The sequence below is a fragment of the Nocardia sp. NPDC023733 genome (genome assembly GCF_040639775.1).
In the GTDB taxonomy this organism is placed as follows: Bacteria; Actinomycetota; Actinomycetes; order Mycobacteriales; family Mycobacteriaceae; genus Nocardia; species Nocardia rosealba.
The window spans coordinates 1-224,869 of the sequence record NZ_JBFAAN010000004.1; the positions used below are offsets into that span (position 1 = coordinate 1).

The 224,869-nt window shown below is 67.3% G+C and carries 233 protein-coding genes, 4 tRNA genes and 1 pseudogene (1 of these 238 cut by a window edge); 85 read left to right on the plus strand and 153 right to left on the minus strand.

Annotated features, from left to right (window positions below; translation table 11 throughout):
• Positions 1–156: 156 nt before the first annotated feature.
• Positions 157–1,353 carry an FAD-dependent oxidoreductase gene (locus AB0F86_RS18305; protein WP_356985216.1) on the minus strand — a complete coding sequence of 399 codons (1,197 nt, stop codon included), beginning with the start codon at positions 1,351–1,353 and terminating at the stop codon, positions 157–159.
• A 119-nt stretch (positions 1,354–1,472) separates the two neighbouring features.
• Positions 1,473–2,954 (minus strand): MFS transporter, encoded by a 1,482-nt coding sequence (locus AB0F86_RS18310; protein ID WP_356985217.1) that lies wholly within the window; start codon positions 2,952–2,954, stop codon positions 1,473–1,475.
• Between the two features lie 102 nt (positions 2,955–3,056).
• Between AB0F86_RS18310 and AB0F86_RS18315 the strand changes: the two genes are divergently transcribed.
• On the plus strand, positions 3,057–3,953 hold the full coding sequence (locus tag AB0F86_RS18315) for a helix-turn-helix transcriptional regulator (protein WP_356985218.1): 897 nt from the start codon (positions 3,057–3,059) through the stop codon (positions 3,951–3,953).
• A gap of 20 nt (positions 3,954–3,973) precedes the next feature.
• Here AB0F86_RS18315 and AB0F86_RS18320 read toward each other — a convergent pair whose 3' ends face one another.
• The gene (locus tag AB0F86_RS18320) at positions 3,974–4,426 is read right to left on the minus strand and encodes a MarR family transcriptional regulator (protein ID WP_356985219.1); all 453 of its coding nucleotides are present in this window, start codon (positions 4,424–4,426) and stop codon (positions 3,974–3,976) included.
• A 99-nt stretch (positions 4,427–4,525) separates the two neighbouring features.
• On the opposite strand from AB0F86_RS18320, the gene AB0F86_RS18325 reads away from it, so the two are divergent.
• Positions 4,526–5,044 (plus strand): nuclear transport factor 2 family protein, encoded by a 519-nt coding sequence (locus AB0F86_RS18325; RefSeq protein WP_356985220.1) that lies wholly within the window; start codon positions 4,526–4,528, stop codon positions 5,042–5,044.
• A gap of 37 nt (positions 5,045–5,081) precedes the next feature.
• Here the strand turns inward: AB0F86_RS18325 and fusA (AB0F86_RS18330) are convergent, their stop codons facing one another.
• The gene (gene fusA, locus AB0F86_RS18330; protein ID WP_356985221.1) at positions 5,082–7,160 is read right to left on the minus strand and encodes an elongation factor G; all 2,079 of its coding nucleotides are present in this window, start codon (positions 7,158–7,160) and stop codon (positions 5,082–5,084) included.
• Between the two features lie 260 nt (positions 7,161–7,420).
• Here fusA (AB0F86_RS18330) and AB0F86_RS18335 point away from each other — a divergent pair, with 260 nt between their 5' ends.
• Complete coding sequence (locus AB0F86_RS18335; protein WP_356985222.1) at positions 7,421–7,849, plus strand: PPOX class F420-dependent oxidoreductase; 429 nt, start codon at positions 7,421–7,423, stop codon at positions 7,847–7,849.
• A gap of 82 nt (positions 7,850–7,931) precedes the next feature.
• Positions 7,932–8,282 carry a nitroreductase/quinone reductase family protein gene (locus AB0F86_RS18340; RefSeq protein WP_356985223.1) on the plus strand — a complete coding sequence of 117 codons (351 nt, stop codon included), beginning with the start codon at positions 7,932–7,934 and terminating at the stop codon, positions 8,280–8,282.
• A 3-nt stretch (positions 8,283–8,285) separates the two neighbouring features.
• Here the strand turns inward: AB0F86_RS18340 and AB0F86_RS18345 are convergent, their stop codons facing one another.
• From AB0F86_RS18345 to hppD, 8 genes are all read right to left on the minus strand, one after another.
• Positions 8,286–9,095, minus strand: a complete 810-nt coding sequence (locus AB0F86_RS18345) for an alpha/beta hydrolase (protein WP_356985224.1) — start codon at positions 9,093–9,095, stop codon at positions 8,286–8,288.
• Between the two features lie 149 nt (positions 9,096–9,244).
• Complete coding sequence (gene tuf, locus AB0F86_RS18350) at positions 9,245–10,435, minus strand: elongation factor Tu (protein WP_225278579.1); 1,191 nt, start codon at positions 10,433–10,435, stop codon at positions 9,245–9,247.
• A 114-nt stretch (positions 10,436–10,549) separates the two neighbouring features.
• A complete protein-coding gene (fusA, locus tag AB0F86_RS18355; RefSeq protein ID WP_225278578.1) occupies positions 10,550–12,652 on the minus strand; it encodes an elongation factor G in 2,103 nt (700 codons plus the stop codon).
• 33 nt (positions 12,653–12,685) lie between these two features.
• On the minus strand, positions 12,686–13,156 hold the full coding sequence (gene rpsG / locus AB0F86_RS18360; RefSeq protein WP_067485171.1) for a 30S ribosomal protein S7: 471 nt from the start codon (positions 13,154–13,156) through the stop codon (positions 12,686–12,688).
• 1 nt (position 13,157) lies between these two features.
• Positions 13,158–13,532 carry a 30S ribosomal protein S12 gene (gene rpsL / locus AB0F86_RS18365; RefSeq protein ID WP_056814220.1) on the minus strand — a complete coding sequence of 125 codons (375 nt, stop codon included), beginning with the start codon at positions 13,530–13,532 and terminating at the stop codon, positions 13,158–13,160.
• A 272-nt stretch (positions 13,533–13,804) separates the two neighbouring features.
• Positions 13,805–14,362, minus strand: coding sequence for a DUF3558 domain-containing protein (locus AB0F86_RS18370; protein ID WP_356985225.1), 558 nt, complete (start codon positions 14,360–14,362; stop codon positions 13,805–13,807).
• On the minus strand, positions 14,359–14,883 hold the full coding sequence (locus tag AB0F86_RS18375) for a DUF3558 domain-containing protein (RefSeq protein WP_225278576.1): 525 nt from the start codon (positions 14,881–14,883) through the stop codon (positions 14,359–14,361). The genes AB0F86_RS18370 and AB0F86_RS18375 overlap by 4 nt, the downstream gene beginning before the upstream one ends.
• 31 nt (positions 14,884–14,914) lie before the next feature.
• Positions 14,915–16,057: a 4-hydroxyphenylpyruvate dioxygenase gene (gene hppD, locus AB0F86_RS18380; RefSeq protein WP_356985226.1), complete on the minus strand. Its 1,143-nt coding sequence runs from the start codon at positions 16,055–16,057 to the stop codon at positions 14,915–14,917.
• A 131-nt stretch (positions 16,058–16,188) separates the two neighbouring features.
• Between hppD and AB0F86_RS18385 the strand changes: the two genes are divergently transcribed.
• Positions 16,189–16,737 (plus strand): Lrp/AsnC ligand binding domain-containing protein, encoded by a 549-nt coding sequence (locus tag AB0F86_RS18385; protein ID WP_067641846.1) that lies wholly within the window; start codon positions 16,189–16,191, stop codon positions 16,735–16,737.
• 191 nt (positions 16,738–16,928) lie between these two features.
• Here the strand turns inward: AB0F86_RS18385 and AB0F86_RS18390 are convergent, their stop codons facing one another.
• From AB0F86_RS18390 to AB0F86_RS18430, 9 genes are all read right to left on the minus strand, one after another.
• Positions 16,929–17,600, minus strand: coding sequence for a GntR family transcriptional regulator (locus tag AB0F86_RS18390; protein WP_356985227.1), 672 nt, complete (start codon positions 17,598–17,600; stop codon positions 16,929–16,931).
• Between the two features lie 85 nt (positions 17,601–17,685).
• Positions 17,686–18,675 (minus strand): 2-oxoglutarate and iron-dependent oxygenase domain-containing protein, encoded by a 990-nt coding sequence (locus tag AB0F86_RS18395; protein ID WP_356985228.1) that lies wholly within the window; start codon positions 18,673–18,675, stop codon positions 17,686–17,688.
• 11 nt (positions 18,676–18,686) lie between these two features.
• Entirely contained in the window at positions 18,687–19,847 is a 1,161-nt protein-coding gene (locus tag AB0F86_RS18400) for a nitrate ABC transporter substrate-binding protein (RefSeq protein ID WP_356985229.1), read from the minus strand.
• A gap of 11 nt (positions 19,848–19,858) precedes the next feature.
• Positions 19,859–20,707: an ABC transporter permease subunit gene (locus AB0F86_RS18405; protein WP_356985230.1), complete on the minus strand. Its 849-nt coding sequence runs from the start codon at positions 20,705–20,707 to the stop codon at positions 19,859–19,861.
• Complete coding sequence (locus tag AB0F86_RS18410; protein WP_356985231.1) at positions 20,707–21,492, minus strand: ABC transporter ATP-binding protein; 786 nt, start codon at positions 21,490–21,492, stop codon at positions 20,707–20,709. Before AB0F86_RS18410 ends, AB0F86_RS18405 begins: the two co-directional genes overlap by 1 nt.
• Positions 21,493–21,598: 106 nt before the next feature.
• Positions 21,599–22,906: an amidohydrolase family protein gene (locus AB0F86_RS18415; RefSeq protein WP_356985232.1), complete on the minus strand. Its 1,308-nt coding sequence runs from the start codon at positions 22,904–22,906 to the stop codon at positions 21,599–21,601.
• A gap of 125 nt (positions 22,907–23,031) precedes the next feature.
• Positions 23,032–24,138: a winged helix DNA-binding domain-containing protein gene (locus AB0F86_RS18420; protein WP_356985233.1), complete on the minus strand. Its 1,107-nt coding sequence runs from the start codon at positions 24,136–24,138 to the stop codon at positions 23,032–23,034.
• Positions 24,139–24,205: 67 nt separating this feature from the next.
• Entirely contained in the window at positions 24,206–25,180 is a 975-nt protein-coding gene (locus tag AB0F86_RS18425; RefSeq protein WP_356985234.1) for an NADPH:quinone oxidoreductase family protein, read from the minus strand.
• 53 nt (positions 25,181–25,233) lie between these two features.
• The gene (locus tag AB0F86_RS18430) at positions 25,234–26,931 is read right to left on the minus strand and encodes a serine/threonine-protein kinase (protein WP_356985235.1); all 1,698 of its coding nucleotides are present in this window, start codon (positions 26,929–26,931) and stop codon (positions 25,234–25,236) included.
• Positions 26,932–27,087: 156 nt separating this feature from the next.
• Between AB0F86_RS18430 and AB0F86_RS18435 the strand changes: the two genes are divergently transcribed.
• Complete coding sequence (locus tag AB0F86_RS18435) at positions 27,088–27,858, plus strand: acyl-ACP thioesterase domain-containing protein (RefSeq protein ID WP_225278565.1); 771 nt, start codon at positions 27,088–27,090, stop codon at positions 27,856–27,858.
• A 208-nt stretch (positions 27,859–28,066) separates the two neighbouring features.
• On the opposite strand, the gene AB0F86_RS18440 is transcribed toward AB0F86_RS18435, so the two are convergent.
• Entirely contained in the window at positions 28,067–29,725 is a 1,659-nt protein-coding gene (locus AB0F86_RS18440) for an FAD-dependent oxidoreductase (protein ID WP_356985236.1), read from the minus strand.
• Positions 29,726–29,842: 117 nt separating this feature from the next.
• Between AB0F86_RS18440 and AB0F86_RS18445 the strand changes: the two genes are divergently transcribed.
• Positions 29,843–30,334: a histidine phosphatase family protein gene (locus AB0F86_RS18445; protein ID WP_067641855.1), complete on the plus strand. Its 492-nt coding sequence runs from the start codon at positions 29,843–29,845 to the stop codon at positions 30,332–30,334.
• A 1-nt stretch (position 30,335) separates the two neighbouring features.
• Here AB0F86_RS18445 and AB0F86_RS18450 read toward each other — a convergent pair whose 3' ends face one another.
• Positions 30,336–30,536, minus strand: coding sequence for a hypothetical protein (locus AB0F86_RS18450; RefSeq protein ID WP_067485129.1), 201 nt, complete (start codon positions 30,534–30,536; stop codon positions 30,336–30,338).
• 48 nt (positions 30,537–30,584) lie between these two features.
• On the opposite strand from AB0F86_RS18450, the gene AB0F86_RS18455 reads away from it, so the two are divergent.
• From AB0F86_RS18455 to AB0F86_RS18475, 5 genes are all read left to right on the plus strand, one after another.
• Positions 30,585–30,953, plus strand: a complete 369-nt coding sequence (locus tag AB0F86_RS18455) for a VOC family protein (protein ID WP_356985237.1) — start codon at positions 30,585–30,587, stop codon at positions 30,951–30,953.
• 86 nt (positions 30,954–31,039) lie between these two features.
• On the plus strand, positions 31,040–31,501 hold the full coding sequence (locus AB0F86_RS18460) for a MerR family transcriptional regulator (protein ID WP_356985238.1): 462 nt from the start codon (positions 31,040–31,042) through the stop codon (positions 31,499–31,501).
• Positions 31,498–32,508 carry an aldo/keto reductase gene (locus AB0F86_RS18465; RefSeq protein ID WP_356985239.1) on the plus strand — a complete coding sequence of 337 codons (1,011 nt, stop codon included), beginning with the start codon at positions 31,498–31,500 and terminating at the stop codon, positions 32,506–32,508. The genes AB0F86_RS18460 and AB0F86_RS18465 overlap by 4 nt, the downstream gene beginning before the upstream one ends.
• 100 nt (positions 32,509–32,608) lie before the next feature.
• Positions 32,609–32,923, plus strand: a complete 315-nt coding sequence (locus AB0F86_RS18470; RefSeq protein ID WP_356985240.1) for a GNAT family N-acetyltransferase — start codon at positions 32,609–32,611, stop codon at positions 32,921–32,923.
• Entirely contained in the window at positions 32,920–33,909 is a 990-nt protein-coding gene (locus AB0F86_RS18475; RefSeq protein WP_356985241.1) for a pirin family protein, read from the plus strand. Before AB0F86_RS18470 ends, AB0F86_RS18475 begins: the two co-directional genes overlap by 4 nt.
• Before the next feature lie 33 nt (positions 33,910–33,942).
• Here AB0F86_RS18475 and AB0F86_RS18480 read toward each other — a convergent pair whose 3' ends face one another.
• Together AB0F86_RS18480 and AB0F86_RS18485 are read right to left on the minus strand one after the other, a co-directional pair.
• A complete protein-coding gene (locus AB0F86_RS18480; RefSeq protein WP_067485115.1) occupies positions 33,943–34,422 on the minus strand; it encodes an SRPBCC family protein in 480 nt (159 codons plus the stop codon).
• Positions 34,419–34,751, minus strand: coding sequence for a metalloregulator ArsR/SmtB family transcription factor (locus AB0F86_RS18485; protein ID WP_067485870.1), 333 nt, complete (start codon positions 34,749–34,751; stop codon positions 34,419–34,421). The genes AB0F86_RS18480 and AB0F86_RS18485 overlap by 4 nt, the downstream gene beginning before the upstream one ends.
• Before the next feature lie 126 nt (positions 34,752–34,877).
• Between AB0F86_RS18485 and AB0F86_RS18490 the strand changes: the two genes are divergently transcribed.
• Entirely contained in the window at positions 34,878–36,134 is a 1,257-nt protein-coding gene (locus AB0F86_RS18490; RefSeq protein WP_356985242.1) for an FAD-dependent oxidoreductase, read from the plus strand.
• Positions 36,135–36,303: 169 nt separating this feature from the next.
• On the plus strand, positions 36,304–36,930 hold the full coding sequence (locus AB0F86_RS18495; protein ID WP_356985243.1) for a hypothetical protein: 627 nt from the start codon (positions 36,304–36,306) through the stop codon (positions 36,928–36,930).
• An 87-nt stretch (positions 36,931–37,017) separates the two neighbouring features.
• Here the strand turns inward: AB0F86_RS18495 and AB0F86_RS18500 are convergent, their stop codons facing one another.
• Complete coding sequence (locus AB0F86_RS18500) at positions 37,018–37,548, minus strand: CGNR zinc finger domain-containing protein (protein WP_225278554.1); 531 nt, start codon at positions 37,546–37,548, stop codon at positions 37,018–37,020.
• Positions 37,549–37,586: 38 nt separating this feature from the next.
• Between AB0F86_RS18500 and AB0F86_RS18505 the strand changes: the two genes are divergently transcribed.
• Positions 37,587–38,570, plus strand: a complete 984-nt coding sequence (locus AB0F86_RS18505; protein ID WP_356985244.1) for a DMT family transporter — start codon at positions 37,587–37,589, stop codon at positions 38,568–38,570.
• An 89-nt stretch (positions 38,571–38,659) separates the two neighbouring features.
• On the opposite strand, the gene AB0F86_RS18510 is transcribed toward AB0F86_RS18505, so the two are convergent.
• The 6 genes from AB0F86_RS18510 to rplJ form a co-directional block, all read right to left on the minus strand.
• Positions 38,660–39,004: a hypothetical protein gene (locus AB0F86_RS18510; protein ID WP_356985245.1), complete on the minus strand. Its 345-nt coding sequence runs from the start codon at positions 39,002–39,004 to the stop codon at positions 38,660–38,662.
• Positions 39,005–39,107: 103 nt separating this feature from the next.
• Positions 39,108–43,061 carry a DNA-directed RNA polymerase subunit beta' gene (locus AB0F86_RS18515; protein ID WP_356985246.1) on the minus strand — a complete coding sequence of 1,318 codons (3,954 nt, stop codon included), beginning with the start codon at positions 43,059–43,061 and terminating at the stop codon, positions 39,108–39,110.
• 111 nt (positions 43,062–43,172) lie between these two features.
• Positions 43,173–46,673, minus strand: a complete 3,501-nt coding sequence (locus AB0F86_RS18520; RefSeq protein WP_356985247.1) for a DNA-directed RNA polymerase subunit beta — start codon at positions 46,671–46,673, stop codon at positions 43,173–43,175.
• Between the two features lie 524 nt (positions 46,674–47,197).
• Entirely contained in the window at positions 47,198–48,277 is a 1,080-nt protein-coding gene (locus tag AB0F86_RS18525; protein WP_067485076.1) for an ABC transporter ATP-binding protein, read from the minus strand.
• 229 nt (positions 48,278–48,506) lie between these two features.
• Positions 48,507–48,893, minus strand: a complete 387-nt coding sequence (gene rplL, locus AB0F86_RS18530; protein WP_067485073.1) for a 50S ribosomal protein L7/L12 — start codon at positions 48,891–48,893, stop codon at positions 48,507–48,509.
• Positions 48,894–48,953: 60 nt separating this feature from the next.
• Positions 48,954–49,484: a 50S ribosomal protein L10 gene (gene rplJ, locus AB0F86_RS18535; protein ID WP_067485070.1), complete on the minus strand. Its 531-nt coding sequence runs from the start codon at positions 49,482–49,484 to the stop codon at positions 48,954–48,956.
• Between the two features lie 411 nt (positions 49,485–49,895).
• On the opposite strand from rplJ, the gene AB0F86_RS18540 reads away from it, so the two are divergent.
• Entirely contained in the window at positions 49,896–51,515 is a 1,620-nt protein-coding gene (locus AB0F86_RS18540; RefSeq protein WP_356985248.1) for an MFS transporter, read from the plus strand.
• Positions 51,516–51,584: 69 nt separating this feature from the next.
• Here AB0F86_RS18540 and rplA read toward each other — a convergent pair whose 3' ends face one another.
• The 10 genes from rplA to AB0F86_RS18590 form a co-directional block, all read right to left on the minus strand.
• Positions 51,585–52,298: a 50S ribosomal protein L1 gene (gene rplA, locus AB0F86_RS18545; RefSeq protein ID WP_067485065.1), complete on the minus strand. Its 714-nt coding sequence runs from the start codon at positions 52,296–52,298 to the stop codon at positions 51,585–51,587.
• Positions 52,299–52,446: 148 nt separating this feature from the next.
• A complete protein-coding gene (gene rplK, locus AB0F86_RS18550; protein ID WP_067485062.1) occupies positions 52,447–52,881 on the minus strand; it encodes a 50S ribosomal protein L11 in 435 nt (144 codons plus the stop codon).
• Positions 52,882–53,120: 239 nt separating this feature from the next.
• Positions 53,121–53,927, minus strand: a complete 807-nt coding sequence (gene nusG, locus AB0F86_RS18555; protein WP_067485059.1) for a transcription termination/antitermination protein NusG — start codon at positions 53,925–53,927, stop codon at positions 53,121–53,123.
• A 112-nt stretch (positions 53,928–54,039) separates the two neighbouring features.
• Positions 54,040–54,420: a preprotein translocase subunit SecE gene (gene secE, locus AB0F86_RS18560; protein ID WP_356985249.1), complete on the minus strand. Its 381-nt coding sequence runs from the start codon at positions 54,418–54,420 to the stop codon at positions 54,040–54,042.
• Between the two features lie 31 nt (positions 54,421–54,451).
• Positions 54,452–54,524: transfer RNA gene (locus AB0F86_RS18565), tRNA-Trp, on the minus strand.
• Positions 54,525–54,742: 218 nt separating this feature from the next.
• Complete coding sequence (locus AB0F86_RS18570) at positions 54,743–55,816, minus strand: fused (3R)-hydroxyacyl-ACP dehydratase subunits HadA/HadB (RefSeq protein WP_225278546.1); 1,074 nt, start codon at positions 55,814–55,816, stop codon at positions 54,743–54,745.
• 112 nt (positions 55,817–55,928) lie between these two features.
• Entirely contained in the window at positions 55,929–56,099 is a 171-nt protein-coding gene (rpmG, locus tag AB0F86_RS18575) for a 50S ribosomal protein L33 (RefSeq protein WP_019049401.1), read from the minus strand.
• A gap of 36 nt (positions 56,100–56,135) precedes the next feature.
• Positions 56,136–56,211 (minus strand) — tRNA-Met (locus tag AB0F86_RS18580).
• A gap of 59 nt (positions 56,212–56,270) precedes the next feature.
• Positions 56,271–56,343 (minus strand) — tRNA-Thr (locus AB0F86_RS18585).
• A gap of 228 nt (positions 56,344–56,571) precedes the next feature.
• Positions 56,572–56,654 (minus strand) — tRNA-Tyr (locus AB0F86_RS18590).
• Positions 56,655–56,831: 177 nt separating this feature from the next.
• On the opposite strand from AB0F86_RS18590, the gene AB0F86_RS18595 reads away from it, so the two are divergent.
• Positions 56,832–57,323 (plus strand): YajQ family cyclic di-GMP-binding protein, encoded by a 492-nt coding sequence (locus tag AB0F86_RS18595; RefSeq protein WP_067485050.1) that lies wholly within the window; start codon positions 56,832–56,834, stop codon positions 57,321–57,323.
• Positions 57,324–57,327: 4 nt separating this feature from the next.
• Here the strand turns inward: AB0F86_RS18595 and htpX are convergent, their stop codons facing one another.
• Positions 57,328–58,182 carry a zinc metalloprotease HtpX gene (gene htpX, locus AB0F86_RS18600; RefSeq protein WP_356985250.1) on the minus strand — a complete coding sequence of 285 codons (855 nt, stop codon included), beginning with the start codon at positions 58,180–58,182 and terminating at the stop codon, positions 57,328–57,330.
• A gap of 204 nt (positions 58,183–58,386) precedes the next feature.
• Complete coding sequence (locus AB0F86_RS18605) at positions 58,387–59,409, minus strand: polyprenyl synthetase family protein (protein ID WP_356985251.1); 1,023 nt, start codon at positions 59,407–59,409, stop codon at positions 58,387–58,389.
• 144 nt (positions 59,410–59,553) lie between these two features.
• On the opposite strand from AB0F86_RS18605, the gene AB0F86_RS18610 reads away from it, so the two are divergent.
• Positions 59,554–60,819 (plus strand): geranylgeranyl reductase family protein, encoded by a 1,266-nt coding sequence (locus AB0F86_RS18610; RefSeq protein ID WP_356985252.1) that lies wholly within the window; start codon positions 59,554–59,556, stop codon positions 60,817–60,819.
• Here the strand turns inward: AB0F86_RS18610 and AB0F86_RS18615 are convergent.
• Positions 60,812–61,312: a DUF2505 domain-containing protein gene (locus AB0F86_RS18615; protein ID WP_067641876.1), complete on the minus strand. Its 501-nt coding sequence runs from the start codon at positions 61,310–61,312 to the stop codon at positions 60,812–60,814. The two genes, AB0F86_RS18610 and AB0F86_RS18615, sit on opposite strands and share 8 nt — an antisense overlap.
• A 40-nt stretch (positions 61,313–61,352) precedes the next feature.
• Here AB0F86_RS18615 and AB0F86_RS18620 point away from each other — a divergent pair, with 40 nt between their 5' ends.
• The 4 genes from AB0F86_RS18620 to AB0F86_RS18635 all read left to right on the plus strand — a co-directional run bounded on the left by AB0F86_RS18620 (position 61,353) and on the right by AB0F86_RS18635 (position 68,808).
• Positions 61,353–61,787, plus strand: a complete 435-nt coding sequence (locus AB0F86_RS18620; RefSeq protein WP_067485868.1) for a DUF3592 domain-containing protein — start codon at positions 61,353–61,355, stop codon at positions 61,785–61,787.
• Between the two features lie 73 nt (positions 61,788–61,860).
• Complete coding sequence (locus AB0F86_RS18625) at positions 61,861–63,003, plus strand: glycosyltransferase family 1 protein (protein WP_356985253.1); 1,143 nt, start codon at positions 61,861–61,863, stop codon at positions 63,001–63,003.
• A 27-nt stretch (positions 63,004–63,030) separates the two neighbouring features.
• Positions 63,031–63,744 carry a demethylmenaquinone methyltransferase gene (locus AB0F86_RS18630; RefSeq protein WP_067485031.1) on the plus strand — a complete coding sequence of 238 codons (714 nt, stop codon included), beginning with the start codon at positions 63,031–63,033 and terminating at the stop codon, positions 63,742–63,744.
• 273 nt (positions 63,745–64,017) lie between these two features.
• The gene (locus AB0F86_RS18635; RefSeq protein WP_356985254.1) at positions 64,018–68,808 is read left to right on the plus strand and encodes a molybdopterin-dependent oxidoreductase; all 4,791 of its coding nucleotides are present in this window, start codon (positions 64,018–64,020) and stop codon (positions 68,806–68,808) included.
• On the opposite strand, the gene AB0F86_RS18640 is transcribed toward AB0F86_RS18635, so the two are convergent.
• Positions 68,809–69,852, minus strand: a complete 1,044-nt coding sequence (locus AB0F86_RS18640; RefSeq protein ID WP_356985255.1) for an aldo/keto reductase — start codon at positions 69,850–69,852, stop codon at positions 68,809–68,811.
• Between the two features lie 82 nt (positions 69,853–69,934).
• On the opposite strand from AB0F86_RS18640, the gene AB0F86_RS18645 reads away from it, so the two are divergent.
• A complete protein-coding gene (locus AB0F86_RS18645; protein ID WP_356985256.1) occupies positions 69,935–70,570 on the plus strand; it encodes a TetR/AcrR family transcriptional regulator C-terminal ligand-binding domain-containing protein in 636 nt (211 codons plus the stop codon).
• Between the two features lie 101 nt (positions 70,571–70,671).
• Here the strand turns inward: AB0F86_RS18645 and AB0F86_RS18650 are convergent, their stop codons facing one another.
• The gene (locus tag AB0F86_RS18650) at positions 70,672–71,253 is read right to left on the minus strand and encodes a TIGR03086 family metal-binding protein (protein ID WP_356985257.1); all 582 of its coding nucleotides are present in this window, start codon (positions 71,251–71,253) and stop codon (positions 70,672–70,674) included.
• Between the two features lie 135 nt (positions 71,254–71,388).
• On the opposite strand from AB0F86_RS18650, the gene AB0F86_RS18655 reads away from it, so the two are divergent.
• Entirely contained in the window at positions 71,389–71,643 is a 255-nt protein-coding gene (locus AB0F86_RS18655; RefSeq protein WP_225278538.1) for a hypothetical protein, read from the plus strand.
• On the opposite strand, the gene menD is transcribed toward AB0F86_RS18655, so the two are convergent.
• The 3 genes from menD to AB0F86_RS18670 form a co-directional block, all read right to left on the minus strand.
• Positions 71,640–73,271 (minus strand): 2-succinyl-5-enolpyruvyl-6-hydroxy-3-cyclohexene-1-carboxylic-acid synthase, encoded by a 1,632-nt coding sequence (menD, locus tag AB0F86_RS18660; protein ID WP_356985258.1) that lies wholly within the window; start codon positions 73,269–73,271, stop codon positions 71,640–71,642. The genes AB0F86_RS18655 and menD overlap by 4 nt on opposite strands.
• Before the next feature lie 282 nt (positions 73,272–73,553).
• On the minus strand, positions 73,554–73,838 hold the full coding sequence (locus tag AB0F86_RS18665; RefSeq protein ID WP_067485012.1) for a hypothetical protein: 285 nt from the start codon (positions 73,836–73,838) through the stop codon (positions 73,554–73,556).
• A 372-nt stretch (positions 73,839–74,210) separates the two neighbouring features.
• The gene (locus AB0F86_RS18670; protein WP_067485009.1) at positions 74,211–74,657 is read right to left on the minus strand and encodes a hypothetical protein; all 447 of its coding nucleotides are present in this window, start codon (positions 74,655–74,657) and stop codon (positions 74,211–74,213) included.
• 141 nt (positions 74,658–74,798) lie between these two features.
• On the opposite strand from AB0F86_RS18670, the gene AB0F86_RS18675 reads away from it, so the two are divergent.
• From AB0F86_RS18675 to AB0F86_RS18695, 5 genes are all read left to right on the plus strand, one after another.
• Positions 74,799–75,692, plus strand: coding sequence for a 1,4-dihydroxy-2-naphthoyl-CoA synthase (locus AB0F86_RS18675; RefSeq protein ID WP_356985259.1), 894 nt, complete (start codon positions 74,799–74,801; stop codon positions 75,690–75,692).
• 13 nt (positions 75,693–75,705) lie between these two features.
• Positions 75,706–76,098 (plus strand): VOC family protein, encoded by a 393-nt coding sequence (locus tag AB0F86_RS18680; RefSeq protein WP_225278535.1) that lies wholly within the window; start codon positions 75,706–75,708, stop codon positions 76,096–76,098.
• Positions 76,099–76,357: 259 nt separating this feature from the next.
• Positions 76,358–77,482, plus strand: a complete 1,125-nt coding sequence (gene menE, locus AB0F86_RS18685; RefSeq protein ID WP_356985387.1) for an o-succinylbenzoate--CoA ligase — start codon at positions 76,358–76,360, stop codon at positions 77,480–77,482.
• 92 nt (positions 77,483–77,574) lie between these two features.
• Positions 77,575–78,039 carry an SRPBCC family protein gene (locus AB0F86_RS18690; RefSeq protein ID WP_067641887.1) on the plus strand — a complete coding sequence of 155 codons (465 nt, stop codon included), beginning with the start codon at positions 77,575–77,577 and terminating at the stop codon, positions 78,037–78,039.
• Between the two features lie 22 nt (positions 78,040–78,061).
• Positions 78,062–78,931 carry a 1,4-dihydroxy-2-naphthoate polyprenyltransferase gene (locus AB0F86_RS18695; RefSeq protein WP_225278533.1) on the plus strand — a complete coding sequence of 290 codons (870 nt, stop codon included), beginning with the start codon at positions 78,062–78,064 and terminating at the stop codon, positions 78,929–78,931.
• On the opposite strand, the gene AB0F86_RS18700 is transcribed toward AB0F86_RS18695, so the two are convergent.
• Genes AB0F86_RS18700 through AB0F86_RS18725 form a run of 6 tightly spaced genes read right to left on the minus strand, consistent with a single transcriptional unit; the run spans position 78,928 to position 82,231 of the window.
• Positions 78,928–79,323, minus strand: a complete 396-nt coding sequence (locus AB0F86_RS18700) for a phage holin family protein (protein WP_225278532.1) — start codon at positions 79,321–79,323, stop codon at positions 78,928–78,930. The genes AB0F86_RS18695 and AB0F86_RS18700 overlap by 4 nt on opposite strands.
• Before the next feature lie 53 nt (positions 79,324–79,376).
• Positions 79,377–79,958, minus strand: a complete 582-nt coding sequence (locus tag AB0F86_RS18705) for a Clp protease N-terminal domain-containing protein (protein ID WP_356985260.1) — start codon at positions 79,956–79,958, stop codon at positions 79,377–79,379.
• Positions 79,958–80,179, minus strand: coding sequence for a hypothetical protein (locus AB0F86_RS18710; protein WP_067484990.1), 222 nt, complete (start codon positions 80,177–80,179; stop codon positions 79,958–79,960). Before AB0F86_RS18710 ends, AB0F86_RS18705 begins: the two co-directional genes overlap by 1 nt.
• A 55-nt stretch (positions 80,180–80,234) precedes the next feature.
• Positions 80,235–80,777 carry a dihydrofolate reductase family protein gene (locus AB0F86_RS18715; protein ID WP_356985261.1) on the minus strand — a complete coding sequence of 181 codons (543 nt, stop codon included), beginning with the start codon at positions 80,775–80,777 and terminating at the stop codon, positions 80,235–80,237.
• 57 nt (positions 80,778–80,834) lie between these two features.
• Positions 80,835–81,920 carry a PLP-dependent cysteine synthase family protein gene (locus AB0F86_RS18720; RefSeq protein ID WP_225278529.1) on the minus strand — a complete coding sequence of 362 codons (1,086 nt, stop codon included), beginning with the start codon at positions 81,918–81,920 and terminating at the stop codon, positions 80,835–80,837.
• Positions 81,917–82,231, minus strand: coding sequence for a DUF4229 domain-containing protein (locus AB0F86_RS18725; protein ID WP_067641892.1), 315 nt, complete (start codon positions 82,229–82,231; stop codon positions 81,917–81,919). Before AB0F86_RS18725 ends, AB0F86_RS18720 begins: the two co-directional genes overlap by 4 nt.
• Positions 82,232–82,384: 153 nt before the next feature.
• Between AB0F86_RS18725 and AB0F86_RS18730 the strand changes: the two genes are divergently transcribed.
• The 5 genes from AB0F86_RS18730 (at position 82,385) to AB0F86_RS18750 (ending at position 84,824) form a co-directional block, all read left to right on the plus strand.
• Entirely contained in the window at positions 82,385–82,594 is a 210-nt protein-coding gene (locus AB0F86_RS18730; protein WP_019049435.1) for a BldC family transcriptional regulator, read from the plus strand.
• Positions 82,595–82,706: 112 nt separating this feature from the next.
• On the plus strand, positions 82,707–82,898 hold the full coding sequence (locus tag AB0F86_RS18735; RefSeq protein WP_356985262.1) for a hypothetical protein: 192 nt from the start codon (positions 82,707–82,709) through the stop codon (positions 82,896–82,898).
• 56 nt (positions 82,899–82,954) lie between these two features.
• Positions 82,955–83,605 carry a hypothetical protein gene (locus tag AB0F86_RS18740; protein ID WP_225278527.1) on the plus strand — a complete coding sequence of 217 codons (651 nt, stop codon included), beginning with the start codon at positions 82,955–82,957 and terminating at the stop codon, positions 83,603–83,605.
• Positions 83,606–83,609: 4 nt separating this feature from the next.
• The gene (locus AB0F86_RS18745; RefSeq protein WP_356985263.1) at positions 83,610–84,311 is read left to right on the plus strand and encodes a Clp protease N-terminal domain-containing protein; all 702 of its coding nucleotides are present in this window, start codon (positions 83,610–83,612) and stop codon (positions 84,309–84,311) included.
• Between the two features lie 66 nt (positions 84,312–84,377).
• The gene (locus AB0F86_RS18750; protein ID WP_356985264.1) at positions 84,378–84,824 is read left to right on the plus strand and encodes an SgcJ/EcaC family oxidoreductase; all 447 of its coding nucleotides are present in this window, start codon (positions 84,378–84,380) and stop codon (positions 84,822–84,824) included.
• An 8-nt stretch (positions 84,825–84,832) separates the two neighbouring features.
• On the opposite strand, the gene AB0F86_RS18755 is transcribed toward AB0F86_RS18750, so the two are convergent.
• From AB0F86_RS18755 to AB0F86_RS18785, 7 genes are all read right to left on the minus strand, one after another.
• Positions 84,833–85,246, minus strand: a complete 414-nt coding sequence (locus AB0F86_RS18755) for a DUF4189 domain-containing protein (RefSeq protein ID WP_225278525.1) — start codon at positions 85,244–85,246, stop codon at positions 84,833–84,835.
• 568 nt (positions 85,247–85,814) lie between these two features.
• Complete coding sequence (locus tag AB0F86_RS18760; RefSeq protein WP_356985265.1) at positions 85,815–86,588, minus strand: ATP-grasp domain-containing protein; 774 nt, start codon at positions 86,586–86,588, stop codon at positions 85,815–85,817.
• 68 nt (positions 86,589–86,656) lie between these two features.
• Complete coding sequence (locus AB0F86_RS18765) at positions 86,657–87,295, minus strand: ATP-grasp domain-containing protein (RefSeq protein WP_356985266.1); 639 nt, start codon at positions 87,293–87,295, stop codon at positions 86,657–86,659.
• Positions 87,296–87,531: 236 nt separating this feature from the next.
• Positions 87,532–87,744, minus strand: a complete 213-nt coding sequence (locus tag AB0F86_RS18770) for a hypothetical protein (RefSeq protein ID WP_356985267.1) — start codon at positions 87,742–87,744, stop codon at positions 87,532–87,534.
• A gap of 134 nt (positions 87,745–87,878) precedes the next feature.
• The gene (locus AB0F86_RS18775) at positions 87,879–88,550 is read right to left on the minus strand and encodes a cation transporter (protein ID WP_356985268.1); all 672 of its coding nucleotides are present in this window, start codon (positions 88,548–88,550) and stop codon (positions 87,879–87,881) included.
• Entirely contained in the window at positions 88,550–88,879 is a 330-nt protein-coding gene (locus tag AB0F86_RS18780; RefSeq protein WP_067484966.1) for a metalloregulator ArsR/SmtB family transcription factor, read from the minus strand. Before AB0F86_RS18780 ends, AB0F86_RS18775 begins: the two co-directional genes overlap by 1 nt.
• Positions 88,880–88,922: 43 nt before the next feature.
• Positions 88,923–89,738 (minus strand): hypothetical protein, encoded by an 816-nt coding sequence (locus AB0F86_RS18785; RefSeq protein ID WP_356985269.1) that lies wholly within the window; start codon positions 89,736–89,738, stop codon positions 88,923–88,925.
• 68 nt (positions 89,739–89,806) lie between these two features.
• Here AB0F86_RS18785 and AB0F86_RS18790 point away from each other — a divergent pair, with 68 nt between their 5' ends.
• Positions 89,807–90,253, plus strand: coding sequence for a hypothetical protein (locus tag AB0F86_RS18790; protein ID WP_356985270.1), 447 nt, complete (start codon positions 89,807–89,809; stop codon positions 90,251–90,253).
• A gap of 29 nt (positions 90,254–90,282) precedes the next feature.
• On the opposite strand, the gene ccsB is transcribed toward AB0F86_RS18790, so the two are convergent.
• The 12 genes from ccsB to AB0F86_RS18850 all read right to left on the minus strand — a co-directional run bounded on the left by ccsB (position 90,283) and on the right by AB0F86_RS18850 (position 100,361).
• Positions 90,283–91,236, minus strand: a complete 954-nt coding sequence (ccsB, locus tag AB0F86_RS18795; RefSeq protein ID WP_356985271.1) for a c-type cytochrome biogenesis protein CcsB — start codon at positions 91,234–91,236, stop codon at positions 90,283–90,285.
• 37 nt (positions 91,237–91,273) lie between these two features.
• Complete coding sequence (locus AB0F86_RS18800) at positions 91,274–92,899, minus strand: cytochrome c biogenesis protein ResB (protein ID WP_356985272.1); 1,626 nt, start codon at positions 92,897–92,899, stop codon at positions 91,274–91,276.
• Complete coding sequence (locus AB0F86_RS18805; protein ID WP_356985273.1) at positions 92,899–93,711, minus strand: cytochrome c biogenesis CcdA family protein; 813 nt, start codon at positions 93,709–93,711, stop codon at positions 92,899–92,901. Before AB0F86_RS18805 ends, AB0F86_RS18800 begins: the two co-directional genes overlap by 1 nt.
• Positions 93,711–93,938 (minus strand): hypothetical protein, encoded by a 228-nt coding sequence (locus AB0F86_RS18810; RefSeq protein WP_133733852.1) that lies wholly within the window; start codon positions 93,936–93,938, stop codon positions 93,711–93,713. The genes AB0F86_RS18805 and AB0F86_RS18810 overlap by 1 nt, the downstream gene beginning before the upstream one ends.
• On the minus strand, positions 93,935–94,576 hold the full coding sequence (locus tag AB0F86_RS18815; protein WP_225278514.1) for a TlpA disulfide reductase family protein: 642 nt from the start codon (positions 94,574–94,576) through the stop codon (positions 93,935–93,937). The genes AB0F86_RS18810 and AB0F86_RS18815 overlap by 4 nt, the downstream gene beginning before the upstream one ends.
• Positions 94,573–95,199: a histidine phosphatase family protein gene (locus AB0F86_RS18820; RefSeq protein WP_225279204.1), complete on the minus strand. Its 627-nt coding sequence runs from the start codon at positions 95,197–95,199 to the stop codon at positions 94,573–94,575. The genes AB0F86_RS18815 and AB0F86_RS18820 overlap by 4 nt, the downstream gene beginning before the upstream one ends.
• Before the next feature lie 101 nt (positions 95,200–95,300).
• Positions 95,301–96,647 carry a glutamate-1-semialdehyde 2,1-aminomutase gene (gene hemL, locus AB0F86_RS18825; RefSeq protein WP_356985274.1) on the minus strand — a complete coding sequence of 449 codons (1,347 nt, stop codon included), beginning with the start codon at positions 96,645–96,647 and terminating at the stop codon, positions 95,301–95,303.
• A 165-nt stretch (positions 96,648–96,812) separates the two neighbouring features.
• Positions 96,813–97,034, minus strand: coding sequence for a hypothetical protein (locus AB0F86_RS18830; protein ID WP_225278512.1), 222 nt, complete (start codon positions 97,032–97,034; stop codon positions 96,813–96,815).
• 84 nt (positions 97,035–97,118) lie between these two features.
• Positions 97,119–97,397, minus strand: a complete 279-nt coding sequence (locus AB0F86_RS18835; protein WP_356985275.1) for a hypothetical protein — start codon at positions 97,395–97,397, stop codon at positions 97,119–97,121.
• A gap of 256 nt (positions 97,398–97,653) precedes the next feature.
• Complete coding sequence (locus tag AB0F86_RS18840; RefSeq protein WP_356985276.1) at positions 97,654–98,166, minus strand: hypothetical protein; 513 nt, start codon at positions 98,164–98,166, stop codon at positions 97,654–97,656.
• Complete coding sequence (hemB, locus tag AB0F86_RS18845) at positions 98,163–99,140, minus strand: porphobilinogen synthase (RefSeq protein WP_356985277.1); 978 nt, start codon at positions 99,138–99,140, stop codon at positions 98,163–98,165. Before hemB ends, AB0F86_RS18840 begins: the two co-directional genes overlap by 4 nt.
• Before the next feature lie 42 nt (positions 99,141–99,182).
• Positions 99,183–100,361, minus strand: a complete 1,179-nt coding sequence (locus AB0F86_RS18850) for a serine hydrolase domain-containing protein (RefSeq protein WP_356985278.1) — start codon at positions 100,359–100,361, stop codon at positions 99,183–99,185.
• Positions 100,362–100,613: 252 nt separating this feature from the next.
• On the opposite strand from AB0F86_RS18850, the gene AB0F86_RS18855 reads away from it, so the two are divergent.
• Positions 100,614–100,895 (plus strand): hypothetical protein, encoded by a 282-nt coding sequence (locus tag AB0F86_RS18855; RefSeq protein ID WP_067485858.1) that lies wholly within the window; start codon positions 100,614–100,616, stop codon positions 100,893–100,895.
• Between the two features lie 56 nt (positions 100,896–100,951).
• Here AB0F86_RS18855 and AB0F86_RS18860 read toward each other — a convergent pair whose 3' ends face one another.
• From AB0F86_RS18860 to AB0F86_RS18880, 5 genes and pseudogenes are all read right to left on the minus strand, one after another.
• The gene (locus AB0F86_RS18860) at positions 100,952–102,523 is read right to left on the minus strand and encodes a bifunctional uroporphyrinogen-III C-methyltransferase/uroporphyrinogen-III synthase (RefSeq protein WP_067641909.1); all 1,572 of its coding nucleotides are present in this window, start codon (positions 102,521–102,523) and stop codon (positions 100,952–100,954) included.
• On the minus strand, positions 102,520–103,554 hold the full coding sequence (gene hemC, locus AB0F86_RS18865) for a hydroxymethylbilane synthase (protein ID WP_067484929.1): 1,035 nt from the start codon (positions 103,552–103,554) through the stop codon (positions 102,520–102,522). The genes AB0F86_RS18860 and hemC overlap by 4 nt, the downstream gene beginning before the upstream one ends.
• Before the next feature lie 58 nt (positions 103,555–103,612).
• The gene (locus AB0F86_RS18870) at positions 103,613–105,007 is read right to left on the minus strand and encodes a glutamyl-tRNA reductase (RefSeq protein ID WP_225278506.1); all 1,395 of its coding nucleotides are present in this window, start codon (positions 105,005–105,007) and stop codon (positions 103,613–103,615) included.
• Between the two features lie 70 nt (positions 105,008–105,077).
• Positions 105,078–105,948, minus strand: a pseudogene (locus tag AB0F86_RS18875) (redox-sensing transcriptional repressor Rex).
• A gap of 206 nt (positions 105,949–106,154) precedes the next feature.
• Positions 106,155–106,436, minus strand: coding sequence for a glutaredoxin family protein (locus AB0F86_RS18880; RefSeq protein WP_225278504.1), 282 nt, complete (start codon positions 106,434–106,436; stop codon positions 106,155–106,157).
• A gap of 183 nt (positions 106,437–106,619) precedes the next feature.
• Here AB0F86_RS18880 and AB0F86_RS18885 point away from each other — a divergent pair, with 183 nt between their 5' ends.
• Positions 106,620–107,549 carry an HAD-IB family hydrolase gene (locus tag AB0F86_RS18885; RefSeq protein WP_225279203.1) on the plus strand — a complete coding sequence of 310 codons (930 nt, stop codon included), beginning with the start codon at positions 106,620–106,622 and terminating at the stop codon, positions 107,547–107,549.
• On the opposite strand, the gene AB0F86_RS18890 is transcribed toward AB0F86_RS18885, so the two are convergent.
• The 9 genes from AB0F86_RS18890 to AB0F86_RS18930 all read right to left on the minus strand — a co-directional run bounded on the left by AB0F86_RS18890 (position 107,550) and on the right by AB0F86_RS18930 (position 115,909).
• Complete coding sequence (locus tag AB0F86_RS18890; RefSeq protein WP_356985279.1) at positions 107,550–108,566, minus strand: lysophospholipid acyltransferase family protein; 1,017 nt, start codon at positions 108,564–108,566, stop codon at positions 107,550–107,552.
• On the minus strand, positions 108,563–109,597 hold the full coding sequence (locus AB0F86_RS18895) for an NAD-dependent epimerase/dehydratase family protein (protein WP_225279202.1): 1,035 nt from the start codon (positions 109,595–109,597) through the stop codon (positions 108,563–108,565). The genes AB0F86_RS18890 and AB0F86_RS18895 overlap by 4 nt, the downstream gene beginning before the upstream one ends.
• Before the next feature lie 203 nt (positions 109,598–109,800).
• Positions 109,801–109,902, minus strand: a complete 102-nt coding sequence (locus AB0F86_RS18900) for an AURKAIP1/COX24 domain-containing protein (protein WP_003402602.1) — start codon at positions 109,900–109,902, stop codon at positions 109,801–109,803.
• A gap of 189 nt (positions 109,903–110,091) precedes the next feature.
• Entirely contained in the window at positions 110,092–110,355 is a 264-nt protein-coding gene (locus tag AB0F86_RS18905) for a helix-turn-helix domain-containing protein (protein WP_225278502.1), read from the minus strand.
• A 162-nt stretch (positions 110,356–110,517) separates the two neighbouring features.
• A complete protein-coding gene (gene proC, locus AB0F86_RS18910) occupies positions 110,518–111,336 on the minus strand; it encodes a pyrroline-5-carboxylate reductase (protein WP_356985280.1) in 819 nt (272 codons plus the stop codon).
• A 34-nt stretch (positions 111,337–111,370) separates the two neighbouring features.
• A complete protein-coding gene (locus AB0F86_RS18915; protein WP_356985281.1) occupies positions 111,371–112,234 on the minus strand; it encodes a thioesterase family protein in 864 nt (287 codons plus the stop codon).
• An 82-nt stretch (positions 112,235–112,316) separates the two neighbouring features.
• Positions 112,317–113,174 (minus strand): sugar phosphate isomerase/epimerase, encoded by an 858-nt coding sequence (locus tag AB0F86_RS18920; RefSeq protein ID WP_356985388.1) that lies wholly within the window; start codon positions 113,172–113,174, stop codon positions 112,317–112,319.
• Between the two features lie 31 nt (positions 113,175–113,205).
• On the minus strand, positions 113,206–114,933 hold the full coding sequence (locus AB0F86_RS18925) for a hypothetical protein (protein ID WP_356985282.1): 1,728 nt from the start codon (positions 114,931–114,933) through the stop codon (positions 113,206–113,208).
• The gene (locus AB0F86_RS18930) at positions 114,923–115,909 is read right to left on the minus strand and encodes a Ppx/GppA phosphatase family protein (RefSeq protein WP_225278498.1); all 987 of its coding nucleotides are present in this window, start codon (positions 115,907–115,909) and stop codon (positions 114,923–114,925) included. Before AB0F86_RS18930 ends, AB0F86_RS18925 begins: the two co-directional genes overlap by 11 nt.
• Before the next feature lie 66 nt (positions 115,910–115,975).
• Here AB0F86_RS18930 and AB0F86_RS18935 point away from each other — a divergent pair, with 66 nt between their 5' ends.
• On the plus strand, positions 115,976–116,839 hold the full coding sequence (locus AB0F86_RS18935) for a hypothetical protein (RefSeq protein ID WP_225278497.1): 864 nt from the start codon (positions 115,976–115,978) through the stop codon (positions 116,837–116,839).
• Between the two features lie 64 nt (positions 116,840–116,903).
• The gene (locus AB0F86_RS18940) at positions 116,904–117,233 is read left to right on the plus strand and encodes a hypothetical protein (RefSeq protein ID WP_356985283.1); all 330 of its coding nucleotides are present in this window, start codon (positions 116,904–116,906) and stop codon (positions 117,231–117,233) included.
• Positions 117,234–117,281: 48 nt separating this feature from the next.
• Here the strand turns inward: AB0F86_RS18940 and AB0F86_RS18945 are convergent, their stop codons facing one another.
• The 3 genes from AB0F86_RS18945 to AB0F86_RS18955 form a co-directional block, all read right to left on the minus strand.
• Positions 117,282–117,971 carry a response regulator transcription factor gene (locus tag AB0F86_RS18945; protein ID WP_067484899.1) on the minus strand — a complete coding sequence of 230 codons (690 nt, stop codon included), beginning with the start codon at positions 117,969–117,971 and terminating at the stop codon, positions 117,282–117,284.
• A complete protein-coding gene (locus AB0F86_RS18950; RefSeq protein WP_067484896.1) occupies positions 117,968–119,206 on the minus strand; it encodes an ATP-binding protein in 1,239 nt (412 codons plus the stop codon). Before AB0F86_RS18950 ends, AB0F86_RS18945 begins: the two co-directional genes overlap by 4 nt.
• 131 nt (positions 119,207–119,337) lie before the next feature.
• On the minus strand, positions 119,338–119,712 hold the full coding sequence (locus AB0F86_RS18955; protein WP_356985284.1) for a helix-turn-helix domain-containing protein: 375 nt from the start codon (positions 119,710–119,712) through the stop codon (positions 119,338–119,340).
• 104 nt (positions 119,713–119,816) lie between these two features.
• Here AB0F86_RS18955 and AB0F86_RS18960 point away from each other — a divergent pair, with 104 nt between their 5' ends.
• Positions 119,817–120,500, plus strand: coding sequence for an NAD(P)-binding domain-containing protein (locus tag AB0F86_RS18960; RefSeq protein ID WP_356985285.1), 684 nt, complete (start codon positions 119,817–119,819; stop codon positions 120,498–120,500).
• A 30-nt stretch (positions 120,501–120,530) separates the two neighbouring features.
• Here AB0F86_RS18960 and AB0F86_RS18965 read toward each other — a convergent pair whose 3' ends face one another.
• The 6 genes from AB0F86_RS18965 to AB0F86_RS18990 all read right to left on the minus strand — a co-directional run bounded on the left by AB0F86_RS18965 (position 120,531) and on the right by AB0F86_RS18990 (position 124,785).
• Positions 120,531–121,286 (minus strand): class I SAM-dependent methyltransferase, encoded by a 756-nt coding sequence (locus AB0F86_RS18965; RefSeq protein WP_356985389.1) that lies wholly within the window; start codon positions 121,284–121,286, stop codon positions 120,531–120,533.
• A 15-nt stretch (positions 121,287–121,301) separates the two neighbouring features.
• Positions 121,302–121,649, minus strand: coding sequence for a DoxX family protein (locus AB0F86_RS18970; RefSeq protein ID WP_356985286.1), 348 nt, complete (start codon positions 121,647–121,649; stop codon positions 121,302–121,304).
• 157 nt (positions 121,650–121,806) lie between these two features.
• Positions 121,807–122,511: a hypothetical protein gene (locus AB0F86_RS18975; protein WP_356985287.1), complete on the minus strand. Its 705-nt coding sequence runs from the start codon at positions 122,509–122,511 to the stop codon at positions 121,807–121,809.
• Positions 122,508–123,788, minus strand: coding sequence for a hypothetical protein (locus AB0F86_RS18980; protein ID WP_356985288.1), 1,281 nt, complete (start codon positions 123,786–123,788; stop codon positions 122,508–122,510). Before AB0F86_RS18980 ends, AB0F86_RS18975 begins: the two co-directional genes overlap by 4 nt.
• A 2-nt stretch (positions 123,789–123,790) precedes the next feature.
• Positions 123,791–124,423 (minus strand): DUF3558 domain-containing protein, encoded by a 633-nt coding sequence (locus tag AB0F86_RS18985; protein WP_356985289.1) that lies wholly within the window; start codon positions 124,421–124,423, stop codon positions 123,791–123,793.
• Positions 124,423–124,785: a hypothetical protein gene (locus tag AB0F86_RS18990; RefSeq protein WP_356985290.1), complete on the minus strand. Its 363-nt coding sequence runs from the start codon at positions 124,783–124,785 to the stop codon at positions 124,423–124,425. The genes AB0F86_RS18985 and AB0F86_RS18990 overlap by 1 nt, the downstream gene beginning before the upstream one ends.
• A gap of 189 nt (positions 124,786–124,974) precedes the next feature.
• Between AB0F86_RS18990 and AB0F86_RS18995 the strand changes: the two genes are divergently transcribed.
• From AB0F86_RS18995 to AB0F86_RS19010, 4 genes are read left to right on the plus strand one after another with little or no spacing between them, the layout of a single operon-like run.
• Complete coding sequence (locus tag AB0F86_RS18995; RefSeq protein WP_067641924.1) at positions 124,975–125,295, plus strand: hypothetical protein; 321 nt, start codon at positions 124,975–124,977, stop codon at positions 125,293–125,295.
• Between the two features lies 1 nt (position 125,296).
• Positions 125,297–126,331 (plus strand): hypothetical protein, encoded by a 1,035-nt coding sequence (locus AB0F86_RS19000; protein WP_356985291.1) that lies wholly within the window; start codon positions 125,297–125,299, stop codon positions 126,329–126,331.
• A gap of 1 nt (position 126,332) precedes the next feature.
• Entirely contained in the window at positions 126,333–127,232 is a 900-nt protein-coding gene (locus AB0F86_RS19005; RefSeq protein WP_356985292.1) for a hypothetical protein, read from the plus strand.
• A gap of 18 nt (positions 127,233–127,250) precedes the next feature.
• Entirely contained in the window at positions 127,251–127,775 is a 525-nt protein-coding gene (locus tag AB0F86_RS19010) for an LpqN/LpqT family lipoprotein (RefSeq protein ID WP_356985293.1), read from the plus strand.
• Positions 127,776–127,856: 81 nt separating this feature from the next.
• Here the strand turns inward: AB0F86_RS19010 and AB0F86_RS19015 are convergent, their stop codons facing one another.
• Both AB0F86_RS19015 and AB0F86_RS19020 read right to left on the minus strand, forming a co-directional pair.
• Positions 127,857–128,594, minus strand: coding sequence for a phosphoglyceromutase (locus AB0F86_RS19015; protein WP_067485849.1), 738 nt, complete (start codon positions 128,592–128,594; stop codon positions 127,857–127,859).
• Positions 128,595–128,611: 17 nt separating this feature from the next.
• Complete coding sequence (locus tag AB0F86_RS19020; RefSeq protein ID WP_356985294.1) at positions 128,612–129,517, minus strand: ROK family protein; 906 nt, start codon at positions 129,515–129,517, stop codon at positions 128,612–128,614.
• 189 nt (positions 129,518–129,706) lie between these two features.
• Here AB0F86_RS19020 and AB0F86_RS19025 point away from each other — a divergent pair, with 189 nt between their 5' ends.
• Positions 129,707–130,882 (plus strand): lipase family protein, encoded by a 1,176-nt coding sequence (locus tag AB0F86_RS19025; protein WP_225278483.1) that lies wholly within the window; start codon positions 129,707–129,709, stop codon positions 130,880–130,882.
• A 40-nt stretch (positions 130,883–130,922) separates the two neighbouring features.
• On the opposite strand, the gene AB0F86_RS19030 is transcribed toward AB0F86_RS19025, so the two are convergent.
• The 4 genes from AB0F86_RS19030 to AB0F86_RS19045 form a co-directional block, all read right to left on the minus strand.
• Positions 130,923–131,417 (minus strand): YbjN domain-containing protein, encoded by a 495-nt coding sequence (locus AB0F86_RS19030; protein WP_225278482.1) that lies wholly within the window; start codon positions 131,415–131,417, stop codon positions 130,923–130,925.
• On the minus strand, positions 131,414–132,772 hold the full coding sequence (gene mshA, locus AB0F86_RS19035) for a D-inositol-3-phosphate glycosyltransferase (RefSeq protein WP_356985390.1): 1,359 nt from the start codon (positions 132,770–132,772) through the stop codon (positions 131,414–131,416). Before mshA ends, AB0F86_RS19030 begins: the two co-directional genes overlap by 4 nt.
• Positions 132,773–132,929: 157 nt before the next feature.
• Positions 132,930–133,907, minus strand: coding sequence for an alpha/beta hydrolase family protein (locus AB0F86_RS19040; protein ID WP_356985295.1), 978 nt, complete (start codon positions 133,905–133,907; stop codon positions 132,930–132,932).
• Positions 133,908–134,271: 364 nt separating this feature from the next.
• A complete protein-coding gene (locus tag AB0F86_RS19045; RefSeq protein ID WP_225278481.1) occupies positions 134,272–135,093 on the minus strand; it encodes an alpha/beta hydrolase in 822 nt (273 codons plus the stop codon).
• A gap of 81 nt (positions 135,094–135,174) precedes the next feature.
• Between AB0F86_RS19045 and AB0F86_RS19050 the strand changes: the two genes are divergently transcribed.
• A complete protein-coding gene (locus tag AB0F86_RS19050) occupies positions 135,175–135,915 on the plus strand; it encodes an SDR family NAD(P)-dependent oxidoreductase (RefSeq protein ID WP_356985296.1) in 741 nt (246 codons plus the stop codon).
• 78 nt (positions 135,916–135,993) lie between these two features.
• The gene (gene mscL, locus AB0F86_RS19055; RefSeq protein WP_225278479.1) at positions 135,994–136,464 is read left to right on the plus strand and encodes a large conductance mechanosensitive channel protein MscL; all 471 of its coding nucleotides are present in this window, start codon (positions 135,994–135,996) and stop codon (positions 136,462–136,464) included.
• On the opposite strand, the gene AB0F86_RS19060 is transcribed toward mscL, so the two are convergent.
• Positions 136,454–137,494 carry a UDP-N-acetylmuramate dehydrogenase gene (locus AB0F86_RS19060; RefSeq protein ID WP_356985391.1) on the minus strand — a complete coding sequence of 347 codons (1,041 nt, stop codon included), beginning with the start codon at positions 137,492–137,494 and terminating at the stop codon, positions 136,454–136,456. The genes mscL and AB0F86_RS19060 overlap by 11 nt on opposite strands.
• Positions 137,495–137,585: 91 nt before the next feature.
• On the opposite strand from AB0F86_RS19060, the gene AB0F86_RS19065 reads away from it, so the two are divergent.
• Genes AB0F86_RS19065 through AB0F86_RS19075 form a run of 3 tightly spaced genes read left to right on the plus strand, consistent with a single transcriptional unit; the run spans position 137,586 to position 139,457 of the window.
• Complete coding sequence (locus AB0F86_RS19065; RefSeq protein ID WP_067484834.1) at positions 137,586–138,071, plus strand: DUF2505 domain-containing protein; 486 nt, start codon at positions 137,586–137,588, stop codon at positions 138,069–138,071.
• Positions 138,072–138,119: 48 nt separating this feature from the next.
• Positions 138,120–138,644: a DUF2505 domain-containing protein gene (locus AB0F86_RS19070; protein WP_356985297.1), complete on the plus strand. Its 525-nt coding sequence runs from the start codon at positions 138,120–138,122 to the stop codon at positions 138,642–138,644.
• A 9-nt stretch (positions 138,645–138,653) separates the two neighbouring features.
• Positions 138,654–139,457, plus strand: coding sequence for a class I SAM-dependent methyltransferase (locus AB0F86_RS19075; protein ID WP_356985298.1), 804 nt, complete (start codon positions 138,654–138,656; stop codon positions 139,455–139,457).
• Between the two features lie 16 nt (positions 139,458–139,473).
• Here the strand turns inward: AB0F86_RS19075 and AB0F86_RS19080 are convergent, their stop codons facing one another.
• Positions 139,474–140,082 carry a hypothetical protein gene (locus AB0F86_RS19080; protein ID WP_067484825.1) on the minus strand — a complete coding sequence of 203 codons (609 nt, stop codon included), beginning with the start codon at positions 140,080–140,082 and terminating at the stop codon, positions 139,474–139,476.
• A 104-nt stretch (positions 140,083–140,186) separates the two neighbouring features.
• Between AB0F86_RS19080 and AB0F86_RS19085 the strand changes: the two genes are divergently transcribed.
• Complete coding sequence (locus tag AB0F86_RS19085) at positions 140,187–140,918, plus strand: DUF2993 domain-containing protein (RefSeq protein WP_356985299.1); 732 nt, start codon at positions 140,187–140,189, stop codon at positions 140,916–140,918.
• Here the strand turns inward: AB0F86_RS19085 and deoC are convergent, their stop codons facing one another.
• A complete protein-coding gene (deoC, locus tag AB0F86_RS19090; RefSeq protein ID WP_356985300.1) occupies positions 140,919–141,578 on the minus strand; it encodes a deoxyribose-phosphate aldolase in 660 nt (219 codons plus the stop codon). It abuts the gene before it with no gap.
• Positions 141,579–141,648: 70 nt separating this feature from the next.
• On the opposite strand from deoC, the gene AB0F86_RS19095 reads away from it, so the two are divergent.
• A complete protein-coding gene (locus tag AB0F86_RS19095; protein WP_225278474.1) occupies positions 141,649–142,176 on the plus strand; it encodes an N-acetyltransferase in 528 nt (175 codons plus the stop codon).
• Between the two features lie 2 nt (positions 142,177–142,178).
• On the opposite strand, the gene purU is transcribed toward AB0F86_RS19095, so the two are convergent.
• From purU to AB0F86_RS19125, 6 genes are all read right to left on the minus strand, one after another.
• Positions 142,179–143,069 (minus strand): formyltetrahydrofolate deformylase, encoded by an 891-nt coding sequence (gene purU, locus AB0F86_RS19100; RefSeq protein ID WP_067484813.1) that lies wholly within the window; start codon positions 143,067–143,069, stop codon positions 142,179–142,181.
• 20 nt (positions 143,070–143,089) lie between these two features.
• The gene (locus tag AB0F86_RS19105; protein ID WP_356985301.1) at positions 143,090–144,142 is read right to left on the minus strand and encodes an alpha/beta hydrolase; all 1,053 of its coding nucleotides are present in this window, start codon (positions 144,140–144,142) and stop codon (positions 143,090–143,092) included.
• Positions 144,143–144,215: 73 nt separating this feature from the next.
• On the minus strand, positions 144,216–144,488 hold the full coding sequence (locus AB0F86_RS19110) for a DUF2516 family protein (RefSeq protein WP_067485839.1): 273 nt from the start codon (positions 144,486–144,488) through the stop codon (positions 144,216–144,218).
• A gap of 94 nt (positions 144,489–144,582) precedes the next feature.
• Complete coding sequence (locus AB0F86_RS19115) at positions 144,583–145,224, minus strand: heparin-binding hemagglutinin (RefSeq protein ID WP_225278472.1); 642 nt, start codon at positions 145,222–145,224, stop codon at positions 144,583–144,585.
• Positions 145,224–145,670: a helix-turn-helix transcriptional regulator gene (locus tag AB0F86_RS19120; protein ID WP_067641944.1), complete on the minus strand. Its 447-nt coding sequence runs from the start codon at positions 145,668–145,670 to the stop codon at positions 145,224–145,226. The genes AB0F86_RS19115 and AB0F86_RS19120 overlap by 1 nt, the downstream gene beginning before the upstream one ends.
• Positions 145,671–145,763: 93 nt before the next feature.
• On the minus strand, positions 145,764–146,978 hold the full coding sequence (locus AB0F86_RS19125; RefSeq protein WP_356985392.1) for a DUF445 family protein: 1,215 nt from the start codon (positions 146,976–146,978) through the stop codon (positions 145,764–145,766).
• Positions 146,979–147,291: 313 nt separating this feature from the next.
• Between AB0F86_RS19125 and AB0F86_RS19130 the strand changes: the two genes are divergently transcribed.
• The 8 genes from AB0F86_RS19130 to AB0F86_RS19165 all read left to right on the plus strand — a co-directional run bounded on the left by AB0F86_RS19130 (position 147,292) and on the right by AB0F86_RS19165 (position 155,167).
• Positions 147,292–147,972, plus strand: coding sequence for a TetR/AcrR family transcriptional regulator (locus tag AB0F86_RS19130; RefSeq protein ID WP_084475774.1), 681 nt, complete (start codon positions 147,292–147,294; stop codon positions 147,970–147,972).
• A 159-nt stretch (positions 147,973–148,131) separates the two neighbouring features.
• Complete coding sequence (locus tag AB0F86_RS19135) at positions 148,132–149,550, plus strand: AarF/ABC1/UbiB kinase family protein (RefSeq protein WP_356985302.1); 1,419 nt, start codon at positions 148,132–148,134, stop codon at positions 149,548–149,550.
• Positions 149,547–150,806, plus strand: a complete 1,260-nt coding sequence (locus AB0F86_RS19140) for a saccharopine dehydrogenase NADP-binding domain-containing protein (protein ID WP_356985303.1) — start codon at positions 149,547–149,549, stop codon at positions 150,804–150,806. Before AB0F86_RS19135 ends, AB0F86_RS19140 begins: the two co-directional genes overlap by 4 nt.
• Positions 150,803–151,435 (plus strand): class I SAM-dependent methyltransferase, encoded by a 633-nt coding sequence (locus AB0F86_RS19145; RefSeq protein ID WP_067484801.1) that lies wholly within the window; start codon positions 150,803–150,805, stop codon positions 151,433–151,435. The genes AB0F86_RS19140 and AB0F86_RS19145 overlap by 4 nt, the downstream gene beginning before the upstream one ends.
• 36 nt (positions 151,436–151,471) lie before the next feature.
• Positions 151,472–152,902: an alanine/glycine:cation symporter family protein gene (locus AB0F86_RS19150; protein ID WP_356985304.1), complete on the plus strand. Its 1,431-nt coding sequence runs from the start codon at positions 151,472–151,474 to the stop codon at positions 152,900–152,902.
• Between the two features lie 15 nt (positions 152,903–152,917).
• Positions 152,918–153,763 (plus strand): polyphosphate kinase 2 family protein, encoded by an 846-nt coding sequence (locus AB0F86_RS19155; RefSeq protein ID WP_356985305.1) that lies wholly within the window; start codon positions 152,918–152,920, stop codon positions 153,761–153,763.
• A 76-nt stretch (positions 153,764–153,839) separates the two neighbouring features.
• On the plus strand, positions 153,840–154,604 hold the full coding sequence (locus tag AB0F86_RS19160; RefSeq protein WP_356985306.1) for a DsbA family protein: 765 nt from the start codon (positions 153,840–153,842) through the stop codon (positions 154,602–154,604).
• On the plus strand, positions 154,601–155,167 hold the full coding sequence (locus AB0F86_RS19165) for a vitamin K epoxide reductase family protein (protein ID WP_067484793.1): 567 nt from the start codon (positions 154,601–154,603) through the stop codon (positions 155,165–155,167). The genes AB0F86_RS19160 and AB0F86_RS19165 overlap by 4 nt, the downstream gene beginning before the upstream one ends.
• On the opposite strand, the gene AB0F86_RS19170 is transcribed toward AB0F86_RS19165, so the two are convergent.
• On the minus strand, positions 155,164–156,243 hold the full coding sequence (locus AB0F86_RS19170; RefSeq protein ID WP_356985307.1) for a trypsin-like peptidase domain-containing protein: 1,080 nt from the start codon (positions 156,241–156,243) through the stop codon (positions 155,164–155,166). The genes AB0F86_RS19165 and AB0F86_RS19170 overlap by 4 nt on opposite strands.
• Before the next feature lie 118 nt (positions 156,244–156,361).
• Between AB0F86_RS19170 and AB0F86_RS19175 the strand changes: the two genes are divergently transcribed.
• From AB0F86_RS19175 to AB0F86_RS19185, 3 genes are read left to right on the plus strand one after another with little or no spacing between them, the layout of a single operon-like run.
• Positions 156,362–157,414: an NAD(P)-dependent alcohol dehydrogenase gene (locus AB0F86_RS19175; protein WP_356985308.1), complete on the plus strand. Its 1,053-nt coding sequence runs from the start codon at positions 156,362–156,364 to the stop codon at positions 157,412–157,414.
• Positions 157,415–157,450: 36 nt separating this feature from the next.
• The gene (locus tag AB0F86_RS19180) at positions 157,451–158,650 is read left to right on the plus strand and encodes an AI-2E family transporter (RefSeq protein ID WP_356985309.1); all 1,200 of its coding nucleotides are present in this window, start codon (positions 157,451–157,453) and stop codon (positions 158,648–158,650) included.
• A gap of 9 nt (positions 158,651–158,659) precedes the next feature.
• Positions 158,660–159,391 (plus strand): ZIP family metal transporter, encoded by a 732-nt coding sequence (locus tag AB0F86_RS19185; protein ID WP_356985310.1) that lies wholly within the window; start codon positions 158,660–158,662, stop codon positions 159,389–159,391.
• 6 nt (positions 159,392–159,397) lie between these two features.
• Here the strand turns inward: AB0F86_RS19185 and AB0F86_RS19190 are convergent, their stop codons facing one another.
• The 7 genes from AB0F86_RS19190 to aceA form a co-directional block, all read right to left on the minus strand.
• A complete protein-coding gene (locus tag AB0F86_RS19190; protein ID WP_356985311.1) occupies positions 159,398–162,520 on the minus strand; it encodes a DUF87 domain-containing protein in 3,123 nt (1,040 codons plus the stop codon).
• A complete protein-coding gene (locus tag AB0F86_RS19195; RefSeq protein ID WP_356985312.1) occupies positions 162,517–163,110 on the minus strand; it encodes a hypothetical protein in 594 nt (197 codons plus the stop codon). Before AB0F86_RS19195 ends, AB0F86_RS19190 begins: the two co-directional genes overlap by 4 nt.
• 28 nt (positions 163,111–163,138) lie before the next feature.
• On the minus strand, positions 163,139–164,191 hold the full coding sequence (locus AB0F86_RS19200; protein WP_356985313.1) for a hypothetical protein: 1,053 nt from the start codon (positions 164,189–164,191) through the stop codon (positions 163,139–163,141).
• 5 nt (positions 164,192–164,196) lie between these two features.
• Positions 164,197–164,697, minus strand: a complete 501-nt coding sequence (locus AB0F86_RS19205) for a DUF4365 domain-containing protein (RefSeq protein WP_225278456.1) — start codon at positions 164,695–164,697, stop codon at positions 164,197–164,199.
• Between the two features lie 150 nt (positions 164,698–164,847).
• Entirely contained in the window at positions 164,848–167,172 is a 2,325-nt protein-coding gene (gene metE / locus AB0F86_RS19210; protein ID WP_356985393.1) for a 5-methyltetrahydropteroyltriglutamate--homocysteine S-methyltransferase, read from the minus strand.
• A gap of 218 nt (positions 167,173–167,390) precedes the next feature.
• Positions 167,391–168,257, minus strand: a complete 867-nt coding sequence (locus tag AB0F86_RS19215) for a 3-hydroxybutyryl-CoA dehydrogenase (RefSeq protein WP_084457380.1) — start codon at positions 168,255–168,257, stop codon at positions 167,391–167,393.
• 244 nt (positions 168,258–168,501) lie between these two features.
• On the minus strand, positions 168,502–169,791 hold the full coding sequence (gene aceA, locus AB0F86_RS19220) for an isocitrate lyase (RefSeq protein ID WP_067484780.1): 1,290 nt from the start codon (positions 169,789–169,791) through the stop codon (positions 168,502–168,504).
• Positions 169,792–170,302: 511 nt separating this feature from the next.
• On the opposite strand from aceA, the gene AB0F86_RS19225 reads away from it, so the two are divergent.
• On the plus strand, positions 170,303–171,421 hold the full coding sequence (locus tag AB0F86_RS19225; RefSeq protein ID WP_356985394.1) for a lipase family protein: 1,119 nt from the start codon (positions 170,303–170,305) through the stop codon (positions 171,419–171,421).
• On the opposite strand, the gene puuE is transcribed toward AB0F86_RS19225, so the two are convergent.
• The 9 genes from puuE to uraD all read right to left on the minus strand — a co-directional run bounded on the left by puuE (position 171,377) and on the right by uraD (position 181,815).
• The gene (gene puuE / locus AB0F86_RS19230) at positions 171,377–172,321 is read right to left on the minus strand and encodes an allantoinase PuuE (RefSeq protein ID WP_225278454.1); all 945 of its coding nucleotides are present in this window, start codon (positions 172,319–172,321) and stop codon (positions 171,377–171,379) included. The two genes, AB0F86_RS19225 and puuE, sit on opposite strands and share 45 nt — an antisense overlap.
• Complete coding sequence (alc, locus tag AB0F86_RS19235; protein ID WP_356985314.1) at positions 172,318–173,280, minus strand: allantoicase; 963 nt, start codon at positions 173,278–173,280, stop codon at positions 172,318–172,320. The genes puuE and alc overlap by 4 nt, the downstream gene beginning before the upstream one ends.
• On the minus strand, positions 173,277–174,527 hold the full coding sequence (locus tag AB0F86_RS19240; RefSeq protein ID WP_356985315.1) for an aldolase/citrate lyase family protein: 1,251 nt from the start codon (positions 174,525–174,527) through the stop codon (positions 173,277–173,279). The genes alc and AB0F86_RS19240 overlap by 4 nt, the downstream gene beginning before the upstream one ends.
• Positions 174,524–177,565: a molybdopterin cofactor-binding domain-containing protein gene (locus AB0F86_RS19245; RefSeq protein WP_356985316.1), complete on the minus strand. Its 3,042-nt coding sequence runs from the start codon at positions 177,563–177,565 to the stop codon at positions 174,524–174,526. Before AB0F86_RS19245 ends, AB0F86_RS19240 begins: the two co-directional genes overlap by 4 nt.
• A gap of 31 nt (positions 177,566–177,596) precedes the next feature.
• The gene (locus tag AB0F86_RS19250) at positions 177,597–178,448 is read right to left on the minus strand and encodes an FAD binding domain-containing protein (protein WP_356985317.1); all 852 of its coding nucleotides are present in this window, start codon (positions 178,446–178,448) and stop codon (positions 177,597–177,599) included.
• A 220-nt stretch (positions 178,449–178,668) separates the two neighbouring features.
• The gene (locus AB0F86_RS19255; RefSeq protein WP_356985318.1) at positions 178,669–180,030 is read right to left on the minus strand and encodes an 8-oxoguanine deaminase; all 1,362 of its coding nucleotides are present in this window, start codon (positions 180,028–180,030) and stop codon (positions 178,669–178,671) included.
• 85 nt (positions 180,031–180,115) lie between these two features.
• Positions 180,116–180,988: a factor-independent urate hydroxylase gene (gene pucL, locus AB0F86_RS19260; RefSeq protein WP_356985395.1), complete on the minus strand. Its 873-nt coding sequence runs from the start codon at positions 180,986–180,988 to the stop codon at positions 180,116–180,118.
• A gap of 24 nt (positions 180,989–181,012) precedes the next feature.
• Positions 181,013–181,330 carry a hydroxyisourate hydrolase gene (gene uraH, locus AB0F86_RS19265; protein ID WP_067484762.1) on the minus strand — a complete coding sequence of 106 codons (318 nt, stop codon included), beginning with the start codon at positions 181,328–181,330 and terminating at the stop codon, positions 181,013–181,015.
• Positions 181,327–181,815 carry a 2-oxo-4-hydroxy-4-carboxy-5-ureidoimidazoline decarboxylase gene (gene uraD / locus AB0F86_RS19270; RefSeq protein ID WP_356985319.1) on the minus strand — a complete coding sequence of 163 codons (489 nt, stop codon included), beginning with the start codon at positions 181,813–181,815 and terminating at the stop codon, positions 181,327–181,329. Before uraD ends, uraH begins: the two co-directional genes overlap by 4 nt.
• Positions 181,816–181,940: 125 nt before the next feature.
• Between uraD and AB0F86_RS19275 the strand changes: the two genes are divergently transcribed.
• Positions 181,941–182,537, plus strand: coding sequence for a nucleotidyltransferase family protein (locus AB0F86_RS19275; protein WP_356985320.1), 597 nt, complete (start codon positions 181,941–181,943; stop codon positions 182,535–182,537).
• Positions 182,538–182,552: 15 nt separating this feature from the next.
• The gene (locus AB0F86_RS19280) at positions 182,553–183,572 is read left to right on the plus strand and encodes an XdhC/CoxI family protein (protein WP_225278448.1); all 1,020 of its coding nucleotides are present in this window, start codon (positions 182,553–182,555) and stop codon (positions 183,570–183,572) included.
• Between the two features lie 20 nt (positions 183,573–183,592).
• Here the strand turns inward: AB0F86_RS19280 and AB0F86_RS19285 are convergent, their stop codons facing one another.
• The 4 genes from AB0F86_RS19285 to AB0F86_RS19300 are packed head-to-tail and all read right to left on the minus strand — an operon-like array spanning position 183,593 to position 187,063.
• Entirely contained in the window at positions 183,593–184,651 is a 1,059-nt protein-coding gene (locus AB0F86_RS19285; RefSeq protein WP_356985321.1) for an ABC transporter substrate-binding protein, read from the minus strand.
• 53 nt (positions 184,652–184,704) lie between these two features.
• Positions 184,705–185,499, minus strand: coding sequence for an ABC transporter permease subunit (locus tag AB0F86_RS19290; protein WP_356985322.1), 795 nt, complete (start codon positions 185,497–185,499; stop codon positions 184,705–184,707).
• Positions 185,496–186,302: an ABC transporter permease subunit gene (locus tag AB0F86_RS19295; RefSeq protein ID WP_356985323.1), complete on the minus strand. Its 807-nt coding sequence runs from the start codon at positions 186,300–186,302 to the stop codon at positions 185,496–185,498. The genes AB0F86_RS19290 and AB0F86_RS19295 overlap by 4 nt, the downstream gene beginning before the upstream one ends.
• Positions 186,299–187,063: an ABC transporter ATP-binding protein gene (locus AB0F86_RS19300; protein WP_225278444.1), complete on the minus strand. Its 765-nt coding sequence runs from the start codon at positions 187,061–187,063 to the stop codon at positions 186,299–186,301. Before AB0F86_RS19300 ends, AB0F86_RS19295 begins: the two co-directional genes overlap by 4 nt.
• A 228-nt stretch (positions 187,064–187,291) precedes the next feature.
• Here AB0F86_RS19300 and AB0F86_RS19305 point away from each other — a divergent pair, with 228 nt between their 5' ends.
• Positions 187,292–188,305: an alpha/beta hydrolase family protein gene (locus tag AB0F86_RS19305; RefSeq protein WP_225278443.1), complete on the plus strand. Its 1,014-nt coding sequence runs from the start codon at positions 187,292–187,294 to the stop codon at positions 188,303–188,305.
• A gap of 55 nt (positions 188,306–188,360) precedes the next feature.
• Here AB0F86_RS19305 and AB0F86_RS19310 read toward each other — a convergent pair whose 3' ends face one another.
• From AB0F86_RS19310 to AB0F86_RS19330, 5 genes are all read right to left on the minus strand, one after another.
• Positions 188,361–189,020: a TetR/AcrR family transcriptional regulator gene (locus AB0F86_RS19310; protein ID WP_067979284.1), complete on the minus strand. Its 660-nt coding sequence runs from the start codon at positions 189,018–189,020 to the stop codon at positions 188,361–188,363.
• Positions 189,021–189,094: 74 nt separating this feature from the next.
• Positions 189,095–189,433 (minus strand): DUF3349 domain-containing protein, encoded by a 339-nt coding sequence (locus AB0F86_RS19315; RefSeq protein WP_356985324.1) that lies wholly within the window; start codon positions 189,431–189,433, stop codon positions 189,095–189,097.
• Positions 189,434–189,443: 10 nt separating this feature from the next.
• Positions 189,444–189,725 carry a hypothetical protein gene (locus AB0F86_RS19320; protein WP_225278442.1) on the minus strand — a complete coding sequence of 94 codons (282 nt, stop codon included), beginning with the start codon at positions 189,723–189,725 and terminating at the stop codon, positions 189,444–189,446.
• Positions 189,726–189,737: 12 nt separating this feature from the next.
• Positions 189,738–190,901 carry an inorganic phosphate transporter gene (locus AB0F86_RS19325; RefSeq protein ID WP_225278441.1) on the minus strand — a complete coding sequence of 388 codons (1,164 nt, stop codon included), beginning with the start codon at positions 190,899–190,901 and terminating at the stop codon, positions 189,738–189,740.
• A gap of 173 nt (positions 190,902–191,074) precedes the next feature.
• Complete coding sequence (locus AB0F86_RS19330; protein ID WP_356985325.1) at positions 191,075–192,580, minus strand: ATP-dependent DNA ligase; 1,506 nt, start codon at positions 192,578–192,580, stop codon at positions 191,075–191,077.
• Between the two features lie 94 nt (positions 192,581–192,674).
• Between AB0F86_RS19330 and ramB the strand changes: the two genes are divergently transcribed.
• Positions 192,675–194,081 carry an acetate metabolism transcriptional regulator RamB gene (ramB, locus tag AB0F86_RS19335; RefSeq protein WP_225278439.1) on the plus strand — a complete coding sequence of 469 codons (1,407 nt, stop codon included), beginning with the start codon at positions 192,675–192,677 and terminating at the stop codon, positions 194,079–194,081.
• A gap of 3 nt (positions 194,082–194,084) precedes the next feature.
• Here ramB and AB0F86_RS19340 read toward each other — a convergent pair whose 3' ends face one another.
• Positions 194,085–195,914 carry an acyl-CoA dehydrogenase gene (locus AB0F86_RS19340; protein WP_356985326.1) on the minus strand — a complete coding sequence of 610 codons (1,830 nt, stop codon included), beginning with the start codon at positions 195,912–195,914 and terminating at the stop codon, positions 194,085–194,087.
• 319 nt (positions 195,915–196,233) lie between these two features.
• Between AB0F86_RS19340 and urtA the strand changes: the two genes are divergently transcribed.
• Genes urtA through AB0F86_RS19370 form a run of 6 tightly spaced genes read left to right on the plus strand, consistent with a single transcriptional unit; the run spans position 196,234 to position 201,745 of the window.
• Positions 196,234–197,484 carry an urea ABC transporter substrate-binding protein gene (gene urtA / locus AB0F86_RS19345; protein ID WP_225278437.1) on the plus strand — a complete coding sequence of 417 codons (1,251 nt, stop codon included), beginning with the start codon at positions 196,234–196,236 and terminating at the stop codon, positions 197,482–197,484.
• 60 nt (positions 197,485–197,544) lie between these two features.
• Complete coding sequence (urtB, locus tag AB0F86_RS19350) at positions 197,545–198,429, plus strand: urea ABC transporter permease subunit UrtB (RefSeq protein ID WP_067484718.1); 885 nt, start codon at positions 197,545–197,547, stop codon at positions 198,427–198,429.
• Positions 198,426–199,538, plus strand: coding sequence for an urea ABC transporter permease subunit UrtC (gene urtC, locus AB0F86_RS19355; RefSeq protein WP_356985327.1), 1,113 nt, complete (start codon positions 198,426–198,428; stop codon positions 199,536–199,538). The genes urtB and urtC overlap by 4 nt, the downstream gene beginning before the upstream one ends.
• Positions 199,535–200,341, plus strand: a complete 807-nt coding sequence (gene urtD / locus AB0F86_RS19360; protein ID WP_356985328.1) for an urea ABC transporter ATP-binding protein UrtD — start codon at positions 199,535–199,537, stop codon at positions 200,339–200,341. Before urtC ends, urtD begins: the two co-directional genes overlap by 4 nt.
• Positions 200,334–201,026, plus strand: a complete 693-nt coding sequence (gene urtE / locus AB0F86_RS19365) for an urea ABC transporter ATP-binding subunit UrtE (RefSeq protein WP_067641975.1) — start codon at positions 200,334–200,336, stop codon at positions 201,024–201,026. Before urtD ends, urtE begins: the two co-directional genes overlap by 8 nt.
• A gap of 14 nt (positions 201,027–201,040) precedes the next feature.
• Complete coding sequence (locus AB0F86_RS19370; protein WP_225278434.1) at positions 201,041–201,745, plus strand: GntR family transcriptional regulator; 705 nt, start codon at positions 201,041–201,043, stop codon at positions 201,743–201,745.
• Positions 201,746–201,825: 80 nt separating this feature from the next.
• Here the strand turns inward: AB0F86_RS19370 and AB0F86_RS19375 are convergent, their stop codons facing one another.
• Entirely contained in the window at positions 201,826–202,707 is an 882-nt protein-coding gene (locus tag AB0F86_RS19375) for an NERD domain-containing protein (protein ID WP_356985329.1), read from the minus strand.
• A 186-nt stretch (positions 202,708–202,893) separates the two neighbouring features.
• Here AB0F86_RS19375 and AB0F86_RS19380 point away from each other — a divergent pair, with 186 nt between their 5' ends.
• Together AB0F86_RS19380 and AB0F86_RS19385 are read left to right on the plus strand one after the other, a co-directional pair.
• Entirely contained in the window at positions 202,894–203,445 is a 552-nt protein-coding gene (locus AB0F86_RS19380; RefSeq protein ID WP_225278432.1) for a carboxymuconolactone decarboxylase family protein, read from the plus strand.
• 82 nt (positions 203,446–203,527) lie between these two features.
• Positions 203,528–203,905 (plus strand): VOC family protein, encoded by a 378-nt coding sequence (locus AB0F86_RS19385; protein WP_225278431.1) that lies wholly within the window; start codon positions 203,528–203,530, stop codon positions 203,903–203,905.
• On the opposite strand, the gene AB0F86_RS19390 is transcribed toward AB0F86_RS19385, so the two are convergent.
• Together AB0F86_RS19390 and AB0F86_RS19395 are read right to left on the minus strand one after the other, a co-directional pair.
• Positions 203,906–204,289, minus strand: coding sequence for a hypothetical protein (locus AB0F86_RS19390; protein ID WP_225278430.1), 384 nt, complete (start codon positions 204,287–204,289; stop codon positions 203,906–203,908).
• Between the two features lie 163 nt (positions 204,290–204,452).
• Positions 204,453–205,286, minus strand: a complete 834-nt coding sequence (locus tag AB0F86_RS19395; protein WP_356985396.1) for an NmrA family NAD(P)-binding protein — start codon at positions 205,284–205,286, stop codon at positions 204,453–204,455.
• A 91-nt stretch (positions 205,287–205,377) separates the two neighbouring features.
• Between AB0F86_RS19395 and AB0F86_RS19400 the strand changes: the two genes are divergently transcribed.
• The gene (locus AB0F86_RS19400) at positions 205,378–205,767 is read left to right on the plus strand and encodes a helix-turn-helix domain-containing protein (RefSeq protein WP_356985330.1); all 390 of its coding nucleotides are present in this window, start codon (positions 205,378–205,380) and stop codon (positions 205,765–205,767) included.
• Here AB0F86_RS19400 and AB0F86_RS19405 read toward each other — a convergent pair.
• From AB0F86_RS19405 to lpdA, 3 genes are all read right to left on the minus strand, one after another.
• On the minus strand, positions 205,764–206,462 hold the full coding sequence (locus tag AB0F86_RS19405; protein WP_356985331.1) for a polysaccharide deacetylase family protein: 699 nt from the start codon (positions 206,460–206,462) through the stop codon (positions 205,764–205,766). The genes AB0F86_RS19400 and AB0F86_RS19405 overlap by 4 nt on opposite strands.
• Before the next feature lie 151 nt (positions 206,463–206,613).
• Complete coding sequence (locus AB0F86_RS19410; protein WP_225278427.1) at positions 206,614–206,928, minus strand: L,D-transpeptidase; 315 nt, start codon at positions 206,926–206,928, stop codon at positions 206,614–206,616.
• A 430-nt stretch (positions 206,929–207,358) separates the two neighbouring features.
• Positions 207,359–208,762, minus strand: coding sequence for a dihydrolipoyl dehydrogenase (gene lpdA / locus AB0F86_RS19415; RefSeq protein WP_225278426.1), 1,404 nt, complete (start codon positions 208,760–208,762; stop codon positions 207,359–207,361).
• A 109-nt stretch (positions 208,763–208,871) separates the two neighbouring features.
• Here lpdA and AB0F86_RS19420 point away from each other — a divergent pair, with 109 nt between their 5' ends.
• The gene (locus AB0F86_RS19420; protein ID WP_356985332.1) at positions 208,872–209,897 is read left to right on the plus strand and encodes an AraC family transcriptional regulator ligand-binding domain-containing protein; all 1,026 of its coding nucleotides are present in this window, start codon (positions 208,872–208,874) and stop codon (positions 209,895–209,897) included.
• Here the strand turns inward: AB0F86_RS19420 and AB0F86_RS19425 are convergent.
• Entirely contained in the window at positions 209,802–210,791 is a 990-nt protein-coding gene (locus AB0F86_RS19425; protein WP_225278424.1) for a LysR family transcriptional regulator, read from the minus strand. The two genes, AB0F86_RS19420 and AB0F86_RS19425, sit on opposite strands and share 96 nt — an antisense overlap.
• 123 nt (positions 210,792–210,914) lie before the next feature.
• On the opposite strand from AB0F86_RS19425, the gene AB0F86_RS19430 reads away from it, so the two are divergent.
• A complete protein-coding gene (locus AB0F86_RS19430) occupies positions 210,915–212,675 on the plus strand; it encodes an adenine deaminase C-terminal domain-containing protein (RefSeq protein ID WP_356985333.1) in 1,761 nt (586 codons plus the stop codon).
• Positions 212,676–212,708: 33 nt separating this feature from the next.
• Positions 212,709–213,407, plus strand: a complete 699-nt coding sequence (locus AB0F86_RS19435; protein ID WP_356985334.1) for a DUF6198 family protein — start codon at positions 212,709–212,711, stop codon at positions 213,405–213,407.
• A 34-nt stretch (positions 213,408–213,441) separates the two neighbouring features.
• Here AB0F86_RS19435 and AB0F86_RS19440 read toward each other — a convergent pair whose 3' ends face one another.
• Positions 213,442–214,029: a dihydrofolate reductase family protein gene (locus AB0F86_RS19440; protein WP_356985335.1), complete on the minus strand. Its 588-nt coding sequence runs from the start codon at positions 214,027–214,029 to the stop codon at positions 213,442–213,444.
• A gap of 227 nt (positions 214,030–214,256) precedes the next feature.
• Here AB0F86_RS19440 and AB0F86_RS19445 point away from each other — a divergent pair, with 227 nt between their 5' ends.
• On the plus strand, positions 214,257–215,267 hold the full coding sequence (locus tag AB0F86_RS19445; protein WP_356985336.1) for an NADP-dependent oxidoreductase: 1,011 nt from the start codon (positions 214,257–214,259) through the stop codon (positions 215,265–215,267).
• A 74-nt stretch (positions 215,268–215,341) separates the two neighbouring features.
• On the opposite strand, the gene AB0F86_RS19450 is transcribed toward AB0F86_RS19445, so the two are convergent.
• A complete protein-coding gene (locus AB0F86_RS19450) occupies positions 215,342–216,307 on the minus strand; it encodes a membrane dipeptidase (protein WP_356985337.1) in 966 nt (321 codons plus the stop codon).
• A 136-nt stretch (positions 216,308–216,443) separates the two neighbouring features.
• Between AB0F86_RS19450 and AB0F86_RS19455 the strand changes: the two genes are divergently transcribed.
• Genes AB0F86_RS19455 through AB0F86_RS19465 form a run of 3 tightly spaced genes read left to right on the plus strand, consistent with a single transcriptional unit; the run spans position 216,444 to position 219,438 of the window.
• Positions 216,444–216,974 carry a hypothetical protein gene (locus tag AB0F86_RS19455; RefSeq protein WP_356985338.1) on the plus strand — a complete coding sequence of 177 codons (531 nt, stop codon included), beginning with the start codon at positions 216,444–216,446 and terminating at the stop codon, positions 216,972–216,974.
• 23 nt (positions 216,975–216,997) lie between these two features.
• Positions 216,998–219,055, plus strand: coding sequence for a prolyl oligopeptidase family serine peptidase (locus tag AB0F86_RS19460; protein WP_356985339.1), 2,058 nt, complete (start codon positions 216,998–217,000; stop codon positions 219,053–219,055).
• Between the two features lie 44 nt (positions 219,056–219,099).
• Positions 219,100–219,438, plus strand: coding sequence for a helix-turn-helix transcriptional regulator (locus AB0F86_RS19465; protein WP_225278416.1), 339 nt, complete (start codon positions 219,100–219,102; stop codon positions 219,436–219,438).
• Here AB0F86_RS19465 and AB0F86_RS19470 read toward each other — a convergent pair.
• Together AB0F86_RS19470 and AB0F86_RS19475 are read right to left on the minus strand one after the other, a co-directional pair.
• Complete coding sequence (locus AB0F86_RS19470) at positions 219,428–220,639, minus strand: cytochrome P450 (protein WP_356985340.1); 1,212 nt, start codon at positions 220,637–220,639, stop codon at positions 219,428–219,430. The genes AB0F86_RS19465 and AB0F86_RS19470 overlap by 11 nt on opposite strands.
• Complete coding sequence (locus AB0F86_RS19475; RefSeq protein WP_225278414.1) at positions 220,636–221,922, minus strand: MFS transporter; 1,287 nt, start codon at positions 221,920–221,922, stop codon at positions 220,636–220,638. Before AB0F86_RS19475 ends, AB0F86_RS19470 begins: the two co-directional genes overlap by 4 nt.
• 133 nt (positions 221,923–222,055) lie before the next feature.
• On the opposite strand from AB0F86_RS19475, the gene AB0F86_RS19480 reads away from it, so the two are divergent.
• Positions 222,056–223,558, plus strand: a complete 1,503-nt coding sequence (locus AB0F86_RS19480; protein WP_356985341.1) for an FAD-dependent monooxygenase — start codon at positions 222,056–222,058, stop codon at positions 223,556–223,558.
• Positions 223,559–223,878: 320 nt separating this feature from the next.
• Here the strand turns inward: AB0F86_RS19480 and AB0F86_RS19485 are convergent, their stop codons facing one another.
• Positions 223,879–224,526 (minus strand): HAD family phosphatase, encoded by a 648-nt coding sequence (locus AB0F86_RS19485; RefSeq protein ID WP_356985342.1) that lies wholly within the window; start codon positions 224,524–224,526, stop codon positions 223,879–223,881.
• Positions 224,523–224,869: the end of an AfsA-related hotdog domain-containing protein gene (locus AB0F86_RS19490; protein ID WP_225278411.1), read on the minus strand. It continues 646 nt past the right edge of the window; 347 of the gene's 993 nt are visible here — the last part of the coding sequence; its start codon lies beyond the right edge, outside the window; its stop codon occupies positions 224,523–224,525. The genes AB0F86_RS19485 and AB0F86_RS19490 overlap by 4 nt, the downstream gene beginning before the upstream one ends.

Genomic DNA, 224,869 nt, shown 5'->3' on the forward strand with positions numbered 1-224,869 from the left:
GCATGCGCGAAGCGCGAGTCTCGAGCGCTGTTCGCGCGGCCCCTCAGGGGCCGCGCTCGAGCGCGCCAGCGCTCCAAAAACACAGCCCAATACCTTTGTGGTGCACAAAACACCGCAGTGCTTCCATCCCGCCGGCAGTACGGCAGTTACCCCAAGTCAGGACGTAGCAGCCAGCAGATCAGCCACCGGCGTAGGCGCAGCCAACTTCGCACGCAACTTCATCACCTGAGCAGTCATCCCCGCCCCGAGAACAGCGGTGAGAATCCCGTCCCTGGAGTAATAGGCGAGAAACTTGTGCCCGTCCTCGGACACGACAGTGACCTCGTCAGCAGGATCAGGCGTACCGAGAGCCTGGATCTTCACGTCGTACTGATCACTCCAGAAGTACGGCACCCGCGCAGCGGTAGGCGCCGCACCCCCGAGCAGCGCGGTAACCACCAGCTTCGCCTGCTCACCAGCACTGGTCCAATGCTCGACCCGCTTGCGAATGTCACCGTAACGCCAAGCAGCCACATCACCGACCGCCCAGACACCCTCAGCGGACGAACGCCCCAACTCGTCGGCAAGCACACCCCCGCCGGCAGCCGGCTCGGCCAGTTCGATACCGGAACCGGCCAGCCAGTCGGTGGCGGGCACCGACCCGATACCGATCACCACCAGGTCGGCATCGATATCGGAACCGTCGCTGAGCAGCGCGCCGCGCACGTGCCCGTCGACGTCCACCCGAAGCGTGTCCACACCGACGCCACAGTGCAGGTCCACGCCGTGGTCGCGGTGCATACGACCCACGTATCCGCCGATCTGCTCGCCGAGTACCGAAGCGAGCGGGGCCGGCTGCGGCTCGACGAGGGTCACGTCCTTGCCCGCGGCGCGGAAGCTCGCGGCCAGTTCGCAGCCGATGAAGCCGGCGCCGACGATGAGGGCGCGCTGGGCGGCGGCCAGGTCGGCGCGCAGGGATTCTGCGTCGTCGTGGGCGCGCAGTACGTGTACGCCCGTCACCTCCTCCACACCGGGCAGGCGGCGGGGGCGCAGGCCTGTGGCGATGACGAGCTGGTGGTAGGCGATGGTGTCACCGTCGGCGAGGGTGAGGGTGCGCGCGGCGGTGTCGACTCGGGCGACAGCGGTGCCGAGGCGCAGCTCGATGTTCTTCTCGGCGAAGAATTCCGGCGGGCGCAGGGTGGTGTCGTCGGTCTCGCCCCGCACGAACTGCTTGGACAGTGGCGGGCGATCGTACGGTGGCCGCGCCTCGTCCCCGACGAGCAGCACACCCCCCTCGTACCCGGCTCGGCGTAATTCCTCGGCGGTACGCAGGCCTGCCAGGCCCGCTCCGACGATGACGATCGGCGCGCTCATATATTTCGTCCTTCCCTCTCGCTTGTTTGTACCAGTGCGCCGGTCGTGAGTGTGGTTCACGTCGCATTCGGGCAGCGATGTGATGCCGCCCGACGATCGGAGCGTCGCCGATGGTCTCGTCAGAGACCCGCCGGAGCGGGTTGCGCGACCTCCACATCCACTGGACGCGAGCGCAGAACGCGCAGCGCGACCAGACCGAGGAGCGCGTGCAGCACGGCGGCGGCCGCGGCGACGACGTGCAGGCCGTCGACGAACGCCGATCGCGCGTTGGCGGCGGCAGCTGGAAGCAGGTCGGGTAGGTCGAGGGTTGCGCCGAGGGTGGGTGCCAAGTCCGGCCCACCGATGCGGAAGATGAGCGCGGCCAGCGAACCGAACAGGGCGATGCCGAGAGCATTCCCCAGCTCGTTGCCGGTTTCGGCGAGCGCGGCGGCCGACCCCGCGCGCTCGGGCGGGACCGCCGCGACCGCGATATCGGCGACCACGCTGAAGGAGATGCCGTAGCCGATGCCCGCCACGGCCGTCGCCGCGATGTACCAGCCTGCACCGGCGGTCGTACCGGTCGGCAGCAACAGCAGCAAGCCCGCGACGATGGTGAAATGCGCCGTGACGAGCGCGGCCGAACGACCGATCCGGGCGGCGATCGCCGGCGTGACGACGGCGGTGACGGTGAGGACCACGGCCCCGGGCACCGCGAGCAGCGCGGCATCGGTGACGGTGCGGTCGAGTACGGACTGCAGATAGATGCCGCCGAGGTAGGCGGTGGCCGACCACGCCGCCAGCGGGAGGAAGCCGGTGACGATCGCGACCGTGAACACGCGGTTGCGGAACAACGCGAAGTCGATCAGCGGGTTCGTGATCCGCCCCTGCCTACGCCCGAACCAGCCGAGCAGCACCGCACCCACCAAGCCCGCGCCCGTAGCCGACGGCGAAACACCCTCCGCGGCTGTGTGTTTCACCGCGTACATGGCGAGCAGCAGACCCGCCGCCGAGCTAGCCACGCTCGCCACGTCGATCCGGCCGGACACCGTGGCCCGCACCTCCCCGAGCAGGATCGGCGCGAACATCAGGAACAACAGCACCACTGGCACATTGATCAGCAGGACCGACCCCCACCAGAACCGGCTCAGCAGCTGACCCGCGACGATCGGTCCGATCGCGAATCCGGCGGCGAACGTGGCCGCGAAAATACCGATGGCCTGAGCTCGGCGCCTCGGATCGGTGAACAGGGTGCCGAGCACGGCCAGCGCCGACGGCAACAGCGTCGCCCCGGCCACGCCCATCAGCACGCGGAACGCGATCAGCGATTCTGGGCTGGTGGCGAAAGCCGCGCCCACCGAGCCGAGACCGAACATCGCGGCGCCGATCAGCAGGAGCCGTTTGCGCCCGTAGCGGTCGCCGATGGTGCCGAAGGCGATGAGCAGGGAACCGACGGCGAAGCCGTAACTGTCCAGGATCCACAGGGTCTGATCGGCGGACGGGGACAGCGCGCCGGTGATCGCGGGCATCGCCAGAAACAGTACCGAACCGTCCATCGCGACGAGCAGAACCGGACCGAGGACCACCAGCAGGCCCAACCAGGCCCGCACCGGAGAAGCATTCATGTCACCGAATCTGAGCCTTGGCGTGCGCGGCAACCAGACCCGGCGATGGGTACATCCGGCAGGGATACCCACGCGCGCGCGGGGCTCCCTACGATCGGGACCATGGAGCTGGAAAGCCTCGGCGTCTTCCTCAAAAAACGCCGCGACCGCATCACCCCAGCCGACCTCGAGCTGCGCACCTACGGCGCCACCCGCCGGGTACCCGGGCTGCGCCGCGAAGAACTCGCCCAGCTGGCGGGAGTGAGCGCCGGCTACTACACCCGGCTCGAACAAGATCAGGCGGGCACGGCGTCGCCGCAGGTCATCGATGCCCTCGCGCGGGTACTGCGCCTCGATGCCGCCGAGACCGCACACCTGCACAACCTGGCCGGACGACCGACCACCCCACGACTCACCCGCGACGAACCCGAACGCGCCCACCCCCGCGTCCTCGCCCTGCTCGACGCGCTCGGCGACACCATGCCCGCCCTCGTCCTCGGCAGGCGCGGCGACGTGCTCGCCTGGAACCACAGCGGACACGCACTCTTCGCCGAACACCTCGACTTCGCCGCCCCCGCCGACCCGGTCGAGCGCCCCTCGATCCCGCGCCAATTCTTCCTCGATCCGCTCACCAGGGACCTGCATCGCAACTGGGACGAACTCGCCCGCATTCACGTCGGTTACCTGCGGCTCACGGCGGGCCGCTACCCCACCGACGCACGCCTGGCCGAACTGATCGGCGAATTGACCATGCGCAGTACGGAATTCGCGACTCTGTGGGCCGAGGGGGAAGTCGCCGACTGCACCGTCGGCACGATGCGACTACAGCATCCGACGGTCGGCAGCGTGGATGTGGACTATCAGGTGTGGTTGCAGCCCGACAGCCCCGACCACCGGCTCGAGGTCTACACCGCCCGCAACGAGGCCTCCGCCGACGCCTTGCAGCTGCTGCGCGGGGCACCGGCTGCGCGTCGGCCCACGACACCGGAAGACCAGGCCTTCACGGGCGAGTACCGCTGATCGAATAGCACGGGTGAGCTTCACCGCCCCGCGTGGTCGTCCAGCACGCGGCTGAGCAGACCGACGAGCTGGTCGCGTTCGCCCTCGGACAGCGCACCGAGTAGTTCCTGCTGGGCGGCGCGCAGCTTGCCGTCGAGGTCGGCGAGGTGGGTGGCGCCCGACTCGGTGATCGTGACGATATTGCGGCGCCGGTCCTCGGGGTCGGGGCTGCGGTCGACGAAGCCGCGCCCGGCAAGGTCGTTGAGCGCACCGACGATATCGCTGCGGTCGATGCCGGTGCGTCTGCCCAGTTCGGCCTGACTGGCGGGACCGAACTCGGCCAGGGTGGCCAGCAGCGCGAAGTGATGCCTGCGTGAACCGGTGCCGTCGAGGGCGCGTTCGGCGGCCCGGTCGGCCAGCACCGCGACCTGGGTGAGCAGTCGCGTCGGCATCCCTCGCAGCCTGGCCGCCGCCTGCACTCCCGTGAGTTCCATGGCCCCATCGTATCAAGCATTTGTTGGTCACACCCACGAATGATATCGTTGGTCGCACCTACATTGGTGATACCAACAATCAAGCCGAAGGCTGAGATCATGACCGAAATCCGTTACCTCCTGCCCGTCCTCGCGCTGCCGACCGCGCTGCTCGCCACCGCCTGCACCGACTCCACCGAGCAACGACTGCGTGAGCTGGAAGACCGCAACGAGATCCACACCCTTATCGACAATCTCGCCGCAGCACTGGAAGAAGGACGATTCGACGCCTTCGCCACCATCTACACCCCCGATGTGACCGCCAAATCGCCCGGCGGGGAGGCCACTGGGCTCGACAAGGTCATCGCACTCGCCGGCCGCAACCACTCCGACCAGCAGCGCTCTCCGCACTACATCAGCAATGTGCGCATCGAACTCGCGGGCGATCGGGCGCAGGTCCGGGCGAACTCGCTGTTCGCGTTCGTTTCCAGCGCACCGACCCCCGGCCGGGTGGCCCCCGAACCGTTCTACGCCGGTGGTGGCAGCTACCGATTCGATGCCGTGCGCACGCCCGACGGATGGCGCTTCGCCCGCGTGGAAACCGCGCCCCTGTGGACGGTCGGCACCCTGGCGTCCTGAGTCGGTGGCGCCTGAGGAGACGCCACCGACATCCTGGTCAGCTGCCCGCGATGATCGACTTCGCGAGCTCCGGTGGGACCGGGGCGTAGGAGTCGAACGTCATCGAGAAGTTCGCTCGGCCACGGGTTTTCGAGCGAAGATCACCGATGTAGCCAAACATCTCCGACAGCGGGGTCAGCGCGCGGACGACGTGGGCGCCGCCGCGCTCGGCCAGCTCGGTGATCCGGCCACGCCGGGTGTTCAGATCACCGATCACCTCGCCGACGTACTGCTCGGGCGTGACGACCTCCACGGCCATCATGGGTTCGAGCAGCACCGGCTTCGCGCGCGCCACCGCCGCGCGCACCGCTGCCGCACCGGCCAGCCGGAACGCCAGATCCGAGGAATCCTGCACGTGGGCGGCGCCGTCGAGCAGCGTCACCAGCACGTTCACCAGGGGGAAGCCGGCGAGCGGGCCCACCGCGAGCGCGTCTTGCGCGCCCGCGTCGACCGCGGGGATGTACTCCTTCGGCACCCGCCCACCGGTGACCTGGTTGCGGAATTCGTAGACGGCGCCGTCGTCGGCCACGTGCGGGGCCAGCGCGATCGCCACCTTCGCGTACTGCCCGCGTCCACCCACCTGTTTGCGGTGGGTGTGCTCGAGCAGATCGACGGGAGCGGTGACGGTCTCGCGGTAGGCCACACGTGGTTCGCCGATGGTCGCGTCCACCCGGAACTGTCGTTTCAGCCGGTCGACCAGGATTTCCAGATGCAGCTCGCCCATGCCGCCGATCACCGTCTGTCCGGTTTCGGCGTCGACGTGCACGGTGAACGTCGGGTCCTCGTCGGCCAGGCGGGCCAGGGCGGTGCCGAGCTTGTCCTGGTCGGCGCGAGTCCTCGGTTCGATCGAGACCGAAAGGACCGGGTCGGGGAAGGTCATCGACTCCAGCACGATCGGGTCGTGCCGATCGCACAGGGTGTCGCCGGTGCCGGTGGCTTTGAGGCCGATGACGGCACAGATCTGCCCCGCCCGCACCCGATCGATCGCGATCTCGATGCTCGCGTGCATCTGGAACAGTTTGCCCAGGCGCTCCTTTCGTCCGTTCGTCGAATTCAGCACGGTGGCACCGGGTTCGGCGGTGCCGGAGTACACGCGCAGATACACCAGCGTCCCGAAGAACGGATGCGCCGCGACCTTGAACGCCAGGGCCGCGAACGGCTCGGCGATATCGGGCGCGCGATGCACATGTGCCCCTTCTGTCGAGAAGCCGTGCACAGCAACGACATCTACCGGCGACGGCAGGTAGTCGACGATGGCGTCCAGCAGCGGTTGTACGCCGATATTGGCCAGCGCCGAACCGCACAGCACCGGATAGGCCGTGGCGTCGAGTGTTATCCGCCGGATCGCGGCTTTGAGGACATCGACGGCGATCGGCTTGCCGGACAGGTAGCTTTCCAGCACCTCGTCGTCGGCTTCGGCGACCGTCGCCAGCAGCGCCTCTCGATGCTGAATCGCCTTGGCCCGCAGCTCCTCCGGTATCTCGACGGTCTCGTAGCGCGCACCGTTTCCGGTGTCGCCACGCCAGCGCTTCGCGGTCATATCGACCAGGTCGATCACGCCCTCGAAGTCACGTTCGGCACCGATCGGTAGCTGGATCACCAACGGGCGCACACCGAGTCTTTCCGCGATGGTCCGCACGGTGAAGGCGAAATCGGCGCCGAGCTTGTCCATCTTGTTCACGAAACAGATCCGCGGCACACCGTAGGTGTCGGCTTGGCGCCACACCTGCTCCGACTGCGCCTCCACACCCTCCTTGGCGTCGAACACCGCGACCGCGCCGTCGAGCACCCGCAGCGTGCGTTCCACCTCGGCGGTGAAGTCGACATGGCCAGGGGTGTCGATGACGGTGATCTGGTGCTCGGCCCATTCGCAGGTGGTCGCCGCCGAGGTGATGGTGATGCCGTGCTCACGCTCCTGCACCATGTGATCCATCACGGCGGTACCGTCGTGCACCTCACCGAGGGTGCGAATCACGCCGGTGTAGAACAGGATTCGTTCGGTGATCGTGGTCTTGCCGGCGTCGATGTGGGCGGCGATGCCGATATTGCGGAGGCGGGCGAGGTCGGTTCTGGTCATGGGATGCTCCCGGCCGAGTCGGTTTCGGAAAATCGACGCTCGCCGGTGAGGCGCTCCGGGGACGGCACGGGCGTCGGGTCACGCGGCGCCGCCTCGGCGCCACACGGACCCGATGCGAACTAGAACCGCGACTGCGGACGTACCGTGAACATGGACTCTTTGTACGCGGCCCGATCCGGGATTGTCGACAGGTTTTCCGCGCGGGCATAAACACAGGTGCACAACGGTTCGTCAGAACACACCGACAACAGGAGTGGCCCATGTCCGAACAGTTCGATCCGCACGCCCTGCTCGCCGAGGCGAAGATCGGTGTCCTCGCCACGATCAAAGCCGATGGCAGACCCCAGCTTTCACCGGTCACCCCCTACTACGACCGCGAGGCGGGCGTCATCTACGTCTCGATGACCGAGGGCCGCGCCAAAACCGCGAACCTGCGCCGCGACCCGCGCGCCGCCCTCGAAGTGGGCAGCGCCGACGGCTGGTCCTGGGCAACCGCCGAAGGCACCGCCCAGCTCACCGGCCCCGGCGCCGACCCGAACGGCCCCGAGGTGGAAGCCCTCGTCGCCTACTACCGCGCCGCCGCGGGCGAGCACCCGGACTGGGACGAATACCGCGAGGTGATGGTCTCCGACCGCCGCGTCCTGATGACGATGACCGTCGAACACGTCTACGGAGCCAAGGTCCGCTGATCCGTCGGCTCTCAGTGTTCTGCCATAGTCGACCGGTACCGTCGAAACCCGCACACTCTCGTGAAAGATCAGGGGCGGGTATATGTTTCAGAATCCGATGTTCCGGCGCGGCATGCGCGTGTTCAATGCGGTGGTCGTCTTCTTCACCAAGGCGCCGGTCCTGCGCAGGTACCTCGGCAAATCCTTCGCCGAGATCAGCTACGTCGGGCGGCGCTCGGGGCGGACGTTCAGCACTCCGGTGAACTACCGGCGCTCCGGCGACGAGTACGTCATCGGTGCCGTCATGCCGGATCAGAAGACCTGGTGGCGCAACTTCCTCGGTGCGGGCAGTCCCCTCACCCTGCGCATCGACGGTGTGGACCACCACGGACATGCGATCGCGCACCGGGACACGCGAGGGCGGGTCACGGTGCGGGTGCGCCCCGACGCCTGATCCTTATGTGGCCGAAAGGAATTCGGTGACCTCTGGGGCGAAGCGTTTGTGCTTGATCGCGCCCATGTGGGTGGTGTCCGGGTAGAGGGCGAGACGGGCGTTCGGAATGCCGTCGGCGGTCTGGTGGAAGATCGACTGGGGGTAGAACTCGTCGCGTTCGCCGCCGATCACCAGGGTGGGGGCGGTGATGTCGGTGAGGCGGTCGGTGACGTCGAAGGCGTCTTCGGCGCGGACGAACGCCAGGGTGTCGGCGGGGTTCTTCGGGCGCATCAGCGGGTCGGCGAGCCAGGCCACCGCACCGACCAGCCGGGCCTTCATCGGCGACTCGATACCGACGGTCGCCATGTGCTGGAGTGCGCGTTTGCCTTCGGCGGCGGCCGTCGCGTACTTCAGCTGTGCGGCGCGAGCCGGCTCGGGCAGCCGGCACCCCGACGACGCGATCACCAGCCTGCGCACCACCGACGGATGATCGGCGGCCAATTGCAACGCCACCGACCCACCCGAGGAAATCCCCAGCACATCCACGGGCTCGCCGAATTCGGCCCGCAAAGCCTCCGCGTGGTCGCGCGCGATATCGGCCATCGACGTCCCCTGCGCCATCCCCGGAGCCCGATTCACCGCGTACACCCGGAAGTTCCCGGCCAGCGGCGCCAACGTTTTCACCTCGCTGGCCCGCATCCACCCGCTCGGGTTCGTGTGATCCGGCGTGAACCACCGCAGGAACACCAACGGCCGCCCTTCCCCGAACGCGAAGTACGGCAACCCGTGCCCGAGCTCCCCCTCGACAACCTCGAACCCCTTCACCACAACCACGCCGCCTCCATTCACCGGAACACCTGAACCAGGAACGCTACCCACCACCACCCCGCCGAGCGATGACCCCAAAGGTGGTGCCCCCGGAAACGCCGAACGGCGCCGCTCCCGAAGGAGCGACGCCGTTGCGGTGTCAGCGAGTCAGAGACTCACTTGACGATCTTCGTGACGCGACCGGCGCCGACGGTGCGGCCACCCTCGCGGATCGCGAAGCGCAGGCCCTCGTCCATGGCGACCGGCTGGATCAGCTTGACGGACATCTCGGTGTTGTCACCGGGCATGACCATCTCGGTGCCCTCGGGGAGGGTCACAACGCCCGTCACGTCCGTGGTACGGAAGTAGAACTGCGGGCGGTAGTTGTTGAAGAACGGGGTGTGGCGACCGCCCTCGTCCTTCGACAGGATGTACGCCTGGCCCTCGAACTCCGTGTGGGGAGTGGTGGTGCCCGGCTTCACGACGACCTGGCCACGCTCGACATCTTCGCGCTTGATGCCACGAACCAGCAGACCGACGTTGTCGCCGGCCTGGCCCTGGTCGAGCAGCTTGCGGAACATCTCGATACCGGTGACGGTGGTCTTGGTGCTCTTCTCGCGGATGCCGACGATCTCGACTTCCTCGTTCACGTTGATGATGCCGCGCTCGACACGACCGGTGACGACGGTGCCACGACCGGTGATGGTGAACACGTCCTCGACCGGCATCAGGAACGGGAGCTCGGTCTCACGGACCGGGTCCGGGATCGAGTCGTCGACGGCCTTCATCAGCTCGACGATCGACTCGGCCCACTTCTCGTCACCCTCGAGGGCCTTGAGGCCGGAGACGCGAACGACGGGGGCATCCTCGTCGAACTCCTGCGACGCCAGCAGCTCGCGGACCTCCATCTCGACGAGCTCGAGGATTTCCTCGTCGTCGACCATGTCCGACTTGTTCAGCGCGACCAGGATGTAGGGCACGCCGACCTGACGGGCGAGCAGCACGTGCTCGCGGGTCTGCGGCATCGGGCCATCGGTGGCGGCGACCACGAGGATGGCACCGTCCATCTGGGCCGCACCGGTGATCATGTTCTTGATGTAGTCGGCGTGACCCGGGGCGTCGACGTGCGCGTAGTGGCGCTTTTCGGTCTGGTACTCGACGTGGGAGATGTTGATCGTGATACCACGAGCCTTCTCCTCCGGCGCCTTGTCGATCTGGTCGAAAGCGAAGCTCTCGTTCAGGTCCGGGTACTTGTCGGCGAGCACCTTGGTGATGGCCGCAGTCAGCGTGGTCTTGCCATGGTCGACGTGACCGATGGTGCCGATGTTGACGTGGGGCTTCGTCCGCTCGAACTTCGCCTTCGCCACTGTTGTCCTCCTGGACTAGTTAGTGCGTGCTTTTTTGCAGCAGTGCGGTTAATAAGGGGGGTCGTGCTGACGCCCGGTTGCCGCGGCCAAGCGTACAAGGCCGCGGCAAGCGAATTACTCGCCGGTCGCCTTGGCGATGATCTCCTTGGACACGTTGGCCGGAACCTCCGCGTACTGGGCGAACACCATGGAGTAGTTCGCGCGACCCTGGGTCTTCGACCGCAGGTCACCGATGTAGCCGAACATCTCCGAGAGCGGAACCAGCGCCTTGACGACACGGGCACCACTGCGTTCCTCCATGGCCTGGATCTGGCCACGGCGGGAGTTGAGGTCGCCGATCACTTCACCCATGTAATCCTCGGGTGTGATGACCTCCACCGCCATGAGCGGCTCGAGGATCACCGGACCGGCCTTACGGGCCGCTTCCTTCAGGGCCTGCGAACCCGCGATCTTGAACGCCATCTCCGAGGAGTCGACGTCGTGGTACGCGCCGTCGAGCAGGGTGACCTTCAGGTTCACCAGCGGGTAGCCGGCGAGCACGCCGTACTGCATGGCGTCCTGGGCACCCGCGTCGACCGACGGGATGTACTCACGGGGCACGCGACCGCCGGAGACCTTGTTCTCGAACTCGTAGTGCGCACCGTCTTCGCCGACGAAAGGCTCGACCGCGATGATGACCTTCGCGAACTGGCCGGAGCCACCCGTCTGCTTCTTGTGCGTGAACTCGAGCTTCTCGACCGGCTTGGTGATCGTCTCACGGTAGGCCACCTGCGGCTTACCGACGTTCGCCTCGACCTTGAACTCGCGCTTCATGCGGTCGACGAGGATGTCGAGGTGGAGCTCACCCATACCGCCGATGACGGTCTGGCCGGTCTCCTGGTCGAGCTTCACCGAGAACGTCGGATCCTCGCGCGCCAGCTTCTGGATCGCGGTGCCGAGCTTCTCCTGGTCGGACTTGGTCTTGGGCTCGATGGAGACCTCGATGACCGGGTCCGGGAACGTCATCGACTCGAGGACGACCTGGTTCTGCGGATCCGAGAGGGTGTCACCGGTGGTGGTGTCCTTCAGACCGATCACGGCGTAGATGTGACCCGCCGAAGCGGTGGTCACCGGGTTCTCCTTGTTGGAGTGCATCTGGAACAGCTTGCCCAGACGCTCCTTCTTGCCCTTGGTCGAGTTCACGACCTGCGAGCCGGAGTCCACCTTGCCCGAGTACACGCGGATGTAGGTGAGCTCACCGAAGAACGGGTGCACCGCGATCTTGAACGCCAGGGCCGAGAACGGCTCGTCGACGTTCGGCTTGCGGGTCAGGATCTCGTCTTCCTTGCCGGGCACGTGGCCGGTGGTGGCCTCGACGTCCAGCGGGGAAGGCAGGTAATCGATGACCGCGTCGAGCATGGGCTGCACGCCCTTGTTCTTGAACGCGGAACCGCACAGCACCGGGTACAGCTCGGAGTTGACGGTCATCTTGCGGATGGCGCCCTTGATCTCCTCGACGGAGAGTTCCTCGCCACCGAAGAACTTCTCGAGCAGCGACTCGTCGGACTCGGCGACAGTCTCGAGCAGCTCCTGGCGGTACTGCTCGGCCTTGTCCTTGAGGTCGGCCGGGATCTCGACGACTTCGTACTCTTCGCCGAGCTTGGTCTCGCCCTTCCAGACCTTGGCGTTGTTCTCGACCAGGTCGACGATGCCCTCGAAATCGTTCTCGGCGCCGATCGGCAGCTGGATGACCAGCGGCTTGGCACCGAGACGATCCTTGATGGTCTGCACGGTGAAGTAGAAATCAGCGCCGAGCTTGTCCATCTTGTTCACGAAGCAGATACGCGGCACGTCGTACTTGTCGGCCTGACGCCACACCTGCTCGGACTGGGGCTCGACACCCTCTTTGCCGTCGAACACCGCGACCGCACCATCGAGCACGCGCAGCGAACGCTCCACCTCGACGGTGAAGTCGACGTGCCCGGGGGTGTCGATGATGTTGATCTGGTTGTCTTTCCAGAAGCAGGTGGTAGCGGCGGAGGTGATGGTGATACCACGCTCCTGCTCCTGCTCCATCCAGTCCATCGTGGCCGCGCCGTCGTGAACTTCACCGATCTTGTACGTGATGCCGGTGTAGAACAGGATGCGTTCGGTCGTGGTGGTCTTGCCCGCATCGATGTGGGCCATGATGCCGATGTTGCGGACCTTGTTCAGGTCGGTGAGCACGTCCTGTGCCACGAAATTCTCCCTTTTAAGTGACGGGCCGGACTATCACCAGCGGTAGTGCGCGAAGGCCCGGTTCGACTCGGCCATCTTGTGGGTGTCCTCGCGACGCTTCACCGCGGCACCGAGGCCGTTGCTCGCGTCGAGGAGCTCGTGGGCGAGACGCTCGATCATCGTCTTCTCACGACGGGCGCGGGAGTAGCTGACCAGCCAGCGCAGCGCCAGGGTGTTGGCGCGGCCCGGACGGACCTCGACCGGCACCTGGTAGGTGGCGCCACCGACGCGGCGGGGCTTCACCTCGAGGGCGGGCTTGACGTTGTCGAGCGCGCGCTTGAGGGTGACGACCGGATCGGTGCCGGTCTTCTCGCGCGCCTGCTCGAGGGCACCGTAGACGATGCGCTCGGCGGTCGACTTCTTGCCGTCCAGCAGAATCTTGTTGACCAGCTGAGTGACCAGCGGGGACCCGTAGACCGGGTCGTTGATCAGCGGACGCTTGGGTGCGGGGCCCTTGCGTGGCATATCAGCTCTTCTCCTTCTTGGCGCCGTAGCGGCTGCGGGCCTGCTTGCGGTTCTTCACACCCTGGGTGTCGAGCGAGCCACGGATGATCTTGTAGCGGACACCCGGGAGGTCCTTCACACGACCGCCGCGGACGAGCACCATGGAGTGCTCCTGCAGGTTGTGGCCTTCACCGGGGATGTACGCCGTGACCTCGATCGCGCTGGTCAGGCGAACGCGCGCGACCTTACGCAGCGCGGAGTTCGGCTTCTTGGGGGTGGTGGTGTACACGCGAGTGCACACGCCACGACGCTGCGGGCTCCCCTTCAGGGCCGCAGTCTTGGTCTTGGTGACCTTGTCGCGGCGACCCTTGCGGACCAGCTGGTTGATGGTTGGCATAGACCGGCTTTCCTTATTGGTGATTGCGGTAGCGGAACACGTGTCTTCAGTTCATCGAGCTTTCACTCGCACGTCCGACCGTGTTTCCGTTTACCCGCGGTCGGGCGTGTCGCGCGCAGCTCAGGGCCCTTTTTCTGGGCACGCTGGAACGTATCAGCCGCTCTCGCTGGCCTACGTTCACGCACGAACTTGCCCGTAGCAATCCGGGCACAGCGATCCACGATACGCGCCTGCCCGAACCGGGGTCAAAGCGGGGTCCTACGTCAAGGCTTCTACCTGGCCAGATCCAAGGTCAGTTCGACCAGCTTCTGCGCTCCCGCACACGGATCCGGGTGGGCCGAGCCCGGCCGGTAGTTGATCCACCAGCCGATGACCCCGACATCAGCGGCCGGCGCGGTGACTCCGCAGGAGTCGTTGTCGCCCGGCCTGCGCACCTGCAGGGCCCTGCGACCCTGCACCGTGATGTCACCGGTGAGGTACCCCAACTTCTCGTTGGTGGTCTTCTCGTTGTTCAGCGTACCCATCTCGTACCAGTTGAGGGTGGCCATGGCCGAGCCGCCCGGTGCGTCGTCGATGTCCCACATGCACACCGCACCGCTGAACGAGGTCTCCACCATCTGGGCGTTGCCGACGATCTCCCCGATCTTGGCGATATCGACGACCTCGCATTCGCGCAGCAGGTTGTCGAAATTGGTGTTCACCTTTTCGCCGCCACCCCGCTCGTCCTCCGGGGCCGGGCGGGCATTGCCATCGATCGTCCCGCCGCAGCCCGCCAAGGTGGCGGTGAGCAGCAGCGCCGCCGCGGCGGTCGCGATCCTGGTGGCGCTCATCGCAACCGTCCAAGAGTGAGCTCGGCCAGTTTGCGCGCGCGATCGCACGGGTTGCCCGCGGAGGCGAAAGCGCCGTCGGAGATGGACCATTCGAAGAAATCGTCGTCGAGCTGCACCGCGAAATCGCAGATGCCCCCCGGGTCGAGGGCCTGGAAGCCCGGGCGCCCGTTCACATCGACGCGTTCCGGTTCGCGGCCGACGCTGGACACCCAGGCCCGCTCACGGTCGATCGGGCTGCCGCGATACGACGCGAATGTCACACTCGGCGCGTACAACCCGGCCGACTGCCAGTTGCATCCGGTCGAGTTCTTGTACACCCGCGTGATCTGGGACAGCCCGGCCAGTTGGCGCACCTCGTCGTCGGTGACGTGCCCGCACTCGCCGACGAAGGGCCCGAGCGAGGCCACCTTCGGTGGTGGCCGTTTCGGGCCGGTCGGCGAATCGGAGTCGCCCCCCGATCCGCACGACGACAGCACGACAGCCAGGGCCATGCCGGTGATGATCGCCGAGGGGATCCGCATGCCTTGAACTGTAGTGCGTGCGCGGACCCGCTCACAGGTTCCCGCGGGCCGCCTGTTCCCGTTCGATTGCCTGGAAAAGGGCTTTGAAATTGCCTTTTCCGAAGCCGAGTGAGCCGTGTCGCTCGATGAGTTCGAAGAACACGGTCGGGCGATCGGTGACGGGACGGGTGAAGATCTGCAGCAGGTACCCGTCTTCGTCCCGGTCGACGAGGATGCCGCGCTGTTGCAGTTCCTCGACCGGGACGCGGACGTGGCCGATGCGGGCACGCAGTTCGGGGTCCTCGTAATAGGTGTCTGGAGTGGGCAGGAATTCGACGCCCTCGGCGCGCAGCGCGTCGACGGTGGCGAGGATGTCACCGGTGGCCAGGGCGATGTGCTGCACGCCCGGACCGCGATAGAACTCGAGGTACTCATCGATCTGGGACCGTTTGCGGCCCACCGCCGGTTCGTTGAGCGGGAACTTCACCCGGTGGTTGCCGTTGGCGACGACCTTGCTCATCAGCGCCGAGTACTCGGTGGCGATGTCGTCGCCGACGAATTCGGCCATATTGGTGAAACCCATGACGCGGCGGTAGAAGTCGACCCAGCGGTCCATCTGGCCCATCTCCACATTGCCGACCACGTGGTCGATGGCCTGGAAGATCCGTGGGCCCGCGCGGTGGGTCGAGGTGCGCGCGATATAGCCGGGCAGATACGGGCCCGCGTAACCGGAGCGGTCGATCAGGGTGTGCCTGGTCTCGCCGTAGGTGGCCAGGGCCGCGGTGCGCACCGTGCCGAATTCGTCGCTCTCGTCGTGTGGTTCGACCAGGATGGTTGCGCCGTGCTCGCGTGCCCAGGTGACGCACCGGTCCACGTCGGGGACCTCGAGGGCGATGTCGACCACGCCGTCGCCGTGCCGGTCGTGATGGGCCACCAGCGGACTGTCCGGATCGACCGCGCCCTTCACCACGAACCGCGCTCCCCCGCTGCGCAGCACGTAGGCCTTGTGGTCGCGGTTGCCGGTCTCGGGGCCGGCGTAGGCCTCGAGCCGCATCCCGAAGGCCGATTGCAGGAAGTGCGCGCACTGGGTGGCGTTGCCGACAACCCACACCAGCGCGTCCCAGCCGGTGACAGGGAACGGATCGACACTGTCGTCGTGCTCGATCAGCCCGACGAGCTGCTGCTCAATGGTCATGACCTAGGAAAACGCGCCACTCGTGACCTAGGCAACAACCCGGCTCGCGCCTGGTCATGCTGACCAAAGTTGATACCTCAGGCACCCGGATGGTGGACAATTTGAATAGCACCCGAGGACGGAGGTCTGGCATGCGCACACCCGCGAAACTGGACGAACTCGACCTGGCGATCCTGTCGGCCATGCACGAGTTCCAGAAGGCCGGAATCCTGGAACTCTCGCGGCGCACGAAGGTGGCCCGCGCGACGGTGCAGGCCAGGATCAACCGGATGGAGGAGGCCGGGGTGATCGCCTCCTACGATCCCCAGATCGATGTCACCGCAGCGGGTTTCGATGTGCAGGCGTTCGTCACCCTGGAGATCGCCCAGGGCGCGCTCGACACCCTCACCGCCGAACTCGACGCGATACCCGGCGTGCTCGAGGCCTATGCCACCACGGGTTCCGGTGACGTGCTCTGCCGGATCGGTGCCGATTCGCACGCCGGTCTGCAGGCCGTGCTGCTCAGCATCGACCGGACCAGCGCGGTGGTGCGGTCGCACAGCGTGATCGTGCTGTCGACGGTGATCGAACGGCGCACACTCCCCCTGCTGCGCACGCTGACACCCGCCGGCACCGCGAAGGCGCCCGCCTATCGGGATCGGCGTGTCAGCCCGCCGGGTACCCGCGCCACGGACCGGTAGGACGTACGCGAAAACCTCTGGCGCCGTGACCGACTAGGGCCATCGAGCGTGACACCCGCCTCGGCACCGGCTCAGACAAGCCGGTGCCGGGCAAGGCCGTCGAGGCACGGCGCAGCGCCGGGCGGGGTCGTTGAAGCGCGGCACGTCAAAGCTTGGCCACGGGGCGAGGCGCGTCAGTGCCGGGAGGCGCGTCAGTGCCGGGTGAGGCGCGTCATCAGGCCGTGGACGTGTGCCTCCGCGGCAATGCGGGCCGATTCGGGGTGGCCTGATTCCAGGGCTTCGAGGATGCGGCGGTGTTCGCGCAGGGCCACGCGACGGTTGCGCGCCGAGCACCACAGATCGCCGCGGTAGAGGTGTGCCTGGGCTTCCAGGCGCGCCGATTCGTCGGCGAGGCAGCTGTTTCCGGACGCATCCCGGATGAAGCTGTGGAATTCCAGGTCGAGCTGGGCGTCGCGGGCCGCGTCGGTGGTGTCGTCCAGGTTGGTCTCCTGGGCGGCGATGATGGCCGCGAGCTTGTCGAGGTCGGCATCGGTGAGGCGGGTGGCGGCCGTGGCGGCGGCCAGGCCGTCGAGGACGGCGCGGACCGCGAGTACCTCGCGGATGCGCTCGTCGTCGACGGCGGCCACCTTCGCGCCGGCGTGCGGCGTGCTCACCGCGAGGCCCTCGTAGATGAGCTGCTGCACGGCCTCGCGTACCGGGCTGCGGCTCACCCCGAGCCGAGTCGCCAGCGCGGGCACGCTGAGTGGGCTGCCCGGGGCGAGTTCGCCGGAAAGGACCAGCTGCCTGATCCGGCGATGCACCGACGGGCCGAGCAGTGAGGTGCCGTCGTCACCCTGACCGCTCATGCCCTGCACATCCGGCATGCCCGGGCGCCCTCCGTGGCCACGCTCCGCTTCCGCCTCCGGGCGCTGACCGCTCATGCCGTGTCCCTTCCGTTGTCTGCGCCGATTATCCCTGCGGCCGGTAGTTGGCTTGCACACGCTGGGAGAGGAAATCGGCCGCGGTGACCGGTGGGTACTTGCCGCCGGGCCCCTGGATGATCGCGTCGCGGTCGGCCTGAGCGAAGTAGGCGATGCTGTAGCGCTCGCCCTGGTACTCGCCGTCGCCGGGGCTGCGGACCCGGTGGAAGTTCGACGGCAGCAGGTCGTCGCTCCAGCGGGTGAGCATGTCACCGATATTGCAGGTGATCAGGCTAGAGGAGGGGGTGATGGAGGTCCATTCCTGTTCGGCCATCTCCTTGCCGGGACATACTTGCAGCCCGCCTTGGCCGTCGCGCTGGAAAAGCAGGGTGAGGCAGTCGAAGTCGGTGTGCGCGCCTGCCCGCCAGCGGCCGGGAACGCCGCGCAGTTCCGCGGGCACCGCGAAGTAGTGCAACAATCGCAGTGCGCTCTGGTGGTCCGGCGATGCGGGATCGTGTGCGGCGGTGAAGTGTTCGCGCGCCAGTCCGAGCCGGTCGGCGAAGCAGGACAGCACCCGCATCGCCACTTCCCAGGCTCGGTGCTCGAAATCCAGGACACGCGAACGGAATCCGGGCAGCTCGGTCTCGCTCGGCCAGAGCCGGTCCATGTGCGGCCGGGTGACCTGATACGACTCCTTCTGATCGGGCACGCCGATGGACGGGCGCACCTGACTCATACTCTCCCAGCCGGCGTTGTGTTCCTTCACCAGCGGATATTTGCCTTTGATCTCCTCCGGCAAGGCGAAGAACTCCGCTGTGGCGCCGAACATCTCGTCGATCAGAGTTTGCGGGATACCGTGGCCGGAGAGCTGGAAGAAGCCGATCTCGGTGGCCGCCGCCCACAGTTGGTCGGTGATCTCGGCGCGGCGATCCTCGAAATCGGTGAGGTCGACGACGCGGATCTCACGGGCGGTTTCCCTCCCGAGGCCGCCCATCCGCTTCTCGCGCGAGACCTCGGACAGGTCGTAGCTGGTGCTCATGGAATGTCTCCTTATCCGGTGACGGAGATGGACGGGTCGAGGAATTCCTTGGTGACGAGATCCGATGCGCGCAGCCCGGTCGGCACGTTCGCCCCGCCCGCGCGCAGGATGGGCGCGAATTCGTCGATGATGCGCTGCACGCGGGCCTCGTCGAAGCTGCCGAGCACACCGTCGCTGTCGTTGCCGATCAGGCCGCCGTCGATCAGCGCTTTCGAGCCGAACGCGGCGAGCTCGGCGCTGTAGGGGCTGAGCTTGGGATTCTGCTCGACCACATCGACGACCACCTCGTCGACATGCGTCGAATCGGCCCGGAATTCGGCGGTGGCCCGCTGGATCATCGGGACCAATTTCTGCAGGCAGGGCCGCAATTCGGCGAGCTTGTCGGCCCGGACGTTCACCGTGCGGGCGTATCCCTCGTAGCCCACGTCCTTGAGTAGTTGGTAGCGCACCGGCTTGTTCCAGGCGCGCACCTCGTGTTCGTAGGTGTAGGGCTCGGCGTTGACGAAACCCTGTTGCGCGAAGGACGGATCGGTGACGAACCGGGACGGCGCATTGTCGTAGGAGGCGTCGATCTGTTCGGGTTTCACCAGGCCACGCGCCACCAGCCAGTCCGGGTACAGCTGACCCTTGGACACCACGATCGGCTTGCCGGACCGGCCGATATCTGCGATTCCCTGCCAGCCGGGATTGGTCGCCGGGTCCCACATCAGCATCTGCGGGCTGTTGCGCAGCAAGGTGGTGACCGCCACGATCGGCTGCTGCCCGGCGGCGGCGATGGCGTGCTCGGAGTGGGCAAGGCCGAGGGTGATGCTCTCGTCGACATACATCTGCGACGGCACCGTCTGGAAGCCGATGGCCGGTCCGCCCGCCCGGATCTCGAGTTCCACCCCGGTGTCCTTGCCCGAGGTGACGAGCGGACCGGTGATCTTGTTGTTGTCGGCATCGACGGTATAGCCGGGGCCGAGCAGGCCGAAGATCGGGCCGGAGTCGGTTTCCGGGGCCCATTGCAGCTGCACGACGACGGTATCCGGGCAGACACCGGCCAGCCGTTGATCGGCAGGTGCGGGTTCGAGGGCGACGGCGGGGTCGTCGCCGGTTTCGCCGGAACAGGCGGCGAGGGTGAGGGCAAGGGCCGCGATACCGAGGCGGCGCAGGGGGCGTGCGTTCTTCATGGTGGTTCCTTCTAGTGGGCCGAGTCGTGCCAGCGGCCGACGCTGACCTTCTGGATCAGCGTGAAAACGGTGAACACGAGCACCCCGAACAGGGCGGCGAGCAGGAGCGCGCCGATGAGGTCCTCGGATTGCAGCCGGGCGCGGTAGGTGTCGAGCAGGGTGCCGATGCCGGGTTTGCCCTGCGCGAAGAACATGTCGCCGATGATCGCGCCGGTGACGGAAAGCCCTGCGGCCGTGCGCAAACCGGTCAGCGTGGAGGGCAGGGCGGCGGGAAGTTGCAGGGACCAGAGCCTGCGCAAGCGCCCGGCGCGGCCGAGGGTGAACAGCTCGCGCAGGTTCGCGTCGACCGATTTGATGCCGAACAACGTCATCGCGATGATCGGATGAATGGCGATGAGCACACAGACCGTGGTCCGCGCGGCGAATCCGTAACCGAGCCACAGCCCGATCAAGGGAACCACGGCGAGCACCGGAATCGCCTGCAGCACCACGGCATACGGGTAGACGACATTCTCGATCGGTTTGGCCTGACTCATCAGCACCGCGATGGCGACGCCGAGCACGGCCGAGATCAGCAGCCCGGTGAGCGCGACCCGCGCGGTGACCGCCAGCGCCTCGCCCATCACCTCGAGCTTCTTCGGATCGGCCAGCGACTCGGTGAACACCACATGCGGCGGTGGCAGCAGGAAGCGGCGGCCCTCGCTGAGCACCAGCATCGACACCGCATACCAGGCGGCGAGGGCAAGAGTGATCGAAATAGTCGGCGCGGCAAGGGTCTTGGCGATCTTGCGCACGCGTGCGGTGGACAGTTCGGTCTCCGGCTTCGCCGGTATTACGGCCCGGGCAGCGATACTCACCATCAGGCAGCCTCTTTCAACGAGTGCGACACGCGCGCGACCAGTTCGGTGAAGGCGGGATCGAAGCGCAGTTCACGGTCGCGCGGATAGGGCAGGTCGACGTCGATCACCTCGTGCACCCGCCCCGGCCGCGCCGACATCACCACCACCCGCGACGCGAGGAACACCGCCTCCGCCACCGAGTGTGTGATGAACAGGGCGGTGAAGGCGTTGTCGCGGTAGAGGCGGAGCAGTTCCTCCTGCATGGTCAGTCGCGTCATCTCGTCGAGCGCGCCGAACGGTTCGTCGAGCAGCATCAGGCGCGGCTCCAGTGCCAGCGCCCTGGCCAGCGAGACCCGCATCCGCATGCCGCCGGAGAGCTTGCGCGGCAAGGCATTCGCGAAGTCGGCCAGACCGACCGCCTCGATCGCCCGTTCAACCCGTGCCCGGCGCACAGCGCGCGGCACCCCGGCCAGCTCCGCCGAGAGTTCGACATTGCGCCGCACCTTGCGCCAGGGCAGCAGGGTGGCTTCCTGGAAGATGAAGCCGATCGAGTTCGTCCGCACCGCAACGGCTCCCGCGCTCACCCGCTCGAGGCCGGCGGCCAGGCGGAGCAGGGTGGACTTGCCGCAACCGGACGGCCCGACCACGGCGACGAACTCGCCCTCGCGGATATCCAGATCGATGCCGGTGAGGGCCAAGGTGCCGTCGTCACCGCCGAAACGTTTGCCGACGCCCGCGAAGGAGACCTCGAGTCCGGCGAGCAGCGTCCTCGCATCCGCGTCGTTCACTGTGTCGTAGAGCGTCACCGTGATCACCTTCCTACGGTGGATGTTGCGTGCAACATGTGAATGAATTCAGTGTGGCGTTGCTGGATTACATGCAATATGTGGGCTGTTTCCGCTGGATTAACATTCACCGCATGCGGGTCAGGCGGTGAGTCAGCTCGTCGGTATCGACTCTCGTGCTGTGGCCGTCGCGAATCACTGCCTCGCCGTCGACCCAGACCGTGTCGATCACGCGGGGTGAAGCGGTTGTCAGCAGGGTCGCGCCAGGGTCGAGCACAGGCAGACAAGCGAAGTCGCGATCGAAGCGGACCAGGGTGAGGTCGGCCCGGTCGCCGACGGCGATGCCGGTGTGTACCGGCCCGTCGAGCACCCGACCGGCCGCACCCGTTGCCATGTGCAGCATGCGGTCGATGCCGAAGAGGTCGGCGCGGCGGTGTGCGGCACGTTGCAGGTACGCACCCATGCGCACAGTCAGGAGCATGTCCTGGGTGTCGTTGCTGGCCGCGCCGTCGACGCCGAGGGTCACGTCGATCCCGGCGGCCAGCATGTCGCCGATCGGGGCGATGCCGCTGCCGAGGCGCATGTTCGAGATCGGGTTGTAGGAGACGGTGACGCCGCGCTCGGCGAAGACCGCGCGACCGTGCGCGTCGAGGTTCACACAGTGGACGGCGAGAGTGCGCTCCCCGAGGAAGCCGTTGGTGTCGAGGTAGTCGACGGCGCCCATACCGGCATGCAGGCGGCACATGTCGTCGTCGGTGGTGGTCTCGAGGACATGGATCGACACTGTTTTACCGGTCGACTCGGCGTAGGCGCGGGCCGCCGCCATGCCGTCGGGGGTGAGGCAGCGCGGGTTGGGCACGGCCAGCGCGGTGGTGATGCGCGAGCCCGCCAGCTGCCGGTCGAGTGCGTCGATATGGGCGAACGCCTCGTCGAGCGGTTGCATCAGGCGCGGGTCGAGGCCCCATTTGCGGGTGACGTCGGCGCGGTCGGCGATGCCGCGCCCGAGGACCACCCGGATCCCGAGCTCGTCGAGTGCGCGGATCACGGCCTGGTGGATCTGGTCGGACGGGTTCGGCCACAGGTGCTCGACCACCGTGGTCACCCCGCTGCGCAGCAGTTCCAAGCCGCCGGCCAGAGCCGAGAGGTAGGTCTGTTCGGGCGTGGCGGCGACGGTGTGCTCGCCGACGCAGCGCAACCACTCCAGCAGCGGCAGCCCTTCACCCACACCACGGAGCACTGCTTGTTGCAGGTGGGTGTGGGTGTTGACGAAACCGGGAAGCAGATAGCCGCCGCCACCGTCGAAGCGTGGGAGCACCGCGTGCTCCTGGCCTGCCCGCAATGCGACGACCCGGCCGTCGCGGACGACGACCTCGCCGGGGCACCACCCCTGCGGTGTGTAGACGGTGACATCGGTGATGACCACGGACGAACCCATGCGCGCACCCTTTCGGTTGCGGCTGGTTCGCTCGCCGGGTTCAGCCGAGCACGACACCCGTTTCAGCCATGAACGTCGTGGTACCGACCCTAGGAATCCGGTATTTCCCCGGCGTTAAACCCGTGTCACGGACGGAGGTCGGCCTCCGGGTCGAGGATCTCGACGGCCGGAGCGGATTCCGGTTCCAGGAATGCGAGCAGGGCAGCGGCCTCCGATTCGACCTCTGCCGCTTCGGCTTTCGTCCATGCGCGGGTAGGACTCACGCGGAGGCGGGCGGTTCCCGACTTCACGAAGACTTTGTAGACCCCTGCGGTGAAGCCGTCGATCAGGACCGGCGAGACATTGGCGCCGAAGGAACGCGGGGCGATGGTTTCGCCGATCACGCGGCTGCGGTCCTGGTGGGAGAGCAGGGCGTTGTCGTACCAGCCGAGCAGGCGTACCGGGGCGGGCAGGTCGGGGTCGGCGAGTTCGAGTTCGGCGGCGTCGTAGAGGGTCCGGCCGCGCTCGTCGGTGTAGATGCGGACGCGGTCGCCCAGGTCGGCGACGACCTGTTTCATGCCGGGCAGGCGCGACCAGGTCTGCATGTCCATGGTCGAGGCCGGGCCGAAGGCGCGCAGGTAGCGCAGGATCAGTTCGGCCACGGGGTAATCCGGGTCGAGCGGGGCACCGAGCCAAGGCTGCACCCGCGACCAGACCGGCCTGCTGTTGTCCCGCCAGCGGCCGCGCGGCGGGGTCTGCAGGACCGGGAGCTGGTAGAGCCAGGTCTGCGACACCGCGCCCGGATCGCGATCCGGGTAGCGGATGGCGGCTTCGGCGCGCAGGTCGGCGGCCGCCATCGGTTCGTCGCCGAGCACCGCTTCCCCGTCGGCTCGGACCTGCTCAGGGTCGAGACCGACCATCGCGCCGTAGTTGAAACCCTTACGGAAGGGCACCTTTTCGAGTTCGGGCTGAATGTGCGGGGCGATGCGAAGGGCGTCGGGCGGGGTGACGAGGTGGATGGTGCCGCGCATCAGGGTGATCCGCACCAGCGTGCGGTCGTCCAATCCGCGCGACACCGTATCGGGATCGAAATCGACTGTCCGGCTCCATAAACCGATGAATGGCGGCGGGACGTCCTGCGCCTGCAACCCGACGAGATGCTCGCACATCTGCGGTGTGCTCAGCGTGGACCGCTCGAGCAGGTGCTGCCGCGCGAGCAGCGTCCGGTTCAGTACCCGATTCGACAACTGCACGGCGCGCTCCTTCGATCCCGGCGACGAACCGGACGCTACCCCGGCGGTCCGACAACCTCACCCCGAGTCAGCGCAGTTGTACGACGACCTTGCCGGTCGCGGTCCGATTGTCCAGGGCCGCAACGGCTTCGGCCGTGCGCTCCAGGGGGTAGAGCACCGGTTCCGGGGCCGTGACGGCACCGGAGGCGAACAGCGGCGCCAGGTCGGCCCATTGTTCGGCCAGGTATCCGGGGTGGGTCATCACCCATTCACCCCAGGCCGCGCCGACGACTTCCACGTTCTTGAGCAGCAGCCGGTTCACCTTCACCGTGGGGATCTCGCCCGCGGTGAACCCGACGACGAGCAACCGGCCACCACCGGCGAGGCTGCGGATGCTGTCGGTGAAACGGTCGCCGCCCACCGGGTCGAGAACGATGTCGACGCCCCGCCCGCCGGTGAGGTCCTTGACCGCCGCCAGCCAGCCGTCGGTGAGCACCACGTCGGTGGCCCCGTTGGCCTTGGCGACCTGCGCCTTGGCCTCGGTGCTCACCACCGCGATCACCCGGCCCGCGCCGAGCGCCTTGGCCAGCCGCAGGGTCGAGGTACCGACGCCACCGGCCGCACCGTGCACGAGCACGGTCTCGCCCTCGGCCAGCCTGCCGCGCTTGGTGAGGCAGAAGTGCACGGTCAGGTCGTTGAACAGGATGCCCGCGCCCGCCTCGAGCGAGACGTTGTCCGGCAGCTTGAAGACCGCGTCCGCAGGCGCCACCGCCACCTCCGCGACGCCGTTGCCGAGCATGGTCAGTGCGGCGACCCGGTCACCGGCACGCAGTCCCGATTCGGCGGGCGCCTCGCGCACCACGCCACCGACCTCACCGCCGACGACGAACGGCAGACCCGGCTTCATCTGGTAGAGACCGCGCGTCATCAGCACATCGGGGAAGGCGATGCCGGCGGCGTGCACATCGATGAGGACACCGCCCGGGTAAGCGACCGGTTCGGGCAGGTCGACGATCTCGATCGACGACGGACCTTCCAACTTGCTCACCTGAGCTGCACGCATCTGGGAAACCTCTCTCGACGATCAAACCCCTGTCGAACATATCCCGGCCACGCTCAGCGATGGGCGAATTCCAGCATCGCCTCACTGGAGAGCACCGAACCACCCTTGATGATGGTCAGGCCCGCAGGCGTGACCTGGTACTTCGTTCCGTCGCTCGGGTTGGTCGCGGTGAAACCGCCGCCACCGGTCGGGACGGGATCGTCGAGTTCGATCGCGTTGCCGTTGCTCACCGCGACACCCTTGTAGTAGAAGCGGTCGTCCCCGGTGTGGCAGATGACCACACGTGAGGTGGTGGTGCGCGCGATCGTCATGGCGGCGTCGTTGTCGTTGCAGCGCGGGCCACCGCTGCGGAAACCCTGCCCGTCGGCGCCGGTGACGGCCGAATTCAAGGGCGGCACAGTGGTTGTGGTCGGTTTCGGCTCCGTCGGCGGTGCCTGCGGAACACCGGTGGGCACTTCCTGGCTGACCGACACCACCACCGGCGGCGGCATCTGCAGACTGGACGAGGACACCGGCTGACCTGCGCGATCGTTACCGGAATCGTTGACACTCAACATCACCCACACCGCCACACCGACAGCGGCCACGACGATCAGCGCGCCGAGCGCACCGGCGAGAATCGGCGTCGCCGAATTCCGCTGCGGCAGGGGCAGCGGTTCCGACGGATGGGCGTAGGCGCCCGAGGAGAACTGGGGGCCGGTGCTCATCCTGGTCTGCTGCCGCCCGGACTGCGCGAAACCGGCGATCGGCTGCTGCGGTGCGGACCGGTGTGCCGCAGCGGGTGGCTGAGCCGGCGAGGGAGCGGTCGGCGGCGGCGGATGCGGCCCGGTGACCCGCGTCTGCCCGGTGAACGGGCGCGGCGGCGGCTGCTTCACCAACGGCGTCACCCGTGGACCGGGAACGGTTGCGGGGGCGTCGCGATCGGCTTGCACCAGCGCGGCACGGGCGGCGCGAGCCAGGTCGCCCGGTGAGCCGTAGCGCTGCTCGGGCCGCTTGGCCATGCCACGCTCGATCACCGCGTCGAACGCCGACAGCGTCGGATCGGCCGCGCTCGGCCGGGGCGGCGGCGCCATCTGATGCGAACCGATCGCGCCCGCGAGACTGTTCACCGGGAACGGCACCCGCCCCACCAGCGACTCGTAGAGCACACAGGTGAGCGCGTAGGTGTCGACGGCAGGCGTCATCGGCACGTCCTCGAACCGTTCCGGCGCCATGTAGGCCATCGAACCGACGGCGCTGCCCGCGCTGGTGAGCTGCGGATCGGACGCACCGTGCGCGATACCGAAGTCGACCAGATAGGCGAACAGGTTGGCCGTGAGCAGGATGTTGGCCGGCTTCACGTCGCGATGCACCAGGCCGAGCTCGTGCGCGGCATCGAGCGCGGCCGCGATCTGCTCGACCACCTGCACCGCCTCGCCGGGCGTGAGCTTGCCGTGCTGCTGCAACCGCTCCTTGAGATCGGAACCGCGCACCAGGCGCATGTCGATGTAGAGCACACCGTCGACCTCGCCCCAGTCGTGCACCGGGATGACGTGCGGCTCCTGCACACTGGCCATCGCATGGGATTCGCGGCGGAAACGCTGCACATAGGTGGGGTCGGCCGCCAGCTCACGATTGAGCACCTTGAGCGCGACGACGCGATCCTTGGTGGTGTCGAAAGCCTCGTAGACCTCGCCCATACCGCCGACTCCGAGAAGACGACGCAACTCATAGCGCCCGAACATCGCGCCTGCCATCGCCCCGCCGGCCATTCCAGCAGGTTACCGGGCGCCTACAGCACTTGTCATGTACGCCGGTGGGGGCTAGTCCCGGCTCGACGTGAGGGTGTGATCTGCGCACCGTAAAGTCGAGGGCAGAACTACGCAAGAAGTCGCGGCTCACCTGTGTGGACCGCGCAAGGAGCACACGTGTCACTCGATCAGCCACTGGCCCCGCTACCCCAGGAGGGCACGGGTTTCGCCACGGCGTGGCCTGTCCGGGCCGGCGACGTGGACCCGTACCACCGGCTGCGCTTCGACGGGGTCGCCCGCTATCTGCAGGATATCGCCTACGAGGAACTGCATCAGACCGCGCTGCACCGCACCGACCCCACCTGGATCGTGCGCCGCACCGTCATCGACGTGATCCGGCCGGTCGTCTTCCCCGATCGCGTACACCTCACGCGGTGGTGCGCGAGCATGTCGACCAGGTGGACGAACATGCGGGTGCGCATCACCAGCGAGGGCGGCGGCCTGATCGAGACCGAGGGGTTCTGGATCAACCTCAGCGAGTCGAGCAACCTGCCCGCCCGCATCAGCGACGAAGGCCTGGCCTACCTGGCCCGCACCACCGACGAACACCGGCTGCGGTGGCGGCCCTACCTCACCGATCCGGCGCCGCGCGAATCCGACACCGATGTGCCGTTCCCGGTGCGCGCCACCGACATCGACCAGTACAACCACGTGAACAACGCCTGCTACTGGCAGGCCGTCGAGCAGTTCCTCGTCGACTATCCGAAGCTGCTCGCGGTGCCGCATCGGGCGGTGATCGAGTACGTGGCGCCGGTGCTGGCGCGTGAACACATCACGGTGCGCGGGCGGTATGAGCCGGGTGATGTGAGTGGGCGACCGGTGCTGCGGTTGTGGTTCGTGGTCGGTGGGATCACGACCACGGTCGTCAAGGTCATGCCACTGCCGTGATTTTTTGCGGCTGGCGCCGCGGGTTCTCGGCCTGTTCCCTTGATCTTCCCTCCCTCCGGGCACTCCTTCGTCGCACCCTCCGGTCAGTCCAGATCAAGGCGGCCGAGAACCGGATGCGGGTTTTGCCCAGCCCTTTCGGGCTCGCGGTGGGGTTCTCGGCCTGCTTCTTGGTCAGGATCGAGGCGGCCGAGAACCGTCGCGGGTCGATCTAGCCCTTGGCGGCCTTGAGGAGGTCGGCGCGGGTGGTGAACTTGACGCGGGGCCGGCCTGCCGCTTTGCCTGCGGCCTTTTCCGCCTGGTCGATGGTCTTCCAGGCGGCGCGGTCGACGAGGTCGGGCTGACGCTCGGTGAGCAGGGCGCGCAGGGCTGCCCGGTCGCCGGTCGGGTTGGTGAGTCTGCCCGCGATGAAGTCGGCGATCAGGGCTTCGACGGTTTCCTCGGCATCGATCCGGTTGGAGCCGATCACGCCGCGCGGACCGCGCTTGATCCAGCCCGCCACGTACACACCGGGCAGGGGCTGGGTATCGGCGAGCACGCGGCCGTGCTCGCTCGGCACCACTCCGCGACGTTCGTCGAACGGCAGGCCGGGCACGGGGACGCCACGGTAGCCGATCGAGCGGAGCACCAGGCCGGTGTCGAGGCGTTCGGTGCGGTCGGTCGGGGTGGCGACGAGGTCGGCGGTGAGTTCGTTGTGCGCGAACTCGATACCGGTGACGTGGTCGTCACCGAGTACCTCGGTGGGGGTGGCCAGGTAGCGGAAGACGATGCGCTTGTTCGCCGGATCGCGACGACCGGTCGAATACTCCTGGGCCAGCAGGTATTTCAGGCGCAGCGACGGTTCGATGTTCGGGTCGTCGAGGATCGCGCGGCTGTGCTCGTCGAGTTCGAGGTCGGCGGGATCGACGACCACGTCGACGCCCTTCAGATGGGTGAGCGCGAGGAACTCCGGCGAGCTGTACGCCGCCTGCAGCGGACCACGGCGGCCGAGAATCACGACCTCGCGGATGTTGCTGCGGCGCAGGGCGTCCAGCGCGTGGTCGGCGATATCGGTCTTGGCCAGCTCGTCGGGGTCGACGGTGAGCACGCGCGCCACGTCGAGCGCCACATTGCCGTTGCCGACGATCACCGCCCGCTCACCCGACAGGTCGAACTCGCGCTCGGCGAAATCGGGATGGCCGTTGTACCAGGCGACGAACTCGGTGGCCGAATGGCTGCCGGGCAGGTCCTCACCCGGGACACCGAGCTTGCGGTCGCTCGACGCGCCGACGGCGTAGATCACGGCGTGGTGGTGCTCGAGCAGCTCACGGTGATCGATGTGTTCGCCGATCTCGACATTGAGGTAGTACTGCAGAGTGTCGCGGCGGAAGGCCGATTCGAACATCGTCGCGACGTTCTTGGTGCCCGCGTGATCGGGCGCCACACCCGCGCGAACCAGACCCCACGGCGTCGGCAGCCGGTCGAACATCTCCACCTCGACATCGCTGCGCCGCAACAGCTCGTCGGCGGCGTAGCAGGCCGCCGGGCCCGCACCGACGATCGCGACGCGCAAGGTGCCGAGACTCTTCGGTGGGCGCACGGGGGTGGCGAGTGGGTCGAAATTCGTCTCCAGCGGGTGACGCCGGAAGTAGTCGGCATTGATCTCGCGGTACCTGCCGAGCGAGGCGAGGAGGTCGTCCTCGGAGAAGATGGCGTCCACCGGGCACGCATCGACACAGGCGCCGCAGTCGATACAGGTGTCTGGGTCGATGTAGAGCATTTCCGCCGTGGCGAACTCCGGCTGATCCGGGGTCGGGCGGATGCAGTCGACCGGGCACTCGGTGACGCAGCTGGCGTCGTTGCAACAACGCTGCGTGATGACGTAGGCCATGGGTGCAGATCCTCGAAATGTGTGGTCGGACGTCACCTCGGGTATGAGTGACGCAGCTTTCAGTGTGCCTCGAGTGTGACTGCGACCTCACCGGTGTGCACGATTACCGTGTAGTACATGGCGGTGACCCTGATCCTGATGCGGCACGGAAAATCGGCGTACCCGGACGGGGTGGAGGACCACGAACGGCCACTGGCACCGCGCGGCGAACGCGAAGCCGCACTCGCGGGCGACTGGTTGCGCGCCACCCAGCCGGCGATCGACGCGGTGCGCTGCTCCACCGCCCAGCGCACCCGGCTCACCCTGGCCGCCACCGGAATCGACGCTCCCGTCGAGTACCGCGACGACATCTACGAGGCGAACCCGCACACCCTGATCGAGCTGATCCAGCTCACCGACGATGCTGTCTCGACCCTCCTCCTTGTCGGTCATGTTCCCGGAATCCCTTGGACTGCTTGGGATCTCGCGACCAACCGCGATTCCGACGCGGCCACCGAGCTGAGCCGCAAATTCCCCACCTCGGCGCTGGCGGTGCTCGAGTTCGACCGGCCGTGGGCGCGGGTCGACCAGGGAACCGGCGAACTGACGCACTTCCACGTGCCGCGCTGACCTACTTCAGCAGCTTGCCCCCGACCACGATTCCGACGCCGAGCAACGCGAGCAGCACGAAGGCGACCACGCCGTTCGTCAGCCACCAGACCACGCCGAGTACCAGTACCACCGGTGCCACCGCGATGGCGGTGATCACCGGGCTCTCCTTCACCGTTTCCCAGGCCGAGCGGGCCCGGATGCGGTCGATCTCCTTAGCCATGTGATCCACACTACGTTTCTGTCGGTGGGCGGTGGGATGCTTGACCGCATGGATTGGAAAATCGAGCTCGTTGCCATCCCGGTCACCGATATCGATCGGGCCAAGGACTTCTACACCAGCATCGGATTCAACGCCGATCACGACCACACGCCGAGCCCCGACATCCGCTTCGTCCAGCTCACCCCGCCGGGTTCGGGCTGCTCGATCTGCATCGGCCGCGGCATCACCCAGGCTGCTCCCGGCTGCGTCGAGGGCATGCAGATGGTGGTGCCGAGCGCCCAGCAGGCCTACGAACAACTCGTCGCGGCAGGCGTCGAGGCGAGTCCGGTGCAGGATCTGGGCTGGGGCCTGTTCACCTTCTTCGCCGACCCCGACGGAAACCGCTGGGCGGTACAGGAACTGCCGAAGTACAACTGAGATCGGCTCGTCCCGCGAATAGGCTTGCTTGGAGTGCACTCCAGGTGGCTAGCGTCGGTGGAGTTCCACGAGGAGGGACGAGCACGATGGATCCGGAACCGGTTCGGCACACCGAGGGCGCGAACGAACGGGAGCGCCCGAAATACTCGATCGGCGAGGTCGCCGAGCGGTCGGGACTCAGCCGCGACACGCTGCGCTGGTACGAGCGGATCGGGCTGATGAACTACATCGGTCGCGACCACACCGGCAACCGCCGCTTCAGCGATCGCGACCTGGAGTGGCTGGAGCTGATCGCGCGGCTGCGCACGACCGGCATGCCGGTGGCCGACATGATCCGGTATGCCGAACTGGTGCGGGCGGGTGAGCAGACCTTCCCGCAACGACTGGAGATGTTCCGGCAGACCAGGGCCGACGTGCTCGACAAGATCGCGGAACTGCAGAAGACCGTGGCCGTGCTGGACTACAAGATCGCCGTGTACGAGGGCCGATCCGAGTTCGTCCCGCCCGTCACGCTCACCGCGCACACGAGCGAAGGAACCGATACATGAGCACCACTCTGCCGACCACCACCCTCGGCGCCGACGGCCCACGGGTCGGCATCCAAGGTCTGGGCTGCATGGGCATCAGCGAGTTCTACGGCGACTCCGACCTGGCCGAGTCACGGGCCACCCTCGAGCACGCCCTCGAACTCGGCGTGACCCTGTTCGACACCGCCGATATCTACGGCTCGGGCCACAACGAGGAATTCCTGTCCGATTTCGTCCGCGAACACCGCGACGAGCTGGTGATCGCCACCAAATTCGGCATCGTCCGCAAGGCCGACGATCCCACGTTCCGCGGCTTCGACAACTCCCCCGAATACATCCGCGCCGCCGTGGACGCCAGCCTGCGCAGGCTCGGTGTCGACACCATCGACCTGTACTACATGCACCGCCGCGACCCGGCCGTGCCGATCGAGGAAACCGTCGCCACGATGTCCGAGCTGGTCACCGCGGGCAAGGTGCGCGCGCTCGGCCTGTCGGAGGTGACCGGCGACGAACTGCGCGCCGCGCACGCGGTGCACCCGATCGCGGCCGTGCAGTCGGAGTGGTCGCTGTTCTCCCGCGATGTGGAGCGCACCGCCGTGCCCGCCGCGGCCGAACTCGGTGTGACGTTCGTGCCGTACTCGCCGCTGGGTCGCGGGTTCCTCACCGGCGCCTTCCGCAACGCGGACAGCCTCGGTGGCAACGACTTCCGGCAGCGGATGCCCCGCTTCACCGGCGAAAACGCGGAACGCAATGCCGACCTACTCGCACCGCTGGCGGCGATCGCGCAAACACGCGGCATCACCCAGGCCCAGGTCGCCCTCGCCTGGGTGCACGCGCGCGCCCAGGCACACGGCCTTCCCGTGGTGCCCATCCCGGGCACCCGCAAGCGCGGCAGGCTCGCCGAGAACGTCGCGGCGGCCGCGGTGCGGCTCAGCGCCGACGAACTCGCGATGCTGGAACCGATCGCCGGACAGGTGGCGGGCCCACGGTACGCGGACATGTCGTTCACCTCGGCGGGACGGGAATAGCATCGGCTCGGGCGCGGCGGGGAATACTCACGCCGCGCCAGGGTTGGTCGGTATACCAAGTCACGAGCGCACCTGTTGGCGGTGCGGAAGGAGCGCGAAGATGTCGGAGACCACCGCGTCGCAGGCCCGAGTCGTCCGCAACGAGGACAAGAACCGCTACGACATCTACTACGGCGACGAACTCGCCGGCTTCGCCGAGTACATCGAGCGCGGCAACGACACCGACTTCGTGCACACCGAGATCGACGACGCCTTCGGCGGCAAGGGCCTGGGCAGCAAGCTGGCCCGCTACGCCGTCGAGGACGTGATCGCGCGCGGGCGAACCATCACCCCGCACTGCCCGTTCATCCGTGGCTGGCTCGACAAGCACCCCGAGTTCGACGCGCATGTGGTCGGCAAGGGCATCCCCGGATGAGCGACCTCGAGGCCGATCCCACCGAGGTGCTGTGCGAACCGTCGCCGAGCCCCGGCCCGATCACCGAGCTGTACCCGGCCAGGGAGGTCCCGCTCGGCGGCGTGCGCGGCGTGTATGTGGAACGCACCCTGCCGCAACGGGATCTGCCGACCGTCGGCGCGTGGTGTTTCCTCGACCGGTTCGGCTCACCCACCGTCACCCGCACCGGCGCCTCACCCGACATCCTGCCCCACCCGCACATCGGCCTGCAGACGGTGACCTGGCCGTTCGACGGGCAGATCCGGCACCGCGATTCGGTGGGTTCGGATGTGCGGATCGAACCGGGGCAGCTGAACCTGATGACCTCCGGTCGCGGCATCGCGCATTCGGAGTTCGGCGTGCCGGGTGCGAACGCGGGCAACGGCCTGCAACTGTGGATCGCCTTGCCCGACAACGCGACCGGCGTCGAACCGCACTTCGAGCAGCATCGCGAGCTGCCCGTGTACGAGGAACCGGGACTGCGGGCGACCGTGCTGATCGGTTCGCTGGGCGGCGTCACCTCACCGGCGAAGGCCTATACGCCGATCGTCGGCGCGGACATCGTCCTCGATCCCGGCGCGGACGTGCGGTTACCGCTGGAACGTGCCTTCGAGCACGCGGTGCTCGTGGTGGAGGGCACGGTCGTCGTCGACGGCGTCGAGCTCGGTCCCGGACCGCTGCTGTACCTGGGCACCGATCGGGCCGAGGTGCGTTTGACGAGCACCGATCGGGCGCATTTCGCCCTGATCGGCGGTGAGCCGTTCACCGAGGAACTGGTGATGTGGTGGAACTTCGTCGGGCGAAGTCACGAGGAGATCGTCGCGGCGCGTGAGGCGTGGGAAGCCCACGACACCAGCCGGTTCGGGCAGGTGGTCGGCCATCCGGAGCAGGAGCGGATTCCCGCTCCGCCGTTGCCGCCGCTGCGGTTGAAGCCGCGTAAACGTGCGACCGGCTGCTCGCACAGCTGAGCAGCCGGGCCGGCGTCGTGCGTCCGTGCGCGGTCAGCGGTTTCCGGCGAGCAGGGCGTCGAGGGCGCGGTAGCTGTCGTTGAGGCCGGTCTCCATGCCGGAGGCGAGCATGCCCGCGCATTCCTCGGCGGTGTGGAAGATGCTGTCGGTGACCACGCGGGTGCGGCCGTTGCCGAGGTCGACGAAGGTGGTCGTGTCGATCGAGATGTGGGCGGGCATGCCGTCCCATTCGAAGGACTGCACGATCCGCTCCTTCGGGGTGATCTCACGGAAGCGGCCTTCGAAACCGTAGGACTCGTCGCCCTCGTGCTCGACGAAACGCCAGTGCCCGCCCTTGCGGAACTCCCAGCGCTCGATGTCGACCTCGTGGCCGCGCGCCCACCAGCGCGACAGCTGCTCGACGCGGCTGTAGGCGTCCCACACCCGATCCAGCGGAGCGTCGAAATCGCGTTCGATGTGCACTTCGCGGTCCGAGGTGGAGGTGATGACCGCATCCTTGGTTGTGGTGCTCATTGCTCTGGCTCCGTTCGTCGCAGGAATTCATCGAGACGGTCCATCCGGGCTTCCAGCATCTGCCGATAACCCTGCATCCAGGCCACCTCCCGATCGAACACGTGCTCGCCGATGCGGCAGTACCGCACGCGCCCACGCTTCTCGGTGACCACCATGCCCGCATCCTCGAGCAACCCGATGTGCTTCTTGATGCCGGTCAACGTCATCTCGAACCGCTCGGCCAACTCGCTGACGGTGGCGGGCCCACGACCGAGATGCTCGAGGATGCCCCGCCGGGTGGGGTCCGCGAGCGCCCCGAACGAGGCGTCTAGGAAGTCATACTGAACCATCTAGTTCAGTATTGCGTGCACACCGAGGCGCGTCAAGGGGTGATCGGGAGTTTGCCGAATTCCCTGTACCGGCAGAGGGATTTACTACTACGCTTCGTCGTAGACATTTCGGCGGAGGGGAAAACGATGGACAAGACAACGTGCTGCATCGTCGGCGGCGGACCGGCCGGGATGATGGCGGGTCTGCTGCTGGCGCGGGCGGGCGTAGCGGTCACCGTGCTGGAAAAGCACCCCGACTTCCTGCGCGACTTCCGCGGCGACACCGTCCATCCGTCGACGATTCGGCTGCTCGACCAGCTCGGGCTCGGCGCCGAATTCGCCCGTCTCCCCCAGTCCGCGCTGACCACCCTTCGCGTCTACGCGGGCGACCGCATGGTGGTCGCCGCCGACTTCACCAGGGTCCCCGGCCGCTACCGGCACGTCGCGATGGTCCCGCAGTGGGACTTCCTCGACCTGCTGGCCGGTGCCGCCGCTGCCGAACCCGGGTTCACCCTGCGGATGCGCTCGACCGTCACCGGGCTCGTCCAGGAGTCCGGCACGGTCGTCGGCGTGCACTACCTCGACGCGACGGGCGACACGCACACGCTGCGCGCCGACCTCGTCATCGCCTGCGACGGGCGCGATTCCGTGGCACGAGAGTCGGCGGGCCTGCTTCAGCGAAGCGAGGATGTGCCGATGGACATGTGGTTCTTCCGCATCCCCAAAGCCGTCGACGACAGCGAAAGCGGTGCCGTACAGACCCGTTTCACCAGTGGGAACTCGGCAGTGGCGATCGATCGCGGCGACTACTACCAAACCGGATACATCATCGAGAAGGGTTGCGACGCAACGCTGCGGGCCGAGCACGACGTGCAGTGGCTGCGGGATCGGATCGGCGAGCTGTTCGACTGGCCGGCCGAGGCGCTCGCACACATCCGGTCCTGGGACGACGTCAAGTTGCTCGAGGTGACCGTCGGGATGCTCGAACGCTGGTACGTGCCCGGCCTGCTGTGCATCGGCGACGCGGCGCACACCATGTCGCCGGTCGGCGGTGTTGGCGTGAACCTCGCCATCCAGGACGCCGTCGCCGCCGCCCGTCTCCTCGCCCGACCCCTGCTCGACGGCGTCGTCACCACCGCCGAACTCGACAAGGTGCAGCGCAGGCGGATGCTGCCCGCGAGTTTCACCCAGCGCTCGCAACGCGGCGAACACGAGCTGCTCATCGCTCCCGCCCTGCGCGGCGAACTGCATGCCGCACCGCTGCCGCTGCGCGTGGTCGACGCGATGCCTGCGCTCGCGGGGCTTACCGCGTACCTGGGCGGTATCGGACTTCGACCGGAGCACGCACCCGACTTCGCCCGGCGCCCACCGGTCGGTGCGGACCCGCTGAAGCCGGCTCATTGAACTGTGGATTCGTACGCCGATCACGACTGTTGGTTGTGGTCTTGCCCGAGGCCCGAGTCGCGGCGGCACAACCATCCGCGGAGAACTTTCCGAAAAGCTGATCAGCGGCTAAGTTTGCCGCGATGACCGGGCGTGCGTGGCTCGGTGCGGGCAGCAGGAGGATGGCGCGATGAGGTTCGGTAAGGTGTTCGGCGCGGCGGTGCTGGCGGTGGGAGTCGGTGTCGCAGGGGTCGGGATCGGACACGCCGAGCCGGCGCCCGCCCCGCAATCCCTGGGACTGCGTGGGGTCGACAAGGGCGTGAACTACGAGGTCAGCGCGACCGACGATCGGCGCGCGGTGGTCACCAGCATCGACACCGGCCGCTTCCAGCTCGTCCACGACGCGAAAGTTGTTGCTATCACCGATGATTCGGGTGCGGTAGTGGCAGCGCTGCCGATGGTCGTGCGGGTCGGCGAGCACGCGGTGCCGCTCACTCCGAGCATCGACGCCGAGGGTTCGCGACTCACCCTCACCCCGGTCGGCGAATCCGAGACCCCCGTCCGCGACATCAGCGCGCAGGAACGGTTCTTCGCCGAAACCCAACGGCTGCAACCGGAGATCATCCAGGGCGCGGCGATCGGCGCGGCCATCGGATTCGTCCTCGGCTTCCCCCTCGGGCTGTTCGTCCTCGACTTCATCACGGTGCCCGTGGCGACCGTCGCCGGTGCTGCCATCGGTGCGCTCGCGGGGTACGCGATGGCCGGTGGTCAGCCGGCGATCGACACCGCGATCGCCTACGTCACCGGGGCGCCCTGAGTCGCGATACGTCAGGTAGGCCGCGTCCTTCCGCCGTCGGTCACGCGCGCTCGCACCCCGTTCAGGGCGTCGACCGACGCTGCTGCCTCACCGCTGACGTGCGCGATACGCGGCGACTGCGTTGCGGTTGCCGCAGGTAGTGCTGCAGTAGCGCTTCGAACGATTGCGGGACAGGTCGAGGACCAGGCCTGCACAGTCGTCGTCGGCGCAGATCGAGAGGCGGCTCAGGTCGTCGGCGCGGATGACATCGATCATCGCCATGGCGGTTTCCACGGCGATGCGCACCGGGAGCGCGGCCTCGGCGGGGACGGCGTGCACGTGGTAGTCGACGCTGCCGTGGCGGACCAGCTGCGGCACCGCGCGGTGCTCGCGCAGGATCTCGTTCACCAGCGTCACCGCGGTGTCGCGGTCGCTGGTCAGCAGCCGACGTAGCGGGCCGCGCAGGGCACGCACCTCCGACAGTTCCGCCTCGTCGCCTCGGTGTGCGCCCGTGTAGTCGTGGCGGACGAAGAACTCGTCGAGCTGGGCGATCTCGGTGAGCGTGTCCGGCTCGACGGCGGAATTCACCAGCTCCACAGCCGACAGCAGCGCCGCCTCGGTGTCATGAGCAAAAACCATGTTGACAGATTACGCCATGGTTCCTACCGTCATTAGTCATGGAGACTTTGACCCATGACGCGGCGGCCCGGCGGCTGCGCACCGGCTTGCTCTTCGCCCTCGCCTCGGCCACCTCGTTCGGGCTCTCCGGACCGCTCGCGCGTGGGTTGATGAATGCGGGCTGGAGTGCGGCCGCGGTGGTCGCCGTGCGGGTACTGCTCGCAGGCGTCGTGTTGTTGCCGCTGGCCTGGCCACATCTGCGGAGCAATCGGAACCTGTTGCGCGACAATGCGAAACTCATCGTCGCCTACGGCTTCGTCGCCGTAGCGGGCACGCAGCTCGCCTATTTCAACGCGGTCGCACGCATGGAGGTGGGCACCGCCTTGCTCATCGAATTCGCGGCCCCGATCGCGGTGGTGGGCTGGTTGTGGGTGCGGCACCGGCAGCGCCCCGGTGCGGCGACCGTCGCCGGTGCGATTCTCGGTATCACCGGCCTGATGCTGGTGCTCGACGTGGTCTCCGGCGTCTCCACCGACCCGGTCGGCATCATCTGGGCGCTCGGCTCGATGGTCGGCGCCGCAACCTATTTCGTGCTCTCCGACCAGGGCAGCGACCTGCCCGGCACCGTCCTCGCCGCAGGCGGCCTCCTCATCGGCGGCGTGGTCCTGCTCGCGGCCGGGACCATCGGCATCGTCCCCCTGCGCGCCACCACGAACCCCGTCGTCTTCGACGACTTCACTACCCCCTGGTGGCTGCCCATCCTCCTCATCGGCATCGTCACCGCCGCCATCTCCTACGTCACCGGCATCGCCGCCACCCGCCGCCTCGGCTCCCGCCTGGCCTCCTTCGTAGCCCTCACCGAAGTCCTGGCCGCCCTGCTCTTCGCCTGGCTCCTCCTCGGCGAAGCCCCCGGCCCCATCCAACTCCTCGGCGGCGCCCTGATCCTCCTCGGCGTCATAGCCGTCCGCCTCGGCGAACCCACCATCCCCACCCTCGGCGACCCCGAATCCCCCACCGCCGAACCCCAACTCGACCGAACCTGAGCCCTTGTACTCAGTTATCCGACAACTGAGTACAAGCCGCCCCCGCATCAGCGAACCAACAAGCGCGCCAACGGAAACTGATGCCGAACCTACCGCTCGCGGTACTCGTCTTTCGTGATGGTCAGGGTGGTGCCCGGCATCGTAATCGTCAACAGGTCGGTTACGAGATCCCAGTCGGCGGTGACATCACCTGCGGGATACGGGATCTCATAGAGCAACCCGCGATCGGACGCGGTGCCGATTACGAGGTCGTAATTGGTGGACAAGAACCGTGGTGTCGCTCGGTGGTACACGCAATACGACTCGACCGAGTGCGAATCACAACTGACAACAACCTCAGCGGCCGCCAAACCAGCGACAACCCGGTACCCGGCGAATACCACCGCAAGCACACCGATGACCGCGAATACGACGACAACCACCTGAGTTTTCACACGCCGACTCTACGCACCGCTCGGCCGCCGGAGCTTCTCTCGCAGAGACCCGGAAACGACGAACGCCCCGCTCCTAGAAAGGAGCGGGGCGTTCGGTTACTGCTTAGCGGTAGTCGCTGAAGCCGTAGTCGTCCAGCGGCACTGCGGCGCCGGTGGAGGAACCGAAGCTGTCCGGCGAGTAGTAGGTGTCGTCGTAGGACGGCACCGCGTACGCGGCGGCACGGGCTTCTTCGGTCGGCTGCACCTGGATGTTGCGGTAACGGTTGATACCGGTACCGGCCGGGATGAGCTTACCGATGATCACGTTCTCCTTCAGGCCGATCAGCTTGTCGGAGCGGCAGTTGATGGCCGCGTCCGTCAGCACTCGGGTGGTCTCCTGGAAGGAGGCCGCCGACAGCCACGAATCAGTGGCCAGCGACGCCTTGGTGATACCCATCAGCACCGGACGACCGGAGGCGGGCTCGCCACCCTCGGCGACCACGCGACGGTTCGAGGCCTCGAACTCGGCGCGCTCGGTGAGCGAACCGGGCAGGAACTCGGTCGCACCCGAATCGATGATCGTCACGCGACGCAGCATCTGGCGCACGATGACCTCGATGTGCTTGTCGTGGATCGACACACCCTGCGAGCGGTAGACCTCCTGGACCTCGTGGACCAGGTGGACCTGCACCTGACGGGGACCCATCACGCGCAGCACCTCGTGCGGATCGGCAGCGCCCTCGAGCAGCTGCTGACCCACCTCCACGTGGTCACCGTCGGCCAGCAGACGCTCGGAGCCGTCGTCGTGCTTGAACACCCGCAGACGCTGACGCTTCGAGAGCTTGTCGTAGACGACTTCCTCGGACCCGTCATCAGGGATGATCGTGATCTTGTAGAAGCGGTCGTCGTCCTCGAGACGCACCCGGCCCGAGACCTCCGCGATCGGCGCCTTGCCCTTGGGGACACGGGCCTCGAAGAGCTCCTGAACACGCGGCAGACCACCGGTGATGTCGTCGCCGGCGACGCCACCCTGGTGGAAGGTACGCATGGTCAGCTGGGTACCGGGCTCACCGATGGACTGGGCGGCGACGATGCCGACGGCCTCGCCGATGTCGACCAGCTTGCCGGTGGCCATCGAACGGCCGTAGCAGGTGGCGCAGACGCCGGTGCCGGTGGTGCAGGTCAGCACGGAGCGGACCTTCACCTCGGTGATACCGGCCTCGAGCAGCGCCTCGAGCGCGGGGTCGCCGAGGTCGGCGCCTTTCGCCACGATGACGTTGCCGCTCGCGTCGACCGCATCCTGTGCCAGGGTGCGGGCGAAGGTCGAGGTCTCGACATGCGCGTCACGGATGATCGTGCCGTCGGCCTGCTTCTCCGCGATCGGCACCACGATGCCGCGCTCGGTGCCACAGTCGTGCTCGCGCACGATGACGTCCTGCGAGACGTCGACCAGACGACGGGTCAGGTAACCCGAGTCGGCGGTACGAAGCGCGGTGTCGGCCAGACCCTTACGAGCACCGTGGGTGTTGATGAAGTACTCGAGCACGGTCAGGCCCTCACGGAACGAGGACTTGATCGGGCGCGGGATGAACTCACCCTTCGGGTTCGTCACCAGGCCCTTCATACCGGCGAGGGTACGGGTCTGGGTGAAGTTACCCGTGGCACCCGAGTCGACGATCGTGATGATCGGGTTGTCGGCCGGGTAGTGGGTGCGCAGCGCCGCACCGACCTCTTCGGTCGCTTCCTGCCAGATCTTGACCAGGGCGTTGTTGCGCTCCTGGTGATCGAGAGCACCACGCTGGTACTTCTTCTCGATCTGGTCGGCCATGCCCTCGTAGCGCTCCATGATGTCGGCCTTCTCCGGCGGAACGAGCACGTCCGACATAGAGACGGTGACACCCGAACGCGTGGCCCAGTAGAAGCCGGCGTCCTTGAGCTTGTCGACGGTCTGGGCGACGACGATCATCGGGTAACGCTCGGCCAGATCGTTGATGATCGTGGCCTGACGCTTCTTCGGCATCGGCTCGTTGATGAACGCGTAGTCCGCCGGGAGCAGCTCGTTGAAGATCACGCGACCGAGCGTGGTCTCGGCGAGCCAGGCATCGCCACGGTGCCAGCCCTCGGGGAACAGCTCCGCCTCGATCTCCTTCGGCGGGCGCTGCTCGGTGAGCCGCACCTTGATCATCGAACGCACGGTGAGCTCACCGCGGTCGACGGCCATCTGCGCCTCGGCGGGCGAGGAGTACACACCGAACTCCGGGGTGTCCTTGCCGCCGGCCTTGTAGGTGCCGACACCGTTCTCGTCGAGACGAGTCAGGTAGAACAGGCCGGTCACCATGTCCAGACGCGGCATCGCCAGCGGGCGACCCGACGCCGGGGACAGGATGTTGTTCGACGACAGCATCAGGATGCGCGCCTCGGCCTGCGCCTCCGCCGACAGCGGAAGGTGCACGGCCATCTGGTCACCGTCGAAGTCGGCGTTGAACGCCTCACACACCAGCGGGTGCAGCTGGATGGCCTTGCCTTCCACCAGCTGCGGCTCGAAGGCCTGGATACCAAGGCGGTGCAGGGTGGGCGCACGGTTCAGCATCACCGGGTGCTCGGCGATGACCTCTTCGAGGACATCCCACACCTGGGGACGCTGACGCTCGACCATCCGCTTGGCGGACTTGATGTTCTGCGCGTGGTTGAGATCCACCAGACGCTTCATGACGAACGGCTTGAACAGCTCGAGCGCCATCAGCTTCGGCAGACCACACTGGTGCAGCTTCAGCTGCGGACCGACCACGATGACCGAACGGCCCGAGTAGTCGACTCGCTTACCGAGCAGGTTCTGACGGAAACGACCCTGCTTGCCCTTGAGCAGATCGCTCAGCGACTTCAGCGGGCGGTTACCCGGCCCGGTGACCGGGCGACCACGACGACCGTTGTCGAACAGTGCGTCGACGGACTCCTGCAGCATCCGCTTCTCGTTGTTGACGATGATCTCGGGCGCACCCAGATCGATCAGTCGCTTGAGGCGGTTGTTGCGGTTGATCACGCGGCGGTACAGGTCGTTCAGGTCGGAGGTGGCGAAGCGGCCACCGTCGAGCTGAACCATCGGGCGCAGCTCCGGCGGGATCACCGGAACAGCGTCGAGCACCATGCCCATGGGCGAGTTGCCGTTGGCCTGGAAAGCCGCGACGACCTTGAGGCGCTTGAGCGCACGCAGCTTCTTCTGGCCCTTACCGCTGCGGATGGTCTCGCGCAGCGACTCGGCCTCGGCGTCGATGTCGAAGTTCTCCATCAGCTTCTGGATGGACTCCGCACCCATGGCACCGGTGAAGTACTCGCCGTAACGGTCGACGAGCTCGCGGTAGAGCACCTCGTCGACGATGAGCTGCTTGACCGACAGCTTGGTGAAGGTGGTCCAGATCTCGTCGAGACGATCCAGTTCGCGCTGGGCGCGGTCACGCAGCTGACGCATCTCGCGCTCGCCGCCGTCCTTGACCTTGCGGCGCACGTCGGACTTGGCGCCCTCGGCCTCCAGCTCGGCCAGGTCGGCCTCGAGCTTCTGCGCGCGGGCCTCGAGATCGGCGTCGCGCTGATCGGCGACAGCCTTCTTCTCGACCTCCATCTCGGCCTCGAGGGTGCTGAGCTCGTTGTGGCGCAGCTCCTCGTCGACACCGACGATGACGTAGGCGGCGAAGTAGATGATCTTCTCGAGATCCTTCGGCGCCAGGTCCAGCAGGTAACCCAAGCGCGACGGAACGCCCTTGAAGTACCAGATGTGGGTGACGGGTGCGGCCAGCTCGATGTGGCCCATGCGCTCACGACGCACCTTGGCGCGAGTCACCTCGACGCCACAGCGCTCACAGATGATGCCCTTGAAGCGGACGCGCTTGTACTTGCCGCAGTAGCACTCCCAGTCCCGGGTGGGGCCGAAGATCTTCTCGCAGAAGAGCCCGTCCTTCTCCGGCTTGAGCGTGCGGTAGTTGATGGTCTCCGGCTTCTTGACCTCGCCGTAGGACCAGTTGCGAATGTCTTCGGCAGAGGCCAGGCCGATCCGGAGTTCATCGAAGAAGTTGACGTCTAGCACGTAACTTCCTTTCCCCTGTTCGGGTCGAATTCGAGCAAAAGTTCACTAGTTGTCGAGCGCGGTGCGCGATGCGGGCGCCTTTTCCGGAGACGCCCGCACCGCGCTTACCACCTAGTTCGCCAAATCGTCGACAGTGGCCGCTTCGTTCCTGGACAGGTTGATGCCCAGGTTCGCCGCGGCGCGCTCCAGATCCTCGTCGTCACCGTCACGCATCTCGATCGCGGCGCCGTCCGAAGACAGGACCTCCACGTTGAGGCACAGCGACTGGAGTTCCTTGAGGAGCACCTTGAACGACTCCGGAATGCCCGGCTCCGGAATGTTCTCGCCCTTGACGATGGCCTCGTAGACCTTCACGCGGCCGACCACGTCGTCGGACTTGATGGTCAGGAGCTCCTGCAGCGTGTACGCCGCGCCGTAGGCCTGCATGGCCCAGCACTCCATCTCACCGAAACGCTGACCACCGAACTGCGCCTTACCACCCAGCGGCTGCTGCGTGATCATCGAGTACGGACCGGTCGAGCGCGCGTGGATCTTGTCGTCGACCAGGTGGTGCAGCTTCAGGATGTACATGTAACCGACCGCGACCGGGTACGGGAACGGCTCGCCGGAACGACCGTCGAACAGGGTCGCCTTGCCGTCGGCGTCGACCATCCGCTCACCGTCACGGTTGGGCAGCGTCGAGCCGAGCAGACCGGTGAGCTCGTTGTCCTTGGCGCCGTCGAAGACGGGCGTCGCGATGTTCGAGTCGGCCGGTGCGGCCAGCATCTCCTCGGGTAGCGTGGCTGCCCACTCGGGACGAGTGCCGTCCGTGGCCACGTCGATGTTCCAGCCGGCCTTACCGATCCACCCGAGATGGGTTTCCAGGATCTGGCCGATGTTCATACGACGGGGCACACCGTGGGTGTTCAGGATGATGTCGACCGGGGTGCCGTCGGGCATGAACGGCATGTCCTCCACGGGGAGGATCTTGCCGATGACGCCCTTGTTGCCGTGGCGGCCGGCGAGCTTGTCGCCGTCCTGGATCTTGCGCTTCTGCGCCACGTAGACACGGACCAGCTCGTTCACGCCGGGAGGCAGATCGTCGTCGTCCTCGCGCGAGAACACGCGGATGCCGATGACCTTGCCGGACTCACCGTGGGGCACCTTCAGCGAGGTGTCGCGCACTTCGCGCGCCTTCTCACCGAAGATGGCACGCAGCAGGCGCTCTTCCGGGGTGAGCTCGGTCTCGCCCTTGGGCGTGACCTTGCCGACCAGGATGTCGCCGTCACGAACCTCGGCACCGATGCGGATGATGCCGCGCTCGTCCAAATCGGCCAGCACCTCGTCGGAGACGTTCGGGATGTCCCGGGTGATCTCCTCGGCGCCCAGCTTGGTGTCGCGGGCGTCGATCTCGTGCTCTTCGATGTGGATCGAGGTGAGAACGTCCTCTTCCACGAGGCGCTGCGACAGGATGATCGCGTCCTCGTAGTTGTGGCCTTCCCACGGCATGATCGCGACGAGCAGGTTCTTGCCGAGCGCCATCTCACCGTTCTCGGTGCAGGGACCGTCGGCCAGGACCTGGCCGGCCTCGACCCGCTGACCCTCGTCCACGATCGGACGCTGGTTGGAGCAGGTGCCCTGGTTGGAGCGGTTGAACTTGCGCATCCGGTAGGACTTGCGGCTGCCGTCGTCGGCCATCACGGTGACGTAGTCGGCCGAGACCTCCTCGACCACACCCGACTTCTCGTTCACCACGACATCGCCGGCGTCGACCGCGGCGCGCAGCTCCATGCCGGTGCCCACGATGGGAGCCTCGGAACGGATCAGCGGCACGGCCTGACGCTGCATGTTCGCACCCATGAGGGCACGGTTGGCGTCGTCGTGCTCGAGGAACGGGATCATGGCCGTCGCGACCGACACCATCTGGCGCGGCGAGATGTCCATGTAGTCGACCTGTGCGGGCGAGACGAACTCGACCTCTTCACCGGCGCGCCGCACGAGGACCTTCTCCTCGATGAAGCGCCCCTCGGCGTCGACCGGCGAGTTGGCCTGCGCGCGGACGTAACGGTCTTCCTCGTCGGCCGTGAGGTACTTGACCTCGTCGGTGACCTGGCCGTCGACGACCTTGCGGTACGGCGTCTCGATGAAGCCGAACGGGTTGACCCGCGCGTACACCGACAGCGAACCGATCAGGCCGATGTTCGGGCCTTCCGGGGTCTCGATCGGGCACATGCGGCCGTAGTGCGACGGGTGGACGTCACGAACTTCCAGACCGGCACGCTCACGGGACAGACCACCCGGGCCGAGCGCCGACAGGCGGCGCTTGTGGGTGAGACCCGACAGCGGGTTGTTCTGGTCCATGAACTGCGACAGCTGGGAGGTTCCGAAGAACTCCTTGATCGCCGCGACCACGGGCCGGATGTTGATCAGGGTCTGCGGCGTGATCGCCTCGACGTCCTGAGTCGTCATCCGCTCGCGGACCACGCGCTCCATGCGGGACAGGCCCACGCGGATCTGGTTCTGGATCAGCTCGCCGACGGTGCGCAGACGACGGTTACCGAAGTGGTCGATGTCGTCGATCTCGACGGGGACCTCTTCGCCGCCGGGGGCGGTCATCGAGCGGTCACCGGCGTGCAGACGCACCAGGTACTCGATGGTGTCGACGATGTCTTCCTTGGTGAGCACCGAGGAAGTGACCGGCTTGTCGAGGTTGATGCCGAGCTTCTTGTTGATCTTGTAGCGACCGACGCGGGCCAGGTCGTAGCGCTTCTCCTTGAAGAACAGGTTCTCCAGCAGAGTCTGCGCGGACTCCTTGGTCGGCGGCTCGCCCGGACGCAGCTTGCGGTAGATGTCGAGCAGCGCCTCGTCCTGGCCGGGCGTGCTGTCCTTCTCCAGGGTCGACATCATGATCTCGGAGAAGCCGAAACGCTCGACGATCTCCTCGGTGGTCATGCCGAGTGCCTTGAGCAGCACGGTGACCGGCTGACGGCGCTTGCGGTCGATGCGGACACCGACGGTGTCGCGCTTGTCGACGTCGAATTCCAGCCAGGCGCCGCGCGACGGGATCACGCGCACGCTGTGCAGGTCCTTCTCGGTGGCCTTGTCGATGCTGTGATCGAAGTAGACGCCGGGGGAACGCACGAGCTGGGAGACGACGACACGCTCGGTGCCGTTGATGATGAAGGTGCCCTTGTCGGTCATCATGGGGAAATCACCCATGAAGACGGTCTGGCTCTTGATCTCGCCGGTGTTGTTGTTGATGAACTCCGCGGTGACGAACAGAGGCGCCGCGTAGGTCATGTCCTTCTCTTTGCACTCATCGATGGAGGCCTTGACCTCTTCGAAGCGCGGGTCGGAGAACGACAGGGACATCGAACCGGAGAAATCCTCGATCGGCGAGAGCTCTTCGAGCACCTCTTCGAGGCCGCCTGCGAGACCGACGTCGCCGCGTGCGGCCGCCTTCTCACGCCAGTCGGGAGAACCGACCAACCAGGCGAACGAGTCCGTTTGTAGGTCGAGAAGTCCGGGCACCTCCAAGGGCTCTCGGATCTTCGCGAACGAAACCCTCAACGGGGCTCCGGGGATACCAGCCTTGGTCTGGGTGGAGACTGCCAAGATGCGTCCTTCCAGCACCTCACGCGCGTCGCGTGGTGGTCCGCGACCGTCGCTTGTCTGCTACGAATTCCGCTGGTTACAACCCGAACGAAACCCGAACAGGCAGCAGCGGAAGTAACACCGGAAGGGTGGAACTTACGTGTGCGAATCAAGGTGTGGACAGGAGGCAGCCAGCGCAACGTCCAAACTTACACCCCTATACAAGGGGGTGTCAACATACCATCCGAGTCATCACTCGGACGGCAAACGCGCCGAAGTCCCGGGACGCTGGCCGCGTCGGAAACTCGGGCGCCGAAGCCCCTGTAACAGCAGACGCTGTTGTGAATAGGGTGACGGTTCGCGCCCGGCTCGTCAAGTGGCGCGGCGGCCCTGTGTCCGAGATCGAGATCGCCTGGCGCGCTGGGCATCCCCGCCCGAACCGCGGTTATTTTACCCGCGACACGCCGTGCGCGCCATCCCGTAAAACACCAGGTCAGGGCGCTTTCCGGCACGGGAACGCGAAAGGCCCCGGGCGAACCCGGGGCCTTTCGAGACGAAACTTGTCAGCCGTTGGTCTGGCCGTGCGGCATCGCTTTGAACGATTCGGTGGGGTGATCGTTGCCCCCGTAGGCGGCCATCACCTGGGTGTCGTCGGACTCGGCCAGCGACTCGCGGATGGCGGCCTGGGCCGCGGCGGGCAGGGTGTGCATGATCTCGCGCACACGGGCCTGACGACGGTAGACCGCCTGCCGTGCGGGCATGCCCGGCTCGGCCTTCATCTGCGGGATGATGCCCTCGATCTCCTCGGCGCCGCCGTGGTGGTGGCCGGCGTCGACGAGCGCCTGCTCGCGCGCCATCTGCGCCTCGTCCTTCTCCTCGGACATACCGATCGGGCCGATCATGCGGCCGTTGAGGAACTGCTTGACCACCGGCTCCTCGCTGGTGAGCAGCACCTCGCGGGGTCCGAACATCACCAGCTGACGGCGGAACAGCATGCCGATGTTGTCGGGCACGGTACGGGCCAGGTTGATGTTGTGCGTCACGATGAGGATCGTCGCGTCGATCTGGGCGTTGATGTTGAGCAGCAGCTGCGCCAGGTAGGAGGTACGCACCGGGTCGAGGCCGGAGTCGGGCTCGTCGACGAGGATGATCTGCGGGTCGAGCACGAGCGCGCGGGCCAGACCGGCGCGCTTGCGCATACCGCCGGAGATCTCACCGGGCAGTTTGTTCTCCGCACCGAGCAGACCGGTCAGCTCGAGCTTCTCCATCACGATGCGACGGATCTCGGTTTCCGACTTCTTGGTGTGCTCGCGCAGCGGGAACGCGATGTTGTCGAACAGATTCATCGAGCCGAACAGCGCGCCGTCCTGGAAGAGGACGCCGAACAGTTTGCGGATCTCGTAGAGCTCCTTGTTGGAGCAGGTGGTGATATCGGTGCCATCGATGAAGATGGACCCGCGCTCGGGCCGCAGCAGACCGATGAGCGATTTCAGGAACACCGACTTACCCGTACCCGAGGGGCCGAGCAGCGCGCTCACCTCGCCCGAAGGGAGCGTGATCGACACGTCCTGCCAAATTCGCTGTGAACCGAAGGACTTGGTTACACCCTCGGTCCTGACCTCGACGCCCACGCCTACCTCCATTGATCCTGCGAGCACCCCACCCGCTCACCGCGCGCTCACATCTCGGCGGTGCGTCACGACACTGTGGGTCCGGTCACTGTAACCCATGAGTGAGACGGGGCACACCTCTACATGACTGAAGAGTAACCCCGACCATGCGCTACAGCGCGTATCACTTTCCCATGTCCGTGTATATAACAAACGGGCGGCCCCCTGAGGGACCGCCCGTTCGTCTACGCGAAGCGCTGAATTACTTGACCGAGACCTTGGCGCCGGCCTCTTCCAGCTTCGCCTTGGCAGCCTCGGCGGCGTCCTTGGCGACCTTCTCCAGGATCGGCTTCGGGGCACCCTCGACCAGGTCCTTGGCTTCCTTCAGGCCCAGGCCCGAGACGATCTCACGGACCACCTTGATGACCTGGATCTTCTTGTCGCCGGCACCCTCGAGGATGACGTCGAACTCGTCCTGCTCCTCAGCGGCCTCGGCCGGAGCAGCGGCGCCACCGGCGGCGGCAACGGCGACGGGGGCAGCAGCGGTGACCTCGAACTTCTCCTCGAACGCCTTCACGAAGCCCGAGAGCTCCAGCAGGGTCATCTCCGAGAAAACGTCGAGCAGCTCTTCGGTGGACAGCTTGGCCATGATTGTTCCTTTCGGTGGTGAATGTCTTGGTGCGCGGGCGGTAACACCCGTGCGGGGGTATTACTCGGCAGCGCCTTCGGCCTGCTTCTTCTCCTGCAGCGCGGCGGCCAGACGGGCCACCTGACCGGCAGGAGCCGAGAACAGCCCGGCAGCCTTGGACATGTTGCCCTTCATCGCGCCTGCCAGCTTGGCCAGCAGGACCTCACGGCTCTCGAGGTCGGCGATCTTCTCGACCTCGGACACGGACAGCGCAGCGCCGTCCATGTAGCCGCCCTTGATGATGAGCGCCTTGTTCTCCTTGGCGAAGGTCTTGATGGCCTTCGCGGCGTCGACCGGCTCACCCTGGATGAAGGTGATGGCGGTCGGTCCGACGAACAAGTCGTCAAGGCCCTCGATGCCCGCTTCCGCGGCCGCACGCTTGACCAGGGTGTTCTTGGCGACGGAGTACGTGGCACCGGCGCCCAGCGCGCGACGCAGCTCGGTGAGCTTGCCGACCGACAGGCCACGGTATTCCGTGACAACAGTGGCCGTGGAGTTCTTGAACTGCTCCGCGATCTCCGCGACAGCGGTGACCTTTTCAGGCTTCGCCATACTTCGCCTCCTCTCTGATGTCGGTTCGTGAACGCGCACTACCGAATCAGGGGCCGGCGACAAAACTAACGCCCCGGACGCAAGGCGTACCGGGGCGCGAAAGAATAAAATTCTTCTGCCTCAGCTCTCCCTGCGTGGGCCGCCGGCAATGTCGCCGGACCTTCGATCGAATACCGCGCGAGCGGCATCGACGACCAACGGTCTTCGGTAGAACGAATGGGTAGTCATCGAACAGGTCGACGACCGGAGTCCACTGTACCTGCACCCACCCTCATCTGCCAAAACGGGTCGATGGTGGCCGAAACGCCCGAATATGTTGTGAGCCAGGCCACTTTGATTCCTACATTGTGGTAGCAATCGCACCTGAAAGGTGTTACGCGGGGTGACAGTAACCTGGTTCACTCCTGGCCTATGACAACCTCCGTAGTCGCTCCACCAGTGTTGCTGGACCGGCGTTCCCGGCGATTCCTCGCACTCGCCGTGATCTGTCTGGCCGAACTGCTGGTCGTCCTCGACAACACCATCGTCAACGTCGCTCTCCCCTCCATCGGCGTTCAGCTCGCCACCGGCGTCTCCGGCCTGCAGTGGGTCGTCGACGCCTACACCCTCACCTTCGCCGGACTGCTCCTGGCCGCGGGCAACCTCGGTGACCGGTACGGCCGCAGGCGGATCATGACGATCGGCCTGGTCGGCATCGCCGTCATGTCGGTCGGCGGCGCGCTCGCCGAGTCGATGACGCAGGTCATCGCGGCCCGCGCGGCGATGGGCGTCTTCGCCGCCGCCGTCTTCCCCGCCACCCTCGCCCTGATCATCAACATCTTCACCGACCGGCGCGAACGCGCGCTCGCCATCGCCGCCTGGACCGCGATGGCGGGCTTCGCCATCGCCATCGGCCCGATCTCGGGCGGGTGGCTGCTCGAGCACTTCAGCTGGCACTCGGTGTTCTGGATCAATGTGCCGGTGGCGCTGGCCGCATTGGTCGCGACGCTGATCTGGGTGCCGGAATCGCGAGCAAACCAGGTCGGCAGGCTGGATCTACCCGGGATCGGGCTCTCGATCGCCGGCATCACGCTGGTGGTGTGGGCGATCATCGAGGCACCGCACAACGGCTGGCTCTCGCTCACCACCCTGTGCACCGCCACGCTGGGCGCCCTGCTGCTCGCCGCCTTCGTGATCTGGGAATTACGCACGCCCGCACCGATTCTCGACATGCGACTGTTCCGCAACCGGCGATTCTCGTTGCCGGCCTTGGCCATCGCCATCGGCTACTTCTCGATGTTCGGATTCCTGTTCCTGATCACGCAGTACTTCCAGGGCGTCCGCGAATACACGCCACTCGAATTCGGCATCGCCTCGCTGCCGTTCGCGTTCTCGGTGGCGATCGGCGCCCCCGTCGCGACCCTGCTCGCGCAACGGGTCGGCACCACGGCGGTCCTGGTGATCGGCCTGCTGCTCACCGGCCTCGGCCTCTACCTGGGTGGACAGGTCACCGTGGACAGCAGCTATCTGATCGGAGTGCTGCCGTCGATGGTGTCGATGGCACTCGGCCTCGGCATCGTGCAGGGTCCGGCCACCGAATCGATCATGTCGGCGCTGCCGCTGGAGGAGGCGGGCGCCGGTTCGGCCGTCAACGACACCACCCGTGAGATCGGCGGCACCCTCGGCGTCGCGGTCCTCGGCTCGATCGTCGCCTCCTACTACACCAGCCGGATCGGCGCCCGAATCGACGCCATCCCGGTCGGCATCATGAACGACAACGAGAAGAGCCTGGTCAAAGCCAGTCCGCTCAGCGTGCTGGAACTGCGCAAACGCGAACTGGCCCCGTTCCTCGAAACCCAGCGCGAGAACCTCATCGTCGCCATGAAGACAGCGACCCTGCAGGGCGCGCACGCCGCGTCCCTCGTCGCGACCGGCGCGGTCCTCGTCTGCGCGGTGATCGTGGCGATCTTCCTGCCCTGGAAACCACACCGCGGCGAGTCCGTACTGCTCGCCTGGCGCGACACCGACGACACCGACGACACCGAGCGCTGAAACACCGAGAGGGTGGGAACGCAGTGCGTTCCCACCCTCTCGGTTGATCAGGAGCTACCTGTCAGAAGCTCACGCGTCCTCGTCGAGGAGGTTGCGGGTGCGGTTCGGGTCCACCGGGATGCCCGGGCCGGTGTTGGTCGAAACCGTGATCTTCTTGACGTAGCGACCCTTGGCGGTCGACGGCTTCACACGCAGGATCTCGTCCAGCGCGGCACCGTAGTTCTCCACCAGCTTCGAGTCGTCGAACGACGCCTTGCCGATGACGAAGTGCAGGTTGGCCTGCTTGTCGACGCGGAAGTTGATCTTGCCGCCCTTGATGTCGTTGACGGCCTTGGTCACATCGTTGGTGACCGTGCCCGTCTTCGGGTTCGGCATCAGACCACGCGGGCCGAGGACACGCGCGATGCGGCCGACCTTGGCCATCTGATCCGGGGTGGCGATCGCGGCGTCGAAGTCGAGCCAGCCGCCCTGGATCCGCTCGATCAGGTCCTCGGCGCCCACGGCGTCGGCACCGGCGGCCTCGGCCTCGGCGGCCTTCTCGCCGGCGGCGAACACGATGACGCGGGCGGTCTTACCGGTGCCGTGCGGCAGGTTGACGGTGCCACGGACCATCTGGTCGGCCTTGCGGGGATCCACGCCGAGACGAACGGCGACCTCGACGGTCGCGTCGGTCTTGGTGGTCGCGGTCTCCTTCGCCAGGCGCGCGGCGGCCAGCGGGGAGTACAGCTTGTCGCGATCGACCTTCTCAGCAGCGGCGAGATACGCCTTGCTTCGCTTTGCCATGTTTGTCTGTCCTTAATCTGGTTCAGAAGTGGTTGTCGGGCCTGGCCGGCCCTCCCACTCGGATTGCTGGAAGATCAGCCTCGGCGCCCATTGAAGGCTTCGCTGCGCCTGCGTGGTTACGCTGCGCTGCCGCCTTCGGCGCTGACGCTCAGCCTTCGACGGTGATGCCCATCGAGCGCGCGGTACCGGCGATGATCTTCGCGGCCTGCTCGATGTCGTTGGCGTTCAGGTCTTCCTGCTTGGTCTTGGCGATCTCACGGACCTGGTCCATGGTGACCTTGGCGACCTTGGTCTTGTGCGGCTCGGCCGAGCCCTTCTGCACACCGGCGGCCTTGAGCAGCAGCTTGGCGGCGGGCGGGGTCTTCAGCTTGAAGTCGAACGACCGGTCCTCGTACACCGAGATCTCGACCGGGATGACGTTGCCACGCTGCGACTCGGTCGCGGCGTTGTACGCCTTGCAGAACTCCATGATGTTGACGCCGTGCTGACCGAGCGCGGGGCCGACCGGAGGGGCCGGGTTCGCGGCGCCGGCCTGGATCTGCAGCTTGATGATCCCGGCGAGCTTCTTCTTCTTGGGGGGCATCTTTCTTCCTTGGGTTTCGGTTCCTTACGGTTGCCGTAAGCCTGTTGCGGGATCGCTCCCACGCCGGGTCCAAGCCCGGCATTCGCGCACGACCGTCACACCGGACGGAAAACGCCTGGAGGGGGTCTACACACGAACTGTCACACTCTACCGAACCGCGTCGCGGGCGCCGCAGCCGGGAGGGGTCGGGAAACGACAACGGCACCGCCGAGGCGGTGCCGTTGCGAAGCTGGTTCGAGCTAGATCTTGGAAACCTGGGTGAAGTTCAGCTCCACCGGGGTCTCGCGACCGAAGATCGACACGAGCACCTTGAGCTTCTGCTGCTCGGCGTTCACCTCGCTGATGCTGGCGGGCAGCGTCGCGAACGGGCCGTCCATCACGGTGACCGACTCGCCGACCTCGAAGTCGACCTCGATGGTCGGCTTGCCCGCGGCGGCGGCACCGGTGTCGGCGCCACCCGAAGCAGCGGCTGCGGCCGCCTTCTTCTGGGCCTGCGCACCGGCCGGGACCAGGAACTTCACGACCTCGTTGATGGTCAGCGGGGTGGGCTTGGCGCCCGGGCCGCCGCCGGTCATACCGACGAAGCCGGTGACGCCGGGGGTATTGCGCACCGCACCCCACGATTCGTTGTTCAGTTCCATCCGGACCAGGATGTAGCCGGGCAGCACCTTGCGGTTGACGTTCTTCTTCTGCCCGTTCTTGATCTCGGTGACCTCTTCGGTCGGTACCTCGACCTGGAAGATGTAGTCCTCGAGTCCGAGGTTCTGCACGCGGGTCTCGAGGTTGGTCTTGACCTTGTTCTCGTAACCGGCGTAAGAGTGCACGACGTACCAGTCGCCGGGGACGCGGCGCAGCTTGGCCTTCATCGACTCGACGGGGTCGGCTTCGGGGTCTTCCTCGGTAGGAACCGTGGTGTCCTCGACGACGGCGTCGGCAGCCTCGTCAGCGAGCTCGGTGGTGGCCTCGACCTCGTCGGTGGCGTTGTCCGCCGCGACAGTGTCGTCAACCGGGAACTCGTCGTTGGTGTCGTTCTCCGGGGTGCTCACTGAGGCACTCGCTTCCTGTGTCGTCACGTACATCCTCTGGGCCGGGTCGGGTGCGCGGAGGCGCGCTCCGCCGTTCCGGCCCGCGATCGGCTACCGGCGTGGGTGTCGGCGATCAGCCGAACAGCCAGTCGACACCCTTGACGAACGCTACGTCGATCCCGGCGATGAACGCGACCATGAAGACCACGAACACCAGAACGACGGTCGTATAGGTGACCATCTGCTTCCGGTTGGGCCAGATCACCTTGCGCAGTTCCGCGATGACCTCTCGCAGGAACTTGAGCAGCCGCTTGAACGGGTTGCCCGTCTTGGCCTTACCGGCAGTCTTGTCTGCCTTGCGCGAGCCCGACGGCCGGTCGAGCGTGGCCACCGAACCGGTGGTCGCCGGAGCATCCGACGTGCGCGCACGACGAGCGGTCCGCTTGCCGCTCGGCCGAGTGGCAGCGGCGGTATCGTCGCCGTCTTCGGCGCGAGTATCCCGCTCGTCCGTCACGTCGATCCTCTCTCGTCGCTGGCATTCAGGGCAGGGGCGACAGGACTTGAACCTGCAACCTGCGGTTTTGGAGACCGCTGCTCTGCCAATTGAGCTACGCCCCTTCGGTTGGACCGGCCTGGGCCGATACGTCCAACCACAATCGATATTCGATTATCGGCCCTTGCGAGCCGTCTCTTCCAGGGTTGGCATCACACACAACACGCGCGCCGCTTCCGTGGGAGCAGGCTCCCGGGAAGTCAGCGCGCAGCAGCCGGTGACCCCAGAGTCCCGAGTGTACGTTACCGCGTGGGCAATGTGCCAATCGGGACGCTCGACCAGGTCAGGCCAGCTGAACTGTTGCCGTGGCGCGGCCGAAGATCTTCTTGCCCGCCGATTTCGCCGTGATGGCGACGACGGCCGTTCGGGTCTCCGGGTCGACCGACTTCACCTTACCCGTGAAATCCACCTCGGCCGGTGCATCGGCACGCACGTAGACGGGGCTGGTGAAGCGCACGTTGTATTCCTTCACCGCACCCGGGTCGCCGAGCCAGGAGGTGACGAATCCGCCGCCGAGGCCCATGGTGAGCATGCCGTGGGCCACCACGTTGTCGAGGCCGACGAGTTTGACGATCTCGTCACTCCAGTGGATAGGGTTCGCGTCACCGGAGACGCCTGCGTAGTTCACCAGGTCGCCGCGGGTGAGCCGGACGGTCCGCGCGGGCAGTTCGTCGCCCACCGCGATGCTTTCGAAGGCGAGCGCGTGGGTACTGACCTGCGGTTCCGGGTCCTTGGTCACCGGATCCGGGGTGATCGCGGCGAAGGCGTCGCTCGGCGCGTGGTGTGCCGGTTCGTCGTCGCCGAGACCGTGCATGAGCACATTCCGGACGGCCGCCGACATATTCGGATCGATATCGCCGCCGCTGCGTCCGATGAGCGTGGTGTAGGTGGTGAGTACCAATTCGTCGTGGGCGTCGGTGACGATGTTCTTGGTCACGATGATGTCGCCACCGAATGCCTGCCGGAACGAATGCAGATAAACGTCACAGGTGAGCCGGTCGCCGACCCGGATCGGCCGATGGAATTCCAGGATCTGATCGGTCTGCATGATCTGGCTGAGGTCGTATCCGGTGACGATCTCCTCGAACAACCGGCGCTGGGCCAGGATGCCGACCAGAGAGATGAAGGTGAGCGGGGCGAGCAGACCGGAATGGCCGTACTCGCGCGCGATGTCCTCGTCCCAGTGCACCGGGTGGTAGTCCTGCACGGCGCGGGCGTATTCACGCACCTTTTCGCGACCGACCTCGTAATAGTCGTCGACCCGGTAGTGGTGGCCGACCATCGAGGCCGCGTGAGCGGCGGGATCGAATGGTTCGGCGGCTGCGGCCGAGACCGCTTCGTCAGTTCCGGTGTTCACTGTCACAGCGTGGCACATTACCGACTTGTGCGCGCGCACCCCTGTCGACCGGTCTGGAAAACGCACGAAGGCCGGACTTTCGTCCGGCCTTCGGCAGATGTTTTTGTTCGAATCAGCGCGATTCGCGGTGCGCCCGGTGGGTGCCGCAGTTCGGGCAGAACTTCTTCAGCTCGAGGCGGTCCGGGTCGTTGCGCCGGTTCTTCTTGGTGATGTAGTTGCGGTGCTTGCACTCTTCGCAGGCCAAGGTGATCTTTGGCCGGACATCGGTGGACTTCGCGGCCACGATATGCCTTCTTTCCGGTCTGGGCTGAGTCGTTATTGGTAGCGATGGCCGGACTTGAACCGGCGACACAACGATTATGAGTCGTTTGCTCTACCGACTGAGCTACACCGCCACGGCGGACCTATTACGGTGGGGCCGGCGGGAAAGTCGGTCACCACCGGCAATCCGGCGAGCCCCCTAACGGAATCGAACCGTTGACCTTTTCCTTACCATGGAAACGCTCTGCCGACTGAGCTAAGGGGGCATGACTACGTGGCACAGAGTCTTGGTCGGCGAACCGATCAGAGCGACCCCGTGCTCCGGCGTCCTGAAAGAGATTACACACTCCTGGCGATCACCACCAAATCGCCTGATCAGGAGGTATTTTTCACCGCATCTCAACCTGCTGGACGCGCAGTGGGACCGGCGTGGTGGTGGAGCTCGCCGCAAAACCAAAGAACCCCGCCGATCCTGTGATCGACGGGGTTCGATGTGGCAGATGTAGGATTCGAACCTACGTAGGCTTGCGCCGACAGATTTACAGTCTGCTCCCATTGGCCGCTCGGGCAATCTGCCTTGTGCGCCGTTTCCGGTGCGCTGAGCAGCTTACAACGAACCCACCCCGGGGATGCAAACCGCCTGCACAGACCCCCTGCGGGCGCGCGCTGCGGCGCGTTGCGGGTACAACTGTCTCGGCGGTGAGGCAGTCTTGCCGCGGAGTTTTACGGACCTTCCGAAGAACAGGAGCGCAGTGTGGCTGATTCGTCATTCGACGTGGTGAGCAAGGTCGACCGGCAGGAGGTCGACAATGCGCTGCATCAGGCGGAGAAGGAGCTGAACTCCCGCTACGACTTCAAGGGCACCGACGCCTCGATCGCCTGGTCCGGGGAGGAGGCGATCGTCCTCACCGCCAATGCCGAGGAGCGGGTGAAGGCGGCGCTCGAGGTGTTCAAGGAGAAGCTGATCCGGCGCGACATCTCGCTCAAGGCGTTCGACGCCGGCGAGCCGCAGGCCTCGGGCAAGGTGTTCAAGATCACCGGCACGCTGGTGCAGGGCATCGACACCGAGAAGGCCAAGAAGATCTCCAAGAAGATCCGCGACGAGGGCCCCAAGGGCGTGAAGGCGCAGATCCAGGGCGACGAACTGCGGGTGAGCAGCAAGAAGCGCGACGACTTGCAGGCCGTGATCTCGCTGCTCAAGGGCGAGGACTTCGGTATCGCGCTGCAGTTCGTGAACTACCGCTAGTTCGTCAGTAGCGGTGCGTTCCGCCCGCCATCTCCTCGAGCCGCCTGATGCGATCGGCGGTCGGGGGGTGGGTGGAGTACCAGCGGGCAATGCGGTCGCCCGTGCGGAACGGGTTGGCGATCATCAGGTGCGATTCGCTGGTGATCTTCGGGTCCGGCGGCAGGGGGGCCGCCTGGACACCCCGTTCGATCTTGCGCAGTGCCGAGGCGAGAGCGAGCGGGTCGCCGGTGAGTTCGGCGCCGGACCGGTCGGCCTGATACTCGCGGGAGCGTGACACCGCCATCTTGATGAGCCCGGCCGCGATCGGGCCGAGTAGTGAGACCAGCAACACCCCGATGACGTGGGGGCCCTGCCCGTCGCGGTTGCCGAACGAACTGGCCAGGAACGCGAAGTTGGCCAGGCCGGTGATCACCGAGGCCATCGCGCCCGCCACCGACGAGATGAGGATGTCGCGGTTGTAGACGTGCGACAGTTCGTGGCCGAGCACCGCGCGCAGCTCGCGTTCGTCGAGTAATTGCAGGATGCCGCTGGTACAGCACACCGCGGCGTGCCGGGGATTGCGCCCGGTGGCGAATGCGTTGGGCGCGTTGGTGGGGCTGATGTAGAGGCGCGGCATCGGCTGTCGCGCCGCGGTCGCGAGTTCGCGCACGATCCGGTACATGACCGGCGCTTCCAGTTCGCTCACCGGTTGGGCATGCATGGCCTTCAACGCCAGCTTGTCGCTGTTGAAGTAGGCGTAGGCATTCATCGCGACCGCCAGCACGATCGAGATGACGAGGATGGTCGGGCTGCGGAACATCGCGCCGATGGCGACGATGAGCGCCGACATGGCGACCATCAGCCCGATCGTTCGCAGCATCTGTTCCGCCTCTCCGCGACTTTTGGCCAGACTGGGGTACGTACGGGCTCACGTCGGCGGCCAGACAGAGGTGGTGGTCTGGTCAGCCTGTTCCCGACGAGTTACCCATGTTCGTACGAGATCCGGTGTTGCGTTCGCACACGGGTGGGTGCGCTACGGCAGCTCGCGTTTGTTGAACGGGTGCGCAGTGCGAGAAGTTCCGGGTCAGCCGACTCGTTCGATGGTGTAGCGGACGAGGCGGGTGAGGGCGTCGTTGGCGGGGCCCGCGGGCAGGGCGGCCAGTTCGGCGTCGGCCAGGTCGGCGTATTCCTGCAGCTTGTCCTTGGCCATCGCCATGCCGGGCGAGCGGCGCAGCAGTTCCAGGGCCTCGTCGACCTCGGCGTCGGTGTCGAGCGGGTGGTCGAGCAGGGCGCGCAGGCGGTCGCCGTCGGCGCCGGACTCGCGCAGGGCGTAGAGCACCGGCAGGGTGTGGACGCCTTCGCGCAGGTCGGTGCCGGGCGTCTTGCCCGACTGTTCCGACGACGAGGAGATATCGATGATGTCGTCGGAGATCTGGAAGGCGGTGCCGACCGCGTCACCGAGGCGAGCCAGGCGTTCGACGTGCTCGCTGTCGGCGCCGGAGAAGGTGCCACCGAAGCGGCCCGCGGCGGCGATGAGCGACCCGGTCTTCTCCCACACCACCTTCAGGTAGTGCTCGACGGGATCCTGGGTCTGCTTGGCGCCCATGGTTTCCCGCATCTGACCGGTGACCAGCTCGGCGAACGTCTCGGCGATGATGCGCACCGCGTCGGGGCCGAGGGTCGAGGTGAGGCGCGACGCGTGGGCGAACAGGTAGTCGCCCGCGAGGATGGCGATGTTGTTGCCCCAGCGCGAGTTCACGCTCTCGGCGCCGCGGCGCTGGGTGGCCTCGTCCATCACGTCGTCGTGGTAGAGGGTGGCCAGGTGCACGAGTTCGACGACCGTGCCCGCGGTGACCAGCGCCGGATCGGTGGGATTCGGGCCGAGCTGACCGGTGAGCAGCGTGAACAGCGGCCGGAACCGCTTACCGCCCGCCCTGGCCAGATGTAACGCGGCCTCCTGCAGGAATTCCTCGCCGTCGGAGAGTTCGTCGACGAGCAGTTTCTCGACTGCGGCCAACCCGTCGCGCACGGTGGCGGCGAGTTCCGGATCGACGAGATCGACCCCGGCAACCACGGTGCTCTCGTCGCTCACAGCCGATGTGCTCATTAGTTTCTCCCAGCGATGCGTCCGACCCCGACGGGTAGCAACCTAGCGTGTTCCTGCGCTACAGCCGATGAACCCCGTCACACGTGAGATTTCCCGGTGCACCCGACACTCTCGCACAACCGCGCGAGGTGCCAGTATTGAGCCATGGGTTCACCGGATGTCGTCCCCGCCGACCACGCGACGCTGCCCGACACCGTAGAGGTGCTCGTGGTGGGGGCCGGACCTGCGGGTTCCGCCTCGGCGGCGTGGGCGGCCCGTGCCGGACGCGATGTGCTGCTGCTCGATTCGGCCGTCTTCCCGCGCGACAAGACCTGCGGTGACGGTCTCACCCCGCGCGCCACGGCCGAATTGGAACATCTCGGGCTCGGCGAGTGGTTGCGCGCGCACACGGTGAACCACGGATTGCGGATGGCCGGCTTCGGGCGTGAGGCACTGCTGCCCTGGCCGGGCGGGTCGTTCCCCACCTACGGAAGTGCCGTTCCGCGAACCGAACTCGACAACACGCTGCGCGAGACGGCGATCAAGTCCGGTGCCCGGATGGTCGACGGCGCGAAGGTCACCGAGGTGCTGCGCGACGGCGACCGGGTGACCGGGGTGACGGTGCGCATCGGCGACACCACGCACACCGTGAACTGCCGGGTGCTCGTCGTCGCCGACGGGGTTCGCTCCCCCGTCGGCAAACAGCTCGGCCGCACCTGGCATCGCCGCTACGCCTACGGCACCGCCGCCCGCGCCTACATCACCTCCGGCCGCAGCGACGACCAGTGGATCTCCTCGCACCTGGAATTGCGCAATGCCGACGACCAGTTGGTTCCCGGCTACGGCTGGATCTTCCCGCTCGGCAACGGCGAGGTGAACATCGGTGTCGGTTCGCTGGCCACCGAGGCACGGCCGTCGCATATCGCGCTGAAACCGCTGCTCGAGCACTACACCCGGCTGCGCCGCGAGGAATGGGAGTTCGAGGGCGAACTGCGCGCGGTGGCCTCGGCGCTGCTGCCGATGGGCGGCGCGGTGTCGAACGTGGCCGGACGCAACTGGGTGCTGGTCGGTGACGCCGCGGGCTGCGTGAATCCGCTCAACGGCGAAGGCATCGACTACGGCCTCGAAGGCGGTCATCTGCTCGCCGACCTGCTCGACGAACCGGACCTGACCCAGGTGTGGCCGCAACTGCTGCGCGAGCGCTACGGGCGCACGTTCTCCGTGGCACGCAGGCTGGCCGGGCTGGCCACGCACCCGAAGATGGTCCCCCTCGGCGGCCCGCCAGTGATGCGCTCGAAGTACTTGCAGCGCACCGCCGTTCGCGTGATGGGCAACCTCGTGACCGACGAGGACGACGACCTGACCGCCCGCCTGTGGCGGACGGCCGGTCGCGCTTCCCTACGCGCCGACGAACTGGCGCCGTTCAGCTGAGCTTCGCGAACCAACCCTCGATGAACTTGCGTTCGCTGTTGAGGACGCGCTGGTGCAGTTGTTCGGCCAGCGGTTCGATGGCGCCGCCGACCAGGGGCACCTTGACGGTGACGGTGCCGACGACCTCGATCTCGCTGCCCTCGGCGGTGGGACGCAGCTCGTAGGTGCCCGACATCTCGGTGGTGATGCCGCCGGTGCGCCCGGTGAAGCTGCCCTTGGCGACCTCGCCGTCCAGCGGCTGCCAGACATCGGTTCGGGCGAGCACGAGATCGCTCTTGAGAACCTTGCGGACCAGCGCGGGAACCTTGTCCCGGCCGGGGGTTTCGGTCATCTCGATGCGGATCGAATCCGGTCCGTCGGGATGGGAGAGTTCCAGCGTCGCGGTCTCGGCGGCGGCGAACCGCTCCTGCCAGATCGCGTCGTCGACGAGTGCCCGGTGAAGATCTTCGACCGGGACGGCATAAGGCACGGTGAAGCTGAATTTTCGGGACATGGTGGCACACGCTAGTGCAGCCCACCGTTAGGGTGGCGTGGTGTCGGAAACCAGCCAGTCGGATAGGTACTCCGATCGCCTGCGGCGGGTTCGTACCGGAATCCTCGGTACCGCGACGGTGATCAGCGTGCTCATGGTGCTGCTGGTACTCGCGGCGTGGCGCAACGACTACGAGATCGAGCACAACCGTGGGGTCACCTCCGGTGAGGTGCTCTCGGCGGGGCGGCTGCGTTCGGCGGTGATGTATGTGACGCCCGACAGCGTCACCCACAATCCGAAGGTCGGGATCCTCTATCCCACCAATCTCACCGCCGGTCAGCGCATCAACGTGGAGTACAGCACCCGCGACCCCGACCTGGTCCGGGTGGCCGGACGCGACGCGCGGGTGGCGATCGTGCCCGCCGCGTCGGTGATCGTGGTGGTGTGGGCGCTCGCGTTGCCCGCCCTGTGGCTGGTGCGGCGCAGACAGCGGTAACTTTCCCCTGCTGTTCGTCCCGGCTTCATGTCGGTGTGGGCGTGGCGCGCGGTGTGGCGGTCACTCTTGGAGTGTGCGCGTAGCCATCGTCTCGGAGTCTTTCCTGCCGAACATGAACGGCGTCGTCAATTCCGTGCTCCGGGTGCTCGATCACCTGGACCAGCACGGGCACGATGCCATGATCGTGGCGCCCGATACGCTGCGCGGCGCACCGCCCGCCCCGCGCCTGCACGGCCGGTTCCCGGTGCATCGGGTGCCCGCGATGATGGTGCCGAAGGTGAGTTCGCTGCCCGTCGGCCTGCCACAACCCGGGATCACCGCCGCGATCGCCGAGTTCGACCCGGACGTGGTGCATTTGGCCTCGCCATTTCTGCTGGGCGCGGGCGGGCTCGCCGCGGCCACCCGTCTCGACCTGCCCTCGATCGCGGTGTACCAGACCGATGTGGCCGGTTTCGCCAAGAGCTACGGGCTCGGACTGGCTGCGCGGGCGGCCTGGGCGTGGACGCGCCGGATCCACGAGGGAGCGACGCGTACGCTCGCCCCGTCGTCGGCCGCCGCGGCCGACCTGGCCGAACACGGAATTCCCCGGGTGCACCGGTGGGGGCGCGGCGTCGATATCGACCGGTTCGACCGGGCCGCACGCAGTGCCGAATTGCGGGCGAGCTGGCTGGGATCGAGCGAGCGGTTGGTGGTCGGGTTCGTCGGCAGGCTCGCGCCGGAGAAGCATGTGGACCGGTTGGCCGCGCTCGCCGATGACCCCTCCATTCAGCTCGTCGTGGTCGGTGACGGGCCGGAGCGGGCGCGGCTGCGCAGGCTGATGCCGCGCGCGGTGTTCACCGGCGAACTGGGCGGGTCCGAACTGGCCACCCACTACGCCAGCCTCGATGTGATGGTGCATCCGGGCGAGCACGAGACGTTCTGCCAGGGCGTGCAGGAAGCGTTGTCGTCGGGGGTGCCGGTGATCGGGCCCGACGCCGGCGGCCCGCGTGACCTGATCGCGCACTGCCGCAATGGTTATCTCCTGCCGGTGGACCGGTTCGCCGAACTGCTGCCGAGCGCGGTGTCGGCGCTGCGCGACGCCGATCAGCGTGCCCGGTTCGCGGCCGCGGCACGCAAGTCGGTGCTGCACCGCACCTGGCCCGCCGTTTGCACCGAACTGATGGGCCACTACGCCGACGTCACCGGGATGCGGCAACGGTTGCCGCGCTCGGCCTAGCCGCAAGCGTGCGGATAAGCTCGAATCGTGGCGACAACAGAGCAGCGGGAACCGATTCGGGCTTCGCTGGACAAGCAACCCCACGAGGTCGCGTCGATGTTCGACGGTGTGGCGAAACGCTACGACCTCACCAACACGGTCATCTCCGGTGGTCAGGACCGGTACTGGCGGTGGGCGACGCGACGCGCGCTCGCGCTGCGCCCCGGTGAGCGGGTGCTCGACCTGGCCGCAGGCACCGGTGTGTCCACCGTGGAACTCGGCAAGTCCGGCGCCTGGTGTGTGGCCGCCGACTTCTCCCAGGGCATGCTCGCCGCGGGCCGCTTCCGGCAGGTGCCGATGGTGGCCGGCGACGCGATGGCGCTGCCGTTCGCTGACGACTCGTTCGATGCGGTGACCATCTCCTTCGGTTTGCGCAATGTGGCCGATATCGACCTGGCGATGCGCGAGATGCTGCGCGTAACCAAGCCGGGCGGCCGGCTCGTGGTGTGCGAATTCTCGACCCCGGTGTTCGGGCCGTTCCGCACCGTCTACATGGAGTACCTCATGAAGGCGCTGCCCCGGGTGGCTCGCGCGGTGAGCTCCAACCCGGATGCCTACGTGTACCTGGCCGAGTCGATCCGGGCGTGGCCAAACCAGCGCAGGCTGGCCAGGCGCATCGCCGACGCGGGCTGGGACTCGGTGCAGTGGCGTGACCTCACCGGCGGTGTCGTCGCCCTGCATCGCGGCTACAAAATGGGCTGACCTGCCCCGATTTCACCGGGTGAGTCCGGTCACCTTCGGCACCCGCTCGGATCTGCGGCAAACCTCGAAAGATCCCCTGATCAGGGACTATATTTCGGTGGCAACCTCACAGTCGGAATTTCGACCGGTGAGGTCGATTGTCACCTGGACATAACGTTCGTTAAATCGAGCGCAACGCCGGGTGCGGATGATCGGTGCCATGACAGGTCAGCGCTCGGACACGCCTACCCGCGTCACCACGCAGGGCGCCCGAGCATGCCGAGGGGGACGCGCATGACCGGCGACGACTCTGTGCGCACGCAGTGCTCGTACTGCGGCGTCGGCTGCGGCATCTCCGTCCGGACCACGATCGACCAGTCCGGGGCACCCGTGATCGCCAAGGTGAGCGGGGACAAACTGCACCCCGCGAACGCGGGCCGGCTCTGCACCAAGGGCGCGACGCACGCGGAGATGATGGCGGCGCCCGGCCGGATGACCACCGCCTACCATCGTCCCGAACGTGGACAGGCGCCTGTCGCGCTGCCGGTGGACGACGCGGTGCGCGAAACCGCCGACCGGCTGCGCGCGATCCTCGACGAACACGGGCCCGACGCCATCGCGCTCTACGTGTCCGGGCAGATGTCGCTGGAAGCCCAATACCTCGCGACCAAACTCGCCAAGGGGTACTTGCGCACCAAACACATCGAAGCCAACTCGCGGCTGTGCATGGCCAGCGCCGGCACCGGCTACAAGCAGTCGCTCGGCGCCGACGGGCCCCCCGGTTCCTACGACGACTTCGAGCACGCCGACCTGTTCTTCGTCACCGGCGCGAACATGGCCGACTGCCATCCGATCCTGTTCCTTCGCATGGCCGACCGGCTCAAAGCCGGCTCCAAGCTCATCGTGGTCGACCCGCGCCGCACCGAAACGGCCGCCCGCGCCGACCTGTTCCTGCAGATCGCGCCGGGCACCGACCTCGCCCTGCTCAACGGCCTGTTGCACCTGCTCGTCGCCGACGGCGCCATCGACACCGACTTCATCGCCGAACACACCGAGGGCTGGGAGGCGATGCCCGAGTTCCTCGCCGACTACCCGCCGGAACGGGTCGCCGAACTCACCGGTCTCGCCGAAGCCGACATCAGGACCGCGGCAACCATGATCGCCGAGGCGGGCGAGTGGATGTCGCTGTGGACGATGGGGCTCAACCAGTCCACGCACGGCACCTGGAACACCAATGCCCTGATCAACCTGCACCTGGCCACCGGGGCGATCTGCCGACCCGGCAGCGGCCCGTTCTCGCTGACCGGCCAACCCAACGCGATGGGCGGGCGCGAGATGGGTTACATGGGACCGGGGCTGCCCGGCCAGCGCAGCCTGCTCTCCCCCGCCGACCGCGCCTTCGTCGAGACCGCGTGGGACCTGCCCGAGGGCACACTGCGCACCGAAGCGGGGCCGGGAACCATCGACATGTTCGCCGGTCTCGCCGACGGTGAGATCAAGGCGGCGTGGATCATCTGCACCAATCCCGTTGCCACCGTTGCCAACCGGAAGACGGTGATCGCCGGGCTCGAGGCGGCAGAACTGGTGGTGGTGCAGGACGCCTACACCGAGACGGCCACCAACTCCTATGCCGATCTGCTCCTGCCCGCCACGCTGTGGGCGGAAAGCGATGCGGTGATGGTGAATTCGGAACGCAATGTCACCCTGCTGCGCCGATCCGTCGACCCGATCGGTGAAGCCCGGCCCGACTGGCTGCTCATCGCACAGGTGGCCACCGCCATGGGTTTCCCCGGTTTCGACTTCACCTCCAGCGCCGAGGTTTTCGACGAGTTGCGCCAGTTCACCAATCCCGCCACCGGCTACGACCTGAGCGGTATGAGTTACGACCGCTTGCGTGAGGGCCCGATGCAGTGGCCGTGCAACGACAGCGACAGCCCACGCAACCCGATCCGCTACCGCAACGACGGCATCCACCAGCCGCTGCACGTAGAAGCCGACGGACACACTCCCGCCCTGGCCTTCGCGACGCCGAGCAGGCGCGCGGTGTTCTTCCCACGCCCCCACCTGCCCGCTGCTGAACTCCCTGATGACGACTACCCCTTCCTGCTCAATACCGGTCGGCTGCAACATCAGTGGCACACCATGACCAAAACCGGCAAGGTCACCAAACTGACCAAACTCAACCCCGAACCGTTCGTCGAGGTGCACCCCGACGACGCCGCCCGCCTCGATCTGAAACCTGGCGACCAGCTCGAAATCGCCTCCCGCCGTGGGCGAGCCGTTCTCCCGGTCCGCATCAGCGACCGGGTCCGTCCCGGCGACTGCTTCGCTCCTTTCCACTGGAATGACGAACAGGGCGAATATCTGACGATCAACGCCGTCACCAACGACGCCGTCGACCCCACCTCCCTGCAACCGGAGTTCAAGGCCTGTGCGGTGGCGCTGCGCCGTGTGGGTCCGGCGCCCGAGGCGTCGGCGGGCATTCCGATGCAGCAGGGGTCGCCACAGACTGGTCACCGGCCCCAACACACCATGTCGGCCGGGCAACCCGCGCCGCCGACAGCGCACACTGGTCAGCCGTCAGCCGACACCGGTCACGCGGTTCGGTTCGCCCCGGCGATCCCGGGGTCCGGTCACGGTGGTCCGCATCCGTTGGCTGTCATGCTCGGGCTCGATACGGGGATCTCGCCGTTGCTCAGCGAAGCCGAGCGCATCTACCTCGGTGGGTACCTCGCTGCTCTGCAATCTCTTCCGGTGTCCGGTCAGCCCGTGCTGCCGGCGACCGCCCCGCTGTCACCGCAGGCCCGCTTGTGGATCGACGGCATGTTGGCCGGCATGTACTCCCGGGGTGCCGGCACTGCCGGTGAATCCGCCGGCAGTCCTGGCACCGGAATGCCGGTCGGCGGCCAGCCGTTCGGTAACCCTCCCTTCGGAGACTTCAGCTCAGGCGGTGCGGTAGCCGACGGCGGACCCACCGGCGATGCGGTTCTCGACCGACCGGGTGCCGTAGGCGTCTCGGCGGGCGGAGCCGAGCACGGAGCGGGTCGTGCGTTATCCACAACCGTGACGGTGTTGTGGGCTTCGCAGACCGGGAACGCGGAAGAGCTGGCCGCCTCGGTGGCGGCGCGGCTCGCCGACGACGGGTTCGCGCCCAAGCTGCTCGACATGGACTCCTGCGAGCCCACCGCGCTGGAAGGTGATGTTCTCGTCGTCACCAGCACCTTCGGTGACGGTGGTCCGCCGGACAACGGTGCCGACTTCCTCGCCCGGCTCGAGGACACCGCCATCCGCCTCCCCCGAGTCCGCTACGCGGTCTTCGCCCTCGGCGACTCCTCCTACGACGACTTCTGCGGCCACGGCCGCACCCTCGACACCCTCCTCGCCGCCCGTGGCGCCCACCGCCTGCTCCCCCGCGTCGACAGCGAACCCGATTTCGACGACGCCGCCGACCAGTGGCTCACCGACGTCCTCGCTGTCCTCACCCCGGACCACACCCCGCCGTCCTGCCCCGGTTCGGCGTCCGGCCCCGGTGCGCCGTCCGGCCCCAGTTCGCCGTCCGACGTCGGTTCACCGACCGGCTCACCCACAACATTCGGCACCAGGTCAGCGGGATCTGCTCTGACCGGCATCTCCTCAACCGCAGGCACGCCCCAGTTCGCCTCCGTCCCGCCCGCAGACACCTACCCGTCCGCAGCGCCACTCGTCGGTTCCCCCTCAGCTCTCACGGGCAGTCACTTCGGCGGCGCTGTACCCGGATCGACGGCCCCCGCCACGCCGGGATTCGGACCTGTACCAACAGGGGCGTGGCCCCCTGGATTCACGACGACGACCCAGCACTCCGCCGCACAGGGGACCGCACCGCAGCCTTATCCCGCGCAGGCCGCGAGCCGGCCCAGTGGTCGAGGCGGCGCCTCCGTCCTCGATCGCCCGCAGACAACACCTGCGCGGCGAGCACCCGCCGCACCCTTCACCCGTCAGTCCCCCGTACTCGCCACCCTCATGCGCAACGAAGTGCTCAGCGCGCCGGGATCACCGAAAGAGGTGCGACGCTTCGGCTTCGACCTCCACAACCTGGATGCCGCCTACGAGGTGGGTGATTCCCTCGGCGTGCTGCCGACCAACGGTGACGACCTCGTGGCGGAATGGCTCGAGACCACCGGCCTCGACGGACGACGCGCGGTGGAGGTCGACGGGCGGGAGCTGCCGCTCGCCGACGCACTGCGCACGCATTACGACATCACCAAGGTGAGCAACGATCTGCTCGGGTTCATCGCCGAACGGAATCCGCACCCGCAGCTGGCCAAACTCCTACGCCGGGACAACCGCAACGAACTGGCGAGTTACCTGTGGGACCGCCAAGCCGTGGACGTGCTGCGGGACTTCCCGGTGCGGACCGACCTGGTCGACTGGCTCGGTGCACTGAAAAAGCTGCAGCCCCGGCAGTATTCGATTTCGTCCAGCCCGCTCACCACACCGGACGAGGTGCAGTTGACGGTAGGCGTATTGCGCTACGGCGACCCCGTCGGTGATTCGGTGCGCCGAGGCGGGGTGTGCTCGACCTTCCTGGCCGACCGAGCCGGTGCCGAGGTGCCGATTTTCCTCCAGCGGGCACCGCATTTCCGTCCACCGCTCGACCCGACCGTGCCGATGATCATGGTCGGCCCCGGTACCGGTATCGCTCCTTTCCGTGGGTTCCTGCACGAACGCCGGGCCGTCGGCGCGACCGGGCGCAACTGGTTGTTCTTCGGCGACCAGCACGCGGCGCACAACTTCTACTACCGCACCGAGCTGGAGGACATGTTCCGCTCGGGCTTCCTCACCCGCCTCGACCTGGCTTTCTCTCGTGATCAGCGCGAGCGGATCTATGTGCAGCACAGAATGATCGAGCACGGTGCCGAGTTGTGGTCGTGGCTGTGCGAGGGCGCCCACTTCTACGTGTGCGGCGACGCCGCCCGCATGGCCAAGGATGTCGACGACACCCTGCTGCGGATCGCCCAGATCCACGGCAAGCTCGACGAGGCGGGCGCGCTGGCCTTCAAGAAGCAACTGGTCGCCGAGAAGCGCTACGTGCGCGACGTGTACTGATCAGGCCGCGCGGACCACGGGCGGGTTGAGCCGGGCGAAGTCCGGTAAGCGGTGGTACGGGTAGTAGGGGTACGGGGGTGTGGTGGCACTCGCCGCGTCGAGGGCGGCGAGGTGTTCCGGGTCGAGTTGCCAGCCGACGGCGCCGAGGTTCTGCCGCAGCTGTTCCTCGTTGCGGGCGCCGATCAGGACGGTGGCGACGGTGGGCCGGGTGAGCAGCCAGTTCAGGGCGATCTGCGGGACGCTGCGGCCGGTGTCGGCGGCGATGGTGTCGAGCACGTCGACGATGTCGTAGAGGTGTTCGTCATCGACGGGTGGGCCTGCCTGTGCCGTGTCGTGCAGTCGGCTGCCCGCCGGAAGTGGCTGGCCACGACGGACTTTCCCGGTGAGCCGGCCCCAGCCGAGCGGGCTCCACACGACCGCGCCGACACCCTGGTCGGCGCCGAGCGGCATGAGCTCCCACTCGTAATCGCGCCCGACGAGCGAGTAGTACACCTGGTGCGCAACGGGTTTCGGTAGGCCGTGCGCCTCGGCAGTGGCCAGTGTTTTCATCATTTCCCAACCGGCGAAGTTGGAGACACCGACATAGCGGATCTTGCCTGCCCGCACGAGATCGCCCAGCGCCGAGAGTGTTTCGAGCAGAGGTGTGCCCGCATCGAAGGCGTGCAGCTGGAACAGGTCGAGATAGTCGGTGCCGAGACGGCGTAGCGACGCATCGACCGCGCGGATGAGCCTGGCCCTGCCCGCACCGGCCTCGTCGACGCCGGGACCAGTGGGTAGCGCCGACTTGGTGGACAGCAGCACCTTGTCGCGCCTGCCCTTGATCGCGGCACCGAGCACCTCCTCGGACGCACCGTCGGAATAGACGTCGGCCGTGTCGAACAGGGTGACCCCGGCCTCGAGGCTGACGTCGATCAACCGCCTGGCCTGGGCCGCGTCGGTATCACCCCACGCGCTGAACAGGGGACCACGCCCGCCGAAGGTGCCTGCCCCGAAACCGAGGGCCGGAACGTGCAGACCCGAAGCGCCGAGCCGCCGATACTCCATGAGAACTCCTAAAGGGTCTATAGTTTCGTTAACGCTTCGGACAGTACACCCGATTCGCCGTAAATGAAACAGGAGTTCCGTTATGCAGCACGATATCGCTTGGCCCGGGTCTGTTCGCCCAGGTGGGCGCACCGCGCGGGTCCGTGAAGCCGTCCTGCAGGTGACCGGCGATCTGCTCGCCGAACGCGGCTTGGCCGGACTCGATCTGACCGAAGTCGCGGCGACGGCGGGCGTCGGGAAGACCACCGTCTACCGGCGCTGGCGCACACCCGCGGGCCTGGTCGCGGACCTCCTGATCGACATGGCCGAGCAATCTCTCCCTCGCACCGACACCGGCGCCCTGCTCGACGACCTGACAGCCAACGCCCGCCTGGTCGCCAAGACCCTCACCGACCCACGCCAAGGCAACCTGTTCCGGGCCGTGATCGCCGCCGCTACCGTCGACGCCGACACCGCGAGCGCGCTGCACGCCTTCTACGACACCCGCCTCGACGAGTGGGCGCCCTGCGTCCACGACGCGGTCGCTCGCGGCGAAGCACCCGCGGGCACGGATGCCCGCGCCGTGCTGTCAGCGGTCTCCGCACCGCTCTACTACCGCCTCCTGGCCAGCGGCGATCCGATCGATCGAGAGGCAGCCGACCGGGCCGCGCGCGCCGCGACCGTGGCGACAATGGCAGGCACCTTCGTCGACGCGGCCTACGCGGACCAACGGACGTAGGACGCGTTCGACCCGCGAGGTCGGGCAGCACAGGCCCCACAGCGCCCGGGCCAGCGGCTCCACCCCGCAGCGCTGGACCCCGCGGCTTCCACCCCGAAGCGCTAGGCCGGAGCCTTCCATCCCGCATCACGACCGGTGAGCCCCAACACCCGGTCGAGTGCGGGCGCGTCCTCGGCGACAGCGACGACCGGCCCGAACAACCCGGGCGTCCCGTCCGGGTCGGTCTCCCCCAGGAACTCGAGCAGAATCCCCAGATGACCGGGGTCGACCTCGAACACCTGGCCGGTCGACACCGCCAGATCCCACCCGTGGACGACGAGTTCGTCGAGCGCGACCACCGCCATCGCCGCAGCGGGCATCACCACCCCACCGGCCTCGGTCTCACCGTCCCAGGCCTCGGGGACCCGCCATGCCTCCACGAGCGCGTCGAGCTGCGTGGGAATCCTGGTGCGCCAGTCGGCGGCCAGCTCGTCGTCGACCACACCGGGTGGCGTCGACCGACCGACGGACTCCTTGGTCGCGGCCTGGCGGAACGCTTCGGTGAGTTCGACGACATGGCGGAGCAGATCGCGAACGTCGAGGCCGACGCACGGGGTGGGGGCGGTGAACCGGTCGTCGGTGATCCCGGCGACGACGGTGGCCAGCGCACGGGCGGCAGGGGCGAAATCGAATTGCGGCTCCATACAGAACGAGACGACCCGACGGTGCCGGAATCATCGGTGCGGGTTGCCGAGAACCGGCGAACGGCGCACTCTGGACAGCGCACGACCCGATCAGCGACACCCGTCCGAGGCAACGACGACGACAGAGGAGTACCGATGATCGACTACGACACCGCCCGCCCGCTCGACGAGGTCCCCGAGGCCGATCGCGTGGAACAGGAGCAGTCGGCCTTCCACGACGATGTCCCCGACGACCCGGCCTTCGTCGACAGCGCCGACTACACCGAGGAGATGGCGGCCCGGGTCGATCAGGACGCCGACCGGGCCAATCCGGCCGATGTGATCGAGCAGAGCATCGAGGTGCCGCTCGACGACGGTGACGCGTTCGTCGACGAGGAGGACGAGCTCTAGCGGGCGATCTTGGCGCGCACGGCGGCGTGCAGCTCGCGCAGGCTCGACCGTTCGGTGGCCACCTCGAGCACACGCATGCCGTGCGCGTCGGCGGCGAGTTCCTCCGCGAGTTCGGCGGGGTCGACGCCACGATGCGGAATGCGGTAGGCGGCACACAGCGCGGCCAGATCCATGCCGTGCGGTGTGCCGAAGACCCGCTCGAACACGCCCGCGTACTGCGGGTCGCCCTGTTCGAGCAGCTCGAAGATGCCGCCGCCGTCGTCGTTGGCGACGACGATGGTCAGGTTGCCGGGGCGCGGTTCGCCGCGGCCGATGAGCAGACCGGATGCGTCGTGCAGGAATGTCAGGTCACCCATGAGGGCGATCGTGCGACCGGGGTGAGCCAGCGCGGCACCCACCGCGCCGGAGACGGTGCCGTCGATGCCCGCGACGCCACGGTTGGACAGCACCCGCACGCCCTGGCGCGGGCTCGACACCAGCGCGGCGTCGCGAACCGGGTTCGACGCGCCGAGCAGCAGCTGATCACCCTCACGCAGCGCGTCCATGACCACGGCGGCGACATGCAGGCCGGTGGCCTTGGGGTGGCTCGCCAGCTCGGCGCGGACCACCGCTTCGGCCTGGTTGTTCAGGTCGGAGCAGCGGGCCAGCCATGCCGGATCCGGAGTTCCGGTGGTAACCGCGCGGGTGCCGGTGCCGACGACATTGCCGGACACATCGGGCCAACGTGGACCCGTGGTGAGCGCGTAAACCGTGACGTTCGGATCGGCGAGCACCCGCGACACCTGCCGGTGCAGCGTGGGCCGGCCGGTGATGATGGCCTGCTTCGGCGCCAGCAGCGACAGCGCGAGCGGATGCAAGGCAGGGCCGTGCATGGGCGCGGTCGGCTCGGCGACCGTCGGCAGCGCGGCGAGCTCGGGGCGCAGGCCGGCACCGTGGCCGGAGATGACCACGGTGTCGGGGGTGAGGTCGATGTCGAGCGGCACGTCGAGGGTCGCGTACTGGGTGGCCGTCCACGGCTTGTCGCCCTCGCGGCCGACGGGAATCACGTCGTCGGACAGCTCGGGGACCAGCGGCTCGCGCAGCGGGATGTCGAACTGCACCGGTCCCGCGTTGCCGGAGCGGGTACCGCGCGCGGCGGCGAGCACCCGGCACACGGCCGAGCGCCACACACTGTTCTGCCTCGGATAGCTCGCCTCACCGGCCTCGCCTTCGGCAAGACCGAGGCTGATGGTCGCGCGCACCTGGCTGCCGAACAGGCCGAGCTGCTCGACGGTCTGGTTGGCGCCGGTGCCGAGCATCTCGTAGGGCCGGTTCGCGCTGACCACGATCAACGGCACCCGCGCATAGTTCGCCTCGAGCACGGCCGGGGCCAGGTTGGCGACGGCGGTACCGGAGGTCATCACCACCGGGACAGGCCGCCCCGACGACACCGCCAGGCCGATCGCGAGGAATCCCGCGGTGCGCTCGTCGATGCGCATGTGCAGCCGCAGCCGACCGGCCGCGTCGGCGGCCTGCAGGGCGAAGGCGAGCGGGGCGTTGCGCGATCCGGGGCACAGCACCACCTCGCGGACGCCGCCGCGCACGAACTCGTCGACGACCACTCGTGCCTGCGCAGTTGACGGATTCACAATCACCAGCCTGTCAGACGGGGCGGGGCGCGTCTGCCTCCGGCCCACGTTGGGTACGTCACCGCCGGAGCCCTTCGGCACCGTCATGGTGCCGGAGACCAATTCCCCGGCGGTTCCGGGCAATTAGCTGCCGATGGCTCGAAAGGTATGGCTATTACTATGTTTATCTGTTCGAGATACATCGGTTCGCAAACAAGTCGTCAAGACAAAGAAATCCGGCGACGAGGCCGTGGCCCGGTCGCCGGATTTCGTTTCGGCACAAGGGCCGACGGTGGGATCAGCTCACTCAGCGGGAGCGGTGAGGTCCTTGATGCCGGTGACGGCGTCGACGATGTTGAGGACGGCGGAGGTGAGGCCGTCGATGGCGCCACTGCCCGACTCGAGCACGCTGGAGCCGGCGGCGGGGCCTTCGAGCAGGCCGGCCGAGCCGGTGGACAGCTCGAGCAGCTCGGCGGAACCGCTGGCGGAGCCGCTGTCCTCAGCGTTCGCCATAGCGGCCGGACCGAAGAACATGACGGCGGCGGTAGCGGCGGCACCGGTGGCGGCGAGGGCCTTACGAGAGATCATGTGACCGGACTTCCTTTCGACCTGCGCAATGCAGTCATTTCATCTGTACCCAGCGGAAGATGCGATTTCCGCAGCAAGCAATTCCTCTTTCCGAACCGCTCGAGAGGCACGGTAATCGATTCCGGTCGGCAGTAGCCAATCGTTCGCGGCATCCTCGCGCGCTCCATAATTCACGGCAACCCGCAATTTTCCCGCCGTTTACCGGCGCGGTTATCTCGCTCACAGTCGGGGCGGCGGAATTTACCCGCGACCGGGCGTGGCCGTAGCGGACGGATCCGGCGAATCCTTCGGGGTGACAGTGGTCACAGGACATGCGAAAGGCCGGTGCGGTTCGCGTACGAACCACACCGGCCTTCGGTGTGTGCGGGAAACTCAGCCCGCGTGCTTCTGCACCAGATCGCCGACGCGCGGCAGCGCCTCGATGACGTGCTTCTTGGCCGAACCGCGCATCGAGGAGTACACCTTCTGCAGCGCGGGACGGGTCGACGCCTCGGCGCGGGCGTCGGTGACGGCCAGCAGCGACTCGGCGACCTCGTCGGACTTGGCGCTCAGCAGATCGGCGAAGGTGCCGGTGCCCGAGGCGGTGAATTCGGCCCAGTACGGCTGGAGCTGGTCGAGCAGCTTCGGCGCCAGCGAGGCCAGCGCGTCGGGAACGATGGTGGGGCTGATCTTCTTGACCGCCGCGTACCCACCCTTCACGGCCAGGCCGGACGCACCACCTTTGTCCGAGACCTCGGCGTCGAGAACCTCGACGGCGTCAGCAAGGAAAGCCGGACGCTTGGCGTCGTCGAGCAGGGATTCAGACAGTGCTGCAACCACTTTCAGGTTCCTCCGGATCGGTTCGATGAACGAGCAGGCGCAACTATACGCACCCGCGCGCGCGAGGATCGCGCGACCGCTCGACCTGCGGTGTTACCGCCTCGTAGGCTCGCCCCACACGGTAGGGCAATAATCGGTGTCGTGACTTTCGATCCGAAGCTGTGGCGGCCCGTCCCCGGGTTCGAAGACCTGACCGACATCACCTATCACCGGCACGTCGAACAGGGCACCGTGCGCGTGGCCTTCGACCGGCCCGAGGTGCGCAACGCCTTCCGCCCGCACACCGTCGACGAGCTGTATCGCGCGCTCGACCACGCGCGCATGTCGCCGGACGTGGGTGCGGTGCTGCTCACCGGCAACGGGCCGAGCCCGAAAGACGGTGGCTGGGCGTTCTGTTCCGGCGGTGACCAGCGCATCCGCGGCCGCAGCGGCTACCAGTACGCCGAGGGCGAGACCGCCGACACCGTCGACAAGGCGCGTGCCGGCCGGTTGCACATCCTCGAGGTGCAGCGGCTGATCCGGTTCATGCCCAAGGTGGTGATCGCCCTGGTGAACGGCTGGGCGGCCGGCGGCGGGCACAGCCTGCACGTGGTGTGCGACCTGACGCTGGCCTCGCGCGAGCACGCGCGGTTCAAGCAGACCGACGCCGATGTCGGTTCGTTCGACGGTGGTTACGGCAGCGCGTATCTGGCGAAGATGGTCGGCCAGAAATTCGCGCGCGAGATCTTCTTCCTCGGCAGGCCGTACACGGCCGAGGAGATGCATCAGATGGGCGCGGTGAACAAGGTCGTCGACCACGACGAGCTCGAAAACGTGGCGCTGGAGTGGACCGCCGACATCAACGGCAAATCGCCGCAGGCCCAGCGCATGCTGAAGTACGCCTTCAACCTGCTCGATGATGGTCTGGTCGGTCAGCAGCTGTTCGCCGGTGAGGCGACCAGGCTGGCGTACATGACCGACGAAGCGGTGGAAGGGCGCGACGCCTTCCTGGAGAAGCGCGAGCCCGACTGGACGCCCTACCCCTGGTACTTCTGAGAACGGACGGGCGATGGAAATTCTCAACAGCCGGATCATCGTGCGGCCCAGCGACTATGCGGCCACCCTCGCGTTCTACCGCGACGGGCTCGGTCTCGCGATCGCCAGGGAGTACCCGGGCGGCACGGTGTTCTTCGCCGGGCAGTCGCTGGTGGAGGTCGCCGCGCACGGTGGCAGCGGAAAGCCGGGCACCTTCGACGGCGCACTGTGGCTGCAGGTGCGCGACGTGTCCGATGCGGCGGCGGAGCTGGCGCTGAAGGGAATTCCCATCGTCCGTGAACCCGTGCTCGAGCCGTGGGGGCTGTGGGAGATGTGGGTAGCCGACCCCGACGGCGTACCGATCGTGCTGGTCGAGGTGCCCGCCGAACATCCCATCCGGCGCGACCAGCGCTGGTCGCCGGAGTGAGCCGGGTCGCCCGATTTGCCGATGCGCGCGTGCCCGAGCACGATGACTGGGAGCAAGCGCCCGACCGCCGACGTCCGGACCGCGCAGCGAGTTCTGTCCATCTACTGAATCGCAGACGCTATGCCTGGCTTTTTCCCGCAGAGCAAACCGACCCGTTGGCCGGGTCTTGTCGCACGCATGACACGATCGAAGTCGTGAGGTCGCACAGCTTGCTGTATCCGGAGGTGGTGGCGTGAGCAGAACCCTTCGGACGCTGCAGATGCCCACCGGTTCCGGTGTCGGCGAAGTACTTCCCCATCTGCGGCAAGCCCTCGACGGCAGCGGACCGGCGTGGCTGCCGATCCCGACGACCGACCGTCGCGAGGCCCGCCGACTCTCCGACGCGCTCAAGCCGGGCGACCCGATCGACGACGACGTCGCGCTCGTCGTGACGACCTCGGGCACCACCGGCATCCCCAAGGGCGCGCTGCTCGGCGCCGAGGCACTGCGGGCCAGCGGAAACGCCACCCACGCGCGCCTCGGCGGACCCGGCAGCTGGCTGCTTGCCCTGCCGACCCATCACATCGCGGGCATCCAGGTGCTGTTGCGCAGCATCCTCGCGGGCACCGAGCCGACCGTGCTCGACGTATCGGGCGGATTCCTGCCGGAGGCGCTGGCCGGGGCGGTCGGTGCGATGCGTGGGCCACGCCGCTACACCGCACTCGTCCCGACCCAGCTCATCAAGTCGCTTGACTCGCCGATCGCGGCCAAGGCGCTCAGCGAGCTCGACGCCGTGCTGGTCGGCGGGGCGGCCACCCCGCCACCGGTGTACGAACGGGCCCGCGACGCCGGGATCAATGTGGTGCGCACCTACGGCATGAGCGAGACGTGCGGCGGCTGCGTGTACGACGGCGTACCGCTCGACGGCACCCGCGTACGCATCGAGGACGGCCGGGTGGTGCTCGGCGGCGCGATGGTCGCGCGCGGGTACCGCAATCTGCCTGATCACCCCGCTTTCGCCGAACCCGGCTGGTTCCGCACCGAGGACGCGGGTTCGTTCGAAGACGGCAAGCTCTCGATCAGCGGGCGTCTCGACGAGGCCATCATGACCGGTGGCCTGCTGGTGATTCCGCAGGTGGTGGAGGCCGTGCTGGCCACTCATCCGGGGATCCGGGAATGCATCGTGCTCGGGTTGCCCGACGAACGGCTCGGTCAGCGGGTGGCCGTGGCGATCGTGCCGAACGCAGGCGCCGCCCCCACGCTGGAGGAGATCCGGTCGCACGTCGTGGCCGAGCTCGACTCGATCGCGGCGCCGAGGGAACTCGTGGTGCTCGAGGAGATTCCGCTGCGTGGGCCCGGTAAGCCCGATCGCGCGGCCGTGCGGGCACGCCTGCTGACCGGATAGTCGTCGCGGCCGACGGGTGGGTGCCGACCAGCCGCGATGACACCGGCCCGCATGCCGCGAATTTGTCGGTGCCGGGTTCTAGGCTCACTCGCATGGGCGACTTCGAGGTGAGCAGGCGCGCGACCATCGCCGCCGAGCCGGCACGCATCCGTGGTTTCATCAACGACTTCCGGCAGTGGCGGCTGTGGTCGCCCTGGGAGGATTCCGACCCGCAGCTGGCCCGCACCTACAGCGGTCCCGAATCCGGTGTCGGCGCGCGGTACGCGTGGCGCGGCAACCGCAAGGCCGGTGCCGGTGTGATGGAGATCAAAGCCGATGCCGAGCGCGAGATCGGCGTGCAACTGGAATTCGAGAAACCGTTCAAGGCAACCAATACGGTCACCTTCACCCTCGATCCGGTACCCGGCGGCACCGAGGTGACCTGGCGGATGACCGGCACCCACTCGGGCCTGATGGGTGTGCTCGGCAAGGTGTTCCCGATCGACAACATGATCGGCAAGGACTTCGACAAGGGCCTGGCCCGATTGAAGACGGTCGCCGAATCAGCCGGGTCCTGAACACGCGACTAGGCTTCGATTCATGGCTACAGCTGCGGAATGGATCGAAGGCGCCCGGCCGCGGACGCTGCCCAACGCGATCGCCCCGGTCCTGGCGGGCACCGGTGCCGCCGCCTCGATCGACGGCGCCGTCTGGTGGAAAGCACTACTGGCCCTGCTCGTTTCGCTCGCCCTGATCGTCGGGGTGAACTACGCCAACGACTACTCCGACGGAATCCGTGGCACCGACGACGAGCGGGTTGGGCCGCTGCGACTGGTCGGGTCGAAACTGGCCTCTCCCAGCGCTGTTCGCACCGCCGCCGTGGTGAGCCTCGCCGTGGGGGCCGTCGCCGGGCTCGTGCTCGCCGCGACCACCGCCTGGTGGCTGGTACTCCTCGGCGCGCTGTGCCTGGCCGGTGCCTGGTTCTACACCGGTGGCAGCAAGCCCTACGGCTACAGCGGTTTCGGTGAGATCGCGGTGTTCGTGTTCTTCGGGCTGATCGCGGTACTCGGCACCCAGTTCGTGCAGGCGGAGCGGGTCGACTGGGTGGGACTGCTGCTCGCGATCGGTGTCGGCGCGTTCTCCAGTGCCGTGCTGGTCGCCAACAACCTGCGTGACATTCCCACCGATACCGAGTCCGGGAAGGTCACCCTCGCCGTGAAACTCGGTGACGCGCGCACCCGCACCCTGCACCTGGTGCTGCTGGCCGTGCCGTTCGTCATCAGTCTCGCGCTGATCGCCCGCACACCGCTGGCGCTGGCCGGACTGCTCGCGATTCCGCTGGCAGTCCGGGCCAACGCCCCGGTGCGTACGGGCAAGGGCGGGCTGGAACTGATTCCCGCCCTGCGCGATTCCGGGCTGGCGCTGCTGGCCTGGTCGGCGCTGAGCGCGCTGGCCGTCGGCTTCGGCTAGTCGCCGTCGGGCACGATGATGCCGAGCACCCAGTTCACCAGCGTGATGATGACACCGCCGAGCACCGCTGCCCAGAAGCCGTCGACCCGCAGGCCGTAGTCGGTGAGTTCGGTGATCTTGGCGGTGAGCCACAGCATGGCCGCGTTCACCACCAGCAGGAACAGGCCGAGCGTGAGGATCACGAACGGCAGGGACAGAAGTTTCACGATCGGCTTGATGACGGCGTTCACGGCGGTGAACACGATCGCGACGATGAGGATGACCAGGGCCTTGCCCCAGTTGCCCCACTCATCGGACCATTCCGGCGGCACGGAAATAGTGATCTTGTCGATCCACGCCGCCGCGGCCCAGATGGCTATGGCGTTGATGACCAACCGTATGGCTAGCTGCATAGACCCATGCTAGGCCCGAAATCGGACATCGCGGTGTGTCCGGCGCGGCAAGTTCAGGCGGCGCGGTCGAGCATCCGGTGAATGTCCTCGCGCAGCGTCGCGATGCCGTCGCTGCCGCCGAGCAGATCGGCCTGCGCCGGATCGACGCTGCGGAGAATGCCGAGCAGCAGGTGGGCGGTGCCGATCTCACGGTCCTTGCGGCGCAGTGCTTCGCGCAGGGCGAGCTCGAGGGACTTCTTGGCGGGCGCCGAGAACGGGATGTGGCCCCAGTTGGTGCCCTTCACGCGGCCGAAGATCCCACGCTTGGGTTCGGGTTCGGCCTGATCCCACGCCTGCGGGCCGAAGTTCTCGATGACGCTGGCTCGCACCGCGTCGAGGTCGACGCCGATGGAGCGCAACGCCTCGGCGTCGTCAGCACCGAGCGGGGTTTCGTTCGCCCGTGCGGCGAGCGTGGAGCGCACACCCTCGGCGGTGATGCCGTCGGCGTCGAGAACCGCGCGCAGCGGCGGCTCGGCGTTGGTCAGCACGCCGAGCAGGACGTGTTCGGGTCCGATTCGCTGGGCGCCCAGTTCCTTGGCTTCTTCCTGCGCCAGGACAACGGCCACCTTGGCGCCTTTGGTGAATTTCTCGAACATCAGCGGGTGCCACCCTTCCGGTTGTGTTTCTGATGCACCGCTTGCTTGCTCACCTCGAGCGCGTCGGCAATCGCCTGCCACGACCAGCCGTTGGCGCGGGCATTGGCCACCTGGATGGTTTCGAGCCGGTCGGCCAGTCTGCGCAGGGCGAGCACCGCGCGCAGACCGACCGAGGGATCGGGATTGCCCGCCGCGGCGGCGAGCGTGGTTGCATCGGTCATGCTGTCAATTTTGATTGACGTTCCGGAAGTTGTCAACAAAAGTTGACGACCGGTGTCAGCTCAACCGGTAGACGAGCTTGGCGAACTGCCCCAGGCGCTCCACCTCGACGAGTCGCATCCGGTCGGCCAGAATGCGGCGCGGGAGCACGGGCGCGCCGCCACCGAGAGTCACCGGTGCGACTCCGACGATCACCTCGTCGAGCAGCCCGGCATCGGCGAACTGTCCGGCGAGGTCGCCACCGCCCATCACCCAGATGTCGCGACCTGCGGCCGCCGCGGTCATCTGCTCGTGGACCGGACCCACCTCGCCGGCGACGAAACGCACGTTCGCACCGGGCAGCCGGGGCAGCTCCCGGTGGGTGAACACCCAGGTCGGCAGGTCGCCGTACTCGTCGTGCCAGGTCTCGGGCGGGTTGTTGTTCACCATCCACTCGTAGGTGGTCGACCCGAGACACATGGCGCCGACGCCTTCCAGGAAAACGCCGACATCCCCGGTGGCCGGATCGGCATCGGCTACCGCCATCAGCCAATCCAGCGAATTGTCGGGGTCGGCGATGTAGCCGTCGAGACTGGAAGCCGTGTAATAGGTGGTCGTCATGAACACCGATCCTGACAGTGAAACCTGCCATCCACTGTCAAGGTTCGGTGTGGGAAATCAGCCGGTCCAGCGACCCGTCGCGGCGAATTCGGCGAGGACGGCGCTCGGTCCGGTCAGGTCGAGGCGCTGACTCTCGACCCAGGCATCGTCGAAGTAGGTGCCCGCGTAGCGGTCGCCGCCGTCGCACAGCAGGGTGACGACACTGCCGCTGCGTCCGGCCGCGAGCAGTTCGGCGACCAGATGGAACGCGCCCCACAGATTGGTCCCCGTCGAGCCACCGACACGTCGGCCGAGGGCGGTGCTCGCGTGCCGGGTTGCCGCGATCGAGGCCGCGTCGGGCACCACGATCATGCGGTCCACGACCTGACCGATGAACGACGGCTCAACCCGTGGGCGGCCGATTCCCTCGATACGCGAGGGCATTCCGGTCTCGTAACCGGCATCACCGGTCTCGTAACCGCCGTAGAACGCGGAGTTCTCCGGGTCGACCACAGCCAGGCGCGTGGGATGCCTGCGATAGCGGATGTAGCGGCCGATCGTCGCGCTCGTGCCACCGGTTCCGGCGCCGACCACGATCCACTCCGGGATCGGGTGCTGTTCCAAAGCCAGCTGCTGGAAGATGGATTCGGCGATGTTGTTGTTGCCACGCCAGTCCGTCGCCCGTTCGGCGTGGGTGAACTGGTCCATGAAGTGCCCGCCCGATTCGGCGGCCAACCGTTTGGCCTCGGAGTACATCTCCGGCGGCCGCTCGACGAAATGGCAACGGCCACCCTGGGCTTCGATCAGCGCGATCTTCTGCGGCGACGTACTCGCCGGCATCACCGCCACGAAATCGAGCCCGAGCAGCTTGGCGAAATATGCCTCGCTCACCGCCGTCGACCCCGACGACGCCTCGACCACCGTCGTACCCTCGGTGACCCAGCCGTTGCAGATCGCGTACAGGAACAGCGATCTGGCCAGGCGGTGCTTGAGACTGCCCGTGATGTGGGTGGATTCGTCCTTGAGGTACAGCTGCACCGGCCAGTCGGCGGGCAGCGGGTAGCGCAACAGATGGGTGTCGGCGGAACGCTGGGCGTCGGCGTCGATCAGCCGCACGGCGTTGTCGACCCAGTCACGCGGTGCACTGCGGTCGAGGTACTTCACGCGTCGTCGTCACCCCGCAGACGAGCCCGCAGCTGCGCCTTGTCCTGGCGGCGGCGCTCGTCGACGACGGCGATGTCCTCGTTCACCTTCATGCGCAGTTTCTTGAACAGGGTCAGCGACAGCGGCATCGCGACGATCAGCGCGAACAGAGCCGCTACGATGATCGGCACCTCGACCCCGATGAGCTTGGCGACGCCGACGATCAACGCGGCGATCACCACGACAAGCCCGAGCCGGGCCAGCGTGTAGAGGGCAAGGTTGCGGGCCAGCCGCTTCCCCGCAGAACCTTGCTGACCAGTTGCTTCACTCACCTTGACAGGGTAACCCCGGCGCGCGCGGCCCCGTTCGCGGCATTTGTCTATTACTTCCCCTTTACCAACTGTAGGTGGTTCGACTACGTGGGGGTCGCAGTGCGACGATGGCGCCATCTGATGAGGGAACTGTCGAGAACGGAGAGGTTAGCTATGACTGCGATCACCGTCGGCGGCCAGGACACTCTGCTGACACCAGGCCAAGTGGCCGCAATGTTCCACGTAGACCCGAAGACCGTTACTCGGTGGGCCCATGCGGGCAGGCTCGGTTCGCTGCGCACGCCGGGCGGACACCGCCGATTCCGCGAGTCCGAGGTTCTGCAGCTGCTCAAATCGCTCACCACCGAGGCAGCCCCCCGCTGACCTCACCGGCGGCGCGAGCCGGTTCGGCTCGCGTTTGCCGGGAATTTCCCTTCCGTTGCCGATGTGCACACGGTGCGGACACGGCTACCCTCGATAGCAGGAGGTGAGCGACGTGACGTACCTGTTGGCACTCATCGCGATCGTGGCCATCGCGGTGCTGTGCTGGAAGGCGTTCGGCCCCGAACGCCCGAGCCCGAATCCCGGCCCGGCCGCACGCAGGCCGATCCTCGGTCCGGACGACGACCCGGAATTCCTGTGGCGACTCGGCAAGCAACCTCGCGACGATTCCGGCCCCGAGGCGTGAGCTGACCCACATACCCCCCATTGCGCACGAAACAGCTGGGTAGATAACGTATTCCGGTGATCGATGTGCAGCAGGCTTCCATCCCGACCACTTGGCGCGCGGCCGACGGCAGCGCCGTGACGTTCACCGAGGCGCGGTCGGCGTGGACGCGCGCGGCACACGACGTGCTCGCCGCCACCGCGTCGCGCTTCAACAACTTCATCGTCAATACCGAGCTGGCCGAGTTGGTGCAGGAAGAGTCCGGTATCCGCACCCAGGTGAAGTGGCAGCACTGGCTGCCGGTCGTGCTCGACCGGGTCGCCGAATACTGTCACAACAACAACGAGCCGCCGCTGAGCGCGCTGTGTGTGCGCCGCAACCAGACCGTCGGCACCGGCTACCGCTACATCCTCGAACTCGCGGGCCTGCCCATCCCCGACGACCTCGAGATGCACGCGGCCGCCGCCCGCTGGCAGTGCTACCAGCACTACGCCACCGACCTCCCCGCCGACGGCGGCCTCCCCACCCTCCCTCCGAAGGTCGCCGCCATCCGCCAGCGCACCTCCCAGGACCTGGCCACCACCGAGGCCGCGGAAGCCGCCGAAGCCAAGCGCACCGCCACCTCCCGCCCCAGCGTCACCACCCCCAAGCCCGAACCGGTCCGCAAACCGGTCTGCCTGAACTGCCACGTCGAACTCCCAGCCAACAAGATCTGCTACTACTGCTGATCCGATGCCCGGCGCCGTCGGCCACCGCCTCACCGGCGCCGCCCATGCCACCACGATTCGCGCCGAACGCTATTCCGCAGAATGGGGTCTGCAGCACGGCACACCGCTCGCGCTGCTGCTCGCACTGAGCGACGAACACGCCACGGGGATTGCGTCGATACTGCTCGAACGTCTCGGGGTGCGACGGTCCGAAGCGCATCGCGCAATCGGTCAGCGCCTCGATACAGCGCTCGGGTCGTGGGGGCCGGTCTTGGCGCTCGCGTCGTCCGCCGACCCGACCCGCCCGGTCGGGACCGACGGCTTGTTGTCGGCACTGATCGACATGGATGCCGATGCGGCGGAAATCCTCGGCGACCAGGGGATAACCCCGCAAGCTCTCCGAATCGCATGCGCAGCGGTGATGGACTCGGTGTGCTACGGATGCGAAGAAGGCGACCGGCGTTCGATCCCAGCGGCTGCGTCGAGGCTGCCGAAGGAGCTGGAACGGATCCTCGATACGGTCCAGCATTGGCGGAGTGAGAAGGAACGCGCCGTGGACGCGGGTGACTACGCGCTCGCCGCCCATTTCCGCGAGAAGGAAAAGGCAGCCTACGAGGCCGGCGGCCACTCGTCCCGAGACCTCCGTGCAGCTCTGGACGAAGTCTTACGGCTGCGATCCTTGGTCGATCACCTCACCGGTCTCGTCCATCACGGTCATGCGGGGTAGACAGATCGTCTGGCGCGTCACAATCGGCTTTACCTGAACCCAGGTTGAGCTCCTAACGTCTCTGACATGAGCACGAACAAGATGCGACCGCCGGTGGTCGAGGACGACACCGTGGATCACACCGCCGATATCGCCGCTATCCGTCGGATCGTCGCCGATACCCAGACCGCGTACAACACCAACGATGCCGAGTTGATGACGGCTCCGTTCGCGGAGAACGCGGTTGTGGGTAATGCGGCCGGCATGGTGCTGCGTGGGCGGGATGCACTGTCCGATGCCAATCGGCGGGGCTTGGCGGGGTTTCTCGCCGACGAGTACGTCCGGTACGACGTCACCGACATCACCTTCCTGCGTCCCGATGTCGCCATCGCCCACAAGGAGGCCCGGGCCACCACCGCCGATGGCGCACTGATCGACACCAGCCCGGCCATGGTCGCCCTGTACGTGTTGGTCAAGGAGAACGGGCGGTGGTGGGTGTCGGCCCGCCAGAACACCCTCGTTCCCGCGTCCTGATCGCGGCGCTACACGCCGCTGCAGACCGTCTTCATCACCATCACCGGACCGGGCCCGATCTTCGCGGCAGCGGCGATCGCCGCCGCTTCGGCCTCCTCGGCCGTCGGGGCGACGCGGGCGCGGAAGTCACCGTCGCGCGCGGGCCCGCCCGCATTCACCATGTTCCTCGCCAACGACACGCATTCGTCGACGAATCGGGCGACGACTTCGCAGTTCGGCCGGTGGCACAGTTCCCGTGCGGATTCCTCGGCTGCCTCCCAGCTCGGGTAGTTCACCGCCGAGATCAGATGCGACGAATCGGCCCGATCCATCGTGACGACCCCGTAGTACCGCCCGTCCTCCCCGGGTTCGGCCGCCGCCACCCCGGCACCCGCGACCACCATCGCCGCAGCGGCCAACACCATCGAAATCTGCTTCCCCACAGGGATCCTCCAGTCGATCATCGGCTCCTGTCGAACCGAACCGGACAGCATGACCTGCCTGGTGATCGACGTCAACTCTGTTGCCGCACAATGTGCTTCATAGCAAGCAACACCTGTAGCTCACACGCGAGTCCAACCGATCTCACGACAGACCGGGCTCGCAGCCGGTGACATTGCCCAGGCACGACCCGACAACGGCTCCCCGCTGAGGTGCCGGGAACGTTCAGGGCCCTTGCCTGAAAGTCAGACGCAGGTCGGCATCCCCATGAGGAGGCTCGTGCCCGTGGACAGGCATCGGAGCAGCAGGCCGGGGAGGGCCGCCGAGCCCGAATCCGGGTCCGCGGAGGCTGTCAGCGGACCGGCCGATCCCGAATCGGTGGCCACTGGGCTCGGGGTTGCGACGGGTGAAGCTGTCGCAGTACCGGCCAGCCCGACCCCCAACGAAATCGCAACAGCAGCAATCACACTCAGACGACGCATTTCTTCAACCTCTCGAACCACCGGTAGATACCGCAGACGGTAACGCCGATCAGCGAAAGTGAAACGCCCCTACTTCCGTGGGCCCGCGTCATGCCTCCGCGCGGGCAAGTGCCTGTGCCTCCATCGCAGCGATGAAATCCGCGACGTTCGAGCCATAGATGCCCCAACTGTTGACGCCGCCGAGCTCTACGAGGCGAAGCACACCGTCGGGGCAGACGCCTACGTCGACCGTGATCATGTTGGGGCCGTGCACGAGTATGCGACTCGCCACAGCCTCCGAGAAAGCAACCACGTGGTCGGGGACCGCAGCATACGGCTCCAGCGGATAGGAACTTCCACAGAAAAAGCGGCCGTTGCGGCAGAAGCAGCGGTACTCGCTCTCGAAGTCCACGACTTCCGACACCACGGCGAGTTCGTGTCGGTGCTTGTCGTACAGGTCGACCCACCGGTCCAGCTCGACAATCGGGTGAACCGCCGCGGGAAAGAGTTTGAAGTTGGTGTCGCTGCGGAGGAAGACATGATCGCTGCCGAACATGCGTTGCAAGGGAAGGCCGGGAAGCGCCGAGAACGGCGCGAGAATGGCGGCGCGGCCGAGAAGGTCGTATACGTGCGGGTAATACGACGAGCAGCGCAACGTCGGGTAGTTGTCGAATACGGCGTCACCGAGGCGCCGATGCCGGCGCAGGTGCGTCATAGTCGGCATCGTCCCGTAGCCGACGACCGGACACGCGTCGGACACAACAGGCCAGCGGCCCATCATGACGTCATGCCTGTTCACGATCACGGGGTCGTCCAGGGCGGCTGCGACAACGGCCGAACCGGGAAATTCGTCGTGGTGGTCGATGAGCCAACGCGGTCGCACGGTTCGACGCTACTCGCGATCGCTGCCGGCGAATATGTTGCGGACCGAAGTCTGTACGGTCTCGTCGTTCACTCGAGACGAGCGGCAGACCGTGCCCATTCCGCGTCACTGCCGGTTGGTTCGCCAGGGACGCAGCCTCTTTCGAGAACCGCGAGGACCTTGTGCGGATCGCAGCCGTATACCCCGGCACCGAAAGCGCAGTTGGCTTCGACGATTGCCCAACCACGTCCCTCGATCAGACCGACATCGATGACGATCGATGGCGGAACGGGTACTTCGGCGACCAACTTTTCGATAAGCGCCTGGACCGCGGCCACTTCCGATGGCGTGGTCGGCCAGCTGCCATCCTCGGCGCGGGCGGGGTCACCGTTGCGGAGGTAGGGCGACATCGTCAGTACCGCACCGTCTTTGACGAAGCAGCGGAATTCCGAGCGCCATTCGACGGGCTCGGCCATAAGTACCAGTGTGTCGTCAGGGCACGCTTGCGGTGAGGGCAGACCGATCCCGTTGCGATATACCGCGCCCGCGAATCCTTTGCGGCCGTCTGCGGGCTTGACGAATACCGGGTCGGCATGGCGCCGAGCCTCGCCAAGGGTGGAGATCTGAATCTGTCGCTGCAGTAGGGACTTCGGCAGGTTCGGCAGCCAGTCGTCGGGGGCGTCGAGCAAGGTGATGCCCAGTTGCGCGGCGATCACCTCGGCGAACATCGTCTCGCCGTAGATGGCTGTCGCGGCCGTATCGTCGGGAACGCGCCAATTCGTCAGCCGGACGACATTCCACCCTGCGCGAATAGCGGCGGCCCGCATGACGCGCGAGTCCTCGGAATAGCGGGGCGAAAGGATCAGAGTCGACATTTCTACACGTCATCCACTGCGGGCGTCCCGGAACAGACAGGAATCCGGAATGGACCAGCGGCGAGATCCCTGCGGCGGCGAGAGTCGATTCAGGATGCTGTCGGGCCTGCGCTCAGCGTGGACGAGCCGAGGCTCAGCAATTGCAGGATGTTCTGGATGAAGTCACATCCACCCGGCGCACCGATCGGGAACTCGACGCACGCGGCAACGGGAGCAACGGGCTGAGTGGCGGCTTGGGCGGAGCCGATCGGTGCCAGTATCAGGGCGCCGACCACCGTAGCCACCGCGAAAGATCGTTTCATCGAGAATCCTTTACTGCTCCGAGTTTGCCGACTGCCGAGCGGCGAGGACCAGGCTATTGGGGCGCCGACGCAACCACGAGACCCCGTTTCCGTGGTCTGTGGCTCGAATGATCTGTATGGGTGGAATTCTCGGATCAGTCGCAGCACGCACAGTCGTGATCGTTCGTACTCATGGCGACAGGTGCGGGACAGCACGTGTCGCCCCTCCAAGCATCGAAACCTTCCTTGACCGCGATAGCGGCGATGATCAGGCCGGCGATCGGGTCGGCCCACGACCACCCGAACAGACTGTTGAGCAGCAGCCCGACCAGCAGCACTGCCGAGAGATAGGTGCACAGCAGCGTTTGCTTGGAATCGGCTACCGCGGAAGCCGATCCGAGCTCACGGCCGGCGCGGCGCTGAGCCCACGACAGCACCGGCATCACCGCGAGGCTCACCGCCGCAAGGGCGATTCCGATCGGGGAAGGCCGCGCTTCGCCGACTCCGAGCAGTCCACGGATCGAGTCGACGGTGACATAGAAAGCCAGGGCGAAAAAAGAGAACGCGATGATCCGCAGCGCGATCTTCTCTCGCTTCTCCGGGTCCTGACCGGCGAACTGCCAAGCGACAGCGGCGGCCGAGGACACCTCGATGATCGAGTCCAGCCCGAACCCGATCAGCGCGGTCGAGGAAGCGCGAGCACCCTCGGTCAAGGCGATGATCGCTTCGATGATGTTGTAGGTGATGGTGGCCGCGACGAACCAGCGGATCCGGCGAGCCAGCAAGGCCCGACGCTGCGTCGAAGCCTCGGACACCGAGGATGACATCAGCAGCACTCTTGTGTAGCCGAGTCCGGGCAGCAGGCCGGATCCACGGCCAGCACCAGCCCGGTCAGGTCGTCCAGGGCCCGCCCGATGCGCGCGTCGGCCAGCTCATAACGCGATCGCCGCCCCTCCGGCACCGCGACCACGAGCCCACACCCGCGCAGGCAGGCCAGGTGATTGGACAGGATCTGACGCGACACCCCGATACGTTCGGCGAGGTCCGAGGGGTACGCCGGCGCTTCACGCAGGCTCAGCAAGATCTGCGTGCGCGTGGCATCGGAGAGCGCGTGCCCGAAGCGTGCCAGCGCGTCGCGACGAATCAAGGTATCCACGCAGCGACAGTACATCAGAATCTGTATTCAGAAAATGATGAATCTAGGACTCGGTTCGGTCAGCGATGCGCACGACGGCCACGGTCTTGTCATCGTGGCGTTTGGCCCGAGGGAGCGCCTGGCCGTCCGGGTCGACTTCGGCCTCCCAGATGTGCACATCACGGAGCAGTTGTTCGAGCTGCCGCGTGGACATGTTCGCGACTTCGGGCCAGCTCACCCCGAGCGTGGGAACGAGGTCGAAGGCACCGTCGGTGGCGGCGATGATCCACACCACCTGATCGCGCGGATATCGAACGCGCAGTGCGTGATCGGCCGCACGGGGATCGGCTTCGGCAATCCAATAACCGTCCGGGCGGTTGCGTCGCGCCCGTTCGGCGACCTGAAGCTCCTGCAGAATTTTCTGGTGACGCCCGCTGTAGCCCTGTCCGTCGGCCAGAAAGCGGCGGAACAGGTCTGCCTCCGGTAGCTGCAATCGCGGCAGCCGATCGTCGGTGTGCACCTCCACCGCACCGGTGCGGAGCCCGACGATCACCGACGAGTCACCCAGCACCAGCACATCGACCACGTCGGGTTCGATCCGGACGAGGGCGACAGTGCTCGACGGCGCAGCCCCCGGCTCGATACCGAGCACGTCCACAGCCCGCGCGATCGACCGCGCGAGTATGTCGGCCAACGACGACGATTCACCGATCGACCGCGCGAGATCCGCGGCGAGAAAGTCGACATACGCACCCGCGGAGGGCATCGCCGGATCGTGAGCCGTAGCATCGTCGAGAACGATCACCGCACCGTCGGTAACCACCAATCGGTCCTCGTCGGAGCCGGCAGCCAGTTGTGCGGATTCGACGGTTGTCCCCATACGTCCACAGCGTACGGGCACGTGGTAATCGTCTTCCAGGATCGGCGCGCACCGGATACGGTCACGCCGTGACCAGCGAGATCAGTTTCGATTACCAGCCGGGATCCCTCGACCGTGCCGACGTCCACCAAATCATGCCCCGCATCGACAGCATCCCCCTGATCGATCTCGTCGACACCTTCGAAATCGGTGCCGACATGGAGCCTTCCGGTGACATGTACGGGGGCCTTGCGCCCCAATTCTTCCGGTTCGACTCGGCGACAGAGCATTTCCACGGATCCCGCAAGCCTCGAAAGACCCCCGTTCTCGCGTGCAGTTGCGGGGAAGTCGGCTGTTGGCCGCTATTCACCCGAATCAGCCTGACCGGTGACCTCGTCGTCTGGGACCACTTCGAACAGCCCCATCGCCCCACTCGCGACTACAGCGCGTTCGGCCCGTTCCTTTTCGACCGCATCCAGTACGACACAGCTGTCCAGGACCTCGGCACAGCAATCGAATCCCACAAAGCGAGCTGAGCACAACCCGAACGCACTGGCAGAAGCGGTTAGTTCAGACCGGCATAGCTGTGCAGACCGCTGATCACCATGTTGATGATGAAAAGGTTGAACAGCATCGCCACGAAGCCGGCGATGTTGATCCACGCCGCCTTGGTGTCTCGCCAGCCCGACGTCGCGCGGGCGTGGAGGTAGGCCGCGTAGAGGACCCAGGCGATGAAGGAGCAGGTTTCCTTCGGGTCCCAGCCCCAGAAGCGGCCCCAGGCGGCTTCGGCCCAGATGGCGCCGAGGATGACGCCTGCGCCGAAGAGGGGGAAGCCGATGATGGTGGTTTTGTAGGCGAGCTGGTCGAGGGTGCGGGCGTCGGGGAGGCGGCGGGCGATGGTGCCGAAGATGTTCGAGGACTCTTCGCCTGCCGGTTGGCGCATGCGGAACAGGTAGAGGAGGCTGGCGACGCCCGAGACCAGGAAGACGCCGCTGCCGACGCTCACGATGGTGACGTGGATGGGCAGCCAGAACGAGCGAAGGGCGGGGACCACGGGGGCGGCGTCGGCGTAGAGGACGGTGCCCGCGAGGAACATCAGGATCAGCACGGGCACGAGCAGGAATGCCCACATCGCGCGGAAACGCTGGTCGCGCAGGAAGATCAGGCCGATCACCACGGCGGCCGCGGTGGCCATGGTGGTGAACTCGTACATGTTGCCCAGGGGGAAGCGGTGGGTGGCGAAGCCGCGCAGCACGATCGAGGCGATGTGCAGGACCGCACCCACCGAGAGCACGGAGAACGCCATGTCGCCGAAGCGTTCGGCGCGCGACTTCGCCTCGGGCATCGCGATCCGGCCGGGCAGGGACGGATCGACGGAGCCGTGGTCGCGCGCGGCGACCTGCTTGGCGCGCGCCGAGGCGTACTGCACGATCAGCAGCACCGTCGCCAGGGTGTAGACGGCGATCGCCGACATGAACGAATAGTCGCTGTAGCGTGCCAGCGTTTCGTCGATCGGCATCAGAACTCCGCCTCGATGTCGCGTGCGCTCGTCCGCATCACTTCTCCGCTCCCAGCAACCGTGCCCGCAGTCGATCGAATTCGCCGCCCCAGCCCGCTTGATCGCTTCTGGCGAGGCCGCCCATCTCTACTACGGTTCGTCGTTGATCCACGGTACCTGCCCCGGTGTCGGCGGGGTACGCCCGGATCCAGATCCGGCGTCGTTTCACCAGCAGCGAAACCAGCAGACCGGCCATCATGGTCAGCGCGCTCACCAGCACCCACTGCTGGGCGGGGTCGTGCGAGACCTGCAGGTTCACGAACTCCTCGGCGCCGTCGAAGGTCACCTTGGTGCCGTTGGGCAGGGTGGTCGACTCGCCGGGCCGCAGGTTGACGCGCGCTTCCTTGGTGAGCCGCCCCTGCTTCACCATCTCCGGGTCGAGCGCGAACAGCGACTGCGAACGGCCGGTGTCGAGGCCGGTGTTGCCGCGGTAGATGTCGACGGCGACGGCCGGATCGTCCATCTTCGGAAACGACGACGTGAGCAGACTGCCGTGGAACATCGCGGTCGGCGCGAAGAGACCTTCGATCGCGATCTGGTTCTGGCGACGTTCCTCCTCGGTGGCGTACATGCCGCCGGGCGGGTCGATGCGCAGCACACCGCTGGACAGGAAGGTCTGGGCGTCGTCGGGACGCCACTGGATGGTCTCGGTGCGGGTCTGCCCGTTCGGGAAGGTGACGGTGAACGTCGGCGCGAAACCGTGCCCCTGCAGGTAGACGCGGTCACCGGCCACCCGCAACGGGTGATTCACCCGCAGCTCGGTGCTACGCCACGTATCGGTGGTCAGGTCCTCGCCCGCCTGGTAGTCGATGTTCGAGGTGAACATCTCGGCCTGACCGGTGGGCAGGTAATCGGCCTTGAAGTCCTTGACCTTCACACACAGCGGGGTCATCCCGGTGCCGTCGTTGACATTGCCCGCCCGGAACGAGTCGAACACCGCGGGCGAGGTGGTGCAGAAACCGGGACCACCGTTGGCGATCACGATGACATTGCCCTCGTACCCGAACAGCTTGCCGAGCGCGATGGCGACCAACAGCCCCACCAACGACAGATGGAACACGAGGTTGCCGAATTCGCGCAGATAACCCTTCTCGGCGGAGATCGTCATCTCGCCGTCGCGGTTGCCCGGGCGGACCTCGGTGCGCCAGCCGCGCAACTGTTCGCGCGCCTGCTCGATCACGGCGTCGACATCACGGTCGACGGTCTCGTCGAAATGATGCGGCAGCCGACCGAGGTTGCGCGGGGCGGCGACGGGCGGGGTGCGCAGCGCTTTGTAGTGGTCCCAGCAGCGGGGCAGGATGCAGCCGACCAGCGAGATGAACAGCAGCACGTAGATGGCGGTGAACCAGAAACTGCCGAACACGTCGAACAGTTCGAACCGGTCCATCCACGGGCCGAGCGTCGGCCGGTCGGCGATGTACTGGTCGACCTTCTGCGCGTTCAGGCTGCGTTGCGGCAGCAGGGCGCCGGGAATGGCGGCCAGGGCGAGCAGGAACAGCAGAACCAGCGCCGTTCGCATGCTGGTCAGGCCACGCCAGGTGTTGCGGACCAGCGCCCAGGCGCGGCCGGGAAGCGACTGGCGGGGCGGGGCGGAGGCAGCGGGGGGAGTCAGTGTGTCAGTCATCAGATCGGCAGGGTCACCTCGGAGACGAACCCGTCACGCACCCAGCCGACGAACTGATCCCATGCCCCCGTGACCAGCGCGACGCCGACGGCGACGAGCAGAACACCCCCGACTACCTGAATGGTGCGCGAATTACGCCGCAACCAGCCCACCCCGCGCAGCGCACCCGCCGACCCGAAGGCCAGCACCACGAACGGCAAACCAAGGCCGAGGCAGTACGCCACGATCAGCACCACACCGCGCGCGGCGGTGGTGCCCTCGGTACCGGCCGACACCGCCATCACCCCCGACAGCGTCGGGCCGAGGCACGGCGTCCAGCCGAGCGCGAACACCCCACCGAGCAGGGGCGCACCGACGATGCTGGTGAACCGGCGCGGTTCCATCCGCGTATCGCGTTGCAACGCGGGCACCAGGCCGATGAAGACCAGACCCATCAGGATCGTCACCACGCCACCGATGCGCTGCAGCAGTTCGCGGTTGACGTTGAGCGTCTGGATCACACCGAAAACGGTGGCCGTGGCCAGCACGAAAACCACCGTGAACCCGGCGACGAACAGACCGGCGGCACCGGCGACCCGCAGCTTCGCGCTACGACGCTGCTCGGTGATCGTGGCGACCTGGGCGGTCGAGGCAGGCGGCGCCTCGGCACCGACCAGCCCGGCCAGATACGACAGGTAGCCGGGCACGAGCGGCACGACACACGGTGAAGCGAACGACACCAGGCCCGCGAGCAGACAGGCACCCAGCGCCAACAGCAACGGTCCCGATGCCGCGGTCTGCTGGAACGAGTCCCCGACTGCGGCGAGCGGCATCACTCGGAGGTGTCCTCGTCACGCTGCTCGTCGCGGGGCAACGACAGGGTGCGCTCGGTCTCGGCCGGTTCGACCGGACCGAACTCGAACAGGCCCGCACCGGCGACGCTGCGCGGGACGGTGGCGATGCCCGCCCAACGATCATCGACGGTCCACCCCGCTCCCATGCGGCGGGCACCCTGGCGGGGGCGACACGCGGTCAGATTTCCGGGACGACGACGACTCACTGCTTCTCCTCGAGGGCGAGTTGCTCGACCACGGGCTGCAGGTCTTCGGCCAGTAGCGAGCGAAGGAAGACCGCGGCGACCCGGTGCTGACGATCCAGGATCAACGTGGTCGGGATAACACTGGTTGGGAAATTTCCGCCGAGCGCGAGCAAGGTTCGCATCGACGGGTCGTAGATGGACGGATACTCGATCTTGTTGTCCACTACGAAGTCCTGGGCTTTGTCACGCTGGTGGTCGCGCACATTGATGCCCAGGAATGCGACGCCCTTGTCCTTGGTCGCCGCGTACACCTTCTCGAGCGCGGGCGACTCGGCGCGACACGGGCCGCACCACTGTCCCCACAGATTCACGACCACGACCTGACCGGGGAAATCATCGACCGAAACGGTCTTTCCCTCGTTCATCAGGTCGGGCCCCGCGAGCGTACCGATCGTGCCGCGCGTGGCGGGCGGATCGTATCTGATATCAGTCTTACCACCGGGCGACACGAATTCGAACGTGCCGCCGCCGGTGGCCACCGCATCGGTACCGGTCGAACAACCCGCGGCGGCCACGACGACCAGCAGGGCGGACAGGACGGCGGTCAGCGCCCGCAGCCGATGGCCACGGGCGTTACCCGATGCGATGCAGCGTGTCATGCGCCGTGGACCGACGGATCCGACGCGCCGGCGGGCTCGGAGTAGACGATGTCGACCAGCGTGTCGCCGTGGTAGACCAGCGAGGTCAGCGAGGCGAGCGAGCACTGGCGGTTGCGTGGGTCGTGCCACAGGCGCTGACCCTGCAGGAAACGGCGCAGCGTCCACACGGGCAGCTGATGCGACACCAGCACCACCTCGTGGCCCGCTGCCTCGACGCGCGCCTTGTTCACGGCGGCGAGCATGCGATGCGCGATCTGCAGGTACGGCTCGCCCCACGACGGGGTGAACGGGTCGCGCAGTTTCCACCAGTGCCTCGGCTTGCGCAGCGCGCCGTCACCGACCGACACGCGAAGACCCTCGAAGGTGTTGCCCGCTTCGATCAGGTTCTCGTCGGTGCGCACGATGAGGTCGTGGGCGGCCGCGATCGGGGCGGCGGTCTCCTGCGCGCGTTGCAACGGCGACGCGATCACCAGGGAGATGTCGTGATCGGCCAGCGATCGGGCCACCGCGGCGGCCTGCGAACGACCGGTCACCGACAGGCTGAAACCGGGCAGGCGGCCGTAGAGGATGCCGTTGGGGTTGTGCACCTCGCCGTGGCGCAGCACGTGGACGATGGTTTCCACGCTCGACGGATCGTGGTCGAGACCGGGCGGGGCGGCGGCGGGCGCCGGGTTCGGCGCCTCGTCGGCGACGGGGGTGGGGAGTGCGTCGGGCTGGTCGGAGCTCACGCTTGCGATCCTTCGGGGGTGGCGGCCGCGGCCGCGTGGGCGGCGGCGGGCAGAGCGGCGGCGATACGGTCGAACGCGTCCTCGTCGAGCGCCGCGGAGACGAACCATGCCTCGAACGCGCTCGGCGGCGCGTAGACGCCCGCGTCGAGCAGGGCGTGGAAGAAGGCGGGGTAACGCCAGGTCTGACTCGCCTTGGCGGCGGCATAGTCGGTGACCGGGCGATCGGCGAAGAACACGCTCACCATATTGCCTGCGAACTGCACCTGATGCTCCACCCCGGCTTCGGTGAGCGCTTTCGCGAAGAGGCCGCCGAGCCGATCGGCGTTGCGGTCCAGCGCCGTGTACACCTCGTCGTCGGCCGCGCGCAGCGTCGCCAGGCCCGCCGCGACGGCGACCGGATTACCCGACAGCGTGCCCGCCTGATAGACCGGGCCGAGGGGGGCGAGGTTGTTCATGATCTCGGCGCGACCACCGAACGCGGCGGCGGGCAGACCACCGCTCATCACCTTGCCGAACGTGTAGAGGTCACCGGCCACGCCTTCGCGGCCGTACCAACCCGAGGCGCTCACCCGGAAGCCGGTCATGACCTCGTCCATGATGAGCAGAGCGCCGTTGTCGTGTGCCAGCGTGCGCAGGCCCTCGTTGAAACCGGGCAGCGGGGCGACGGCACCCATGTTGCCCGCGGCGGCTTCGGTGATGACGCAGGCGATCTGGCCCGGATGCGCCTCGAAGGCGGCGGCGACGGCGGGGAGGTCGTTGTAGGGCAGCACGATGGTGTCGGCGGCCTGAGCACCGGTGACACCCGGCGAGGTCGGCAGGCCGAGTGTCGCCACGCCCGAGCCCGCGTCGGCCAGCAAGGCGTCGACGTGGCCGTGGTAGCAGCCGGAGAACTTGATGATCTTGGAGCGCCCGGTGAAGCCGCGCGCCAGCCGGACCGCGCTCATGGTCGCCTCGGTGCCGGAGTTGACCAGGCGCACCCGCTCCACGGGTTCCACGCGCGCGGCGATGGCCTCGGCCAGTTCGATCTCGGCCTCGGTGGGCGCGCCGAACGACAGTCCGCCGGTGGCGGCCCGCTGCACCGCCTCGACGACGGCGGGGTGCGCGTGTCCGAGGATCATCGGACCCCACGAACACACCAGGTCGACATACTCGTTGCCGTCGGCGTCGACGAGGGTGTAGCCGCTGGCCGAGGAGATGAACCGGGGCGTGCCGCCGACCGAATTGAACGCACGGACCGGGGAATTGACACCACCCGGGATCACCGAAGCCGCCCGCTCGAAGAGCTGGGCGGAAATCGGTACCTGCGACGAACTGGCCGTGGTCGCGCGCGGAGAAGAACTCACGAATTCCAGTGTCTCAGCTCGCCTCGGCACGCCGGACGACAGGGTGGAGCACAGTGACCCAGACCGCAGCGACCCACCGGCGACACGCCCGACACGCCGCGATGCCGACGGCTACCGCGCCCGGCTACTACAGCAGGTCGCGGCGCACGTCGGCAGCGGGAGGTACTAGGTGTACATGCAGGGCACGTCGGCCGAGATGGTGTGCAGCTGGCACATGATGCCGTTGTAGATCCCGCTCGAACCGGTCTCCGGGGCGAAGCCGCCCGCGGCGGGGTCCGCCACCATCGGGGTGAGCGGCAGACCGGCCTCGGCCTGAGCGGGCGCGGCGAGCGCGATGGTGGCGAAAGCGGCGCCGACGGCGAATATCCCTGCGGTGAACTTGGTCATCGAGTTTCCTCCTGGTGGGCCCGCCTCGACGGACCCGGCATCGGGTGTTCGAATCCCAACGCGCACATCGGAATTCGACTTCCCTCAGACCATCGGACCCGCGGCGCGCAACGCTACACGTCGTTCGCGGGCCGAAAGGATTCGCGCGACCGCGTCGATCAGGAACAACCCGGCGAGGATCACGAGCCCGGTCGACAACGCCAGCATCGGCGGCACGTACCGCACGGCCTCGAAACCGGAATGCTCATCGCTGCCGACGAATTCGGTACCGCGCCGGGCATTGCCCCAACTGGCGACGGCACCGGCAAGGCAAACGGCGGCCAGGCCGAGTTCGACCGACACCGCGACGATCCAGCGATTCATGCGTGCGATCCTGCCAGGGCCGTGAGTGAGCGCAGGGCCTTGGGTCAGACGACGCTGGGTAGCAGGACGAGGGCGATGGTGGTCAGTCCGAGCAGCACGAGCAGCCCGATCACCAAACAATCGCGCCGCAGACTGTGGGGTTGCTCGATCACCACGCGCATCGTTGCCTCCGCTCCCCTGGCAGCACCATTACTGCCACTGTGTGACAATCCTCACCATACACGGCGGCGCATCAGCGGCCAATGGGGCCTGTTGTTCATCTCCGGTTCGTCTGGAAGTACCCGACCGAGTCGGGTCGGAAACACAGGTACGCCGCGCCGACGGCCAGCACGCCCTGCACGATCGACGTGCCACCGCTCACCATCGCGGCCACGCCGGTGTCGCCGGAGAAGCTGAACATGGTGGCCACAGCCCCGATCCCGAGCCACACCGCGACCACCGTCAGCACTGTGCGCGCCCAGTTCTTACCGCGCCCCAATTGATGGGCGATGGCGACGGTGACACCCGCCAGCAGCACCCCGACGATCGCGGTGAGCACGAAGGCGGCCGTCACCATCAGATCGACGGTCGAGGCGGGGATGTTCGGGTCGCTCTTGTGCATTTCGTCGAGGAACTGCTTGCTGAGCTCGTCGCGCTGCCCGGTCATGGCGACAACGCTCGCGCCCGTGTACACCACACCGAGGCCCGCGACGGCGAACCACAGTTGCTTGGCGGTGCCCACGTCCTCGGGCATCGGACGGGTTTCCGGTTTGTTCGGTGGAACGATCACGACAGCCAGTGTGCGGCCTCGGTCGCCCAGTAGGTGAGCACGATGTCCGCGCCCGCCCGCCGGATGCCGACCAGCGATTCCAGCACGGCGCCACGGCGGTCGATCCAGCCGCGCTCGGCGGCGGCGGTGATCATCGCGTACTCGCCCGAGATCTGGTAGGCCGCGACCGGGACGGTCGAACGGTCGGCCACATCGCGCAGGATGTCGAGGTAGGACATCGCGGGCTTCACCATCACGATGTCGGCGCCCTCGGCGAGGTCGAGATCGAGCTCGCGCAACGACTCGCGGCGGTTGGCCGGGTCCTGCTGGTAGGTGCGCCGGTCGCCCTCGAGCGACGAACCGACCGCCTCACGGAACGGGCCGTAGAACGCCGAGGCGTACTTGGCGGCATAGGCCAGGATCGCGGTGTCGGTGCGGCCGACGGCATCGAGGCCGCGCCGGATCGCGCCGACCTGGCCGTCCATCATGCCGCTGGTACCGAGCAGATCGGCGCCCGCCTCGGCTTGGGCCAGCGCCATCTCCACGTAGCGGTGCAGGGTGGCGTCGTTGTCGACGGCGCCGTCGGTCCCGAGCACACCGCAGTGGCCGTGATCGGTGAACTCGTCGAGGCAGGTGTCGGCCATGACGACGGTCGAGTCACCGACCTCCTCGGCCAGCGCGCGCAACCCGCGGTTGAGGATGCCGTCGGGGTCACTGGCCTGGCTGCCGGTGGCGTCCTTGTCCTCGGGCAGCGGCACGCCGAAGAGCATGAGACCGCCCACGCCGGCGGTCACCGCCTCGACGGCGGCTTTGCGCAGCGAGTCGAGCGAGTGCTGGTACACACCGGGCATCGAGCTGATCGCGCGCGGTTCATCGATCCCGTCGGCCACGAACATCGGCAGCACCAGGTGGCGCGGCTCGAGCGTGGTTTCGGCGACGAGCCGACGCAATGCGGGTGTCCTGCGCAACCGCCGCGGGCGGTCGAAAGCGGTCATAGCCCGCAGAATACGCCTGCGCTATACGGCCCGCACCGGCGCCTATACCCCGCCGGACAGGCGGCTGCGTTCGCCGAGAATCTGCTCGAAGGTTGCGAACACGGGTAGCGGTCCGGCCGAATTCCACATCTGGTTGGTGAGCAGGATCGCGGTCACCGGGCCGTCGTTGGTCCAGCTCGAGCCGAGACCACCCGCCCAGCCGTAGGCACCTGCGCGCGGGCCGTCGGGACGGTCGGTCAGCTGCACGCCCACGCCGTGCCCCCAGCCGGCGCTGCCGTCCGGCTCGGGCCCGCCGCGAGCGATTTGCTCGGCCGTCAGATGGTTGGTGGTGATGGCCGCGACGGACCGTTCGGACAGGATCCGTGTGCCGTCGAGTTCACCGCCGCCGGTCAGCATCCGCGCGAAACGGTGGTAATCGGCGAGCGTGGAGACCAGTCCGTCGCCACCACCCTCGAACGCCGGTGGGCTGCTCCACTGCCCGTCGACCGGATCGAAGACCACACGCTCGCCGTCGACCTCGACGAAATGCGGGCCGAAGCGGTCGAGCTTGCCCGGCGCGACGCTGAATCCGGTGTCGGACATGCCGAGCGGATCGAGCACCCGTTCGGCCAGGAATTGCGACAGGGGCTTGCCCGCCGCCCTGGCGATCAGGATGCCGAGGATCGCCGAGCCGACGTGGTACAGCCAGCGCTCCCCCGGCTGGAACTGCAACGGCAGGGTGCCGAGGCGGGCGAGCCAGATGTCCGGCGGTGGCATCTCGGCCGGAGTCGGCGGACCAGCGCCGAGGCCCAGCTCGGCACAGGCCGCGGTGAACGGCTTCGGCGAGAAATCGGTGAAATCCATGCCCCACCCGAGCCGGAATGTGAGCAGGTCGTCGATCGTGATGGGCCGTCGTGCCGCGACCGTGTCGGTGATCTCGGCAGCCGGATGGGTGAGCACTTGCCGATCGGCGAGTTCGGGCAGTAAACGGTCGACCGGTTCGGCAGGGTCGATGATGCCGTCCTCGATCAGGATCGATGCCGCGACGGCCGTGAGCGGCTTGGTCATCGAGGAGATCCGGAAGATCGTGTCGGTACGCACCGGTGCCGTGCGAGCGGCATCCAGATGACCGATCGCGCCGGTGGCCACGGTGTTCGAATCGTCGAGTAGCCAGGCCAGGCCGAGCAGTTCGTCGGCCGTCACATGGGCGCCGAGGCGTTGGTCTATCGGGTCGAGCGTCATCGCATCTCCTCCCGTTCGCGTGCCGCCACTAGATCACAGCGGTCCGACAGCTATCGCCGAATCGCCTCGGGCAGCACACCGCCACCGGGCACAACAGCCCTCGGCAATCCTGTGGATAACTTCCAAACATTCAGGAGCGCAACAACTTCCGACGGCGAGCGACGAAACTTGTCGGTGCCTCCCGATACAATCGAAAGCGTGTTCGAGGATCGCGCAGCACACAGCGCGATCCGTTCGCGAGGGAGGACGCCGATGAACGCCATTGCCGCACAACGAAAGACCTTCATCACCGAGCCCTACGTCCCGCTGGAGAAGAAGCGGCTGCCCGCCGGCCGTCCGCGCCGCTGGTACATCGCGCACAACCGCAGGCTCAAGGCCATGCGGCTGACCATCGCCCTGCTCGATTCCGGTGTGTACCTGCCGAATCAAGCGACCAACGACACGATCCGGCGCACCGCCGAGAAGATCGACCTGCGCGCGCCGTCGGATGCCACCTGCCGGCTCGTGCGCACGCTGCTGCGCTACAGCCGATGACCCTGATACGCCGAAAGCCCGCCGTGACGGGCGGGCTTTCGGGGTATCTACGACGGCTAGCGGCTGCTGCTGCGGCGGCTCTTCTTACGCGGCGGCGGCAACAGGCCCTCGGCGCGCAGGCGCGACGCGTGCTCGGCCAGCGCCTCCACCAGGGGGCCGACCTGCGCGGTCTCAGGCTGCACGTCCACGCGCAGACCGAACTCGATCGCCGTCTCGGCGGTCTTCGGGCCGATACAGGCCACGATGGTCCGTGCGTGCGGCTTACCCGCGATACCGACGAGATTGCGGACCGTGGAGGACGAAGTGAACAGCACCGCGTCGAAACCGCCGGTCTTGATCATCTCGCGGGTCTCCGCAGGCGGCGGCGACGCACGCACCGTGCGGTAGGCGGTGACGTCGTCGATCTCCCAGCCGCGTTCGCGCAGGCCCTCGGCGAGGGTCTCGGTGGCGATGTCGGCGCGGGGCAGCAGCACCCGGTTCACCGGGTCGAACACGTCGTCGTAGGGCGGGAAGTCGGCGAGCAGGCCCTCCGAGGACTGTTCACCGCTCGGCACCAGTTCGGGGTTGATGCCGAAGGAGCGAACCTTCTCGGCGGTCGCCTCACCCACGCAGGCGATCTTCACACCGGAGAACGCCCGCGCGTCGAGACCGAACTCGGCGAACTTCTCCCACACGGCGCGCACCGCGTTGGTGGAGGTGAACACCACCCACTGGTAGCGGCCGTCGACCAAGCCCTTCACCGCGCGTTCCATCTGCGCGGGGCTGCGCGGCGGCTCGACCGCGATGGTCGGCACCTCCATCGGAATGGCGCCGTGGGTGACGAGCCGCTCGCTCATCTCACCGGCCTGATCCTTGGTGCGCGGCACGAGCACGGTCCAGCCGTACAGCGCCCGCGACTCCCACCACGACATCTTCGAGCGCTTCTCGACCTCTTTACCGACCGTGACGACCAGCGGGCCGACCAGCTCGGAAGCGGCATTGTTCAGCGAGGCGAGCGTCGCCTCGATGGTGCGCTGCTGACGGGTGGTGCCGCGCACGGTCACCGCCACCGGGGTCTGCGGCGCGAGCCCGTGCTCCACCAGCGCGCTCGCGGTCTCGGCCAGGTGGCCGGAAGTGGCGTGCAGCACCAGCGGACCGGGCGCGGCGGCCAGCGCGGCCCAATCCACTTCCCCACGCACATCGGCCTCGGTGTGTCCGGAGCCGAGCGCGATACCGGCGTAGCTCGGCACCGCCGAACCGTTGGGCAGACCGGGCAGCACCTCGAACACCATGTGCGAGCGGGTGACCGCGTTGACCTCGTTGATCACCGAATCGGTCGTCAGCGGGTCGCCGGTGACGATGCGGACCACGTCGTGGCCGTTGCGGGCCTCGGCGATCAGCGTCTTGGCCACCTCGGCGGGTTCGCCGAGCGCCGGACGCACGTCCACCGGACGTTCACCGTCCTCGCCCGGTTCCACGGCCACGCCGATGAGGGCGAGCACACCCTTGTCCACATCGGGATCGGTGAACGCCAGCGTCGCCCGCTCGAGCACCTCGCGGGCGCGCACAGTCAGCAGGGCCGGGTCGCCGGGGCCGGATCCGACGAAAAGGATCCGCCCGGGTTGCTTCTTGGTGGCTCGGCTGCTCATCGGTTGTTCTCCATCGGGCTGGAATTAGGGAAGTCTGTGGCGGGCGCGGGCTCATCGGCGACGCTCAGCAGGGCGCGGGCACCCAGGTCGAGCAGTTCGCGGGCCAGCGTGCGCCCGAGTTCGGCGGCATCCTCCGGCGCGCCGACTATCGAAGCCCGCAACACATCGGAACCGTCGATCGCGGCGGCGCAGGCACGCAGCGACAGTTCCTCGAAGATCCGGCCGTCCTCGTCGATCGACTCGACGACCTCGGCGAGCGCCCCGATCGGCGCGGTGCAACCGGCCTCCAGTTCGCCGAGCAGCGCCCGTTCGGCTTCCACCGCGTATCGGGTCGGCGCGTCGTCCAGACCGGACAGCACTTCGATCAGCTGCGGGTCGTCGCTGCGGCACTCCACCGCGAGCGCGCCCTGGGAAGGAGCGGGCAGCATCTGCACCGGCTCCAAAGATTCGGTGATGGCCTCGGTGCGCCCGATCCGGCACAGGCCGGCGCGGGCGATGACGATGGCGTCGAGCTCGCCCTCGCTCACCTTGCGCAGCCGGGAGTCGATGTTGCCGCGCAGCGGGAGGATGTCGAGACCCAGCCCGAGCGCACGCAACTGGGCGGCACGGCGCGGCGCGGAGGTGCCGACCTTCGCGCCCGCGGGCAGCTCACCGAGCACGAGTCCGTCGCGGGCGACCAGCGCGTCGCGCGGGTCCTCGCGGGGCGGGATCGCGGCGATGGTGAAACGCGGGTCCTGCGCGGTCGGCAGATCCTTGTACGAGTGCACAGCGATATCGATACCGCCGAGAGCGAGCTCGTCACGTAGTGCGGAGGTGAACACGCCGACGCCGATCTTCTGGACCGGGTCCGACGACAGGTCGCCGGGAGTTTTGATCACGACCAGTTCGGCGGGCTGGCCCGCCGCGATCAGGGCGTCGCGCACGGTGCCCGCCTGGGTCAGCGCCAACAGGCTGCCGCGCGTGCCGATCCGCCAGGGCGCACGAGTGCTTCCTGCGGTCACGGTGTCCTCTTCCTGCACTGTCGTGGTCATGATGTGCCCTTCTTCGCACGTCCGGGCTTCGTCTGGTTGTGTGTTACGGCGCGGGCGGTCATGCCGACTGCCCGTCGCCGAGGTGTCCCGCGGTGAAGTCGTCGGCCAGCGCGGACTCGGCCGCGGCGACCTCCATGGGCGCGGCAACCGCTTGCACCGCACCGGGTTTCAGCTCGAACAGCTCGCGCAGCGCCTCGGCGTAGCTGTCACCGCCCGGCGTGGACGCCAACTGCTTCACCCGCACCGTCGGCGCGTGCAGCAGCTTGTCGACGACGCGGCGCACGGTGCGCGCCACTTCGTCGCGAGCCGGATCGGCCAGGTCGGGCAGCCGCGAGTCGAGGCGGAGCAGCTCGGCCTCGACCACTTCGGCGGCACGCTGACGCAGCGCGGCCACCGTGGGGGTGACCTCGGCCATGCGTTGCCCGGCAAGGTATTTGGTGAGTTCGTCGGCGACGATCGCGCGGGCGGCGGCGGTGTCGTCGGCCGCGGCACCCGCGGCCGGATCGCGCTGCAGCGACTCGATGTCGATCACGACGACACCCGGCAGCCCGGCCACGGCGTGTTCCACGTCGCGGGGCAGGCCGAGGTCGCAGAACACCAGCGGTCGTTCGGCCGCACCGGTGTTCGCCCGGCCCGCGAGGGCCCGGTGAGTGTCGGCCAAGGTCACCACGGCCCCGACCGCGCCGGTACAGGTGATGACGACGTCGGCGCCGGCCATGGCGTCGATGAGCCCGCCCGTCTCCACCGCGACGGCATCGACACCGTGCATGGTCCGCCCGGTCTCCGCGAGCCGCTGCGCGCGATCGAGCGTGCGGTTCACCACCACGATGCGGCCGATGCCCGCCCGCGAAAGATGCGCAACGGCAAGGCCACCCATGGCACCCGCGCCGAGCACCACGGCGGTGCGCCCGGTGAGATCGCCGATCACGCCGCGCGCCCGGTCGAGCGCGACCGAAACCACGGAGGCACCGGCCCGGTCGATCCCGGTTTCGGCGTGCACCCGCTTGCCGACGCGCAACCCGTGCTGGGCCAGCTCGTGCAGGGTGCGGCCGACGGCCTGCTGGTTGTCGGCGCTGGCGTAGGCGCTGCGGATCTGGCTGAGCACCTGCTGTTCGCCGACGACCATCGAGTCGAGCCCGCTGGCCACCGCGAACAGGTGCTCGGCGGCGGCCTCGCTGTAGCGCACGTAGGCATGCCTGGTGAGGTCGGCGAAGGCCATCCCGGAGTGTTCGGTGAGCAGCTCGCCCACCACGTCGAGGCCACCGTGGAAGGCGTCGACCACCGCGTACACCTCCACCCGGTTGCAGGTGGAGACGATCATCGCCTCGGACACGTGACTCGACTCGAGCAACCGGTCGACCAGTTTGGGCCGGTCGGCCTCGCTGACAGCCACCTTCTCCAGCACCGAAACGGGGGCACTGCGATGGGAGATCCCGACAAGCAGAATGCTCATGACTGCACCTCGCCCGGTTCGGTCACGCGCGCACGCGCGCCTGCCTGTTGGTTCGCTCGCTGACGCTCGCTCATGGGGTGATCACCGATCCCTGGGTGCTTGGCTGGCGTTGCCGCATGCGGGTTGGCCGAATGCGGCGCGGTGCGACGCGGCGGCCTGCCGCGCGCCGGTTCGACCGGCGCGGGGTGATTGAGGGCGGGATGGTTCTGCGGCGGCACCCGCCGCGCGACCCGACCTGAGCTCGCGTGGGCGACCTCGGGCAGCGGCGGCGCGTCGTTGCGGGCGGCGTCGAAGGACAGCATCTGCAGTTCCATCGCCAGATCCACCCGGCGGATCTGCACGTGCGCGGGCGCGCGCAGCTCGCACGGGGCGAAACTCAGGATCGAGAGCACCCCGGCGTCGACGAGCCGGTCGCACACGTCCTGCGCGGCTTCGTCGGGGACCGCGAGCAGCGCGATCGTGGGGGCGAGAGCGGGAATCTGGGCGACGAGCAGCTCGACGTCGCGCACGACGAGACCGGCGTACGACTGACCGATCACCGCCGGGTCGTTGTCGAAGATGCCGACCACGGTGAAGCCGCGTACCCCGAAACCGCCATAGCCGACCAGGGCGCGGCCGAGGTTGCCCGCGCCGATCAGCACCACCCGATGTCCCTGCGACAGACCGAGCACGTCTTCGATCCTGGTGCGCAACTTGGCTACGTCATAGCCGACACCCCGCACACCGTTGGGTCCGAGGAAGGAAAGATCCTTGCGCAGCTTCGCCGAATTGACACCCGCCGCGACAGCCAGTTCCTCACTCGATACGATGGCAACACCGGAGTCGGCCATGCCGGCCAGAACTCGGAGATAGGTAGCAAGACGAGTCACCGTGGCCTGCGGGATATCCCGCGCGAGAGCCTTGCCGGAGGCGCCTGTCGGCGTCTCGTGCTGCTCTGTCACGTCGTCGGCTCCTCGTTCCGGGCCTGATCGCGGTCCGGTACCTGTCGTTGCTTCACCGGTTGTGGGCCGCTGCGTCTCGAGGCAGCGACCGGTGCCATGGGGGGCGTACAAACCCGATCACCACCGCTGCTGAAGGCGGCGGTGCGGATTGCGTGCCACCACCGTAACCGCTTGTGCAGGCGTTCACAAAGTCGGTGAATTTGGCCTCATTTTCGCTCGCGACCAGCGAAACGGCTCAGATCGGCCCGCAAACGTGGCTCGTCGACGTCGAAATAGCTGTGTTCACGGCCGTCCAACAGCACAACGGGGAGCCGATCACCGTATTCGGCACGCAATGCCGGGTCGGTTGCCGCCGCTTCATCGACATCCACGGTCTGTACCGGGAGACCGAAATCACCACAGATGGTCTCCAACTGGGCGAGTGCGATGCTGCACATTCCGCAACCGGCGCGCGTCAACAGGGTCACGGTTGGTGTGGGATTCGTCATGGCTCTTATTTAATCCCCGGGCTCGCCACGGCATGTCGGCGAATCCGGTTACTGTGGACATGTTCGCGCGACTAGCGGAGGGTACTGGTGCCGGAACGTTCGAAGGTGACTAGGGCCGGATTCGTCGCAGGGCGATTCGGCGAGTTCCCTGCGCGGTGGCAGCCCAGCCGCCTCGGCCAGGAACTGCAGGAACAGTTCGCGCGGCTGCCGCGCAGCCCGTTCGGGCCGAGCGAGGAGGAGCTGCGCGCGAATCTGGCCGGTGAGGCCAGTGCCGATGCCGCCCTCACCCTGCACGATGCCGAACTGGCCGAACAGGGCACCGACGCCGGCCCCGAGGTGCCGCGCGACCTCACCGCCGCCGCGTTCTTCGATGTCGACAACACCCTCGTGCAGGGCGCCTCGATCGTGCATTTCGCGCGTGGCCTGGCGGCCCGCAAGTATTTCAAGACCTCCGATCTGGTCGATGTCGCCTGGAAACAGGTGAAATTCCGGGTCACCGGCAAGGAGAACTCCTCCGATATGGCCTCGGGCCGGGAGAAGGCGCTCAGCTTCATCGCCGGTCGGCCCACCGCCGAGCTGGCGATGCTCGGTGAGGAGATCTACGACGAGATCATCGCCGACAAGATCTGGCCGGGCACCCGTGCGCTCGCGCAGATGCATCTGGACGCGGGTCAGCAGGTGTGGCTGGTGACCGCGACCCCGGTGGAGCTGGCGAATGTGATCGCCAAGCGGCTCGGCCTCACCGGTGCGCTCGGCACCGTCGCCGAGAGTGTCGACGGCAAGTTCACCGGTCGCCTGGTCGGCGACATCCTGCACGGCCTCGGCAAGGCCCACGCCGTGCGCACCCTCGCGATTCGTGAGGGCCTGAATCTCAAGCGGTGCACCGCGTACTCCGACAGCCACAACGACGTGCCCATGCTGTCGCTGGTCGGCACGGCCGTGGCCATCAACCCCGACTCGGATCTGCGTGAGGTGGCCAAAAACCGGGGCTGGGAGATTCGCGACTTCCGCACCGGGCGCAAGGCCGCCAAGATCGGCGTACCGACCGCGCTCGCGCTCGGCGCGGCGGGCGGTGCGGTCGCGGCGGCGGTCGCCCGCCACCGCGAGAAATAGCTAGCCGAGAACCGGGTTCCTGCGCTTGGCCAGCAGCTTGTACAGGGTCTGCTGGATGGTTTCGCGCACCTGGTCGGTGACCTCGAACATCGTCATCGGGTCGTCGGCTTCCTCGGGTTCGAAGGCGGTGGTCGCGATCGGCTCACCGAACTCGATGTACCACTTCGACGGCACGGGGACGGCACCGAGCAGACCGAAGTGCGGGAACAACGGGGTCACCGGGAAGTACGGCAGGCCGAGGAGACGGGCCAGCGGCTTGATGTCGGCCAGCTTCGGGTAGATCTCCTCGGAGCCGACGATCGACACCGGGATGATCGGCACACCGGTGCGCACCGCCGCCGACACGAATCCACCGCGACCGAAACGCTGCAGCTTGTACCGGTCGGCGTAGTTCTTGCCGACACCCTTGAAGCCCTCGGGGAACACCCCGGCGATGTGCCCGGAGCGCAGCAGCCGTTCGGCATCGGGGTGGCAGGCGAGGGTGTGCCCGGCCTTGCGGGCGAGCGCACCGAAGACGGGCAGCTCGAACACCAGGTCGGCGGCCAGCAGGCGCAGCGCGCGGTGGGCGGGGTGCTTGTCGTGCACGGCCAGCTGCAGCATGAGCCCGTCGAGCGGAACCGTGCCCGCGTGGTTGGCGACGAGCAGCGCGCCGCCGGTGGCGGGAATGTTCTCGATCCCGGAAACCTCCACCCGGAACCAATATTCCGACAGCGGCCGCAGGGCGGGCAGGATCACCGATTCGAGCAGGTGCTTGTCGTAGCCGAATTCGTCGATCTGGTAGTCACCGGTGAGCCTGCGCCGCGCGAATTCCGCGGTGCTCTCGATCTGCTTGCCGAGTGCGTCGCGCAGGGTTTCCGTCAGCGACTTCGGCGGCCGCGTCGGCATGCCCGGCCGATGATCGCTCAGGGCGGTGACGGGGGTGGGTTGAACCGGAACCTCCGGTTTACGCCGGGACGACGGCCGGTGTCGGGTCTCGACATTCACGTCGAGACGAATGACTTTCGCTCCTTCGTTCATGTGTGCGCTCCTGAACCGGCCCCGATGAGGCCGAGCAGTTTGTGTTCCGCGGCGTCGATCCATGCCGGATCGAAGACGGGCCGCAACGCTGCGCCCGCGATGAAGTCGTCGAATGCCTGGACCGTCGTCCAGCGCGGGGTGAATCCGAGTTCGGTTCGCATGCGGGTGGTGTCGAGACCGCAACCGAAGTAGAAGTAGTCGGGTTGTTCCCCGCTGAAACCGCGCATGACCGGGCCCATCAGGCTCCGGCCGACGGTGCGGAAAACAAAGAGAGGTACCGGGGCGGCGATCCGCCCGGCCCGGCGGATGGCCTGCGACATCGCCAGCGCACCGTCTCCGGCCACATTGACGGTACCACCGTGGGCACGCGAGGCGGCGTGTACGAGTACCGCCACCGCGTCCTCCTCGTGCAGCAACTGCATCCGGGCTTCGCGCCCGAGCACGGTCGGGGTGATCGGCGACCGCAGATATTGCACGCCACTGTCGGCCAGCCGTGGACCGACGATGGGAGCGAGCCGCAGAATCGACGCCGACATATCGGGCCTGCGCCGCGCCATCGCGCGCACGAGCGCCTCGATATCGATCATGTCGCGGGCGAACCAACCGGCCGGTGGCGTGCGCGCACCCATTTCCTCGGTGAATTTCGCCGGATCCTTGGCGCTGCAGCCGTAAACGGCCGACGACGAACGCACCACCACACTCCGAACCGATTGCGCCTTCTGGCACACCGCGAGCAGCTGCATGGACCCGAGCACATTCAGGTCTTTCATCACCGCGCGACCGCCGCGCGCCGGTGGACGGGTGAGCAGGGCCGCGTGGACGACCGTATCGACGTTGTTGTTCTCGACGACCTTGCGGATCAGCGGATTCCTGATGTCGGCACGCACGAATTCGGTACGGCCCAGGCGACGGCGCACCTCGCGACCGGGCGGCATGGTGTCCACCGCGATGACCCGTTCGACACCGGGATCGGCGGCGAACCGGGACGCGATCTTGCTACCGAAGTAGCGGCTGGCACCGGTCACCAGCACGACTTTCGGTTCATGACGTTCCCGCGTATCGGAACCCGGACCTGACCCCACTCAAAGCCCCCTGCTTCTCATGATTTCCGCGTACCAGAGTAGCCGCATTCGCGCCACCCGCCGACACGATCTGGCAGCTTTTAACAAGGCCGACCCGTAATCGCGAGAGCCCGTCACCTCGAAAGGTGACGGGCTCTCGCGGGCACGCAGGCTTACTTGCCGAGTTTGCGCCGCTGAACACGTGTGCGGCGAAGCAGCTTGCGGTGCTTCTTCTTCGACATACGCTTGCGGCGCTTCTTGATCACAGAACCCATAGGGTTTCCTCGCGTTCTCTCTACTCGGCATGCACACGCGGTGTCGCGTGCGTCGTCTGGTGCCCGCGCCGCCGGGGCGCACCGGACACCACGAAGCGGTGCCCCGGCAGGCGGACACGAACCGATTGTCCATGCTACCGGGACACCAGAGCAGCGACGAAACCGCCCTTTCAACCTGGCCGGGCTATCTCATCCGGCGTCGAAGTACGACGTCTCCAGGTAGTCGTGCACCGCCTTCGCGTGCACCCGGAACGAGCGTCCGACCCGCACCGCGGGCAGTTCACCCGAGTGCACGAGCCGGTACACCGTCATCTTCGACACCCGCATGAGATCGGCGACTTCGGCGACGGTGAGAAACTGTGTGCCACCGCCGATCACCGGTTGCGGAGTGGCACCGACTCGTGGAGCGGGTGACCCCGATCCACCGCCGGACGCCGGTGAATTACTGGACATTCTGTTCGCAGACATCATGGCACCATTGACCTCCGGCACGTCCGCGCCGCCGGCTTCCCCACCGGCGGAACAGACACGCACGTGCTTCTACGAGCTTAGCGGTGCCAGTGGGATTACTGCGACGGGTGTGAGAAATCGGTTATCACGCCGGGCGACCGCGCGTCATTCGCTGGACGCGCCCTGTTCCACGGATCGACGCTTGGCGGCCTGCAATGCCTCCATGAAAGTGGAGCGAATCGCACCGCGTTCGAGTTCGCGCAATGCCGCGGCCGTCGTGCCGCCGGGCGAGGTGACCGCCGCGCGCAGATCGACGGCGTTCTGCCCGCTCTCGTCGATGAGCGCGGCCGAGCCGATCATGGTCTGCACGACCAGTTCGGTGGCGACCTCGCGGGTGAGGCCGAGGCCCACACCGGCGTCGATCATGGCCTCGACGACGAGGAAGAAATACGCCGGACCCGACCCGGAGACCGCGGTGACGGCGTCCATCTGCGTCTCCGGCACCGTGACGACCTTGCCGACGGCCTCGAGCATCTCCCCGACCACTTCGAGCTGCTCGGGCTTGGCGTAGCGGCCGGGCGACAGCACGGACATGCCCTGACCGACCAGCATCGGGGTGTTGGACATGACCCGCACCACGGCGAAGCCGGCCGGTAGCTTCGACTCCAGGTGACCGGTGGTGATGCCCGCGGCCAGCGAGACAAGTACCTGATCGCTGCCGCTGTCGAGGTCGGCCTTGGACAGGTCGGCGAGTACCGAGTCGACCACGTTCGGCTTCACCGCGATGACGACGATGTCGGCGCCCACGACGGCGTCGGCGGTCGACCCGGTGACCCGCACCTTGAACCGCTCGGCGAGCTGGGCGGCCCGTGGGGCGAGGGTCTCGACGACGACCAGATCCTTGGGCGCCCGACCGGCTTCCAGCAATCCGGCGACCAGCGCCTCACCGATCCGCCCACCACCGACAACAGCAATTCTCGTCATGCGGCCAAGGTTAGTGGTGGTGCGGCCGCGATTGTTACTTGGCGGGGATCAGTGCCAGTTGGCGGCTCTGGGCGACCACCGCACCGGTGGAGTCGAGGACCAGTTGGTCCTCGTCGAACATGCGCTCGCCGACTTCGCGGGAAGTGGCGATGACGCGCAGCCAGCCGGGCGCCGGGACACGGCGCAGGTAGGTGGTCATCTGGACCGTCGGCGACCAGCCGAAGTGCCCGAGGTTCATCGGCACCGGCGGGCTCATGTCGGCAGCCATCATCGCGAAGGCGGCGCGGACCAGGGGGTCGGCTTCGTCGCCGTCGAAGGGGCGGATCCACAGTCGCAGCCGGGGATCACCGGTCTCACCGCGCAGGAATTCGCCCCAGGTGGGGTCGAGCAGGACATGCGCGCCCTGGCTCACGTGCACGATCTTGCCCATCGGCGAGTCCGGGGTGTAGCGGAGCGCGGCGTCGGTGGGTTCGGCGGGCATGTCGCTGTCGGGGCCGCTCCAGCGGGTGGCGGTGGCGTCGAGGTGGCCGAAGGTGAACGCGGTGCGCACCAGGGTGCGGTCGTTCTGGATCAGCTCAGCGTCGACCAAGCAGATCTGGCGGCCCTTCTTGCGGATGTGCACCGCGTACTCGACCTTGCCGGGATCCGGGGCGCCGAGGAAGTCGGAGCTGGCCGCGATGGGCGCCATGCGGGCGTAGGAGGCATCCGCCTCGGTGAGCCATCGCGTCGCCGCGGCGGCGCTGGCGGCCACCATGGTGCCGCCGTGCACCTTGGGGCCGATGGTCCAGGTGGGGTCGATGACACCGGCGTAGCGGCCGGTTTCGGCATCGGTGGTGGTGAGCTCGGTCAGGTCGATGACCTGACTGAACGGCGCGTCGGTCGCGAGTTCTCGCGTCATCGTCACTCCTGGTCGCGGTGCACTTTCGTACAGCGTACAAGCATGGTGCGGCTAGGCATATTCCCGAATTCGCCGCGATGGTTTACGGCAGGTCGGCGTGGCGGGGCTGCGGGTCGGGCGTGGCACCGGTGAGGTGACGGCGCGCGAATTCGAGCGTGCGCGCCAGCAGGGCCGAACGGGCGGCCGTGGTCCGCGCGTTCTGGGTGTTGATCTCGGCGACGGCGTGACCTCGAAAACCCGTGTGCACCAGGTGCTCACACAGTTGCGCGCACGGCTGGGTGCCGTCGCCGGGGACCAGGTGCTCGTCGTGGGCGGCGCCGCGGCCGTCGGCCAGGTGCAGATGCACCAGGCCCTCGCCCATCCGCCGGGCCAGCTCGAGCGCGTCGGTACCCGCCGTCGCGGTGTGCGACAGGTCGAGGGTGTAGTGGTCGAAACCGGTATCGGTCGGGTCATAGGACGGGCTGAACGCGCTCACCGCGCGCCCTGGCCCCGCGCGACGTTCCAGCCTGCGCACCGCACCCTCACGGAACAGGGTGTCGGCCCGCATCGGGAACATGTTCTCCACCGCCACCTTCACCGGGTGGTGCGCCTCGAGCTCACCGACCTGCTCGGCGAACCCCCTGGCGTAGCGGCGCTGCCAGCGGAACGGCGGATGCACGACCACGGTGTCGGCACCGAGCGCCTCGGCCGCGCGCACACTGCGTTCCAGCTTCGCCACGGGGTCGGCGCCCCAGACCCGTTGGGAGATCAGCAGACACGGCGCGTGCACCGCGAGCACCCGGACGCCGTAGCGCTTGGCATAGGACTGCACGGTGTCGATGTTCTGACTGGCCGGTTCGGCCCACACCATCAATTCGATTCCGTCGTAACCCAATTCGGCGGCATAGCGGAACGCCGCCTGGGTGTTCTCCGGATAAACCGACGCCGTCGACAGCCCGATCTCGATGTTCCCCACGGCCCACTCCCTGTATTCAGCTGGTACTGAGGAGGAAGGCTAGCGGTCCGAGCGTCACGAAGACGCCGACGATGACGGCGATCACCGTGCTGAAGATGTCGTCGGTGCGGCGCAGCACCCGGACCAGCGCGACCAGACCGAGGATCACCACCATCGCCAGCGCCAGCGCCACCCAGGGCAGCGTCTCCCACATCGTCTCGAAACCCTTGAACAGCAACATGCCCGCAACGGCCGCACCGAAGCTCTGCGCACCGAGCATCATCCATTCGCGGCGATGATCGTCGGCGGGCGCCTTGGCCGTGAATCGGGAGATCCGGCCACCCGAGGCCGACCGGTTGCGCGACGACGCGACCCGGCTCTTGGCACGGGATCTCGCGCGACCCGCCACCTTGGCCGCGGCGGCCTTGGTCGCGGCGCGCCTGCTCGCCCGGCTCGGTTTCGGCTCGGGCTCGTAGTCGTCGTCCTCGTACTCGTCGTAGTCGCCGTAGTCGGTGTCGGAGTAGTCGTTGTCGGCGTAATCGCGGTCGGTGTAGTCGGATTCGGCGTAGTCGTCGGTCGCCGGTTCCACGCCGCCGAGGCGATACACCTCGGTGCGCGCGTCGGCGGTGGCGTCGATCTCGGCGCGCTGACGCAGCAGATCGCCGGCCACCGAGTCACCGGCGAGCAGCGGCTGTTCCTGGCTGATCGGCGACCAGGCCGCCGTCGGGAGACCGCCGCTTTCGGGCGCCTGATCCTGCGCGGGGCGGTGCCTGCGGGCCGACCACGACGGCAGACCGCCGCCCTTGCCCGCATCACGTCTGCGCTCGAGCGACGGGCGCGGGTCGGCGGGGGCCTCGGGTGCGGGGCTGTAGGCCTGCGTCGGCTGCGGGTAACCGTTCGGCGCCGGATATCCGCCGTCCCTGCCGTTGAAAGCCTGCGGCTCGTAGGCGGGCGGTTCGTAGGGTGTCGGCTCGACGCTCGGATGGTTCTCGAATCCGAGATCCGGGAAGGCGTTGAAGCCGGGGGTCTGGCCGGGACGACCCATGAACGCGCGGGGCGCGTCGATCCCCGACTCGTGCAGCGAGGCCGCGTACCCGCTCGCGGCGGGCGGTTCGGCGGCTTCCTCCGCTGCCTCGGCGGCGCGGCGGCGCGCGGCGCGGCCACCGGTGACGGGTGGTGCGGTCGGTGCGGGCGGTTCCGGGTACTGGGGTTCGTCGTCGGCCTTGCGGCGACGGCCACCGCCGACGGCGGGCAACGCACCGGAGCCGAACATCTCGGCGATACCGGGGTCGACGGGTTGCGCCGTCCCGCCGGGCACACCGAGCCTGCCGTTCTGGCGGGTGTCGCGGGCTTCGGCACGGAAGGGGCCGAACGGATCGGAGCCGGACCGGGACGCGGTGGGCGCGAGGGGGTCCGCGGTCGGATCGAGGCGGGTGATCGGGCCGGAGATCGGTGAGTACGCCGGTTCGGCGGGGCCGGGCGGCGGATACGGCGCGGGCTGTTGGCTCGCGGGCGGTTCGTAGCTCGGCGGTTCGTAGCTGGGTGGTTCGTAGCTGGGCGGTTCGGGCGGTGTCTCGGTGGGCGCGGCGTGTGAGCGGCCACCCGTCCGGACCACCGCGTTCTCACCGGTCAGGTCGGTGACCGAGACCCCACGACCGCTGCGGCGCCGCCTGCCGCCACCGGAGGACGGCGGCGACCCGCCCTGCGCACCGTTGCGCGCGAGCAGTTCGGCTACCGAGAGCTGTTTGGAATCCTCACCACTCATGCTGTCTCCCTACCGGTTCCACCGGCGGCATCGCCACCGGGCCACCCCCGTTGGGTTCGGTATCGAGTTTGCGCAGGATCAGCCCTTCGCGCAGCGCCCAAGGACAGATCTCGATGCTGTCGAGCGATAACGCCCGCATACTCGCCTCCGCGACCAAAGCCCCGGCCACCAATTGCTGGGACCGGTCCGAACTCACACCTTCCAGTTCCGCGCGATCCGATGCGGTCATCCGGGAGATGAACGCGATCAGCTGGCGCAGACCGGAGCTGGTCAGTGTACGGCGCACCCGTGGGCCCGCGGCCGAGGGTGCCGCTCCCGTGAGCCTGGCCAGCGAACGGAACGTCTTCGACGTGCCGACGGCGAGGTCGGGTTTGCCCGCTTCGATCAGGGTTTTGGAGGGGACGACGAGTTCGGCCTCCAGCCAGTCGCGCAGGACCGCGATCTTGCGCTTGCCCGGCGGATCGTCGCGTAACCACTCCCTGGTCAACCTGCCCGCGCCGAGCTGCAGCGACAGGGCTACATCGGGCTCCTCGTCGCCGCCGTTGGACATCTCCAGCGAACCGCCGCCGATGTCGAGGTTGAGGATGCGCCCGGCGCTCCAGCCGAACCAGCGGCGCACCGCGAGGAACGTCAGCCGCGCCTCGTCCTCGCCCGAGAGGACCCGCAGATCGACCCCCGTGCTCGCCCGCACCCGGGTGAGCACTTCCTCGGAATTGGTGGCCTCACGCAGGGCCGATGTGGCGAACGGCATCAGTTCCACGCACTTGGCCTTGCGGGCCAGATCGGCGAATTCGGCGATGGTCGTGATGAGCCGCGCCTCGCCCGCCTCGGTGATCCGCCCGTCGCCGTCCATGTTCTCCGACAGGCGCAATGCCGCCTTCGACGAGCTCATGGGCATCGGGTGTCCACCACGATGCGCGTCCACCACCAGCAGGTGAACGGTATTGCTTCCGACATCGAGAACACCTAGCCGCACTCCGAATACGGTACTTGGTGATCCGGGAGTACAGGGCAGGCGACTGAACTGTTAGCGTCAGAACTTGTGACCGAAGGCGAAGGCCCCATCGCGCAGACCGGGCTCCGACCTGGGCGGAAGATCGATCCGGCCCCGGAAGTCGAGCTGGATTTCCCGCGCGAGTGGATCGAGTTCACCGACCCAGCAAACGACGAGCACCAGATCGTCGCCGACCTCACGTGGCTGCTGTCGCGCTGGTCGTGCGTGTTCGGCACCCCCGCCTGCCAGGGGATCATCGCCGAACGCCCCGACGACGGGTGCTGTTCGCACGGCGCGTTCCTCGCCGACAAGGACGACCGCAAGCGCCTCGCGGGTGCTGTGAAACAGCTCACACCGCAGGACTGGCAGCTGATGGGCGAGGCCACCGAGAACGGCAAAGTCGTCAAGAAGGGTTACCTCGAGCTCGACGAACTCGAGGACGAACCCGCCCTGCGCACCCGCCGTTTCGACGGTGCCTGCATCTTCCTCAACCGCCCCGGATTCGCCGCGGGCGCCGGCTGCGCGCTGCACATCATGGCTGTACGCAAGGGCATCGAACCGCTCGAGGTGAAGCCGGACGTGTGCTGGCAGCTGCCGATCCGGCGCACACAGGACTGGGTGGAGCGCCCCGACGGCGAGCAGATCCTGCGCACCGTCGTCACCGAGTACGACCGCCGCGGCTGGGGCCCCGGCGGCCTCGACCTCGACTGGTATTGCACCGGCTCCCCCGACGCCCACGTCGGCGCGAAACCGGTCTGGCAGTCCTACGCTCCCGAACTGCGCGAACTCCTGGGGGCCCCCGCCTACGAGGAACTGGCCAAGCTGTGCCGCCGCCGCGAGGGCCTCGGCCTGATCGCGGTGCACCCCGCCACGGTCGAAGCCGAACGCCTGCACGGCCCGCATCCCGCCTGAGCCGAGGGTCCGGTTCACCTGCCCGCAATCGCCGCGTCATCGAGGTCGGGTTGGATCGCTGCTCATGTCCAAGAAAGCGCTCTACCTCGCGACCCTGACGATCGGCGCCACCCTGTCCATGACCGGGCTCGCCCACGCCGAGCCGAACGGTGACCCGGCGAAGTACGCCGACTTCACCTCGAGCTTCGTGAGTTACACCGACCCCGCGGCCATCGACGCCGCGAAGAACGGCAAGTACATCATCGCCAGCACCCAGGGCACCTCGACCACCATCGCCTGCCGCGGCAACGGCGCCGACGTGGAGATCTACGACTGCATGCAGGAAGACGCCTACGGCTGGGTTCCGTTGAAGAAGATGGACACCCCGCTGGGCGTCGTCTGGAGCGCTATCTGACACGCACGACGAAACCCGGCATCGCCTCGGATGCCGGGTTCTCGTCGGTCAGGCCTCGAGCTTGTAACCCAACCCGCGCACGGTCACCAGGTGTTCCGGCTTCGCCGGGTCGGCCTCGATCTTCGAGCGCAACCGCTTCACATGCACATCGAGGGTCTTGGTGTCGCCCACGTAGTCCGCGCCCCACACTCGGTCGATCAGCTGCCCACGGGTCAGCACGCGGCCCGAGTTGCGCAGCAGGTATTCGAGGAGGTCGAACTCCTTCAGGGGCAGCGTGACCTGTCCGCCGTTGACGTGCACCGTGTGCCGGTCCACATCCATGCGCACCGGCCCGGCCTCGAGCACACCGTTCTCGCTGCCGGAGTCGAGTTCGTCGCCCGCACCGCGACGCAGCACCGCACGAATGCGGGCGATGAGCTCGCGCGCCGAGTACGGCTTGGTGACGTAGTCGTCGGCGCCGAGCTCGAGGCCGACCACCTTGTCGATCTCGCTGTCGCGCGCGGTCACCATGATGACCGGCACGCCGCTGCGGGTCCGCAGCTGTTTGCACACGTCGGTGCCGCTCATGCCGGGGAGCATGAGGTCGAGCAGGACGATATCGGCGCCGGAGCGGTCGAATTCGGCCAGCGCGGACGGCCCGTCACCGGCGATGGTGACGTCGAAGCCTTCCTTGCGCAGCAGGAACGCCAGCGGATCGGCCAGCGACTCCTCGTCTTCGACGATCAACACACTCGTCATCTGCGTGCCTCCACACCGTTCGTTCGTCCAGCGGGATTGCGCTGGGCGATGGTTTCTCTCGTGGCGAGCTCGGGCGTCTGGCCCGCGTCCTCGTCCCCATCGGTTTCCAGATGGGCGGGGATGCGCAGGGTGAACGTCGAGCCGGTGCCCAGTTTGCTCCACAGGGTGATCTCACCGTTGTGGTTGGCCGCCACGTGTTTGACGATGGCCAGGCCGAGCCCGGTACCGCCGGTCGATCGGGAGCGGGCCTTGTCGGAGCGGAAGAACCGCTCGAACACCCGTTCCTGGTCTTCTTTCGCGATGCCGATGCCACGGTCGGTGACGGCCATCGCGACGTGATCGCCGCGCAGCGACCGGCTCACCGACACGTGCGACCCCTGCGGCGAGTACGCGATGGCGTTCTCCACCAGGTTCGACAGCGCGGTGACCAGCAGCGTTTCGTCGCCGAGCACTTCCAGCCCGCTCGGCCGGTCGGTGCTCACGGTGATGCCCGCGGCTTCGGCGGCGGTGCGCGAGCGGTCGACGGCCTGCTGCACCACCGTGTCGACATCGACAACGGCCAGGTCGGGCAGTTTCTCCGCCCCCTGCAACCGCGACAGCGCGATCAGTTCGGTGACCATCTTCCCGAGGCGCCGGGATTCGGCCAGCACGCGGGACCCGAAGTGCCGAACGGCGTCGGGGTCGTCGGCGGATTCGAGCATGGCCTCGGCGAGCAGGCTCATCGCGCCGACCGGCGTCTTGAGCTCATGGCTGACGTTGGCGACGAAATCGCGCCTGGTCGCCTCCATGCGCGCCTGTTCGGAGTCGTCGTCGGCGAACAGCACGACGAAACTGGTCTCCTCGCGCGAGAGCTTGCGTGCGATGCCGCGCACCGCGATCCGTCCGCGACCGGGTAGCGGGTTCTTCGCGGTGAGGTCGAACTCGGCGGATTCACCGGTGGCGAGGACTTTCTCGACCGCCGACCAGGCGCGTTCGTCGAGGAGCCGGTTGCGGACCAGGCCGAGTTCCTCGGCACGCGGGTTGACCAGCACCACATCGCGGTATTCGTCGACCACGGCGATGCCGCTCTCGGAGGCGAGCACGATGAGGTCGAGCACCTGCGACATGGTGAGCCCGGTGTCCTCCTGGGTCCGTGCCGCCTGCCTGGCATTGACGTAGGGGATCAGCAGGCCCCCGACTGCCAGTCCGACGACAGCCGCGAGGACTGCCAACAGCACGGCCTGCGGAACGCTCACGTTATTGATCGTACGAGTGCACACCGACTTACCGGCGCCGGGTGGGGTGAAGTTTCGCGCAGGTCACGGGCACTTGGGGTGGTGTTCGTCCGCCGTTCACCCAGCGGGCACCCAGTGGGCCGCCGGGCGTGTCAAACGTCGATTTCGCCGTAGAGCGCGGCGCTCACGTCGGCCCCGTGCGCGTCGACCCATGCGCCCAGCGCATGAATCGGCACGAGCAGATCGCGACCGGATTCGGTGAGTTCGTATTCCACCCGTGGCGGCGCTTCGGCGTACCGACGCCTGCGTACGAGCGTCATCCGCTCCATCCGCCGCAGGGTCTGCGTCAGCATCTTCCGGCTGATGCCGCCGATGCCCGCGAGAAGTTCGCTGTGACGTTGCGGACCATCCCTGAGCATGTACACCACCACCGGCAACCACCGGTTGCCGAAGAGATCGACGCCGAGCCTGGCCGGACAGTCGGCCTCGAATTCGCCGTAGGGAGCGAATCGGATCGGCTCAGTCATGTGTTCAGTTTGGCAGCGTCGTGAGGCACCCGGAGGTGCCTATCGCAATCCCTAGCGTCTGTTGTGCCGGTGCCGCTCGGCATCGACGGATCACGGGAGTTGTCATGCGAATCGGAATCATCGGGGCAGGGTCGATGGCGGCCGCGCTCGGCGGCGGTTGGGCCGGTGTCGGCCACGAGTTGCTCATCGGCGCCCGCTCGGCACCCTCGGCACGCGAGCTCGCCGACACCATCAACGCCGGCACCGAACCCAGACACCGGGTCGGTGCGGCCACGATCGCCGAGGCGATCGACTTCGCGGAGGTGGTGCTGCTCGCGGTTCCGGCAGCCGCGCTCACCGAACTGCTCGACGACCACGGCGAGCGGTTGGCCGACCGTGTCGTCATCGATTGCACGAATTCGTTCCAGCCCGACGAGTCGGCGCCCGACGGCGCGACCGCCTTCGTCCTCGGCGAACCGGCGGTAGCCGAGCGGATCGCATCCCGCGCCACGCGTGCCCGAGTGGTCAAGGCCTTCAATCTGCTCGCCGCCGAGGTGTGGGCGGGCGAGGACCGCGTCTTCGACGGTGTTCGACTGGCAGTCCCGTTCTGCGGCGACGACGAGACAGCGATGCGAATCGTTGCGGATCTCGCGGAAGACCTTGCGCTGCGCCCCTTCCCCGCAGGTGGCCTGCATCGCGCCAGGTACCTCGAGGCAACAGCGGTCTTCACGGTCGGTCTCTGGTTCGCCGGACTGGACGCCCGCGCCGCCTTACCTCCGCTGACTGCCGCTTTCGCCGTCGCCGATTGACGAACGGCCTGTCGCCCACCCGGATCGTTGTCAGGGTTTGGTCGCCTCGACCAGGGTGCGGCTGGAGTGTGCGATGAAGGGTCCTTCCCGCCGGATCTGTTCGTGCAGTTCGCGAAGCCGGTCGCGGTAGGTCTCGACCGTGAATCCGGGGACCATCCAGATCACTTTGCGCAGGAAGTAGACGACGGCACCGATGTCGTCGAATTCCATGCGGAGACGTTCGGTGCGCTGGTCGACGATCCGCAGTCCGGCCGCGCGGGCGGCGGCGGCTTCGTCATCGGGATGGCGCGCCCGGCGAGCCTGCGGTTGCGGCCCGAGGAAGTATTCGACCAGTTCGAACGCACTCGCGGGCCCGACGTGCTGAGCCAGGTAAGTACCACCCGGTCGCAGCACGCGGGCGATCTCGTCCCACCACACGGTGGCAGGATGGCGCGCGGTGACCAGATCGAAAGCGTTGTCGGCGAATGGAAGTGGCGGCTCGTCCGGTGTGGCGACAACGACGACGCCCCGCGGGTGGAGCAGCGCGGTGGCCGCGGCGACGTTCGGCGGCCACGATTCGGTGGCGACCATGGTCGGCGGAAACCGGTCGATCCCGGCCAGTACTTCCCCACCGCCGGTCTGGATATCCAACGCGGCGGTCACGGTCGCCAGCCGAGCACCGAGCAACCGCTGATACCCCCAGGACGGACGTTCCTCGCTCGCCCGGCCCTCCAGCCAGGAGAAGTCCCACCCGGCCACCGACACCGAGTCCGCTTCCTCGATCAACTCCTCGAATGTCCGCATGATCCTCACCCTGCCAGGTCAGGCGGCGAACCCGAGCCCCAACGCCACCGCGACAGGCACCAGATACAACACCGGAAACGCCACCGTCTTGTACGACCGCGCCCGCAACACCGTCACCACAGCACCGGTGAAATAGAGGATCAGCCCTACGGCCGCGACCACCCCGACCACCGGCACCCACAACCCCACCACCAACCCGATCGCCCCCGCCGCCTTCGCCGCCCCCAACGGCATCCACCAGCTCTCCGGCACCCCGTAGTCCACCAACGGATCGACGACAAACGCAGCCCGCCGCAACAACGAGAATGCCGAGAACCCGACCCACAAGGCGGCAACAACGGTAACGACGACGTAGGCAGTTTCCATGACTCGACTCCTTGCCCTGCCGCGCTTTTCGCGGCGTTCACAGAGTCGACGACACAGCAACAGACAATGTGACATCGCCGCATTGCAGGCGAGACAACGGTTGTACCGAGAGGCACGACGCTGTCACCGCCCTGACCGACGATATTTCCGCCCTGTCTCAGCCGGTATGCACACCGATCGAGGCAGCAGCCTCGATCGCGTCGATCACACGCTGCTTGCCGGCCGGTTCGATGTGCAGGTCCTGGTACCGGCGGTAAGAGAGATAACGGCCGTCATCGAACACGTCGAGCCAGGTGAGGTAGGAGGTGGGACCAGGCCGGCTGGACTGCAATCCGGTTCTGATTTCGATCCGGCCACCGGCCGCCCGTTTCGCCTCGGTGAGCCGATGCATGCGGGCAGCGATGGAATCCGGTGGGCGCTGCCAGGATTCGAAATGTGTGGCCAGCCGGTCGACATCCTCGACCAGATGGCCGACCTGTCCAGCGGGCTGGTCACCGAGGAAGGCGGCGAACGCACGGTTGACCAGACCCGCACTACCGGAGAAGACCTCGACGCTGTGGTCTTCGTACTGGCGGATCACCACCCCTCGATCTCCCGTCCGCGCACCGTAGGCGCGCAGTCGGGGACCGGTTTCACTGAAGAGCGCCAGTGCAGTCTCGGGCCGTGCGGCATGCCGGAGTACCGCGCTCAGGTCCAGATCGGCACCGACGGGCCAGCGTTGCGCGGCGGCCGCGGCAAGCTGCTCGTACGCGCTTTCCGTCGCGGCGGCCGAATATACGGTGAGCGGGAACGGATAACGATCGTCGCCCGTCTCCCGCAACCACACATGCGCGAATTCGTCAGGGGTGAACAGCCAGCTCATGCGTTTCCGGACTCCTGTTCCGGCAGGCGGGTCGCCGGGGCGTCGGCGCCGATGGCCTGGGGCACCGCATGCTGCTCGTCACCCAGCAGTTCGGGTTGAACACCACGCAGGTAGTCGGGCGCTTTGTGCTCGTCCTCGTCGTCCTTACCGCCGCCACGCGCGCCCGGCGCACCCATCATGCCCGGGCCCATCCCGCGTCCACTCGATCCCGCCGCACCCGAAGAACCTGCGGCGCCGGGGTTTTGGCCGGCTACTACCGGGCCGCGACCAGCCAAGGCACCACCCGGTGCCGGTGTGCCACTACCCGGCGTCGAACCGCCCGGTGACCCACCTCCTGGCGAACCGCCACCCGGTGAACTACCGCCTGGCGACCCGGTACCCGGCGAACCAGCGCCAGGGGTCGTCGCGGAGGGCGTGGTCGAGGACGGGTCGGTACTCGCCGGATTGGTGGTGCTGTTCTGCCCTTGCGAGTCGTCGGTACCGCTGCTGTCGTCGTCATCGGTACCGGCACTGGATGTTTCGTCGTCCGTGGTCGTGCCGGGCTGATTCGGGTCCTCGGTGGTCGCGGTGTCACCCGCATCGCCCGGGCCGGTGCCACCGCCACCACCATTGTTCGATCCGCCACCGCCGGAGCCAGGATCACCCGTTCCGTCGCCCGGCTGGCTCGGCGCAACGAAGGCGGGCACGGATTCACCAGCCGGACCATAGGTCGGCTTGTAGGTCGAATTCATCGCCGCGATCGCCTGCAACCGCCGGTCTTCCTTCTCCCGCTCCACAGTGCCAGCCTCAGCCGGAACAGCCAGTTCGGTCAGCGACACAGGGATCGTCGACCCGACACCTGCGCCAGCCTCCTTCGTAATCGGCGGTGGCACAGCTACTTTCACAGCCTCTGCACCGTAAGCCGCGGCCTTCACCCGATGTCCGACCACCGACAGCACCGTATACACGTCGGTGGCCTCGGTGATGAACCGTCGTCCCGCCGCTTCTCCCGCCGAAGCGAACTGCCCCTCCAAACTCGCGGTCGCCCGCGCCGTTGAAATCATCAACGCGGTCACCGCACCCGAGATCTCCGCGAACATATTGACCCAACTGTCGCCGAGTTGCTGCATCTTCCCCGGCTCCATCGCCTGCACGCCGTTGAAGATATCTTCGTGCGAAAGATTTTCGTACACTTCGAATTCCGAAATGTACTTCGGATCAACGCCACCGTGACTCAGCGATTGCTGCTGCTCCTCCGCGCCCAGCTGCTGTTGCGTCCCACCCGCCGAAACAGCCATCGTCAGTTCTCCTTACCGATGGAGTTCTCCACTACCGAAGCGATTTCCATGATGTTGGTGCAGGGGTCGAGGTTCTGCTTCTTGCCCAGGCTTAGCACCAGCGATCCGACAATGACGACACCGGCCTTGGTCTCGACATGCACTTGGCACGCGTCTTCGCCTCCCGGCTGGTTACGCACCAGTCCTGCTCGGCGTCCATTCACGGTCGTTGCCTCGAGCCAAGCACCGTTCTTCTGGAGATTCTCGTCCCAAGTGATGTTGCCGGAGTCCACATTCAGCGACATCGTGTTGTCCACATTGCGGAAAATGCATGTCAAGAATGTGTATTCGGCAACCAGATCCGGGCCTCGCCGTCGCGACTCGGATCGAAAGCCTGTGGACTCGATTTCGGTTGCACCGATCCACGTGCAGGGGTCGAAGACCACCTTCGGCCGACCCGACGTCTGCGTGTACTTGTTGTCTTGTGCCGGGGGCTGCAGCTTTGCGTCGGTCATCGTTGGTCGCGAGTGTGGCGTCGAACCAACCGAACCGTCGTGTTCTGCAGTCTCCGGAACCGCAGTACCGCTCGACGAACTACACGCCGACCCGGCCAAGGCAAACAGGACGCAAGCCCCAATTAATGCTGATTTCACCATTATGCCCGCTCAGCTATCGCTCTCATCGCATCCGAATTGAGCTGGTCCATCTCGGCGAGCGCTCCGGCAGCCTGGAGGTATCCCTCCGCCATCCCTCGCGCTGCGGTCGCCATCTCTCCGAGAACTTTCTTTGCCTCGCCCGCTTTGTCAGAGAAACCCTTCTGCAGCTGCCCAGCGGACGCCAGCGACCCAAAACCGGTGACGCCGCGCATAACCTCGGCATCCTCGGTCCATCGGTCACACATCGCCGCGAACCGCAGGTAGCTGGCTGCCACCTCCCGAGCAGCATCCGGCTCCATCCGCAACTGCCCCGACGACGAAGCGTTCCACAACTGCGCCGCAGCTTCCCCACCGATCGCCATAGATTCCCTCCCCACATCCGGCCGGTCGCACGCAGTCTAACGCCCGCCCAGGCTATCCGACATCATGGCGATCCCCACCGTTCGTCACCGCGGCTCGAGACCCGGCAGAGAATCCGGATGGAACCATCTGCTGTTACTTTGCGTCCAAGAGGTGTGTGAAGGTTCTGCAGAAAACGGGGGAGGCGGTTCATGGCGCTCGAAGTCAGTCCTGACAGCTTGCGGCAGGCCGCCGCAGCCCTCGCCCTCCTCCCCAACGACATCGAGAATGCGAAGAAGCTGGGGGCGGCGCCGGTGGCCGCAGCGCTCAGGGGCTCAGCGGTCGGCTCTGCTCTCGGTGGCTCCGACTCCCGGAGCAAGACGGCGAAAGATGTGCTGAAGGCACGATTCAACCACCTGTCGGGCCTGATGGCCCTGTCGGCGAACAAATACGAGGGCACCGATGCGGATGCGGCACGGCGCTTGGCCGCAGTTGCCGACTTGAACTCCGGCAACGCCCACGAGGGGAAGTGACGTGGCCCCACCTGCTGACGTCCTCACCTGGGATCTTTCACACCTGCCTGCTTTGGCGACCAGCGCGGGCGAAATCGCCGACGCCATCGTGGCGGCGGCCGGCACCATGCACAACACGATCCACAACGGCTTGATCTGGAAGGGCGATGCCAAAACAGCCGCCGAAGACAAAGCCGACGAGGAACAGACCCAGATGCGCGCTATCGCGGTCGCCTACGACGACCTGGGGGCCGCATGCAACGGCGCCTATCAGGCCATGAATCAACCTCTGGCCGACATCAAAACCATCTACCAGAACTACGTTATCGGGAAGGTGTCGGTCACCGATGACTGGAGCGTTCACGGAGTCGACGACTGGAACTCCGAAGCGGGTATCCAGTTGGCCCGGCTACCTGGCCTTGCGTCAGCCCTGATGACCGCCGATGCCACGTGGGGCCAGAAGATCGCTGATGCGAACAGCGAGCTCGATCGAATGGCGCCCGCGTCGGCATTGACCGCTACCGCTGCAGCGATCACCGCGATCAAGAACGAAGATCCTTCGGCCATCCCCGACTCCATCGCCACATCCCCCGCATCGCATTGGGCACCGGACAAAGAAGCGATGACCGCTGCCGCAATAGCGGGTGCCATGACCGACGGCACTCGAATGGGACTCGAATCCGCGGCCAAAGATGCCGCCGACAAGGGCGTTCTCAAGTGGGTTGAGAACTGGGGCAAACTCGATGACGCCGGAAAGTACACCACGGGGCTGAGCAGACTCGGGATCGTCGGAAACGTCATAGGAACTGTCCCCGCGATTGCCAACGACATCAACGGTGGCATGAATCCAACCGAGGCGATTGTGAGCGAAAGCGCGGGTACAGCGGTGGGCATGGCAGCGGGTTCCGCCGCCGGCGTTTGGGCGGGCGGGGCCACCGGGGCGGCATTAGGCTCCGTCGTGCCGGGAGCAGGGACTGCTGTGGGCTTCGTAGTCGGGGCAGGCGTGGGCGCAGGGATGGCGTATCTGACGTCCAAATCTATCCAGTGGATCTGGTGAAATGACTGAATATTCCCCTTCGAAGCCGCCGGTCGTGTTCGTCGATCGACAGTGGAACGAACGAGCGTCACGAGGCGTCATTGCCTTCACGATGATCATGATGCTGATACTTCTAACTGCCGCATCGGGTTGGCTGGTGATGGCGATCCAGGATGACGGCAACAACAACGTCATGACCATTCTCGGGCACATAGGTGCGGTTACCTTGTTTTTCGGCGCCGCGGGACTGTTCGGCGCCAGGTTGCTGACGATGTTCCCCCATACGGCCGCAACAGTGACCCCCTCGATAGGTCGAACTGTCGACTCAAAATGGGGATCGGGGATCCACCTACGCCAAGAATCCAGCCTGCTGTCGCTCGAACTGACCCTCGCCGGTTGCTGCCTCTTCGGCTTCGCCGCCTGGCGGGAATGGCACTCGGGGGGCGCGGACGGCTTACTTCCGCTCTCCCGCAACAACAGTGGTGGTGCGGTCGGCGCACTGGTGTTCTCGATCGTAGGCGCTACCGCACTCCTCCTGATTATTTTCGCGCGGTTCGCACGAATTCGATGGGAGTTGTATCCGACAGGAATAATCTGCCGGACGCCGATGCGAGGCACCGCACGGATCAGCTGGTCGGATATTTCGAACATTCGGGGCGATGTATGCAAACTTTCGGCTCAATACAGTGCGGCGCCGGTGGTCCTGGCGACACTGACAGACAGCTCCCGGCCACCGAAGCACAAACTATTCGACAGAGTGGGTGAACTAGGAATTCCGGCTTGCATCCTTCGATGCGATTCAGATCTTCTGCTGGCGCTGATGAAACATCTCCTGGACGAGCCGGAGTCGCGACAGCTTCTCGCGACCGAGGCCGCAACAGAGTGGTTCACAGTGCGTTATCACCAACAGCCGAACGGCTGACGCAATCAGGAGCACAGTATGAACCAGAGCCTTGCCGAATATCTCCATGGACGCGAGATCCGAATCATCCCGGTACACACCGACACCATCGGAGCACCGGATATCCGTGCCGTTCCACCGGAGGGCTGGCTCGAGATCGGCCAGGATGCGATGCCAGGCGTCTACGCGGCATGGGCGAATCCGTCGGCCGATGTAGATGGGTGGGCGGACAACGTCCTGGTCATGGTCGGTCGCCTCACCGAACGAGTCGATTCTTCGGAGTTGATGGACTGCGCGTTCGTCGACTCCCGGCGGCTGCCGAGCTGGATCGAGCAATCGGCCGAATTCGTCGACTGCGACGGGTACCGGGCGGCCACCATCTCGGGTCTCTACACCGGCGGTGAGCTGCGTGTCCGTACCAGAACGCAATATCTGCTCATCGATGTTCTCGACCACGACTACCTGGTGCAGTACACCGCTACCGTCGCCGCGGATTCGGCCGCCTGGGGCCTCATCGACCTTCCGTCACCCTTGTCGGTGGTGTGGCCACCGCGCGGCTGCTGAGGCCTGCGCCTGCGGGAGCGCCCCGGGGAAGGAACCGGTGCCGCACCGTGCGAACGATGCGGCACCTGTTCGATGCAACGACTACTTCCCACCCTGGTTCGCCACTGCGGCCGCGCCGGCGGCAGCGGCCTCGGGGTCCAGGTATTCGGCCGGCTTCACCGGGCGCAGGTTTTCGTCGAGTTCGTAGCGCAGGGGGATGCCGGTGGGGATGTTGAGGCCGGAGATGTCCTCGTCGGAGATGCCGTCGAGGTGCTTCACCAGGGCGCGCAGGGAGTTGCCGTGGGCTGCCACCAGGACGGTTTTGCCGGTGAGCAGTTCCTTGGAGATGGTGTTCTCCCAGTACGGGATCATGCGGGCGACAACGTCTTTGAGGCATTCGGTCTTGGGGACCTCGATGCCCGCGTAGCGGGGGTCGCCTTCCTGGCTGTATTCGTTGTCGTCGGCGATGGGCGGGGGCGGGGTGTCGTAGCTGCGCCGCCACAGCATGAACTGGTCCTGGCCGTACTGTTCGCGGACCTGTTCCTTGTTCTTGCCCTGCAGGTCGCCGTAGTGGCGTTCGTTGAGGCGCCAGTCGCGGATGACGGGGATCCAGAGGCGGTCGGCCGCGTCGAGGGCGTTGTTGGCGGTGCTGATCGCGCGGCGCAGCAGCGAGGTGTAGACGATGTCGGGCAGCACGTCGTGCTCGGCGAGCAGCTCGCCTGCCCGTTTGCCCTCGGCGATGCCCTTGTCGGTCAGGTGCACATCCACCCAGCCGGTGAACAAGTTGAGGGCATTCCATTCGCTCTCGCCGTGGCGCAGCAGCACGAGGGTGTAGGTCATGTGGTCATTCTGGCATTTCACCCGCGCTCGGCCCACGCCACCTCGTCGATGGCGAGCACGCCCGCACCGACCAGGGTGGCGCCCTCGGGGAGGGTGGAGAGTGAAACGTCAAGAGCGTCGATGAATTCGAGCCCGGCGTGCCGGTCGACGGCGGCGCGCAACGGTCCCCACAGCGGTTCGCCGGAGTCGGCGAAGCCGCCACCGATCACGACGCGGTCCACGTCGAGCAGGGCGGCGGCCGAACAGACGGCCCGGCCGAGCGCGGTGCCTGCCCGTGCCATCGCGGCGACGGCGACGGGCTCGCCGTCGTGGGCGGCCTGTGCGAGTTCGATTCCCGTCGCACCGGTCCAGCCCTGCGAGCGCGCCCAGCGCACGGTCGACATCCCACCGGCAACCGCTTCAACGCAACCGAAACCGCCACAGGCACAGGGCGTTTCATCGCCGGGCACGATGATGTGACCGATGTGCCCCGCATTACCGGTCCGCCCGCGCAGCACCCGCCCGTCGGCGAGCACGCCGCCGCCGACGCCCGAAGACACCGTCAACGCCAGCCCGTTGTCGAGCCCGCGCAACCCGCCGACCCGGTGTTCGGCGAGCACGAGGCACGCGCCGTCGATCGCGAACCGTACGGCCGCATCGGGGAACACCGAGCGCACCCGGTCGACGATCGGGAACCCGTCGCGCCACCGGGGAAAGTTCAGCGGTCGCGTCACTCCGGCGGGCACGTCGACGGGTCCGGCCGACCCGATGCCGACCGCGCGAACCTCGTTGTCCCCCGCCACAGCGATCAGTAACTCCCGACACACCGCCCACGGATCGTCGACGGCCACGGCCGCGCGTCGCACCGAATGCACCGTGTAGTCCGGATCCACCACTCCTACAGCGAATTTCGTCGCTCCGATGTCGAGTGCGAGGACAACCATCGCCCACTCCTGTCTGTTCGGCCGGTAGCCGGTTGAGCAGCCATGACCCCGTCGTCGATGTGAACGCTCACAAAAATGTGGCGGTGGACACTTTGACTAGTGGTTGCTCCACACCGCCGGTTTTCGTTGGATACTTCGTCCGGGTCGGGTGACTCCGTTGGGCTGCGTTACTGATGATGAAGGAAAGTTGTGTCGAAATTAGTAGTACTGGTGTTGAGCCTGCTCTCGGTAGGCCTCCTCGCCGCTCCCGCGGCTGCGAACCCGCTGTATCCGACGCCCGATCCTGACCCGTTCTTCACCGCACCGGCCGACATCGCCGCGCTGGCTCCCGGCGACGTGGTCCGCACTCGCCGGATCGACACGATGCTCTACCCCGGCACCGAGGGCTGGCAGGTCGCGTTCCGCTCCACCAACTCGGCGGGCAACGCGATCATGGGCGTGACCACGGTCTTCATGCCGATCGGGGTGAAGAATCCACCACTGGTCTCCTACCAGGCCCTCATCAACTCCATCGGCACCCGGTGCAACCCGTCGAAGTCGCTGTTCAACGGTGAATTGCAGGATGCCCCGGGCGCGATGCTGCCGATCGGTCGCGGCTGGGCGGTTTCGGTGCCCGACTACCTCGGCCCGACCGTCGCCTACGGTGCGGCGCGGATGAGCGGCATGGTCACCCTCGACAGCGTGCGAGCGGTACAGAAGGCCACCGAACTCGGCCTCGGCGGCTCGCCGGTGGCGCTGGCCGGGTACTCCGGTGGCGGCATGGCCACCGCGTGGGCCGGTGCGCTGCAGCCGGAGTACGCGCCCGAGCTGAAGCTGGCCGCAGTGGTCGCCGGCGGCATTCCGAGCGACCTCGAACTGATGGCCGACGCCCTCGGTTTCGCACCGCACCCCGGTTTCGGCCTGGCCTTCGCGGCCGCCATGGGCATCGAACGCGAGTACCCGGATCGGGTGCCGGTGTCGGATCAGCTCAACGAGACCGGCCTGTGGTTCCGCGAGTTCACCAAGGACGCCTGCCGTCGCTTCCTGCTCTTCCACGGCATCTTCCGCAACGCCGAGCAGATGGCCGCGTCGAAGGAACTGCTGTCGAGCCAGGTGGCACGTGGGGTGCTGCGCGAGAACAGCATCGTGCACTACGAGGGTGCGCCGACCGCGCCGACCTACATCTGGCAGGGCCGCTACGACACCCTCACCCCGTACGGACCGGTGGCCGACACCGTGTCGCACTGGTGCGGTGCGGGCGCGCCCGTGAAGCTGGCGACCTACGACATCGCCGAGCACATGACCGCGGCCGTGGCCGGTTTCGTCGACGCGTGGAGCTACGTGGAATCCCGTTTCCGTGACGAACCGGTGCCGACTACCTGCTGAGAACCCGAACGCGGGTGCCGGACAACGGCACCCGCGTTTCTCATACCTTGTCGGCCTCGTCGATGAGATGTTCGAAGGCGCGCAGGTTCTTCAGCGATTCCCCGCGCGATACGCGCCACTTCCATTCCTTGCGAATGGATTCCGCGAAGCCCAGCTCGAGCAGCATGTTGAAGTCGGTGTCGACGGCCTCGAGGACCTGACCGAAGATGCGGTCGAGTTCGTCGGCGGTCACCGACTCGGTCGACATGCGACCGACCAGGTAGATGTCGCCCACATTGTCGAGGGTGTAGGCCACGCCGTAGAGGCGGCGGTTGCGGCGCAGCAGGTACTTGTAGACGCCCTCGAAGTTCTCGTCGGGCTTGCGGCAGACGAACGATTCGATCCGCACACCGTGCTTGCCGACGGTGAGCATCACGGTGGTCTTGAGCTTGCGCTCGCCGGGCAACACCACGATGAACGTGTCGTCACCGTGGCGGGTGTATTCGATCTCCCGGTCGCGCAGCGTCTCGTCGATCACCTGCGATACGGCGCTCACCTGAGTACTCCTGTCCGGCGCCGCCACAGCGCCCGCGATCTGGCCTGGCTTGTCTCACCCGCGCGCAGGGCGATCGGGTTGCGTTCGACGCGCATACCCGCGATCGCGGCGGCATAACTGTCGAGCAGTCCTTCGGCGGTGTGCGCCCAGGAGAACCGGCTCGCGTGCTCGACCGCCGTGGTGCCCATGCGGCCGAGACGGTCGGGGTCGTCGAGCAGGGCGGCCAGGGCGTCGGCCCAGTCGCCGGTGCGGTGGCTCGGCACGAGCAGACCCGATTCACGGTGCCGCACAGCGGTTCCCAGGCCGCCCACGTCGGCGGCGAGCACGGGGGTGCCGCTGGCCTGCGCCTCGATGGCGACCAGCCCGAACGACTCGTTGTAGCTGGGGACGGCCACCACGTCGGCCGCGCGGTACACCTGTACGAGGCGGTCGGCGGGCTGCGGCGGCAGAAAGGTGACCTGCTCGGCGATGCCGAGGTCGGCGGCCAGCTCGATCAGGGCGTCGGGGCGGGCCAGGCCGGTGCCGGACGGTCCGCCGACGATCAGTACGCGCAGCGCGCGGCGCGGGTCGCGGGCCAGCAGCTCGGCGGCCGCGCGGACCAGCACATCGGGGGCCTTGAGCGGCTGGATCCGGCCGACGAACGCGACGACCTGTTCGTCGGCGCGCAAGCCGAGTTCGGCGCGGGCGGCGAGTTTGTCGCCGGGCCGGTAGCGGCCCAGGTCGGCGCCCGGCGGGACGACATCGATGCGGTCGCGGTCGGCGCCGTAGAGGTCGACCAGCTGACCGGCTTCGTCGGCGGTATTGGCGACCAGCCGGTCGGACTCGGCGATCACCTGCTTCTCCCCGATCACCCGCGTCTCGGGTTCAGGAGTGTCGCCCTCGGCGAGCGCCAGGTTCTTCACCGCGGCCAGCGTGTGCGCGGTGTGCACCAGCGGCACCCGCCAGCGGTCGCGGGCGAGCCAGCCGACCTGACCCGACAGCCAGTAGTGCGAGTGCACGAGGTCGTAGTGGCCGGGCAGGTGCCGTGCCTCCTGCCGCAGCACCTCGGCGGTGAAGGGGCACAGCTGGGTGGGTAGTTCGTGCTTGTCGAGCCCTTCGAACGGTCCGGCGACGACGTGGCGGACGAGCACACCGGGTGCGGCCTCGGCGACCGGCGGCAGGTCCGAGGAGGTGGCCCGGGTGAAGATCTCCACCTCGGTGCCCCTGGCAGCCAGTTCCAGCGCGGTCTGCAACACGTAGACGTTCATGCCCCCGGCGTCACCGGTGCCGGGTTGGGCCAGCGGGGAGGTATGCACCGACAGCACCGCGATGCGGCGGGGTCGAAGTTCAAGACGTCGCTGACTCACACCTTCCAGTGTGCACGCCGCGACGCCACCGATAACATCCCTACCGGGATCGGTGACGGCCATCACAGGCGTGCGGTGAGTGAGCTCACGCACCGATCGTCATCGAGCGTGCCCGATCCGGGCGCCACACGCCAGCGCTTTTCGGCCGTCGCATTCGCCGGGGCGCTCAGCGGTTGAGCGCGGACTCGAACTGCGGCCACGAGGTGTGCAGGTCCTCCTCCCAGTAGCCCCACGAGTGGGTGCCGGTGGGCCGCAGGTTGACGGTGGCTGGGATGCCGAGCGACTGGAACCGGTCGCGCAGCTGACGGGTGCACTGGTGGGTGACCGCTTCGAGCGTGGCGCCGAAGGCCAGCTGGTAGGCGAGCTGCAGCGGGTCAGGCTGGACGGCCGGGTTGTCGTACGGGCCGGGAAGGCCGGTGCCGGAGGAGATGTAGACCTCGGTGCCGCGCAGGGATTCGGCGTGCAGGTACGGGTCGTGGGCCGACCAGGCCGGGTCGGTGGGCGGGCCCCACATGTTGGCCGCGTTGCCCATCCGGCTACCGACGACGGTGCGCACGATCGCCTGCCCGCGCAGGTCGCTGGTGCGCACGCACCCGCTGTAGGAGCCGATCGCCCGGTAGAGGCCGGGTTCGGCGAGGGCGAGCTGGAACACCGAGGTGCCTGCCATCGAGAGCCCGGCGATCGCGTTGGCGCCGGTGCCCCCGAATTCGGCGTCGATCAGGGGCGGCAGTTCCTTGGTGAGGAAGGTCGCCCAGCGCTGCTTGCCCAGCACCGGGTCGTCGCTGCGCCAGTCGGCGAAATAGCTGCCCGCGCCGCCGAACGGAATCACCACGTTCACCTGTTTGTCGCGGAAGAACGACACCACATCGGTGCGGTCGAGCCAGTTGCCGTCGGCGCCGCCACCGACGCCGTTGAGCAGGTACAACGTCGGCGCGGGTTTCGACGGGTCGGCGGCGCGCAGCACCCGCACCCGGTTGACGTTGTCCATGGCGGGTGAGTACACGCCGATATCGATGGTCTGATCGGCTTCCACGCGCCGATCGTCGATCCGTGCCCGCTCGATGGGCTCGGAAATCCCCTGGCCCGCCACCGTTCCCGTGGCGAGCATCGCGGCCAGTGCCGCGATGACGATCCGAGCCCCCAATGCCCGACAAGACCTCATCGAACTCCGATCGCCGAATCCTGTTCCTGATTCGTGATTCAACGACATATCAGAACGCTACACACGGTTTCCGGAAATCATTGTGACGATCCCCAGAAGATTTTCCGTGAAACTGTGCGGATAGTTCGCTACAGGAACGAACGCAATCACGGACTTATCACGCCCGTGCAACGCTACTTGACGACCAGTGCTCTAGCTGCGGAAACAGGAGGCGAGTACCTCGACGCGAGGCACTCGCGACGGACATCGACTTTGCCGGAATCAACCTCCTTACAGCCTAAAAATAGACCCTCCGGATTGGTTCCGGGCACAGTCCGGCAATCCCCAGACGACGCTGCGACGCAATTCAGTCCAGCGCGTCGACGAACTCGCTCACCTCGGCGACGAACCGCGCCCGATCCTCGATGAACAGCCCGTGCTGGGCACCCTCCCAGAACGAACCACGCGCGCCCGGCACGTTGTCGACGATGTAGCGCCCGTTGTCGGCGGGCACAACCGGATCCGCGGTGCCGTGCAGCACGAGCACCGGAACATCAAGGGCGCGAAGCGTTTCGGTGTTGTCGATGGTGCGGTAGAACAGCGCTTTGCGCACCGACGGCGCGGTGGCGAGACTGCCGCCGAACAACCGCTGCGCGTCGACACCCTTGTCCTCCCCCGGTCCGGTGTTCGCATTGCCGAACACCGCGAAGGCGCGCACCGCCCGCCCGGCCGACTCCTCGAAGACACCCGGGATCGCCTTGTCCATCGCGGGCCCGGTCGCCGCACCCGGCACACCGGGGCCGATGTGGGCCAGCGAACCGGTGTAGATCGCGGCCGCGACGGCGCCGGTGCCGTAGGTGGCGAGGTAGTCGGTGGCGACGATGCCGCCGTAGGACCAGCCGAGCAGCACGGCGCCGGAGTCGATGCCCTCGGCGGCCAGCACCGCGGCCACGTCGGCGGCCCAGGCCTTCGGGTCGTCGTACACGCCGGGGTCGTCGGAGTAGCCGTGCCCGCGCAGGTCGACCGCGATCACCCGGTAACGCTGGGCGAGGTCGTCGGCGGCGCCGCCCCAGCAGCGCAGGTTGCCCGCCCAGCCGTGCAGCAGCACCAGCGGCCTGCCCGTCTCCGGACCGGTGACCCGGTAGACGATCGTCGTTCCATCGGCGCTGACAGCATCACGAATAGCCATGCCGACAGGCTAACGCCGGTATCGCTCACCGTGATCGGAGCCGTGGCGGCGGTGAAACGGCGGCGAATAGGATCGGTGGTCATGAGCATTCGCACCGCCGTCGTCACCGGAGCCAGCTCGGGCATCGGGGAAGCCACCGCACGGGAACTGGCCAAGCAGGGGTATCACGTCTACGTAGGGGCCCGCCGCTTCGACCGCGTGCAGCGGCTGGCCGAGGAGATCGGCGGCACCGCGCTGGAACTCGACGTCACCTCCGAGGACTCGGTGCGCGCGTTCACCGACGCCGTGGAGCGGGTCGACGTGCTGGTCAACAACGCGGGCGGCGCGAAGGGGCTCGCGCCCGTGCTCGAGGCCGACCTCGACGATTGGCGCTGGATGTGGGAGACGAACGTGCTCGGCACCCTGCGCGTCACCAAGGCGCTGCTGCCCAAGCTCATCGCTTCCGGCGACGGCCTGATCGTCACCGTCACCTCGATCGCGGCCATGCACGCCTACGACAACGGCGCGGGCTACACCTCGGCCAAGCACGCCCAAGGCGTGCTGCACCGGACCCTGCGCGGAGAACTGCTGGGCCAGCCCGTGCGGCTCACCGAGATCGCGCCCGGCGCGGTGGAGACCGAGTTCTCCCTCGTCCGCTTCGACGGTGACGCCGAGCGCGCGGCCAAGGTCTACGAGGGCATCGACCCGCTCTACGCCGAGGACATCGCCCAGATCGTCGCCTTCGCCGCGAGCAGGCCGGCGCACGTCAACCTGGACACGATCGTGGTGAAGCCGCGCGATCAGGAGGGGCCCGGCCGCTTCTCGCGTCGCCCGGTGAACTGAAACCCCAGGTCGTGAGCCTGACCACAGATTGTTGCTGACAATTCGCTGAGTGAACAACCAGTCATTAACATCTCTGCGATGGGCAGAATCAAGTCGGTATTCGACGGTTTCAAGAACTTCCTGATGCGCGGGAACGTCATCGATCTCGCGGTCGCGGTGGTGATGGGTACCGCGTTCACCGCGGTGGTCACCTCGGTCACCAAGGGCTTTGTGAACCCGCTGCTCGCGGTGTTCGGCTCGACCAATGAGCTCGGCCTCGGCGTGCAGCTCATCGCCGACAAGCCCGCCACGTTCATCGCGGTCGGCCCGATCATCACCGCGTTCATCGACTTCATGATGGTCGCCGCGGTGCTCTACTTCGTGCTGATGGTCCCGATGAAGTCGCTGAAGAACAAATTCGGCACCACCAAGGAAGCCGAGCCGACCGAGACCGAACTGCTCATCGAGATCCGCGATCTGCTGGCCAAGCAGCAGGGTCTTGATGCGGCGCAGACCGCGGCGCTGAGCACCGAGCAGGCCAAGAAGGACCCGGCTCAGCTCACAGACTGATCCCGACGGTCACCGGTTCCGGTTCGAGCACGATGCCGAACCGTTCGCGCACTCCGTCGCGGACCGTGCGGGCCAGCTCGACGATGTCGGCCGCCCGCGCCGAGCCCCGATTGGTCAGGGCGAGAGTGTGTTTGGTCGACAGCCGCGCGGCCGCGTGCTCGCCGGGAAAACCCTTGGCGAAACCGGCGCGTTCGATCAGCCACCCCGCCGAGAACTTGGTGCCCGAAGGGGCCGGGTAGGTCGGGACGCTCACCTCGCCGAGGTGGGCGGTGATCGCGGCCAACACCTGGTCGAGGCGGTCGTCGCCGACGACGGGGTTGGTGAAGAACGAACCTGCGCTCCAGGTGTCGTGGTCGGCGGGGTCGAGCACCATGCCCTTGCCCGCGCGCAGGCGAAGCACCTCGGCGCGCACCTGGGCGGCGGGCCGGGTCTCGCCTTCGCTCGCGCCGAGCACGCGGGCCAATTCGCCGTAGCGCAACGGCGCGCTGGTGCCGGTGGGGTCGAGCCGGAATTCGACAGCAAGCACCACGGCGGCGTCGCTGTGCTTGAGCACGCTGGTGCGATAACCGAAACCGAGCTCGGCCGGTTCCGCCCAGCGGACCTCTCCGCTCACCCGGTCCAGCAGCCGCACCCGGCGCAGAAGCGACTCCACCTCCACGCCGTAGGCCCCGACGTTCTGCACCGGTGTGGCCCCCACCGAACCCGGGATACCCGACAGGCATTCGAGCCCACCGAACCCGGCCGCGACCGTCGCCGCGACGAGCTCGTCCCAGTTCGCGCCCGCCTCGGCCAGCACCGAATCGGTGCCGAACTCGACTCCGGCGTTGCGCACCCGGACCACAACACCGTCGAAACCGGCGTCGTCGATGAGCAGGTTCGACCCGCCCGCGACGAGCAGCACCGCGACACCGGCCTCGTCCAGCGCCCGCACGGTGGCGACGAGCGAGGACGTGCTGTCACAATCGGCGACCAGCGCGGGCCCGCCGACGCGCAGCGTCGTCAGTTCCGACAGCGGCACCGCCGGGCGCACCACCGCACCGGTCTCGGCCAGCAGGTCACGCAGCTGTTCGGGGGACACCACCCGTGTTGTTCGCACGTCAGAAGACGGTACCGTGTCGCACATGGCTACACCTCTGGCGTTCACGGCCGGTTATACGCATTCCATCGACGCGGTGCGCGCCGCGTACTCCGATGAGCAGTACTGGAAGGCCCGCATCGCCGAGGTCGGCGGCCCCAGCGCGCGCCTCGATTCGCTGACGGTCGACGGCGACCAGGTCCGCATCCAGCTGGTGCAGTCCATCCCCGCCGACCAGCTCCCGCCCGCCATCACCGCCGTGCGCCCCGGCGACCTGGTGATCCCCCGCGTGGAGCACTACACCGGCACCTCGGGCACCTTCGAGGCCCACGTCGACGGCGCCCCCGCCACCGTCCGCGGCACGGTCACCCTCACCCCCACCGCCACCGGCTGCGAGGGTTCGGTCACCGGCACCATCGAGGTGAAGATCCCCCTCTTCGGCGGCAAGATCGAAGCCGCCATCGCCGAACGCCTCACCGAACTCCTGAGCAACGAGGCCACCTTCACCGAACAGTGGCTCGCCACCAAGTAGGACCCGTCCGGGGCGCCCGGTGACGGCGCCCCGGTAACGTGTTCGGGCATGGCACGTCGACTGGACTACTCCGCCCGTTACCCGCTGCACACCACCGAAGAGCTGTACGCGGCGTTGCAGAGCAGGGATTACTGGGAAGCGCGTGTGGCGGAGATGCGCAAGTACGCGCCGCACAACGAGGTGATCAGCCACGAGGTGAGCGACGACGGCATCGACGTGGTGCTCGCCCACACCCTGCCGCGCGAGATGCTGCCGGAGATCGCGCAGACGGTGATGCGCAAGGACATGGTCATCACCCGCAAGGAGAGCTGGGGTCCGTTCGACCACGACGAGACCGAGGGCAAGTTCTCCGCCTCCATCCCGGCGGGCCCGGGCAGCCTCAACGGCACCATCCGCCTGTTCCCCACCGAGACCGGCGCCACCATGCGCTTCTCCCCCGTCGCCAAGGTGTTCATCCCCATGGTCGGCCCGCGCCTGGAACAGCTGATGCTGGTGAATCTCGTCGACCTGTTCCGCGCCGAGCAGGAGGAGACCCTGCGCTGGCTGGAGACGGCCGCCAAGAATCCGGTCTGATCGTCGCCCATGACCGGCACGAGGAGGACGGTGCCGGTCGGCACCATCACACGCGGCACCACCGGCGTCAACCGGTTGCGCCGCAGCGACCGCTGGCTGGTCAACGACGACCTCGTGAGCACCCGCCTGCGCGAGGCCGTCGACCCGCTCGTGGTCGACCTCGGCTACGGCGCGGCGGGCTGGACGACGATCGAACTGGCCGCGCGCCTGCGCACCGTTCGCCCCGATCTGCGTGTGGTCGGCCTCGAGATCGACCCCGCCCGGGTGCTGCCCCCGCGTGACGGTGTGCGTTTCGCCCGTGGCGGTTTCGAGCTGGCCGGTCTGCGCCCGGTGCTGGTCCGCGCCTTCAACGTGCTGCGCCAGTATCCGGAGGACGCGGTCCCTGCCGCGTGGTCGCGGATCCAGTCGAATCTGGCACCCGACGGCCTGCTCGTCGACGGCACCTGCGACGAACTCGGCCGCCGCAGCGCCTGGGTGCTCCTCGACCGGCACCGTCCCCTCTCGCTCACCCTCGCGTGGGATCCGTTCACCGTGGAGCGCCCGTCCGACATCGCCGAGCGACTGCCGAAGGTGTTGATCCACCGCAATATTCGCGGCGAGAAGGTGCACGCCCTGCTCACCGCCGCCGATCAGGCCTGGGAGCGCAGTGCCGCACTCGCACCCTTCGGCCCGCGTATCCGCTGGCGGGGTACGGCGGAGTTGTTGCGCACCAACGGGTTCCCGGCTCGGGCCTACAACCGCCGAATGCGTGATTGTGTGCTGTCGGTGCCGTGGGATGTCGTCGCACCGAACGGGTGGCAGGCGGGCGAGTAGCCCCGCCGGACGAAGGTCAGACCGCGAGCAGTGCCCGCCGTATCCGACCGGCTGCCCGGGGGGCCAATTGCTCTGCACCCCAACGTATTTCGTCGACATCACACCGGTGGATGGCAACCGCGTCGGTAACCACCTCGTTCAGCGCCGACTGCGCGATCTCGGTTTCGGCCAGGTCGAGCACCGTCCGCGCCGGTGTGGTCACCAGGAACGATCCCGCCGATTCCGTCGCCGCCCCGGTGAGCTTGCGGCGGGTGAGCACCAGCCGTGGCGTCACCGGTGGCCGCCCCGCCGACACCGACAGGTGCAGGAACCGTGGCCGCAACCGTCCGAGCCCGTGCAATTCGGCCGCGCTCTGATACGACACCACGGCGGCACCGTCGAACCAGGCCGCCCACATCGCGTATTCGTCGAGCGGGCCGGGCCGCCATTGCGCCAGCCGCAGCATCCCGACTCCCGATCTGGTCACCGACCCGTCGGCCAGCGCCGCCCGCACCCGCAGCTCACAGCCGGTGCGCAGGACCTGCCTGGTGGTGAAGAACCCCGCGTGTCGTCCGGCGAGGCGCCGCAGCACCCGCCACCGGTGTTCGGTGGTCCCCGCCATCCGGCGCGCTCCCTCGCCAGCCATCCAGCCATGCTACGCCGGGTGAAGTGGTACAGATCACAAAATGAAAGAAGGCCTTCATGGCCTCCTCAGAGCGGACACAGAAAAATCCGGAAGAATCGACTGTCATGAGCACCCAGACACCCCAACGCCCGAAGGTCCGTCGGCGCACGCTGGTGATCGCGTTGGCCGTGGTCGCCGTGCTCCTCGTCGGCACCATCGTGGCGACCGAAGCGTATGCCCGCCACCAGATCTCGCGCTGCATCAGCAGCCAGTTCGAGCAGGAGATGGGCTCGAGCATCGACGTGAGTTTCGGTCCGAAACCGATGCTCATCACCTATCTCGACGGCAAGGTCGGGTCGCTGAGCATCGACAGCGAGGACAACAAGTTCGGTCCGGCCGTCGGCATGGTCGTGCACGCGAAGTTCTCCGACATCGAACTCACCGATCGCGGGCGCGGCGGCGCGACCGTCGGCAGCTCGAATGCCGAGGTGACGTGGAACAACGACGGCATCCGCCAGACCCTCGGCACCATGGTGAGCGGGGTGAGCTCCTCGGCGAGCAGCGACGTACTCACCCTCGACGTGCTCGGCGGCCTGGCCCAGCTGCAGGTGCAGCCGATGGTCCGCAACGGCAATGTGGAGGTGGAGACCAAGTCCGCGCAGCTGCTCGGCATCGGCCTGCCCACCGACCTGGTGCAGGGCATCGTCGAGACCTTCACCCAGAGCTTGCAGAGCTACCCGCTAGGCCTGCGTGCCCAGAAGGTAGATGTCACCGATGACGGTGTGGTCGTTCACCTTTCGGGCGGGCGCACCGTCCTGGAGAGCTCCGGGCGCAGCGACGCCGAGCTGCGCTGCTGATCAGTCCGGAAAGCCGTCGAGCACGACCGCCGACTTCGACAGCCCGAGCCTGGTGGCGCCCGCCTCGATCATCGCCGCCGCGTCCTGCGCGGTCCTGATGCCGCCACTGGCCTTGACACCGAGCCTGCCACCGACGGTGTCGGCCATCAGCCGCACCGCGTGCACGCTCGCCCCACCGGCGGGATGAAAACCGGTGGAGGTCTTCACGAAATCGGCACCGGCCTTCTCGGCAGCCCGGCAGGCGCCGACGATCGCCTCGTCGGTGAGCGCGGCCGATTCGATGATGACCTTCAGCACGGCCCGGTCCTCGACCGCCTCACGCACGGTGATGATGTCGGTGAGCACCGCCGCGAAATCACCGGCCACAGCGGCGCCCACGTCGATCACCATGTCCACCTCGGCCGCGCCGCTGTCGACGGCGAGACGTGCCTCGGCTCCCTTGATCAGCGAATGATGTTTGCCCGAAGGGAATCCCGCGACGGTGGCGACCACCAGGCCCGGCGCGCGCACCGGAAGCATCGACGGTGAAACGCAGATCGCGTACACGCCGAGTTTGCGGGCCTCGGCGATCAGGTCGTTCACCTGGTCGGGAGTCGCTTCGGGAGCGAGCAGGGTGTGATCGATCATGGCGGCCACGTCGGCCCGGGTCAGCGACGTCATGGGAGCGAGTCTGGCATATCGGCACAGAAGTCCATTGCGCACGCGTACCCCTATCCGGGAGACTTGGACCGTGTTGATTCGTCGCGAGACCCCTGCGGACGCCGCGGCGATCGCCGCGATCCACCGTGCCGCCTTCGCCCCGCACTATCTCGGCGATCCGGCCGTCACGGAACCACCGGAGCCCGCGCTGGTCGACGCCCTACGCGCCGACGAATCCTGGATGCCGACACTGTCGCTGGTCGCCCTCGCCTACGACACCGTGGTCGGGCACATCTGCCTCACCAGGGCGGGCATCGGCCCGTTCCCGGTGCTGGCCCTCGGCCCGCTCGGCGTCGACCCCGACCATCAGAAGACCGGCGTCGGTTCGGCCCTGGTGCACGCGGCCCTCGGCGCCGCCGACGCCCTCGACGAATCGGTGGTCGGCCTCGTCGGCGACCCCGACTACTACTCGCGCTTCGGTTTCGTGCCGGGCGCGCGCCGCGGCATCGTCCCCGACCAGGCCGACTGGGCCGAATACTTCCAGGTCAGGCCGCTCGCCGCCTACGATCCGGCGGTCACCGGCGAATTCCGCTACCCGGCGCCGTTCTACGACCTGTAGACCTACTCGAACACCACGGTGCGCCGACCGTGCACCAGCACCCGGCCCTCGAGATGCCAGCGCAGGCCCCGGGCGAGCACCACCCGCTCGATATCGCGACCCTGGCGGACCATGTCGGGCACGTCGTCGGCGTGATCCACGCGGATCACGTCCTGCTCGATGATCGGGCCCGCGTCCAGCTCGGCGGTCACGTAGTGGCAGGTCGCCCCGATCAGCTTCACCCCACGGTCGTAGGCCTGGTGGTAGGGGCGGGCGCCGACGAACGACGGCAGGAAGCTGTGGTGGATATTGATCGCCCGGCCCGCCCAGTGCTCGCACAGCGAGGCGGGCAACACCTGCATGAACCGGGCGAGGACCACCGCGTGCGGGTCGTGCACGTCGACCAGTTCACGCACCTGCTCGAACGCCGGACCGCGCTCGGCCGGGTCCTTCGGGAACGGCACGTGATGGAACTTCACCCCGTGCGCCTCGGTCATCGCGGCCAGGTCGGGGTGGTTGCCGATGACGGCCTCGATGGTGGCGGGCAACTCACCGGCCCCCGCGCGGCCGAGCAGGTCGTGCAGGCAGTGCCCGTCCTTGCTCACCAGTAGCACCACCCGGCGGCGGGCGCCGGTGTCGTGCAGCTGCCAGTCGGTCTCCGGACCGAACTCCGCGGCCACCTGCGCGAACCGGGTGCGCAGTTCATCGATGCCGAACGGCACCGTCGATGCCTTCACCGCCTGCCGGGTGAAGAACCAGCCGATGTCACCGTCGGAGTGATAGCCGGCCTCCACGATCGACCCGCCGAAATCGGCGATGAACGAGGAGATCCTGGCGATGATGCCGGGCCGGTCGGGGCAGCCGAGCGTCAACACGAACCGACGGTCGTCCGAGGTCACAGGGGCAGAACTCATCCCCTCATCCTCGCAGGCCCTCAGGCAGAGGCGCGTGCGGGCTCGCGGACAGCGGCGAGTACTTCGCGCAGCTCCCGGTTGAACAGGTCGTAGCGCTCCACATTGCCGAGGTGGCCGGTGGGCAGCACCTCGAACTTCGCCAGCGTGCCCGCCTTGCGCAGCAGTTCGGCGAGCCGTTCGGCGTGAATGGCCGGGGTCATGTCGTCGCGGTCACCGGCGAGCACGGTGGTGGGCACGGTGAAGTTGCTCGCGGCGTCGCCCAGATGCAGCGCGGCCAGCAGCAGGCCGTAGCGCGAGCGGGTCATCATCGGGCAACCACGCACCACCGACAGGGCGTAGCTCAGCTTCTCCGGCGTTGTGTCGAGGGTCATCACCTGGCGGGCGAAGATCCAGCGCACGGGCGCGATCGGCGGGAACACCACCGGGGTGCCGAGGATGAGCTTGCCGAGCCAGTCCGGCGAGGGCAGGGCCCGGCCGCGCAGCAATCGCAGCGGCTTGTTCAGACCGGGAACCATGGTCGACACCTCGACCAGCGAGTGCGCGCCGGTGTTGGTGAGCAGCACGGCCGCGGCCTGCTCGGCGACCCGTTCGGGGTAGCGACCGGCCCAGGCGATGAGCGTCATCCCGCCCATGCTGTGGCCGACGAGCACCGCGCGCTGGCCGGGCAGCAGCGCCGCGTCGAGTACGTCGCACAGATCGTCGGCGAGCAGGTCGGTGCTCGGCCGCGCGTAGCCGTTGGTGCTCTCACCGTGGCCGCGCTGGTCGTAGGCGATCACGCGGTACTCGCCGGCGAAGGCGTTGATCTGGGCGTTCCAGTACTCGATGGAACAGGTCCAACCGTGGGCGAACACGATGACGGGTGCGTCGACCGGGCCGTAGGCGTGCACACGCAGCCGGGCGCCGTCGGCGGTGACCACCGGGATCACCTCGTGCGGGACCGTCGGCGGGTCGAAGGCCGCCACGCCGTGGGTCCGGGTCCGCAGATCGGCCCGGTGGGCGGCAAGTCCGGCCTTGATCCTGGCGGTCACGGTATCGACCAGGTCGTTCACGGTCGCGGGCAGCATTGCGCGCATCGACACACTCCTTTGTGTTACTCATAGAAACAGTAACACCGGGAGCGCTCGATCGCGAGGGTCCGGCGACGATTTACCAGCGCGGCCCGCGCTGCACCTCGTCGACTTTCGGCCGCACATCGGCCAGATACACACCGGTCGCGATGATCGCGATGAACGAGGTGAGCATGCCGAACCCGCTGATCCCCAGCAGCAGGAACACCAGCGCACCCGCCAGGATCGCCAGCCAGATCGGCTTGGTCATCTTGTCGACGGCCGTAAACGCGTCCGGCCGCTGACGCACGGCATGGATCAGCGCGAACACCGTCGCACCGAAGGCTGCCAGCCACAGGACCAGCAAAATCATCCCCGTCACTCCATGCACCACATTCACTCCCCCATCATACGAACAGCGGCCCCACACACCAGGGGTGCGCGGGGCCGCTGTCGGCGGTGAAGGGTTACACCTTCTTGGGTGCGGCCTTCTTCGCGGGGGCCTTCTTGGCCGGCGCCTTCTTGGCGGCGGGCGCCTTGGCCGGGGCGGCCTCGTCGGTCACGGCGACGACCTCGGCCTCGACCACAGCGGCGGCCTCGGCGGCAGCGGCCTGCGCCTCTTCCTTGCCACGGCCCAGCAGGTCGGTGACCTTGGCGAGGGCTTCCTCGGCGCGGGTGGAGGCATCCTTGTACAGGGACTCGACGCGACCGATCTGCTCGTCGACGGCCTCGTTGGCACGCAGCCGCTCGACGGTCTCCTCACCGCGCACGGCGAGGTCGGCGTAGATGTCGAGAGCCTGGCGGTAGTACTGCTCGGCCAGCTTGCGCAGCTCCTCGGGGGTGAACTTCTCGCGCAGCTCGGCGAGGTCCTCCGGCAGCTCCGAGGGCAGGCCGGCGAGGCGCTCGCGGATGGTGTCGAACTGTGCCTGCACGTCGGCGGGCACATTGGCGATGCGCTCGCGGGCCTCTTCGACACGGGCCTTGGCATCGGTGGTGGCGACCCGCTCGCGGACGTCGGCGACGACCTCGTTCACGGCGGTGTAGATGGCATCACCGGCGCCGACGGTGGCGAACAGCGGCTTGGTCACGGTAGCGGTCTTCTCGGTCATCAGTCTTCGCTCTCCTGGTGTGGCGGAGTGTCAATTGTCGTGAACGAAACGTCGCTGTCCCGTTCGTTCCCCCCTGAGCCGGTTTCTTCCCCGTTTTCCCGGCGAAACGACTCATAGATTTCCAGCAACACCTGTTTCTGCCGTTCGGTCACCGAAGTGTCGGCCAGCAGGGCGTCCCGGACCGGGCTGTGCGGGCGCTGTTCCAAATATCCGGCCCGCACATACAACACCTCCGAAGAAACCCGCAGCGCCTTGGCGATCTGCGCGAGTACTTCGGCGGAGGGGTTTCGTAATCCGCGTTCGATCTGGCTCAGGTACGGATTACTCACCCCCGCCAGCGCGGCGAGTTGACGTAAGGACACCTGCGCGGCTTCGCGCTGGGACCTGATGAACCCTCCGATGTCTTGAGCCGCGTGGACGACTCGGTTCTCGGGTTGGTCTGCCATCACTCACCTTCTGGCGTTGTACGGTCAATACTAGGTCAGGGTGCTAGCTCTTGCAAGCACTACAGTTAGCAGCCGCCGGGCGAACGCCCGGAATCAGTGGAACAGCAGCTGCGAGATCGTGTAGATCGCCAGGCCGGCCAGCGATCCGACGACCGTGCCGTTGATCCTGATGAATTGCAGGTCCCGGCCCACCTGCAATTCGATCTTCCGGCTCGCCTCGTCGGCGTCCCAGCGGGCGACCGTATCGGTCACCAGCGTCGAGATCTCGGCGGCGTAGTTACCGACCAGATAGCGCGCCCCCCGGTCGATCCACCCATCGACCTTGCCACGCATCGCCGGATCGTCACGCAACTGTTCACCCAGCTGTTGCACATTCTCCGCCACTTTGCGTCGCAACGTGGAATCGGGGTCGTTCGCCGACTCGAGAATCAATCGCTTGGCCGCACGCCAGGTGGCCTCCGCCATTCCGGTGATCTGTTCGCGGCCCATGATCTCGGCCTTCACCTTTTCCGCCTTCGCGATCATGGCATCGTCGTGCTGCAGGTCGTCGGCGAAATCCTGCAGGAATCGAGTGGCGGCCAGACGCAGTTCGTGGTCGGGGTCCGAACGCACCTTCCAGGTGAATTCCACCAATTCCCGGTAGATCCGCTCCGACAACAATGTGTTGACGAATTTCGGCGCCCATTGCGGCGCGTCGCGCAACACGATCCGGTCGATCGTCTCCTGTGAACCGAGCGCCCACTGATGCGCCCGCTCGGCGAGCAGATCGATCAGCGGCAGCTGCCGGTTGTCGGCGATCAGCTCCGAGAGCACCCGACCGAGCGGCGGACCCCATTGCGGTTCGGCGAGGCGCTTGACGATGGTGTTGTCGATGATCTGCTCGACGTCCTCGTCACGCAGCACGCCGACCACGGCGGTCAGGATGGTCGAACTCTCCTGCGCCACCCGCGCCGCGTTGGCCGGTGTGGCCATCCACCGCCCGACCCGCAGCGAGATCTGGGCCGCGTCGAGCCGGGCCGACACCACATCGGGAGCGAGGAAATTGGTGCCGACGAACGCGCCGAGGCTCTCGCCGAGCTGGTCCTTCTTCTTGCGGATGATCGCGGTATGCGGAATGGGCAAGCCGAGCGGGTGCTTGAACAACGCCGTCACCGCGAACCAGTCGGCCAGCGCGCCGACCATGCCCGCCTCCGAGGCCGCGCGCACATAACCCACCCATGCGCCGCCGCCACCGCGTGACTCGAGCCAGCGGCACAGCAGATAGATCACTGTCGCCACCAGCAGGAAGCCGGTGGCGAGGGCCTTCATCTTGAACAGGTCGCGTCGTTTGCCCGCCTCGTCGGTCAGATCCGCGAACCCGGCGGGCTGCGCCGGTGCGGTGCGCGGCGTGAGCACCGCCGTGTTGCCGGGAGCTTTCTCCATGGCCCCCATTCTGCTGTGCGAAATGCCGCCGCGCCGACGCCGGCCTGTGGTAAATCCCCCAACGTCGCCTAAACGAGCGCCACCCCACATCGGCAGGCATAAGCTGTATCGCGAGAGACGCCACATCGATCGCAAGGGGGCTGTCCTGTCCACCGAAGACCTTGTCGAGATCGGCGAGCAGACCGGTCGGGGTTCCGCCGTGCGCGGCGCGGGTCCCGTCGACGGCCGCAAGAGGCGGTGGCGCCAGCACAAGATCGACCGGCGCGAGGAGCTCGTCGACGGCACCCTCAACGCCATCCGCGTGCGCGGCGCGCAGGCGGGCATGGACGAGATCGCCGCCGAGATCGGCGTGTCCAAGACCGTGCTGTACCGGTACTTCGCCGACAAGAACGACCTGGTGCACGCCACCATGCAGCGCTTCATCGAGACCACGCTGCTGCCGCGCGTGTACGGCGCCATCAGCCTCGATGCCGACGAGTACCAGCTGGTGCGGGCCGCCATGACCGAATACGTGGGGACCGTCGACGACGACCCCGAGGTCTACCGGTTCATCATGCACAACGGCAGCGGCGACAATGCCTCGCTCGCCGAGTTCGAGCGCCTGTTCGCCGAGGTGGTCACCGCCGTGCTCATCGACCGGGCCGGCGCCAAGGGCATCCGCACCGACGGCGCGATGCTGTGGTCCTACGTGCTGGTCGGCGGCATCCAGCTGGCCACCCACTGGTGGACGACCACCGACAAGGCGATGCCGCGCCAGGACGTCATCGACTACCTCACGATGATGGCCTGGAGCGCGATCGAGGGCATCGCTCGCGCGGGTGGCTCGCCTGCTGTCTTCACCGAGCAGACACACGTTCTACCGCCACTTCCGGAGTCCTGACCAGCGCTGATACCAGATATCGCCGTCCCGGGCTCGACATCGTCGCGCGGTTGGTTACGCTGAACCGAGCGGGGCGCTGTGGCTTGTGTCACCGCGAGGTTGCCGTGCGCCGTCAGGCGTTCGGGCAGCGTGCACGTCGGCACCAACGGAGGTACCTCGATGGCGAAGAACGTGCCGACATCCCGGCTTGCCCGTGGCACGAAGCTGGGGGCGGTGGCGGCGAGTTCGGTCATCCGTTCCAAGAAGACCCGGTTGTCGATGCGCGGCAGGTCCGAGGCCGTGCGCGCGAAGATGGCCGAGGAGTCGATGATCCGCACCACCGAGCAGGTGGTCATGGTGCTCGGCACCATGAAGGGCGTGGCCATGAAGCTGGGCCAGATGATGTCGGTGCTGGATCTGGACCTGGTCCCCGAGGACCATCGCGATCGGTTCCAGCAGCGTCTTGCCGTCTTGCGCAACGCGGCACCGACGGTGTCGTTCGAGAACATGCGCGCGGTGATCGAGCAGGATTACGGCCGCCCGCTGGCGGACGTGTTCGCCGAGTTCGACCCCGAGCCGATCGCCGCCGCCTCGATCGGCCAGGTGTATCGCGCCACCCTCGCCGACGGCAGGCGAGTGGCGGTGAAGGTGCAGTACCCCGGCGTCGACGTGGCGGTCCGCGCCGATCTGAAGAACCTCACCATGTTCCGGCGGGTGCTCGCCTCGGCCATGCCGTGGATCACCCCGGCCGTGCTCGACGAGCTGAAGCTCAACATGGAGGCCGAACTCGACTACCGGGCCGAGGCGGCGACGCAGAGCGAGATCGCGCACCTCTACCGCGACCACCCGTTCATCTTCGTTCCCTCGGCCGTGCCCGAGTTGTCGACCACCCGGGTGCTGGTGAGCGAGTTCGTCGACGGCGCCGGATTCGACGAGATGCGCACGCTGCCCGACTCCGAGCGCAACCGGATCGGCGAGATCGTCTACCGCTTCTACGTGGGTTCGCTGTTCACGTTCAACGAGTTCTGCGGCGACCCGCATCCGGGCAATGTGCTGCTCGCGCCCGACGGCCGGGTGGCGTTCCTGGATTTCGGCCTGTTCAACCGGATGGACCCGAAACTGGTCCACTTCGAGAAACTGTGCCTGCGCGCGGCCGCCGAGGAACGTTCGGAAGACCTGCGCCAGTTGATGATCGATCGCGGTGTGATCGATTCGCCCGACGAGATCGGCGCCGAGGAGTGCCTCGAATACGTGCTCGCCGCCTCCGAGTGGTGTCTTGTCGACGAGGTCCTCACCATCACCCCCGAGCTGGCCAGCGGGGCTTTCCTGCTCGCCGTCGACCCGAGGGCCAGCGAGTTCACCGGGATGAAGCAGCAGAATCTGCCGCCCGAGCACCTGTTCTCCCGCCGCGCCGACTTCCTCACCTTCGGCATGCTCGGCCAGCTCGACGCGACCAACAACTGGCATTCGATCGCTCGCGAATGGCTCTACGACGAGCCGCCGATCACCGAACTCGGCATCGCCCATCATGATTGGCTGCGCACCCACCCACCGAAACCGGTGAAGAAGACGCGCCCCCGCAAGGCAACCACCCGATGAAAGGCTCCTTTGTGCCGCAAGACCGCGAGTTCGACCTGATCCTGTTCGGCGCCACGGGCTTCGTCGGCAAACTCACCGCCGAGTACCTGCTCACCGCCGCACCCGACACCGCGAAGATCGCGCTGGCGGGCCGTTCGCGCGACAAGCTCGCCGCCGTGCGCGAGGAGCTCGGTCCAGCTGCCGCGTCCTGGGATCTGGTGGTCGCCGATTCGACCGACGCGACCTCGCTCGCGGCGATGGCCGAGCGCACCAAGGTCGTGGTCACCACGGTCGGGCCGTACCTGCGCTACGGTCTGCCGCTGCTCGGTGCGTGCGCCGCCGCGGGCACCCACTACGCCGACCTCACCGGCGAACCGCTGTTCATCCACGACGCGATCGAGCAGTTCGAGCAGGCCGCCGTCGACTCGGGCGCCAAGATCGTGAATTCCTGTGGCTACGACTCGATTCCGTCGGATCTGAGCGTGTACGAGATCTACCGCGCCTCGGTCGCCGACAACACCGGCGAGCTGGAGGACACCACGCTGGTCGCCTACCTCAAGGGCGGGATGAGCGGCGGAACCATCGACTCCGGTCGCGCCATGATGGAGGACATCGCCGCCGACTCCGGGCGCGCGAAGATCCTGGCGCACCCGTACTCGCTGAGCCCCGATCGCAGCATGGACCCCGATGTCGGCAGGCAGACCGACCAGGCCCTCGCCCGCGCCGACAGCATCGATCCGAGCCTGCACGGCTGGGTCACCACATTCATCATGGCCTCGCACAACACCAAGGTGGTCCGCCGCAGCAACGGCCTGCTCGGCTGGCCCTACGGCAAGCAGTTCCGCTACCGCGAGGTGATGAACGCGGGCACCTCGGCCACCGCACCGCTGGTGGCGGCGGGTATCGCGGGCGGTATCGTGGCCGGGATGACCTCGGGAGCGGTGCTGTCGCGGGTGTCGCTCGGCCGCAAACTGCTCGACCGCATCCTGCCCAAGCCCGGCACCGGCCCGGACGAAAAGGCCCGCCGCAGCGGCTGGTTCACGATGAAGACCTTCGCCCGCACCAGTTCCGGCGCCAAGTACCAGGCGACGTTCTCCGGCACCGGCGACCCCGGCTATCAGGCCACCGCCGTGCTGCTCGGCCAGAGCGGTCTGTGCCTGGCGTTCGACGAATTGCCCGAGCGCGCGGGCATTCTCACCCCCGCGTCCGCCATGGGCGAGGCGCTCACCGAGCGGCTGCGCGCGGCGGGCATGACCATCGAGGTCGCTCGGCAGTGAACCTGGCTCGCAAAGCCATGAACGCGCCCGCGCTCGCCGCGATCTACGAGCACGCCTGGCGTCCCACCCTGTTCTACCTGGCCAGCGGCCGCACCACGGGCGACGACCGTCGCGACGCGGTGCGCTCGCTGCGCTTGGGCGGGCCGGAGAAGGTGCTCGATCTGGCTTGCGGCCCCGGCAATTTCACGCGTTACCTGAGCGAACACCTCAGCGGCGACGGTTTCGTCACCGGCCTGGACTACTCCGCGCCGATGCTGGCGCGCGCCGCCGCCGACAACGCGGGACCGCGCGTCGGCTACGTGCGCGGCGACGCCCGCACCCTGCCCTTCGCCGACGAAACCTTCGATGCCGTCTGTTGTTTCGGTGCCCTGTACCTGATCCCCGATCCGATCGCCGCCGCCCGCGAGATGATCCGCGTCCTCGCGCCGGGCGGTCGCATCGCCATCACCACCAGTTATCGCGACGACAACCTCTTCGGTAAGGCGAGCACCCTGGCCGCGGGCGTGAGCGGTCTTCGCCTGTTCGACCGCGACACCTTCCCCACCCTGTTCGCGACCTCCGGGCTCACCGAAATCACCCAGCGCGTGCACCGTTTCATGCAATACGTCGAGGCGACCCGCCCCGCCTGAGCCGACCCGCGGTAGCCCGGCGGTAGCCTGCCGGGCATGGACACGCTGAATTCGGTGATCGTCGATGTCAACAACGTGTTCTGGGACTGGTTGCTGATCCCGCTGGTGATCGTGACCGGGGTGTATTTCACCGCGCGCAGCGGGGTTGTGCAGTTGCGGTTCCTGCCGGAGATGTTCCGGGTGGTCGCCGAGAAGGGCACCCCCGCCGCCGACGGCAAGCGGTCGGTGTCGGCGTTCGGTGCCTTCAGCATCTCCGCGGCCGCGCGGGTCGGCACCGGCAATATCGCCGGCGTCGCCACCGCCATCAGTGTGGGCGGGCCGGGTGCGGTGTTCTGGATGTGGGCGATGGCCACGCTCGGTGCCGCGTCGGCCTTCGTGGAATCCACGCTCGCCCAGCTCTACAAGCGACCCGAACACGAACCCGGCACCTTCCGTGGCGGTCCCGCCTACTACATGCAGCACGGTCTCGGCCGGCGCTGGCAGGGCCTGATCTTCGCGGTGGTCATCACGCTGACTTTCGGTTTCGTCTTCAACGCCGTGCAGGCCAACACCATCGTCGCCACCAGCCGGGCCTCGCTGACGGCGATCGACGGCGACTGGTTCGCACCGCTGGTCGGGCTGGCGCTGGTCGTCCTGCTCGGCCTGGTGATCTTCGGTGGAGTGCGCCGCATCAGCCGCATCACCGAGGTGCTCGTCCCGGTGATGGCCATGGTGTACCTGCTGCTCGGCATCGCCGTGGTCGCGCTGAATCTCGACGACCTGCCACGGGTGCTCGCCGATATCGTCGGCGGGGCGTTCGGCTTGCGGGAGGTGGTCGGCGGCGGTATCGGCATGGCCATCACCCAGGGCATCCGGCGCGGCATGTTCTCCAACGAGGCCGGTCTCGGCTCCTCCCCGAATGCCGCCGCGGCAGCGGATGTCTCGCATCCGGTGAAGCAGGGGCTCGTGCAGTCGCTCGGCGTCTACTTCGACACGCTTCTCGTCTGCTCCATCACCGCGTTCATCATCCTGACCAGCGACCCGGACCTGTCGGAGCGGCACAGCGCCGACCTCACCCAGACCGCGCTGCACACCACCCTCGGCAGCTGGGCGGGGCACGTGCTCACCGCGGTGGTGTTCATGCTCGCGTTCAGTTCGATGATCGGAAACTTCTACTACGGCCGCGCCAATATCGAGTTCATCACCGATCATCCGCGCCTGCTCACCGTCTTCCGGGTGCTGGTGCTGGTCGCGGTATTCGGCGGCGCGCTCGGCTCGGTGGCGCTGATCTGGAACCTGGCCGACGTATTCATGGGCGTGATGGCCCTGGTCAACCTCACCGCGATCCTGCCGCTGGGCGCGGTGGCGTTCCGGCTGCTCGCCGACTACCGCACTCAGCGCCGCGCGGGCAAGGACCCGGTGTACGTGCACCGGGCCGAGATCGCCGACCCCGCCGGGGTGGCGTGCTGGCAGACCCGCCGCGACTAGTGGTAGGCATGGCTGATGGCGAATCTGTGGACCGAACCCGTCACCACCGCCCTGCGCGCCGACGGGCTGCGCATCGCCGATATCGACACCTCGGCCACGCCCGGTTTCCTCGGCGGCAAGCAGCTGGGCAAGTCGATGCTGCCCGAACGCGGCGAGGTGCTGTCGGTGTTGCAGGAGAAGCTGTTCGCGCACGGACGCACCGGTGGTGACCGTCGGGTGCTGCTGATCCTGCAGGGCATGGACACCGCGGGTAAGGGCGGCATCGTGCGGCACGTGATCGGTTCGGTCGACCCGCAGGGCGTCGACCACGCCTCCTTCGGGGTGCCCACCGAGGAGGAGCGGGCGCACGACTTCCTGTGGCGCATCCGCAAACGCCTGCCCGCTCCCGGCCAGCTCGGCGTCTTCGACCGCTCCCACTACGAGGACGTGCTGGTGGTCCGGGTGCACGGCCTGGTACCGCAGGCCGAATGGGAGCAGCGCTACGACAAGATCAACGCCTTCGAGAAAGAGGTCGCCGACTCCGGGACGACCATCGTCAAGGTCGCCATGTTCGTCTCCCTCGACGAACAGAAGCGCAGGCTGCGCGCCCGCCTGGAACGACCGGACAAGTACTGGAAGTTCAACCCGGCCGACATCACCGAACGCGCCTTCTGGCCCGAATACCAGAAGGCCTACCAGGCCGTTCTCGATCGCACGAATACCGATTACGCTCCGTGGTACGTGCTGCCCGCCGATCAGAAATGGTATTCGCGGCTGGCTGTCACCGAACTACTGATCGACGCGCTCACCGGCCTGAACCTGGACTGGCCCGGCGCGAATTTCGACGTGGCCGAACAGCTGCGCCTGCTCGATCAGTCCTGACCCTGTCTTTGAACAAACTCTCAGGTTCGGCCCGCATGATGTCGTGGAGCAGACGAGCGAAAGGCGTGTGACAACGGTGAGCACGGGCAGCAAGAATCCGCTTGCGGCGGCAGAGGCCGCCGACAAGAAGCGCAAGCTGGCGATCCAGGTCGGTGTCGCAGCGGTGTTGGTGGCGCTGGTCGCGGCGATCGGTATCGGAATCGCGATGAACCGATCCGATTCCGACACCAGTACCGGCAGCGGTACCACGGGGGCCGAGGGACTGCCAACGCTGCCCGCGACCGTCGGCACGGTCACCCCGTCGGGCAGCGTGCTGATCGGCAACCCCGACGCCAAGGTGAAGGTGCGCGTCGTCGCCGACCTGCAGTGCCCGGCGTGCAAGCAGTTCGAGACCGCCAACGGCCTCGCCCTGGCCAAGGCCGCGGCCGACGGCACGGCCTCGGTCGAGTACCAGATCATCTCCTTCCTCGACAAGGCGTCGACGAACCAGTACTCCTCGCGCGCGGGCAACGCCGCCTACTGCGTGGCCCGCTCGGACGCGAACAAATTCCCGAACTGGCTGCAGCTGATGTTCCACCGTCAGCCCGCCGAGGGCGGCGCGGGCCTGAGCAACGAGCAGCTCGTGGCCATCGCGAACGAGACCGGGTACACCGATCCGGCCGTGGCCACCTGCATCAACGACAAGGCCATGGCCGACCCCCTCGCCAAGACCACCCAGACCCTGCTGACCAGCGGACTCAAGGGCACACCGTCGGTCTTCGTCAACGGTGAGCTGATCGAGAGCAACGCCGTCTACACCGAAGACGGCCTGGCGTCCGTGATCGCCGACGCGGCCAAGTGATCACCGCGTCGGCACGCTCGGCCTGGCTGCTGCTGATCGCCGGGCTGGCCGGGTGGCTGGCGTCGTGCACGCTCACCGTCGAACGGTTCAAGCTGTTCACCGATCCCACCTACATGGCCTCGTGCAACTTCGACTCGGTGCTGTCGTGCGGGTCGATCATGCAGACCCAGCAGGCCGCCGTGTTCGGCTTCCCGAATCCGATCATCGGCATCGTCGGGTTCTCGGTGGTGGTGACGCTCGGCGTGCTCTCGGTGATCGGTGTGGGTTTCCCGCGCTGGATCTGGGGTTCGCTCTGGGTCGGTACGGTCCTCGGTGTCGCCGCGATCTGCTGGCTGATCTTCCAGAGCCTGTACCGCATCAACGCGCTGTGCCCGTACTGCATGGTGGTGTGGGTGGCTGTGCCGGTGCTGTTCGCGGTGGCCACCCAGGAGACCTGGGGTGGCTCGCGTGGGCCGATGGGAATTCTGGCCGAATGGCGCTGGACGCTCGTCGTCGTGTTCTACGCCGTGGTGCTGCTGCTGATGTTCCTGAAGTTCCAGGACTACTGGCTGAGCAAGGTCTAGTTGGGCGTGCCCTCGGCGAGCACCACGTCGACGACGCGGGTGCTGCCGTCGGGCGCGGTGACATCGAGGCGGACCACGTCGCCCGGTTTGCGCCTGCCGATGGCCGCGCTCAGCGCCCGGGCGGTGGTGATCGACGCGCCGTCGACGGCGGTCACCACGTCACCGTCACTGATCCCGGCGGCGCGGGCCGGTTGCCCGAAGAAGGCCCAATCGACCCGCGCGCCCGCCGGTTTCGCGTCGACGATCTGCACGCCGAGGGTGGCGGTCGGGCCGATGTGCACACTGTCGGTCGGCGTGCCCGAGCGGATCTGGGCGACGATCCGCATGGCCGTGTCGATGGGCACCGCGTAACCGTGCGCCGGTTTGGGCTGCCGGTCCTGCGTGCCGCGATCACCGGAGGCGGCGGTGATGACGCCGACCACCGCGCCCGTGCCGTCGGCCAGCGCCCCACCGGACTGCCCACCCACCACCGGTGCCGCGATCTCCACCATCCCGCGCAACGATTTGCGGCTCAGGTCCGCGGAGTTCATCGCGACGATGCTGGCGTCCAGGTCGGTGATCGGCCCGGCCACCGAGGTCTGCTCACCACCGTCGCCGCCCGCGTCGCCGATGGCGAGCACATCCTGGCGTAACCGCAGCCCGGCCGAGGAACCGATCCGCGCGGTCGGCAACCCCGAGGCGCCCGCCAGCGCCAGCAGGGCGACGTCGGCGCTCGAGTCGTAACCGAGCACGGTGGCCGGGTAGCGCAGACCGGTACCCACGTCGGTGACCGACACGTCCTCGGCGCCCTTGATGACGTGGTGGCTGGTGAGGATCTCCCCGTCGCCGGTGAGCACGATGCCCGACCCGGCGGCCGCGGTTCCGAACCGGCTCGCGTCGACCGAGATATTGACCAGCGCGGGCTGCACCTGCGCGGCGACCAGGCCCGGATCCAGCGGCACGGGCGCAGGCGTCGCCGCGACGAATTCCTGCGGGGCGGCCCGCTCGAGCCCCAGCTCACCGCGATATCCGAGGACACCGCCGAGGGCGAGCAGCGCGACGACCAGCGCCATGAGCACCCGTGATCCACGTTGCACGCGCACGTCCTCTCTCGCGGGCCGACCCTTCCCATTGTCCCCCGGCTCGGGTCCGGCCCTATCGACATCCGGTACGCGGCGGTTGGCAAACCTCGTATGCAGCGGTAGGCATATACCCATGAGCACCGCTGCCGCCTATGCCCTGCCGTCCGCCGACGGTTCCTTCGAGAAGGTCGCGATCGAACGCCGTGCGCTCGGACCCGACGATGTCGCGATCGACATCAAATTCGCGGGCATCTGCCACTCCGACATCCACACCGCACGTAACGAATGGGGTGGGGCGCGGTACCCGTGCGTGCCGGGGCACGAGATCGCGGGCATCGTCAGCGCGGTCGGGTCGTCGGTGCGCAAGTATCAGGTGGGCGACCGCGTCGGGGTGGGCTGTCTGGTGAATTCGTGCGGCAAATGCGCTCCGTGCCTGGCCGGTGAGGAGCAGTACTGCGCCAAGGGCGCCACCTGGACCTACAACAACCCCGTCCCCGAGGAGGTCCAGCCCGGCGGGTACACCATGGGCGGGTACTCCACCCACATCGTCGTCGACGAGAAGTTCGTCGTCGGCATTCCCGAGGGCATCGGCCTCGACGTCGCCGCACCGTTGCTGTGCGCGGGCATCACCTTGTATTCGCCGTTACGGCACTGGGGCGCTGGCCCCGGTAAGAAGGTCGCGATCATCGGCATGGGCGGGCTCGGGCACGTCGGGGTGAAGATCGCCGCCGCGCTCGGTGCCGAGGTGACGGTGCTGAGCCAGTCGCTGCGCAAGCGCGACGACGGCCTGCGCATGGGCGCCAGCAACTACTACGCCACCAGCGACAAGGAGACTTTCCGCAGGCTGCGCGGCGAGTTCGACCTCATCATCAACACCGTCTCGGCCGACCTGCCCATCGACAACTACCTGCGGCTGCTCGCCCTCGACGGCACCCTGGTGATCCTCGGTCTGCCGGAGAAGCCGATGAGCGTCACCGGCCGTAATCTGGCCGGTTTCCGCCGCTCCCTGTCGGGTTCGATGATCGGCGGGCTCGCGCAGACCCAGGAGATGCTGAATTTCTGTGCCTCGCACGGCATCGGCGCCGAGATCGAGCTCATCTCCGCCGACGACATCGATTCCGCCTACGACCGGGTCGTCGCCAGCGATGTGCAGTACCGGTTCGTGATCGACACCGCGTCCATCTGAGCCGGTAGGGCGCCCACCGCCGGGTACCGTGACGTCGTGGCCGACGACGATACGCGCCCGGACACACCGACCGCGGTGGGCGCCCTGCCGATCACCTGGACGGTGCGGACCCCGCCCAGCTGGTTCCCGCGCGCCCTGCTCTACACCGCGCTCGCCCTCGTCGTGCTGATCGCGGGCTTCTGGGTGCTCGGCAAGCTGCAGGGGCTGCTGACCATTCTGCTGGTGTCGCTGTTCCTGGCCTTCGCCATCGAGCCGGCGGTGAATTGGCTTGCCCGGCACGGCATTCCACGTGGTGCGGGCACCGGGGCGGTGTTCCTCGTCGTGCTGGTGGTGATGGTGGCGTTCTTCGGGACGCTCGGCGCGCTGCTCATCGACCAGGTCACCATGCTCGTGCAGGACGCACCCGGCTACATCCAGGACCTGGTCGACTGGATCAACCGCACCTTCGACCAGGACCTGTCCGGCGCCGACCTCACCAAATACGCCACCGAGTGGAGCTCCACCATCGAGGGCTACCTCGTGGGTCTGGCCGGAAACGTCTGGGGCATCGGCACAGTCGCGATCGGTGCGCTGTTCCAGCTGCTCGGGGTCCTGCTGTTCACGTTCTATTTCGCCGCCGACGGGCCGCGCTTCCGCACCTGGGTGTGTTCGCTCCTGCCGCCGCGTCAGCAGAAACATGTGTTGCGCGCCTGGGATATCGCGGTGGAGAAGACCGGCGGCTACATCTACTCGCGTGCGTTGCTCGCGCTGTGCTCGGCGATCGCGCACTATGTGGCGCTGCGGGTGTTCGATGTGCCCTCGGCGTTCGCGCTGGCGCTCTGGGTGGGTGTGGTCTCGCAGTTCATCCCGACCGTCGGAACCTATCTCGCCGGTGCCCTTCCGGTGCTGGTCGCGCTGGTGCACGACCCGATCACCGCGCTGTGGATCCTGCTGTTCATCGTGGCGTATCAGCAGTTCGAGAACTATGTGCTGCAGCCACGGATCACCGCGACCACCCTCGACATGCATCCGGCGGTGGCGTTCGGGGCGGTGATCGCGGGTGCGGCGCTGCTCGGGCCGACCGGTGCGCTGCTCGCGATCCCGGTCACGGCAACGCTGCAAGGATTCGCCGGGGCCTACGTCCGGCGGTATCAGGTGACCGAAGAAGCCGGGCCACCGCCGAAGCAGAAGCGCCGGTGGTTCCCCAGACCCCGGACGAAGACACCCGTCGAGCCCGACCGACCCGCCGACGAATAGGCCCGCACCATGGCAATTCTGTTGTCTGTGGTCTCCATGCTGTCCACCCTGTTCGGTGGTTTCGTCGCCATGCGCATCGGCGACCGCAAGCACCTGGTCCTCGGTCTCGCGGCCGGGGTGATGCTCGGCCTGGTGGCGTTCGACCTCATCCCCGAGGCCCTCGAGCAGTCACCCGACGAGGCGTTCGGTGTACCGGTGGCGCTGATCGCGGCGGTTGTCGGGTTCATGAGCCTGCACATCATCGAACGCTCGGTGGCCATCCACACCGGCCACGAGGACGAATTCGGTTCGCACCACCACGGTTTCGAATCCGTCGGCCTGCTCGCCGCGATGGGCCTGATCTTCCACAGCACCCTCGACGGTTTCGGCATCGGCATCGGTTACCAGGCGGGCGCCACCGTCGGCCTGTCGGTAGCCATCGCGGTCATCTGCCACGACTTCGCCGACGGCTTCAACACCTTCACCATCCCCACCCTCTACGGCCACGCCCGCAAACGCGCCATCACCCTCCTGGCCCTCGACGCCCTCGCCCCCGTGGTAGGCGCCGTCCTCGGCACCCTCATCCACGTCCCCGAACAATGGATAGGCCTCTACCTCGGCTACTTCGCCGGCTTCCTCCTCTACCTCGCCACCGCCGACATCCTCCCCGAAGCCCACGCCGAACACCCCTCCCGCCTGACCCTCTTCCTCACCATCCTCGGAGTCGGCGCGATGTTCGTGGTCTCGGCACTGAGCCACTGAGCCGGGCTACGGCTGCTCGCGACCGCGGCGGGCGCGCTCGAGCACATCCGTTTCGGTCGGCGGACTCGGCGGATGATGGCTCAAGCACAGCGGCGTGGCCAGCTTGCGGAACGACCGGCCTTCACTGGCACCGTAGAACTGGCCGGTCTTCAGATGACCGATATCGTCCACATTCCCGCCCCAGGTGGCGGCGATACCCTTCGCCGCCTGGATCTGCGCCGCCGTCCCCAACCGCCCGAAGAACTGGATCGCGGTATTGCCGACCACCTTGTTGTCCAGGCCTTTCGGTGCCTGGGTGGCGTAGGCGATGCCGAGCCCGTACTTGCGTGCCTGCGCGGCGAGCATGAGGGTGCTGGCCGAGGCGGGTGTGCTCTTACCCGAAGGCGCGAGCATCTGCGCCTCGTCGAGCACGAGCAGGGCACCGAGCGGTCGATCACCGGCCGGGTTGGTCTTGAAGTAGGTGAACAGCGCAACCTGGAGCTGGCTGATGAACCTGGCCCGCTGATCGGTGTCGGGCAGACCGACACAGCTGATCACCGACACCCGCGCGCGCTTGCCCGGCGCCGGGGTGAGCAGCACGCCGGGATCCACCGGTTCACCGTCACCGCCGAACAGCGGATCGTTGATCATGGAAACCGTGAGTCCGTCGGCCATTTCGGCCGCGAGCGCGGCCGCGTTGCGGACCCGGCTCACCCCGTCGGGCAGGTCCGACAGCAGGGCGATCAGTCCCTCCAGTTTCGGCTCACCCGACCGGGCGAAATGCAGGAGGGCCTGCAACAGTACCGCGCGTGCCTGCGCCGCCTTGGTCCGCGCGATTCCCGAGCGCGCCAGCAGATCACCGGCCGCCACCTCCACCGCGGTGCGCAGTTCGTCGGGATCCTCACGCACGGCCGCGAAATCCGGGAGCGGGTTCAGGATCAGCGGCCGCCCCGCCTGACGACGCGGTGTCCACACGACGACGTCGGTCTCGGCCAGGTACTGCGCCGCCTTCTCGGCATCACCGGGCCCCCAGCCTGCCGGGGGTTGCTCCCACGCATCGCCGAGCCGTGAGAGGTCGTTGTTGACGTCGAGCACGATCGCCGAAACACCGTGCAGAGCAACCTCTTCCACCAGTCGCCGAAGCAGGACGGTCTTTCCCGAACCGCTGCTCGCGAATAAGACGAGGTGCTTGCGCAGGAGGTCGAGCGGAATGCTGAAGGTGGCGTCGTCGGTGAGTCCCCGCCCGAGAACGATTGTCGGCCCGTCGGTTCGAGAGTCGTCCATGGCAATGTCGGGACCGCTGTCGACATTGGGTGAAGCCGGTTGTGCGGTAGGAGGTTCGGCCTCATCCATTCGGGGTCGCACCGGCCCGTCGACCGGTTGGGGTAGGTCACCGAAGATCCGCCGGAACAGTTGCGTCTGCCCGGCGGGCGCGCGCTGCACCAGCCAGCCGTCGAAACCGGGCTTCGGGTCCTCGATCAGCTGCTGCAACGCGGTGAAGGTGCGCAGATCGTCCTGGCCGATCGGCAGGGTCGTCCCGTTGGCGGCCTGCAGGTCGTCCAGCATCGCACGGGTTTTCGGCCCGTTGGAGTAGGGGATGTTGCGCAGGATCGTCAGGTGACGCAGATCGTTGGTCTCCTCGATGCCGGATTCGATGACGGCCGAACGCATCCGGGACTGCACAGCTAGGTGGTGCGTGTGCGCGATCGCCCGGAAACTCCAATGCTCCTGCACCTCGAGGACTGGGTCGATCGTGCGACGCAGCCGGGCGTGGACCGCGCGGCCCGTGGAGGTCGCGTCGTCGATGCGCAGGTCGTCGCGGTCGGCCCGTTCCAGGACGAAGCACTGCAGGGCGGCGTTGAGCAACCCGACCATGATTTCGTCCTCCCTGGCCGGGTCGAGCGGCGCCGTGATGTCGGCGGCGGCCCGCAGGGCGGCGAACTGCGCGTCGAACACGCTCGGGTCGGCGAGTGCCGCGGGGACCTTCGGCCCCGAATCGGGATCCAGCGCGGCGAAGTCGTCCAGTTCACGGAGTTGCTCGTCGGCGAGGCAGGTCCGCACGTGCTCGGCCACCGACTGCAGCAGCTTGCGCGGTGTCGAGCGAGCCACGTCGTCGGTGTCGAAGGCGGCCGGCCGGATCGGCCAGGTCGGATAGGGCGGCGTGAAGTCGACCTCGTCGTACTGCACCGCGAGATGCCCGGCGACAACCGCCGCCGCAACCTCGGCACCCGGTAGCGCGGTGTCCAGATACAGTTCGGTGAACCGGTCGGCCGACGAGGTCAGCCCCTGATCCTTCAGACGCTGCCAGGTGGAGGGTATGCAGGCGGCGACGATGATGGTGCGCACCGTTTCCTCCCGCAGCTTCATCAAACTGTCCGCGTGATGGGCCACCCGGATGCCGCCCGTCGCCGACTCCGCGAGCACGGCATCGATCTGGTCGAGTGCGATCACCACCGGCCCCACCGCGGCGAACAGGCGGATCAGATCGTGGAATATCAGCTGCGCGTTGCGCTGTGCACGGCGGAAACCCCACTGCTCGGCGATCTCCGGTTCGAGCGGTTCCCGGAGGACGAGGAAGCTGTCACCGATATCGCGCAGCGAACCGCCCGCCCGGAACAGCACAAGCGCCCGCAGGGTGTCGCGGCATTCGTAGGCCAATTGCGGCTCGGGGCCGGACAGGTCGTCCAGAAATCGTTCGAGGTCCTCGGGTTTCGGCCGCATCGGGCCCGCGATCCGCGCGACATGTTCGGGATCGCACCCGGCCCGCCGGGCCAAGGCGATCAGCAGCCTGCGCAATTGACCGCCGTCGGCTCCGGTCAGCCGGTTGGTGACGCCGTGGACGGCACCGTCCCAGAACGATTCGCCGTCGATCAGCTTGGGCATGAAGAAGTAGCCCTCGCGCTCGTGGACGTACTGACGAATCCAACCGAGCAGGTGGGTTTTCCCGACACCGGGATCACCGTTGACGATGAACCCGGTGGGTGAGATCTCCGGCCGGTCCTCGGCCAGTTCGATCGCCCGGGCGATCTCGGCGGACGCCCGCCGATGCAGGTCCTCGACGTGGTGGGTCTGGGGGCGCCAGATCGAATCCGGGCCGAGTGCGGTGCTGAACTGCACCCGCGCCAGAGCACGGCGCTGCTGCTCGTTCAACGCCCGGCCTCGACGGTGAGCAGGTGGCGCGCGGTCCCACCGAGTACCACGGCGGCGGCGTGATCGTCCTCGGTCAGTGTCTTACGATCGGCTTCGGCGCGCACGTGCACGCCGTCGCGGTCGGCCAGTGCCGTCATCGCGCGCGTGAAATCCTCGGGCGGAATGTGCGGCAGATCGTTGCGCAGGTCGGCGATCCGGATCTGGTCCGGTTTGCCCTTGGTGAGCTCGGCGTACTTGCGCAGGATCTGTGCGGGCACGTCGGGTTGGAAGATGTCGGTCAGCTGTCGGCCACTGCCGTCCAGGTGACGGTGCAGCCCGGCCAGGACCGCGTACAGCGCACCACCGAACGACCCCGACTTGGCCGGGCGTGGGCCGGTGAGTTCGCGGGCGCACCACTGCACCCCCGCTTCGGTGAGCTCGTGCACCAATGCCCGCCCGACTTTCTCACTGACGACCAACCCCAGGTCGTTGAGCCGGCGCCGGGGCGCACCGTCGAGCGTCACCCCGGCCACTGCGAAGAGATCGGCGTTGGTGAGTTCGCGCGCTTCCGCGAGCAGCGTCAACAGCACCGCGAGTTCGCGTGGGCTCATCTGATCCGACAATGTTCGATCCGTTCTCTCACGATTCGTCGCCGTCGACGACGAAGAATCCGTTTTCGGACACCTGCAGGTCCCGTTTGCCGTCGAAGAGCCCGCTGACACGGACCCGCGCGCCGGAACTGTGCGCGGCGAGCGCTCGGGCGTACTCCTGCGCGGTACGCAGGCGCACGGTGATGCGGCGCTGCCGACCGGTGCTCGTCCCGTCGACCCGGAGTGACCCTCGCACAACGGCTTTGAGGGCCGCATCGTTGTCGACGCCGACGACGGTCCCGGCGACCACGGCCTCGATCTCGGCCACATCCCGGTCGGAGACCATGTCCGGCGGTGGCGACGACGCCACCGCGACGTTCAGCATCTGTCCCAACCCCTCGACTGTCGGACGCGGAAACTCGACGACGACATCCGGTCGTGGCACTTGGCGCGACCAGTGAAAACTGAGTGCGAAACGCATCGGATGCTGCTCAGCCGATCCGAGCGCACCGAAAGCGTCGATCGTGTCGTGGCGGAATTCGTCGCCCCAGCCGTGCCCACCGCCGGCGGCCTCGCGCACGGTCGCGGCGACATCGAGCAGCCGGACCGCCGAGCTGCGGCCCAGCCGTGAGCCGGGTCCGCCGAGAAATACGTCGAACCCGAAGGCGTCGCGGTGCGGCAGCAGCGTGGTGGCGGCCAGCAGCTGGGCAACTGCATACCTGCGCATCGACCACGCCGTGATCTCCCGCTCGGCAGCCTGGTCGACACAGGTCGCCAGCAACGAGCGCAGCGCGGCGAGCGCGGCGGCGCCGGTCTCGAGCGAGATCTCGTCACCGTCGTGGCCCGCACGGTAGCCGATCACATCGACCCCACCCGAGACGATGTCGCGCACAACGATGTCCAGCGGACGTTGCTCGAAATCCGCCACACACAAGGCCAGTTCACGCATCCGTATGCCGTAGTCGACCACGTCGCCACCGGGCACGAGCACTTCGAAGTCGCCGTTCGACCACACCGTGCCACGACCCCACGGCTCCCGCGGCGTCCAACCCTGGGCTTGCAGATACCCGATCACCTCCTCGTGCCGGGGCATGGTCGGCATCGCGGCTACCGTGGCGTTCCGGCGACGAGCGAACGCAGCGCCTCGACATCGAGAATGTTGCCGAGCGGAATATGCACCGACAGCGTGCGCTTGGTGTCGTCGGCAGCGAACCGGGTGCGATCACGCAGCGACAAGAAGTATCCGCAGTGGCGCAGCGTCATCGCACCGGTCACGGCATCGGCGAAATGATCCGCCGTTCGGGGCACGTGGATGGCGAACAGGAACCGGGGTGTCGCGAAGTCCGGACCGGCGAGCTGGTTGAACTGCTTGTGGGTCAAGCCGGGGAAGACCAGGTGTCCCCGCTGAAACCGCGGTCTCGAAACCGTTTTGACCTGCACCGATATCTGTGGCGAAAACCCGTACGGTGTCTTGCCTGGCTTCTTGATCGTCAGGTCCACACCATCGACATCGACACTGTCGGTCGACCAGACCAGCCCGGCCGCCGAGGCGAGCACCCGAACGTAGTCCTCGCCGAACGCGCCTTGATGATTGTTCGGATCCAGCACCGCGCCCCTCCTGGACCCAACCCGACACCGCCGAGGGCGAACTCTAGCCGCTGGGGCCTCGAATGCGCTGCCGTTCAGAAATTTTCGGTAGCGAGCGCAGATATGACGAAGGGGCACACCGGATTCGGTGTGCCCCTTCGGGTTCAGGTGTTACTTCGCGGTGGCTTCTTCCGCGAGGACGGCCAAGGCCCGGCGGCGCACTCGGCGGGCCGCGGCGACCATGTTGCGCAGCGACGGGTCGAGTTGCCAGTAGTGGCGGGTTTTCAGACCACCGTCGGGGTTGGCCCACAACCGTTGTGGGGTAACCGCATCGGCGGCTTGGGTGAGGAGTTCGTCGAACTCGTCGATGTCGGGGATGCGGGCCGAGCGGCTTTCGTAGACGCCGGGGCCGACGCCGTGGCTGAGGCCGTGGCCGGTGGCGACGTCCTCGGTGAGGGCCTGCATGACCCATTCGATCGAGCGGGTCGCGACGATCGCGGTGACGTCGGCGTCGAGTTGTTCGATCGCGTCGACCACCTCGGTGCGACCGGAATAGCCGATGTGGGTGTGGATCTGGGTGTCGGGGCGCACGCCGGAGGTGGCGAGTTTGAAGGCGCCGACGGCCCAGCGCAGGTACTCCTCGCGGCCCTGGGGGCGGGCGGGGAGCAGTTCGCGGATGGCGGGTTCGTCGACCTGGATGATGGCGATACCCGCCTTCTCCAGATCCACCACCTCGTCGCGGATCGCCAGCGCCACCTGGTCGGCCGTCTCGTAGAGCGGCTGATCCTGGCGGACGAACGAGCGCGCGAGCATGGTGACGGGACCGGTGACCATGCCCTTCACCGGCTTGTCGGTCAAAGACTGGGCGTAGGTGGTCCAGTCCACCGACATCGGCGCGGGCCGGGCCACGTCGCCGTAGATGATCGGCGGCCGCACGCAGCGCGAGCCGTAGACCTGCACCCAACCGAATCGGGTGGTCGCCATGCCGTCGAGCTGCTCGGCGAAGAACTGGATCATGTCGTTGCGTTCGTGCTCACCGTGCACGAACACGTCGAGACCGATGTCCTCCTGCAACCGGATCGTCGCCTCGATCTCGGCTTCGACCTGCTTGCGGTAGTCCTGCTCGGACAACCGGCCCGCGGCGACTTCGTGACGCGCCTGCCGCAACCGGCTGCTCTGTGGGAACGACCCGAGCGTGGTGGCCGGAACCAGCGGCAGGTTCAGCCGTTCCTGCTGGGCGGCGGCCCGCTCGGCATACGGCACCCGTTCGCGCATGTCCGGCGTGATCGCGTAGACCCGCTGTCGCACGGCGTGCTTCTGCTTGAAGTGCACCGAGGTGGGCCGCTTGCGCCACTTCTCCGACGGGCCCTCGGTGAGTGCCTTGGCCAGCGAGACGACCTCGCCCACCTTCTGTTTCGCGAAGGCGAGCCGGTCGGCGACATTGCCCTCGATGTCGTATTCGGCGAGCACGTCGTAGGGAACGTGCAGCAGCGTGGTGCCGGTCGACACCACCAGATCGGGGCACACCTCGGCGATGGAGTTCAGGTAGTTCAGCGTCACGTAACGATCGGCGCGCCACACATTGGTGCCACTGATGACACCGGCGTAGATGCGCTTGCGGCGGATGCCGGGGATCTCGGCAAGCTCCTCGGGCGTCATCCGGTAGGACGCCAGGTCGAGCCCGATGGCCTCCACATTGCTCGCCGCGAGAATCCGCAGCGCCTCGCCGAAATCACCGTACTGGCCGGTGACCAGGATGCGCGGGCGCAGCGGCGCCTTCGACAACCGCTGATACGTCTTCTCGAACGCCGCGAGCGCCGCGTCGGACTGCTCCCCCGTGAAGCAGGGTTCGTCGAGCTGCACACAGGTCGACCCGCGCTTGGCGAGCAGTTCGAACAGTTCCTCGTAGAACGGCAGCAGCTTGTCGAGCAGGCTCAGCGTGTCGAACTCTGCTTCGCCGGGCACCTGGCCGGCTTTGGACAGCAGCAGCAACGACACCGGTCCGAGCACCACCGGACGCAGTTCGATCCCGCGTGCCATCGCCCGGTCCCACTCGTCGAGCAGGGCCTCGGGGTGCAGCGAGAACGTGGAGTCGGCGTCGAGTTCGGGCTGACGGTAGTGGTAGTTGGTGCCGAAGAAACGCACCAGTTCCAGCGGCGGCAGGTCCGGGTTACCGCGCGCCATCAGGAAGTAGAAGTCCAGCGGGTGCAGGCCCTCCTGATGCGGCTTGAACCGCGACGGCACCGCACCGAACAGCAGCGCGTTGTCGAGGATGTGGTCGTAGAAGGAGAAAGTGTTGCCCGGCACCTGGGTGAGCCCGGTGGCGGCCAGCTCGTCGAACTGACGCTCCTGGATGTCCCGGCCTACCGCGAGCAGCTCCTCCCGCTCGAGCGACCCACGCCAGTACGACTCCAGCGCGCGCTTGAGTTCCCGGTGCGGACCGATCCGCGGATATCCGAGAACGCTCGACCCGAATCCATCGGTGACGTTGACCATGAACGGGACATCCCTTTCCATCACCTGCGTGGTGCCCGGCAACCGGGCGCCGCGCAATTACTGCGCTCGACGAGTAGCCGGTTCGCGCGTGCGCGAGCGGCCTACAGCAGCTTAGGCCGAGCGGTCGGCTGTGTGCCGTTCCCCCTGCGAACACCCCCGGAAAACACCGACGGCCACCTTCGTCTCGTGGGAGGAAGGCGGCCGTCGGCAGGTGTGACCTAGTTGCCGTACTGGTAGAAGCCGGCGCCGGTCTTCTTACCCAGCAAACCGGCCTCCACCATGCGCATCAGCAGCGGCGGCGCGGAGTACAGGGGCTCCTTGAACTCGGCGTACATCGAGTCCGCGATCGACTTCACGGTGTCGAGGCCGACGAGGTCGGTCAGCGCCAGCGGGCCCATCGGGTGGGCACAGCCGAGCACCATGGCCTTGTCGACGTCTTCCTTGGTGGCGAACCCGGACTCGACCATCCGAATAGCCGACAGCAGGTACGGAACCAGCAGCGCGTTCACGACGAACCCGGAGCGGTCGGCCGACCGAACAACCTGCTTGCCGAGAATATCGGCGGCGAACGCCTCGGCCCGCTTGGCGACCGGCTCACTGGTCTTGAGCGTGGTGACCAGCTCCACCAGCGGCAGCACCGGCACCGGGTTGAAGAAGTGCAGACCGACCACACGCTCGGGATTGGCGGTGGCGACCGCGATCTTCATGATCGGGATGGAGGAGGTGTTGGAGGCGAGCACGGCGTCGGGGTCGGTGACGACCTTGTCCAGCTCACTGAAGATGGCCGTCTTGACCTCTTCGTTCTCGACAACGGCCTCGACGACCAGCTGACGGTCGGCGAAGTCACTGAGGTCGGAGGTGAAGCGCAGCCGCCAGGCGGCCTGCTCCCGCTCGCGCTCGGTGATCTTGCCGCTGCTGACGCCACGATCGAGCGAGCGCAGGATGCGCGCACGACCGGCGGCGGCCAGTTCACGGGTGGTTTCGTAGACGAGGACGTCGACGTGCGCGCGTGCGCACACTTCCGCGATACCCGCGCCCATCTGTCCGGCGCCGATGATGCCGACGCGCTGAATCTTGTCGCTCACGTCCCACTCCTGTGTCTATTGGCGGCTGGCGCCGCAGGTTTCGGCCCTAAACCCCGGCTCTTCCCTCCCTGCGGGCGCTCCTTCGTCGCACCCTCCGGTCAGTCCAGAGCCGGGGACGGGCCGAAACCGAAACTATGGTTTGGGCCCCACGATATAGGGATGCCCTCCCCTGCCGGGGCTGATCGGCAGGGGAGGGCGTACACCCCTACTGGTGTAGAGGAAATCCGTTGCTAGTCAAAGCAACTCAGTGGAACTGACCCTCTTCGGTCGAGCCCTTGAGGGCCGCGGTCGAGGTGTTGGGGTCGACGGTGGTGGCGATGGTGTCGAAGTAGCCGGCACCGACCTCACGCTGGTGCTTGATGGCGGTGAAGCCACGCTCGGCGGCGGCCTTGAACTCACGCTCCTGCAGGTCGACGAACGCGGTCATGCCCTCGCGAGCGTAGCCGTGCGCCAGGTCGAACATGCCGTAGTTGAGCGAGTGGAAGCCGGCCAGGGTGATGAACTGGAACTTGAAGCCCATCGCGCCGAGCTCACGCTGGAACTTCGCGATGGTCGCGTCGTCCAGGTGCGCCTTCCAGTTGAACGAAGGCGAGCAGTTGTAGGCCAGCAGCTGGTCCGGGAACTCGCTGCGAACCGACTCGGCGAACTTGCGCGCGACCTCGAGGTCCGGCACGCCGGTCTCCATCCAGATGAGGTCGGCGTAGGGGGCGTAGGCCTTGGCACGCGCGATGCAGGGCTCGATGCCGTTCTTCACACCGAAGAAGCCCTCGGCGGTGCGGGTGCCGTCCAGGAACTCACGGTCGCGCTCGTCCACATCGGAGGTGATGAGGGTGGCGGCCTCGGCGTCGGTGCGGGCGATGATCACCGACGGCACGTCGGCGACGTCGGCGGCCAGACGCGCGGAGGTCAGCGTGCGGATGTGCTGCTGGGTGGGGATCAGCACCTTGCCACCGAGGTGGCCACACTTCTTCTCCGAGGCGAGCTGGTCTTCCCAGTGCACGCCCGCGGCGCCGGCCGCGATCATGGCCTTCTGCAGCTCGTAGGCGTTCAGGGCGCCACCGAAGCCGGCCTCGGCGTCGGCGACGATCGGGGCCAGCCAGTTCTTGACCGAGGTGTCACCCTCGACCTTGGCGATCTCGTCGGCGCGCAGCAGCGCGTTGTTGATGCGACGGACCACCGAGGGGACCGAGTTCGCCGGGTACAGCGACTGGTCGGGGTAGGTGTGGCCGGACAGGTTCGCGTCACCGGCGACCTGCCAACCCGACAGGTAGATGGCCTTCAGGCCGGCGCGAACCTGCTGCACGGCCTGGTTGCCGGTGAGGGCGCCGAGGGAGTTGATGTAGTCCTCGTTGTTCACGAGGTCCCACAGGATCTCCGAACCACGACGGGCGAGGGTGTGCTCCTCGACAACAGTGCCCTGCAGCTTGGAAACCTGCTCGGCGGTGTAGTTGCGGGTAATGCCCTTCCAGCGCGGGTTGGTGTCCCAATCCTGCTGGATTTCCGCAGCGGTCTTCGGGGTGCCGGCAGTCGACATCTCTGACTCCACTTCCTCGGTGTGGTCGGTGCTCCGCGCCGTCCGGCCGCTCAAACAACCGGCGGCTGAACGCTTTCGGTTGCACGGGTCGTACTGCTGAAGCAATTTGCAGGCTTGCTAGGACTAGCTAGGGCCTGAGGGGTGTACTTCCAAACAATGGCACACCCGGAAATAGCCGTCTACCTGTTGGTTGTGTGAATCTCAGCTAGGTTTGCCGCCGCTGTTGCTAACTTTGCGAAATTTGCCCTGTGATTGCAAGCGCTGCGGCTACCGATGGGTAGTGCTGACCAGGAGTTTTAGCATAACGCTTGTACTGTTAGCGATCTTCGGCCGGGTGCGTGCCGACGCCCCCGAGCCTTCCAGCCTGTGAGTCGTTTCACACACCACGCCGGGCGTCGATCATGTGCGTGTCGTCACTGCCGAACCCCCGGCCGGCGTGTCACACCCGATGCGCACGGTGCAGAATCGGGCTGTCCGACGAAGGGAATGAGGGACCGTGCGCAAGTCGAGGATGCTGACGATCGCGGCGATGGCCGCGCTGACCGTGCTGCCGGTCGTTCCGGCGCACGCCGAACCCACCGGCGGACAGGTCGTCTCGGTGGAATCACTGTCGGCCGCGGCGACGCTGCCGGGTTCCGCGCAGGCAGAGCGGTTGATCTACCGCTCCACCACGGCAGGCGATCAGCCCACGACCACCAGTGCCGCCGTGTACTTCCCGCCGGGCGAGGCGCCCGCGGGCGGCTGGCCGGTGATCGCCTGGGCGCACGGCACCGTCGGCCTCGGCGACGACTGCGCCTACAGCGTGGCCGGTCCGGCCGCCGTCGAACGCGACTGGGCCTACCTCGGCACCTGGCTGAAGCAGGGCTACGCGGTGGTCGCGGCCGACTACGCGGGTCTCGGCGGGCCGGGAGAGCACCCGTATCTGAACGGCGTCGTCGAGGCGCACAACGTGGTCGACGCGGTGCGCGCCGCGACGGCGCACTACCCGTCGCTGTCGAACAAGTGGGCCGTGGTCGGCCAGTCGCAGGGCGGCGGCGCTGCGGTGTTCACCGCCCGCTACGCCACCGAGTTCGGCGGCCCCGAACTCGACTATCGCGGTGCCGTCGGCACGGGCGTGCCCGCCTACATCGAGGACGTCATCGGGCTCGTCGGCCCGGGCGTGCCCCCGATCGCCCTGAGTTCGCACCTGACCGCCTACGTCCTGTACATCCTCAGCGGCCTGCGCACCACCTACCCCGACCTCGGCATCGACGACCTGCTCACCGACACCGGCCGCACCTGGCTCGAGCGCGCCCAGACCGCGTGCATCGGGCCGCTCGGCGACGAACTCGCCGCCGCCAAACCGTCGGTGGGCAGCATGTTCGCCCGCCCGCTGTCGTCCGTCCCGAACCTGCGCGGCCTGCTCGGCGAGTACATGGGCCTGCCCGAATCCGGCTACGACCGCCCGCTGCTGCTGGCCCAGGGCCTGCGCGACACCGACGTGGTCACCCCCGCGACCCTGCGCTACTTCGCGGTGCTCGAGGCCGATCGCCAGCCGGTGACCACCCGCACCTACCCCACCGACCACGACGGCACGGTCAACGCCTCACTGGTCGACTCGCTCCCGTTCGTCCGGGACCTGTTCGCCTGATCCGGCCGGATGCGTCGTTCGCCAGTGCTCGGCGATGTCGATGCGGCGCGTGATCCACACGTTCTCGTGGCATTGCACGTGGTCGAGGAAGCGTTCCAGGGCCGCGGTGCGGGCGGGGCGGCCCGCGATGCGGCAGTGCAGGCCGACCGAGAGCATCTTCGGGCTACCCTCGGTCCCTTCGCGGTACAGCACGTCGAAGGCGTCGCGCAGGTGGGCGTAGAACTCCTCGCCGGTGGCGAAGCCCGCCGGTGAGCAGTAGCGCATGTCGTTGGTGTCGAGGGTGTACGGGACGACGAGGTGCTGCTGCCCGTGCACCGTGGTCCAGTAGGGCAGATCGTCGGCGTAGGAGTCGGCGTCGTAGACGAAACCACCGTGTTCGACGACCAATTCGCGGGTGTTGGGTGAGTCGCGGCCGGTGTACCAGCCGCGTGGCGGCGCACCGGTGAGGTCGGTGAGGATGCGCACGGCCTCGGCCATGTCGGCACGTTCGGTGTCGCGATCGACGAGCTGATACGACTGCCAGCGCAGACCGTGACAGGCGATTTCGTGGCCCAGTTCGAGAAAGGCCGCGACCGCTTCGGGATTGCGTTGCATCGCACGGGCGACGGCGAAAACGGTGAGCGGGATATCGCGCCGTTCGAAGGCACGCAGTATCCGCCACAGGCCGGCGCGCGAACCGTATTCGTAGAGCGATTCCATGCTCATGTGCCGGTTCGGGAAGGCTTCGGCCGGTGTCATCTCGGACAGGAAGGTTTCCGAATGCGGTGAGCCGTCGAGGACGTTGTGCTCCCCGCCCTCTTCGTAATTCAGCACGAATTGCACTGCGATCCGGGCGCCGCCGGGCCATCGCGGGTCCGGCGGAGTGCGGCCGTAGCCGATGAAATCGCGTGGCCCGGTCATGCGGACAGCTCGCCGTAGAGCCGCAGGCGGGCCAGGCCGCCGTCGGGGTAGATGTCGAGGCGAACCTCTTCGACCGACGCGCCGGCGGGCGTGAGGGCGAACCGGTGGCGGGTGTCGGGGAGCAGGTCGGTGCGCGGCATGATCTCGACTTCGGTTCCGTCGCTGGTGAAGCCGGTGAGGGAGGCGGCGCCGGGGCTGTTGCCGAGGAAGCAGGAGGTGTCGATCTCGGCGAGCCGGATGGCGCCGGGGCCCGCGAGTCTGATGCGCACCCAGTCGTTTCCGTCGTCGCGACGGCGCGCAGTTTCCCAGCCGTCGCCCATGACGCGCGCCTGGCCGGGGTAGAGCAGTTGATTGGGTGAGCTGTAGAAGCGGTTGGAGCAGTCGAGGACCAGGGCGCCGTTCTCGAGGGCGGCCAGGTCGAGTGGGCCGAGGCCGAGCAGCGCCGGGTCGGGTCTGCCCTCGCCGTGGACCCGCAGGCGGGCGACGCCGCCGTCGGGGTGCATGGTGAGTTTGACGTGGGTCCACCGGTTTTCGTCGTCGATGGTGAACGGGGTCCGGCAGTCGCCCGCGACCTTCACGCGGTCGAGCAGGGGCACCCAGTCGGTGCGTTCGGCGATCTGCTCGGCGGTGGGGTAGCCGTCGATCGCCAGCGCCGAGACCGACACCTCGGGTGGGTAGTTGCCCTTGAACCAGGCGGTGTCCACCACGATGCCGCGGATCACGCCGGGCACGCCGAGGCGGACGATGGCCGAATCGTCACCGGGTCTACCGCGGTGGCGGCGGGTTTCCCAGCCGTCGTAGATCTGCCCCTTGTGCCCGAAGGTAGCGGGCCGGTATTCGGCCGGGCCGGGGTTGACGAGATTTTCCTTCTCGGCGAAGAACTCGTCGTTCGCCCAGATCACCGACCCGCCGAGCGGCCGGACCGCCAGGTCGGGCAGGTGGGTGAAGTCGTCGGTCATCGGGTCTCCCGTGCTTCGGTGTTCGCTCGGCTCGACCACCGGCGGGTCATCAGGTCCACGAGTGTCTGTTCGGTGAGTTCCGGTGCGCGGGTGCGTACCTCGTCTTCGTTGACCGCACCGCAGTGCAGGGCGCGCACCACCGTTGTCGACAGGGCTTCGGCGGTGGCCGGCTCGTCGACCACCCCTTCCTGGCCGCGGCCCAGGTAGGCCTGCAGGCGTGGGACGGCCACCTCGGTGGCGGTGCGGAAGAAGTTGTGGGTGGCCAGCCAGCGGGTGACCAGGTGGCCGGGGTGCATGTCCCAGCCCTGGTAGTAGCCGCGGCGCAGAGCACGTTCCACCAAGCGGTAGTGGTTGGTGAAAGCGAATTCGGGGTCGTTGCCAGGCACTATCTGGGTGGAGCCGTCGCAGATCCACACGCCGGTCTGGGCGGCGGCGACCTGCATCACCGTCTTGGCGTGGTCTGCGGCCGGATGGTCGAGCGCCTGGTCGGTGGCGGCGATTCCACAGGCGGCGGTGTAGTCGTAGGTGCCGAAATGCAAGGCACTGCAGCGGTTGTCGGACAGGGCGAGCATGCGGGCGATGGGGGCTGTGCCGTCGGGCGCGATGATCGCCTGCGGGCTTTCGATCTGCAGTTCGAAGCGCAGGGTGTGGTCGGGAAGTCCGTGGGCGCGTTCGATGCCGGAGCAGATGTCGACAATGGCCGAGACCTGTTCGGCCGCTCGGATTTTCGGAACGGTGAAGAGGAATCCGGGTAATACGTCGGCGACGCCGTCGAGCACCAATTCCAGCGTCCGCAGCGCTCGCCTGCGTTCGTCCTTCGCCAGCCCCTTGATCCGGATACCGAACGAACCGGGTGCGCCGGGCTTTTCGGCCATCAATGCCAAGGTCTTTCCCGCTGCTGTCGCGGCGGCGTCTTCCACATCGTCGGCGCGGAAACCGTATCCGTCCTCGAAATCTATCCGCAGGTCCTGCACCGGTCGAGCGGATAGGCCTGCCCGGACCGCGGGAAGGGAATCGGTGGTGTCGAGACCGGCGAGGAAGTCGGCATGGCGATCCAGCAGTTCCAGCGCCGTGGCGCCCCATTCCGCTGGGGTGTCGGCGGTGGCACGGTCGGCCGGGACATACACCGTGTGCACCGGTTGAATCCGCGTCCCCTGACCGGGATACCGCAGCCGCAGTTCCGCGTCGACGGAATCGAGGACTGCGTCGACGCGTGCCCGGATGTGTTCGGGCAGTCGGGTATTCACTCGGCCGTTCCTTTCCTCGCGAGCCGCCAGATCCGGTCGGCGGTCATCGGTAATCGGTCGGGTCTGACATCGATGGCGTCGCGGATCGCGTTCGCCAGGGCCGGGGCAACCGGGTTGTAGGGAGACTCACTCATCGATTTGGCACCGAGCGGGCCGAGCGCGTCACTGGTTTCGGCGAAATACACCTCCGTGCGGGGCAGGTCCGCGAATTGCGGAACGTGGTAGTGCCGCAGGGTGCGTGTGGTCACCACGCCCGCGTCGGTGCGCATGTCTTCGTAGAGCGCGGTACCGATGGCCTGCGCGACACCACCTTCCACCTGACCGCGCAACTGCACCGGATTGAGTACGGTGCCCGCGTCGGCCACCTGGATGGATTGCAGAATCCGCACCTCGCCCGTCGGGGGACGCACGGCTACCCGGAAGGCGTGCACGTTGAAGCTCACCGATCGCGGTGTGCCCGAATGGGTTCCGTGGGCGACGAGGTCGCCGTCGGCGAGGAGTTGTGCGGCTGTGACGACTTCGTCCCCACAGCGCACGCCACCCGCCTCCAGCACGCAATCCCGTTCGGGATGGCCGCTCACCTTGGCGGCTCGCGCCAGCATCATCGCGTGCAGTTCCAGTGCGGCGGCATAGGACGCCTTGCCCGCGACCATGGTGCCGGTCGAACCGAAAGCGCCGGTGTCGTGCCCGACGAGGTCGGTGTCGGATTGGCGGATCACGATCCGATCGGCGGATGTCGCCAGGGCGGTCGCGGCGAGCTGGGCGTGGACGGTGGTGGTTCCATTGCCGAATTCCGCTGTGCCCACGCTCATCTCATAGCGTCCGTCGATGAGCAGGTGCGCCGTCGCGTCGGCGTGATGGCCGCGCGGTGGAACGGTCGCGATCATCGCCACCGCCATTCCTTCTCCGACGCGCCAGTCGGGGCCGGGCGCCTTCGCACCGTTACCGCGATGCAGCGCCCGCTGGGCGGTGTCGAGGCACTGGTCCAGGCCGTAGCTGCCGAAGGTGAGGTCGCTTTCGTCGACTTCGGCGCCGGTGAACCGGTCGCCTGGAACGACCACATTGCGCCTGCGGAAATCGAACGGGTCGGCGCCGATTCGGCGGGCCAGTTCGTCGACAGCGGACTCCACGCCGAAGATCACCTGACCGAGCCCGTAACCGCGGAAGGCACCGGAGGGAATGTTGTTGGTGTACACCGCTTGTGCGTCGACTCTTTTGTTCGGGCACCGGTAGACAGCCACCGATTCGCCGACGGAATGGAACAGCACACCCGCACTGTGGTTGCCGTAGGCACCCGCGTCGGCGAGCACGTCGACCGACAATGCGGTGAGCAGCCCATTGCTGTCGGCGGCGGCAGTCACCTCCACCCGCATCGGGTGACGGCAAGTGGCAGAGGTGAATTCGTCGGTCCGCGTGAATTCATATTGCACCGGATGCCCGGTGCGCAGGACTGCGAGCGCGATGAGGTCTTCGACCAGCATCTCCTGTTTAGCGCCGAACCCGCCGCCGACCCGTGCCGCGAATACCCGCACCCGGTCGCGGTCCAGGCCGAACAGGTGGCACAGTTCGTCGCGAACCAGGAACGGGACCTGGGTGCTCGTGCGCAGTACGAGCCTGCCGTTGTCGTCGAGCCAGCCGATTCCACCGTGCGTTTCCAGGTGCACATGCTGCACGCGCGGCGAATGCCAGACACCACGGACAACGTGCGCCGCTTCTTCGATACCACGATCGAAATCACCGACACCACCGTGTATTTCAGCGATCAGGTTGCGTTGCGGGTCGGCGATACGCGCGGAATCCGGCTTGTCCCCGTGCAGCTTCGGCGCGTCGTCTCCGAGCGCCTCCGCCGGCTCGAACACAGCGGGCAGAACGTCGTACTCCACCCGCAATGCCCGCACCCCCGCCCGCGCCGCGTCGAGGGTCTCCCCCACCACCGCCGCGACGCGCTGCCCGACGAAACGCACCGTGCGATCGAGGACGAAGGTGTCGTCGGGATCGTCCTCCCGGAATTCATGCCGTGCCGTGGAAAACGCCACCCCCGGCGCCTCCGCCGAGGTCAGCACCGCCCGCACGCCGGGCACAGCCTCGGCCTCCGCGATGTCTATCGACACCACCCGTGCATGCGCGTGCGGACTGCTCAACACCGCGATATGCCAAGGCGCCACCCCCGGGCCCCGCTCTTCCCCCACCCCGACATCGAACGTGAAAGCCTCGCCGCCCCGCACAACCCGTTCCCCAGCAGGCGCCCCCACACCCTTACCGACCTGCCCCGCCCCGAACTCCTCGCCCCGCACCCGCTCCGCGACCGCCCGCACCTCACGGCCCGCCACCGCAGGACCCTCCCCCGCGGACGCCGTCGTCACACCTCCGGCACTCCGCCGCTGCCCATCGTGCGGGCGCACGGAGGAGGCATCGGCAGGTACTCCAACTCGTGCCTCCATACCGGGAGGCTGTTCAAGGGGGGCATCGCCAGGCACTCCAGCTCGTGCTTCCACACCGGGAGGCTGGCCAAAGGCGGCATCGCCAGGCACTCTGACTCGCGCTTCCACACCGGGAGGCGGTTCAGGGGTGGCCTCACGAGTTGTGCACAGTGGTGCACACGCGGTGAGGGCGTCGGTAATGGCTCGGTAACCCGTGCAGCGGCACAGGTTTCCTTTCATCAACTCCGCGCGCTCGTCCTCGGTGATTTCCGAATCGGTGCGGTCGCGGAGTAATCCGGTGGCGGTGACGACCATTCCGGCGGTGCAGAAGCCGCATTGGAACGCGGCATTGTCGACGAAACTGCGCTGCACGGTGTTCGGTCCGGCTTCGCCGGAAAGACCGGCGGCGGTGGTGACGGTGCGGTCGGCGGCGCGGTGGGCGGGGATCAGGCAGGAGTGGACCGGGGCGCCGTCGAGCAGGACCGAGCAGGCGCCGCAGTCGCCGGAATCGCAGCCCTTCTTCACCGCGAGAGTGCCCTGCTCCCGCAGCAGAGTCCGCAGGCACTGACCCGGCCTGGGCGCCGCTTCGACGACGCGGCCGTCGACTTCTAGCCGCACGGTCCACCTCCCTCGTACCGGGTCGCCGGGTTCACGACCGGCCCTCCGCCAGGTCGGCGACAACCTCGGTCGCCAGCAGGTGGGTGACGTGTCTGCGCCAGTCCGGTGCGCCGTGTGGATCGTCGAACCAGGTGTTCGGTGGGATCTCGGCGAGCGCGGAGGCGAGCGCGTCCACGCTCGGCGGTCCGCCGAACTCCAGGACAACGGGCCGGGTCGTCGCCGCCGTGATCGTCAGTGCGCAGGCGTCCGCTGTGCGCCTGCCCATCACAACGCAACCGGAACGCCCGAGCGGAGCCAACGCGATCTTCCGAAAACTGGTGCGCGCGTGGAGATTCCGTAGCGCGACGACGAAGGAGCGGACCACCGATCCCGACGGCAGCACATTCGTTCCAGGGCCGCTCACGAAGTCGCGCAACGCGATTCGCCGTTCACCACCCTCATGCGGCCACACCACCGCGTCAGCGTCGAGCGCGACCAGCGCGCCGAGTACGGCACCGGCGGGCAGGGAGAGGCATACGTTTCCGCCGACCGTCGCCGTGCGCCAGATCTTGTGCGAGGCGAGCAGAGCCCGGCACGCCCGCGCGAACAATTCCGTACCTGGCCAATCCGGCCGCAGCGTCTTCGAGCCGAGTTCCTGACCGGGACGCGCACCGGCGAACTCGGCGAGCGTGCAGGTCGCGGCGATTTCCAGGCCCTCGGCGGTCTCGACGAGCGACGGCCAGCCCAGCGTGGTGATGTCGACCAGCCGGTCGAGGTGATCGTGGGGTTCGGAGTAGAGGAAGGTCCCGCCCGCCAGCACCGCGCTCCCCGCCCCGACCTGCGCCAAATCGGCGCGCCGGCGAGCGAGCACCACCTCCCGCACGGTATCCAGATCCACATTCACCTCGCTTACCTCACCAGCCACACTAGGGGCGGCGAGTTGCCACGATGTTGCGCGACACCCACTCGAGATTGCGCCACGGTAAACCCGATATCCACCCTCCAGTGTGCCCCTCCACCCGCGTTCCGCACCTGGTCGCCCGATCACCACGCTGTGGTGGCGGCATCGGCCGAGTAGGTCCCGCCACCAGCGCGTGGTGATCTTGATCGGCGCGTTCCGGGGATCAGGCTCCGGCGAGGAGGGTGGCCTGGGCCTGGGCGACGTCGGCGCCGACGGCCGCTTCGTCGACTGTGGTGACCACGCCGTCGCGGACCACCTCGCGACCGTTCACGAACAGGGCGGCCAGTGGCGGTGCGGAGCCGAGGATCAGGGCGACGACCGGGTCTTCGATGCCCGCGTGGGCGGGGGTGTCGAGGCGCCAGAGGGCGAGGTCGGCGAGTTTTCCGGGTTCGATCGAGCCGATGTCGTCGGCCCGGCCGAGGACGCGGGCACCGCCCATGGTGGCGAGTTCGAGTGCCCCGCGCACAGTCATCGCCTGGGGGCCGCCGACAGCCCGGGCGTAGAGGAGGGCGTTGCGTGGCTCCTCGATCAGCGAGCTCGACTCGTTGCTGGCCGCGCCGTCGACGCCGAGGCCGACGGGAATGCCCGCCGCGACCAGGTCGGTGGTGCGGGCGATGCCCGCGCCGAGGCGGCCGTTGGAGGTCGGGCAGTGGGCGATGCCGGTGCCGGTGCGGGCCATCGCCGAGATCGCGTGGTCGTCGAGGTGCACGCCGTGGGCGTACCAGACGTCGTCGCCGAGCCAGCCGAGCCGTTCCATGTACTCGGTGGGCGTGCAGTCGAAGTTCTCGCGGCAGAAGTCCAGCTCATCGACGGTTTCGGCGAGGTGGGTGTGCAACCGCACCCCGGCCGAGCGCGCCAGGGCAGCCGATTCGCGCATCAGGTCGGCGGTCACCGAGAACGGGGAACAGGGGGCGAGGCCGATGCGCACCATGGCGTCGGGCGAGGGGTCGTGCCACTGCTCGATCGCGGTGGTGCTCGCGGCGAGGATGTCGTCGATGGACTCGACCACGTCGTCGGGCGGCAGCCCGCCCTTGCTCTGCCCGAGGTCCATCGACCCGCGCGTGGGATGGAAGCGCAACCCCACCTCGGCGGCGGCCGCGATCTCGGCGGCGAGCAGGTCACCACCACCGTGCGGGAACAGGTAGTGGTGGTCGGCGGAGGTGGTGCACCCGGTCCGGGCCAGCGACACCAGTGCACCGGTCGCGGCCACCCGCACCGACTTCTCGTCGATCCGCGCCCACACCGGGTACAGGGTTTTCAGCCATTCGAACAGGGTGCTGTCGGCGGCGAGCCCACGGGTGATCCACTGGTAGAGGTGGTGATGGGTGTTCACCAATCCCGGCGTGAGCAAGCAACCCCGCCCGTCGATCCGCGCGGTCTCCGGACCGAACGCCGGTGCCCTGCCTTCCCCGAGCGCTTCGATCCTGTTGCCGCGCACCGAAACCCATCCGCACCGATATTCGGTCCCGGAAGCGTCGACAGTGACTACCGCACACCCGTCGACAACCAGATCCGGCGCGCTCACCACGACCACCTCGCCCCACTACGCATCGCACGCACGACCGTCCCGGGACCCGCCGCGCCGCCGACGGCGACCACACCCGGCCCGCTCATGCCGACCACGCCGTTCCGGCATCGGGCGCGTCCGCACGCTGCAAGGTCGCGTGGATCGAACCGTAGGGGCGGTCGGCGGCCCAGAACACCTCACCCTTGTTCTCGATATCGAATCGGTCGAGGTCGTAGTCGAAGTGGTGTTTGTTCGGGGCCGACAGGCGGATCTCGGCGAGCATCGGGAAACGTTCCAGCACAGCGGTTCCCATCGCGTAGAGGGTCTGCTGCAGTGCGCGGGAATAGGTGGTGGCGAACAGTTCCAGCAGGGTGGCGCGGATACCGGCGAACACCTCGTCCCAGTCGATGCCATCGATGTCGGCGAATCGCCAATGCACGTCGAGGGAGGTGGCCAGGACGCGATCGTTCGTGGGCGCCAAGGTGGTGTATTCGTCGACGAGGAAGTCGGCGAATTCCGACCCGGTCGACTTGAGCAGCACGAGATCCTTGATCCCGCCGATCAGCCAGGTTCCGGCATCGGCGGCCGTCACCGCCACGATGCGCACCTCAGGACCCTGCCGCACCCAGGTGTGATCGTGTTCGGCACCGTTGATCGAAACCCGCTGCCAGCCATAGGATTCGACATCGACGCGAGCACTGCCGACCGGCTCGACGGTCTCGTGGAAATGCCTCGCCAACGCGATCGCGTAATCCTCGACGGTGTCGAGACCGACCTTCTTAGCAAAGGCGAACGCCGTGTTCTTCTGCGTATCGGTCGGCAGCACCTGCCGCTGATCGCCCTCGGTATAGGCCGCCTCGAAGTCACCCCGCAGGGTGGTCGTGACATTCACATCGCGGATCTCGTGGCGTGCGTTCTCCCGGTAGAACCGCACCACCCGGTTCTCGGCCTTGCCGTATCGGTTGTCGGTCAACATGATCGGGCCGGTCAGTGCCACGGCTCAACTCCCTCGGTAGGTCGAATAGGCGAACGGCGAAAGCAGCAGCGGCACATGCAGATGCGCTTGCTCGCCGACGGTGAAAGCGATACAGACCTCCGGGTAGAACGTCTCGACGCCCTGAGCCGCGAAGTAACTGCCGGTATCGAAGTACAACTGGTATTCGCCCGGATTCAGCCCGGCGGCGAGCTCTTTCACTCGCCCGTCGGCATCGGTCAATGCCTCGGTGAGCCGCAACTCACCGCGCATCAACCACACGGCGACCCCCTCGGCGGGGACTCCGCGTACGGCATCGAGCACATGCGTGCTCAGCCCGGTCATGACGCCACCAGCTGTGTCAGGCGCAGCAGATTGATCTTCGCCAATTCCTTTCGCATAACCTGCCTTTCGGTCGTCGGATCGTTTTCCAGACGTGCCCGCAGCACGGCGAGCAATTCCTCACCGTCGCGGCCCGCCGCACAGACCAGGTAGATGTGCCCGAACTTCTCCTCGTAGGCCCGGTTGCCCGCCGCCAGTCGTGCGCGCACGTCGTCGCCGGTGACGCCGGACTGTTCGTGGGCGGCGGTGCCGGTGGCGCGGTCACCGATGCGAGGGTGCCCGGCGAGCGCGGCATCGATATCGGCCTCGCTGAGCATGTCGACGGCCACGTCGGCGGCATCCAGCAAGGACAGCAGAGTCGGGTACGGCCGGGCGGCGGCGATGGCCCGCGCCCAGCGTGGCGACGAGCAACAGGCAAGCAATGCCTGCTCAGCGGCGTCGTCGGGCAACGAGTTGAAGCCCGCGAGTCCGATCGCTTCCCTAGTCATCGATCCAGCATCTCCCCAATGTCGGCGGCCCGCCACTCGAGCCGACCGCCGACGTACCCGTGTCGTCGCCCGCGCGCTCCCCGGCCGTAATCGACCGGCAACATTGCGCCATTACCTTCACCTGCATGCCCCGGATCGAAGCGCTCACGCACGACTCGTGCGCGGGCATCGTCCTCGCGGCGGGCGCCGGAACCCGCTACCGCAAACCCAAGGCACTCGCCGAAAACGGTGCCTGGCTCACCGCCGCGGTCACTGCCTTGCGAGACGGCGGCTGCGACCCGGTGATCGTGCTGCTCGGCGCCACCGGCCCCGACCCGGCGCCACTGAACCTGCCACCCGGCACCCGGTGGCACTGGGTCGCCGACTGGGCCACCGGGCTGTCGGCCACGGTGCGCGCGGGGTTGGCCGAGGCGGCGCGGGCAGGTACCCGATATGTGGCCTTCCGACCCGTCGATACCCCCGATATCGATGCCGAAGTGGTGGGGCGAGTACTCGCCGCGGCCCGCGAGAGTGAGAGCGGTTTGGCTCGTGGTGTGTTCCACGACACTCCGGGCCATCCAGTTGTGATAGAGAACAAGCACTGGGAAGCCATTTACACTGCCGCCGTTGGGGATGCGGGGGCAGGTTCCTATTTGGGTACCCGACAGGATATGGTGTGCGTCACGTGCGACGACTTGGCGACAGGGGCCGATCGCGATTTCCCGGAAGTCGACGCACGGTGATCGGAGATTTGAGATATGCGCGATATCGTCGATGACCTTCTGCGAGTGTGGCATTCGGGCGCTACCGGCGGCCTGGCAACGGTAGTCCGCACCATCGGAACCAGCTCCCTGCCGATCGGTTCGGCAATGCTCGTCACCCCCAACGGCGGAGTCTTCGGATCCATCGCGTCGGGCAGGCTGGAAGAAACCGTGTACGAGGCGGCGATGGAAGCCGCGCGCACCGGCATCCGGCAACTACGCCGCTACAGCACACTCACCGGGCTGGAATCGTCCTCCGACGACGGCACCCTCGTCGACATCTTCGTCGAACCGTTCTCCTGCCGCGATTTCCCCGAATTCCCCACCGTCGCCGCCGACATTCAGGCCCATCGCCGGGTCACCGTGTTCACCGTGGTGTGGAACCAGGATCCCGACGTCATCGGCCAGCACCTGATCACCGACCGTAAACACGCCACCGAGCTGGTCGCCCTGCCCGAGTCGGACCTGTTCGTCGCCTCCTACTGCCCGCCGCCGCGCCTGCTCATCTTCGGCGCCAACGCCTACGCCGCCACCCTGTCCGCCCAGGCGCGGATGATCGGCTACCGGGTGAGCATCTGCGATTCGCGCCCCGAGTTCGCCGACCCGGCGTCGTTCCCCGGCGCCGAGGTGGTCGTCGACTGGCCGCACCGCTACCTGAACACGCTTTCCGCCGCAGGCGAAATCGACAGCAGCACAGGCATTGTCGTGCTCGCCAACGAGCCGCGTTTCGAGATTCCCCTGCTCACCGTTGCCCTTCGCCTGCCCGAGCTCGGCTACCTCGCGGCCCTCGGCACCCCCGCCGACCAGGCCCGTCGCCTCGACGACCTGCGCGCGGGCGGCTTCGACGAGCCGACCCTGTCCCGGCTGCACGTCCCCGCCGGGCTGGAAGCGGGCCCACGCACCCCCGCCGAAACCGCCGTCTTCATCACCGCCGACTTCCTCGCCTCGCGCGCAGGCCTGCGCCTGGCCGCCCACCGAGACTTCGACACCTCGACCTCGGTGGGCATGGCGATATAGATCGCGGCCGGCGCCGCGGGTCACTTGAGGGAGGGGTTCTCCGCGTAGATCTCGCGGAGGATCGACAGGTCGAAGAGCTGGTCTGCCTTGATGTCGATCTTGGCGGTACGCAGGGCGGCGATGTTCTGTTCGATCAGGGCGTCGGACATGGTGAGCAGGCCGTCGGTGCGGGTGGCGGCCGAGACGACCAGGTCGTTCTGGGCGGTGGCTTCCTTGATCTGTTCGTCGAGGGAGAGTTTGAGGTCCTTGCCGTACACCTCGACCGCCAGGCGGGCCGACTCGGCGGGGTCGGCAACGGCGTCCTTCCAGCCCTTGATCTGGGCGGTGAGGAAGGCTTTGAGCTTGTTGCGTTCGTTGTCGATGGTCGACTGGGCGACGGTCAGGGTCTCGGCCACCAACGGTAGGCCGAAGTCGGCGAAGAGGAAGTGGTCGTTGGCGAAACCCTTGGCGGCCAAGGTGATCGGCTCGTTGGTCACGTAACTCACCCAGCCGTCCACCTCGCCGTTGGCCAGTGGGGTCGGGTCGAACTGGGCGGGCACCACGGTCACCTCGCCGGGCGCGATGCCGTTGGCGGCCAGCAGTGCGCTGAAGATCAGCTGGTTGGTGTCCTGCACACCGATCTTGCGGCCCTTCATCTCGGCCGGGGACCTGATCGGCTTGCCCGCGGCGCTGACGATCGCGAAGGGATTCTTCTGGTACGTGGCGCCGACGATCTTGGCGGGCAATCCCTCCAGCACGGCGGGCGCGGTGGTCTGCGGGGCGGACAGGCCGATCCACACCTTCCCGGTGTCGAGACCGGCCTCCACAGAGGTACTCGCCGCACCACCCGCGATGAGATCTACCGTTCCGAATCCGGCTTCCTTGAAATACCCGCGCGAATCGGCGAAATACTCGCCCGCGAATTCGATGTTCTTGATCCACGACAACTGCACCGCGACCTTGCCGTATTTCGAGCCGTCGTCGGTGGAACCGGAAGTCGCCGAACTACCCCCGCATGCGGCGAGCACGCTCGCACCGCCGACAGCGGCGCCGGTGAGCGCGGAAAAGCGAAGGAAACTACGGCGGTCGATACTGTTCATACGCAGACGCTAGATTCGCCGCGTTTCGTTTTCTTTGCCGCCAGGTTCCGCGACTATTCTTTCCGCCTCACCCCGAATCGGGCGAGCACCAGGTTCTCGATCACCCCGACCAGCGCGTACAGCACCACCGACACCACGGTGACAACCACGATCGACGCCCACAGCCGGTTGTACTGGAACATCGGAATGGCACGCACCAGAGCGGCACCCAATCCCGTTCCGCTGCCCAACCATTCACCGAGCAGCGCGCCGATCAGCGCGCCGGGCACCGAAACTCGCGCGGCGGCGAAAATCGACGGCAGCGCGGCGGGCACCGCGACCATCCGCAGCCCGGTCCATCGCGAGCCGCCGTATACCGTCACCAATTCCATCGCCTGCCTCGGTGCTTCACGCAGACCGGTCATGATCATCACCAGCGCGGGGAAGAACACGACGATGGCCGTCAGCACCGTCACGCCCGTCGTCCCGCGGCCGAACACCAGCACCACGATGGGGCTCAGCGCCACCAGCGGCACCGACCGCAGCAGCATCGCCACCGGCATAAAAGTCTGTCGCACAGCCGAATACAGCACGAACAGCGCCGAGACTCCCATCGCACCGACCATGCCGACGGTGAACCCGACGGCGGCGTCGGCCAGGGTGATCGCGAGATCGTCGAGGATCGCCTGCCGGGCCGTCGGCGCACCGGGCGACGTGACCAGGTAGGCCCAGATGTCCGAGGGCGTCTTGCCGACCCGCGGGCCGATCTGCGGGAACGCCCGAAGGAACAACGTCCAGATCACGAGCAGCAGTAGCAGCGAGGTGACCAGCGGGAACAGGAACCGCCCGAGGCCGCGCAGCACCGTCATCGTTTCGCCTCCGCACTCGTCCACGGTGCGACCACCCGGGCCAGCAGCGCGATCAGCACATATCCGAGCCCGGCCAGCGCTGCCGCGGCCAAGGCCATCCCCCAGGTGCGCGGCACGTTGTAGGCGGTCTGCGCCGCGGTGAGCGCCACCCCGATCCCGCTGTCCACACCGCCGAGGTACTCACCGATGATCGCGCCGAGCACCGCCGACGGCGCCGCGATCTTCAACGCGGCGAACGTATTCGGCAGTGCCGCGACGGCTTGCACTCGGTAGAGCTGCTGCCATCGCCCGCCGCCGTAGGCGCGTACCAGGTCCAGGCTCGCCGGGTCGGCCGAGCGCAGCCCGCTCACCGCGCCGACCATCGTGGTGAAGAAGCAGTACATCGCGGCCAGGAACACCGTCGGCGTGCGCCCGCCGAACACCACCAGGATGATCGGTCCGAGCGCGACCAGCGGCGTGCAGTAACTCAGAATGGCGAGCTGGGTGGCCAGCGGTTCGACGCGCGGCACCAGCATGATCGCCACCGCGATCCCGATCGCGAGGGCATTGCCCCAGAGGAAGCCACGCAGTGCACCACCCGCGGTGACCTGGAAGTTCGGCCCGTACAGCGCCCACCCGTCCGACCACATGGTCGAGAGCACCTGCCACGGCGTCGGCACCGTTCCCCCCGCCACCCCTGCGGCGGCGAGCACCCACCAGCACACGATCAACGCCGTCACACCGAGCGCCCCGGCGAACCGCGCACCGCCGACCCACAGGCGCCCACCCGGCACCGAACGCTCGCCGGTACCCGAGGCCGTCATGCCACGCCCGCCCGCCCGAACAACAGTTCCGAGAGGTAGTCGTGCAGCTTGTGGAATTCGGGCGTGCGCATCATCTCCGGCGTGCGTGGCCGCGGCAGATCGATCTCTACCAGTTCCAGCACCCGCCCCGGTCGCGGGCTCATCACCGCGACCACGTCGGACAGGAACACCGCCTCGCCGATGCCGTGGGTCACCATCAGCGTCGTCGCGGGCTGCTCGGTCCAGATCCGCAGCAGTTCCAGGTTCAGTCGCTGCCGGGTCATGTCGTCCAGGGCGCCGAACGGTTCGTCGAGCAGCAGCACCGACGGTTCGACCACCAGCGCCCGCGCGATCGATACCCGCTGACGCATCCCACCCGACAACTGCGCGGGCTTGGCCTTCTCGAATCCCTCCAGCCCGACCAGCGCGACCAGTTCCGCGATCCGCTCCCGGTCCACGGGCAGCCCCGCCACCTGCAAGGGCAGCGCGATATTCGACACAACACTGCGCCACGGCAGCAGCGCCGAATCCTGGAACGCGATCCCCAGCTCGTGCGAACCACGCAACTGCGCCGGAGTGTGCCCGTTGATCCGCGCGGTACCCGCGCTCGGTTCGTCGAGGCCGGCCAGGATCCGCAGCACGGTCGACTTCCCACACCCGGACGGGCCGAGCAACGACAGGAACGCGCCGTCGGCGGTGTGCAGGTCGACCGAATCCAAGGCGTGCACGGTGTCGCGCCCCACCCGGAACGACTTGGATAATCCGCTGACCTCTATACCCATGGCGTCACCCTAAGATCGCCCGGTTTCCCCGATATTTCCGATTCACCGGCGGTTATTGCGCGACCGTTAAGTCCACAGATTGGGACTCGTAACAGTTTCACTCTCGGGGAGGACATAGGATATCGGAGGATCTGACAGCCTCGTCGCCACCGGGCGCTATACCCGGTGCGCGGGGACCAACTGCGATGACGGCGCCGACACGGCCCGTGGACTGGAACCGACTGTTCGATGAAACTTTCTGCACTACGAAATGTCGCCGCGCTGCGCACGACGGCCGTGGCCCTGACCGCCGCCATGTCGGTGGCGGCGCTCGCCGGTGGCGCCTCGGCCCAGCCGGAGAAGGCATCCTCGGTGACCTCGGTCGTCAAGGAAGGACGCACCTGGCACCTGAAGGTGTACTCGGCGGCGATGAAGAAAGACATCACCATCGACGTGCAGCGCCCCGTCGACGAGTCGCAGCCCGCGCCCAACTTCTACATGCTCAACGGCCTCGACGCCGGTGAGGGCACCGCGAGCTGGGCAGCCCAGACCAACGCGCTCGGCTTCCTCGCCGACAAGCAGGTCAACGTCATCCAGCCCATCGGTGGTCGCGGCAGCTACTACACCGACTGGAAGCAGGAAGACCCCAAGCTGGGTCTGAACAAGTGGAAGACCTTCTTCACCGAAGAGCTCCCGCCGCTGCTCGACAGCACCCTCAACTCGACCGGCCTGAACGCGCTGGCCGGCCTGTCCACCTCCGGCACCTCGGTGCTGCAGCTGGCCGAGGCCAAGCCGGGCCTGTTCAAGTCGGTGGCCGCCTACAGCGGTTGCGCGCAGATCGCCGACCCGCTGGGCAAGCAGGCCGTCAAGTTCTCGGTGGAGACCTGGGCGGGCGGCAAGACCGCCAACATGTACGGCGCCGACAACGACCCGGCCTGGGTGGAGAACGACCCGGTCATCAACGCCGAGAAGCTGCGCGGCACCAACCTCTACATCTCCAGCGGTAGCGGCATGCCGTCCAACGCCGATGTCGAGTACTACCTCAGCAACGCCCCCGGCCCGATGGGTGCGATCAACCTCGGCCTCGGTGTGGGCATCGAGGCGGCGACCAACGCCTGCAGCCAGAACCTGAAGGCCAAGCTGGATTCGCTGAGCATTCCGGCGACCTACCAGTTCACCCCGATGGGCACTCACTACTGGCCCTACTGGGAGCAGGCGCTGCACGATTCGTGGCCGCTGCTCGCCCAGGGTATGGGTATCTGATTTCGCGGTAACGACAAACGGGAGGCGTCCATCGGGCGCCTCCCGTTTTCGTTCCTCAGGCCGTGCGCGCGGGCAGACCGGAACGGATGAAGTAGGCGATCTGGTCGCAGATCTCGTCGACCGAGATCGCGTCACCCGGCACGGTGGCGTGCACCATTTCCTGGGCAAGAGAGGTGACCGCGCCGATCAGCGCGAGGGTGAACAGGTGAAAACTGCGCGAGGGCGCCTCACCGCGTTCGGCCGCACGTTGCGCCTCGCGGGTGAGCAGCGCCGAAATCGCACGCCGCTGCGCGCGCCGCCATTCCTCCACCGCCGGGCTCACCCCGACGATCTCCACGTAGAAAACCCGTGCGGCCCGCCGATCCCGGCAGGTCACCGAGAGAAACGCGCGGAAACTCTCCACCACGCGCACCACGAGCGGCTGTTCACGGGTGCGGTCGAGGGCTTCGTCGAGGCGTTGCAGCGCGGCGGAATTGAGCCGGTCGACCAGCGCGATCAGTAGCGCTTCGCGGCTGCCGATGTCTTCGTAGAAACTGCGCGTCGACACATTCGCAGTGGCACACAATCGTTCGATCGAGGTCGAGGAATAACCACGGGTTCCGAACAATTCCAGGGCCGCGTCGGTCAATCGGCTCCGGCGTAGGGCAATTCGCTGCTCGCGCGACAATCCACCATAACTTCGACCACTCTCGACTTCTGCCGCACGCCGTACCACCCGTGCATGCTAGCGCGCGCACGGCACGAATCCGGTGGAATCGTCAGCCACCAATTCTATTGGCACACGGCGAATTACTCGGTGTCGTCGATCGGTTCGGCCAGCGGCCAGCCACCGGCCGCCAGGTGCGAGGCCACCCGCGACACGTCCTCGGCGGCGGGCTGCTGTTTCGCGAAATCGGCGACAGCGGCCGCGATCTCGGCGTGGCTGATGGATTCGCGATTCGGATTGGCCGCGATCAGCTGTTCGCCGATGGCCACCACCTCGTAATCGGTGAGGTTGCGGTGCAGCACCGCGAACAACGCGACGTAGTCCGATTGCGGAATACCCTGCGGGTAGCCGGCGCGCAGCCAGCCGAGCACCCGCGACATCAGGCCGGGGCGTACCGGTGGAGTGGGTGACGAGTCGGTCATTGGTCCTCGCTCAGGATTGTCCGAACAGGTGGATGCCGAACTGGTGTGCGATGAAAGCCTTTGCCGTGAACAGGATTCCGCAGATCACCAGCGCGACGATGAGAACGACGCAGACGAACGCGCCCGCGAGGGCGAGATGGTTGCGCCGCACCCCTCCGTCGGCGTCGACCGTTTCGCCGTTGGCCCACCAGCGCACCGCGAACGCGAAGACGGCGGGCACGCCCGCGCCGAGGACGAGGGCGGCGATCAGCACATCCCACAGTTCACGCAGATTCAGCCAGAGTGTGTGCATCCCGGTGTCCTCCTATTCCGGCCGCGGGTGGTCGGGTTCGGCCGAGGCCCATTCCTCGTTGACGTTGTGGTGGTCGACCGGGTCGCGGCGCGAGCGCAGGTAGATGGCCAGCGCTCCCGAGATCAGTATCGCGAACACCACGAGCACGCCCGCCAGGCCACCGATCAGATACGCCAGCCCCCAGCAGATCGCGCCGACCACGCCTGCCGCGGGCAGTGTGAGCATCCATGCGACAACCATGCGGCCCATCACGCCCCAGCGCACCTCGGCGCCCTTGCCGATGCCGGTGCCGAGGATGGCGCCGGTCGCGGTCTGTGTGGTCGACAGCGGCAGCCCGAAGTGCGCGGAGGTGAGGATGATCGCCGCCGACGTGGATTCGGCCGCCAGGCCCTGCGGCGACTCGATCTCGACGAGGCCCTTGCCGAGGGTCCGGATGATGCGCCACCCACCCAGGTAGGTGCCGAGCGCGATGGCGAAGGCACAGGAGGCCATCACCCACAGCGGCATGTGGTCGTCGGCGTCGATCGAGCCGTAGGCCACCAGCGCGAGGAAGATGACGCCCATCGTCTTCTGCGCGTCGTTGGTGCCGTGGGCGAGCGAGACCAGCGAGGCCGATCCGATCTGACCCCAGCGGAAGCCCTCGTCGGTCTTGTCCTTACTCACCCCTCGGGTGATGCGGTACACCAGATAGGTGCCGATCGCGCCGACCAGCGCGGCGACGACCGGCGCGAGCACCGCGGGCAGCACGATCTTCACCAGCACACCCTCGGTGCCCGAAACCCAGATGACGCCGCTCCAGCCGAGCGCGGCGAGCGTGGCGCCGATCAGCCCGCCGAACAGGGCGTGCGAGGAACTCGACGGCAGGCCGAGCAACCAGGTGAACAGATTCCACAGGATGCCGCCGACGAGCCCCGCGAACACGATCACCAGCAGATCCTGGCCCTGTACCTCGTCGAGCCGCACGATCCCCTTGGCGACGGTCGCGGCGACGGCCACCGAGAGGAACGCGCCGATCAGGTTCAGCGCACCCGAGATCGCCACGGCCGTCTTCGGCTTCAACGCACCGGTGGCGATGGAGGTCGCCATGGCGTTGGCCGTGTCGTGGAAGCCGTTGGTGAAGTCGAAGGCGAGAGCTGTGACGATGACGATCAACAGGACCACAAGTTCGGCGCTCACCCGACCAGTGTGTCGTATGGCTGTGTCATTGGCGGCTGGCGCCGCGGGGTTTCGGCCCTAAACCCTGACTCTTCCCTCCCTACGGGCACTCCTTCGTCGCACCCTCCGGTCAGTCCATCGCCAGGGACGGGCCGAAACCGCAGCGAGGCATTCCTACCCGAAGGGCGCTGCGCTCAGTGTCCGCCCAGCGCACGCACGGTTTCGATGGTGTCGGCCTGGGCGGGTTCCTTGTCCGGGCGGTACCGAAGCACCCGGGCGAACCGCAGGGCGACGCCGCCGGGGTACCTGGTGCTCGTCTGCACGCCGTCGAGCGCGATCTCGACCACCAGATCCGGGCGCAGGTACACCGTCTGGGCGTCGCGGTGGGTGGCGTGACGGGGGAATTCCTCGGTCTGCCAGCGCAGCAGTTCGTCGGTGAGGCCCTTGAATGTCTTACCGACCATCACCGGTTCGCCGGTGTCCGGGTCGAGCGCGGCCAGGTGCAGGTTCGACAGGAATCCCGTGCGGCGGCCGTAACCCCATTCGGCACCGATGACCAGCAGGTCGAGGGTGTGCGCGGGTTTGACCTTCTGCCAGGCCTTACCGCGCCTGCCCGCCGCGTACGGCGCCTCGAGCGACTTCACCATCACGCCCTCGTTGCCGACGGCGAGCGCGTCGTCGTAGCACTCGGCGGCCGCCTCGGCGTCGGGCGCGACCAGTGCCGGGATGGCGTGCTGTCCGGCCACCCGGTCCAGTGCGGTGCGGCGCACGCGCAGGGGCTCGTCGAGCAGGTCTTCGCCGTCCAGGTGCAGGCAGTCGAAGAAGTACGGGTGCAGCAGCAGTTCGCGGGTGTCGCCGACGGTGGCGAAGCGGCTCATCGTCTCCTGGAACGGGCGCGGGCGACCGGCGTCGGTGAGCGCGAGGGTCTCGCCGTCGAGCACCACGCTCGTGCAGTCCAGGCCACGAACCAACTCGACCAGTTCGGGTACGCCTGCGGTGATGTCGCGCAGGGTGCGGGTGAACACCCACACCTGCTCCCCCGCCCGGTGCACCTGGATGCGGGCGCCGTCGAGTTTGTGTTCGACGCTCACCTGTGGGCCGAGTTCGGCCAGCGCCTCGTCCAGTGAGCCGCCCGGGGAGGCGAGCATCGGCGCGACCGGCCTGCCCACCTCGAGGCGGAACGCCCGCAGCGCGTCCTCGCCGCCGGTGATCGCTGCGACGGCGGTGGCGGGCAGGTTCCCGGAGAGCATGTGGGCGCGGCGGATCACGTCGACGCCAATGCCGGTGGATCGAGCCAGGCCCTCCACCACCTGCGCGGTGAGCGCGCCCTGGCGCAGTTCGCCGGTGAGCAGCCGGATCAGGAAGGACTGTTCCTCTTCGGTCGCCGCCGTGAACAGCTCGGTGAGTATTTCGCGGCGGCTGTTGGTGGAACTCAGGCCCTTCAGCCGGGTGAAGTAGTCGTCGACCTGTTCGACCGTGAGTCGGTTCCGATCGCTCGCCGCCGCGCCCAGCCCGGTCACCGTTCGCCACCCCACACCGATCCGGCCCTGGGTGAGTTCACCCGACAACCAGGCGACCACGGTGCCGATCTCCGCCGGACCCGCGGCCGAGAGCAACGCGGCGAGGGCGGCGGTCTTCTCCTTGCGCGACCGGGTGGCCCGGACCTGCTCCGAGGTCGCGACGACATCGCTGAACAGCACCGTTCGACCGTAACGCGCGGGTGTGACACATCGCTCAGCACACGCTGCTAAGAACCGGTTGGCAACCCTGTGAAACCGCCCATAAACTGGACATATGGCCAAAACCTATGTCGGTGCGCGGCTGCGCCAGCTGCGTACCGAGCGTGGGCTGAGCCAGGTGACGCTGGCCCAGAAACTGGAGATCTCGGCCAGTTATCTCAACCAGATCGAGCACGATGTGCGCCCGCTGACGGTCCCGGTGCTCACCCGGATCAACGAGGTCTTCGGCGTCGACCCCACCTTCTTCTCCGCCCAGGACGACACCCGGCTCATCGCCGAACTCCAGGAAGTGGTGATGGATGCCGAGCTGGGCATCGAGGCCGACACCAAGGAGATCGCCGACATGGTGTCGGCGCACCCGTCGATGGCGCGGGCCCTGGTCGCCATGCACAACCGGTACCGCAACACCAGCGCTCAGCTGGCCGCCGCCACCGAGGACCGTTTCGCCGACGGCTCCGGCAGTGCCGCGATCAGCAAGCCGCACGAGGAAGTGCGCGACTACTTCTATCAGCGCCAGAACTACATCCACGAGTTGGACACCGCCGCAGAGGATCTCACCGCGCGCATCCGCTTCCACGGCGGCGAGGTGAGCACCGAGATCGCCCGGCTGCTGCGCTCGCACGGTGTGCGGATCAGCGAGCGCATCGACCTCGGCGAGGGCGTACTGCACACCTACGACCCGCAGACCAAGCAGCTCGAGATCTCCCCGCACCTGTCCGGCGGGCAGCGCACCTTCAAACTGGCCGCCGAACTGGCCTATCTGGAATGCGGCGCGCTGCTCGAAAAGCTGGTCGAGGAGGGCAATTTCGCCTCCGACGCGTCACGCAAGCTGGCCATGCTCGGCCTCGCCAACTACTTCGCCGCAGCGACGGTGTTGCCCTACACCCACTTTCACGAGGTGGCCGAGGACTTCCGGTACGACATCGAACGGTTGTCGGCGTTCTTCTCGCAGAGCTACGAAACCGTCTGCCACCGCCTGTCCACCCTGCAACGTCCGTCGCTGCGCGGTGTGCCGTTCTCCTTCGTCCGGGTGGACCGCGCGGGCAACATGTCGAAACGCCAGTCCGCCACGGGTTTCCACTTCTCCGCCAGCGGCGGCACCTGCCCGCTGTGGAACGTCTACGAGACCTTCGCCTATCCGGGCAAGATCATGACCCAGATCGCCCAGATGCCCGACGGCCGCAAATACCTCTGGGTCGCGCGCACCGTGGAACGCCGCGCCACCCGCTACGGTCAGCCGAGTAAAACCTTCGCCATCGGCCTCGGCTGCGAACTACGCCACGCCTCCCGCGTCGTCTACGCCGACGGTATCGACCTCGGCGAAGCCACCGCGACCCCCATCGGCGCGGGCTGCCGAGTCTGCGTCCGCTCCAACTGCCCCCAACGCGCCTTCCCCCCACTCGGCAAGTCCCTCGACATCAGCGAACACCGCAGCTCGGTCTCCCCCTACCTCATCAAGTAGCGCTCAGAAGGCTTCTTCCGGGATGGCCATGATGTCGGTGTCGAGGGCGGCCAGGACGGAGCGGGTTGCGGTGAGTTCGGGCAGGACGTTCTTGGCGAAGAACGAGGCTACGGCTACTTTGCCCTGGTAGAAGGGGCGATCCTTGGCGGAGGATTCGCCGGTGAGGGCGGCGGCGGCGATTTCGGCCTGGGCGAGCAGGCGCCAGCCGATGAGCAGGTCGCCGACCGCCATCAGGAAGCGGACCGAGCCCAGGCCGACCTTGTAGAGCTCGGGCGGGTCCTGCTGTCCTGCCATGGCGTAGCCGGTGAGGGTGGCGGCCATGGCGGCGACGTCGGACTGGGCGGTGCGCAGCAGGGCGCGTTCGGTGGCGAAGCGGCCGGAATCGTTGGCCAGGAACGCGGAGATCTGCGCGTTGAGATGGCCCATCGCGGCGCCGCCGTCACGAATGATCTTGCGGAAGAAGAAGTCCTGGGCCTGGATGGCGGTGGTGCCTTCGTACAGCGAGTCGATCTTGGCATCGCGGATGTACTGCTCGATCGGGTAGTCCTGCAGATAGCCGGACCCGCCGAAGGTCTGCAGCGATTCGGTGAGCAACTGATAGGCCCGCTCGGACCCGACACCCTTGACGATCGGCAGCAGCAGATCGTCGATGCGGTGCGCCATCTCCGGGTCGGCACCCGAAACCAGCTGCGCCACATCCACATTCTGATGTGCGGCCGTGTAGAGGTACACCGCCCGCAGCCCCTCCGCGTACGCCTTCTGCATGGCCAGCGACCTGCGCACGTCGGGATGGTGGGTGATGGTCACGCGCGGCGCCGTCTTGTCGGACATCTGCGTGAGATCCGCACCCTGCACCCGTGTCTTGGCATATTCGAGCGCGTTCAGATACCCGGTCGACAACGTGCCCGACGACTTCACCCCCACGGTCATGCGCGCGTTCTCGATCACCTTGAACATCTGCGCGATCCCGTTGTGCACCTCACCGACCAGCCACCCCTTGGCGGGCACACCCGTGGCGCCGAAGGTGAGTTCACAGGTGGGCGAGGATTTGATGCCCATCTTGTGCTCGAGCCCGGTGACGTACACACCGTTGCGGTCGCCGATCTCCATGGTGTCGGGGTCGAAGAGGAACTTCGGCACATAGAACAGCGACAGGCCCTTGGTGCCGGGCCCCGCGCCTTCGGGCCGGGCCAGCACCAGGTGGAAGATGTTCTCGGCCGCCTCGCCCACATCGCCACCGGAGATGAACCGCTTCACCCCTTCGATGTGCCACGACCCGTCGGGCTGCGGGATCGCCTTGGTGCGCCCGGCGCCGACGTCGGAGCCCGCGTCCGGCTCGGTGAGCACCATCGTGCCCTGCCAGCCGCGCTCGAATCCCCCACGCGCCCAGCGCTTCTGTTCCTCGGTACCGATCTCGTAGAGCACCGAGCCCATGAGCGGGCCCATGTTGAAGAAGCTGGCCGAGGGGTTGGCGCAGATGATGAGCTCGTTGATGGCCCACAGCAGCACGTTGGGCGCGGGCGTGCCGTCCATGCCCTCGGGCATGCCGAGCCGGTACCACTGCGCCTCGTGCACGGCGGCCACGGTCTTGCGCAGCGGCTCGGGCACGGTGATGTCGAAGGTGTCGGGGTTGTAGGTCACCGGGTTGCGGTCGGCCTCGGCGAAGGTCTCCGCGATCGGGCCCTCGGCCAGCCTGCGCACCTCGTCGAGGATGTGGCGCACCGTGTCGGAGTCCAGGTCGCCGTAGGCGCCGGTGTCGAGGAGCTTGTCGAGCCCGAGTACTTCGAAGAGATTGAATTCGATGTCACGCACGTTGGCCTTGTAGTGCCCCACTGGGCTCCTCCTCGACTGACCATCCCGCGGCCCGAGCGCCGCGAGATTCCGGCTGTTCGACGTCGTACGAATCGCCAGCGTGCCGCACGGGTGCGTGGCTACGCAACCGTAGCCACGCTGTAGCTCCCCACCGAACAATTCACACGGACGAAACAGACGAAACGGGCACGTGACCGGGAGATATTCCGCTGCAACATGTTCCATCTACTGTTCCGCTCACGAATACAGCCGCTGTATACAACCCGGTGTACAGCCAGGCAGCGGTGTGTTCGTTGTGGCGCGCGTGCGCCGCCGTTACACCTGATGAGGAGAACGCCCCATGTCTGATTCCCGTGTGCTCAGGGCACTGGCCGTCCCCACGGCGGTAGCCCTGGCCGGCCTGTTGCTCACCGGCTGCGGCGCCCGCGACGACGCCTCGACCGGTTCCACCGCGGCGTCCTGCGTCGACACAACCAAAGACACCATCAAGGTCGGTTCGCTGCACTCGCTCTCGGGCACCATGGCGATTTCCGAAGTCACCGTTGCCAATTCGACCAAGCTGGCTGTGGACCAGATCAACGCGGCGGGCGGGGTGCTCGGCAAGAAGATCGAAATCGTCCCCGAGGACGGCGCGTCCGACCCGAAGACCTTCGCCGAGAAGGCCGAGAAGCTCATCAGCTCCGACTGTGTCGCCGCGGTGTTCGGCGGCTGGACCTCGTCGAGCCGCAAGGCCATGAAGCCCAAGTTCGAGAGCCTGAACTCGCTGCTCTACTACCCGGTGCAGTACGAGGGTCTGGAAGATTCCAAGAACATCTTCTACACCGGCGCCACCACCAATCAGCAGATCGTCCCGGCCCTGGACTACCTGAAGCAGAAGGGCATCACCTCCCTCTACCTGGTCGGTTCGGACTACGTCTTCCCGCAGACCGCCAACCGCGAGATCAGGGCCTACGCCGCCGCCAACGGCATCGAGATCAAGGGCGAGGACTACACCCCGCTGGGCTCCACCGACTTCTCCACCATCGTCAACAAGGTGCGCACCGCCAAGGCGGGCGCGGTGTTCAACACCCTCAACGGCGACTCCAACGTGGCGTTCTTCCGTGAGTACTCCAACGCGGGCCTCGAGGCTGCCGAGATGCCGGTGGTCTCGGTGTCGATCGCCGAGGAAGAGGTCGTCGGTATCGGTGCGGACCGCCTCGCCGGCCAGCTGACCGCCTGGAACTACTACCAGACCGTCGACTCCCCGGCGAACAAGAAGTTCGTCGCCGACTACAAGGCCGCCTTCGGCGCCGACAAGCCCACCTCCGACCCGATGGAAGCCGCGTACGCGTCGGTGTTCCTGTGGAAGAACACGGTGGAGAAGGCGAAGTCGTTCGCGGTGGCCGACATCCAGGCCGCGGCCGACGGCGTGAGCTTCGAGGCCCCCGAGGGCACCGTCACCATCGACGGCTCCAATCACCACATCACCAAGACCGCCCGCATCGGTGAGATCCGCGCCGACGGCCTGATCTACACGGTGTGGGATTCCGGCAAGGCGATCACGCCCGACCCGTACCTGAAGTCCTACGAGTGGGCCAAGGGCCTGAAGTAAGTCGCCCGGCAGGTGTGGGGCGCGCCGCGCCCCACACCGTTTCTCTAGGAGTCCACCACAATGGACGTGCTGATCGGCCAGCTCTTCACAGGGTTGAGCCTGGGATCCATTCTTCTGCTCGCCGCGCTCGGTTTGTCGCTGACCTTCGGTCAGATGGGCGTCATCAACATGGCGCACGGCGAGTTCATCATGGCCGGTTGCTACACCACTTATGTTGTGCAGCAGGTCTTCTCCTCGGCCGGAGTCTCGCTGGCCGTCTCGCTGCTCGCCGGTTTCCTGATCGGTGGCCTGCTCGGTGCCGTCCTGGAAATGGGGCTCATCCGCTACATGTACGACCGGCCGCTCGACACCCTGCTCGTCACCTTCGGTGTCGGCCTGGTGCTGCAGCAGGCCGCGCGTGACATCTTCGGCGCGCCCGCCAAGAACGTGCTGGTGCCCGAATGGCTCAGTGGCGGAATCACCATCGCCGGTGCGGTGGTGCCCAAGACGCGCATCTTCATTCTCGTGCTCGCGATCGTCGCGGTGACCGCGCTGGCCGCCGTCCTCAAGACGACCCCGATGGGCCGTCGCATCCGCGCGGTCGTGCAGAACCGTGGTCTCGCCGAAACCAGCGGCATATCGAGCAGATTCACCGATATCAGCACGTTCTTCATCGGCTCGGGCCTGGCGGGGGTGGCCGGTGTCGCGCTCACGCTCATCGGTTCGACCAGCCCGACCATCGGGCAGAGCTATCTGATCGACGCCTTCCTCGTGGTCGTGATCGGTGGGCTCGGCCAGATCAAGGGCACGGTGATCGCGGCGTTCGCGCTCGGTCTGCTCAACTCCTTCATCGAATACTCCACCACCGCGTCGATCGCGAAGGTGATCGTGTTCGTGCTGATCGTCATCTTCCTGCAGGTCCGCCCGCAGGGTCTGTTCACCGTGCGGACGAGGAGCCTGGCATGAACGCACTGACCGAACGCCTTCGCGCCTATCCCCGGCTCACTCCGCTGGCCGGGTTCGCGGTCGCGGCGATCATCCTGTTCGCCGTCGCCCCGGCGGTGCTGAGCGACTTCCGGCTGAACCTGCTCGCCAAGTTCCTCTGCTTCGCGATCGTGGCGGCGGGCATCGGATTGGCTTGGGGCCGTGGTGGAATGCTCACCCTCGGGCAGGGTGTGTTCTTCGGCATCGGCGCCTACATCATGGCCATGCACATGCAGCTCGCCGACGCCGCACGCCTGGGCAACGAGGTGCCCGAGTTCATGGAGATCTCCGGCATCAGCGAACTGCCGGGCTTCTGGCAGCCGTTCGAATCCGCATCGGTCGCGACCCTGGCCATCCTCGTGCTGCCCGCGCTGGTCGCGGCCGTGCTCGGGTACGGCGTGTTCAAGCGGCGGGTGCGCGGTGCGTACTTCGCCATTCTGAGCCAGGCGCTCGCGGCGGCACTGGCGATTCTGCTGACCGGTCAGCAGGCCATCGGCGGCTTCACCGGGCTGTCGGACTTCCGGGCGTTCTTCGGGTTCCGGCTCTCGGACCCGGCCAACCGGCAGATGCTGTTCTTCATCGCGGCGGGCACGCTGCTCGTGGTGGTTGCGCTGATCCGTCAGCTCAACCGCAGCCGCTACGGCGAGCTGCTGATCGCGGTGCGCGATGCCGAGGAGCGGGTGCGTTTCCTCGGGTACGACCCCGCGAACATCAAGATCGTCGCGTACGTGGTCGCGGCGTTCCTCGCCGGTATCGCGGGTGCGCTGTTCACACCGATCGTCGGCATCATCTCGCCCGCCGATATCGGTGTCGTCCCGTCGATCGCGTTCCTGATCGGCGTCGCGATCGGTGGCCGCACCACCCTGCTCGGTCCGGTGCTCGGCGCGATCGGTGTCGCCTGGGCGCAGACCTCGCTGTCGGAGTCGTTCCCGTCGGGCTGGACCTACCTGCAGGGCGTGCTGTTCATCGTGGTCGTCGGGTTCATCCCCGCCGGTCTCGCCGGACTGTGGCCGATGTTCAAGGGATGGCGCGAGAGCCGCAAACCGGAAACACCCGCTGTGGTCACCGAGGAGAAGGTGCTGGCCCGATGACTTCACACGAACCCAAGCCCGGCGGCAATGCGGGCATGAACAGCGACTACCTCGAAATCCGCGGTCTGTCGGTGTCTTTCGACGGATTCAAGGCGGTGACCGATGTCGACCTGACCGTCCTGCAGGGCGACCTGCGGTTCCTCATCGGGCCCAACGGCGCGGGCAAGACCACCCTCATCGACGCGATTACCGGCCTGGTCCCGGCGACCGGATCGGCGCAGAAGTCGGGTATCGAACTGCTCGGCAAGAAAGTGCACCAGATCGCCCGGCTCGGCGTGGGGCGCACCTTCCAGACGGCGAGTGTGTTCGAGCAGCTCACGGTGCTGCAGAACCTCGACATCGCGGCGGGCGCGGGCCGCTCGGCACTGTCGCTGCTGCGCGCGCGCAAAGCCGTGCTGCCCACCATCGAAGAGGCCTTGGAGACAACAGGTCTCACCGCGCTGCGCGACAAACCCGCCGGAGTGCTCGCACACGGCCAGAAGCAATGGCTCGAGATCGGCATGCTGCTCGTGCAGAACGCCTCGGTGCTGCTGCTCGACGAACCCGTCGCGGGCATGAGCGCCGAGGAACGCGAGGAGACCGGAAACCTGTTGCGCCGCATCGGTGGTGACCGCGTGGTCCTGGTCGTGGAGCACGACATGGACTTCATGCGTTCCTTCGCCACCTCGGTGACGGTGCTCGCGGGCGGCAAGGTGCTCAGCGAGGGCAGCGTGGAACAGGTGCAGGCCGACCCGCGCGTGCAGGAGGTCTACCTCGGCACCGCGGCCATGGCAACCACAGACAAGGAAGCCGCCGATGCTTGAACTAGACGAGGTCCGTTCGGGATACGGGCGCACCGAGGTGGTCCACGGCGTGAGCCTGACCGTCCCCGACGACAGCGTGGTCGCGATCATGGGCCACAACGGCGCGGGCAAGACCACCCTGCTGCGCACCGCCGTCGGGCTGCTGCCGACCAAGTCGGGCACCATCACCTTCGACGGCGAGAAGATCAGCAAGCTCTCGCCGTCACAACGGGTGAAGCGGGGCATCGCCTATGTTCCGCAGGGTCAGCAGAGTTTTCCCCAGCTGTCCACAGCCGAGAACCTGCAGGTGGTCGCCGATGGTCGCAAGCGCGGCAAAGCGCTGATCGACGAATCGCTCGACCTGTTCCCCGCCCTGCGCGAGCTGCTCACCCGCAAGGCCGGGTTGCTCTCGGGCGGTCAGCGGCAGCAACTCGCCATCGCCCGCGCCCTCATCACCGAACCGAAACTGCTCATCCTCGACGAACCGACCGAGGGCATCCAGCCCTCGGTCGTCGCCGAAATCGAGCGGACCATCATCGAATTGACGCAGCGCGGTGGGTTGAGCGTGCTGCTGGTGGAGCAACACATCGGTTTCGCGTTGCAGGCCGCCCAGCAGTACTACGTGCTGCACTCGGGGCACGTCGGTTCCACCGGACCGGGCGGGGCGGGCGCGGAATCGGCTGTGCGCGCGGCGATGGCGATCTGAACGCAGGCCGCGTCATGGGCAGGGGTGGGCGGGTTTCGCTGGCCGACCGCGTGTACGAATCGCTGCGTGACGATCTGGCCACCGGTCGGCTCGCACCGGCCGAGCGGTTGCGCGCCGAACGGCTGGCCCGGCGCTACGGCGTCTCGCGCACTCCGGTGCGCGAGGCGCTGGCCCGGTTGCAGGCCGACGGCCTGGTGCAGCGTCATCCGGAGGGGCTGTACCTCTACCGGCCACGGCTGGCCGAACTCGACGAGCTTTTCGAGTTACGAATGGTTCTGGAAACACGGGGCTTTCAACGTTCGACGCTCGGTTCGGCTGCGGCCCCGGCCGGACACGATCTGGTCGCCGTTCGCACGGAACTCACGCGCTGGCAAGAATTCAGGGACACGCCGCCGCGCCCGGGCCCCGAGCTGGTCGCGGCCGATGAGCGGTTCCACACCGAACTGCTGCGGGCAGCGGGCAATTCGGCCCTCGCCGAAGCTCTGAGTGCCGTCTACATCCGGGTCCGCCCGGTGCGCACGATGGATGTGCCGACCACCGACCGGGTAGCGGCGATGACCACCGAACACATCGCCATCGCCGAGCACGTGCTGGCTGGACGCCGCGAGCGCGCCCTGCACACCCTCGTCACCCACATCACCACGTCCTGCGTGCATGTGCGGGCTCGGGCCGAGCAAGCTATCGCCTTCACGAAACTAGGTGGGACTGTGCGTGATTGACGGCTCCGTTGCGGTGTCGGCGCCCAGTCGGGCACGGCCCGACCCACGTGCCGCGATTGTGCGGCGGTATCGGACGGGAGTCAGCAGTCGGTCTGGAACGGCCAGCAGTGGGCGGGACGGTGGGTGACGGTGACCGGGGCAGGGGTGGTCGACTCGGTGATGTCGGAGACCGTTCGCGGGGACGGTGAGTCGGTGAGCAGGGCGAGGATCACCATCACCAGCACGATCAGCATGCCGAGCACAGCCAGGCCGAACACCACCAGACCTGCCAGTTTGCCCTCCTTTGCCGGTTCGGTGGGCGGGGCGGGCGGTTCGACACGACGGGGTCGTGGGGCGGTCGGTGCCGGGTCGGGGCGTTTGGCCGGGAATCCGTCGTCGGTGAGCTCGGTACGGGCGGGGGCGAGGTCGGCCAGGCCGAGCGCGGCGCAGGTGTTGAGCACCCTCTCGACGGTCCATTCGCGCGGGCCGACCGAGAAGTTCTCCAGGTAGACGCGTAATTCGTGCGCGTCGACAGTATTGGCGACCAGCACGTCGAGGCCCGGGCGTAACGCGGTGCGCGCCGGTCGCACCACCACACCCCGGTACGGCACGAGCACCACCGCCCCGCACACATGCCTGCTCTCCTGCAGCGCGTGTTCCAGCGCCACCCGTACCGCGTGCACACCGTGTTCGAGCCGGTCGGTCAGCCCGCTCGACGGTCCGGCCTCCAACTCCAGCGGACTGTCGCTGATCGTCCACACCCCCGTGCTCGACATGGCAAGCAACCCGCTCTGCCGTCGCCGGAATCCCAACACGTCGATCACCGTGATCCCCCGCGGCGTCACCACCACTGCGTCGAGGCGCCGATCCCCCACCTGTGGGTCGATCAGGGCGAGCCCAGGGCTCGGATAGGCGCTCAGGCATTCGACGAACTCCCGCTCGGCGCCGGTGAGTTCCGCGCCCGGCATGATCCGAACCAGCATTGCGATGTTCCCCTACCACTGCTGCGACCTCACCGCCGCTGCGCGCTGCGGTACCCAAATCATGACGCGCAACTGTTCCGAAAACCACTGGAAACCAAAGAAAAACCGACTCGCCACCGTGCACGCGTACCGCCGAGTACGCTGTCGATTCCGACGGAACCGAGCGATAAGACGAGGTGGACGACGATGGCCGCAACGCCCCTACCACGCATTTCCCCCGGCCGGTTGGGTGAACTCGGACCGATCAACTGGGTTGTCTGGCAGGTACTTTCTCGCGCGGCGGGCACGGCGGACGCCCACCTTTTCAGCACACTCGGTCGCACCCGTGGGCTGTTCCGGGGTTGGCTGCATTTCTCCGGCAAGCTCATGCCGGGTGGGCGATTGCCGCGCGCGGAGGCCGAATTGGTGATTCTGCGGGTGGCGCATCTGCGCGACTGCGGTTACGAGGCCGACCACCATCGCCGGCTCGGGCGCAAGGCCGGGCTGACCGCGGTCGAGGTGGATCGAGTGGCGGCGGGGCCGGACGCGGAGGGGTGGACGCCGCGTCAGCGGGCGCTGCTCACCGCGACCGACCGGCTGGTGACCACCCGCGATATCGACGACGCGGCGTGGGCGGAGCTGGCCGCGCACTACGACGAGCGGTTGCTCATCGAGATCGTGCTGCTCGTCAATCAGTACGAGGGCCTCGCGTCGACCATCACCACGCTGCGGATCGAACGCGACACCTTCAAGGTGTGATCCAGCTCATAGAGCGGTCGGTTGTCATTCTTCGCAGACTAAAAGCGTACAAAGTACGGAATAACGTCATCGAGGAGAGTCCATGCAGATCACCGCTTCCGCCGTCTCGCTCAATGTGGACGACCCGCAGGCGTCGGCCCAGTTCCTCGTCGACCACCTCGGTTTCACCGAGAACATGGCCGCCGACGGGTTCGTCAGCCTCGGCAGGCCCGACGCGGGCATGGACGTCATCTACCTGCGCACCGGCCTGAAGTCGTTCAAGCCGGCGCGGATCGCGGGCAGTGCGGGCGAGGGTGTGCTCGTGGTCTTCGTGGTCGACGACATCGACAGCGAATACGAGCGATTGCGCGACGCGGGCGTCCCGATCGAGACGCCCATCGAAACCGAGGAATGGGGCGAGCGCTACTTCCAGATGACCGACCCCAACGGCGTGGTCATCCAGCTCGTGCAGTGGGTGTGATCAGCGGCGCGCGACCCGCAACGCGGCCACGATCAGCGGAATCTGCAGCGGCAAACGCGCGACCACCCCGGCCTTGAACGCGGGCGAGGACTTGGGGTTGCCGAGCACGTCGACGGTCATCTGCACATTGGCCGGGAAAACGGCGACGAACAGGCCCGCGGCGAGCCAGCCACCGAAACGCCGGGTCTTCGGCACTGCCAGCGCCGTGGCGACACCCAGCTCGGCGACCCCGGAACCGTAGGTATAGGCCCGGGGTTCGCCGGGCAACTGCTTGGGCACGATGCCGTCGAACAGCTTCGGCGCGACGAAATGCAGGACACCGACCACGAACAACAAACCACTCAGGTAGGTGTGCGCGCGCCGACGGGGAGTTTCATGAGCCACGCTCCGCACTGTAGCGGTGCGAACCCGGGGGCGTCACCAGGCACTTCAGTCACCCCCGGACACCGTCGCCGTCGAGGGGTGTGCCACCGGTGACAGCCAACGCTGGTATTCGCCCGGCGGGCACCGCGCAGCGTCCGCCGCGAGCCTTGCGACGCCGGGCTTCTCAGGCCGACGCGAAGACCGAGGCCGCCGGGGTGGCCGGGCGGCCGAGGAGCTTGGTGAGGTCGCCGGTGCGCACCTCGAGGAAGCCCTGGGCGATGCCCGCGTCCGAGTCGGCGAGGACCGTGGCGAACTGCTCGTCCACGCCCGCGGCGTGCAGGGTGGCCGCGTATTCGCTGGTCGGGAGGTTCTCGTAGCGCACAGTCGCGCCGGTGGCCGCACCGATTGCGGCGGCCAGGTCGGGGCCGGAGAGGGCTTCGTCGCCACCCAGCTCGTAGACGCGGCCCGCGTGCCCGTCTCCAGTGAGGACGCGGGCCGCGGCCTCGGCGTAGTCGACTCGGGCCGCACCCGAGACGCGACCCTCGTCCATCGCGCCGCGCAGCACGCCGGTCTGTGCGGCGAGGGCCGCGGCCTGGCTGTAGTTCTCCCAGTACCAGCTGTTGCGCAGCAGCACCGTCGGCACCGACGCGCCCGCGAGCACCTCTTCGGTGCCGCGATGTTCGGCGGCCAGGATCATCGGGTTCACCTCGGCCCGCGGAATGCTCGTGTAGGCCAGCAGCTCGACACCCGCGCGTTCGGCCGCTCGAATCACGGTGGTGTGCTGGGCGACTCGCGCGCCGAACTCGTTGCCCGAGATGAGCAGCAACCGGTCGACACCGATCAGCGCGGCATCGAGCGCTGCCGCGTCGTCGTAGGACGCCTGGCGTACTTCGACATCGAGATCGGCCACCTTCGCCGGATCCCGCACGATCGCCACCGGCCGTTCACCCGCCGCGACCAATGCCTCGACGACGAGCCTGCCCAGCTGTCCACTCGCTCCGGCCACCGCAACAGTCATGACTTCCTCCGAACTGATCGACATGCACTAACTATTAGTAAGTACTATGCATTCAGTAGGCGCTGTCGTCAAGGAGGGTAAGATCACCGGTATGAGTGAGCAGCACCTCGACGACGATCAGACGCTGGAAGCCGACGTCTTCGCACGCGACTGCGCGTCCAGGTCGGTGCTGCAGAACGTCGCGAGCCGGTGGGGTGTGCTCGCCCTGGTGGCCCTGCGGGAGGGTCCGTTCCGGTTCAGCGCGCTCCGCAGGCGGGTCGACGGGGTGAGCGAGCGCATGCTGTCGCAGACCCTGCAGGCCCTCGAGCGCGACGGCATGGTGCACCGCGAAGTCCTGGAGGCCATTCCGCCGCGCGTGGAATACACCCTCACCGAGCTGGGCGCACAGGTGGCCGACCGGCTGCACGCGCTGATCGAGGTCCTCGAAACCAATATCGACACGGTGCAGGCGGCGCGCTCCGGCTACCGCGGCAACGGCTAGTTCTGCGCCAGCATGTCGGAGACGGTGGCGAAGCGGTACCCCTGTGCGCGCAGGCCGGTGACGATGCCTGGCAGCGCGGCCGCCGATTCGGTGCCGTGCATGACGTGCAGCAGCACGATGGAACCGGGGCGGGTCTGTTCGAGGGTGGTGGCGACCACGGTGTCACGGTCGACGCCGCCCGCGGAATCGGGTTCGACATCCCAGGTCACCGTGGTGCGGTCGTGGTCGGCGAGGTATTTCGGCAGGCCGTAGAGCTTCTTGCCGTAGGGCGGGCGGAAGGTGATCGGCCCCTGATAGCCGGTGCGGCGGATCTCGGTGTCGGTGCGTTCGATCTCGTCACGCACGGTGTCGCCCGAAACCAGCACCATGCGGCGGTGCGTGTAGGTGTGGTTGCCGATTTCGTGCCCCGCCGCCGCGATCGCCTGCCCGAATTCGGGATGCGCGGCGAGATCGTCACCGACGAGGTAGAAGGTGGCGGGCACCTGCAATTCGGCCAGGGTGCGCAGGATTTCCGGGGTTCGTTCGGTCGGCCCGTCGTCGAAGGTGAGTGCGACGACTTTGTCCTGGGTTTCGACACGGTTCACGAGTTCGCCGGTGAGCTGGTAGGTGCGCGAATTCATCAGCACATAAAGCCCCGCCACCACCGCGACCACGACCACAAGCACCGCGGCCGCACCCGTCAACCATTTGCGCATAGTGGTGTATACCGCAGATATCTCGCGCCGACGACCCGAGGCGAGAACATGGGTAACTCACCGGGGACGGGCGGACGCGACCACATCCAAATGCTTGCCGCGTCCGCAGTCCCCACGTACCCGAGTCTGGCCTGAAGTCCCGGAGAGGCGGCTACGGTATTACCTGGGTGATGTCGCCGGGGTTCAGGTAGTCGAAGAATCGGTGGGCGCCGTCTTCGGTCATGCGAACACAACCGTGTGACTTCGAGGTGACCGGGCCGACGTGGAATGCCATGTCACCGTTGAAGAATGTCGCCCATCGCATCGGTGCGTCGTGCATGGTGCTCCAGTGGAATTCCCGCTTGAAGGAAATGCGGGTCACCGCGGGCGGAGTTTCGAATCCCGCCATTCCGTGCGAGATCGGTGTCGGTCCGAAGACCACCCGCCCGTTGTCGACCAGCCATGCCTCGTTCGTCGACAGCCGCATGCACGCCCTTGCCTCGACCACCGGGCAGGGTGACGCCGTCGGAATCACGGAGGGGACACCCGGAATATCGGGTCCACCAGGGAAAAGAGGTTCCGCCGCTGCGGGAGCCACGGCAACCGATCCAGCCGCCGCGACAAGAGCCGCTACACGTGCCATCCATCCGAGAATGCGCTTGCTCATGGGTTCTCAGTTGCCTCTCAACCGTGCCCGCCACCCGCGAGTCGACCGGGCGAGGGGACCATCTCATGGAACACGAACATGTCGAACACGAGCTTGGAACAACCACCAGAGGTGCTAACGCATCATCGACCACAAAAGAGGATTCACCAAATCAATCTCCGCGATTCGGCCGAAAAGAAATAGAAACCCGGTAGTTCCGGGCATGAGCGAGGGGCGGCCGCTTCGCGAACCGCCCCTCGGGATCTGCTGATCAGAAGTTGATCATGTGGCCGGCGAGGCCGTGGATCGCTTCCTGCAATGCCTCGCTGAGCGTGGGGTGGGTGTGCACGTTGCGAGCCAGCTCGTTGACCGTGAGGTCCCACTTCTGGGCCAGTGTGAGCTCCGGCAGCAGCTCGGACACGTCGGGGCCGATGAGGTGGCCACCGATGAGTTCGCCGTGCGTGTTGTCGGCGATCAGCTTCACGAAGCCGGTCGGGTCGGCCAGGCCGTGGGCCTTGCCGTTGGCGGTGAACGGGAAGGTCGCCACCTTCACGTCGTAGCCTTCGTCGCGGGCCTGCTGCTCGGTGAGGCCGAAGCTGGCGACCTGCGGCTGGCAGAAGGTGGCGCGCGGCATCATCCGGTAGTCGCCGAGCGCCATGGTCTCGGCGCCGCCGATGGTCTCCGCCGCGACCACGCCCTGTGCCTCGGCCACGTGGGCCAGCTGCAGCTTGGCGGTGACGTCACCGATGGCGTAGATGTGCGGCACGTTGGTGCGCATGTAGTCGTCGATCGCGATGGCGCCGCGGTCGGTGAGCTGCACGCCGGTGGTCTCGAGGCCGTAGCCCTCCACACGCGGCGCGAAGCCGACGGCCTGCAGCACCTTGTCGACGGTGACGGTCTCGACGTTGCCGGACTTGTTGTCCTTGATCTGGACGGTGACCTTGGAGCCGTCGTCGTCGATCGACTGCACGGCCGCACCGGTGGTGATGGTGATGCCGAGCTTCTTGTACTGCTTGGTGATCTCCTTGGAGACGTCGACGTCCTCGTTGGGCAGGGCCCGGTCGAGGAATTCGACGATCCGCACGTCGACGCCGTAGTTCTTCAGGACGTAGGCGAACTCCATGCCGATGGCGCCCGCGCCGACGATGAGGATCGAACCCGGCAGGTCGCGGGTGAGGATCTGCTCCTCGTAGGTGACCACGTTCTCCGACAGCTGGGTGCCGGGCAGCAGCTTGGTCGTGGTGCCGGTGGCGATGATGACGTTGTCGAAGCTGATCGACTCGTTGCCACCCTTGGTGAGGGCGACGTCGAGCGAGTTCGGGCCGGTGAAGGTGCCGAGACCGTCGAACTCGTCGATCTTGTTCTTCTTCATCAGGAAGTGCACGCCCTTGACGCGACCGTCGGCCACCTTGCGGCTGCGGTCGAAGGCGGCGCCGAAGTCGAAGCTGACCTCACCGGAGATGCCGAAGGTCTTGGCTTCCTTGTGGAAAATGTGGGCCAGTTCGGCGTTGCGCAGCAGTGCCTTGGACGGGATGCAGCCCACGTTCAGGCACACGCCACCCCAGTATTTCTGCTCGACAATCGCTGTTCGCAGGCCGAGTTGAGCGGCACGGATCGCGGCGACATATCCGCCGGGACCAGCGCCGAGAACGACGACATCGTAGTGGGAAGTCACGTCACCGAGCCTAACTCTGTTTCGGGGAGTTCACCCACCCGTCCCCCACTTCGGTGAGATGCGCTCGCCCGACCTCGATCGAGGCGGACCGGACGGTACTGTCGGCGGGGTGAGCGGCGCGGGATCAGGGGGCCGAGCGGAAATCGGCAGCCGGGTCGACGGCACCGTTTCGGTCCACCTGGTGCGCCTGCTGGTTCAGTCGGCGCGACGGTTCGGGGTGGCCGAGGAACAGCTGGCGCGCGTACCCGGCACCGACGACGTGGTGCTGCGTGGTGAGCTGAACCGGCTGCCGATGAGTTCGCTGCTTCGGCTGTGGGAGTTGATCGCGCGGCCCGGCGCGGGCGCCGCGGTGGCCGAGGCCGCACCGCTGGGCACCTTGAACACCTGGGACTACCTGGTGACAACCGGCGCGACACTGGCGGATTCGTTGCGCGCCGCCCAGCCGTACCACCGTCTGGTCACCGCCGCTGCCGAAGGTTTCGACCTGTCCGGCGAGGCCGATCTCACCATCGGTTATCGCACGTCGGCCAACGACCCGACGGTCGCGTCGACGGTCAACGAATACGTGCTGGCGTACTACCTGCGCCGCGCCCGCGAGGCGACCGGCCGAGTGCTGGTCCCGGCGAAGGTGACCTTCGGTCATCTGGCACCGGCCGACCACCGCTCCCTGATCGACGTATTCGGCACTGGCAACATCGAATTCGGTGCCGACGCCGACTCGATCACGTTCCGCGCCGACGATGCCAACGCTCCACTCCCCCGCGCCGACCCGATGCTCGCCGACCTGATGCGCAGCCACGCCGACCTCGTCCTCGCGTCCGCACGCACCGTCGCCGACCCGCTCGACGCGTTCCGCGTCGCCCTCGCGTCCGCCCTCGACGCCGCCGACCCCACCCTCGCTCGCGTCGCGAAGGCCCTGGCCATGAGTGAACGCTCCCTGCAACGCCACCTCGCCGAACAGGGCACCACTTGGCGCGAGGAACTGGACCGCCTCCGCTACGAGCGCGCGAAAACCCTGCTCTCCCAGGGCCTCACCACCTCAACCATCGCCCGCCACTTGGCCTTCACCGACGACCGCGCCCTCCGCAAGGCCTTCCACCGCTGGACCGGAACCCCGCCCACCCTCGCGCGCTGACGCCCCTGGCCGCAAGGTCTTCCCGATCTCGTCGGCGAGCAGAAAGCCGGCCAGGCCGTGTGCGTGTTTCTCCCGGCGCACGAGGGAGATGATGTTGAGGCTGAACGCGTCTCGAACCTGGCGGAAGAGCAGCCGGCCGTCGCGGAGTTCCTCGGCGATGTCGAATTCGCTGAGGAAGGCGATGGCGTCTCCGGACATGGCGAGCCGCTTCATCGTTTCGATGGAATTGGTGTGGAAGGCCGGCTGGATATCGAGTCCCGCATTGGTGAAGGCTTCGGCGACGATGCCGTGGATCACCATGGACCGGTCGGCGAAGATCAACGGAAACGGTGTGCACTGGGCGAGCGGAACGGTGTCCATCGGTGCGAGCGGATGATGCGGTGAGACAACAACTCCCAGCCGGGTGTTCATCTGCCAGCAGACTTCCAGCTGGGCCGAGGCCGGGATATTGAAGCCGAGGCCGAGGTCGGCCTCGCTGTTCTCGATGGCCCCGACGATGTCGAGGGTCGACATGGTGCGGATCGAGATCCGGATCTGCGGATGACGAGCCCGGAAGCTGGCAGCGGCGGTGGCGACGACACTGCTGGCCAGGCCGGTCATGGTGGCGATGACCACCTCGCCGCTGCCGAGGGCGCGCAGGTCCCGGATATCGGTGACCGTTTCCCGGTATTGGCGCAGCGTCTGCCTGATATGGGCGACCAGCGCCTCGCCGGCCGGGGTGAGCCGCATACCGCGAGGCAACCGTTCGAACAGCGGCTGTTCCAGCTCTGCCTCGAGCAGCAGGATCTGCCGGTTGATCGCCGAGGGCGCGACGTGCAGCCGGGCACCTGCCGCACGAATCGACCCGAGCCGAGCCACCTCGTCGATGTAGTGCAGCAATCGTGAATGGAGCATCACGCACCTCCTCGGCAGAGTGTACGAGAATTGAGTACACCTCGTGCGAAAACGAATGCTTGTGGGCAACAGTGCCAGTCGCGTCCAATCAATACAGGCACACATATCGAGATGAGGACGCTGATGCCCCAATCGAATTCGACAACCGACTCCTTCGCCGGATCCGCCGCGGTCGCCGATCAGGAAAACCATGTCCGGGCCATTTTCGACATCCTGGAGGGCAGGCGGGAAGCCGACCTGCTGCTCCACAATCTGCACATACTCGACGTACACAGCGAAACCGTTTATCCCGGTTCCCTTCTGGTGCACGGCGAACGCATCATCGCACTGAATCCCGACGACACCATTCGGTACCGCGAATCCTTCGACGGTGGTGGGCTTTACGCGATACCCGGCCTGATCGATGTGCATCTGCACTTCGAATCCCAGCTCGCACATCCGGCGGCGTTCGGCGAGGCGATCGTGCCGAGCGGAACCACGACGGTGTTCGGGGAGACGCTCGACTTCGCCAGCGCGGCAGGCAAGGAGGCCGTCGACGCGGCGCGGGCGCTGTTCGCCGACTACGACAAGCTGCCGTACCGGCTCTACGCGTTCGCACCGGGGAAGAAGTCCCCGGCGGAAGTCACCGAGGCGATGCTGGAGATGGATCCGGTCATCGGCCTGGGTGAACTCGCCCATCTGTCGTATATGACCGGCAATGCCGAGGACTTCCGCAAGTCCGCGCTCGGCCGGGCGAACGCGGGATTCGTGAACTGCCACTGGGGCGTGACGGCACTGTCGGACACCCTGCTGAATTACATGCCCGCGATCGGCGTCGACAACAACCACGATGTCTGGAACGAAGACGATATCGAGAAGAGCATCCGCTACGGCCTGAACACCCAGATCAAATTCGGGGTCGGCAGTCCGGAGGTGATTCGAACGATGTTGCGCGCCATCGTCAAACGTCGCTGGCCCGCCGAGAATTTCCAGCTCTGCGCCGACAATATCTCGGTGGACCGGGTGTTGCGGCAGGGCCATATCGACTGGGTGATCTCGCTGGCCGTCGAGATGGGGATGCCGCCTATTCAGGCGATCAAGATGGGCACCCTGTATGCCGCACGTTCCTTCCACAAGGATCGTGATCTCGGTTCGCTGAGTCCGGGACGATTCGCCGACATCGTGCTCACCGACAGCCTTTCGCGTATCAATCCGCGCTATGTCTTCAAGGGCGGCAGGTTGATGGCGAAGGACCGCAGGCTGCTCGAGCCGGTCCGCATCGACTATTCGGTGCTGGCCAAGCAGCCGCGCCCCGGTCTCGACGACCTGCGTCCCGAGCAGCTCGACCTCACACCGCTCGAGGTCTCCGACGACGGCACGCGGGCGAAAGTCCTGCTCTTCGACGTCTACGGGCGCGGGCACCTCAAGTTCGCCCAGGAAGTCTGGGTTCCTGTGCGCGACGGTTCGATCGTGCCCGAGCACGAGGGTGTGCGGCTGAACCGGATCTCGCTCGTGCAGCGCTACGCCGACGGGGAACGGCACATCGTGAACGGATTGTTCAAAGGCTTCTCGATCGAAGGCGGCGCGGTCGCCACGTTCTGGCCCGCACCGAAGGCCTATTTCGTAGTCGTCGGTGCCGACAGCACCGAGATGTGCGACAGCCTCCAGCACCTGGACGGTCTCGTCGGCGGCTGCGTCGTCACCGAGGGCGGCGCGGTGAAAGCCGTTCTGCCGCTCGACTTCTACGGCGTGATGGCCGATATGGACCTCGCCGAACTCGTCGAAGCCACCCGCGCGATCGACAACGCCCTCGCCGTTCTCGGCAACAAGAACGAAGGTGAACCGGTGGTCAACAAACTGCTGACGCTGTTCATTTCGCTCGACCGCTTCGGCTTCATGAAATAGCCTCGGCTACCGCAGAGCAAGGGATCCACCGTTATGCAACACGACAAAGACGCGGCAGTCATCGACAACGGGAACAAGGTGCGCCGCTGGATCACCTACGTGGCCGGGATATACATCCTCACCCTCGGGCTCAGCCTGGCCATCAGGGCGGCGATCGGCATTTCCCCGCAGAGCAGCCTCACCCGCACCATGACGCTGGTCTTCACGCCGTTGAGTCAGGGCAACTACAACCTCATCCTCGAGGTCATCATGCTCGTGCTGACCTTCCTGGTGCGGCCGAAGGCTTTCAAGGCGAGCTATCTGCTCTCGATGATCCCGGCGCTGGTCCTGGCCCTGCTCCTCGATCTCAACCTGTGGCTCACCGAATGGATCCACCTCGAGCCGTACACGGCCAACCTGGTCCTGCTGGTCTTCGCCGATGCGATGTTGGCGCTCGGTCTGTTCCTGATGATCCGCGCGAATCTGATCCTGATGCCGATCGATCTGTTCGTGAACACCATCCAGCAGATGACCGGCCGGAAATGGGGCAATATCAAGACGGTCTTCGACTGCACCCTGCTCGCCCTGTCGGCGGGCATCGGCCTGGTGTTCCTCGGCGCTCCGCATTTCATTCGCGAAGGGACGATTATCAACGCCGTTCTCGTCGGACAGTATGTGAAGGGATACTTCTACCTGTACGAGAAGTTCGCGGCACGAAAGCGCACCCCCGAATTCGTGCCCGTCGCCGACTGATTCCGATCGCCCGGTCCTGCCAGGACCGGGCGTTTCAGCGTCGCACTCTGTAGGTCAGATGGGTGGCGCGGCGGCCCGGGACGACGATCGGATCGTCCAGCAGCAGATGGCCTTTCGGCAATTTTCCGAAGTAGGAGACGCCTTCACCGAACAGCACCGGGACAAGGCTGACGCAGATCTCGTCGACCAGGCCGAGGTCGAGGGCCTGCTGGATGATTTTCGAGCTGGCGATGGTGACGTTCTTGTCTCCTGCGATCCTTTTGGCCTCAGTGACGGCGGTGGCCACGTCGCCGACGAATGTGGTGTTCGGCCAACGCTGTGCGGCGTCATCGGGGGCGTGGTGGGTGACGACGACAACGGGGGCGCCCACCGGGTGCTTGTCGCCCCAACCGTTGGTCATGTCGAACAGATGACGGCCCGCGATGAGGGCGCCCGTGTTGTCGATCCACTCGCGCAGCACCTGTGCGCCTGCCTCGTCGACCTGCAGCGACCGCTCGCTGCTCGCGCTCGGCACGGTCACCTCGCCGCCCTCGTACCACTCGAACAGTTCGCCGATCCCGTCGTCGGGTTCCGCGACGAATCCGTCCAGCGACATCGTCATATGCGTGAATACTTTGCCCATGCTCGCGCCTCCTGGCGAAACGGTTGTCATCGATATAGACGCCCTGTGCGCACGGAACTCATCGGTGCGAAATCCTCTCTCTCGCCAGGTGTGGCAACCATGGCACGTGACCTGGCGCGTCAGGACCGGGTGGTGGCGTGTGCGGACCTGGGAACGACGATCGGACCGCCATAACGTGGTCTGCACCGGTCAGAAAACACCGGCTGACCTCGAAAGAAGGCAAGATCATGACCATTCCGACGCATACCCGCGAAATCCACCTCGCCGCTCGCCCGAACGGTGCCCCGGTCGCCACCGATTTCGCCCTCGTGGAGCGGGTGCTGCCCGAAGTCGCCGACGGTCAGATCCTGGTGCGCAACACCTGGATGTCGGTCGACCCGTACATGCGCGGCCGGATGGACGACAAGCCGTCCTACATCGCGCCGTTCGAAATCGGTGCGGCACTGGAAGGTTCGGCGATCGGTGAGGTGATCGCTTCGACATCTCCGGATATCGCGGTCGGCACCACGGTCACGCACTTCGCCGGATGGCGCGAACACTCCCTCATCGATGCGACATCGGCCACTCCTATCGACCCCGAACTCGCCGCTCCACAGCACTTCCTGGGTGCTCTCGGCACCACCGGCCTCACTGCTTACGCCGCGCTGACCGAGGTGGCGAAGGTGGAGCCGGGCGACACGGTGTTCATCTCGGCGGCAGCGGGCGCGGTCGGCAGTGTGGCGGGCCAGATCGCCAAGGCCCTCGGTGCCAAACGAGTGATCGGTTCCGCGGGTGGCCCCGTCAAGACACGAAAGGTGCTCGAGGAGTTCGGTTTCGACGCGGCGATCGACTACCGCGCCGGCGACCTCGCCGCTCAGCTCGCCGAAGCCGCACCGGACGGCATCGACGTGTACCTCGACAGCGTGGGTGGTGAACACCTGAAGGTCGCGATCGAGGTGCTCAACCAGCACGGCCGCATCGCCCTGGTCGGCGCCATCAGCGGCTACAACGGCGCGACCACCCAGTCCACCCCCGACCTCTACCTCGCGGCCACCAAGGAGCTCACCCTGCGCGGCATGCTGGTGACCAGCTACCTCCCCCTCTTCGCCGAGTACATCCCGAAGGCCGCCGCCTGGCTCGCCGACGGCACCCTGCGCACCGCCGAAACCACCTACGAGGGCCTCGACCAAGCCCCCGCCGCCCTCCTCGGCGTCCTCACCGGCGCCAACACCGGCAAAATGCTCGTCCAGCTCGCCTGAAGACCAAGATCACCACGCTCGGGTGCAGTACTCGGCCGATGCCGCCACCGGAGCGTGGTGCTCGACCGTCCAGGTCAGCGCCAGACCTGGGTGGCGATGCGGGTGAAGTTGCCGCTGAAGAGGGCGGCGCGTTCGACGGGGGTGAAGCCACGGTCGGCGAGGTGGTCGTCGAGGCTCGGGATACCAGGGGTCTCGCCGAGGAGATCTTCGGGTGGGGTCCACTGCAAGGGGCCCCAGGCGGTGTAGTCCGCTGAGAACGCGGCGGGGTTGTCCTGGATCTCGGCGTTGAACTGGTCGCCGTCGAAGGAGTAGTCGGAGCCGATGCCGATGTGGTCGATGCCGACCAGGTCGACGCCGTAGCGGATGTGGTCGGCCATGGCGGCGAGGCGCTCGGCTCGCGCTTCGGGTGCGTTCTCACCGAGGAAGATGCCGACACCGTTGATGCCGATCACCCCGCCCGTCGCGGCACAGGCGCGAGCCTGGTCGTCGGTGATATTTCGCGGATGTGCCCACAGGGCAGCGAAATTGGAGTGGCTGTAGATCATCGGGGCGGCGGTGTGGGTGGCGAGATCGAGGCCGGTGCGGCGGGAGCAGTGCGAGCCGTCGACGAACATGCCGACCTCGTTCAGCTTGCGCACCAGGTCTTTTCCGTACGCGGTGAGTCCGGTGTCGACCGTGTCGAGGCAGCCGCAGCCTGCCGCGTTGGCGTGGTTGTAGGTGGGCAGCAGGGAGCGCACGCCGAGTTCGTAGAACACCGCGACGTTGTCGAGGTCGCCGTCGAGCGGTGCCGAGTCCTCTAGATCGAAGGCCAGCGAAATCACCTCGGGCGCACCGATATCACTCACCCGATCGACCAGCCGGAACCGCGGGTCGTCGGCGGCCTGCTCACGGAACAACCGCAGCAGGGCGAGCGAGTCGGCCTTGGTCTCCCCCGAGTACCCGACATTCACCGACAGATACGACCCGAGCGGGTAGCGCGCCAGATCCGCGACCCGCGCCGTCGGTAACAACGGCAGACAGCAATGCTGCTCCCAGAGCATGGACACACCTCCCCATCGTTATCCGTGACCTGCGATCCTACGTTTCGCAACGCTATCGGCACCGGACCGACGCTAACGCGATGTCTGATTCGCCCGATTAATCAGTACTCGTCCCTTTGCTCGAAGGCGGTGCGACATGCGTCGCTTCCTCGTCCTGCTCGCTTGTCTCGCGGCGGCTGTCGGTCTCTCGACACTGCCGGCCGCGGCGACCCCCTCCTACTGCGGTCTCGTGTGGGGATCGCTGGACAAGTCGAGTCCGAACTACTCGTCGGGTGCCGTGCGCGATGTGCGCGCGGGCCGTCACGATTGCTACGACCGCCTGGTCGTCGACCTCACCGGGCCGGTGGCCGGCTACCGGGTGGGATACGTCGGCACGGTCACCCAGGACGGTTCCGGGACGAGCGTCCCGCTGCGCGGTGGCGCGTTCCTGCAGGTCACGGTGCTAGCACCCGCCCACGATGACGCGGGTGCGAGCACCTACCTGCCGGGTAGCCGCAGCGACCTGGTGAACGTGACCGGCTACCAGACCTTCCGTCAGGCCGCCTGGGCCGGTTCGTTCGAGGGGCAGACCACCCTCGGGCTCGGCGTACGCGCCCGGCTGCCGTTCCGTGTGTTCACCCTCGAAGGCCCGTCACGCGTGGTGATAGACGTCGCGCACTATTGGTGAGTCACGTCGGCAACAATGTGGGGATGAGCGGCGTTGAGCAGAATGTGACCGATCCCTACCTCTGGCTCGAAGACGTAACCGCCGAACCGGCGCTGGACTGGGCCCGTGCCCGCAACGAGGTGGTCGCGGACCGATTCGCGAACACCGAACGGTTCGCCGACCTCGAGCAGCGCATCCTCGCGATGCTCGACGACGACACCAAGATCGCCTATCCCGCGCGACGCGGACCGTGGCTGTACAACTTCTGGCGCGACGCCGAGCACCCGCGCGGGCTGTGGCGGCGGACGACGTTCGAGTCGTATGCCGGCGAGAATCCCGAGTGGGACGTGCTGATCGATGTCGACGCGCTCGCCGCGGCCGATGGTGAGAACTGGGTGTGGTCGGGCGCGACGGTGCTTCGCCCTTCGCAGGAACGTGCCGTCATCCACTTGTCGCGCGGTGGCGCCGATGCCACGGTCGAACGCGAATTCGACATGACCACACGGCAATTCATCGCTCCCGAGGACGGCGGGTTCTTCCTGCCCGAGGCCAAGTCACGGGTCGGCTGGATCGACGCCGACAACCTCTACGTCGGCACCGATTTCGGGCCCGGCTCGCTCACCGATTCGGGCTATCCGCGCATCGCGAAGCGCTGGCGGCGCGGCACCGCATTGGCCGAGGCCGAAACGGTATTCGAGGGCAAGCCGAGTGACGTGTCGATCGGCGCCGGATTCGACCGCCACCCCGGTTACGAACGGCACTACCTGCAACGATCGACGGACTTCTACAACACCGAAGTCTCCCTGCTCGTCGACGGCGAGTGGCGCCTGCTCGAAACACCCACCGACGCCGATGTCGACTGGTACCGCGACTGGCTGCTGGTGCGCCTCAAGACCGCGTGGACCCCCGCCGACACGACCTTCCCGGCGGGCAGCCTGCTGGTCACCGATATCAACGACTTCCTCGCGGGCGGAAGAGACTTCGAGGTGCTGTTCACCCCGGACCCACACACCTCGTTGGAATCGTGGGGCTGGACCGAGAACCACCTGATCCTCACCACCCTGCGCGATGTGCAGACGGGTCTGCGCGTCCTCACCCCCGGCCCCGACGGCTGGGCGAGTGCGGACCTCCCCGACACCCCCGCGATGTCGAGCACCTCCGTGAGCAATCTCGATCCGCTGGAAGGCGGCGACGAGTTCATGCTCACCACTACCGGTTTCACCACCCCGACCACCCTCCTGAACAGCGCGGTCGGCGAAACCCCCGCGCTGCTGAAGCAGGCACCCGCGTACTTCGACGCCGACGGCATCGAAACCGAGCAGTTCTTCACCACCTCCGACGACGGAACCGAAGTCCCGTACTTCGTGATTCGCCACCGCGACCGTCGCGGAACGCCCGGCCCGACGATCATGAACGGCTACGGCGGCTTCGAAGTCTCCAGAACCCCGTTGTATCTGGGCACGGCAGGCATGGCCTGGCTCGGAAAGGGCGGCACCTACGTGCTGGCCAATATTCGTGGCGGCGGCGAGTACGGTCCCGAATGGCACACGGCCGCACTGAAAGAGCACCGCCACCGCGCCTTCGAGGACTTCGCCGCGGTAGCCCGCGATCTGGTGACCCGTGGCATCACCACCGCCGACCGGCTCGGCGCGATCGGCGGCAGCAACGGCGGTCTGCTGATGGGCGTGATGCTCACCCGCTACCCGGAACTGTTCGGTGCCATCGTGTGCCAGGTGCCGCTGCTGGACATGAAGCGCTACCACCTGCTGTTGGCCGGCGCCTCGTGGATCGCGGAGTACGGCGACCCGGACAAGCCCGAGGAGTGGGCGTTCATCAGCGAGTACTCGCCGTATCAGAACACCGATCCCGACAAGCAGTATCCGCCGATCCTGCTCGCCACCTCCACCCGCGACGACCGGGTCCACCCCGGGCACGCGCGAAAGATGGCCGCGCTGCTGGAATCCCAGGACCGCACCGTCTGGTACTACGAGAACATCGAGGGCGGACACGGCGGCGCGGCCGACAACAAGCAGTCGGCGTACCTCTCGGCGCTGGTGTACGAGTTCTTCACGCAGATGCTGATGGAGGGTCGCGGGCGCTAAATAGGTACTATGGTTGTCGTAGGTTCGAGCGGAAGGAGCGCATCGTGGCCGATGCGGATGGTCATCCCGATATCGAGGAGTTCGACCTGTCGACCGTGCTCGCCGCCCTCGCCGACGACAACCGGCGCAGCGTGATCGCCCAGCTCTACGCCGAGCCCGAGGGCGCCGAACAGTTCTGCAGCGTGTTCGGGATGCCCTGGGCACCGTCCACCCGCACCCACCATTTCCGGGTGCTGCGCAAGGCCGGGCTGATCTGGCAGCGCGACGTGGGCAACGGCCGGATGACGAAGCTGCGGCGCGACGACATGGAAACCGCGTTTCCGGGTCTGCTCGCCGCGATCCTCGCAGCGGACCGTCATCCGGCTGCCCCGGCTACCAGCTGACCGGCAGCGACACCGGCCGGTGCACGAGAACGCCTGTCTCCCAGGCGATCTCGTGTTCCGGTACAGCCAGTCGGAGGGTGGGGAACTCGGTGACGAGCCGCCGGATCACCTCGATGATCTCCATCCGGGCCAGCGCCGCACCCATGCAGTGATGCATGCCGTAGCCGAATTGCAGGTGCCGTTTCCCGTCGCGGCCGAGGTCGAGCACCGACGGGTCCGGGTACACGTCGGGGTCGCGGTTGGCCGAGTGGGCGTCGGCGTACACGATGTCGCCGGGGTGGAGCACGCCCTGTGACAGCGTGATCTCCCGGGTGGTGACCCGCGGGAAGGTGGAGATGCGCCCCAGCGGCAGCAGCCGCAGGAATTCCTCGATCGCCGTGGGGACGGTGTCGGGGTTGCGCACCAGGTGGTCCCACAGTTCGGGCCGGGCCAGGGCCACGTAGGCGATCTTGGTGATGACGGACAGGATGTTCTGATCGCCGCCGACGATCGAGCCGAGCAGGATCGCCGCGTACTCGGCGTCGGTGACCGGGGGTGAGACCGAGTCGCGGGCGTCGAGCAGGTCGAGGATGAGGCCCGGTTCGAGGTCGCGGCGCCGGGCCACCAGGTCTTCGATGTAGTGGTAAAGGGTCCAGAACTCGGCGAGCAGGGCGGGGACGTCGGTGTCGTGGGCCAGCTGCATCTTCCGCGAGAGGTGCCGGAAGTAGGCGATGTCTGCGGTCGGGATACCGAGGTAGTCCACGTTCACGCCGATGGTCACCGGGTCCAGCAGCGTCTGCACGAGATCGGCTGTGCCGCCGGCGTTCTGCGCCCGCAGATCCGCGACGGTTCCGTCGAGGACGCGCTGCACCGCGGGTGCGCGGCGGGCGATCGTCGCGGCGCTGTAGGCCGAGGCGACGAAGCCCTTGAGCCTGCCGTGCCCGGGGTGATCGAGGTTGAGCAGCATCTCCGTCGGCATGATCGTCGGCAGGAAGGTCGGCCCGTCCTCGACGTTGGTCTCCGCGCGGGCGAAACTGAGGTCGGTGAGCACCGCGTGCACGTCGCGATAGCTGGTCACGTGGACGGCGGTGTGGCCGCTGGGCAGCACGACCTGCGGTAACCCGCCGCGCGAGCGTTCGGCCACCGGCTCGATCATGGTGGGTGGGCTGATGTTCGCGATGCCGTCGAGATCGACCCGGACGGCGTCGATGGCGTGTGTCATGAGGTGACTCCTTCCGGGCGCGCCTGTCGGCGGACCACGATGATGGCGAGAGTGAGAGCGACGAGCAGGGCGATGAGCACCCCCACGGTGGTGGTGAACGCGGTGCGATAGACGTCGGGGTGACCGAACTGGCCTGCGGCGGTGTCGTGCGCGGCGGCTCCGCTGAGTTGCCTGCCGACCACCGCGGACAGCACGATCGCGTAGCCCGCGACGAACACGGCCTCGCTCCCGATGCGGAAGAAGTTCAGGACACCGGCCGCCGTGCCACCGCGTTCGGGGGGAACGACCGACAGCGCGTGCCCGTCGACGAGACCGATGGGCAGCCCGAAGCCGAGGCCGAGCAGCACCATCGGCACGACGATCCACAGCACCGATCGGCCTTCGTCGAGGGCGAGCACGCCGATATTGCCCAGAATCAGGGCCGCGAGACTGAGGTAGACCACCCGGCCGATGGTGAGCGCGGGGAACCGGGTGACCAGGTGACCGATCGCGACGGGCGCGATGAATACGGGAATGGTCATCGCGAGCATCAGCAGCCCGGACGTACCGGGCGACAGGTCGGTGATGCCGCTCAGTGCCGACGGCAGGTACGTGAGCAGCGTGACGAAACCGATCGATCCGGCCACCGGAACCAAGCACATGGCCAGGAATTCGCGGTTGCGCAGGAGTCCGAGGTCGAGGATCGGGCCGTGCTCGGCGGTGCTGGGTTCGGCGGCGGGCAGCAGGCGCGTGCCGAGGCCCGCGGCGGCGAGGATCAGCGCGTGCACCACGAACACTCCGCGCCAGTCCACCACCGCGATGAGCAGGCCGGAGATGGTCGGTCCGAGGGCGAGGCCGAGACCGTTGACCGTGCCGAAGATCGCGAAAGCCTTTGTGCGGCGGGAGCCTTCGTATGCGCTCGACAGCAGTGCGGTGGATCCGGTGAGGATGGCCGCCGCGCCGACACCCGCGATCACGCGGGCCAGGTCGAGCACGATCAGCGCGGGCGCCACGACGCTGCCGACACTGCCGACGACCACCAGCGCGGCACCGATCCCGAAGGTGCGGCGGTGCCCGATCCGGTCGCTGACCGCACCCCACAGCAGAGTGGTGAGCGCGAAGGCGATATTGAACCCGTTGACGACCCATTGCAGCGCAGTGGGATTCGAGCCGAGATCACGGGAGATGAGCGGTAGCGCGATGGCGGTGCCCGCGATCGCCATCGGGGTGACGAACTGCGCGGCGAGAACGACGGGCAGCGTGGCGGGACTGGGTGGAGCTTGGGTTTCGGTTGCGGTCGACATGGATCTCCCTCGGTGGGCTCCGATACGCGAATTAGGTACTACCCGATCGGTAGGTACGATGATATTAGTAGCTACGACAGTTCTCGTACAACCGGAAGTCGCGGATGCGGCTTACCCGCCCCAGGAGCAGCCGATGAGCACCGAACCGCACGCGATCGAGACCGATGTCCTGGTGGTCGGCGGCGGTCCGGTGGGCATGCTCGTCGCCGCGGAGCTGGCATTGCAGCAGGTGAACGTGGTTGTCGTGGAGTCGCGCACCGAGCTCGACCTGCGTCCACGCGCCGGGACCGTGCACGCCCGCACACTGTCGCTGCTGGCCCGGCGCGGGTACATTCCGTCGGTCTCGCCCGATGCCATCGCCCGTAATCCGGTGGGTGTGCACCGGAGTCCGTTCCAGTTCGCGGCGCAACCGGTGCTCACGCTGAGCGCGCCGAGCGTGGAGCCCGCACCGATCGCGGGAATCCCGCAGGCCAGGCTGGAGGCGGCGTTCGAGGATCGGGCGCACTCGCTGGGCGTTCGGATCTTGCGGGGGCACAGTGTTATCCGATTGGAGATCGGAGAACGCGAGGTCACCGCCCAGGTCGACGCGCACCTCGGCGAACGCGCGGCTGTCGACGGCGGCCACGCCGCGACCAGAGATCGCGCGCAGGGCGGCAGCGCTCAGACCACGGCCGAAAGCAGCGCGCGGGGCGATGCGCGCGGGGCCGCCGGGCCGCGGATCCGAGCGAAGTACGTGGTCGGTGCGGACGGTGCGCGCAGTCTTGTCGCACGCACGGGGAACTTCCCCGCCCAGGTGTACCCGGCGACGATGAATGCCATTGCCGGACTCGCGGTTTCGGATGTGCCCGGTGAGATTCCGCCGGGCTGGAACCCGACGCCGACCGGCTGGACGATGCACAACCCGAACCCGGGCGGCCAGGCTCGCATCATTGCGATGGATTTCAGCGGACCTCTCGAGCACCGCCCCGAACCGACCGAAGCGGAGTACCGGGAACGCCTCGCCTACGTACTCGGTGCCGAGCCGACGCTGAGCCGGGTCAGCCACCTCACCCGATTCAGCGACCACGGCCGTTACCGCACCAGCATGTGGGACGGGCGGTTGCTGCTGGCGGGCGATGCCGCCCACAGCCACTACCCGCTCGGCGGCCAAGGACTCAACTCCGGCATGCAGGACGCCTTCGCCCTCGGCTGGCGGCTCGCCCGCGTCCTCACCGGACGCGCGCATCCCACCATCCTCGCCGACTACTCCCGCGAACGCGTGGCGCACGCCGCGGCGATCGTCGGCAACACCGTCCTGCAGTCTCGGATGATGAACCCCGCGAACCCGCAGGTCCGCGACGCCGTGCTGGCCATGCTCGCCGTGCCCGCTGTGCACGACGGGATCGCCGAACTCATCAGCGGGCAATTCCAGCCCGGATTCCAGCACGACCTGGTCCTCACCGAAAACAACGGGCGGGTGAGCACTCTCGCGGAACTGCTGCACGCGGGCCGGTTCGTCGCGATCCGTCCCGACGAACACACTCCCGTCCCCGACGCTCCCGACGACGCACTGGTCGTCACCGGCAAGGTGGCACCCGACCAGCCGTGGACCTCGGCTGTGATCCGCCCCGACGGCTACCTCGCGTCCACCTTGTGAGCGGGCCACCGGGTCGAGACCGGCCGGGACGAACCCGCTGCCACGCCATGCCGACCCGGGGCGAACACCTTCCGCACCTTGCGGGTCGCCGACCCGGCCCGACCGCCGAGCCGGGTCGGCCCCACCCCATGCGCCATCCCACCGGAACAACCACCGGACCGGCCCCGCCCCACCCCATGCGCCATCGCGCTGAACAGACCACTGGACCGGGGCGCTCGAGCCTTCAGCGCTCGTGCGCAGGATCGGATCGCGGGCCGTGCTTGTGGCTACCAGGTGTCTGTGTGCACAGCTTTCAGCCGGGCGCTGCGGATGCCGTCGCATCATCGGGCCTCGTACAAGGCCCTACGCACGTCGGCGATGGCTTGGTCGGCGTCGCGGTACTGCACGGCGGTCCACCCGGCTTCCCTTGCCGCCGCGCAGTTTTCGGCCAGGTCGTCGACAAGGACGCATTCTCCCGGGAGCACACCGGCGGTCTCCGCGGCGAGGGCGAAGATCTCCGGGTCGGGTTTGCGGAAGCCGACCTTGCACGAATCGATCAGGGCGCTGAGGTGGCCGTCGAGGTCGATCATGGTGCGCCAGTACGGCTCCCATTCGACGACATTGTTGCTCAGTACGCCGACGCGGACTCCTTCGCCCACCAGCTCGATGGCGAAATCACGGACCGCGTGGTTCACCTCGTGCCCGGCGAACCACTGTCTGCCGAAATCCGGTTCACTGCGCGACAAGTCGAGCTCAGGTGCCTTGGCCCGGAGTACCGCGTGCAGCTTCGCCACCCAGGTGCGTTCGTCGAGCAGGGCCAGTTCGATCGGGGCCAGGGGTGCCAGCCCGTACTGGGCGCCCACCTCGGCGATCGCGTGCTTGAACAGGTCGACAGGGATGCCCGCCACCTGTTCGTAGCGCTGGAACAGCTCGTCGAGCGGTGGGGAGAGCACGCCGCCGAAATCGAACCAGACGAACGGGGCGCTCACTGGACCATCGTCCTGATGTCGGCGGGACGGAACCGCAGTTCCACGTCACCGGCGGCGATCACATCGGTGCCCTGGGTGAGGCTCACCCTGGCGCGGGCGCCGTCGGTGTCACCGGTGACGGTGGCGCGGGCGATCGTATCCCGTTCGAATTCCCCGAATTTGGTGAATTCGATGCCGAGCCGGTGCATCACCATCCGGCTGGTGTCCAGGCCCAGGATGGCGTTGGCGGCCGCCATCGCCACCTGCCGGGCCGCCTCGAACTGCAGCATGCCGGGCACATGGTCGAGGGCGTGGTCGAACAGCGACGGATGATCGGTGTCGATGATGGTGAGCGCGGTCAACT

Bases quoted from the DNA above. Each gene is read 5' to 3' on its own strand.
- AB0F86_RS18940 (WP_356985283.1), top strand. From the start codon at position 116,904: ATGTCCAAGAAAGCGCTCTACCTCGCGACCCTGACGATCGGCGCCACC.
- AB0F86_RS18805 (WP_356985273.1), bottom strand. From the start codon at position 93,711: ATGCCGCTCGCCGCAGTCGGGGACTCGTTCCAGCAGACCGCGGCATCG.
- AB0F86_RS19050 (WP_356985296.1), top strand. From the start codon at position 135,175: ATGAGCATTCGCACCGCCGTCGTCACCGGAGCCAGCTCGGGCATCGGG.
- AB0F86_RS18925 (WP_356985282.1), bottom strand. From the start codon at position 114,933: ATGAGTGGTGAGGATTCCAAACAGCTCTCGGTAGCCGAACTGCTCGCG.
- urtE (WP_067641975.1), top strand. From the start codon at position 200,334: ATGCTTGAACTAGACGAGGTCCGTTCGGGATACGGGCGCACCGAGGTG.
- AB0F86_RS19110 (WP_067485839.1), bottom strand. From the start codon at position 144,488: ATGATTTTGCTGGTCCTGTGGCTGGCAGCCTTCGGTGCGACGGTGTTC.
- AB0F86_RS18975 (WP_356985287.1), bottom strand. From the start codon at position 122,511: ATGAGCTGGCTGTTCACCCCTGACGAATTCGCGCATGTGTGGTTGCGG.
- AB0F86_RS19380 (WP_225278432.1), top strand. From the start codon at position 202,894: ATGGCCGCAACGCCCCTACCACGCATTTCCCCCGGCCGGTTGGGTGAA.
- AB0F86_RS18480 (WP_067485115.1), bottom strand. From the start codon at position 34,422: ATGAGCACCACAACCAAGGATGCGGTCATCACCTCCACCTCGGACCGC.
- AB0F86_RS18655 (WP_225278538.1), top strand. From the start codon at position 71,389: ATGATCGACTACGACACCGCCCGCCCGCTCGACGAGGTCCCCGAGGCC.
- AB0F86_RS18305 (WP_356985216.1), bottom strand. From the start codon at position 1,353: ATGAGCGCGCCGATCGTCATCGTCGGAGCGGGCCTGGCAGGCCTGCGT.
- AB0F86_RS19010 (WP_356985293.1), top strand. From the start codon at position 127,251: ATGAACCAGAGCCTTGCCGAATATCTCCATGGACGCGAGATCCGAATC.
- AB0F86_RS19315 (WP_356985324.1), bottom strand. From the start codon at position 189,433: ATGACCGACTCGTCACCCACTCCACCGGTACGCCCCGGCCTGATGTCG.
- urtD (WP_356985328.1), top strand. From the start codon at position 199,535: ATGACTTCACACGAACCCAAGCCCGGCGGCAATGCGGGCATGAACAGC.
- AB0F86_RS18800 (WP_356985272.1), bottom strand. From the start codon at position 92,899: ATGACTGACACACTGACTCCCCCCGCTGCCTCCGCCCCGCCCCGCCAG.
- AB0F86_RS18905 (WP_225278502.1), bottom strand. From the start codon at position 110,355: ATGTCCAGTAATTCACCGGCGTCCGGCGGTGGATCGGGGTCACCCGCT.
- AB0F86_RS18830 (WP_225278512.1), bottom strand. From the start codon at position 97,034: ATGACCAAGTTCACCGCAGGGATATTCGCCGTCGGCGCCGCTTTCGCC.
- AB0F86_RS19185 (WP_356985310.1), top strand. From the start codon at position 158,660: ATGGCAATTCTGTTGTCTGTGGTCTCCATGCTGTCCACCCTGTTCGGT.
- AB0F86_RS19070 (WP_356985297.1), top strand. From the start codon at position 138,120: ATGGCACGTCGACTGGACTACTCCGCCCGTTACCCGCTGCACACCACC.
- AB0F86_RS18465 (WP_356985239.1), top strand. From the start codon at position 31,498: ATGAGCACCACTCTGCCGACCACCACCCTCGGCGCCGACGGCCCACGG.
- AB0F86_RS18505 (WP_356985244.1), top strand. From the start codon at position 37,587: ATGGAGACTTTGACCCATGACGCGGCGGCCCGGCGGCTGCGCACCGGC.
- AB0F86_RS19480 (WP_356985341.1), top strand. From the start codon at position 222,056: ATGAGCACCGAACCGCACGCGATCGAGACCGATGTCCTGGTGGTCGGC.
- AB0F86_RS18490 (WP_356985242.1), top strand. From the start codon at position 34,878: ATGGACAAGACAACGTGCTGCATCGTCGGCGGCGGACCGGCCGGGATG.
- AB0F86_RS19290 (WP_356985322.1), bottom strand. From the start codon at position 185,499: ATGACGGTGCTGCGCGGCCTCGGGCGGTTCCTGTTCCCGCTGGTCACC.
- AB0F86_RS18700 (WP_225278532.1), bottom strand. From the start codon at position 79,323: ATGCAGCTAGCCATACGGTTGGTCATCAACGCCATAGCCATCTGGGCC.
- rpsL (WP_056814220.1), bottom strand. From the start codon at position 13,532: ATGCCAACCATCAACCAGCTGGTCCGCAAGGGTCGCCGCGACAAGGTC.
- AB0F86_RS19405 (WP_356985331.1), bottom strand. From the start codon at position 206,462: ATGCGCAAATGGTTGACGGGTGCGGCCGCGGTGCTTGTGGTCGTGGTC.
- AB0F86_RS18325 (WP_356985220.1), top strand. From the start codon at position 4,526: ATGACCGAAATCCGTTACCTCCTGCCCGTCCTCGCGCTGCCGACCGCG.
- AB0F86_RS19135 (WP_356985302.1), top strand. From the start codon at position 148,132: ATGGCGAAGAACGTGCCGACATCCCGGCTTGCCCGTGGCACGAAGCTG.
- AB0F86_RS18995 (WP_067641924.1), top strand. From the start codon at position 124,975: ATGGCGCTCGAAGTCAGTCCTGACAGCTTGCGGCAGGCCGCCGCAGCC.
- AB0F86_RS19285 (WP_356985321.1), bottom strand. From the start codon at position 184,651: ATGAACAGTATCGACCGCCGTAGTTTCCTTCGCTTTTCCGCGCTCACC.
- AB0F86_RS18605 (WP_356985251.1), bottom strand. From the start codon at position 59,409: ATGAGCACATCGGCTGTGAGCGACGAGAGCACCGTGGTTGCCGGGGTC.
- rplL (WP_067485073.1), bottom strand. From the start codon at position 48,893: ATGGCCAAGCTGTCCACCGAAGAGCTGCTCGACGTTTTCTCGGAGATG.
- AB0F86_RS19080 (WP_067484825.1), bottom strand. From the start codon at position 140,082: ATGGCTGGCGAGGGAGCGCGCCGGATGGCGGGGACCACCGAACACCGG.
- AB0F86_RS19175 (WP_356985308.1), top strand. From the start codon at position 156,362: ATGAGCACCGCTGCCGCCTATGCCCTGCCGTCCGCCGACGGTTCCTTC.
- AB0F86_RS19395 (WP_356985396.1), bottom strand. From the start codon at position 205,286: ATGACTGTTGCGGTGGCCGGAGCGAGTGGACAGCTGGGCAGGCTCGTC.
- AB0F86_RS19435 (WP_356985334.1), top strand. From the start codon at position 212,709: ATGCAACACGACAAAGACGCGGCAGTCATCGACAACGGGAACAAGGTG.
- rplK (WP_067485062.1), bottom strand. From the start codon at position 52,881: ATGCCCCCCAAGAAGAAGAAGCTCGCCGGGATCATCAAGCTGCAGATC.
- AB0F86_RS19105 (WP_356985301.1), bottom strand. From the start codon at position 144,142: ATGCGCGCAATGCTGCCCGCGACCGTGAACGACCTGGTCGATACCGTG.
- urtC (WP_356985327.1), top strand. From the start codon at position 198,426: ATGAACGCACTGACCGAACGCCTTCGCGCCTATCCCCGGCTCACTCCG.
- AB0F86_RS19075 (WP_356985298.1), top strand. From the start codon at position 138,654: ATGACCGGCACGAGGAGGACGGTGCCGGTCGGCACCATCACACGCGGC.
- AB0F86_RS19375 (WP_356985329.1), bottom strand. From the start codon at position 202,707: ATGCTGGTTCGGATCATGCCGGGCGCGGAACTCACCGGCGCCGAGCGG.
- AB0F86_RS18815 (WP_225278514.1), bottom strand. From the start codon at position 94,576: ATGACACGCTGCATCGCATCGGGTAACGCCCGTGGCCATCGGCTGCGG.
- AB0F86_RS18835 (WP_356985275.1), bottom strand. From the start codon at position 97,397: ATGAATCGCTGGATCGTCGCGGTGTCGGTCGAACTCGGCCTGGCCGCC.
- AB0F86_RS18455 (WP_356985237.1), top strand. From the start codon at position 30,585: ATGGATTGGAAAATCGAGCTCGTTGCCATCCCGGTCACCGATATCGAT.
- AB0F86_RS19015 (WP_067485849.1), bottom strand. From the start codon at position 128,594: ATGACCTACACCCTCGTGCTGCTGCGCCACGGCGAGAGCGAATGGAAT.
- AB0F86_RS18495 (WP_356985243.1), top strand. From the start codon at position 36,304: ATGAGGTTCGGTAAGGTGTTCGGCGCGGCGGTGCTGGCGGTGGGAGTC.
- AB0F86_RS19400 (WP_356985330.1), top strand. From the start codon at position 205,378: ATGAGTGAGCAGCACCTCGACGACGATCAGACGCTGGAAGCCGACGTC.
- AB0F86_RS19425 (WP_225278424.1), bottom strand. From the start codon at position 210,791: ATGCTCCATTCACGATTGCTGCACTACATCGACGAGGTGGCTCGGCTC.
- AB0F86_RS18765 (WP_356985266.1), bottom strand. From the start codon at position 87,295: ATGTTCGCCGAGGTGATCGCCGCGCAACTGGGCATCACCTTGCTCGAC.
- AB0F86_RS19200 (WP_356985313.1), bottom strand. From the start codon at position 164,191: ATGCCGACCATGCCCCGGCACGAGGAGGTGATCGGGTATCTGCAAGCC.
- AB0F86_RS18730 (WP_019049435.1), top strand. From the start codon at position 82,385: ATGACTGCGATCACCGTCGGCGGCCAGGACACTCTGCTGACACCAGGC.
- AB0F86_RS18400 (WP_356985229.1), bottom strand. From the start codon at position 19,847: ATGAAGAACGCACGCCCCCTGCGCCGCCTCGGTATCGCGGCCCTTGCC.
- fusA (WP_356985221.1), bottom strand. From the start codon at position 7,160: ATGACCAGAACCGACCTCGCCCGCCTCCGCAATATCGGCATCGCCGCC.
- AB0F86_RS19385 (WP_225278431.1), top strand. From the start codon at position 203,528: ATGCAGATCACCGCTTCCGCCGTCTCGCTCAATGTGGACGACCCGCAG.
- AB0F86_RS18640 (WP_356985255.1), bottom strand. From the start codon at position 69,852: ATGGAGTATCGGCGGCTCGGCGCTTCGGGTCTGCACGTTCCGGCCCTC.
- AB0F86_RS18945 (WP_067484899.1), bottom strand. From the start codon at position 117,971: ATGACGAGTGTGTTGATCGTCGAAGACGAGGAGTCGCTGGCCGATCCG.
- purU (WP_067484813.1), bottom strand. From the start codon at position 143,069: ATGAGTTCTGCCCCTGTGACCTCGGACGACCGTCGGTTCGTGTTGACG.
- AB0F86_RS18610 (WP_356985252.1), top strand. From the start codon at position 59,554: ATGGGTTCACCGGATGTCGTCCCCGCCGACCACGCGACGCTGCCCGAC.
- AB0F86_RS19300 (WP_225278444.1), bottom strand. From the start codon at position 187,063: ATGGGTATAGAGGTCAGCGGATTATCCAAGTCGTTCCGGGTGGGGCGC.
- urtA (WP_225278437.1), top strand. From the start codon at position 196,234: ATGTCTGATTCCCGTGTGCTCAGGGCACTGGCCGTCCCCACGGCGGTA.
- AB0F86_RS18415 (WP_356985232.1), bottom strand. From the start codon at position 22,906: ATGGGTTCGTCCGTGGTCATCACCGATGTCACCGTCTACACACCGCAG.
- AB0F86_RS19125 (WP_356985392.1), bottom strand. From the start codon at position 146,978: ATGAAGGCCCTCGCCACCGGCTTCCTGCTGGTGGCGACAGTGATCTAT.
- AB0F86_RS18405 (WP_356985230.1), bottom strand. From the start codon at position 20,707: ATGGTGAGTATCGCTGCCCGGGCCGTAATACCGGCGAAGCCGGAGACC.
- AB0F86_RS18985 (WP_356985289.1), bottom strand. From the start codon at position 124,423: ATGGTGAAATCAGCATTAATTGGGGCTTGCGTCCTGTTTGCCTTGGCC.
- hemC (WP_067484929.1), bottom strand. From the start codon at position 103,554: ATGACCACGACAGTGCAGGAAGAGGACACCGTGACCGCAGGAAGCACT.
- AB0F86_RS18990 (WP_356985290.1), bottom strand. From the start codon at position 124,785: ATGGCGATCGGTGGGGAAGCTGCGGCGCAGTTGTGGAACGCTTCGTCG.
- AB0F86_RS18440 (WP_356985236.1), bottom strand. From the start codon at position 29,725: ATGGCCTACGTCATCACGCAGCGTTGTTGCAACGACGCCAGCTGCGTC.
- AB0F86_RS19450 (WP_356985337.1), bottom strand. From the start codon at position 216,307: ATGCTCTGGGAGCAGCATTGCTGTCTGCCGTTGTTACCGACGGCGCGG.
- uraD (WP_356985319.1), bottom strand. From the start codon at position 181,815: ATGACTAGGGAAGCGATCGGACTCGCGGGCTTCAACTCGTTGCCCGAC.
- AB0F86_RS18715 (WP_356985261.1), bottom strand. From the start codon at position 80,777: ATGACGACCACCTATTACACGGCTTCCAGTCTCGACGGCTACATCGCC.
- AB0F86_RS18450 (WP_067485129.1), bottom strand. From the start codon at position 30,536: ATGGCTAAGGAGATCGACCGCATCCGGGCCCGCTCGGCCTGGGAAACG.
- AB0F86_RS18500 (WP_225278554.1), bottom strand. From the start codon at position 37,548: ATGGTTTTTGCTCATGACACCGAGGCGGCGCTGCTGTCGGCTGTGGAG.
- AB0F86_RS19470 (WP_356985340.1), bottom strand. From the start codon at position 220,639: ATGACACACGCCATCGACGCCGTCCGGGTCGATCTCGACGGCATCGCG.
- AB0F86_RS18540 (WP_356985248.1), top strand. From the start codon at position 49,896: ATGACAACCTCCGTAGTCGCTCCACCAGTGTTGCTGGACCGGCGTTCC.
- mscL (WP_225278479.1), top strand. From the start codon at position 135,994: ATGGGCAGAATCAAGTCGGTATTCGACGGTTTCAAGAACTTCCTGATG.
- AB0F86_RS18710 (WP_067484990.1), bottom strand. From the start codon at position 80,179: ATGACCGATGCAACCACGCTCGCCGCCGCGGCGGGCAATCCCGATCCC.
- AB0F86_RS18335 (WP_356985222.1), top strand. From the start codon at position 7,421: ATGTCCGAACAGTTCGATCCGCACGCCCTGCTCGCCGAGGCGAAGATC.
- AB0F86_RS18705 (WP_356985260.1), bottom strand. From the start codon at position 79,958: ATGTTCGAGAAATTCACCAAAGGCGCCAAGGTGGCCGTTGTCCTGGCG.
- AB0F86_RS18525 (WP_067485076.1), bottom strand. From the start codon at position 48,277: ATGGAGGTAGGCGTGGGCGTCGAGGTCAGGACCGAGGGTGTAACCAAG.
- metE (WP_356985393.1), bottom strand. From the start codon at position 167,172: ATGGTCAACGTCACCGATGGATTCGGGTCGAGCGTTCTCGGATATCCG.
- alc (WP_356985314.1), bottom strand. From the start codon at position 173,280: ATGACCGACGACTTCACCCACCTGCCCGACCTGGCGGTCCGGCCGCTC.
- AB0F86_RS19005 (WP_356985292.1), top strand. From the start codon at position 126,333: ATGACTGAATATTCCCCTTCGAAGCCGCCGGTCGTGTTCGTCGATCGA.
- AB0F86_RS18970 (WP_356985286.1), bottom strand. From the start codon at position 121,649: ATGGAAACTGCCTACGTCGTCGTTACCGTTGTTGCCGCCTTGTGGGTC.
- rplJ (WP_067485070.1), bottom strand. From the start codon at position 49,484: ATGGCGAAGCCTGAAAAGGTCACCGCTGTCGCGGAGATCGCGGAGCAG.
- rpsG (WP_067485171.1), bottom strand. From the start codon at position 13,156: ATGCCACGCAAGGGCCCCGCACCCAAGCGTCCGCTGATCAACGACCCG.
- AB0F86_RS19370 (WP_225278434.1), top strand. From the start codon at position 201,041: ATGGGCAGGGGTGGGCGGGTTTCGCTGGCCGACCGCGTGTACGAATCG.
- AB0F86_RS18370 (WP_356985225.1), bottom strand. From the start codon at position 14,362: ATGAGCGCCACCAGGATCGCGACCGCCGCGGCGGCGCTGCTGCTCACC.
- ramB (WP_225278439.1), top strand. From the start codon at position 192,675: ATGGCCAAAACCTATGTCGGTGCGCGGCTGCGCCAGCTGCGTACCGAG.
- AB0F86_RS18980 (WP_356985288.1), bottom strand. From the start codon at position 123,788: ATGGCTGTTTCGGCGGGTGGGACGCAACAGCAGCTGGGCGCGGAGGAG.
- AB0F86_RS19460 (WP_356985339.1), top strand. From the start codon at position 216,998: ATGAGCGGCGTTGAGCAGAATGTGACCGATCCCTACCTCTGGCTCGAA.
- ccsB (WP_356985271.1), bottom strand. From the start codon at position 91,236: ATGCCGATCGACGAAACGCTGGCACGCTACAGCGACTATTCGTTCATG.
- menE (WP_356985387.1), top strand. From the start codon at position 76,358: ATGCCCACCGGTTCCGGTGTCGGCGAAGTACTTCCCCATCTGCGGCAA.
- AB0F86_RS19430 (WP_356985333.1), top strand. From the start codon at position 210,915: ATGCCCCAATCGAATTCGACAACCGACTCCTTCGCCGGATCCGCCGCG.
- AB0F86_RS19440 (WP_356985335.1), bottom strand. From the start codon at position 214,029: ATGGGCAAAGTATTCACGCATATGACGATGTCGCTGGACGGATTCGTC.
- AB0F86_RS18385 (WP_067641846.1), top strand. From the start codon at position 16,189: ATGCGCACACCCGCGAAACTGGACGAACTCGACCTGGCGATCCTGTCG.
- AB0F86_RS18665 (WP_067485012.1), bottom strand. From the start codon at position 73,838: ATGATCTCTCGTAAGGCCCTCGCCGCCACCGGTGCCGCCGCTACCGCC.
- AB0F86_RS19275 (WP_356985320.1), top strand. From the start codon at position 181,941: ATGCCCCGGATCGAAGCGCTCACGCACGACTCGTGCGCGGGCATCGTC.
- proC (WP_356985280.1), bottom strand. From the start codon at position 111,336: ATGACGAGAATTGCTGTTGTCGGTGGTGGGCGGATCGGTGAGGCGCTG.
- AB0F86_RS19225 (WP_356985394.1), top strand. From the start codon at position 170,303: ATGCTGACGATCGCGGCGATGGCCGCGCTGACCGTGCTGCCGGTCGTT.
- urtB (WP_067484718.1), top strand. From the start codon at position 197,545: ATGGACGTGCTGATCGGCCAGCTCTTCACAGGGTTGAGCCTGGGATCC.
- AB0F86_RS18855 (WP_067485858.1), top strand. From the start codon at position 100,614: ATGAACGCCATTGCCGCACAACGAAAGACCTTCATCACCGAGCCCTAC.
- AB0F86_RS18680 (WP_225278535.1), top strand. From the start codon at position 75,706: ATGGAAATTCTCAACAGCCGGATCATCGTGCGGCCCAGCGACTATGCG.
- AB0F86_RS18960 (WP_356985285.1), top strand. From the start codon at position 119,817: ATGCGAATCGGAATCATCGGGGCAGGGTCGATGGCGGCCGCGCTCGGC.
- AB0F86_RS19085 (WP_356985299.1), top strand. From the start codon at position 140,187: ATGAGCACCCAGACACCCCAACGCCCGAAGGTCCGTCGGCGCACGCTG.
- AB0F86_RS18340 (WP_356985223.1), top strand. From the start codon at position 7,932: ATGTTTCAGAATCCGATGTTCCGGCGCGGCATGCGCGTGTTCAATGCG.
- AB0F86_RS18880 (WP_225278504.1), bottom strand. From the start codon at position 106,436: ATGACGAATCCCACACCAACCGTGACCCTGTTGACGCGCGCCGGTTGC.
- AB0F86_RS18890 (WP_356985279.1), bottom strand. From the start codon at position 108,566: ATGAACGAAGGAGCGAAAGTCATTCGTCTCGACGTGAATGTCGAGACC.
- AB0F86_RS18310 (WP_356985217.1), bottom strand. From the start codon at position 2,954: ATGAATGCTTCTCCGGTGCGGGCCTGGTTGGGCCTGCTGGTGGTCCTC.
- AB0F86_RS19410 (WP_225278427.1), bottom strand. From the start codon at position 206,928: ATGCGGCTGTCGACGAACGAGGCATGGCTGGTCGACAACGGGCGGGTG.
- AB0F86_RS18635 (WP_356985254.1), top strand. From the start codon at position 64,018: ATGACCGGCGACGACTCTGTGCGCACGCAGTGCTCGTACTGCGGCGTC.
- AB0F86_RS18775 (WP_356985268.1), bottom strand. From the start codon at position 88,550: ATGTCATCCTCGGTGTCCGAGGCTTCGACGCAGCGTCGGGCCTTGCTG.
- AB0F86_RS19120 (WP_067641944.1), bottom strand. From the start codon at position 145,670: ATGGCAGACCAACCCGAGAACCGAGTCGTCCACGCGGCTCAAGACATC.
- AB0F86_RS18955 (WP_356985284.1), bottom strand. From the start codon at position 119,712: ATGACTGAGCCGATCCGATTCGCTCCCTACGGCGAATTCGAGGCCGAC.
- AB0F86_RS18320 (WP_356985219.1), bottom strand. From the start codon at position 4,426: ATGGAACTCACGGGAGTGCAGGCGGCGGCCAGGCTGCGAGGGATGCCG.
- AB0F86_RS18395 (WP_356985228.1), bottom strand. From the start codon at position 18,675: ATGAGCACCAGCTACGACCTGTCCGAGGTCTCGCGCGAGAAGCGGATG.
- htpX (WP_356985250.1), bottom strand. From the start codon at position 58,182: ATGCTGCGAACGATCGGGCTGATGGTCGCCATGTCGGCGCTCATCGTC.
- deoC (WP_356985300.1), bottom strand. From the start codon at position 141,578: ATGACGTCGCTGACCCGGGCCGACGTGGCCGCCATGATCGATCACACC.
- AB0F86_RS19140 (WP_356985303.1), top strand. From the start codon at position 149,547: ATGAAAGGCTCCTTTGTGCCGCAAGACCGCGAGTTCGACCTGATCCTG.
- AB0F86_RS18460 (WP_356985238.1), top strand. From the start codon at position 31,040: ATGGATCCGGAACCGGTTCGGCACACCGAGGGCGCGAACGAACGGGAG.
- AB0F86_RS18390 (WP_356985227.1), bottom strand. From the start codon at position 17,600: ATGCCGGATGTGCAGGGCATGAGCGGTCAGGGTGACGACGGCACCTCA.
- AB0F86_RS18915 (WP_356985281.1), bottom strand. From the start codon at position 112,234: ATGACGCGAGAACTCGCGACCGACGCGCCGTTCAGTCAGGTCATCGAC.
- AB0F86_RS19115 (WP_225278472.1), bottom strand. From the start codon at position 145,224: ATGACCGAGAAGACCGCTACCGTGACCAAGCCGCTGTTCGCCACCGTC.
- AB0F86_RS19195 (WP_356985312.1), bottom strand. From the start codon at position 163,110: ATGAGCCCACGCGAACTCGCGGTGCTGTTGACGCTGCTCGCGGAAGCG.
- AB0F86_RS18690 (WP_067641887.1), top strand. From the start codon at position 77,575: ATGGGCGACTTCGAGGTGAGCAGGCGCGCGACCATCGCCGCCGAGCCG.
- AB0F86_RS18785 (WP_356985269.1), bottom strand. From the start codon at position 89,738: ATGGGGACAACCGTCGAATCCGCACAACTGGCTGCCGGCTCCGACGAG.
- AB0F86_RS18750 (WP_356985264.1), top strand. From the start codon at position 84,378: ATGAGCACGAACAAGATGCGACCGCCGGTGGTCGAGGACGACACCGTG.
- AB0F86_RS19155 (WP_356985305.1), top strand. From the start codon at position 152,918: ATGGCGAATCTGTGGACCGAACCCGTCACCACCGCCCTGCGCGCCGAC.
- AB0F86_RS19065 (WP_067484834.1), top strand. From the start codon at position 137,586: ATGGCTACACCTCTGGCGTTCACGGCCGGTTATACGCATTCCATCGAC.
- AB0F86_RS18430 (WP_356985235.1), bottom strand. From the start codon at position 26,931: ATGGCCGGCGGGGCGATGGCAGGCGCGATGTTCGGGCGCTATGAGTTG.
- AB0F86_RS18315 (WP_356985218.1), top strand. From the start codon at position 3,057: ATGGAGCTGGAAAGCCTCGGCGTCTTCCTCAAAAAACGCCGCGACCGC.
- AB0F86_RS19475 (WP_225278414.1), bottom strand. From the start codon at position 221,922: ATGTCGACCGCAACCGAAACCCAAGCTCCACCCAGTCCCGCCACGCTG.
- AB0F86_RS18745 (WP_356985263.1), top strand. From the start codon at position 83,610: ATGCCCGGCGCCGTCGGCCACCGCCTCACCGGCGCCGCCCATGCCACC.
- AB0F86_RS19320 (WP_225278442.1), bottom strand. From the start codon at position 189,725: ATGCACACACTCTGGCTGAATCTGCGTGAACTGTGGGATGTGCTGATC.
- AB0F86_RS18870 (WP_225278506.1), bottom strand. From the start codon at position 105,007: ATGAGCATTCTGCTTGTCGGGATCTCCCATCGCAGTGCCCCCGTTTCG.
- AB0F86_RS18770 (WP_356985267.1), bottom strand. From the start codon at position 87,744: ATGAAACGATCTTTCGCGGTGGCTACGGTGGTCGGCGCCCTGATACTG.
- AB0F86_RS18375 (WP_225278576.1), bottom strand. From the start codon at position 14,883: ATGCGGATCCCCTCGGCGATCATCACCGGCATGGCCCTGGCTGTCGTG.
- AB0F86_RS19455 (WP_356985338.1), top strand. From the start codon at position 216,444: ATGCGTCGCTTCCTCGTCCTGCTCGCTTGTCTCGCGGCGGCTGTCGGT.
- pucL (WP_356985395.1), bottom strand. From the start codon at position 180,988: ATGTTGACCGACAACCGATACGGCAAGGCCGAGAACCGGGTGGTGCGG.
- AB0F86_RS18615 (WP_067641876.1), bottom strand. From the start codon at position 61,312: ATGTCCCGAAAATTCAGCTTCACCGTGCCTTATGCCGTCCCGGTCGAA.
- AB0F86_RS19305 (WP_225278443.1), top strand. From the start codon at position 187,292: ATGAAACTTTCTGCACTACGAAATGTCGCCGCGCTGCGCACGACGGCC.
- hemB (WP_356985277.1), bottom strand. From the start codon at position 99,140: ATGACCGCTTTCGACCGCCCGCGGCGGTTGCGCAGGACACCCGCATTG.
- AB0F86_RS19280 (WP_225278448.1), top strand. From the start codon at position 182,553: ATGCGCGATATCGTCGATGACCTTCTGCGAGTGTGGCATTCGGGCGCT.
- AB0F86_RS19445 (WP_356985336.1), top strand. From the start codon at position 214,257: ATGACCATTCCGACGCATACCCGCGAAATCCACCTCGCCGCTCGCCCG.
- AB0F86_RS18485 (WP_067485870.1), bottom strand. From the start codon at position 34,751: ATGGTTCAGTATGACTTCCTAGACGCCTCGTTCGGGGCGCTCGCGGAC.
- aceA (WP_067484780.1), bottom strand. From the start codon at position 169,791: ATGTCGACTGCCGGCACCCCGAAGACCGCTGCGGAAATCCAGCAGGAT.
- puuE (WP_225278454.1), bottom strand. From the start codon at position 172,321: ATGACCGGGCCACGCGATTTCATCGGCTACGGCCGCACTCCGCCGGAC.
- AB0F86_RS19295 (WP_356985323.1), bottom strand. From the start codon at position 186,302: ATGACGGCCTCGGGTACCGGCGAGCGTTCGGTGCCGGGTGGGCGCCTG.
- AB0F86_RS19020 (WP_356985294.1), bottom strand. From the start codon at position 129,517: ATGGTTGTCCTCGCACTCGACATCGGAGCGACGAAATTCGCTGTAGGA.
- hppD (WP_356985226.1), bottom strand. From the start codon at position 16,057: ATGACCATTGAGCAGCAGCTCGTCGGGCTGATCGAGCACGACGACAGT.
- AB0F86_RS18445 (WP_067641855.1), top strand. From the start codon at position 29,843: ATGGCGGTGACCCTGATCCTGATGCGGCACGGAAAATCGGCGTACCCG.
- AB0F86_RS18475 (WP_356985241.1), top strand. From the start codon at position 32,920: ATGAGCGACCTCGAGGCCGATCCCACCGAGGTGCTGTGCGAACCGTCG.
- rplA (WP_067485065.1), bottom strand. From the start codon at position 52,298: ATGGCAAAGCGAAGCAAGGCGTATCTCGCCGCTGCTGAGAAGGTCGAT.
- AB0F86_RS19150 (WP_356985304.1), top strand. From the start codon at position 151,472: ATGGACACGCTGAATTCGGTGATCGTCGATGTCAACAACGTGTTCTGG.
- AB0F86_RS19045 (WP_225278481.1), bottom strand. From the start codon at position 135,093: ATGGCTATTCGTGATGCTGTCAGCGCCGATGGAACGACGATCGTCTAC.
- AB0F86_RS18650 (WP_356985257.1), bottom strand. From the start codon at position 71,253: ATGGAGCCGCAATTCGATTTCGCCCCTGCCGCCCGTGCGCTGGCCACC.
- AB0F86_RS18645 (WP_356985256.1), top strand. From the start codon at position 69,935: ATGCAGCACGATATCGCTTGGCCCGGGTCTGTTCGCCCAGGTGGGCGC.
- AB0F86_RS18900 (WP_003402602.1), bottom strand. From the start codon at position 109,902: ATGGGTTCTGTGATCAAGAAGCGCCGCAAGCGTATGTCGAAGAAGAAG.
- AB0F86_RS18850 (WP_356985278.1), bottom strand. From the start codon at position 100,361: ATGACGCTCGACCCGATAGACCAACGCCTCGGCGCCCATGTGACGGCC.
- AB0F86_RS18470 (WP_356985240.1), top strand. From the start codon at position 32,609: ATGTCGGAGACCACCGCGTCGCAGGCCCGAGTCGTCCGCAACGAGGAC.
- AB0F86_RS18695 (WP_225278533.1), top strand. From the start codon at position 78,062: ATGGCTACAGCTGCGGAATGGATCGAAGGCGCCCGGCCGCGGACGCTG.
- AB0F86_RS18425 (WP_356985234.1), bottom strand. From the start codon at position 25,180: ATGCGTGCAGCTCAGGTGAGCAAGTTGGAAGGTCCGTCGTCGATCGAG.
- uraH (WP_067484762.1), bottom strand. From the start codon at position 181,330: ATGACCGGGCTGAGCACGCATGTGCTCGATGCCGTACGCGGAGTCCCC.
- AB0F86_RS18860 (WP_067641909.1), bottom strand. From the start codon at position 102,523: ATGAGCAGCCGAGCCACCAAGAAGCAACCCGGGCGGATCCTTTTCGTC.